The sequence below is a fragment of the Burkholderia sola genome (assembly GCF_905400185.1).
Taxonomy (GTDB): Bacteria; Pseudomonadota; Gammaproteobacteria; order Burkholderiales; family Burkholderiaceae; genus Burkholderia; species Burkholderia sola.
This window is the reverse complement of sequence record NZ_FR989676.1, coordinates 285,898-512,092: the sequence shown is the minus strand read 5'-3', so window position 1 is coordinate 512,092 and position 226,195 is coordinate 285,898. Positions and strand designations below refer to the sequence as shown.

Annotated in this window: 213 protein-coding genes and 1 riboswitch (2 of these 214 running past the window's edge); of the genes, 121 read left to right on the top strand and 92 right to left on the bottom strand. The window is 67.4% G+C overall.

Annotated features, from left to right (window positions below; genetic code table 11):
* Nucleotides 1–2,046: the 5' portion of a type VI secretion system Vgr family protein gene (locus KR541_RS18785; RefSeq protein WP_216089716.1), read on the bottom strand. The gene continues 717 nt to the left of window position 1, outside the view; 2,046 of the gene's 2,763 nt are visible here — the first part of the coding sequence; it begins with the start codon at nt 2,044–2,046; its stop codon lies off the left edge, out of view.
* A 762-nt stretch (nt 2,047–2,808) separates the two neighbouring features.
* Here KR541_RS18785 and KR541_RS18780 point away from each other — a divergent pair.
* From KR541_RS18780 to KR541_RS18740, 8 genes are all read left to right on the top strand, one after another.
* A complete protein-coding gene (locus KR541_RS18780) occupies nt 2,809–3,621 on the top strand; it encodes a hypothetical protein (protein ID WP_204384020.1) in 813 nt (270 codons plus the stop codon).
* A gap of 123 nt (nt 3,622–3,744) precedes the next feature.
* The gene (locus KR541_RS18775; RefSeq protein ID WP_204384021.1) at nt 3,745–4,560 is read left to right on the top strand and encodes a MipA/OmpV family protein; all 816 of its coding nucleotides are present in this window, start codon (nt 3,745–3,747) and stop codon (nt 4,558–4,560) included.
* 8 nt (nt 4,561–4,568) lie between these two features.
* Nucleotides 4,569–5,243 (top strand): response regulator transcription factor, encoded by a 675-nt coding sequence (locus KR541_RS18770; protein ID WP_050018086.1) that lies wholly within the window; start codon nt 4,569–4,571, stop codon nt 5,241–5,243.
* A 50-nt stretch (nt 5,244–5,293) separates the two neighbouring features.
* The gene (locus KR541_RS18765; RefSeq protein ID WP_050018087.1) at nt 5,294–6,646 is read left to right on the top strand and encodes a sensor histidine kinase; all 1,353 of its coding nucleotides are present in this window, start codon (nt 5,294–5,296) and stop codon (nt 6,644–6,646) included.
* Nucleotides 6,647–7,846: 1,200 nt separating this feature from the next.
* The gene (locus KR541_RS36730) at nt 7,847–9,481 is read left to right on the top strand and encodes a phenylacetate--CoA ligase family protein (protein ID WP_252996668.1); all 1,635 of its coding nucleotides are present in this window, start codon (nt 7,847–7,849) and stop codon (nt 9,479–9,481) included.
* 249 nt (nt 9,482–9,730) lie between these two features.
* Nucleotides 9,731–9,834, top strand: a riboswitch (SAM-I-IV-variant riboswitch).
* 42 nt (nt 9,835–9,876) lie between these two features.
* Nucleotides 9,877–10,281, top strand: a complete 405-nt coding sequence (locus KR541_RS18750) for a hypothetical protein (protein ID WP_216089715.1) — start codon at nt 9,877–9,879, stop codon at nt 10,279–10,281.
* Nucleotides 10,282–10,345: 64 nt separating this feature from the next.
* Nucleotides 10,346–12,076, top strand: coding sequence for a DUF4236 domain-containing protein (locus KR541_RS18745; RefSeq protein WP_124630892.1), 1,731 nt, complete (start codon nt 10,346–10,348; stop codon nt 12,074–12,076).
* 336 nt (nt 12,077–12,412) lie between these two features.
* Nucleotides 12,413–12,907, top strand: a complete 495-nt coding sequence (locus KR541_RS18740) for a hypothetical protein (RefSeq protein ID WP_124630891.1) — start codon at nt 12,413–12,415, stop codon at nt 12,905–12,907.
* A 211-nt stretch (nt 12,908–13,118) separates the two neighbouring features.
* On the opposite strand, the gene glmS is transcribed toward KR541_RS18740, so the two are convergent.
* A complete protein-coding gene (gene glmS / locus KR541_RS18735; RefSeq protein WP_089488989.1) occupies nt 13,119–14,948 on the bottom strand; it encodes a glutamine--fructose-6-phosphate transaminase (isomerizing) in 1,830 nt (609 codons plus the stop codon).
* 156 nt (nt 14,949–15,104) lie between these two features.
* On the opposite strand from glmS, the gene KR541_RS18730 reads away from it, so the two are divergent.
* Nucleotides 15,105–15,596 carry an Lrp/AsnC family transcriptional regulator gene (locus KR541_RS18730; protein ID WP_050018089.1) on the top strand — a complete coding sequence of 164 codons (492 nt, stop codon included), beginning with the start codon at nt 15,105–15,107 and terminating at the stop codon, nt 15,594–15,596.
* A gap of 29 nt (nt 15,597–15,625) precedes the next feature.
* On the opposite strand, the gene panB is transcribed toward KR541_RS18730, so the two are convergent.
* Nucleotides 15,626–16,480, bottom strand: a complete 855-nt coding sequence (gene panB, locus KR541_RS18725) for a 3-methyl-2-oxobutanoate hydroxymethyltransferase (protein ID WP_124630889.1) — start codon at nt 16,478–16,480, stop codon at nt 15,626–15,628.
* Nucleotides 16,481–16,557: 77 nt separating this feature from the next.
* Between panB and KR541_RS18720 the strand changes: the two genes are divergently transcribed.
* The gene (locus KR541_RS18720) at nt 16,558–17,376 is read left to right on the top strand and encodes an AraC family transcriptional regulator (protein ID WP_089488992.1); all 819 of its coding nucleotides are present in this window, start codon (nt 16,558–16,560) and stop codon (nt 17,374–17,376) included.
* Between the two features lie 13 nt (nt 17,377–17,389).
* On the opposite strand, the gene KR541_RS18715 is transcribed toward KR541_RS18720, so the two are convergent.
* Both KR541_RS18715 and KR541_RS18710 read right to left on the bottom strand, forming a co-directional pair.
* Nucleotides 17,390–17,923 carry a methylated-DNA--[protein]-cysteine S-methyltransferase gene (locus KR541_RS18715; RefSeq protein ID WP_089488993.1) on the bottom strand — a complete coding sequence of 178 codons (534 nt, stop codon included), beginning with the start codon at nt 17,921–17,923 and terminating at the stop codon, nt 17,390–17,392.
* Nucleotides 17,920–19,392 carry a bifunctional transcriptional activator/DNA repair enzyme AdaA gene (locus tag KR541_RS18710; RefSeq protein WP_216089714.1) on the bottom strand — a complete coding sequence of 491 codons (1,473 nt, stop codon included), beginning with the start codon at nt 19,390–19,392 and terminating at the stop codon, nt 17,920–17,922. The genes KR541_RS18715 and KR541_RS18710 overlap by 4 nt, the downstream gene beginning before the upstream one ends.
* A 324-nt stretch (nt 19,393–19,716) precedes the next feature.
* On the opposite strand from KR541_RS18710, the gene KR541_RS18705 reads away from it, so the two are divergent.
* Nucleotides 19,717–21,009, top strand: coding sequence for an MFS transporter (locus tag KR541_RS18705; protein ID WP_050018104.1), 1,293 nt, complete (start codon nt 19,717–19,719; stop codon nt 21,007–21,009).
* Between the two features lie 78 nt (nt 21,010–21,087).
* Here KR541_RS18705 and KR541_RS18700 read toward each other — a convergent pair whose 3' ends face one another.
* Complete coding sequence (locus KR541_RS18700) at nt 21,088–22,191, bottom strand: LacI family DNA-binding transcriptional regulator (protein WP_050018094.1); 1,104 nt, start codon at nt 22,189–22,191, stop codon at nt 21,088–21,090.
* Nucleotides 22,192–22,261: 70 nt separating this feature from the next.
* Here KR541_RS18700 and KR541_RS18695 point away from each other — a divergent pair, with 70 nt between their 5' ends.
* The gene (locus tag KR541_RS18695) at nt 22,262–23,098 is read left to right on the top strand and encodes an NAD-dependent epimerase/dehydratase family protein (RefSeq protein ID WP_050018095.1); all 837 of its coding nucleotides are present in this window, start codon (nt 22,262–22,264) and stop codon (nt 23,096–23,098) included.
* A 19-nt stretch (nt 23,099–23,117) separates the two neighbouring features.
* On the opposite strand, the gene KR541_RS18690 is transcribed toward KR541_RS18695, so the two are convergent.
* The gene (locus KR541_RS18690) at nt 23,118–23,438 is read right to left on the bottom strand and encodes a DUF1330 domain-containing protein (protein WP_050018096.1); all 321 of its coding nucleotides are present in this window, start codon (nt 23,436–23,438) and stop codon (nt 23,118–23,120) included.
* Between the two features lie 153 nt (nt 23,439–23,591).
* Nucleotides 23,592–24,050, bottom strand: a complete 459-nt coding sequence (locus KR541_RS18685; RefSeq protein WP_050018097.1) for a MerR family transcriptional regulator — start codon at nt 24,048–24,050, stop codon at nt 23,592–23,594.
* 78 nt (nt 24,051–24,128) lie between these two features.
* Between KR541_RS18685 and KR541_RS18680 the strand changes: the two genes are divergently transcribed.
* Entirely contained in the window at nt 24,129–25,361 is a 1,233-nt protein-coding gene (locus tag KR541_RS18680; RefSeq protein WP_216089713.1) for an NADH:flavin oxidoreductase/NADH oxidase family protein, read from the top strand.
* An 82-nt stretch (nt 25,362–25,443) separates the two neighbouring features.
* Here KR541_RS18680 and KR541_RS18675 read toward each other — a convergent pair whose 3' ends face one another.
* The 4 genes from KR541_RS18675 to KR541_RS18660 form a co-directional block, all read right to left on the bottom strand.
* Nucleotides 25,444–27,567, bottom strand: a complete 2,124-nt coding sequence (locus KR541_RS18675) for a TonB-dependent receptor (RefSeq protein WP_216089712.1) — start codon at nt 27,565–27,567, stop codon at nt 25,444–25,446.
* Between the two features lie 40 nt (nt 27,568–27,607).
* Nucleotides 27,608–29,077, bottom strand: coding sequence for a PepSY-associated TM helix domain-containing protein (locus KR541_RS18670; protein ID WP_216089711.1), 1,470 nt, complete (start codon nt 29,075–29,077; stop codon nt 27,608–27,610).
* 242 nt (nt 29,078–29,319) lie between these two features.
* Nucleotides 29,320–29,805 (bottom strand): DUF2946 family protein, encoded by a 486-nt coding sequence (locus tag KR541_RS18665; RefSeq protein WP_204384036.1) that lies wholly within the window; start codon nt 29,803–29,805, stop codon nt 29,320–29,322.
* 122 nt (nt 29,806–29,927) lie between these two features.
* On the bottom strand, nt 29,928–30,251 hold the full coding sequence (locus KR541_RS18660) for a hypothetical protein (RefSeq protein WP_050018102.1): 324 nt from the start codon (nt 30,249–30,251) through the stop codon (nt 29,928–29,930).
* A gap of 144 nt (nt 30,252–30,395) precedes the next feature.
* On the opposite strand from KR541_RS18660, the gene KR541_RS18655 reads away from it, so the two are divergent.
* The 3 genes from KR541_RS18655 to KR541_RS18645 all read left to right on the top strand — a co-directional run bounded on the left by KR541_RS18655 (nt 30,396) and on the right by KR541_RS18645 (nt 32,709).
* The gene (locus KR541_RS18655; RefSeq protein WP_204384038.1) at nt 30,396–30,545 is read left to right on the top strand and encodes a hypothetical protein; all 150 of its coding nucleotides are present in this window, start codon (nt 30,396–30,398) and stop codon (nt 30,543–30,545) included.
* Nucleotides 30,546–30,841: 296 nt separating this feature from the next.
* Nucleotides 30,842–31,474: a LysE family translocator gene (locus tag KR541_RS18650; RefSeq protein ID WP_124554362.1), complete on the top strand. Its 633-nt coding sequence runs from the start codon at nt 30,842–30,844 to the stop codon at nt 31,472–31,474.
* 137 nt (nt 31,475–31,611) lie between these two features.
* Nucleotides 31,612–32,709 carry an IS5-like element ISButh6 family transposase gene (locus tag KR541_RS18645; RefSeq protein ID WP_080334439.1) on the top strand — a complete coding sequence of 366 codons (1,098 nt, stop codon included), beginning with the start codon at nt 31,612–31,614 and terminating at the stop codon, nt 32,707–32,709.
* Between the two features lie 519 nt (nt 32,710–33,228).
* Here KR541_RS18645 and KR541_RS18640 read toward each other — a convergent pair.
* Nucleotides 33,229–34,857 (bottom strand): NADP-dependent glyceraldehyde-3-phosphate dehydrogenase, encoded by a 1,629-nt coding sequence (locus KR541_RS18640; RefSeq protein WP_050017283.1) that lies wholly within the window; start codon nt 34,855–34,857, stop codon nt 33,229–33,231.
* An 814-nt stretch (nt 34,858–35,671) separates the two neighbouring features.
* On the opposite strand from KR541_RS18640, the gene KR541_RS18635 reads away from it, so the two are divergent.
* Nucleotides 35,672–37,801 carry a TonB-dependent receptor gene (locus KR541_RS18635; protein ID WP_089488999.1) on the top strand — a complete coding sequence of 710 codons (2,130 nt, stop codon included), beginning with the start codon at nt 35,672–35,674 and terminating at the stop codon, nt 37,799–37,801.
* A gap of 87 nt (nt 37,802–37,888) precedes the next feature.
* Entirely contained in the window at nt 37,889–38,350 is a 462-nt protein-coding gene (locus tag KR541_RS18630) for a hypothetical protein (protein ID WP_050017290.1), read from the top strand.
* A 19-nt stretch (nt 38,351–38,369) separates the two neighbouring features.
* Here the strand turns inward: KR541_RS18630 and KR541_RS18625 are convergent, their stop codons facing one another.
* Nucleotides 38,370–39,326 carry a LysR family transcriptional regulator gene (locus KR541_RS18625; RefSeq protein ID WP_050017281.1) on the bottom strand — a complete coding sequence of 319 codons (957 nt, stop codon included), beginning with the start codon at nt 39,324–39,326 and terminating at the stop codon, nt 38,370–38,372.
* Nucleotides 39,327–39,550: 224 nt separating this feature from the next.
* Here KR541_RS18625 and KR541_RS18620 point away from each other — a divergent pair, with 224 nt between their 5' ends.
* Nucleotides 39,551–40,579: a DUF1338 domain-containing protein gene (locus KR541_RS18620; RefSeq protein WP_124630882.1), complete on the top strand. Its 1,029-nt coding sequence runs from the start codon at nt 39,551–39,553 to the stop codon at nt 40,577–40,579.
* Nucleotides 40,580–40,829: 250 nt separating this feature from the next.
* Here KR541_RS18620 and KR541_RS18615 read toward each other — a convergent pair whose 3' ends face one another.
* The 3 genes from KR541_RS18615 to KR541_RS18605 form a co-directional block, all read right to left on the bottom strand.
* A complete protein-coding gene (locus KR541_RS18615) occupies nt 40,830–41,027 on the bottom strand; it encodes a CsbD family protein (RefSeq protein WP_050017279.1) in 198 nt (65 codons plus the stop codon).
* 56 nt (nt 41,028–41,083) lie between these two features.
* The gene (locus KR541_RS18610; protein ID WP_050017278.1) at nt 41,084–41,434 is read right to left on the bottom strand and encodes a BON domain-containing protein; all 351 of its coding nucleotides are present in this window, start codon (nt 41,432–41,434) and stop codon (nt 41,084–41,086) included.
* A 74-nt stretch (nt 41,435–41,508) separates the two neighbouring features.
* A complete protein-coding gene (locus KR541_RS18605) occupies nt 41,509–41,673 on the bottom strand; it encodes a hypothetical protein (RefSeq protein ID WP_162838130.1) in 165 nt (54 codons plus the stop codon).
* 392 nt (nt 41,674–42,065) lie between these two features.
* Between KR541_RS18605 and KR541_RS18600 the strand changes: the two genes are divergently transcribed.
* From KR541_RS18600 to KR541_RS18585, 4 genes are all read left to right on the top strand, one after another.
* Complete coding sequence (locus tag KR541_RS18600; protein ID WP_050017277.1) at nt 42,066–43,604, top strand: helix-turn-helix transcriptional regulator; 1,539 nt, start codon at nt 42,066–42,068, stop codon at nt 43,602–43,604.
* Nucleotides 43,605–43,745: 141 nt separating this feature from the next.
* Nucleotides 43,746–43,937, top strand: coding sequence for a CsbD family protein (locus KR541_RS18595; protein ID WP_124630881.1), 192 nt, complete (start codon nt 43,746–43,748; stop codon nt 43,935–43,937).
* A 414-nt stretch (nt 43,938–44,351) separates the two neighbouring features.
* On the top strand, nt 44,352–45,503 hold the full coding sequence (locus tag KR541_RS18590) for a branched-chain amino acid ABC transporter substrate-binding protein (RefSeq protein ID WP_050017275.1): 1,152 nt from the start codon (nt 44,352–44,354) through the stop codon (nt 45,501–45,503).
* Nucleotides 45,504–45,656: 153 nt separating this feature from the next.
* Entirely contained in the window at nt 45,657–46,829 is a 1,173-nt protein-coding gene (locus tag KR541_RS18585; RefSeq protein WP_050017274.1) for an NAD(P)/FAD-dependent oxidoreductase, read from the top strand.
* 100 nt (nt 46,830–46,929) lie between these two features.
* On the opposite strand, the gene KR541_RS18580 is transcribed toward KR541_RS18585, so the two are convergent.
* A complete protein-coding gene (locus tag KR541_RS18580; RefSeq protein ID WP_050017273.1) occupies nt 46,930–48,111 on the bottom strand; it encodes a serine hydrolase domain-containing protein in 1,182 nt (393 codons plus the stop codon).
* A gap of 277 nt (nt 48,112–48,388) precedes the next feature.
* Between KR541_RS18580 and KR541_RS18575 the strand changes: the two genes are divergently transcribed.
* The 4 genes from KR541_RS18575 (at nt 48,389) to KR541_RS18560 (ending at nt 51,323) form a co-directional block, all read left to right on the top strand.
* Entirely contained in the window at nt 48,389–49,516 is a 1,128-nt protein-coding gene (locus KR541_RS18575; RefSeq protein ID WP_050017272.1) for an aminotransferase class V-fold PLP-dependent enzyme, read from the top strand.
* Between the two features lie 96 nt (nt 49,517–49,612).
* Nucleotides 49,613–50,182: a YdeI/OmpD-associated family protein gene (locus KR541_RS18570; RefSeq protein WP_050017271.1), complete on the top strand. Its 570-nt coding sequence runs from the start codon at nt 49,613–49,615 to the stop codon at nt 50,180–50,182.
* A 94-nt stretch (nt 50,183–50,276) separates the two neighbouring features.
* Complete coding sequence (locus KR541_RS18565) at nt 50,277–50,711, top strand: lysozyme inhibitor LprI family protein (protein ID WP_252996667.1); 435 nt, start codon at nt 50,277–50,279, stop codon at nt 50,709–50,711.
* A 105-nt stretch (nt 50,712–50,816) separates the two neighbouring features.
* The gene (locus tag KR541_RS18560; protein WP_124681175.1) at nt 50,817–51,323 is read left to right on the top strand and encodes a GNAT family N-acetyltransferase; all 507 of its coding nucleotides are present in this window, start codon (nt 50,817–50,819) and stop codon (nt 51,321–51,323) included.
* 119 nt (nt 51,324–51,442) lie between these two features.
* On the opposite strand, the gene KR541_RS18555 is transcribed toward KR541_RS18560, so the two are convergent.
* Complete coding sequence (locus tag KR541_RS18555) at nt 51,443–52,018, bottom strand: TetR/AcrR family transcriptional regulator (RefSeq protein WP_050017269.1); 576 nt, start codon at nt 52,016–52,018, stop codon at nt 51,443–51,445.
* Nucleotides 52,019–52,165: 147 nt separating this feature from the next.
* Between KR541_RS18555 and KR541_RS18550 the strand changes: the two genes are divergently transcribed.
* The 3 genes from KR541_RS18550 (at nt 52,166) to KR541_RS18540 (ending at nt 54,088) form a co-directional block, all read left to right on the top strand.
* On the top strand, nt 52,166–52,858 hold the full coding sequence (locus tag KR541_RS18550; RefSeq protein ID WP_050017268.1) for a glutathione S-transferase: 693 nt from the start codon (nt 52,166–52,168) through the stop codon (nt 52,856–52,858).
* 178 nt (nt 52,859–53,036) lie between these two features.
* Nucleotides 53,037–53,411, top strand: coding sequence for a VOC family protein (locus KR541_RS18545; RefSeq protein ID WP_124630879.1), 375 nt, complete (start codon nt 53,037–53,039; stop codon nt 53,409–53,411).
* Nucleotides 53,411–54,088 (top strand): hypothetical protein, encoded by a 678-nt coding sequence (locus KR541_RS18540; protein ID WP_216089710.1) that lies wholly within the window; start codon nt 53,411–53,413, stop codon nt 54,086–54,088. The genes KR541_RS18545 and KR541_RS18540 overlap by 1 nt, the downstream gene beginning before the upstream one ends.
* A gap of 5 nt (nt 54,089–54,093) precedes the next feature.
* Here the strand turns inward: KR541_RS18540 and KR541_RS18535 are convergent, their stop codons facing one another.
* On the bottom strand, nt 54,094–55,065 hold the full coding sequence (locus tag KR541_RS18535) for a LysR substrate-binding domain-containing protein (RefSeq protein WP_050017265.1): 972 nt from the start codon (nt 55,063–55,065) through the stop codon (nt 54,094–54,096).
* A 134-nt stretch (nt 55,066–55,199) separates the two neighbouring features.
* Between KR541_RS18535 and KR541_RS18530 the strand changes: the two genes are divergently transcribed.
* The 5 genes from KR541_RS18530 to KR541_RS18510 all read left to right on the top strand — a co-directional run bounded on the left by KR541_RS18530 (nt 55,200) and on the right by KR541_RS18510 (nt 60,885).
* Nucleotides 55,200–57,500: an NADP-dependent malic enzyme gene (locus tag KR541_RS18530; RefSeq protein WP_050017264.1), complete on the top strand. Its 2,301-nt coding sequence runs from the start codon at nt 55,200–55,202 to the stop codon at nt 57,498–57,500.
* A gap of 289 nt (nt 57,501–57,789) precedes the next feature.
* On the top strand, nt 57,790–58,434 hold the full coding sequence (locus KR541_RS18525) for a hypothetical protein (protein ID WP_235356295.1): 645 nt from the start codon (nt 57,790–57,792) through the stop codon (nt 58,432–58,434).
* A gap of 362 nt (nt 58,435–58,796) precedes the next feature.
* A complete protein-coding gene (locus KR541_RS18520; protein WP_050017263.1) occupies nt 58,797–59,996 on the top strand; it encodes an aminotransferase-like domain-containing protein in 1,200 nt (399 codons plus the stop codon).
* 12 nt (nt 59,997–60,008) lie between these two features.
* On the top strand, nt 60,009–60,200 hold the full coding sequence (locus KR541_RS18515; RefSeq protein WP_050017262.1) for a hypothetical protein: 192 nt from the start codon (nt 60,009–60,011) through the stop codon (nt 60,198–60,200).
* Nucleotides 60,201–60,297: 97 nt separating this feature from the next.
* Entirely contained in the window at nt 60,298–60,885 is a 588-nt protein-coding gene (locus KR541_RS18510) for a pyridoxamine 5'-phosphate oxidase family protein (RefSeq protein ID WP_216089709.1), read from the top strand.
* Nucleotides 60,886–60,910: 25 nt separating this feature from the next.
* On the opposite strand, the gene gcvA is transcribed toward KR541_RS18510, so the two are convergent.
* Entirely contained in the window at nt 60,911–61,801 is an 891-nt protein-coding gene (gcvA, locus tag KR541_RS18505) for a transcriptional regulator GcvA (RefSeq protein ID WP_216089708.1), read from the bottom strand.
* Between the two features lie 134 nt (nt 61,802–61,935).
* On the opposite strand from gcvA, the gene KR541_RS18500 reads away from it, so the two are divergent.
* The 12 genes from KR541_RS18500 to KR541_RS18445 all read left to right on the top strand — a co-directional run bounded on the left by KR541_RS18500 (nt 61,936) and on the right by KR541_RS18445 (nt 74,060).
* Nucleotides 61,936–62,640: an SDR family oxidoreductase gene (locus tag KR541_RS18500; RefSeq protein WP_050017287.1), complete on the top strand. Its 705-nt coding sequence runs from the start codon at nt 61,936–61,938 to the stop codon at nt 62,638–62,640.
* A gap of 198 nt (nt 62,641–62,838) precedes the next feature.
* Nucleotides 62,839–64,116, top strand: a complete 1,278-nt coding sequence (locus KR541_RS18495; RefSeq protein WP_050017259.1) for an epoxide hydrolase family protein — start codon at nt 62,839–62,841, stop codon at nt 64,114–64,116.
* Between the two features lie 291 nt (nt 64,117–64,407).
* Nucleotides 64,408–65,451: an alpha/beta fold hydrolase gene (locus tag KR541_RS18490; protein ID WP_216089707.1), complete on the top strand. Its 1,044-nt coding sequence runs from the start codon at nt 64,408–64,410 to the stop codon at nt 65,449–65,451.
* Nucleotides 65,451–65,993 (top strand): cytochrome P460 family protein, encoded by a 543-nt coding sequence (locus tag KR541_RS18485; protein WP_050017257.1) that lies wholly within the window; start codon nt 65,451–65,453, stop codon nt 65,991–65,993. The genes KR541_RS18490 and KR541_RS18485 overlap by 1 nt, the downstream gene beginning before the upstream one ends.
* Nucleotides 65,994–66,252: 259 nt before the next feature.
* Nucleotides 66,253–66,600 carry a DUF4148 domain-containing protein gene (locus KR541_RS18480; RefSeq protein WP_050017256.1) on the top strand — a complete coding sequence of 116 codons (348 nt, stop codon included), beginning with the start codon at nt 66,253–66,255 and terminating at the stop codon, nt 66,598–66,600.
* 84 nt (nt 66,601–66,684) lie between these two features.
* On the top strand, nt 66,685–67,476 hold the full coding sequence (locus KR541_RS18475) for an alpha/beta fold hydrolase (RefSeq protein WP_050017286.1): 792 nt from the start codon (nt 66,685–66,687) through the stop codon (nt 67,474–67,476).
* 76 nt (nt 67,477–67,552) lie between these two features.
* Entirely contained in the window at nt 67,553–68,953 is a 1,401-nt protein-coding gene (locus KR541_RS18470; RefSeq protein ID WP_050017255.1) for an amidase family protein, read from the top strand.
* Nucleotides 68,954–69,328: 375 nt separating this feature from the next.
* Entirely contained in the window at nt 69,329–69,799 is a 471-nt protein-coding gene (locus tag KR541_RS18465; protein WP_050017254.1) for a rhodanese-like domain-containing protein, read from the top strand.
* Between the two features lie 28 nt (nt 69,800–69,827).
* Complete coding sequence (gene epsC / locus KR541_RS18460; protein ID WP_050017253.1) at nt 69,828–70,766, top strand: serine O-acetyltransferase EpsC; 939 nt, start codon at nt 69,828–69,830, stop codon at nt 70,764–70,766.
* A gap of 8 nt (nt 70,767–70,774) precedes the next feature.
* The gene (locus KR541_RS18455) at nt 70,775–70,996 is read left to right on the top strand and encodes a helix-turn-helix domain-containing protein (protein ID WP_050017252.1); all 222 of its coding nucleotides are present in this window, start codon (nt 70,775–70,777) and stop codon (nt 70,994–70,996) included.
* Between the two features lie 138 nt (nt 70,997–71,134).
* Entirely contained in the window at nt 71,135–72,067 is a 933-nt protein-coding gene (locus KR541_RS18450; RefSeq protein ID WP_050017251.1) for a family 2A encapsulin nanocompartment shell protein, read from the top strand.
* A complete protein-coding gene (locus tag KR541_RS18445) occupies nt 72,042–74,060 on the top strand; it encodes a family 2A encapsulin nanocompartment cargo protein cysteine desulfurase (protein WP_050017250.1) in 2,019 nt (672 codons plus the stop codon). Before KR541_RS18450 ends, KR541_RS18445 begins: the two co-directional genes overlap by 26 nt.
* Nucleotides 74,061–74,140: 80 nt before the next feature.
* Here KR541_RS18445 and KR541_RS18440 read toward each other — a convergent pair whose 3' ends face one another.
* From KR541_RS18440 to KR541_RS18415, 6 genes are all read right to left on the bottom strand, one after another.
* Nucleotides 74,141–75,025 (bottom strand): amino acid kinase family protein, encoded by an 885-nt coding sequence (locus tag KR541_RS18440; RefSeq protein ID WP_216089706.1) that lies wholly within the window; start codon nt 75,023–75,025, stop codon nt 74,141–74,143.
* A 48-nt stretch (nt 75,026–75,073) separates the two neighbouring features.
* Nucleotides 75,074–75,595 carry a PTS sugar transporter subunit IIA gene (locus KR541_RS18435; RefSeq protein WP_124630872.1) on the bottom strand — a complete coding sequence of 174 codons (522 nt, stop codon included), beginning with the start codon at nt 75,593–75,595 and terminating at the stop codon, nt 75,074–75,076.
* 132 nt (nt 75,596–75,727) lie between these two features.
* On the bottom strand, nt 75,728–75,949 hold the full coding sequence (locus tag KR541_RS18430) for a hypothetical protein (RefSeq protein WP_124630871.1): 222 nt from the start codon (nt 75,947–75,949) through the stop codon (nt 75,728–75,730).
* A gap of 546 nt (nt 75,950–76,495) precedes the next feature.
* A complete protein-coding gene (groL, locus tag KR541_RS18425; protein WP_050017246.1) occupies nt 76,496–78,136 on the bottom strand; it encodes a chaperonin GroEL in 1,641 nt (546 codons plus the stop codon).
* A 12-nt stretch (nt 78,137–78,148) separates the two neighbouring features.
* Nucleotides 78,149–78,439, bottom strand: coding sequence for a co-chaperone GroES (locus KR541_RS18420; protein WP_011694564.1), 291 nt, complete (start codon nt 78,437–78,439; stop codon nt 78,149–78,151).
* A 193-nt stretch (nt 78,440–78,632) separates the two neighbouring features.
* Nucleotides 78,633–79,652 carry a zinc-dependent alcohol dehydrogenase family protein gene (locus tag KR541_RS18415; RefSeq protein WP_089489012.1) on the bottom strand — a complete coding sequence of 340 codons (1,020 nt, stop codon included), beginning with the start codon at nt 79,650–79,652 and terminating at the stop codon, nt 78,633–78,635.
* Nucleotides 79,653–79,778: 126 nt separating this feature from the next.
* On the opposite strand from KR541_RS18415, the gene KR541_RS18410 reads away from it, so the two are divergent.
* The gene (locus tag KR541_RS18410; protein ID WP_124594171.1) at nt 79,779–80,708 is read left to right on the top strand and encodes a LysR family transcriptional regulator; all 930 of its coding nucleotides are present in this window, start codon (nt 79,779–79,781) and stop codon (nt 80,706–80,708) included.
* A gap of 123 nt (nt 80,709–80,831) precedes the next feature.
* Here the strand turns inward: KR541_RS18410 and KR541_RS18405 are convergent, their stop codons facing one another.
* Entirely contained in the window at nt 80,832–81,014 is a 183-nt protein-coding gene (locus KR541_RS18405; protein ID WP_244138010.1) for a hypothetical protein, read from the bottom strand.
* A gap of 350 nt (nt 81,015–81,364) precedes the next feature.
* Here KR541_RS18405 and KR541_RS36945 point away from each other — a divergent pair, with 350 nt between their 5' ends.
* The 8 genes from KR541_RS36945 to KR541_RS18365 all read left to right on the top strand — a co-directional run bounded on the left by KR541_RS36945 (nt 81,365) and on the right by KR541_RS18365 (nt 88,320).
* Nucleotides 81,365–81,490: a hypothetical protein gene (locus KR541_RS36945; protein ID WP_256975687.1), complete on the top strand. Its 126-nt coding sequence runs from the start codon at nt 81,365–81,367 to the stop codon at nt 81,488–81,490.
* A gap of 311 nt (nt 81,491–81,801) precedes the next feature.
* The gene (locus tag KR541_RS18395) at nt 81,802–82,509 is read left to right on the top strand and encodes a hypothetical protein (RefSeq protein ID WP_089489015.1); all 708 of its coding nucleotides are present in this window, start codon (nt 81,802–81,804) and stop codon (nt 82,507–82,509) included.
* Between the two features lies 1 nt (nt 82,510).
* A complete protein-coding gene (locus KR541_RS18390; protein WP_050017241.1) occupies nt 82,511–82,822 on the top strand; it encodes a hypothetical protein in 312 nt (103 codons plus the stop codon).
* Between the two features lie 291 nt (nt 82,823–83,113).
* Nucleotides 83,114–85,063 (top strand): arylsulfatase, encoded by a 1,950-nt coding sequence (locus KR541_RS18385; RefSeq protein WP_050017240.1) that lies wholly within the window; start codon nt 83,114–83,116, stop codon nt 85,061–85,063.
* A gap of 15 nt (nt 85,064–85,078) precedes the next feature.
* Entirely contained in the window at nt 85,079–86,128 is a 1,050-nt protein-coding gene (locus KR541_RS18380) for a formylglycine-generating enzyme family protein (protein ID WP_050017239.1), read from the top strand.
* Nucleotides 86,125–86,946, top strand: coding sequence for a MetQ/NlpA family lipoprotein (locus KR541_RS18375; RefSeq protein WP_150123364.1), 822 nt, complete (start codon nt 86,125–86,127; stop codon nt 86,944–86,946). The genes KR541_RS18380 and KR541_RS18375 overlap by 4 nt, the downstream gene beginning before the upstream one ends.
* Nucleotides 86,940–87,926 (top strand): YkgJ family cysteine cluster protein, encoded by a 987-nt coding sequence (locus tag KR541_RS18370; protein ID WP_050017238.1) that lies wholly within the window; start codon nt 86,940–86,942, stop codon nt 87,924–87,926. Before KR541_RS18375 ends, KR541_RS18370 begins: the two co-directional genes overlap by 7 nt.
* Nucleotides 87,927–87,993: 67 nt before the next feature.
* Complete coding sequence (locus tag KR541_RS18365) at nt 87,994–88,320, top strand: antibiotic biosynthesis monooxygenase family protein (protein ID WP_050017237.1); 327 nt, start codon at nt 87,994–87,996, stop codon at nt 88,318–88,320.
* A 10-nt stretch (nt 88,321–88,330) separates the two neighbouring features.
* On the opposite strand, the gene KR541_RS18360 is transcribed toward KR541_RS18365, so the two are convergent.
* On the bottom strand, nt 88,331–89,221 hold the full coding sequence (locus KR541_RS18360) for a hypothetical protein (RefSeq protein ID WP_050017236.1): 891 nt from the start codon (nt 89,219–89,221) through the stop codon (nt 88,331–88,333).
* 155 nt (nt 89,222–89,376) lie between these two features.
* Entirely contained in the window at nt 89,377–90,309 is a 933-nt protein-coding gene (locus KR541_RS18355; protein ID WP_050017235.1) for a LysR family transcriptional regulator, read from the bottom strand.
* 205 nt (nt 90,310–90,514) lie between these two features.
* On the opposite strand from KR541_RS18355, the gene KR541_RS18350 reads away from it, so the two are divergent.
* From KR541_RS18350 to pdeR, 4 genes are all read left to right on the top strand, one after another.
* Complete coding sequence (locus KR541_RS18350) at nt 90,515–91,288, top strand: putative hydro-lyase (RefSeq protein ID WP_050017234.1); 774 nt, start codon at nt 90,515–90,517, stop codon at nt 91,286–91,288.
* A gap of 86 nt (nt 91,289–91,374) precedes the next feature.
* A complete protein-coding gene (locus KR541_RS18345; protein ID WP_089489020.1) occupies nt 91,375–92,673 on the top strand; it encodes an MFS transporter in 1,299 nt (432 codons plus the stop codon).
* Between the two features lie 127 nt (nt 92,674–92,800).
* Nucleotides 92,801–96,439: a hydantoinase B/oxoprolinase family protein gene (locus tag KR541_RS18340; RefSeq protein ID WP_216089705.1), complete on the top strand. Its 3,639-nt coding sequence runs from the start codon at nt 92,801–92,803 to the stop codon at nt 96,437–96,439.
* A 576-nt stretch (nt 96,440–97,015) separates the two neighbouring features.
* On the top strand, nt 97,016–99,019 hold the full coding sequence (gene pdeR / locus KR541_RS18335; protein ID WP_216089704.1) for a cyclic di-GMP phosphodiesterase: 2,004 nt from the start codon (nt 97,016–97,018) through the stop codon (nt 99,017–99,019).
* 49 nt (nt 99,020–99,068) lie between these two features.
* Here pdeR and KR541_RS18330 read toward each other — a convergent pair whose 3' ends face one another.
* Nucleotides 99,069–99,932 carry a crotonase/enoyl-CoA hydratase family protein gene (locus KR541_RS18330; RefSeq protein ID WP_050017230.1) on the bottom strand — a complete coding sequence of 288 codons (864 nt, stop codon included), beginning with the start codon at nt 99,930–99,932 and terminating at the stop codon, nt 99,069–99,071.
* 708 nt (nt 99,933–100,640) lie between these two features.
* Here KR541_RS18330 and KR541_RS18325 point away from each other — a divergent pair.
* Together KR541_RS18325 and KR541_RS18320 are read left to right on the top strand one after the other, a co-directional pair.
* The gene (locus KR541_RS18325; protein ID WP_216089996.1) at nt 100,641–102,566 is read left to right on the top strand and encodes a DUF3857 domain-containing transglutaminase family protein; all 1,926 of its coding nucleotides are present in this window, start codon (nt 100,641–100,643) and stop codon (nt 102,564–102,566) included.
* Nucleotides 102,567–102,634: 68 nt separating this feature from the next.
* Nucleotides 102,635–102,799, top strand: coding sequence for a hypothetical protein (locus KR541_RS18320; RefSeq protein ID WP_012338702.1), 165 nt, complete (start codon nt 102,635–102,637; stop codon nt 102,797–102,799).
* Nucleotides 102,800–102,836: 37 nt separating this feature from the next.
* On the opposite strand, the gene KR541_RS18315 is transcribed toward KR541_RS18320, so the two are convergent.
* Nucleotides 102,837–103,886: an AraC family transcriptional regulator gene (locus KR541_RS18315; protein ID WP_089489021.1), complete on the bottom strand. Its 1,050-nt coding sequence runs from the start codon at nt 103,884–103,886 to the stop codon at nt 102,837–102,839.
* Between the two features lie 70 nt (nt 103,887–103,956).
* On the opposite strand from KR541_RS18315, the gene KR541_RS18310 reads away from it, so the two are divergent.
* Nucleotides 103,957–105,159 (top strand): MFS transporter, encoded by a 1,203-nt coding sequence (locus KR541_RS18310; protein WP_050017227.1) that lies wholly within the window; start codon nt 103,957–103,959, stop codon nt 105,157–105,159.
* Between the two features lie 353 nt (nt 105,160–105,512).
* Here KR541_RS18310 and KR541_RS18305 read toward each other — a convergent pair whose 3' ends face one another.
* On the bottom strand, nt 105,513–106,391 hold the full coding sequence (locus KR541_RS18305; RefSeq protein ID WP_050014346.1) for an aldo/keto reductase family oxidoreductase: 879 nt from the start codon (nt 106,389–106,391) through the stop codon (nt 105,513–105,515).
* Nucleotides 106,392–106,492: 101 nt separating this feature from the next.
* Here KR541_RS18305 and KR541_RS18300 point away from each other — a divergent pair, with 101 nt between their 5' ends.
* Complete coding sequence (locus KR541_RS18300) at nt 106,493–107,392, top strand: LysR family transcriptional regulator (RefSeq protein ID WP_050014347.1); 900 nt, start codon at nt 106,493–106,495, stop codon at nt 107,390–107,392.
* Nucleotides 107,393–107,569: 177 nt separating this feature from the next.
* Here the strand turns inward: KR541_RS18300 and KR541_RS18295 are convergent, their stop codons facing one another.
* Both KR541_RS18295 and KR541_RS18290 read right to left on the bottom strand, forming a co-directional pair.
* Complete coding sequence (locus KR541_RS18295) at nt 107,570–108,331, bottom strand: isocitrate lyase/PEP mutase family protein (RefSeq protein ID WP_050014349.1); 762 nt, start codon at nt 108,329–108,331, stop codon at nt 107,570–107,572.
* Between the two features lie 149 nt (nt 108,332–108,480).
* Complete coding sequence (locus KR541_RS18290; RefSeq protein ID WP_050014351.1) at nt 108,481–108,948, bottom strand: MarR family winged helix-turn-helix transcriptional regulator; 468 nt, start codon at nt 108,946–108,948, stop codon at nt 108,481–108,483.
* Between the two features lie 81 nt (nt 108,949–109,029).
* Here KR541_RS18290 and KR541_RS18285 point away from each other — a divergent pair, with 81 nt between their 5' ends.
* Both KR541_RS18285 and KR541_RS18280 read left to right on the top strand, forming a co-directional pair.
* A complete protein-coding gene (locus tag KR541_RS18285; RefSeq protein ID WP_050014352.1) occupies nt 109,030–109,398 on the top strand; it encodes a hypothetical protein in 369 nt (122 codons plus the stop codon).
* A gap of 95 nt (nt 109,399–109,493) precedes the next feature.
* Nucleotides 109,494–110,111, top strand: a complete 618-nt coding sequence (locus KR541_RS18280; protein ID WP_050014353.1) for a glutathione S-transferase family protein — start codon at nt 109,494–109,496, stop codon at nt 110,109–110,111.
* 59 nt (nt 110,112–110,170) lie between these two features.
* Here KR541_RS18280 and KR541_RS18275 read toward each other — a convergent pair whose 3' ends face one another.
* The 5 genes from KR541_RS18275 to KR541_RS18255 form a co-directional block, all read right to left on the bottom strand.
* Nucleotides 110,171–110,893, bottom strand: coding sequence for an HAD family hydrolase (locus tag KR541_RS18275; protein WP_050014354.1), 723 nt, complete (start codon nt 110,891–110,893; stop codon nt 110,171–110,173).
* 23 nt (nt 110,894–110,916) lie between these two features.
* Nucleotides 110,917–111,888 (bottom strand): ornithine cyclodeaminase family protein, encoded by a 972-nt coding sequence (locus KR541_RS18270; RefSeq protein WP_050014355.1) that lies wholly within the window; start codon nt 111,886–111,888, stop codon nt 110,917–110,919.
* A gap of 103 nt (nt 111,889–111,991) precedes the next feature.
* Nucleotides 111,992–113,122, bottom strand: coding sequence for a DSD1 family PLP-dependent enzyme (locus tag KR541_RS18265; RefSeq protein ID WP_050014357.1), 1,131 nt, complete (start codon nt 113,120–113,122; stop codon nt 111,992–111,994).
* Nucleotides 113,123–113,251: 129 nt separating this feature from the next.
* Nucleotides 113,252–114,211, bottom strand: a complete 960-nt coding sequence (locus tag KR541_RS18260) for a LysR substrate-binding domain-containing protein (protein ID WP_089489024.1) — start codon at nt 114,209–114,211, stop codon at nt 113,252–113,254.
* A 126-nt stretch (nt 114,212–114,337) separates the two neighbouring features.
* The gene (locus tag KR541_RS18255; RefSeq protein WP_216089703.1) at nt 114,338–115,252 is read right to left on the bottom strand and encodes an NAD(P)/FAD-dependent oxidoreductase; all 915 of its coding nucleotides are present in this window, start codon (nt 115,250–115,252) and stop codon (nt 114,338–114,340) included.
* A gap of 140 nt (nt 115,253–115,392) precedes the next feature.
* Here KR541_RS18255 and KR541_RS18250 point away from each other — a divergent pair, with 140 nt between their 5' ends.
* From KR541_RS18250 to KR541_RS18235, 4 genes are all read left to right on the top strand, one after another.
* Nucleotides 115,393–115,833 (top strand): Rrf2 family transcriptional regulator, encoded by a 441-nt coding sequence (locus tag KR541_RS18250; protein WP_050014361.1) that lies wholly within the window; start codon nt 115,393–115,395, stop codon nt 115,831–115,833.
* 251 nt (nt 115,834–116,084) lie between these two features.
* Nucleotides 116,085–116,675: a DUF2760 domain-containing protein gene (locus KR541_RS18245; protein WP_050014363.1), complete on the top strand. Its 591-nt coding sequence runs from the start codon at nt 116,085–116,087 to the stop codon at nt 116,673–116,675.
* Nucleotides 116,672–118,513: an Hsp70 family protein gene (locus tag KR541_RS18240; RefSeq protein WP_050014365.1), complete on the top strand. Its 1,842-nt coding sequence runs from the start codon at nt 116,672–116,674 to the stop codon at nt 118,511–118,513. The genes KR541_RS18245 and KR541_RS18240 overlap by 4 nt, the downstream gene beginning before the upstream one ends.
* 5 nt (nt 118,514–118,518) lie before the next feature.
* Nucleotides 118,519–121,281, top strand: a complete 2,763-nt coding sequence (locus KR541_RS18235) for an Hsp70 family protein (protein ID WP_216089702.1) — start codon at nt 118,519–118,521, stop codon at nt 121,279–121,281.
* 250 nt (nt 121,282–121,531) lie between these two features.
* Here the strand turns inward: KR541_RS18235 and KR541_RS18230 are convergent, their stop codons facing one another.
* From KR541_RS18230 to KR541_RS18215, 4 genes are read right to left on the bottom strand one after another with little or no spacing between them, the layout of a single operon-like run.
* Entirely contained in the window at nt 121,532–122,125 is a 594-nt protein-coding gene (locus KR541_RS18230) for a peroxidase-related enzyme (protein ID WP_050014369.1), read from the bottom strand.
* Nucleotides 122,122–122,652, bottom strand: coding sequence for a CMD domain-containing protein (locus KR541_RS18225; protein ID WP_089489026.1), 531 nt, complete (start codon nt 122,650–122,652; stop codon nt 122,122–122,124). Before KR541_RS18225 ends, KR541_RS18230 begins: the two co-directional genes overlap by 4 nt.
* Nucleotides 122,649–124,109, bottom strand: a complete 1,461-nt coding sequence (locus tag KR541_RS18220) for an NAD(P)-binding domain-containing protein (RefSeq protein ID WP_216089701.1) — start codon at nt 124,107–124,109, stop codon at nt 122,649–122,651. The genes KR541_RS18225 and KR541_RS18220 overlap by 4 nt, the downstream gene beginning before the upstream one ends.
* Nucleotides 124,106–125,119 (bottom strand): LysR family transcriptional regulator, encoded by a 1,014-nt coding sequence (locus tag KR541_RS18215; protein WP_089489705.1) that lies wholly within the window; start codon nt 125,117–125,119, stop codon nt 124,106–124,108. Before KR541_RS18215 ends, KR541_RS18220 begins: the two co-directional genes overlap by 4 nt.
* Nucleotides 125,120–125,474: 355 nt before the next feature.
* On the opposite strand from KR541_RS18215, the gene KR541_RS18210 reads away from it, so the two are divergent.
* From KR541_RS18210 to KR541_RS18190, 5 genes are all read left to right on the top strand, one after another.
* A complete protein-coding gene (locus KR541_RS18210; RefSeq protein ID WP_050014373.1) occupies nt 125,475–126,668 on the top strand; it encodes an ABC transporter substrate-binding protein in 1,194 nt (397 codons plus the stop codon).
* Between the two features lie 34 nt (nt 126,669–126,702).
* A complete protein-coding gene (locus KR541_RS18205; protein WP_050014374.1) occupies nt 126,703–128,514 on the top strand; it encodes an ABC transporter permease in 1,812 nt (603 codons plus the stop codon).
* Between the two features lie 11 nt (nt 128,515–128,525).
* Nucleotides 128,526–129,383, top strand: a complete 858-nt coding sequence (locus KR541_RS18200; protein ID WP_050014376.1) for an ABC transporter ATP-binding protein — start codon at nt 128,526–128,528, stop codon at nt 129,381–129,383.
* Nucleotides 129,380–130,144, top strand: coding sequence for an ABC transporter ATP-binding protein (locus tag KR541_RS18195; protein WP_050014377.1), 765 nt, complete (start codon nt 129,380–129,382; stop codon nt 130,142–130,144). The genes KR541_RS18200 and KR541_RS18195 overlap by 4 nt, the downstream gene beginning before the upstream one ends.
* Before the next feature lie 87 nt (nt 130,145–130,231).
* Nucleotides 130,232–130,684, top strand: a complete 453-nt coding sequence (locus KR541_RS18190; RefSeq protein WP_050014379.1) for a hypothetical protein — start codon at nt 130,232–130,234, stop codon at nt 130,682–130,684.
* A gap of 56 nt (nt 130,685–130,740) precedes the next feature.
* On the opposite strand, the gene KR541_RS18185 is transcribed toward KR541_RS18190, so the two are convergent.
* On the bottom strand, nt 130,741–132,165 hold the full coding sequence (locus KR541_RS18185; protein ID WP_216089700.1) for a sensor histidine kinase: 1,425 nt from the start codon (nt 132,163–132,165) through the stop codon (nt 130,741–130,743).
* Nucleotides 132,152–132,817: a response regulator transcription factor gene (locus tag KR541_RS18180; protein WP_050014383.1), complete on the bottom strand. Its 666-nt coding sequence runs from the start codon at nt 132,815–132,817 to the stop codon at nt 132,152–132,154. The genes KR541_RS18185 and KR541_RS18180 overlap by 14 nt, the downstream gene beginning before the upstream one ends.
* A gap of 237 nt (nt 132,818–133,054) precedes the next feature.
* Between KR541_RS18180 and KR541_RS18175 the strand changes: the two genes are divergently transcribed.
* On the top strand, nt 133,055–134,080 hold the full coding sequence (locus KR541_RS18175; RefSeq protein WP_216089699.1) for an ABC transporter substrate-binding protein: 1,026 nt from the start codon (nt 133,055–133,057) through the stop codon (nt 134,078–134,080).
* A 123-nt stretch (nt 134,081–134,203) separates the two neighbouring features.
* Nucleotides 134,204–135,514 (top strand): MFS transporter, encoded by a 1,311-nt coding sequence (locus KR541_RS18170; RefSeq protein ID WP_050014384.1) that lies wholly within the window; start codon nt 134,204–134,206, stop codon nt 135,512–135,514.
* 161 nt (nt 135,515–135,675) lie between these two features.
* On the opposite strand, the gene KR541_RS18165 is transcribed toward KR541_RS18170, so the two are convergent.
* Both KR541_RS18165 and KR541_RS18160 read right to left on the bottom strand, forming a co-directional pair.
* Nucleotides 135,676–137,487: a sensor histidine kinase gene (locus tag KR541_RS18165; RefSeq protein WP_050014386.1), complete on the bottom strand. Its 1,812-nt coding sequence runs from the start codon at nt 137,485–137,487 to the stop codon at nt 135,676–135,678.
* Nucleotides 137,484–138,131, bottom strand: coding sequence for a response regulator (locus tag KR541_RS18160; RefSeq protein WP_050014388.1), 648 nt, complete (start codon nt 138,129–138,131; stop codon nt 137,484–137,486). The genes KR541_RS18165 and KR541_RS18160 overlap by 4 nt, the downstream gene beginning before the upstream one ends.
* 333 nt (nt 138,132–138,464) lie before the next feature.
* Between KR541_RS18160 and KR541_RS18155 the strand changes: the two genes are divergently transcribed.
* Both KR541_RS18155 and KR541_RS18150 read left to right on the top strand, forming a co-directional pair.
* Nucleotides 138,465–138,917, top strand: a complete 453-nt coding sequence (locus tag KR541_RS18155; protein WP_124630851.1) for a hypothetical protein — start codon at nt 138,465–138,467, stop codon at nt 138,915–138,917.
* A 114-nt stretch (nt 138,918–139,031) separates the two neighbouring features.
* On the top strand, nt 139,032–141,050 hold the full coding sequence (locus KR541_RS18150; RefSeq protein WP_050014391.1) for an LssY C-terminal domain-containing protein: 2,019 nt from the start codon (nt 139,032–139,034) through the stop codon (nt 141,048–141,050).
* Between the two features lie 23 nt (nt 141,051–141,073).
* Here KR541_RS18150 and KR541_RS18145 read toward each other — a convergent pair whose 3' ends face one another.
* Nucleotides 141,074–141,403, bottom strand: a complete 330-nt coding sequence (locus KR541_RS18145; RefSeq protein ID WP_006479699.1) for a helix-turn-helix domain-containing transcriptional regulator — start codon at nt 141,401–141,403, stop codon at nt 141,074–141,076.
* Nucleotides 141,400–141,732 carry a type II toxin-antitoxin system RelE/ParE family toxin gene (locus KR541_RS18140; RefSeq protein ID WP_089489031.1) on the bottom strand — a complete coding sequence of 111 codons (333 nt, stop codon included), beginning with the start codon at nt 141,730–141,732 and terminating at the stop codon, nt 141,400–141,402. The genes KR541_RS18145 and KR541_RS18140 overlap by 4 nt, the downstream gene beginning before the upstream one ends.
* Before the next feature lie 307 nt (nt 141,733–142,039).
* Between KR541_RS18140 and KR541_RS18135 the strand changes: the two genes are divergently transcribed.
* Nucleotides 142,040–142,549 carry a GNAT family N-acetyltransferase gene (locus tag KR541_RS18135; protein ID WP_050014396.1) on the top strand — a complete coding sequence of 170 codons (510 nt, stop codon included), beginning with the start codon at nt 142,040–142,042 and terminating at the stop codon, nt 142,547–142,549.
* Nucleotides 142,550–142,565: 16 nt separating this feature from the next.
* Here KR541_RS18135 and KR541_RS18130 read toward each other — a convergent pair whose 3' ends face one another.
* The 3 genes from KR541_RS18130 to KR541_RS18125 all read right to left on the bottom strand — a co-directional run bounded on the left by KR541_RS18130 (nt 142,566) and on the right by KR541_RS18125 (nt 144,497).
* Entirely contained in the window at nt 142,566–143,519 is a 954-nt protein-coding gene (locus KR541_RS18130) for a CgnE/CgnB domain-containing protein (protein WP_124630849.1), read from the bottom strand.
* 58 nt (nt 143,520–143,577) lie between these two features.
* The gene (locus tag KR541_RS36940) at nt 143,578–143,700 is read right to left on the bottom strand and encodes a hypothetical protein (RefSeq protein WP_006479692.1); all 123 of its coding nucleotides are present in this window, start codon (nt 143,698–143,700) and stop codon (nt 143,578–143,580) included.
* Nucleotides 143,701–144,041: 341 nt separating this feature from the next.
* Nucleotides 144,042–144,497 (bottom strand): Lrp/AsnC family transcriptional regulator, encoded by a 456-nt coding sequence (locus KR541_RS18125; RefSeq protein ID WP_050014512.1) that lies wholly within the window; start codon nt 144,495–144,497, stop codon nt 144,042–144,044.
* Nucleotides 144,498–144,612: 115 nt separating this feature from the next.
* On the opposite strand from KR541_RS18125, the gene KR541_RS18120 reads away from it, so the two are divergent.
* Nucleotides 144,613–145,158, top strand: coding sequence for an RBBP9/YdeN family alpha/beta hydrolase (locus KR541_RS18120; protein WP_216089698.1), 546 nt, complete (start codon nt 144,613–144,615; stop codon nt 145,156–145,158).
* A 179-nt stretch (nt 145,159–145,337) separates the two neighbouring features.
* The gene (locus KR541_RS18115) at nt 145,338–146,591 is read left to right on the top strand and encodes a YbfB/YjiJ family MFS transporter (RefSeq protein ID WP_050014403.1); all 1,254 of its coding nucleotides are present in this window, start codon (nt 145,338–145,340) and stop codon (nt 146,589–146,591) included.
* Nucleotides 146,592–146,602: 11 nt separating this feature from the next.
* Here the strand turns inward: KR541_RS18115 and hpaC are convergent, their stop codons facing one another.
* Nucleotides 146,603–147,148 (bottom strand): 4-hydroxyphenylacetate 3-monooxygenase, reductase component, encoded by a 546-nt coding sequence (hpaC, locus tag KR541_RS18110; RefSeq protein ID WP_216089697.1) that lies wholly within the window; start codon nt 147,146–147,148, stop codon nt 146,603–146,605.
* A 334-nt stretch (nt 147,149–147,482) separates the two neighbouring features.
* On the opposite strand from hpaC, the gene KR541_RS18105 reads away from it, so the two are divergent.
* Nucleotides 147,483–148,115, top strand: a complete 633-nt coding sequence (locus KR541_RS18105) for a response regulator transcription factor (RefSeq protein WP_216089696.1) — start codon at nt 147,483–147,485, stop codon at nt 148,113–148,115.
* 124 nt (nt 148,116–148,239) lie between these two features.
* Here the strand turns inward: KR541_RS18105 and KR541_RS18100 are convergent, their stop codons facing one another.
* From KR541_RS18100 to KR541_RS18080, 5 genes are all read right to left on the bottom strand, one after another.
* Complete coding sequence (locus KR541_RS18100) at nt 148,240–148,983, bottom strand: SDR family NAD(P)-dependent oxidoreductase (RefSeq protein ID WP_050014408.1); 744 nt, start codon at nt 148,981–148,983, stop codon at nt 148,240–148,242.
* A 59-nt stretch (nt 148,984–149,042) separates the two neighbouring features.
* A complete protein-coding gene (locus tag KR541_RS18095) occupies nt 149,043–150,167 on the bottom strand; it encodes an amidase (protein ID WP_089489035.1) in 1,125 nt (374 codons plus the stop codon).
* A 32-nt stretch (nt 150,168–150,199) separates the two neighbouring features.
* Nucleotides 150,200–150,721, bottom strand: a complete 522-nt coding sequence (locus KR541_RS18090; protein ID WP_050014412.1) for a nuclear transport factor 2 family protein — start codon at nt 150,719–150,721, stop codon at nt 150,200–150,202.
* Between the two features lie 8 nt (nt 150,722–150,729).
* A complete protein-coding gene (locus KR541_RS18085) occupies nt 150,730–151,107 on the bottom strand; it encodes a hypothetical protein (protein WP_050014413.1) in 378 nt (125 codons plus the stop codon).
* Nucleotides 151,108–151,203: 96 nt separating this feature from the next.
* The gene (locus KR541_RS18080; RefSeq protein ID WP_216089695.1) at nt 151,204–152,397 is read right to left on the bottom strand and encodes an acyl-CoA dehydrogenase family protein; all 1,194 of its coding nucleotides are present in this window, start codon (nt 152,395–152,397) and stop codon (nt 151,204–151,206) included.
* A 152-nt stretch (nt 152,398–152,549) separates the two neighbouring features.
* Between KR541_RS18080 and KR541_RS18075 the strand changes: the two genes are divergently transcribed.
* The gene (locus KR541_RS18075) at nt 152,550–154,097 is read left to right on the top strand and encodes a sensor histidine kinase (protein WP_050014416.1); all 1,548 of its coding nucleotides are present in this window, start codon (nt 152,550–152,552) and stop codon (nt 154,095–154,097) included.
* Between the two features lie 50 nt (nt 154,098–154,147).
* Here KR541_RS18075 and KR541_RS18070 read toward each other — a convergent pair whose 3' ends face one another.
* The 3 genes from KR541_RS18070 to KR541_RS18060 all read right to left on the bottom strand — a co-directional run bounded on the left by KR541_RS18070 (nt 154,148) and on the right by KR541_RS18060 (nt 156,497).
* Complete coding sequence (locus tag KR541_RS18070) at nt 154,148–154,534, bottom strand: tautomerase family protein (protein ID WP_050014418.1); 387 nt, start codon at nt 154,532–154,534, stop codon at nt 154,148–154,150.
* 179 nt (nt 154,535–154,713) lie between these two features.
* Entirely contained in the window at nt 154,714–155,217 is a 504-nt protein-coding gene (locus KR541_RS18065) for an aromatic-ring-hydroxylating dioxygenase subunit beta (protein ID WP_089489037.1), read from the bottom strand.
* The gene (locus tag KR541_RS18060; protein ID WP_216089694.1) at nt 155,214–156,497 is read right to left on the bottom strand and encodes an aromatic ring-hydroxylating oxygenase subunit alpha; all 1,284 of its coding nucleotides are present in this window, start codon (nt 156,495–156,497) and stop codon (nt 155,214–155,216) included. The genes KR541_RS18065 and KR541_RS18060 overlap by 4 nt, the downstream gene beginning before the upstream one ends.
* A gap of 140 nt (nt 156,498–156,637) precedes the next feature.
* Here KR541_RS18060 and KR541_RS18055 point away from each other — a divergent pair, with 140 nt between their 5' ends.
* A complete protein-coding gene (locus tag KR541_RS18055; RefSeq protein WP_050014513.1) occupies nt 156,638–157,555 on the top strand; it encodes a LysR family transcriptional regulator in 918 nt (305 codons plus the stop codon).
* A gap of 115 nt (nt 157,556–157,670) precedes the next feature.
* Here KR541_RS18055 and KR541_RS18050 read toward each other — a convergent pair whose 3' ends face one another.
* Nucleotides 157,671–158,648, bottom strand: coding sequence for a PDR/VanB family oxidoreductase (locus KR541_RS18050; protein ID WP_050014422.1), 978 nt, complete (start codon nt 158,646–158,648; stop codon nt 157,671–157,673).
* Between the two features lie 215 nt (nt 158,649–158,863).
* Entirely contained in the window at nt 158,864–160,267 is a 1,404-nt protein-coding gene (locus KR541_RS18045) for a spinster family MFS transporter (protein ID WP_050014423.1), read from the bottom strand.
* Nucleotides 160,268–160,677: 410 nt separating this feature from the next.
* Between KR541_RS18045 and KR541_RS18040 the strand changes: the two genes are divergently transcribed.
* The gene (locus KR541_RS18040) at nt 160,678–161,796 is read left to right on the top strand and encodes a porin (protein WP_089489041.1); all 1,119 of its coding nucleotides are present in this window, start codon (nt 160,678–160,680) and stop codon (nt 161,794–161,796) included.
* 38 nt (nt 161,797–161,834) lie between these two features.
* Here KR541_RS18040 and KR541_RS18035 read toward each other — a convergent pair whose 3' ends face one another.
* Nucleotides 161,835–162,866 carry a LysR family transcriptional regulator gene (locus KR541_RS18035; protein WP_050014426.1) on the bottom strand — a complete coding sequence of 344 codons (1,032 nt, stop codon included), beginning with the start codon at nt 162,864–162,866 and terminating at the stop codon, nt 161,835–161,837.
* Nucleotides 162,863–163,837, bottom strand: coding sequence for an AraC family transcriptional regulator (locus KR541_RS18030; RefSeq protein WP_050014427.1), 975 nt, complete (start codon nt 163,835–163,837; stop codon nt 162,863–162,865). Before KR541_RS18030 ends, KR541_RS18035 begins: the two co-directional genes overlap by 4 nt.
* Before the next feature lie 149 nt (nt 163,838–163,986).
* Between KR541_RS18030 and KR541_RS18025 the strand changes: the two genes are divergently transcribed.
* Both KR541_RS18025 and KR541_RS18020 read left to right on the top strand, forming a co-directional pair.
* Nucleotides 163,987–165,093, top strand: a complete 1,107-nt coding sequence (locus KR541_RS18025; RefSeq protein ID WP_050014428.1) for an NAD/NADP-dependent octopine/nopaline dehydrogenase family protein — start codon at nt 163,987–163,989, stop codon at nt 165,091–165,093.
* Nucleotides 165,090–166,100, top strand: coding sequence for a 3-hydroxybutyryl-CoA dehydrogenase (locus KR541_RS18020; RefSeq protein ID WP_050014429.1), 1,011 nt, complete (start codon nt 165,090–165,092; stop codon nt 166,098–166,100). Before KR541_RS18025 ends, KR541_RS18020 begins: the two co-directional genes overlap by 4 nt.
* Before the next feature lie 119 nt (nt 166,101–166,219).
* On the opposite strand, the gene KR541_RS18015 is transcribed toward KR541_RS18020, so the two are convergent.
* Nucleotides 166,220–167,557, bottom strand: coding sequence for an MFS transporter (locus KR541_RS18015; protein ID WP_050014430.1), 1,338 nt, complete (start codon nt 167,555–167,557; stop codon nt 166,220–166,222).
* Between the two features lie 235 nt (nt 167,558–167,792).
* Here KR541_RS18015 and KR541_RS18010 point away from each other — a divergent pair, with 235 nt between their 5' ends.
* Entirely contained in the window at nt 167,793–167,975 is a 183-nt protein-coding gene (locus KR541_RS18010; RefSeq protein ID WP_080334285.1) for a PAAR domain-containing protein, read from the top strand.
* Nucleotides 167,976–167,992: 17 nt separating this feature from the next.
* A complete protein-coding gene (locus tag KR541_RS18000) occupies nt 167,993–169,153 on the top strand; it encodes a hypothetical protein (RefSeq protein WP_252996665.1) in 1,161 nt (386 codons plus the stop codon).
* Between the two features lie 148 nt (nt 169,154–169,301).
* Here the strand turns inward: KR541_RS18000 and KR541_RS17995 are convergent, their stop codons facing one another.
* From KR541_RS17995 to KR541_RS17965, 7 genes are read right to left on the bottom strand one after another with little or no spacing between them, the layout of a single operon-like run.
* Nucleotides 169,302–170,348, bottom strand: coding sequence for an ABC transporter substrate-binding protein (locus KR541_RS17995; protein WP_124554454.1), 1,047 nt, complete (start codon nt 170,346–170,348; stop codon nt 169,302–169,304).
* Nucleotides 170,345–171,496: an NAD(P)/FAD-dependent oxidoreductase gene (locus KR541_RS17990; protein ID WP_124554455.1), complete on the bottom strand. Its 1,152-nt coding sequence runs from the start codon at nt 171,494–171,496 to the stop codon at nt 170,345–170,347. Before KR541_RS17990 ends, KR541_RS17995 begins: the two co-directional genes overlap by 4 nt.
* Entirely contained in the window at nt 171,489–172,931 is a 1,443-nt protein-coding gene (locus tag KR541_RS17985; RefSeq protein WP_216089693.1) for an FAD/NAD(P)-dependent oxidoreductase, read from the bottom strand. The genes KR541_RS17990 and KR541_RS17985 overlap by 8 nt, the downstream gene beginning before the upstream one ends.
* Nucleotides 172,928–173,275, bottom strand: a complete 348-nt coding sequence (locus tag KR541_RS17980; RefSeq protein WP_089489047.1) for a (2Fe-2S)-binding protein — start codon at nt 173,273–173,275, stop codon at nt 172,928–172,930. Before KR541_RS17980 ends, KR541_RS17985 begins: the two co-directional genes overlap by 4 nt.
* Complete coding sequence (locus tag KR541_RS17975; protein WP_050014437.1) at nt 173,275–174,069, bottom strand: ABC transporter permease; 795 nt, start codon at nt 174,067–174,069, stop codon at nt 173,275–173,277. Before KR541_RS17975 ends, KR541_RS17980 begins: the two co-directional genes overlap by 1 nt.
* On the bottom strand, nt 174,066–175,046 hold the full coding sequence (locus KR541_RS17970; protein WP_050014438.1) for an ABC transporter permease: 981 nt from the start codon (nt 175,044–175,046) through the stop codon (nt 174,066–174,068). Before KR541_RS17970 ends, KR541_RS17975 begins: the two co-directional genes overlap by 4 nt.
* A complete protein-coding gene (locus KR541_RS17965) occupies nt 175,047–176,129 on the bottom strand; it encodes an ABC transporter ATP-binding protein (RefSeq protein WP_089489048.1) in 1,083 nt (360 codons plus the stop codon).
* 294 nt (nt 176,130–176,423) lie between these two features.
* On the opposite strand from KR541_RS17965, the gene KR541_RS17960 reads away from it, so the two are divergent.
* The 4 genes from KR541_RS17960 (at nt 176,424) to KR541_RS17945 (ending at nt 179,907) form a co-directional block, all read left to right on the top strand.
* Complete coding sequence (locus tag KR541_RS17960) at nt 176,424–177,320, top strand: IclR family transcriptional regulator (protein WP_050014441.1); 897 nt, start codon at nt 176,424–176,426, stop codon at nt 177,318–177,320.
* 292 nt (nt 177,321–177,612) lie between these two features.
* Nucleotides 177,613–178,359: an SDR family oxidoreductase gene (locus tag KR541_RS17955; RefSeq protein WP_050014443.1), complete on the top strand. Its 747-nt coding sequence runs from the start codon at nt 177,613–177,615 to the stop codon at nt 178,357–178,359.
* A gap of 152 nt (nt 178,360–178,511) precedes the next feature.
* A complete protein-coding gene (locus KR541_RS17950) occupies nt 178,512–179,366 on the top strand; it encodes a DJ-1/PfpI family protein (RefSeq protein WP_050014444.1) in 855 nt (284 codons plus the stop codon).
* A 67-nt stretch (nt 179,367–179,433) separates the two neighbouring features.
* Nucleotides 179,434–179,907: a YybH family protein gene (locus KR541_RS17945; protein WP_050014445.1), complete on the top strand. Its 474-nt coding sequence runs from the start codon at nt 179,434–179,436 to the stop codon at nt 179,905–179,907.
* A 104-nt stretch (nt 179,908–180,011) separates the two neighbouring features.
* On the opposite strand, the gene KR541_RS17940 is transcribed toward KR541_RS17945, so the two are convergent.
* The gene (locus tag KR541_RS17940) at nt 180,012–180,899 is read right to left on the bottom strand and encodes a GlxA family transcriptional regulator (RefSeq protein ID WP_235356238.1); all 888 of its coding nucleotides are present in this window, start codon (nt 180,897–180,899) and stop codon (nt 180,012–180,014) included.
* Between KR541_RS17940 and KR541_RS36725 the strand changes: the two genes are divergently transcribed.
* Nucleotides 180,843–180,980, top strand: a complete 138-nt coding sequence (locus tag KR541_RS36725; RefSeq protein WP_235356241.1) for a hypothetical protein — start codon at nt 180,843–180,845, stop codon at nt 180,978–180,980. The genes KR541_RS17940 and KR541_RS36725 overlap by 57 nt on opposite strands.
* Nucleotides 180,981–181,120: 140 nt before the next feature.
* Here KR541_RS36725 and KR541_RS17935 read toward each other — a convergent pair whose 3' ends face one another.
* On the bottom strand, nt 181,121–181,642 hold the full coding sequence (locus tag KR541_RS17935; RefSeq protein ID WP_050014447.1) for a GNAT family N-acetyltransferase: 522 nt from the start codon (nt 181,640–181,642) through the stop codon (nt 181,121–181,123).
* 359 nt (nt 181,643–182,001) lie between these two features.
* Between KR541_RS17935 and KR541_RS17930 the strand changes: the two genes are divergently transcribed.
* Complete coding sequence (locus KR541_RS17930; protein WP_050014449.1) at nt 182,002–182,385, top strand: hypothetical protein; 384 nt, start codon at nt 182,002–182,004, stop codon at nt 182,383–182,385.
* A 166-nt stretch (nt 182,386–182,551) separates the two neighbouring features.
* Here KR541_RS17930 and KR541_RS17925 read toward each other — a convergent pair whose 3' ends face one another.
* Nucleotides 182,552–183,409, bottom strand: coding sequence for a helix-turn-helix transcriptional regulator (locus KR541_RS17925; protein WP_050014450.1), 858 nt, complete (start codon nt 183,407–183,409; stop codon nt 182,552–182,554).
* 95 nt (nt 183,410–183,504) lie between these two features.
* Between KR541_RS17925 and KR541_RS17920 the strand changes: the two genes are divergently transcribed.
* Nucleotides 183,505–184,398 (top strand): SDR family oxidoreductase, encoded by an 894-nt coding sequence (locus KR541_RS17920; RefSeq protein WP_050014515.1) that lies wholly within the window; start codon nt 183,505–183,507, stop codon nt 184,396–184,398.
* 81 nt (nt 184,399–184,479) lie between these two features.
* Here KR541_RS17920 and KR541_RS17915 read toward each other — a convergent pair whose 3' ends face one another.
* From KR541_RS17915 to KR541_RS36720, 3 genes are all read right to left on the bottom strand, one after another.
* Nucleotides 184,480–185,859, bottom strand: coding sequence for an FAD-containing oxidoreductase (locus KR541_RS17915; RefSeq protein WP_050014451.1), 1,380 nt, complete (start codon nt 185,857–185,859; stop codon nt 184,480–184,482).
* Nucleotides 185,860–186,031: 172 nt separating this feature from the next.
* Nucleotides 186,032–186,610 carry a hypothetical protein gene (locus KR541_RS17910; protein ID WP_050014452.1) on the bottom strand — a complete coding sequence of 193 codons (579 nt, stop codon included), beginning with the start codon at nt 186,608–186,610 and terminating at the stop codon, nt 186,032–186,034.
* Between the two features lie 46 nt (nt 186,611–186,656).
* A complete protein-coding gene (locus tag KR541_RS36720) occupies nt 186,657–186,851 on the bottom strand; it encodes a hypothetical protein (protein WP_235356239.1) in 195 nt (64 codons plus the stop codon).
* A gap of 114 nt (nt 186,852–186,965) precedes the next feature.
* Between KR541_RS36720 and KR541_RS17900 the strand changes: the two genes are divergently transcribed.
* The 5 genes from KR541_RS17900 (at nt 186,966) to KR541_RS17880 (ending at nt 192,917) form a co-directional block, all read left to right on the top strand.
* Nucleotides 186,966–187,604 (top strand): LysE family translocator, encoded by a 639-nt coding sequence (locus KR541_RS17900; protein WP_050014453.1) that lies wholly within the window; start codon nt 186,966–186,968, stop codon nt 187,602–187,604.
* Nucleotides 187,605–188,030: 426 nt separating this feature from the next.
* A complete protein-coding gene (locus KR541_RS17895; protein WP_213345773.1) occupies nt 188,031–188,837 on the top strand; it encodes a DUF3348 domain-containing protein in 807 nt (268 codons plus the stop codon).
* Nucleotides 188,838–188,847: 10 nt separating this feature from the next.
* Nucleotides 188,848–191,655 (top strand): DUF802 domain-containing protein, encoded by a 2,808-nt coding sequence (locus KR541_RS17890; protein ID WP_216090260.1) that lies wholly within the window; start codon nt 188,848–188,850, stop codon nt 191,653–191,655.
* A 3-nt stretch (nt 191,656–191,658) separates the two neighbouring features.
* Complete coding sequence (locus KR541_RS17885) at nt 191,659–192,303, top strand: OmpA family protein (protein WP_050014458.1); 645 nt, start codon at nt 191,659–191,661, stop codon at nt 192,301–192,303.
* Nucleotides 192,300–192,917 carry a DUF2894 domain-containing protein gene (locus tag KR541_RS17880; protein ID WP_216089691.1) on the top strand — a complete coding sequence of 206 codons (618 nt, stop codon included), beginning with the start codon at nt 192,300–192,302 and terminating at the stop codon, nt 192,915–192,917. The genes KR541_RS17885 and KR541_RS17880 overlap by 4 nt, the downstream gene beginning before the upstream one ends.
* A 33-nt stretch (nt 192,918–192,950) precedes the next feature.
* On the opposite strand, the gene KR541_RS17875 is transcribed toward KR541_RS17880, so the two are convergent.
* A complete protein-coding gene (locus KR541_RS17875) occupies nt 192,951–193,523 on the bottom strand; it encodes an NADPH-dependent FMN reductase (RefSeq protein ID WP_050014460.1) in 573 nt (190 codons plus the stop codon).
* A 52-nt stretch (nt 193,524–193,575) separates the two neighbouring features.
* Nucleotides 193,576–194,262, bottom strand: a complete 687-nt coding sequence (locus tag KR541_RS17870; protein ID WP_216089690.1) for a histone acetyltransferase — start codon at nt 194,260–194,262, stop codon at nt 193,576–193,578.
* On the opposite strand from KR541_RS17870, the gene KR541_RS17865 reads away from it, so the two are divergent.
* Entirely contained in the window at nt 194,261–194,509 is a 249-nt protein-coding gene (locus KR541_RS17865; RefSeq protein ID WP_185641121.1) for a hypothetical protein, read from the top strand. The genes KR541_RS17870 and KR541_RS17865 overlap by 2 nt on opposite strands.
* Nucleotides 194,510–194,836: 327 nt before the next feature.
* Here the strand turns inward: KR541_RS17865 and KR541_RS17860 are convergent, their stop codons facing one another.
* Both KR541_RS17860 and KR541_RS36715 read right to left on the bottom strand, forming a co-directional pair.
* Entirely contained in the window at nt 194,837–196,120 is a 1,284-nt protein-coding gene (locus KR541_RS17860; RefSeq protein WP_050014463.1) for an isoprenylcysteine carboxylmethyltransferase family protein, read from the bottom strand.
* A 127-nt stretch (nt 196,121–196,247) separates the two neighbouring features.
* Nucleotides 196,248–198,287 carry a collagen-like triple helix repeat-containing protein gene (locus tag KR541_RS36715; protein ID WP_252996664.1) on the bottom strand — a complete coding sequence of 680 codons (2,040 nt, stop codon included), beginning with the start codon at nt 198,285–198,287 and terminating at the stop codon, nt 196,248–196,250.
* Nucleotides 198,288–198,651: 364 nt separating this feature from the next.
* Between KR541_RS36715 and KR541_RS17845 the strand changes: the two genes are divergently transcribed.
* Entirely contained in the window at nt 198,652–199,050 is a 399-nt protein-coding gene (locus tag KR541_RS17845; protein WP_050014467.1) for a carboxymuconolactone decarboxylase family protein, read from the top strand.
* Nucleotides 199,051–199,107: 57 nt separating this feature from the next.
* Here the strand turns inward: KR541_RS17845 and KR541_RS17840 are convergent, their stop codons facing one another.
* The 3 genes from KR541_RS17840 to KR541_RS17830 are packed head-to-tail and all read right to left on the bottom strand — an operon-like array spanning nt 199,108 to nt 202,599.
* On the bottom strand, nt 199,108–200,091 hold the full coding sequence (locus tag KR541_RS17840; RefSeq protein ID WP_209933364.1) for an alpha/beta fold hydrolase: 984 nt from the start codon (nt 200,089–200,091) through the stop codon (nt 199,108–199,110).
* Nucleotides 200,092–200,098: 7 nt separating this feature from the next.
* On the bottom strand, nt 200,099–201,700 hold the full coding sequence (locus KR541_RS17835) for a flavin-containing monooxygenase (protein WP_216089688.1): 1,602 nt from the start codon (nt 201,698–201,700) through the stop codon (nt 200,099–200,101).
* Complete coding sequence (locus KR541_RS17830; RefSeq protein WP_124630829.1) at nt 201,697–202,599, bottom strand: SDR family NAD(P)-dependent oxidoreductase; 903 nt, start codon at nt 202,597–202,599, stop codon at nt 201,697–201,699. Before KR541_RS17830 ends, KR541_RS17835 begins: the two co-directional genes overlap by 4 nt.
* Nucleotides 202,600–202,686: 87 nt before the next feature.
* On the opposite strand from KR541_RS17830, the gene KR541_RS17825 reads away from it, so the two are divergent.
* From KR541_RS17825 to KR541_RS17815, 3 genes are all read left to right on the top strand, one after another.
* Nucleotides 202,687–203,343 (top strand): TetR/AcrR family transcriptional regulator, encoded by a 657-nt coding sequence (locus KR541_RS17825; RefSeq protein ID WP_089489057.1) that lies wholly within the window; start codon nt 202,687–202,689, stop codon nt 203,341–203,343.
* 90 nt (nt 203,344–203,433) lie between these two features.
* Nucleotides 203,434–203,706 (top strand): type II toxin-antitoxin system Phd/YefM family antitoxin, encoded by a 273-nt coding sequence (locus tag KR541_RS17820; RefSeq protein ID WP_050014516.1) that lies wholly within the window; start codon nt 203,434–203,436, stop codon nt 203,704–203,706.
* A complete protein-coding gene (locus tag KR541_RS17815; protein WP_050014473.1) occupies nt 203,703–204,032 on the top strand; it encodes a type II toxin-antitoxin system RelE/ParE family toxin in 330 nt (109 codons plus the stop codon). Before KR541_RS17820 ends, KR541_RS17815 begins: the two co-directional genes overlap by 4 nt.
* Before the next feature lie 24 nt (nt 204,033–204,056).
* Here KR541_RS17815 and KR541_RS17810 read toward each other — a convergent pair whose 3' ends face one another.
* Nucleotides 204,057–205,016, bottom strand: coding sequence for a LysR family transcriptional regulator (locus tag KR541_RS17810; protein WP_050014474.1), 960 nt, complete (start codon nt 205,014–205,016; stop codon nt 204,057–204,059).
* Nucleotides 205,017–205,142: 126 nt separating this feature from the next.
* Here KR541_RS17810 and KR541_RS17805 point away from each other — a divergent pair, with 126 nt between their 5' ends.
* The 6 genes from KR541_RS17805 (at nt 205,143) to KR541_RS17780 (ending at nt 212,992) form a co-directional block, all read left to right on the top strand.
* A complete protein-coding gene (locus tag KR541_RS17805; RefSeq protein ID WP_050014475.1) occupies nt 205,143–205,787 on the top strand; it encodes a glutathione S-transferase family protein in 645 nt (214 codons plus the stop codon).
* A 37-nt stretch (nt 205,788–205,824) separates the two neighbouring features.
* Nucleotides 205,825–207,888 (top strand): pyridoxamine 5'-phosphate oxidase family protein, encoded by a 2,064-nt coding sequence (locus tag KR541_RS17800; RefSeq protein WP_050014476.1) that lies wholly within the window; start codon nt 205,825–205,827, stop codon nt 207,886–207,888.
* 120 nt (nt 207,889–208,008) lie between these two features.
* The gene (locus KR541_RS17795) at nt 208,009–208,212 is read left to right on the top strand and encodes a DUF2970 domain-containing protein (protein WP_050014477.1); all 204 of its coding nucleotides are present in this window, start codon (nt 208,009–208,011) and stop codon (nt 208,210–208,212) included.
* A gap of 633 nt (nt 208,213–208,845) precedes the next feature.
* A complete protein-coding gene (locus KR541_RS17790) occupies nt 208,846–211,077 on the top strand; it encodes a TonB-dependent siderophore receptor (RefSeq protein WP_050014478.1) in 2,232 nt (743 codons plus the stop codon).
* A gap of 59 nt (nt 211,078–211,136) precedes the next feature.
* On the top strand, nt 211,137–211,769 hold the full coding sequence (pnuC, locus tag KR541_RS17785) for a nicotinamide riboside transporter PnuC (protein WP_050014479.1): 633 nt from the start codon (nt 211,137–211,139) through the stop codon (nt 211,767–211,769).
* 32 nt (nt 211,770–211,801) lie between these two features.
* Entirely contained in the window at nt 211,802–212,992 is a 1,191-nt protein-coding gene (locus KR541_RS17780; RefSeq protein ID WP_050014480.1) for a phosphotransferase enzyme family protein, read from the top strand.
* A 163-nt stretch (nt 212,993–213,155) separates the two neighbouring features.
* Here KR541_RS17780 and KR541_RS17775 read toward each other — a convergent pair whose 3' ends face one another.
* Nucleotides 213,156–213,626: an OmpA family protein gene (locus tag KR541_RS17775; RefSeq protein WP_080334287.1), complete on the bottom strand. Its 471-nt coding sequence runs from the start codon at nt 213,624–213,626 to the stop codon at nt 213,156–213,158.
* A 358-nt stretch (nt 213,627–213,984) separates the two neighbouring features.
* Between KR541_RS17775 and KR541_RS17770 the strand changes: the two genes are divergently transcribed.
* The 5 genes from KR541_RS17770 (at nt 213,985) to KR541_RS17750 (ending at nt 222,247) form a co-directional block, all read left to right on the top strand.
* Nucleotides 213,985–215,295, top strand: a complete 1,311-nt coding sequence (locus KR541_RS17770) for a TolC family protein (protein ID WP_050014482.1) — start codon at nt 213,985–213,987, stop codon at nt 215,293–215,295.
* Between the two features lie 34 nt (nt 215,296–215,329).
* On the top strand, nt 215,330–216,802 hold the full coding sequence (locus KR541_RS17765) for an efflux RND transporter periplasmic adaptor subunit (RefSeq protein WP_050014484.1): 1,473 nt from the start codon (nt 215,330–215,332) through the stop codon (nt 216,800–216,802).
* 128 nt (nt 216,803–216,930) lie between these two features.
* Nucleotides 216,931–220,143, top strand: a complete 3,213-nt coding sequence (locus KR541_RS17760; protein WP_050014486.1) for an efflux RND transporter permease subunit — start codon at nt 216,931–216,933, stop codon at nt 220,141–220,143.
* Nucleotides 220,143–220,826: a heavy metal response regulator transcription factor IrlR gene (irlR, locus tag KR541_RS17755; RefSeq protein WP_006490455.1), complete on the top strand. Its 684-nt coding sequence runs from the start codon at nt 220,143–220,145 to the stop codon at nt 220,824–220,826. The genes KR541_RS17760 and irlR overlap by 1 nt, the downstream gene beginning before the upstream one ends.
* Complete coding sequence (locus KR541_RS17750) at nt 220,823–222,247, top strand: heavy metal sensor histidine kinase (RefSeq protein ID WP_050014488.1); 1,425 nt, start codon at nt 220,823–220,825, stop codon at nt 222,245–222,247. The genes irlR and KR541_RS17750 overlap by 4 nt, the downstream gene beginning before the upstream one ends.
* A 79-nt stretch (nt 222,248–222,326) precedes the next feature.
* Here KR541_RS17750 and KR541_RS17745 read toward each other — a convergent pair whose 3' ends face one another.
* Nucleotides 222,327–222,614 (bottom strand): DUF4148 domain-containing protein, encoded by a 288-nt coding sequence (locus KR541_RS17745; RefSeq protein ID WP_050014492.1) that lies wholly within the window; start codon nt 222,612–222,614, stop codon nt 222,327–222,329.
* Nucleotides 222,615–222,819: 205 nt separating this feature from the next.
* Here KR541_RS17745 and KR541_RS36710 point away from each other — a divergent pair, with 205 nt between their 5' ends.
* The 3 genes from KR541_RS36710 (at nt 222,820) to KR541_RS17730 (ending at nt 224,425) form a co-directional block, all read left to right on the top strand.
* A complete protein-coding gene (locus KR541_RS36710) occupies nt 222,820–223,149 on the top strand; it encodes a hypothetical protein (protein WP_249746017.1) in 330 nt (109 codons plus the stop codon).
* Nucleotides 223,150–223,582: 433 nt separating this feature from the next.
* Nucleotides 223,583–223,858 (top strand): DUF4148 domain-containing protein, encoded by a 276-nt coding sequence (locus KR541_RS17735; RefSeq protein ID WP_050014493.1) that lies wholly within the window; start codon nt 223,583–223,585, stop codon nt 223,856–223,858.
* A 63-nt stretch (nt 223,859–223,921) separates the two neighbouring features.
* Nucleotides 223,922–224,425 (top strand): hypothetical protein, encoded by a 504-nt coding sequence (locus KR541_RS17730; RefSeq protein WP_050014494.1) that lies wholly within the window; start codon nt 223,922–223,924, stop codon nt 224,423–224,425.
* Between the two features lie 22 nt (nt 224,426–224,447).
* Here the strand turns inward: KR541_RS17730 and KR541_RS17725 are convergent, their stop codons facing one another.
* The gene (locus KR541_RS17725) at nt 224,448–225,173 is read right to left on the bottom strand and encodes a ZIP family metal transporter (protein WP_050014495.1); all 726 of its coding nucleotides are present in this window, start codon (nt 225,171–225,173) and stop codon (nt 224,448–224,450) included.
* Nucleotides 225,174–225,335: 162 nt separating this feature from the next.
* Nucleotides 225,336–226,195, bottom strand: partial view of an O-acetylhomoserine aminocarboxypropyltransferase/cysteine synthase family protein gene (locus KR541_RS17720; RefSeq protein ID WP_050014496.1) — the 3' portion only. Its footprint extends 436 nt past the window's final position; the window shows 860 of its 1,296 coding nt (coding positions 437–1,296); the start codon falls outside the window, past its right edge; its stop codon occupies nt 225,336–225,338.

Here is a 226,195-nt window from a genome sequence, read left to right as displayed (position 1 = left end):
GTCCTGGCCGGCCGTGTCGGCGGATTGCCCGCCATGCTCGCCGGCGTGATCGCCGAGTGACTTGAACAGCGCCGTGCATTGATCGAGCAAGTGAATCAGTTCTTCGCGATCGAGCTGACCGCCGGTTGCGTGCGAACGCGCATAGGTCGTCAGCAGCATGCCTTGGGCGGCGCGCAACGCCGCAGCGGCGTCGGTGCGCAGCTCCGCGCCTTCGCCTCGATCGTCCCCGTGTCCGTCCACGCGCGGCTGCGTCAGGTAGCCGAGATTCAACTGGGTATGCGCATGTTCGCTTGCCAACTGCGCGGAGATTTGCGACGGCGTATCGTCCAGGCGAAGCTGGTTGTGCCGGCGGCCCTTGACTTCCCGCGTCTTGATCCCGGACACGTAGCGATTGCCCGGCAGCCCGCCGGTATGGCTGAAAGTCGCGGGTGGGTTCGCGCCGTTGCTCAACACGCCGATGATCACCAGACGGTCCGGATCGCCCGACAGGCTCCCCAGCAGGACCTCCATGCCGACGCGCGGCAGGAACAGCGCGCCGAAATACTCGCCCGCGAGACTCGCCGCGACGCGAATCGGCGCGCTGTCGCCGGCCAGGCCGTTCGTGCCGGCGCCTTGCGCGTGAGCATGGTCCGCCGGATCCAGCCCGTGAATCTGCACCCGCACGCGGCCGGCCTTGTCGCAAAACACCTCTTCGCCCTGCGTGCCGACGATCGTGCCGGTCAGCAGGTGAACCGGCGGCACGTCGATCGCCGGATCGTAGGCGGGCTTCAGCGGCACACCGCGCTGCACGCACGTGAAACTGTTCTCGTAGCGCGTGTCCGTTGATCCCGATGCATCGGGCGGCGGGGCGGTCGGCGTCAGGTTGCGGCTTGCCGCGAATAGTCCGCTTGTGCGGCCCGACAGGTCTTTCGGCAGGTTGTTCCAGATGGCGTGTCGAATCGACGTGACGACGAACCGACGGCGATCGATCGACTTCATATCCAGCTCGGGGTCGCCGGCCAGCGTGAACCCGTGCCCCACCAGCATGTCGCGTACGGTGCCGATGCCTTCGAAGCGCGCGGCCGCGAACTGGTGGGCCAGCATCCGGTCGTGCGCGATGCGCGCGTGATCGTTCCACGAGTCGCCGACGTGCGGGATGTCGATCGCGACGTCGGTCAGCAGGCGCGCAAGATCGTTCCCCGACTCGCCCTGGTCGAGGCCGGTGACGGCCTCGAAGTCGTCCATGCGAGCGGTCTTGTAATCCCACGACGGGCGGCGGACCTTGCCGGGCGACAGGCTCTGGTCGTACGCAAAGAGGGTGACGGTGTCACGTTGCTCGACGCTGGCGTCGCGCGGGTGAAGGCGTACGATACCGGCCGGCGCGTCCGGCAGACGATGCGGATCGTCGCAGAACACGAGCGTGTGAATCGGGCGCTCATCGGCCACGCCGCGTCTTCCGTCGACCGGCGCGGCCTTTGCAAAGACCGTGATGCCTTCCCGGCGCAGCAGACGCCGGATGAAGCGTGCGTCGGATTCGTTGACTTGCCGCGTCAGCTCGCGTGCCGGATACCGATCGGCCCGCAATGCCGACAGGTCGAAATCGAACGCTCGCGCGAGTGCGGGGCTACGCTGTTTCCACTCGTTCATCAGCGTCGCCAGAATGTCCGGCACGCTGCGCGAGCGGAACAGGCGGGCGTTCGTACGACGGTCCATCAGTGAAAGGGCGTCGCACACATGCAGCTGATAGACGGTCAGTTCGCCGTCGGATTGACCGGCTCGCACTTCGCGCACGATCGCGTTGATCGCCTGGATGTTGCCCCGATCGGTCGTCAGCCGGACCGATACGGGCAAACCGAGAAACAGCGCAGGCGGCAGATGATCGTAGGTCGACACGCAGGTCAGTTGCCCTTCGATGCCCGACATCAGTCCCTCGCGGATATCGGCGTGATGGAGCGCCAGCAGATGGCCGACTGCGCGTTGCGCCTGCCCGAAATGCAGGGAGACTGGACGCTTGTTCAGGTCGACCAGACCCGACGCAAAGTTTCTAAAAGTTGCTGCGATCGACATAACGACAATCTCGTTATTTTTTGTTCCGGATTCGGATGGGTTCGAATCCGCCTCTCAGGGTGGCAATGCAACGGCACTTGGGATTTCGGTGCGAAGAATAGCAAGCTATTTCTAGCTTTAATTAATATTTTTATTTTGAGATGGGAAATATTTTCTTTTGAAACAATGGTTAATATTTGGTTGGTTTGAGTAGTGTTTTTGTTTGGATGAGAATGTGTCGAGTAGATTGTTCTGGATTGGTATTTGTCGTGCCTCGTTTTCCCATATCGTCGAAATGGGGGCTTTTTTGTCAGGACACGATTGAATTGGAGGTTGAAGATTCGGAATTGTCCTGAATCAAAATGAGCAACGACACGTCACGCTATTGAAATCGGTGCGAGCGGGGCTTGTGCACCGGCGCGCGGTGTGTAAGCCCGCCGATCGGATGCCGGAAAAGGCATCTTTCAACATACAAATTCGCCGCCGGATGGTTCGGTGGCGCACGTGAATGGCGGGCTGGATTCGGACGGAATCCGCGAGTCAGGCGATGGCGCGGGACGCGTTTGCGGATGGCCGATGGGCACCGCTGCTCGCTTTCCGTCGGTTGTTGTCGCCAAGGCAACACGGTAGTGTTGTGTTGGCCGTTGACGTGCCGCCGGGCCGACAAGGAGCCTATGGCGAGGCGTGCCGGCATCGGCGAATTTCAAGCGGCGGGTGCGTTGCCGATCGTTCCGCCCTATAGTGCTCGTCGTTTATCGATCCGCAAGCAATCGGGAGTTCGTCGTGTTTCACCGGAAATTCAAATTGGGTTGTTCGCGCTTCGCGTGCATCGTCGCCGTGACGACGATGCTGGCGCCCGTCGCGGCGCGTGCGGAGGGGGAGGCCGTCGGCGGCGCGACGCACGTCGCGTCGGCTGTCGATCACGACACGTCCCCGGCACGACCGATTGTCGGCGACGATCCGGTTGCCATCCGGGAGGCGCTGCAGAAGGTGCACGCCAGCACGCTCGCGCCTTCGTTGCGTGACCGGGTTCGCGGCGCCGTCGCCGGTGCCGCCGGCCGGCACGGCGCGAATCCCGACCTGGCGGCCGTCGGTCTGGACCGTGACGTGACCTTCGTGGTGCCGGTGCGGTACGGGCTGAGATACCGGTCGCGGCGGCAGTTGCTGACGCTGGATGTCGACCTGTTCGATGCGGAGCGCGACGGCCGGGACGGCATCCTGCTCAGCAAGGTGACGAAGGGGCCGCGCGGGCGCGGGCTCGTGATTGCTCCGGAAGCGAAGGCGAAAGGGTACGTCCAGCACGTCGACATCATCGAGCTCGACGCCGGACAAGGCAAAAAGACCACGGTTCGGAGCCGCATGCACCTTTCGCCCGCCGAGTACGCGCAAACGCATGGCGACTTCGCGCTGGTTTTTTCCGGACGCCTGGTTCGGCCTTACCTGACCGAACAAACCGAACATGCCGACCCGAGTATCGAGGAGCCGACGGACATTTCGACGCGGATCTCCACGGTGCACATGGATCTTCGTGATATCTCGCTGGTGAGTCCGTCGAGCGGCGTCGTGGTGTCGAAGAAGCTGCGGTTGTCGAAGTAGGGGGCGGGCGGGTCGTGCAGGCGCGCGGAGAGGCCTTGGACGATATTTTTCCTGGTAAGTGAGCGGTAAGTCGACTGGTCCTACAGTAGCCCCGGTTTCGACCCTCGACACCAGGAAACGATTGTGAAAATTGCCTCTCGCCGCGCCCGCCCGTTATGGCTGATTGCCGCTTCATTCGCACTTTCATCTGCTTCCGCGTGGGCGGACGACGGCAGGAGCCCGCCCGATCCCGACAATACAGGGCTGACCATCCTCAACAACGCGACCAACGTCACGCATTGGGGATTGGGCGCGGGCGTCGGCATCGAGCCGTCGGCCTACAGGGGCGACGGCACCCGCGTATTGCCTTTTCCGCTGGTCTACTTCGACAACAAATGGGTGCAGGCCATCGGCACCACGGTCGATCTGAAAATCGGCAACTGGAGCGGCGTCAATGTCGCGCTGCGTGGCCAGTTTTCGCTGTTCGATGGATACAGCGGCTCGGATGCCCCGATCCTGAACGGCATGGAAAAGCGCAAGGGCGCGTTGTGGTATGGGCCCGCACTGTCATGGAGCACCGGCTTCGGCACGTTGTCGGGTAGCTTCCTGCTCGGCGGAAACAAGGGCGAGCGCGCGAAAATCGGCTTCGAGAAGGCGTTCGAGCTCGGCGCGTTCTCGATCACGCCGCATGTCGGCGCGGAATGGCTGAGCAACAAATACGTCGACTACTATTACGGCGTGCGACCATCCGAGGCGCGTGCGTGGCGCCCCGCCTACAGCGCGGGTTCGGCCGTGAACGTGTCGGCCGGCACCCGTTTCGACTATCGGTTGACGAAGCAGCAGACGATGTTTGTGGACGTCGGCGTGTCGCGTCTCGGCGACGGCATCACCGACAGTCCGCTCGTCGGCAGGCGGTTCGTTCCCCAGGCCCGGATCGGCTACATGTATCGGTTCAAGTGAGTGCGAGCATGCCAAGAGTGGCGATAGTCGAGGATCACGAACGCCTGGCCGGCCTGTTGTCTCAGGCCTTGGCCGCGGCGGGCATCGAATCCGACCGGTTCGGCAATACCCGGGAAGCCGCTTACGGTATCGACCGGGCCGATTACGCGCTGCTGATCGTCGACCGCGGATTGCCCGACGGAGACGGCCTGACGTTCCTGCGGACGCTGCGCGCGGCGGGCCGCATGATGCCTTGCCTGATGCTGACGGCACGCGACGCGTTGCATGACCGCATCGACGGACTCGAAAGCGGCGCCGACGACTATGTGACCAAGCCGTTCGAAATGACCGAACTCGTCGCCCGCGTACGCACGCTGATGCGGCGTCCGGCGCTGCTCACGACCCTCGTCGCATCGTTCGCGGATGTGACCGTGGACCCGCCGCAGCGCGCGATGCGCTGCGGCGACCGGACGGTGCTGCTGGCGCCGGCCGAGCTGCAGGTCATGCTCTGCCTGATCGAAGCCGCGGGCCGGACCGTCCGGCATGCGGTACTCGAGCATGCCGCGTGGGGGCTCGCGGAGGCGGTCACGCCGAACGCGCTCGAGGTGACCGTGCACCGCTTGCGCAAGAAACTGACGGCGATCGGCACAACGACGCGGCTCACCAATATCCGCGGCGCCGGCTTCGCGCTGCGGGACGCGTGACGATGCTTCGCCGCGTGTCACCCGTTGCTGCTCCCTGGTAAAAAAACGCCATGTTCCGTCATTGGATCCTGCGCCTGTCGACGCGTCTGTGGGTGACCAACGTCGCCGCGTTCGCCATCAGCCTGGCGCTGCTGTCCGTGCTTTCCATCTATTTTCTGGATCGATATCCGGAGTTCTTGGGAAGGCGCCAGCAGATGGAGAGCATCCGTCATATCGTGGACGGAATGCATTTCGATGCGGCCGGGCGCCCGGCATCCGTGCGATTGGGCGAGCATCCGGCGGTGATGTTCCGGCTCTTGCCGGCCGACGTGAAGTATCGCGTGCTCGATGCGACGGGGAAGGTGTTGCTGGCGTCGGTGCCTTCGAGCGACGATCGACCGTGGCTGACGGAGAACCTCGCGACGGTGGCAGGCAAGGTGCTGCCCGCCACGATCGACGGCAAGGCGTACGCGGTCGCGACGCAGCGCGCGTTGAACGGGAGCGTCGTCTATTACGTGCAGGTGGCGCACAGCAGGCAACTCGTCGATGCGCTCGTCAGGACGCGGATCGATCCGATACCGAGGACCGTCGCGTATGTGCTCGTCATCGCGACCGTCATTTTCGGACTGACGCTGCCGTTGACGATCGGTCACGTGCTGAAGCCGTTGCGGGAGGTATCGCGTGCCGCGCGGGAAATCGAGCCGCGCAACCTGAAGACGCGGCTGTCGTCGGCCGGGATTCCCAGCGAGATCAAGCCGCTGATCGATGCGTTCAACGACGCGCTGACCCGGCTCGAGAATGGCTTCGCGGTGCAGCAGCAGTTTCTGGCCGACGCCGCGCACGAGTTGCAGACGCCGCTCACGCTGGTCAGAGGGCAGATCGAGCTGCAGCCCGACATCAGCCATAAGGCGCTTTTGCTTCGCGAGATCGATTTGATGGCCCGGCAGGTCAAGCAACTCCTGCATCTGGCTGAAGTCAGCGAAGCGCAGAACTTCAGTTTCGGTGATGTGAGCGGCGTCGACGTCGCGCGGGACGTCGTGAGCCTGCTGGCCGGCAAGGCCGATGCGAAGCAGGTGACGCTTCATATCGAAGCGCGCGATTCCGCGGCGCCGATACGCGCGGACGGCGGGGCGCTTTTCGTCCTGCTCAAGAACCTTATCGAGAATGCGATCAATGCGTCGCCGTCGGGCGGTGTCGTCGTGCTGACCGTTCTCGAGACGGCGATTCATATTGAAGATGAGGGGCCGGGTATTCGGCGGGAACATCTGCCGCTGCTTTTCGACCGATACTGGCGGGCGCCGGATTCGCGATATGACGGTGCGGGGCTCGGGCTGGCAATCTGCAGGGAGATTGCGGAGGCTCATCAATGGAAGTTGACGGTCGATGTGCTGATGACGGGGACGCGGTTTAGTGTTTGGTTTTAGTCGGGGCGGTTGTCTTGGCTGGCAGCGCAAGCGCGACAGGGGCGCATGCGTGCGGGTATTTCGATCAGGCGCATCTCATTCGCGATTTTCATCGACTGCTAGGAAAGGCACCGGCCGCCTATCGTCGGGATGGCCGGCAGCGTCAAGGTCGGCCGCAGGCGCACGTGAACTGATTCCGGCCCTCGTGTAAGATGCGCACAACTTCGCCCGGTCTTGAGAGGGACCGGATTCTCGCGCCGCAGCGGCAATTTGCCGAACAACAACAAGGAAGCCACGAGAGATGCCGGGGATTTCCACTGAAGCCTTTTCTGTCTGGCACGCGATTCTGTCCGTTGCCCGGCATGCACCGTCGCCGCACAACGTTCAACCATGGCGCGTGCAACTGATTTCGGACGAATGCGCCGAACTGTTCGTCGATGGCACGCGTACGTTACCGAAGGAAGACACGACCGGGTCATTCCTGTTGTCCGCGATGGGCATGTTCATCGAAGCGATCGATCTGCTCGCGGCACCACACGGTTTGCGTGTCGAATGGCAGTTGCATCGCCCGGTACGGGAACTGGCGGCCGTCATGTCCCAGCCGACCCTGCCGGAATTGATTCCGTTCGCTGCGTTGCGGCTCGTCGCCAACCCCGGGGCGCCGAGCGAGGACCTGTCGGCGCTGATGATGGCGCGCCGCACGTCGCGCATTTCGATGGACCCGACACCGGTACCGGACGCGGCCGTCACGCAACTGGCAGCGCTGGCCGACGAATGGGGGCATCGCTATACCCATGTATCGGGGGCCGAACGGGTCGAGCCGATCATCGCCGCGAACATCGATGCCGTGTTCCACGACATGAACGTCGCGGATTACCACGATGAAATCACCGGGTGGTTTCGCTTCACCGAACGCTCGACGGCGCTGCATCGCGACGGTCTCGACTGGCGCTGCATGAACCTGTCGCGCGCGGAGTTCTGGCTTTCCGCGCATCTGTCGAAAATCCTGACGTTCAAGCCGACGCGTTTTTACTTCAGGCACCGGTATCGCGCGCAACTGGGCCACGTACCCGCGATCGGCGTGCTGAGCGGCGATTTCTTCAACCCGGAGAATGCGATCGAGTCGGGCCGTTTCCTGCTGCGCTTCTGGCTTGCCCTGACGAGCCTCGGGCTGTACCTGCATCCGTACGGCAACCTGGTCACGAACCCCGGCGCCGCCGCATGGTTCAGTGCGCACACCGGTGTCGACGGGGCATGGCTCGTCTTCAAGGTCGGCTACTCGCGTACACCGCCGCAAAGCCAGCGCAGGGCGCTCGCCGACATCCTTGTCGACGCGACGGTTTCGTCCCATTCTCCGAGATCTGCATGAATACGCTCCACCGTCTGTTTCTCGAAACCATTCTTTGGACGCTGTGGTTTCTTCGCCGGGTGATCAGTGTCGATGGACGTCTTTACGTGTTCCTCAACGCACCGGTGTTTCAACCTTATCTGGCCTATGTTGGCCGCTTGCGCGCTCGCGTAGCCTTCCTCAAAGCGAGCACGACGTGCCCGGCCTACGTCGAGTTCCTGAAGGCCGAGGGTTACAAGGCTGGCGGAAGATGGCGGCTATCGGACCTGCCCGCGATGACCAAGGAGAACTACATCAAGCGCTACTCGATCGAACAGCGCTGCTATGGCGGGGCCATTCCGAAGTCGGGCGTCGTCATCGACGAATCGTCGGGGTCCACCGGCCAGCCGAACAACTGGGTGCGCAGCGCGGCCGAACGCAGCGACGTCAAGCGCATCCTGCAACTGAACTATCAGTTGGTGTTTCGCGATTCCGGCAAGATGCTGCTGAACTGTTTTGCGCTCGGGCCGTGGGCAACGGGCATGAACGTGTCGATGTCGCTCGTCGACGTCGGGATCATGAAGTCCATCGGACCGGACAAGGCCAAGCTGATCAACACGCTGAAGCTGTTCGGGCCGAAATATCAGTACCTGATATTCGGCTATCCGCCGTTTATCCGCTCGGTAGTCGACGAATGCGATCTCGACCTGTCGCCTTATCACATCGATTTCATCGTCGGCGGCGAGGGCTTGTCGGAAGCGTTGCGCGATCATTTGCTGCGCAAGGCGAGCACGGTCATTTCGTCGTATGGCGCGTCGGATCTCGAGATCAACATCGGCGTCGAGACTCCGACGACGATCGGTTTGCGGCGCACGTTGCTGAGCCGCCCCGAATTGTGTCGTGAACTGTTCGGTCGCGATACGCCGCCGATGCTCTTCCAGTACAACGCGCTCGACTACGTGATCGAAACGAATACCGACGGTGAACTGCTGGTGACCATCGGCCGTCAGTCCGGTGCGGCGCCGAAGATCCGCTACAACATTCGCGATTCGGGCGGGACGTATCGATTCCGCGAACTGAACAGGCGCCTGTCGGCACATGGCATACGCCTGACGGACTTCGCATCGCGGACCAGCCACTTCCCGTTCCTGTTTGTCTACGGCCGCAACGATTCGAGCGTACCGTTCTACGGTGCGAAGGTTTTCCCGTCCGATATCGAGCAGGTTCTGTCCGCTTCCCCGACGCTGCACGATGCAATCAGCACGTTCCAGCTCGCCACCACCGAGGATGCGAACCTGACGAGCTTCCTGCACATTCATATCGAGCGTGCGTCGACCAGTGCGCCGATGCCGCTTGACGACGCAGTACTGCATGCCGAGATGTTCGAGGGTATGAAGCGCGTGAACCAGGATTTTCGTGAGGTATCGAGGCTGTTCGATCCGACGCAAGTGATCGTGCATGTGCACGATCACGATACGGGGCCCTTTCAGGGGCGCGATATTCGGATCAAGAACAAGTACATCGCGTGAGGGCGGGAGGGGGATGCGTTTGGGCAGCGTCGCTTCACGCCGGGTCATCCGGCGTATTCCCTTATCGCTCATCCCGGTCCGGCGGCCTCTACTGATTGTCCTCGGACTTGGACGTCGCCGGACTCCCCCTCTCGTATGAGGGCCGGATCGGTGGAGCCTTCCCACTGAAATGTGGCTTTCACCGGACAGCTTGTCAGCGGCCGGATTTTCGATATAATGAATCAACGTTCGGAATGTCGAACGTGAAAATTCAAGCATCCAGAGTCGGGTTTTCCGACGCCAACCTGCCCTCCCGGGCAAGGTGGACGCCCTTGAGGCGATGCGGCCGATCGACGGCAACGAAACGGGAGCAGCATGGCTGGCACCGGTTCGATAACCATTCATCCGGAGCAACCATGAGCCAAGTTTCCTCCGCTTCCCGCCCGACCGTCTGTGAAGACTGGTCGCATTTTCTTCCCGGTTTTACGTTGACGCACACGGTTCATCTCGTTTCGAGACGGAATCCGGGTATTGTCTCGACCGCGGCTGCTGTGCTCGAAGGTGAAACGGCGACCGTCGATCGGTGGGCCATCACCCGCTCTGGCGACGTTCTCGAACAAAAAATCGTGCTCGGTGAAATGACGGAAGGGCAAGCGGTTCGGCTGCGAGAGCGGCTGGCTGCGCTGGATGGTGTGCTCCGGACCAGGGTCGAGCATCATTTCGTTCGGGGTGGTTCGGCGGCGGCCGGACATGCGTCGGAGTCTTATAGCCGAGCGACGGATTTATCTTGTACTATCGACCAAACAGAATACAAACTATGACCAAATTCCACAGTGCTGATGCGACTTAGCGTGGCACCGCTGGAGCTCGTGGAGCAGAAGAAAAATGGGCTGGGGCTTTCGAAAAAGCATCAAGGTCGCACCGGGCATCCGCATTAATTTCAGCAAGAGCGGCGTCAGCACATCAATCGGCGGAAAAGGCTTCACTTACAACACACGGGGCCGTATCACTACAAGCATCCCTGGTACGGGGATTCGCCATACGCATTCGCTGAAGAGCGCCAAGCGAACGTCGAAACCGGTCAGTTCTGTTGTTGCTGGAAGCCGAAATTTTGGCACCAATGGCTTTGAACGCCTATCAAAGCGGGAGCAAGCGACGCGGGACTTCGTCGTGATGGTCAAAACACGCACGACTACTGCCTTGGTCGATTACTTCTTCTCGCACGGCGTGTACGTCGACACTGAAGACTTGAGCGAGGCGGTGACTCTGGAAGACCACCAGGGCTTCCTCGAATCAATTTCCCCCGAGTTCGAGACAACGACGAACGCAATCCGACTTGCAGTTGACATCGGCTCAATCTCGCTTGCAGAGAAAGAGAAGGCGATGCGTGCGGTGTACGAGATTGAAAAGAAATGCGCCGAGCATCACGGGAACCTGAAAGATCTAAGTGACGCTGCATCTGCGTTGCTGGCGGCAGTGCGAAGCTATCCGGCAACGCCGTCGTTGACCGGATCGCTCATTGCCGGTCTGTTCGGCGCTTTCCTCATCCCAGTCGTGAACATCGTTGCAGGCTTTGTTGTTATCGCAATTGCGCTTCTCTATGGTAGTGGCAAGGCCTTGAGTTACTTTCGAGAGCGGGATGCTGCCCTGGCGCTTATCGAAGAACGAGACCAACACTTCGAATCGCTATTGGTAGCTGAAATCACTCCGCGCCCGGCGCTGCGGTCAACTCGCGATACCGTAAAGCCGAAAGTCATTGGATTCGGTATCACTGTACTTGTCGCTATGATCGCCGCTTTGGCAATGCACCTGTTGAAGCCGGAGGCAGCTGGGACGAACACCACGGCATCTTCGGCTCAAGCTACTAGCGACGGCGCCGTTTCTCAAGCGTCGATGGCCAGCGGAAGTCCGGCAGCTAGCAAATTCGCCTGGATGATCGGAAAGCCGTCGTATGAAGTTGTGAACGATCACCGCTTCAAGGCTGCGTTCGGAAGCGTATCTCGTGCAAGCTGGAAAAAAATATCAGACCGTCTTATGGTGGGAAGTCAATCTGGAATTGAACTGAAAGACGGGTTCCTCGTTGGAGAGGGGTGCAAAGCTCATCAGTGCAGCTCTGAGAAAGCCGTGTTTGCCATCAACGAGAGCACCGGTAAAGGCGTGCTTATGATGATGGAAACGTCGGACAATACTCCCGTTTTCACGACGTACGGAGCCGCGAATGTGTCTATCGAGGGGACGCCGTTGGCCGGTTGGAAGCAACAGCAGATTGATGAATACCCGTTTTCGGCAAGCTCGGGGTCGGGGCAAGGCGCTCAAACGACCGCAGCTCTGTCCGCGACCTATCCGACAAGCTTCGACTGCTCGAAGTCTCGTTCGGACGCCGAGCATCTGATTTGCAATGACGCTGCGCTGGCTGCTGCTGATGTCGAGTTGGCTGACATCTACACGAAAGCCAAAGCTGCTGTAACGGACCAAGCTGCTTTTCGCGAAAGAACGCGCGGGCAATGGAACTATCGGGAGAGGAAATGCCATGACAGAGAATGTCTCGTACGATGGTACGCTGACCAAAAGAATGCGTTAGGCGAAATCGCGGCAACAGGTGTTGTCGGTCCGTAATTTGTCTATGGCTGGACTAGAGCAAACAGATAGCGTCAGATCGTCTGACTCAGTTCGGCCACAAAGAGCCATTCACCACCGCGTAGTTCGGTCATTCAGTTTCCAGTTCCGCTTTGCAATCGACCATTCGATCGATAAAGTCGAACGCTACCTCACAATCAAAGCGATCGCAGCCGATTCCCGAGCCTCGTTCCTTTTCTGGTGGGGATTGGGGCGTCACTCAATCGGTGGTGACGGCAGTCTGCCTCTATTTCCGACACGGCCCTCAAGTTTCGATCTTTATTGTCGTTAACGATATGCCATCGAGGCAAGGCATATGGATAACAGGATAACAAATTGAAATCGCGCTACCCACTTATTGCATCGGCACTGACCTCGGCGCTTGCCGGATGCGCCATTGCCGTCGCTCCACAGTATGCGGAGCCAACAGGCGGCGATACCGCCTTACTAACCTTCGCGAAAAACGATTATTTTTTGGTTTTGCCTAGCATATTCGGAAATGCATCCAATTGCACGGACCGAAATCGCCTACCGGCGATACCTAACAATGGCGATGTAACTCGAACAGTTGTCGCGGGACAACCACTGTCGATCTCACTCTTGCGCGCTCGGGATTACTTCTCGGAAGCATGCACTCGCATTCTGACCTTTACGCCGGAGAGCGGTCATCACTATACCGCCATGATAAAAGGATACCGAAACGAGTGCCGCATCGAACTTTCGGATGCGGGAGCCTTGAGTGAAGAATCGACGAGCATCCAACCCGTCCAGTATGTCGATCGAAAAGTACTCCGACCATTCCTCGAAAATGGTGCGTTCTGCACCGAGTGATGCGACGGGAGTCGGTTGATCTTCACAACGTTAAAAAGTCATCGCAGTCTGGCCGGGCAACTCCCGGCCATTTCCCCTCTAACGCGTGCGATGCGCGCTCTGCTGCGATGTAACGCTCCGCCGACCTGATCTGACACTAGCCGAAACTGAATCGAGGCTTTGTAATCGAAATTAATGCACCTGAGCACACAATAAGAGCGCGAAGCCCCCCTCACTCCACCGTCACCGACTTAGCCAGATTCCTCGGCTTATCAATATCCGTCCCCCTTGCCAGCGCAGCGTGATACGCGAGCAGTTGCATCGGCACCGTATGCAGGATCGGCGACAACGGCCCGTAGTACTCGTTGAGCCGAATCACCTCGATCCCTTCACTCGGCACCAACCCACAGTCCACATCCGCGAACACGAACAGCCGCCCATTCCGCGCACTGACCTCATGCATGTTCGACCTGAGCTTTTCAAGCAGCATGTCATTCGGCGCAACCGCGATCACCGGCATTTCATTGCTGACGAGCGCCAGCGGCCCATGCTTGAGCTCCCCCGCCGGATAAGCCTCCGCATGAATATAGGAAATCTCCTTCATCTTCAGCGCGCCTTCCAGCGCGATCGGATAATGCATCCCGCGCCCGAGAAACAGCATGTTGTCGCGTCGCGCGAGCAACTCCGACCACGCCATGATCTGCGGTTCGAGCGCGAGCACCTTCGACATCGCATCGGGCAGATGCCGCAGCGCGCGCAAATGTTCCTTTTCTTCATCGTCACTCAACCGCCCGCGCACCTGCGCCAGCGACAGCGTCAACAGGAACAGCGCAACGAGCTGCGTCGTAAACGCCTTCGTCGAAGCCACGCCGATCTCGACCCCCGCACGCGTCACGAACTGCAGCGCACATTCGCGCATCAGCGCACTCGTCGCGACGTTGCAGATCGCGAGCGTGTGCATCATCCCGCTGCGTTTCGCGACGTGCACGGCCCCAAGCACATCAGCGGTTTCACCGCTCTGCGACACCGCAACCACCAGCGTGCGCGGATTCGGCACACTGTCGCGATAACGAAACTCGCTGGCGATCTCCACGCTGGCCGGCAGCTTCGCGATGCTCTCGATCCAGTACTTCGCGGTCAGCGCCGCGTGATAGCTGCCGCCGCACGCGAGCAGCAGCACCGAATCGACGTCGTTGAACACGCGCCACGCGCCGTCGCCGAACAGCTCGGGCATGATCGACGAAACGTCGAGCAGCGTATCGGCCACGGCCTGCGGCTGTTCGAAGATCTCCTTCTGCATGTAGTAGCGATACGACCCGAGATCGGCCGCGCCGCTATGCGCGGCGACGCGTTGCACCGCGCGCTCGACGCGCTGGCCGTTCGCATCGACGATCCAGTAGCGATGCAGCTGGATATCGGCGACGTCGCCGTTCTCCAGATAGGCAATGCGATCGGTGATGCCCGACAGCGCAATCGCATCGGACGCCAGAAAATTCTCGCCTTCGCCGACCCCGACGACGAGCGGCATCCCGTCGCGCGCGCCGACAATCCGGTGCGGCTCGTCGCGGCACATCACCGCGATCGCATAGCTGCCGCGCAGTCGCGCCACCGCACGCCGGACCGCATCGAACAGATCGCCGTCGTACAGGTGGTCGATCAGGTGCGTGATTGCCTCGCTGTCGGTCTGACTCGCGAATACATAGCCGTGCGCCTGCAGTTCCGCGCGCAGTTGATCGCAGTTCTCGATGATCCCGTTGTGCGACAGCGCGATGCGCGCATTCGCGTCGCTCGGCGAGAAGTGCGGATGCGCGTTGAGCGTGACGGGCGCGCCATGGGTGGCCCAGCGCGTATGCGCGATTCCCGTGTAACCGGACAACGCCAACTCGGCGATCTCGCGCTGCAGGTTGGCGACACGATCGACGCTGCGGGCGCGCGCCAGCGCGCGGTCGCGGTAGACCACGACGCCGCACGAGTCGTAGCCGCGGTATTCGAGCCGTTTCAGGCCGTCGACCAGGTTCGGCAGGATGTCCCGCTGGGCAACCGCCCCGACGATTCCACACATATCGCGCTCCGTAAATGTCCTGTCTGGATCAGTGAGAGCGATGGTAGAGCCAGTGAAATGGAATTAAATTTCAAAAAACTGCAAAACATGAAATTGGTGGATGATCGCCTATCATGTTGAAATTAAATTTCACTTTCTGACCGGAAGGAGTGCGCGATGGCCGGCATCACCCTCGACGACCTCGACCTGCGCATCCTCGCGATCCTGCAGGACGACGCGTCGGTATCGAACCTGCAACTCGCCGAGCGGGCGCTGTCGTCGCCACCTACCTGCATGCGTCGCGTGCGCCGGCTGACGGAGGCTGGCGTGATCCGTCGGCAGGTCGCGGTGCTCGATCCGGTCGCGATCGGCACGGGCGTCACCGCACTGATCGAGATCAGCCTCGACCGGCAGACGGCCGAAGACTACGACGCGTTCGAAGCGTACGTGTGCGCGGAGCCGGCCGTCACGCAGTGCTATCGCGTGTCGCCGGGGCCCGATTTCGTCGTGATCGCCGATCTCGCCGACGTCGCCGAATACGACGAATTCGCGCGGCGGCTGTTCACCGGCGCGTCGAACGTCCGCAACGTGCGAACGTTTTTCTCGACGCATCGCGCGAAATTCGAAGCGAACGCGCGGGTCGCGCACGCGATGCGCCAGCGCACCTAGCGTGCGGTAACCGCGTCGTTCGTCCCGCTTCACGCAGCCGGGGCCGCGCCCGGCAGTTGCAGCGGCTTGCCGTATCCGAAGCAATGCGCAGGTTCGGGAAACACGCGCTGCCGCACGTCGTGCGCGTACTGGCGGATCGCGTCGCGCATCACGGCGTTCGCATCCGCGTAGCGCTTCACGAAGCGCGGCGTGTACGCATCGAACGCGCCGATCATGTCCTCGGTCACGAGCACCTGCCCGTCGCACGCGGGCGATGCACCGATGCCGATCGTCGGGATCGTCAGCGTTTCGGTCAGGTGGCGCGCGAGCGCTTCGGCGGTGCCTTCGATGACGACACTGAATGCGCCGGCCCGCTCGGCCGCGCACGCGGCGTCGAACACCTGCGCGGCCGAACGCGGGTCCATGCCCTGCGCGCGGAAGCCGCCCGTCGCGTTGGCCTGCTGCGGCATGAGGCCGACATGCGCCATCACCGGAATGCCGCGATCGGTCAGGAAACGGATCGTGTCGGTCATCTCGCAGCCGCCTTCGAGCTTCACGGCCTGCGCGCCGGTTTCGGCGAGGAGCCGCGCGGCGGAGCGATAGGCTTGCGCGGGCGATTCCTGGAACGTGGAGAACGGCAGGTCGATGACGACGCACGCGTGCGCGGCGCCGCGCACGACGGCCGCCCCGTGTGCAATCATCATGTCGAGCGTGACGCGCAGCGTATCGGGCATCCCGTACAGGACCATGCCGACGGAGTCGCCGACGATGATCACGTCGGCCACGTCGTCGACGAGTTTCGCCATCGGCGCGGAATACGCGGTCAGCGACACGAGGCTGCCGATGCCTTTGGTCGAGCAGATCGCGGTGACGGTGTTGCGGGTGATGCGGGTATGAGCGCTCATGGGCGGAAGCCGTGTGACAAAGGAGCCGCCACGGTAGCATCGCGCTCGTTCGTGCAATGACCTTCGGAGGACGTCTTATGTTGCTGGCGGGACAACCCGGCGACCCTTACGCAGTGCCGCCGATGGCGCGCCTGCCGAGGCCGCTGTACGTGCGTGCGTTCGGGATTCCTCGCAACGTGAGCGTCGACGCGCACAGTCATCCGTGGGCGCAACTGATGTATGCGACGAGCGGCGTGCTCGAGGTGACGACACCGTCGAGCCGGCAACTGCTGCCGCCGCACTATGCGATGTGGATTCCGCCACACGTGCCGCACGCGGTGTCGACGCGCGATTGCGTCGCGTTCCACAGCCTGTATCTCGACGCAGCCATCGCGCGCGGCGACGTGAACGACGATTGCACGATCCTCTGCATGACGCCGCTGCTGCGCGAACTGGTGCTCGCGACCGGCGAGTTGCCGGTGAACTACGACGAGACGGGGCCCGACGGTGCGCTCGTGTGCCTGATCGCGGACCGGATCGCCCGCATGCAGCCGGCGCCGCTCACGGTGCCGCTCCCGCGCGATCCGCGCCTGCTGAAAATCGCGCGCGCGTTGCACGCGGCGCCGGGCGATACGCGCAGTCTCGACGAATGGGGCCATCAGGTCGGCGCGACGCGGCGCACGCTGTCGCGGCTGTTCCGGCAGGACACGGGGCTGTCGTTCACCGAATGGCGGCAGGCCGTGCGGCTGCTCGCGTCGCTGCCGCTGCTCGATGCGGGGGCACCGATCGGCACGGTGGCCGCGCAACTGGGTTACGACTCGACGTCGTCCTTCATCGCGCTGTTCCAGGCGAAATTCCGCGTGACGCCCGGCGCGTATGCGAAGCGTGAAGCGCGTCGGCCGGTGTTGAGCGTGTGATGCGTTCCGTCGATCAGAACGCGAGCGCTTGCTGCACCGGGTGCCGGGCATCGCGCGAAAACCCCGCGCCTTCGAGCGACAACAGCGCACGCTTGCGGTCGATGCCGCCCGCATAACCGGTCAGGCTGCCTGACGCGCCGACCACGCGATGGCACGGCACGATGATCGATACCGGATTGCGGCCGACCGCGCCGCCCACCGCGCGCGCGCCGCTCATCGGCAATCCGACGCGCTCGGTGATGTCGCCGTACGACACGAGTTCGCCGAACGGAATCGCAAGCAGTTCCTTCCATACGCGTTGTTGAAACGCGGTGCCGCGCAGGTGGATCGGCACCGAGAACGTGTCGCGCGCGCCGGTGAAGTACTCGGCGATTTCTTCCGCGACCCGGCGTGCGACCGGCGACCTGGCGAGCGCGTCCGCTTCGCGCACGATCGCCACCGACGGAAAGTATTTCTGGCCGACGAAGTACAGGCCGGTCAGCGCATCGTCCTCGATGCGCACGGCGATGTCGCCCAGCGGGCTCGGAATCAGGTGAGCGGGAGTCATCGCGCTACATCTCCATGAAGGCGCCACCCATGCAGGGCGGCATACGCGCGCCACGGCGCCCAGCGCGCCGCCGCGTGCGGTGCGGAGGACGGCCCGCGCGCGAGTTCGGTGCGAGCGGGCAGCCACGCGTCGTCGGCCGGGAACGCGTTCGGCCAGGCCATCGCGCGCATCGCGACGTACTGCACCGCGCGTTCGTCGAAGCCGGGCAGCGCGCGCAGCGCGGCGAGCGTCGCGTCGAGCGGCGCCATCGGTTCGAGCGCGAGCGTGCCGTCGTCGACGGCGCGGGCGACGGACACGATCGCGCGCGCCGTGTCGTGTTCGATGCCGATCGTTTCGAGGGCCGAAGGCGGCAGCGCGGCCAGCGTCGCGGCGCAAGGCAGTGCATGCGTGAGGCCCGGCGGCGCGCCGTCGACCGCCGTGCCGAAGCGTTCCGCGAGGCGGGCCAGCGACGGCGTATCCGCCTGCGCCGACGCAAGCTGCTCGCCGACGATCGCACGGATCGCGATCTCGATACCATCGAACGCACCGGGCACGCGCAGGCCCGGCGAGCCGCTTGCGAGATCGCCGAGATGCGCATCGATCACGTCGGGGCGGCTGTCGAGATCGAACAGCCGGCGCACGCGTGCGAGCACGGCCGGCACGACCGGCGTCAGCGCGGGCGACACGGTGACGGCCAGCGCGAAGCGCTGCGGCAGGTGCGCGACGGACAGCCAGCCGGTCACGCGGCGGCCGTCGTTCCGGTCGGGCAGGTCGACGATGCGGGCATAACGCTGCGCGTCGATCCGCTCGACGCCGTCGATCTGCCGCTGCGCGAGAAAACGCATCAGGTCGGCCCACGCGAACGGCGGCCGGTACGGCAGCGGAAAGGTCATGTCGCCGTCGGCCGCTGCACCGGCCCCCTTGCGCAGCCGCAGCGGATTGAGGCCGTAGCGCTGGCGGAACAGGTCGTTGAAGCGCCGCACGCTGCCGAAGCCGGCCGTCGACGCGACGACGGCCACGGGCAGCGCGGTATCGGTCAGCAGCCGCTTGGCCATCAATAGCCGCTGCGTCTGCGCGAACTCGACGGGCGACACGCCGAACTGCGCGCCGAAGATCCGCCGCAGATGGCGTTCAGTCACGCCGACGCGCCGCGCAAGCGCATCGACGGAATGCGCGTTCAGGAAACCGTCGTCGATCAGTGTCGCGGCCGCGTCGGCGAGATTGCCGGACAGGTCGAGCAGCCCGTGGCCGGGCGCGAGCTCGGGTCGGCAGCGCATGCAGGGCCGGAAGCCGGCTTTCTCGGCGGCCGCGGCGGTCGGGTAGTAGCTGCAGTTTTGCGCCTTCGGCGGCCGCACCGGGCAGACGGGGCGGCAATACACGCCGGTCGTCGCCACGCCGACGAAGAACCAGCCGTCGAAGCGGCGGTTCCGCGAAAGCAGGGCGTCGTAGCAGGTGTTGGGATCGAGGCGCATGCGACGACTGTAAACCATCCTCGCGGTCGATTCTGGCTGGAATCGGACATGTATGTCGGCCGCCCCGCGCCTGCCGCGCCGCGGCGGGAAAATCAGCGGAAAAACGGTTAATGCCACTCTGCGAAACAGTCGTCTCTTTTGCCGCGACCAATTTGAGATGACTCATCGAAATCCCCGACTGACACGGTACCGGCACGCGGCCTATCCTTTTGAAAAACGTTTTCCAGATTGGTTGGTGAAAAGGGCCCGTGCGTCAGCGCGTGGGCCGTTCGCCCCGGCGCCGGTCGCCGGTCAACGAACTTCGTGCGGCGCGACGGGCGCGACCGCGCATCGGAGACATTCATGCCTTCTGCCGTCGTCGGCGCGGTGCGCGCGGCCGCCAGCCGCTACCGCTGGACCGTTTGTGCGCTGCTGTTTTTCGCGACCGTCATCAACTACATGGATCGGCAGATCCTCGGCCTGCTCGCGCCGATGCTGCAGCACGACATCGGCTGGAGCCAGGTGCAGTACGGCCGCATCGTGATGGCGTTTTCGGCGTTCTATGCGCTGGGTCTGCTCGGCTTCGGGCGCATCGTCGACTGGCTCGGCACGCGCGTGTCGTACGCGGTGGCGATGCTGGTATGGAGCATCGCCGCGATGCTGCACGCGGCGGTCGGCTCGGTGACGGGCTTCGCGGCCGTGCGCGCGCTGCTCGGGATCGGCGAGGGCGGCAACTTCCCGGCCGCGATCAAGACGACGGCCGAATGGTTTCCGCGCCGCGAACGCGCGCTCGCGACCGGCATCTTCAACTCGGGCGCGAACATCGGCGCGGTGTTCGCGCCGGCGATCATCCCGGCGATCGCGGTGGCCTACGGCTGGCGCGCGGCGTTCGTGATCATCGGCGCGATCGGCATCGTGTGGCTCGCGGTGTGGCTGGTGATGTATCGCACGGCCGACACGCGCGCGCTCGCCGCGGAATACGACGAGCCGCGCGACGAAGCCGAGGCGCTCGACGCGGCGAACGCGAACGCCGGCGCGCCGCGCTGGGGCGAACTGATCCGCAAGCGCGAGACGTGGGCCTTCCTGGTCGGCAAGTTCCTGACCGATCCGGTGTGGTGGTTCTACCTGTTCTGGCTGCCGAAGTGGCTGAACGAGTCGCGCGGGATGGACATGCAGCACATCGGTTTGCCGCTCGTCTGCATCTATGCGCTGACGACGGTCGGCAGCATCGGCGGCGGCTGGCTGTCGTCGATGCTGCTGCGCGCGGGCTGGAGCGTGAACCGGGCGCGCAAGACGGCGATGCTGATCTGCGCATGCTGCGTGCTGCCGATCGCGTTCGTGTCGCAGGTGCAGAGCCTGTGGATCGCGGTGCTGATCGTCGGTCTCGCCGCGGCCGCGCACCAGGGCTGGTCGGCGAACCTGTTCACGACCGCGTCCGACCTGTTCCCGCGCCGTGCGGTCGCGTCGGTGGTCGGCATCGGCGGGATGGCCGGCTCGATCGGCGGCGTGCTGTTCTCGGAAGTGATCGGCCAGGTGCTGCAGCGCACCGGCCACTACTGGGTGCTGTTCGCGATCGGCGCGTCGGCCTACCTGATCGCGCTGGCCGTGATGCACGTGCTCACGCCGAAGATGAAGCCCGCGAAACTCGATGCGTGATGGCGTATCGGCCAAGCGACAACGCCGCCCTCGGGGCGGCGTTTTCAGTTCGGGGACGTGACGCGCGTCGCGATCGCGTCAGCCGGCCGAGGCCGTCGACGCGCGCATGATCAACCGCGGCTCGAACGTCGAATAGCTCGCGTCGGTGCGCCCGGCGAGCGCGTCGATCAGCTTCTGCATCGCGAGCTCGCCCATGTTCTCGCTCTGGATGTCGACGGTCGTCAGCGCGGGCGCCGCGTATTCGCCGTACGGCACGTTGTCGATGCCGGCCACCGACACGTCCTGCGGCAGCCGGAAGCCGAGCGACGCGGCTTCCTTCATGAAGCCGAGCGCGATCAGGTCGTTGTAGCAGATCACGGCCTGCGGGCGCTGCGGCCCGAGCATCACGCGGGAGCACGCGCGCTCGCCGGCCTCGGCGGTCGGCGCGTGCGCGTCGTGCACGTCGAGCGTGAGCCCCGCTTCGGCGAGGCAGTCGCGCGCGCCCTGGATCCGTTCGTCGTTCACGCGCGCGGTGCCGAAGCCGAGATACGCGATGCGCGTATGGCCGAGATTGAGCAGGTGGCGCGCGAGCATGTAGGTCGACAGCCGGTTGTCGATGCCGACGCTCGGAATCGGCAGGCCGGGGCTGCGGCGCAGCAGCACGAGCGGCTTGTTGAGGTCGAGCATCCAGCCGGCTTCGTCGTCGGGCATCCGCGTGCTGACGATCAGCCCGTCGACGCGCTGCGCGAGCGCCTCGATCAGCGAGCGTTCGCGCGCCTGGCTCTCTTCGGTATCGACGAGCAGCAGCGTGTAGTCGTGCTGCAGCGCGACGCGGTTCGCGCCTTTCACGACGTTCGTGAAGTGCGGGTTGCTGATATCGAGGATCACGAGGCCGATGGTGCGGGTGCGGCCGGTGATCATCGAGCGCGCGAGCGGGTTCGACCGGTAGCCGAGCCGCTCGATCGCCTCCTTCAGCCGTGCCTCGACGGTCGGCGAGAAGCGCTGCGTGCCGTTCACGTACTTCGATACCGTCGCGACCGACACGCCGGCTTCCGCGGCCACGTCGCGGATCGTCGAGGAAACTTTTTTCATGCGAAGGGTAACGTTTTCGTTCGATAACGCCCGATTGTGGCAGAAAAAGCCGGCGCGCAGATCGCAGCCGATATCGGGAAAGTGCGGATGGCTGCGAGCAGCTTCGACCATTGACGCTCGGCGTCGCGTCCGCGTATAGTTGGAAAACGTTTTCCGTCTTAGCCAGATCCAAGGAGATTCGATGAACGCCTCATCCCCCGCCGCGCGCAAACCGTTCGGCCGCCTGTTGCTGACGGGCGCGGCCGGCAACCTCGGCCGCCAGTTGCGCGGCGCGCTCGCCGACTGGGCCGACGTCGTGCGCGTCAGCGACATTGCGGCGCTCGGTGACGCGGCCGCGCATGAAGAGCTCCGCGTGGTCGACCTGGCCGACCGGCCGGCCGTGATGGATCTCGTCGACGGCGTGGACGCGATCGTCCACCTCGGTGGCATTTCGGTCGATGCGCCGTTCGACGATCTGGTCGGCGCGAACATCACCGGCACGTACAACCTGTACGAAGCCGCGCGCAAGCACGGCGTGAAGCGCGTCGTGTTCGCGAGCTCGAACCATGCGATCGGTTTCCATCCGGTCACCGACGTGCTCGACGCCGATGCGCCGCTGCGGCCCGACAGCCTGTACGGCGTGACGAAGTGCTTCGGCGAATCGCTGTCGCGCTACTATTTCGACCGCTTCGGGATCGAGACGGTGTGCCTGCGGATCGGGTCGTCGTTCGAGGTGCCGAAGAACCCGCGCATGCTCGTCACGTTTCTCAGCTATCGCGACTTCATCGAACTCGTGCGCTGCTCGCTGCTGACGAACCGCGTCGGGCACGCGATCGTCTACGGCGCGTCGGACAACCCGGTGAAGTGGTGGGACAACACGAAGGTCGGCTTCCTCGGCTTCCGCCCGCGCGACAGTTCCGAGCAGTTCGCCGGGCTGTTTCCGGTGACGGCGCCGACCGCCGAGTACGACGATCCCGCGCAGCGGTTCCAGGGCGGCGGGTTCGTCGTCGGCGAGCCGATGGAGCGGAAGGCGTCGTAAGCATCGTCGGCGTCGAGCCTCAACGCAGAATGTCGGTCGCCTTGTGCCGCTCGTCGACGCCGTCGATCAGGATCAACGGGCCGCTCGCGTGCCGTGCGCGCAGCGGCTGGATCTGCCGGTACGCATCCGATTCGTACCATTCGCGCGCGGTGTCGAGATCGGGAAACGCGATCGCGATCAGGTCGCCGCGCCACACGCCTTCGCGCACTTCGGGCCGTGCGCCGTGAATCACGAAATGGCCGTCGTACGGCGCGAGCGTGCCGTCGATCCGTTCGAGGTACTCGACGATGTCGTCGCACATGTCGACGTCATGCAGGTGGGCGATGGCGTAGGCGGTCATGGCAGGCTCCTTGGCGGGATGCGGTTCGAGAGTCGATGGAGCCATGATCGCGGCGCGCGCGGCGCGCGTCGATTACCTGCGACGTAAGCAACTCGCGACAACCGCGTTACATCGTGCTTCAGGCCGCGGCGCGCAATCCCGCAGTACAAACCATCACGCCCGCTTGCGCGCCGGCCGCACGACGGGCACGGGCTCCAGCGGCTCGGCAGCCTGCTCGCACAGCCGGTCGAGCATCCGCTGCGCGGCGCCCGCGCAATCCTCGCCGGCCGGCTTGTTCTCGATCTCGTCGATCAGCGTTTCCAGATGCTGCCGGTTCTGCGCGAGACGCCGTTCGAGCAGCGCGATTTCGTCGACCTTGTGCCGCAGCGCGACCAGCAGTTGATCGTGCGGCCATGCGCCGAGATCCGGCGGCAGCACCGCACGGATCTCGTCGAGCGAGAAGCCCGCGCCCTGCGCGCGGTCGATGATCGCGAGCCGCGTCAACGCTTCCGGACCGTACTCGCGATAGCCGTTCGCCTGCCGGCGGGCCGGCTCGAGCAGGCCGCTCGCCTCGTAGAAGCGGATGCGCGACGCCGCGAGGCCGCTCGCCTTCGCCAGTTCGCCGATTTTCATGGTGGGCTCCAAAAGGGCTTGACCTTAAAGTTGACTTTAAGGTTATCGTGGGCCATCGTCAATCGAGGATCTGCCGCCATGAATCTGTTTGCGCCCCTCACACTGCCCAACGGGGCGGTGATTCCGAACCGTCTGGCCAAGGCCGCGATGGAAGAAAACATGGCCGATGCGGACCACGCACCGTCCGACGCGTTGCTGCGCCTGTACCAGGCGTGGGCCGACGGTCAGGTCGGGCTGATCCTGACCGGCAACGTGATGGTGGACGGCCGCGCGATGACGGGACCGAACGGCGTCGTGCTCGAAAGCGACGCGCATCTCGACCGATTCCGTCGCTGGGCGCAGATCGCGCGCTCGGGCGGCGCGCACGTATGGATGCAGATCAATCACCCGGGGCGGCAGATGCAGGCGGCGCTCGGCCAGACGACGCTCGCGCCGTCGGCCGTGCCGCTCGCGCTCGGCGCGCTGTCGAAGCAGTTTCCGGTGCCGAAGGAAATGACGGCAGCCGATATCGCCGACGTGCAGCAGCGCTTCGTGCGCGCCGCGCAGCTCGCGGAGCAAAGCGGTTTCACCGGCGTGCAGGTGCACGCGGCGCACGGCTATCTGCTGAGCCAGTTCCTGTCGCCGCTGACGAACCGCCGACAGGATCAATGGGGCGGGAGCATCGAGAATCGTGCGCGCCTGCTGCTCGATATCGTGAAGGCGGTGCGCGCGACGGTGTCGCCGGCATTCGTCGTCGCGGTGAAGCTGAACTCGGCCGATTTCCAGCGCGGCGGTTTCAGCGCGGACGACGCGAAGCGCGTGGTCGAACTGCTGAATCCGCTCGGCGTCGATCTCGTCGAACTGTCGGGCGGAAGCTATGAAGTGCCGGCGATGCAGGGCGAGGCGCGCGACGGGCGCACGCTCGCGCGCGAAGCGTATTTCCTCGAATTCGCGCGCGACATCACGGCCGTCGCGCGGATGCCGCTGATGGTCACGGGTGGCATCCGTCGTCGTGCGGTGGCCGAGCAGGTGGTGAACAGCGGCGTCGTGATGGTCGGCATCGCGACCGCGCTGTCGATCGACCCGAACCTGCCGCGCGACTGGCGCGCGGGCAAGGACAGCGCGCCGGTGCTGCAGCCGATCCGCTGGAAGAACAAGGCGCTGGGCGCGCTGGCGAACATGGCCGTCGTCAAGTTCCAGCTCACGCGATTGAGCGAAGGGCGCCGCACGCACCCGCAGGTGTCGCCGCTGCGTGCGCTGGTGCGGCAGCAACTGGCCGCGCAATGCCAGACGCGGCGCTACCGGAAGTGGATGGCGGGCCCGCGTGCGTGACGGGCGCGGGCGGGCTGGCAGCGGCGCGACCGGACACTGACCGGCCCGCCGCCGCGCACCCGTTGCGCGCCGGCGCGCCGCATCAGAACCGGTAGTTCGCCAGCACCTCGAACCGCCGGTCGTTGCCGAGCAGATACTGCGTTTCGTTGTAGTACGCGGACTGCACGTAGCGGCGATTGAACACGTTGTACGCGCGGGCGGTGATCGTCGTGTCCTTGCGCGGCGTCCATGCGAGGCCGAGATCGACGGTCGTGTACGACGGCATCACGAGCTGGTTCGCGGTATCGGCGAACCGCTTGCCGACGTATTTCACGCCTGCGATACCCGTCCAGTCTGGCGCAAAGCGCCAGCTCACCCACAGGTTCGCGAGCCGCTGCGGCACCGACACCGGCACGTTGCCCGCGCGCGACACGGCCGTGCCGCCGGACGACTGCTGGAAATCGTCGTATTTCGCGCGCAGGATCGACACGTTCGCATCGACGCGCCAGTCCTTCGCGATCTCCGCGCCGACCGTCGCCTCGAGCCCGCGCGACGACTGCTGGCCGACCTGGATCGACTGGTTCGGGTTCACCGGGTCGGCCGTCAGCAGGTTGCGCTTCACGATCCGGTACGCGGCGAGCGTCCATTCCGCCTTGCCGTCGAGGAACGACTGCTTCACGCCGATCTCGATCTGCCGGCCGGTCGCGAGCGTGAAGTTCGCCTTCGACGCATTCAGCGACAGCAGCGAGCTGACCGGATCGGCCGCGACCGAATACTGGCCGTACACGGCGAGGCCGGGCTGCACGTCGTACACGGTGCCGATGCGCCAGCCGGTGTTCGCGAACACCTTCGTGAACGCGCCGCCGTTCACGAGATCGTCGCGGTTCACGCTCGCGTGGTCGTAGCGCAGCCCGCCGATCACCGACCAGCGCGGCGTGATCTCGAGCCGGTTCTCCGCGAACAGCGCGTACTGGTTCGACTGGCTGCGGTACTTCGGAAACGTGCCGGCCGTATTGATGAAGCTGCCCGGATCGAAGTCGAACGGATCGACCGTCGACGTGCCCGCATACGGCGAGTTGTTGTCGTGCTGGAACGTCGTGTGGTTGAACTCGACGCCCGCCGAAAACGTGTTGCGCATGCCGAACAGCGCGCCGCCGACGGTGGCCGTCGTCATGTTGCCGTATTGCTCCTGGTCGTGAAAGATCTCGGTATAGCTGCTGCGCCGGACTTGCGCGCTCGATGGCAGGTACGTGTAGTACTCCGCATCCTTCCAGTGACGGTTGCTCTTCATCCGGTAGAGCGTGCTCGTCACGTTCAGGCTGTCGCTCGGCTGCCAGTTCGCCGAGACGGTCGCCCAACTGTCGCGGAACGCGATGTCGGCGTCGCCGACGTTGTAGTTCTTCTTGTCGAGCCCGCGATCGCGCGCACCGTTGACGAGCGGCACGCCGAAGTACTGCATCGGATGCATGAAGCCCTGCGCGTACGACGCCGTCACGAACAGGTCGGGCGTCACGTCGTAGCGCAGCGCGCCGGAGACCGACAGGTTGCGCGAATTGCCGTGATCGACCCAGTTCGACGATCGGTTGCCGCTGATGTCGAAGCGGTACGACAGCCTGTCGTTGATCGCGCCGCCGCTGCCGAACGCGGCCCGCGCGGTGCCTTCGGTGCCGCCGCCGACCTGCAGTTCGTTGCGGATCGGCGTGCGTGTCGGCTTCTTCGGGACGATGTTGACCACGCCGCCGATCGCGCCTTCGCCGTAGATCACCGAAGCGGGGCCGCGCAGCACGTCGATATGGTCGACCGACCACGTGTCGAACGGGAACGTGACGCCGATCGCGCCGTACGGGCGCACGCCGTCGTAGAGCTGCGTGACCGACGACGCGCCGACGAAGCCGCGCGCGGCGAGCTCCGAGTTGCCGTTGCCCGGATGCGGCGACGCGCTGATGCCGGCGGCGCGGCTCACGGCGTCGATGATCGAACGGTCGCCGCGCGTGTCGAGTGTCGCGCGGCTGATCTGCTCGACGCTCGCGGGCGTTTCGAGCGACGACAGCCCGAGATGGCTGCCGGTGTCGAGCGGTTGCATCAGCGCGGGCGCCTTCTGCGCGTCGACGCGAATCGGTGCGAGCGTGGCGCCGCTGCCGTCGACGCCGTTTTCCTGTGCGTGTGCGTGCCCGACCGGCGACAGCGCCGCGAGCACGGCAGCAGGCAGCATCAATCTGAACTTCATTGCTTCGGTTTCCTTCGAATGGGGGAAGCGCTTGCGTCGGTCACGCCGCGGCGCGTGCCGCGCGGCCGAACAGCAGCCGGTCGAGCAACCAGACCGCGACGATCGTCAGCCCCATCAACGGGAACACGATGCCGAGCAGCACGAGCCCGGCGATCCAGCCGCGCATCGGCGGCGCGCCGCGTTCGCGCGACGGTGCGCCCAGCGTCCGGGCCGGGCGGCGCTTCCACCACATCACGGTGCCCGTGACGGCCATCGCGGCCAGCCCGAGCGACAGCACCGCGCAGAGGATCTGGTTCGCGAGCCCGAAATAACGGCCCATGTGCAGCGACGTGCCGTACGACACCGCGCGCGATACCGCGCCGTAGTCGTCATAGCGGATGTCCTTCAGCACGGCGCCGCTGTACTGGTCGACGTAGATCGTGCGTTCCGCCTTCGGGTCGGCCGGAAAGTACGACGCGGTGAACACGCCGTCCGCGCCGGCCGGCAGCGCGAGCGTGTAGCCGCTCGTCACGCCGAGCCCGGCGACGATCGCGATCGCGCGGCCTAGCGGCAGCGGCGCGGGCGTCGGCGCGGACGGTGAATGCGGGACGGGCACGTTGCCGACCGCCCACGGCGTTTGCGGCAGCGGCAGGTCGTCCATCACCATCCCGGGCATCGATTCGTCCGATTCGTGGTGATGGCCGGACGGGATGGCGGCCGGCGCACGCGCAGTGTCGGCCACCGCGGCGGCGCCCGGGCGCGTCGAGCGCACCGACGCACCGCCCCACGCGCCTTCCGGCGAGCCGAGGTTCACGGTCGCGGCGAGCGCCTTGAAGTTCTTGCCCCACGAGCCCGACCACGGCAGCCCGGACAGGATGAACGCGATCGTGCCGGCCGCGAGCCAGATGCCGGCCGTCGCGTGAAGGCTCTTCCACAGCGGCCGGCCGCGCAGCGACAGGTCGGGCTGCAGCGCGCGCCCGACGCGTGCCGCGCCGCGCGGCCACCACAGCGCGATGCCCGTGCCGATCATCACGAAGGTCCAGCAGGCGGCGAGTTCCATCAGCAACTCGCCGGTCTTGCCGAGCAGCAGCTTGCGATGCAGCATCCGGTCGACCTGCATGAAGCGGTTCTCGACGCTCAGCGTGCCGAGCACGCGGCCGTCGTACGGGTTCACGTACACGCTCTCGCGGCTGCCGTCGCGCAGCCGGAAAACGTACTCGGCGCTGCGGTCCGGCGCGGCGGAGACTTGCACGGAAACCGGCGTCGCGCCGGCCGGCATCGCGGTGCGGGCGCGAGCGAGCAGCGTGTCGGCATCGAGCCGCGGCGTCGTGCGCGGTTCGACGACCAGCCGGTGCGGATACAGCAGCGGCTCGATCTGCGGCTGGAAGCAGTAGAGCGTGCCCGTGATCGCGAGGATCACGAGGAACGGCATCACGAACAGGCCGGCATAGAAATGCCAGCGCCAGAGCGTCCGGTAACCGGCGCTGGCGGAACGGGCGGGCGAGATGGCCCGATCGACGATGGTCGACATGGTATGAACTCCTCGGGTTCGTCGAGCGGCGGGGCCGGCGCGGGCCGGCGGCCGTCAACGTGCGTCGCACCCGCGTGCATGCGTCGGCGCGGCAGGCGGCACCGCGCGCTGCGCAAACGGGGCGCAGGGCGGCGTCGCCCGCGCGACGCGGGCATGCGGGTGAACGCGTGAATCAGGTCGGGCGAAACGAACGGCGTGAACGCGCATGCACGTCGACGTGCATGCGTCACAGGACGGAACGTTCAGCAGAACCGGGGAGGCGCGCGGGAGGGCGGGCGATCGTCGAATATCGATCGCACGAAAGGAGGGCTGTAGAAGTGAACGCGGAAGCGCCGCGGCGCCGCCGCGGGAAACAGCAGCACCAGCAGCACGAACGACGCGAGCGCGGTGAACAGCGCGGCGCCGAATGCGCACAGGCCGTCGCCGTCGCCGGAGGACGCGGGCTTGTCGGCGTGCGCGTCATGCTTGAGTGCATCGACGAGCGCGACCGCATCGTTGGCCGGCGTGATCGGCGCGCTCGCGTCGAAGCGGGCGGCCAGTGCGGCGCCGGCGACGATCAGCGGGCCGCGGCCCGAACACAGCACCACCGAGCCCGCCTCCGGACCGTCCGGATCGAGCATCACGGCGCCCGACATCAGCGCGCGGGACAGCAGCGTCACGAGGAGCAACCCCCACAGCCACTGTCGCGCGACGCCAGGCCGGAGCAGGAAGCGGCGAAGTGCGTTCATGGCGCGCGATTGTACCGCCGTTTGCGCGCAGGAGCAGGCGGGCCGTGCGTGTGCGGAGGCGAATCGCGCCTGGCCGGCGTGGCCGCAAGGGACGTGCGCGGCCTCCGGTCCGTTGCGCCGGCTTACACCGGATACGCGTCGTCGACCTTCAGGTTCGCGAGCCGGAACAGCGTGCGCAGTGTCTGCGGATGAATGTCGCGATGCGCGGCGAGCGACGTCAGCATGAAGTCGAGCACCTTCGCGTAGCGCAGCAGCACGAGGCAGCGCGCGAGATCGGGCGTGCGGCCGCGCATGTCTTCGGCGAGCGTGACCATTTGCGTCGACAGCGTGTGCGCCATCTCGAGTTCCATCTGCTGTTTTTCGGTCCAGTCGGGCAGCGGCTGTTCGAGCACCTTCGCGAGGAAGAGCTGGAACGACGAATCGGACGAGTTGGGCTGCGCATCCATGGAGAGCCTCGTTGCGTGTGCATGTCGTACGGGCGGATCCGGGGAGCGCCCGAGGGTGAATTCATGTCCGCGCGGTAACGGGCGCGGCTTCTGCCCGAACGGAATGCAGATTCCGTACCAGCGCCGCCGCACGATTGTTGAGTAATGTTGAGCCGCGATCCGGCATCGCGCGGCGAGTCCCGTCGGGACTGGATCGCGCAGGCGATCGAGGAGCGTGTCTATCGGCTGCAGGCAGACGGTATCGGACGCCGGAAGCGGCGCGACGATGCGAAATGCTTCACGGATGTAACGTAACGCGGGCATCGGGCGCGTCGCGCGTTTCTGCCGGCGAAAGGCCGCAACGGCGCGTGCTGGGCGGTTCGGCCACGCCCGTCGTGCGTTCGCCGACGGGAAACGACTGCATGGAGCGCCCGCCGCCGCATCGCGCGAACCGGCGGCGAATGCGCCAGTTGTTTCAAAACAGAGACGGTCCGGGCGTGGCGACTGGTTGCATGGCCACACAACTGGCCCAGCGAATTGCCGTGCAATTGTCCATGGGCAGACGGCGCAGGTTTGCCAACAATCTCCCGATCGTCTCCGCGAGCTTCGACATGAACGTCCACGCCTTCTTCTCCGCCAACCTGCTGCTTGCCTACACCGCGTATTTCATCGGCACGGCCAGTCCCGGGCCGAGCAATCTCGCGATCATGTCGGTCGCCGCGAACCAGGGCCGCAAGGCGGCGTTCGCGTTCGCGCTCGGCGTAATGTCGGGGTCGATGTTCTGGGCGACGGTGGCGGCGCTCGGCGTCTCGGCCGCGCTGCTCGCGTGGTCGAAGCTGCTGGTCGCGATCAAGGTGTTCGGCGGGCTGTACCTGCTGTGGCTCGCGTTCAAGTCGGCGCGCACGGCGTTGTCCGGCCCGCCGGCGGCAGCGGCGAACGCCGCGCGCGAGCAGCGGCTGTCGCGCTTCTACGTGCGCGGCGCGATGCTGCACCTGACCAATCCGAAGGCGATTCTCGTGTGGGTGTCGATCGTCGCGCTGTCGTCGAACGGCGCCGGCGGCGCGCACGGCGCCGTCGTGCCGGGCTGCCTCGCGATCGGCTGCCTGGTGTTCGGCGGCTATGCGCTGGTGTTCTCGATGGACGGTGCGCGCCGGTTGTACGTGCGCGGGCGGCGCGCGATGGAAGCGTGTCTGGCTGTCGTGTTCGGGGTGGCGGGCGTTCGGCTGCTGGTGACGAACGTCTAGGGTCAGCGCAAGCCCGTTATTAGCGTGAACAGGCCCTAGCAGGCTGTTGAAATTCGGAACGGTGTAAACGGGCGTTGCGAGCGGTGCGTTAGAGATATCGTGTTCATGACCTTGGGCAGATAAGAGCGATGCGCGGAATGGACGAGATGCAGGAACCGCTGTTCACGACGGTGAAGCTGGAAGATTTCGTGCCGGCCGATCACCCGTTGCGGCCGCTCCGGCTGCTGGTCAATCAGGCACTGAAGCGGCTCAACGGGTTGTTCGGCACGATCTACGCGGACAGCGGCCGCGCGTCGATTGCACCGGAGAAGCTGTTGCGTGCGTTGTTGCTGCAGGTGTTCTACTCGGTACGCAGCGAGCGCATGCTGATGGAGCAGATGCGCTACAACCTGCTGTTCCGCTGGTTCGTCGGCTTGGCCATCGAAGACGCCGTGTGGGACCACTCGGTGTTCTCGAAGAACCGGGATCGACTGCTGGAGCACGACGTGGTCGAAGCGTTCTTTACCGAAGTCATGAGCCTGGCCGACAAGCAAGGGCTGCTGTCCAGAGAACACTTCTCGGTCGATGGCACGCTGATCCAGGCTTGGGCCAGCCACAAGAGCTTCCGGCCCAAGGACGGTTCGGACGATCCGCCAGCCGGCGGTGGCCGCAATGTCGACACCGACTGGAAGGGCAAGCGGCGCAGCAACGACACGCATGAATCGAGCACCGATCCGGATGCGCGCCTGTTCCGCAAGGGGCGGCAAAGCGGAGCCATCCTTTGTTATCAGGGGCACATCCTGATGGAGAACCGCTCGGGCTTGGTGGTCGGCGCAGTGGTCAGCCACGCTGATGGTTTCGGCGAACGCGCGAGTGCGTTGCGCCTGCTCGATTGCGTGCCGGGTCGTCACGCCAAGACGCTCGGCGCCGACAAGGGTTACGACATGCGCGACTTTGTGCGGGATTGCCGAGCGCGCAAAGTGACGCCACACGTCGCGCGCAACGACACGCATCAAGGCGGCAGTGCGATCGACGGCCGCACCTCGCGGCACGCCGGTTATGGCATTAGCCAAGTGATTCGCAAACGCATCGAAGAGCACTTCGGCTGGGGCAAGACCGTCGGCAGGATTCGACAGACCGCGTATCGCGGCCTCAAACGGGTCGACCAGCACTTCAAGCTGACGATGCTGGCGAGCAATCTGACTCGAATGGCGCGAATGCTGACGGTGGTGCCGCCGCAAGGAGCGGTGCAATGAGCCGCCCAAGCGCGGCCGTCGTACGGCAACGCGCCGGCTGGATCGCTCGCGAACGGTCCAGCTTCGGCGATTCGTTGGCAACTCGGCAGCCAAGCGCATACGAAATCCTTTTAAACAGTGCCCCAGTCATCAAAGCGAGGCGCTTTTCAACAGCCTGCTAGGGTCTGTTTACATATCGAACGCGCATGCGAATGCCCGAAATCGCTCGTATGGCAAGGAGTGGGGAGCGCCGTTTGGCCGAGCCAAACAAGCGACGAGCGACGCCGCCATACGGGCGATTTCGGGAATTCCCGTGGAATGATTTTTTAATTTGGGGTTGCCACGAGAACGGCCGCTCGCCGCGTTGCGCTCCTTGCGAATACGTCAGTATTCGCGGCGTCGCGCGCCTCGCGAGCGGCCGTTCTCGTGGGAACGCATGCGCGTTCCATATGTAAACAGACCCTAGCCCGCGTGGAGCTTTGCCGGAAGCCTCCGCCGCACCGACGTGCGACGGAGGCGCCGGCATCGATCAATACCGCTTCAGAAAATGAAGCCCGTATTGATGAACTTCGAGTGGTGATCCGACACGATCGAATCGAGCAGCTGCTTGCTGCTGTCGGTCTGCTTCGCCGCGACCATCGAGCGGATCGAGAACGCGCGCAGCGCATCGCTCACCGACAGCGTGCCTTCCGCCGAATCCTTGCGGCCCGCGAACGGGAACACGTCGGGCCCCCGCTGGCACTGGCAATTGATGTTCACGCGGCACACCTGGTTCACGAGCGGATCGACGAGCGCGCCGATCTGCGCGGGATCCGAACCGAAGATGCTGACCTGCTGGCCGTGCTCCGACGTCGTCACGTAGTCGAGCGCGGTGTCCACGTCGTCGAACGGCGCGACCGGAATGATCGGCCCGAACTGCTCCTCGCGGTACAGCTTCATCCCTTCGGACACCGGATACACGACGGCCGGGTAGAACAGCGTCTTGCTGAACTCGCCGCCCTGATGGTTGACGACCTGCGCGCCCAACGCCCTCGCGTCGTCGATCGCGTCGGTCATGTACGCGGTGCGATGCATGCCGGGCAACGGCGTGATGCTGACGCCCTTTTCCCACGGCATGCCGATCTTCAGCTGTTCGAGCGCGGCGGTGAAGCGTTTCAGGAATTCGTCGACGATCGAGCGATGCACGAGCAGCATCTTCAGCGCGGTACAGCGCTGGCCGTTGAACGACAGCGCGCCGAGCAGGCACTCCTTCACGGTGAGGTCGAGATCGGCGTCGGGCAGCACGATCGCCGCGTTCTTCGCGTCGAGGCCGAGGATCGCGCGCAGCCGGTGCGACTTCGGATGCTGCTTCTTCAGGTGATCGGCGACCTTGCTCGAGCCGATCAGCGCGAGCACGTTGATCTTGCCCGACGCGAGCATGTGCGGCACGACCACCGCGCCCGGCGCGTAGATCGTATTGATCACGCCCTTCGGGAACGCGTCGCGGAACGCTTCGAGCAGCGGTTCGAACAGCAGCGTGCCGTACTGAGGCGGCTTGAACACCACGGTATTGCCCATCAGCAGCGCGGGAATCAGCGTCGCGAAGGTTTCGTTCAGCGGATAGTTGTACGGGCCCATGCACAGCACGACGCCGAGCGGCGTGCGGCGGATCTGACCGATCGTGCCTTCCGCGATCACGAAGCGCGAGTTCGCGTTGTCGAGCTCCTTCAGCGCGTCGATCGTCTGCGTCATGTACGTGACGGTGCGGTCGAACTCCTTCTGCGAATCGGCGAGGCTCTTGCCGATCTCCCACATGATCAGGTTCACGACGAGTTCGCGCTGCGCGACCATCCGCTTGATGAAGTCCTGCATGCACGCGATGCGCTGCTCGACCTTCATCGTCGGCCACTCGCCGCGGCCGGCGTCGTACGCGCGCACCGCGGCGTCGAGTGCCGCGTCGCTTTCCGTTTCGCCCATCACCGGGTAGCTGCCGATCTCGACCTGCTCGACGCTGCCATCCGCCTGCCGCACGCACACGGGCGACAGCACGGTCTTGGTCGCGCCGTCCCACGGTCGCAATTCGCCGTCGACGAGCGACACGCGCTGGTGAATCGGCGAAGCCAGCCGGAATTCGGCGGGGATGTCCTGTAATGCGGGAAACAGGTGCTGCAGGGAGGCGGAATCGGGCATGACGGTCTCGTTTGACGGGGTGTCCGGGAAGGACGGGCGATGCGAATCCTGAACGGAATGATCCTCGATCCTGAATCGGCATCATGACGCGCACGCGAGCGCGCGTCACGCACGAACATGGCCGATTCAACGAATGGAACCAGTTCCATTTAAAAGGAACGTCGCGACGAATGCAACACAGAGGGAATCGTGTCGCAATTACCGTAAGCATTTGGAAAGACTGTTGCCGAATCGCCGGTATAACAGCTTGAGTGCAACCGCAAACGTTTTACTTCGGCAGAATTGAGCGGATAATGGCCCGACGCGGTGAGGAAAAAAATGCAGTGAACCTGAGAGCAGACGTAGTGAAGAACAGAAGAAGATCCGCCGCGCCGCCGATACGAGGTCGGCTGGCCGGAGCGCCGGGCCGGGGTTGTCCGGTCCGGCGCACACCGGACTATTGAATCCGTCCCGCCTGCTCGTCCCGATCCTTCGTGATCCTTCCCATCTTCTCCGTCGCCCTCCCGAATCTCGCCTTTTACCGATCGTTGCCGCATGAGGCGACTGATCCAATGCTTTCTTTTTCATTACGATTCGGGCCGCCAAATGGCCTGAATAGAAAGGCATTCGTCAGAAATGCGGGGCGCGATAAGCGTTCACGTTGCGGGCAGGCGACACGATAAAAATTAATTAAAAACACGAATCATTCTCGTTTATTATTTCGCCGCATTACGGGCCGTGACGGGGCGTCACGGCTTTTTTCGTGCCGGTTGCGCCGGCCGGCAGCGAACGCGCCGGCCGTTCGCCATTTTCTTCACCCCCTTCCACGTTCACGATGAAACTCAACACGAGCGCGTGCCATGCGCTTCTGATCGCCACGTCGCTGGCCGGCGCCCGCACTTCGTTTGCGCAGGCGGCCGACGCCGCGGCGACCCTGCCCGCGATTTCCGTCAACGCGGCCGCCGAGCATGCGTCGTACGACGGCGGCCATTCGCGCGCGGCGACCAAGACCGACATGTCGCTGATGGACGTGCCGCAGACCGTGAACGTCGTGCCGCACGCGGTGATCGAGGATCAGAACGCGACGTCGCTGCAGGACGCGTTGCGCAACGTGCCGGGCGTCGGCTTCTCGGTCGGCGACGGCCAGCGCGACCAGATCACGATCCGCGGCTTCAACAGCATCACGGATCAGTACGTCGACGGCATTCGCGACGATGCGCTGTACTACCGCGACCTGTCGAACGTCGATCGCGTGGAGGTGCTGAAGGGGCCGGCGGCCGTGCTGTACGGGCGCGGCTCGGCGGGCGGCATCGTGAATCGCGTGCTGAAGCGGCCGCAGGCGAACCCGGTGAACGACGTGGGCGTGACGCTCGGCACGCGCGGCGAGCGGCGCGGCGAATTCGACCTCGGCTGGAACCCGAACGACGCGGCGCGCTTCCGCATGACCGGCGCGGCCGAGAATTCGAACAGCTTCCGCGACCAGTTCCAGCTCAACCGGCAGGCGATCGCGCCGTCCGCGCAGTTCAAGCTCGACCGCGACACGGTGCTGAACGTCGAATTCGACTACCTGCACGACCGTCGCACGTCCGACCAGGGAGTGCCTGCGTATCGCGGCCGGCCGGTCGACGTGCCGATCAACACGTACTACGGGTCGGCTGACGGGGTGAACAGTTCGTACAACGACGTCTCCGCGAAAAGCGCGACGGTGTCGCTCGATCACCGCTTCAACGATTCGCTGTCGTTCCACGGCGCGATCCGCGCGTACGACTTCTCGCTCGAGCGGAAGAACTACGTGAACTACGAGCCGATCAAGACTGCCGCGCACCCGGTCGTCACGCTCGACCAGTCGACGCGCCAGCGTACCGATCACGGCATCGACGGGCTGTTCGAACTCACGCAGAAGACGTCGCTGTTCGGCATGCGCCACGAGCTGCTGTACGGGCTGGAGCTGTCGCAGCAGCAGAAGTTCGACACGATCTACAGCGTGACGAAGGTCGCGACCTACGATCTCTTCAATCCGCAGCCGGTCGTCCTGCCCGGCGTGCCGACCGGCGCGCGTGCGAAGACGAACGCGTCCACCGTCGTCGGGCTCGCGGGCGTCTACGCGCAGGACCTGATCTCGCTGACCGAACACTGGAAGGTGCTCGCGGGCCTGCGCTTCGACTACCTGAACCAGATCCGCCACGACTACACGTCGTCGAACGTCAATCTCGACCGTACCGATCATGCGTGGAGCCCGCGCGTCGGGCTGATCTACGAACCGCTCGACTGGCTCACGCTGTACGGGTCGTTCAGCCAGTCGTTCTCGCCGCTGGCCGACACGCTGATCAGTTCCGGCGCGTTCTCGAACGGCGCCGCGCTCGCGCCACAGAAGACCACCGCGTATGAAGTCGGCTCGCGCTTCGACCTCGGCGGCAAGGCGACGGCCAGCGTCGCGCTGTTCGACATGCGCCAGACCAACCAGCAGATCGGCGATCCGGCGAATCCCGGCTACGCGCTGCCGATCGGCACGCAGCACGTGCGTGGGATGGAGCTCGGCTTCACCGGCGAGATCGCGCCGAAGTGGTCGGTGTATGCGGGTTACGCGTACCTGAACGGCACGGTGGACGGTTCCGCGCAATCGACGGCGGCCGGCCTCGCGGTGTCGAGCAACACGCCGGGGCTGATGCCGCGCCACAGCGCGAACCTGTGGCTCAAGCGCGAGTTGCCGTACGGCTTCTATGCGGCGGCCGGCATGCAGTTCCAGTCGGCGCGCTATACGTCGGCGAGCGATCTCGTCACGCTGCCGTCGTTCACGGTGTTCAACCTGGGCGCAGGCTATCGCAGCAAGAAGGTCGACGTGACGCTCACGCTCGACAACCTGTTCAATCGCCGCTACTTCATCTCCGCGCACGGCAACGCGGACCTGTACAACATGCCCGGCGATCCGCGCACGCTGACCGCCACGGTGAAGTGGCACATGTAACGCACGCGGTGCGCGACAATGCGGGTCTTCGTCACGATGATCCGCACTTCGCTGCCCATGATCCGCCCCGCGATTGATGTCTCGAGCATGACCGGCCGCGCCCGCGCGCTGTTTTTATCGTTGCTGGCGTGCGGCCCGCTCGCGGCCGGGGCGCAGACGATCCCGGCGGATGCCGAGCCGGCTTGCCATGCGATGCAGATCGACCGGACGATCACGCTGTCGGGGCGTTACGCGCTCGACTACGGCGACGAATCGATCGGGTCGGACGTGTGGTTCGAAGAGGACGACGCATCGGCACGACGCTTGCCCGCCCGCTCGCAACGCGCGGGCGTGATCGTTTTCACGAACCAGCACGAGGCGAGACGCGGGCTACGGCTACCGGCCGTGCAACCCCGCGGCGTATGCCGGTTCGACGGGCGTGCGACGCTCGTGATCCGCGATCTGGAGACGGCGTGTCCCGGGCTGGAAACGCCCGATCGTGCGCGGCTGGTGAAGGTCGTGGCGGCCGACGTGCCGTCGCGACACGCATGCGCAGCCGCCGCGCGATGACGCCGGTGCGACGCCGCCGTTACTCGACGTCCTCGTCGTCTTCCTCATCTTCCGCATCGGCGTCGTGCGCATCGCGCTCCGGCGCCGCATACGCGCTCGCCTGTTCGAGCAGCCAGCCGCGGAACGATTCCAGCGGCTTGCTGTGGCTGAACTCGGTCGGATACACGAGGTAGTACGCCGAATCGCCGACGGTTGCCGCATCGCACGGCACGACGAGGCCGAGCTGCTGCAACTGTTCCTCGACGAAGAACTTCGGCACGAGCGCGACGCCGAGCCCGGCCGCGGCCGCGCTGATCAGCATCGTATGCAGTTCGTAGCGCACGCCCTGCATCGTGCGGATGTCCTCGACGCCGTGCGTCTCGAACCACTGCGCCCACGCGCCGGGGCGCGTCGTCGAGTGCAGCAGCGGATACGCGAGCAGATCCTCGACACGCTCGACCGGCCCGTTCAGCAGCGCGGGCGCGCAGATCGGCACGACTTCCTCGCCGAACAGGTAGTCGGACGACGTGCCGGGCCAGGTCGGCTTGCCGTAGTGGATCGCGGCTTCGAAGTGCGTGTCCTCGAACGAGAACAGGTCGGTGCGGCTGCCCATGTTCACGCGCACGTCCGGCGTGCGGTCGTAGAAGCTCTTGATGCGCGGAATCAGCCAGTGCGACGCGAAGGTCGGCAGCACCGCGAGTTCCAGGTAACCGCCGCCGCTGCCATGAGCGATGATCGACAGCGTGTCGCGGTCGAGCGCTTCCAGCGCGCGCCGCACCTGCGTGCCGTACAGCTTGCCGGCGCGCGTCAGCACGACGCGCTGCTTCACGCGCGCGAACAGCCGCACGCCGAGGCTCGCCTCCAGCGTCGCGATCTGCCGCGACACCGCGCTTTCGGTCAGGAACAGCTCCTTGGCCGCGTGCGTGAAGCTCTCGTGGCGGGCGGCGGCTTCGAACGCCACCAGCGCGCCCATGTTGGGAATCTTGAATTTACGCATGATGTTCGATTCGTCTGACGAACGCACCTGCCCGGTGCGGGCCGGCGGGCGGAGCCGGGAGCGGCCAATAATTCCAAAAACTCATCACATATCAATTTAATCTCGCTTTACGCCCGGCTGCAACCCTTTGAATAATGCTCCCCACGCAAGGTCAGGCGCTCGTGGGGCGGCCGGCCGACGAGTTGCCGGCACGATTGCCGGCGGTCCCCGACACGAGAATCCCGATGCGCAATCCGAATATCGACAGCCTGCTGACGAAGCTGCTGGGACAGGCGAAGACCGACGCCCTGTTCTCCACCCTGAACATGCCGGCCATCCTCGAGGAATGGGAAGACGGCGTCGTGACGCGCGCGGAAATCGCGCAGGCGATGAACATGGCGCTGTTCGAAGGGCTGCTCGAGCGTTCGGCGAACGGCCGCGCGTACACGGCCGACGCGGTCGAAAGCGGCGGCTCGGTCTATTTCGACCACGGCGCGTTGCGCACGGTGCGCTGGCCGCACACGGGCGCGCTGCCGCCGGGCGAGGCCGCGTTCACGCGCATCCTGCGGCCGCTCGGCTTTCGCCTGAACGGCCGTTACCCGCTCGACAAGCTCGGCATGACCGGCCGGGCGTATGCGCATGAGGACGCGCCGGACGAAATCGCACAGTTCTTCGTCAGCGAACTGCATCCGGAGCGCTTCTCGAAGGAATTCCAGCAGGCCGTGACGAACGTCGTCGGCTCGTCGCGCGATCCGCTGTCGCCGGCGGCCGTCGCGCTGCTGTGGGAAGTCGAGCGCGAAGGCTGGCTGTCGCTGGAAGCCGCGCATGCGCTGCTGCCGGAGATCGTCAGTGCGTTCGCGCGTCAGCACGACGTACCGAACGAACTCGACTACGAGACGCTGCTGATGGAATCGGCGGAAATGGCGTGGATCGCGACCGAGGGCAATGCGTTCAATCACGCGACCGACCGCGTCGCCGACGTGTTCAAGCTGTCCGACGACGAGAAGGCGAAGGGCCGGCCGATGAAGCCGGAAGTCGAACGCTCGCGCTCGGGCCGCGTGTTCCAGACGGCCTATCGCGCGGATACGGTCGAGCGCGAGTTCCGTACCCGCGACGGCGGCACGGTCAAGCGCAACGTGCCGGGATCGTTCTACGAGTTCATCACGCGCAAGCGCACGTTCGACCAGGCGGCGCGTCGCTGGGTGACCGACCTGCGCTTCGACGCGGGCAACGCGCAAGGCATCTTCAAGATGACGGCAAACGCGGCGAAGTAAGCGCGACGCATCGCATACAGCATGCAAAAGCAGACGGGCCGGCGGCTGGTTTCAGCCGTCGGCCCGTTTTCGTCGACGGGGCGTCACGTGCATCAGAAGAGCATCAGAAGAGGTGCGTGACCAGATAAAACAGCACCAGCAGCCCGATCGGTACACCGAGCAGCCATGCGATCAGATATTTGCCCATGTCGTTGTCCTCCGCGTGGCCGCGACGCGGTGCGCGTCGCGGCTGGGTGAGACGACTGGCGCGTTACAGCTCGCGGTCGAATTCCTTCAACTGCCTCTCGGCTTCGTCGCGGGCGATCCCGTAACGCTCCTGGATCTTCCCGGCCAGATAATCGCGATTGCCTTCCGCGACCTGGAGATCGTCGTCGGTCAGCTTGCCCCACTTGGCCTTCAGCTTGCCGGTGAGCTGTTTCCACTGGCCCTTGATCTTGTCTTCGTTCATGGTGTGCTCCTTGTGTACGGGGAGAAAAGTGCGGCGGTCGGCCGCCGCGTGGTAGCTCAGCCCTTCGCCTTCAGGCCGGATGCGTCGACGTGCTTCACGCCCTTGACCGCGCGCGTCACGGCGACGGCCTTCTTCACGGCGGTCTTGGTCGGCAGCACGCCCGTGAGCGTGACGACGCCGTCGACCGTTTTCACGCTGACGTCGGTGCTTTCCACGCCCTTGGTGGTGGCGAGCTCACCCTTCACCTTGGTCGTGATCCACGTGTCGGTGACAGGCTGGTTCGATTCGGTCGCCATGCCGCTGTCGGTCGACGAGGCTTGGGCGTGCGCGTTCGTGAGCGGGGCAGCGGAAAGCAGGAAAGCCGCGCTGACGGCGAGCAGCGTCGAAAGGTGCGAGGTCTTGTTCATTGATGTTCTCCTTCGATTGGCGGGTTGAATCAGTTGCTGCGGGAGCACGGATCGTTCCCGTGCACTTCGGCGCGTTAGCGGGCGATCGGCGTGTCGTAGCCGGGCTCGCGCGGCGGCATGTCGGGGCGCGGCACGTCGGGCGGCAGCGGCACCGGCGGATCGGTGCCGGGCGCCGGTTCGGGCGGGTGATCCGGGGCCGGCTCGGGCCGCGTCGGATCGGGTGTCTGTTGCAATTTCATCCGGTGTCCTCCTCTGCGGTATGAAAGGGCGGCGCCTGAGCGCCGATGCAGTACCAGCGTACCGACGCGAACGCGAGCGGACATCGCGCAAATTCACCTGATCGGCTAGTGCGTTTGCACTGGGGACGGAACGGACGGGCGGGCACGCGACGTGCACCATGACCTGGGCAATGCTGCGTGACGGGCGCGCGGGCTGCGCTGCGCCATTGGGCGGGGCGCCGCACGAAACGCGGGCGGCGTGCGAATGTACTATTCGAGTTAGTGCATCCGCGCCTGTCGCGCCGTTGCGCCGCACGTGATCATCGCCGCACCCGCCGGCCGGCGCGTGACGCTGCAACGGGCGCCCGGCCGCACTGTTGACGCTCATGTTTGACGACAGGGACAACGAATCGATGAACGAACCAGTAGACGAACAGGTGCTCAAGTCGCATACCGACCGGCGCCAGCTGCACCAGATCATCGCGGGACTCACCGAGGGCGTGATCCTGATCGAGCCCGACCAGCGGATCGTCTGGGCGAACGAGGCCGCGCTCGCGATGCATGGCGTGACCGAGCTCAAGGCGCTCGGCGCGAACGTCACCGAATACCGCGAGCGGTTCCGGCTGCGCTACCGGAACAACCATCCGGTGCGCGACGGCCACTATCCGATGGATCGCGTGATCGCCGGCGAGGAGTTCAGCGACGTGACGGTCGAGGTCGAATCGGCCGCCGACGAGTCGGTGAGCTGGGTTCACCGCATCCGCAGCCTCGTGCTGACGAACGCGGCCGGCGCACCCGACTGCCTGGCGCTCGTGCTGCACGACGCGACCGAATGGGCGAGTGCCGAGGAGCGCTTCGAGCGCACTTTCAACGCGAATCCGGCGCCGGCCGTGATCTGCCGGCTCGACGACCTGCGCTACGTGAAGGTCAACCAGGGCTTCCTCGACATGACGGGCCACGCACGCGACGACGTGCTCGGCCGCTCGGTATACGAGGTCGACGTGCTCGAACAGGCCGAGCGGCGCGAGCTGGCGATCGAGCGGCTCGGCGAAGGCGCGACGATCCCGCAGATGGAAGCCGTGCTGAAACTGGCCGACGGCAGCACCAAGGCGGTGGTCGTCGCCGGGCAGCCGATCGACATGAACGGCGAGGCGTGCATGCTGTTCACGTTCATGGATCTCGAGCCGCGCAAGCAGGCCGAGCGCGCGCTGATGCAAAGCGAGGAACGCTTCGCGACCGCCTTCCGGATGGCGCCGGTCGCGATGGCGATCGTCACGGCTGACGGTTTCGAGCTGCTCGACGTGAACGACGCGTTTGCCGCGATGACGGGCCACGCGCAGCCCGACCTGCTCGGCAAATCCGCGGACGAGATCGGGCTGTGGGCCGAACGCGGCGTATGGCCGCGCATCGAAGGCCGGCTCGTGCGCGACGGCAACGTGCGCAACGCGGACGTGCAGATCCGCACGCGCGACGGCGACGTCCGCGATTGCGTCGTGTCGGCCGACCCCGTCGCGATTCACGGGCGCGACTGCCTGCTCGTCGCGCTGCTCGACATCAGCGATCGCAAGCGCACCGAGATGGAGCTCGTCTATGCGATCGAGACCGCGATGCAGGATGCGTCGTGGTTCAGCCGCACGCTGATCGAGAAACTCGCGAACGTGCGACGCGCGAATGCGCCGGATGCGGGCGCGCAGTTGTCCGACCTGACCGCGCGCGAGCGCGACGTGTTCGACCTGCTGTGCCATGGTCTCGCCGACAAGGAGATCGCCGGTCGTCTCGGGCTGGCGCCGAACACCGTGCGCAATCACGTCGCGACGATCTACGCGAAGCTCGACGTGCACAGCCGCGCCGAGGCGATCGTCTGGGCGCGCGAGCGCGGGATCGTCGGCGCGGCCGCGGCCGAAACGAACGGCGCGCGTGGCGACAAGGGAGGCGCGAAGGACAAGGACTGACGGCGTTCGGTGCGAATGCACCATGCGCACTGGTGCATCCGCATCTGCCGCGCGCGGCGCCCGCTTGCGATCCTGTCCGCTCGGCGGTGCCGCGCAGGCCGCTGCATTGCCGGCTTTCCTCAACCATCGCAGGAGAAGACCATGGACAGGAATCGCATCGAAGGCAAGCTCAAGCAGGTCAAGGGTTCGGTCAAGGAAGCACTGGGCAAGGTGACGGGCGACCGCGAGACCGAAGCGGATGGCGTCGCCGAACAGCAGGCCGGCAAACTTCAGGAGAAGGCCGGCGAGGCGGCCGATGCGGTGCGCCACCACACGGGCACCGACCGGCACTGACCGATGATGCGGCGCCGGCTGTCGGCGTCGCGAAGGCCGGACGGCGTCGCCACGATGATGCGTTGCCGGCATGACCGCGCCGGCCTTTACCCGGCGAAGCGACCGCCATTTCCCCTCGGAACACCTCCCTCCACGGCCCGCCGTCGTACGGGCCGCGGATCGGCCATGAATCCGGAACTTGATGACAAATCCTCACAACGTAGTTCCGATATTTCGTTTGCTGCACGGGTATTGGCTACCCACAATCCATTCACCTCTTTCGCGATGAAAGGTTCTTCGGAGACGGAATCGCGGTGATCGGCGCACCGGTCGCGCGCATTGCGCGTCGGCAGCGCAAGACATCATCGGCGCGCAGGAGGTTGCCGACGCGCGCCGATCGCGCGTTGCATCCCGACTCTCACAAGAAGGACTGCCATGACGTTCCGCATTCGTTCGCTTTCCGGCGTCGCACTGACCGCCGTGCTTCTCGCGTTTCAGACGGGCGCGGCCCATGCGCAGGAGACGATCGTCAAGGTCGGCGTGGCCGGCCCGCTGACGGGCGGCGGCGCCGCGTACGGCAAGGACATCGAGAACGGCGTGCGGATGGCGGTGGACGAAGCGAATGCCGCGCACACGACCGTCGGCGGCAAGCCGGTGAAGTTCGTGATCGCGTCGCAGGACGACCAGAGCGATCCGCGCACCGGCGTGCAGGCCGCGCAGCAGCTCGCCGACGCGCAGGTGGCCGTCGTGATCGGCCACTTCAATTCGGGCACGACGCTGCCCGCGTCGAAGATCTACGCGAAGGCCGGCATTCCGATGATCACGCCGTCGGCGACCAATCCCGACATCACGCGCGCCGGGCTCGATAGCGTGTACCGCGTGATCGCGACCGACACGCAGAACGCCGGGAATGCCGGGACGTATGCCGCGAGCGTGACGAAAGCGAAACGCATCGCGATCATCGACGATCGCACCGCGTTCGGCCAGGGCGAGGCCGACGAATTCGAGAAGGCCGTGAAGGCGAACGGCGGCACGATCGTCGCGCGCGAGTTCACGAACGACAAGGCCGTCGACTTCAGCGCGCAGCTCACGAAGATCAAGAGCGCCAACGCCGATCTCGTGTTCTTCGGCGGCCTCGACGCGCAGGCCGCGATGCTCGTGAAGCGCATGCGCCAGCTCGGCATCCGCGCGCAGTTCCTCGCGGGCGGCGGCGTGATGAATGCGAACTTCATCAAGCTCGCCGGCAATGCGGCCGAAGGCGCATCGGTGTGGGAGTACGGGCAGCCGCTGTCGCGTCTCGCGAAAGGCAAGCTGTTCGAGACGAAATTCAAGCAGAAGTACGGCGTCGACATGCTCGCGTATGCGCCGTTCGCGTACGACGCGACGTGGATCGCGATCAACGCGATGCAGAAGGCGAACTCGACGAAGCCGGCCGATTTCAATGGCGCGCTCAAGGGCACGCGCTACGACGGCATCACCGGCACGATCGCGTTCACGAGCACGGGCGACCTGAAGAACCCGAGCTCGACGCTGTACGAAGTGAAGAACGCCGCGTGGCAGCCCGTCACGACCAAATCGGCGGACTGAAGGCAACCCGCGCGGGCGGGCTTTCGCGGCGATGCAGGACGTGCTGAAATAGCCGCAGCGATCGTCCACGAAGCCTGCCCGCGCGACGCCGCGTGCGACGCGGCATGAATCACCCACAGGCCCTGAGCCTTTTACGTGCAACCGGAGTCAGTCGTGAGTTCTCAAGTCGTCATCGTCGGCGGTGGTGTGATCGGCAGCTCGATCGCTTATTTCCTGCGCGCCACCGATCCCACGGTCGCCGTGACCGTCATCGAACGCGACCCCACCTATGCCAAATCGTCGTCGGCATTGTCTGCCGCGTCGATTCGCCAGCAGTTCTCGACGCCGCTGTCGATCGAGATGTCGCTGTTCGGCATCGACTTCCTGCGCACGATCGGCGAACGGCTCGAAGTGGACGGCAATCGGCCGTCGATCGATCTGCACGAAGGCGGCTACCTGTTTCTCGCGACGCCGGCCGGCGACGCGACGCTGCGCGAGAACCATGCGCTGCAGACGCGCCTCGGCGCCGATATCCGGCTGATGGATCGCGATGCGCTGCGTGCGAAGTTTCCGTGGCTGAACGTCGACGATCTCGTGTCGGGCGCGTATGGCGTGAGCGGTGAAGGCTGGTTCGACGGCTACGGGCTCGTGCAGGCGCTGCGCAAGAAGGCGCAGGCGCTCGGCGCGCGCTACGTGCCGGCCGACGTGAAGGACGTGGTGCGCGACGGCCGCAGGATCACGCATGTCGTGACGGGCGACGGCGAGCGCTACGCGTGCGACACGCTCGTCAACGCGGCCGGTGCCTGGACGCGCACGCTGTCGTCGATGATGGGCATCGATATTCCGGTGTATGCGCGACGGCGCAGCATCTTCAACGTATCGTCGCCGGCGAAGCTCGCCGATTGCCCGCTGCTGATCGATCCGACCGGCGTGTATTTCCGGCCCGAAGGGCGTACGTATATCTGCGGGACGTCGCCGAGCCCCGATCGCGACCCGGACGACCTGCCGCTCGACGAGGTCGACCACGCGCTGTTCGACGACGTGATCTGGCCGACGCTCGCGCACCGCGTGCCGGAATTCGAGGCGCTGCGCGTCGAGAATTGCTGGTCCGGTTACTACGAGTACAACGTGTTCGATCACAACGCGATCATCGGCTACCACCCCGAGCTCGACAACGTCGTGTTCGCGAACGGCTACAGCGGCCACGGCTTGCAGCAAGGGCCGGCGACGGGGCGTGGCGTCAGTGAACTCATTCTGGGCGGGCGTTATGACACGCTCGACCTGTCGTCGCTCGGCTGGGCGCGTGTGCTGGAAAACCGGCCGATCGTCGAAAAGAACGTCGTGTAGTGTAGTGCGGCGTAACCGCCCGGTATGGGGTGGGCGGGATTCTCCTTGTGTCTCAAACCCGTTGGCCCGACGCTGTCGGGCCTTTTTTCGTGTGCACGCGTTAGCCGACGCCGTAGACGGCATCGCGCAGATCGAGCGTGTACTGCCCGTTCATCCCTTCGTAGAGCGTGTTCGTCAGCGACACGACGGTGAGTCCGCGCGCGCGATCGACGAACCACGAATGACCGTAGACGCCGCCCCAGCGCCACGTGCCGACGGATTCCGGCGACGCGGCCGCCTGCGGGTCGCGCAGCACCGAGAAGCCGATCCCGAAGCCCGCGCCCGGCAGGTCCGGCAATTCGAAATCGCCGGTCTGCACGTGTCCCATCTCGTCGACCAGTTCGGCCGGCAGGATCGCGCCGCCGCCCGCGCGCAGCGTGTCCAGCACCGTCAGCACGTCGCCGGCGGTGCCGACCATTCCGGCGCCGCCAGACGGGAACGCCTGTGCATTCAGCGCGCGCGACGGCGAGTACGTGACGCCGACGAAGCCCTCCTCGATGGGCACCGTCTCGTTTTCCGCGAGCCGGTGCGGCTGCGGCGTGTCGTTGACGTACGGCGTGGCGAGCCGCGCGGGATCGCGTGCGACGAAGCCCGTGTCGCGTGCGCCGAGCGGGCGCAGCACGAGCGCATCGATCGCGTCGGCGAGCGGCACGCCGCACACAGCCTCGATCAGCGCGCCGATGACGTCGATCGACAGCGAATAGTTCCAGTTGGTGCCAGGCACGAACAGCAGCGGCACGCTCGCGATCCGGCGCAGGTTTTCGGCGAGCGTGATCGATGCGCCGTCGAGCCCGTCGGACACGCCCGCACGCGCATAGGGGCCGTTCGCGTCGGTTTCGTTGAAGCGATAGTCAAGGCCGGCGGTATGCACGAGCAACTGGCGCACCGTGATCGTCGGCACGCGGCCATCGGGCAGCGCCGGACGGAATTCCGGCAGCCAGCGCGTGATGTCTTCATCGAGCGACAGCTTGCGTTGCGCGACGAGCGCCATCGCGGCCGCCGAGACGATCGGCTTCGTGACCGACGCGAGCCGGAACTGCGTGTCCTCGCGCATCGGCGTACGCGATTCGCGGTCCGCGAGCCCGGCCGCGCGGCGATAGACGAGTTCGCCGTCGCGAGCGACGAGGACGACCGCGCCGACGAGGCGCTGCGTATCGAGCTGGCGGGACAGGACCGCGTCGATGCGCTCGGCGAGCGCGGGATCGGTTGACGACTGCAGTGACGATGCGGGAGAGGAGGTCATCGTGAATTCCGTCGTGAGGGGGCTGGTCGACATGTTAGGCGGCTGTTGCCGTGCGCGTCGTTAACCCTTACACGGAACAGGGCGATGTGCGCGGCACGGACCGGCGTCGGCGCATACCGAGCCCGGGAGCGGGCAAAAATATGCGCCAATCGGCCGGCGGCGTTCGCTAGAATCGGCTTTCGTCGAGGAAATGACGTATTTGCATGGTGCAGAGCAGTATCGAATCGAAGACGCTGCTTGTCCTGATTCCATCGTTCATCTTTCACCGGAGGCGCGCATGCCAGGTTTACTTCCCGATGTTGACCGCGAGGGGCTCCTCGAATATTCGGTGGTGTACACCGATCGCTCGGTCAACCATATGTCGCAGCGCTTCCAGGGCGTCATGCGCGACATCTCCGCCACGCTGAAGAAAGTCTACAACGCGAAGTCGGTCGCGATCGTGCCGGGCAGCGGCACGTTCGGCATGGAAGCCGTGGCGCGACAGTTCGCGACGAACAAGAAGTGCCTCGTGATCCGCAACGGCTGGTTCAGCTTCCGCTGGTCGCAGATTTTCGACATGGGCAGCATTCCGTCAGAGACCACGGTGCTGAAGGCGCGCCCGGTCGAAGCGGGCAGGCAGGCCGCCTATGCGCCGGCGCCGATCGACGAAGTGGTCGCCGCGATCCACGCCAACAAACCCGATCTCGTGTTCGCGCCGCACGTCGAAACCGCGTCCGGGATCATGCTGCCCGATGCGTACCTGCGCGCGGTGGCCGATGCCGTGCATGCGGTCGGCGGGATGTTCGTGCTGGATTGCATCGCGTCGGGTACCGTGTGGGTCGACATGCAGGCGAGCGGCGTCGATATCCTGATCAGTGCGCCGCAAAAGGGCTGGAGTGCGTCGCCGTGTTGCGCGATGGTGATGTTCAGCCCGCTCGCGTGCGAGCGCATCGATTCGACCACCAGCACCAGCTTCGCATGCGATCTGCGCAAGTGGCTGCAGATCATGGAAGCGTACGAGGACGGCGGGTTCGCGTATCACGCGACGATGCCCACCGACAGCCTCACGACGCTGCGCGACGTGATGAAGGAAACCGATGCATACGGCTTCGACAAGGTGAAGGCGGAACAACTCGAACTTGGCGAGCGCATTCGCGCGCTGCTGACGGAGAAGGGGTTCAGGAGCGTGGCCGCGAAAGGGTTCGAGGCGCCGGGGGTCGTCGTGAGCTACACCGGCGATGACGGTATTCGCACTGGGAAGAAGTTTGCCGATGTCGGTTTGCAGATCGCGGCGGGTGTGCCGTTGCAATGCGACGAGCCGGAGGATTTCAAGACGTTTCGGATCGGGTTGTTCGGGCTCGACAAGCTGCATGATGTCGATGGCGCGGTGAAGCGCTTTGCCGATGCGTTGAACCGGATTCTTTGAGGCGGTTTTGCGGAATCGGGGGCTCCGGTGGCTGCCGCTCGTTCGTTGAGCGGCGGCTTTCGAGTCGTTGAAAACGCAACCATTCAGGATCGTGACATGACCGAAGGCGCTCTGACGTTTGCCAGTCAAGCCGAATGGGAAAGCTGGTTGGGGCAGAACGGCGGCACGTCGACCGGAGCATGGCTGCGGCTCGCGAAAAAAGGCGCGGGGCAGCAAACCGTCACCTACCAAGAGGCGTTGGAGAGTGCCCTTTGTCATGGTTGGATCGACGGCCAAAAGAGGGCCGAGAGCGAGCAATACTGGTTGCAACGCTTCACCCCGCGCTCGGCGAAAAGCATCTGGTCCAAACTGAACAAGGACAAGGCCGAAGCGTTGATCGCCGCAGGCAGGATGCGCCCAGCCGGCATGGGCGAAATCGAGAAGGCGAGGAAGGACGGCCGCTGGGCGGCTGCCTATGCGTCGGCCGGCAACTCGATCGTGCCGGACGACTTGCAGGCGGCGTTGGATGCCCATCCGAAAGCCGGGAAGTTTTTCGCAACGCTGAACAGCCGTAATCGCTATGCGATCCTGTTTCGGATACAGAATGCCAAGAAGCCGGAAACACGAGCACGGAAAATCGCGGAATTCATCGACATGCTGAAGCGGGGCGAGACTTTTCATCCGTAGAGCGTGGGTTTCCGACGGAGATTTTGTCGAACGCGATCGGCGCGTGAATTGTTCCGATCGCCATATGAATGGGAAAACGGGAATAGGAGCAAGAATGCATATCCGCGCATCGGCGTTCAGCCTTCGTCGCGCGGCGCTGGGCGCCGCCATGGCGCTGACATTGTCGTGGTTCACCGCTGCGCAAGCGCAGAGCTGCGCACCGGATAGCGTGGCTCCCGAGTGCTTGCTGCAGCGTAGTCAAGATGAATTTCAGCAAGCAGACGACGAATTGAACCGCACTTACCAAAAGGTTTTGAAGTCGCTGTCTCGGCCGCGTGACGAGTACGTCGACTATCCAGCACTCAAGGTGAAATTTGTCGCGGCTCAGCGGCAATGGATCCGTTTTCTCGATGACGAATGTTCCGCTTGGTATCTGATAAACGAGGCAGGCGCGGATCGTAATCTTGATCTACTGACTTGCGAAATCGACAGAACACGCGATCGTACGCGTGAATTGAACGCGTGGCTCAAGCAAGTGAGCCATGATTAGCGCAGCGCTGGATAAAGACAGCATGAGTGCCGTGCGCGCGGCTAGCGTCAGGTTGGTTACGTGGTGCGCCGGGATGGTAGCTCGGATATAACGGGGAAACGAACGATGGTGTCGAAAAGCGTCCGCAGAGCGACGGCAGACGATGTCCCGGTGCTGACACAGATCCGGAACGATGCACATGCAAAGAAGGTCGCGCACGGCGACTACGTGTGGGGCAAGGAAGGCGACGGCTTTTCCGAACGGTGGGTACGAAACCACGTCGCCGAGAAGGCCGTGTACGTCGTCGAACAGGATGGCGCGCTGGTCGGAACGTTTTCGCTCGACTTCGACGACGACAGGCACTGGGGGCCTCAAGCGCCGATTGCGGGCTACGTGCACGGCCTCTGTGTGCGGCAGGGTTTCAACGGGCTCGGGCTCGGCAGCTTCATGCTCGACTGGTGCGCTCACGAGGTGAGTCGCTTGAATCGGCGTTTGCTTCGACTCGACTGCGGCGCCGAAAACATGACGCTCTGCGCTTACTACGAGTCCCTGGGCTTTGTCCGCGTTGGATTGAAAACGGACGGTATTGTCTGGTCTCTTTACGAAAAGCCTGTCAATTCGGCCTGCTGCTGATCGCGGCGGTCCGGCAGCAAACATCGGCGACGGAATCCACGTCAGTCGGGGTCACACGATCGAACATCATGCATTCGCGAACGTTCGACATCATCCGAAGCCGCGTCACCGTTACCCTGCTACGCCGGCAAAAGCCCCGCTTTACGATAATTGTCGATCAGCGCGTCATAGAGCGAGAGATCGGCGCGACTCCGCGCGATGAGCTGAGCGCCGGCGATGGCGGCGAAGATTGCCCGCGCCCGCTGTTTGCTCTCCCGGGCACTGACCACCGCCGCTGTGGATAGAACCTTGCTCAACCACGCCACGTTCACGTCGGCGAAGGCCAGGACTTCTTTCATCACGACTTCCGGCAGATCGTCGGTTTCGGCCGCCATGAAGCTGCAAAGACACAGGCGGTTGCCGGTCTCGAGCGCCTTGCGGAAGGTATCCGGATAGCGGCGCAGGCAGTCCAGCGGATCGCGCGATCGGGCCAGCATGTCGTCCAGCGCCGCCGCTGCATCCTCGCAATAACGCCTCGCTACCGCAGCGCCGAGATCGGCCTTGCTGTCGAAGTGGTGGTAGATGCTCGCGGCCTTGATGCCCACCTCGCTGGCGAGATCCCGGTAATTCAAGCCGCCGTAGCCGTGCGTCTGCGCGAGCCTCGTGGCGGCTTCCAGAATTCTTTCTCTCGAGTTCGAGCTCGCGTCGTTCGTCACAGCTTCGGTCTCCGCGCACGGGAAATGGGTGTTGACACTCCGGATTCTACCTTATATGGTTAACCTAACAAACGTTAGGTAGATTCGTGGAGCGACGTGTTTTCGCGTCGTCCGATCCCCTGCAACCGACTACGGAGCGCCCCTGCAATGACTGCCAGTAACGTCGACTTCGACACAGCCCAACTGCCCATGATGAAGATCCACGATTTCCCGACAGGGCCCTATCCGACACGCGTGCGCATCGCGCTGGCCGAAAAGGGGCTGCAATCGCGCGTCCAGTTCGTGATGGTCGATCTTTACAAGGGCGAGCATAAAAAGCCCGAGTTCATCGCCGGCAAGAATTATTCGGGTACGTTGCCGGTGCTTGAACTCGATGATGGCACCTGCATTGCCGAGTGCACGGCCATTACGGAGTACCTCGACACGCTCGATGGCGTACCCGTGCTCACCGGCAGCACGCCACGCGAAAAGGGCATCATCCACATGATGAGCAAGCGCGCCGAGTTGGAACTGCTCGACGCGATCAGCGTCTATTTCCATCACGGCACGCCGGGGCTGGGGCCCGACGTGGAGACGTATCAAAATCCGGAGTGGGGATTCCGTCAACGCGACAAGGCGTTGAGGGGCATGCGCTACTTCGATGCCATTCTGCAACGGCAACCGCATGTTGCGGGCGAAACGTTCTCGATGGCCGACATCACCGTCATCGGTGGTTTGATCTTTGCGATGCTCGTGAAGCTGCCAGTGCCCGAGGAATGCGAAGCGCTTCGAGCCTGGTACGCGAGAATGCTGGCGCGTGAGAGCGTCAGGAACCAGCCGGTGTTTGCTACCGTGACCTGAGTCGCCGCAGACGACTGCTTCGGCGTGCGCGAGGGCGCATAGAATACCGGCGCGTTGCGCGATCGTAGATCGGCATCGACCATCGCCATTCCCGTATCATCTGTCCGATTCGTCGGGACCGAACCATCTGACCGTCCCGCACACGAGCGTGCACGCCCATTCATCCGGGAGGGAACTCATGTTTGACCACGTCAAATTCGGCGTCAGCGACTACGCCGCCAGCAGGGCGTTTTTCCTCAAGGCACTCGAACCGCTGGGCGCCGAAATCGTCGGGGAAAGCGACCCGTCGTACGGGATCGAGATCGGTCTGCCCAGCAAGTCTTCGCTGTGTCTGTTCCCGACCGACGAGAAGCCGGCGCCTCTCCACATCGCGTTCGCGGCCGACACGCGGCAGCAAGTCGATGCATTCCATCGCGCGGCGCTGGAGGCCGGCGGGAAAGACAATGGCGCGCCCGGGCTGCGGCCGCATTATCACGCGAACTACTACGCGGCGTTCATCATCGGGCCGGATGGACACAATATCGAGGCGGTGTGTCATCGGGCGGAGGCGTGATGCGCTGGATCGGTAAAACGCTCGCGGCGATCTCGAGCATGGCGCTCGTCGGCATCGCCTGCGTTCAAGCAGCGCCCCGCGAAACGGCATTCCCGCGCTTCACTCAGACGGAAGGCAAGCTCGACGGCGACGGGCTTCCGCTTTCCGGCGTGAAGCTCTGCGTGCTGCCCGACCGTGCGCCGTGCTTCGAGATGCCGCCGGCGCCGCTTCCTCATTCCTCGAAGGAGCTGTACCAGTTCGGCCTGAATCCACGGTCCGAGCGGTTGCCGATTGCGTCGGGCGGCTCGTGGGTATTCTTCTCGGGGATGTTCTCGGGTGGCGGCAGCGGGATGCTGGAGCGCGTGGCCGTGCTGCGGGTCGGCGCGACTGGCAAGATCGAGAACCTGATGCCGATCGTCACCGAAACGGAAATGGCCGACCGCGCGATGTGGAACTTGCCGGAGGTGTCGCCGTATCCGCTGTTCGTCCGGGCCGACTACGTGTGGGGCAAGGACGAGGATCATTTCGGTCAGCACTTCTTCGACATCGACGCGTGGATGTTCGATCCCGCCGCCAATCAATACGCGAAGCGCTTTTCCTACCGCACGAGCAAACGCTACGACAGGGGCGAGGGTGCGGACCACGTGCTGAGCGCCGAGCGTCCGGAAATCCTGCGGCGCCTTGCTGCCGGCAAATAACGCCGCTATCGCTGCACTTCTCCGTACGTTTCCTTGCATACCGCGCGTAGCGCGTCGACGAGCAGATCGCGCGCGGGCGATTGCGAATCGGCGGAGCGCGTGAACAGCGCGATCGGCGGCAACGTCCACACCAGCGAATAAGGCACGATCGCCACGCCGGCGATCCGCACCAGTTCCTCCGCGATATCGGCCGGCACGATCGACACGGCCTCGTCGCTCGACGCGATCATTTCGCCGATCAGCTTCGACGAGTAGCTTTCGACGATTGGCACGGGCGGCGCGATGCCGGCCGACAGGAACAGGTCGGTCACCTGTTCGCGCATCGGCGTATGCGGCGCGCCGAGAATCCAGTCGAGCGCGTGCAGCTTGTGCCAGTCCAGCGGCGTGCGGGCGAGCTTGGCCGCCAGCCGCCGGCTCGCGATCATGCGCGGCTGCTGCTGGTACAGCACTTCGAACGAAACCTGCCCGAGGTCGATCGCCGACGACGCGCGCCCGATCACGATGTCGACGCTGTGATCGCGGAGTTGCAGCAGCAACTGATCGCTGGTGCCTTCGTGAATCGTTACGGTCAGGCGCCGCTCCATGCGCGCTTGCAGCCGCTTCAGCGCGGCCGACAGCATCTGGCCGGAGATGAACGGAATCACGCCGATGTGCAGATGGGCCGCATGCCCGGCGGCGACGGTCTCCATCTCGCGGGCGAGGTGGTCGAGATCCTTGATCATCGCCTTCGCCCGTTCGAGCACGACCGCGCCGAGCGCGGTGGGCCGCATGCCGCGCGACGAGCGTTCGAACAGCGGCGTGCCGAACATGCTCTCCAGCTCGGACAGCGCGTTCGTCACGGCCGGCTGGCTGCTCGCCATGTGCTCGGCGACGCGCGTCAGCGATCCGTGCTGCTGGATCTGCAGCAACAACACCAGATGCCGAATCTTCAGACGCGCGCCCAGCCGCCTGACCACGTCGTTTGCGTCAAAATTCATTGACTAGTCATGTATTCATCATGAAAAAATGATGGACCGATACTAAAACAAAATCGTCACGTTATGGCGGATCCCTAGAATCACCTTCATGGATCGCGCCGGGACTGGCCTGGCGCCCACGCCGGGACCACAACATGAAACAGACAGAGACACAGCAGCAGGCCGCGTTCGACTATCACGAGTTTCCCACCCCCGGGAAAATCTCGGTCGTGGCGAGCAAGCCGCTGGTGACGCAGCGCGATCTGGCGCTGGCCTATACGCCCGGCGTGGCGAGCGTGTGCGAGTCGATCGCCGCCGATCCGCTGCAGGCCCACCGCTTCACGAGCCGCGGCAACCTCGTGGGCGTGATCACGAACGGCACCGCCGTGCTGGGTCTCGGCAACATCGGCCCGCTCGCATCGAAGCCGGTGATGGAGGGCAAGGCCGTCCTGTTCAAGAAATTCGCCGGAATCGACGTGTTCGACATCGAGATCAACGAGGCCGACCCGGACAAGCTGGTCGACATCATCGCCGGCCTCGAACCGACGTTCGGCGGCATCAATCTCGAGGACATCAAGGCGCCGGAATGCTTCACCGTCGAGCAGAAGCTGCGCGAACGCATGAAGATTCCCGTCTTTCACGACGATCAGCATGGCACGGCCATTACGGTGTCCGCCGCGTTCATCAACGGGCTGAAGGTCGTCGGGAAATCCATCAAGGAAGTGAAGGTCGTGACGTCCGGCGCCGGTGCGGCCGCGCTGGCGTGTCTGGACCTGCTGGTCGACCTCGGGCTGCCGGTGGAAAACGTGTGGGTGACCGACATCGAGGGCGTCGTCTATCGCGGCCGTACCACGCTGATGGACCCGGCCAAGTCGCGCTTCGCGCAGGAAACCGAGGCGCGCAAGCTCGCCGAAGTGATCGGCGGCGCGGATGTGTTCCTGGGGCTGTCGGTCGGCGGCATCCTCACGGCGGAGATGCTCAAGCAGATGGCGGCGCGTCCGCTGATTCTCGCGCTGGCCAACCCGACGCCGGAAATCTTCCCGGAACTGGCGCATGAGACCCGCGACGATGTCGTGATCGCGACGGGCCGCTCGGATTATCCGAACCAGGTCAACAACGTGCTGTGCTTCCCGTACATTTTCCGCGGCGCGCTGGACGTGGGCGCGACGACGATCACGCGCGAGATGGAAATTGCCGCGGTGCACGCAATCGCCGGGCTCGCCGAGGAAGAGCAGAACGAAGTCGTCGCGGCGGCCTATGGCGCGTACGACGTGTCGTTCGGCCCGCAATACCTGATTCCGAAGCCGTTCGACCCGCGCCTGATCGTACGGATCGCGCCGGCCGTCGCGAAGGCGGCGATGGAAGGCGGCGTGGCGACGCGTCCGCTCGCGAATCTCGACGCGTACGTCGAGCAGTTGCAGCAATTCGTCTATCACTCGGGCGCGTTCATGAAGCCGCTGTTCGCGACCGCGCGCCAGCTCGTGCGTGACGGCGGCAAGGCGCGGATCGTGTTCACCGAAGGCGAGGACGAGCGGGTGCTGCGTGCGGTGCAGGTGATCGTCGACGAGAAGCTTGCGCGGCCGATTCTGGTCGGGCGTCCGGAGGTGCTGCTCGCGCGCATCGAGCGATTTGGGCTGCGCTTGCGACTCGGTCAGGATGTCGAAGTGACCAATCCCGAATATGACGAGCGTTTCCCGCAGTACTGGACGAAGTATTGGGAGCTGCGCTGCCGCGACGGTATTTCGAAGGAAATGGCGCGCGTGGAAATGCGCCGCCGCCTGACGCTGATCGGCGCGATGATGGTGCAGCTCGGCGACGCGGACGGGATGATCTGCGGGACGGTGGGCGAGTATCACAATCACCTGCGGTTCGTGGACGAAGTGATCGGCAAGAAACCGGGTGCGTCGACCTACGCGGCAATGAACATCCTGTTGCTCGATCAGCGAACGGTCGCGCTGGTGGATACGCACGTGAACGACAACCCCGATGCGGAGCAGATCGCGGAATTCACGATCGCGGCGGCGCGGCAGATGGAATGGCTGAACCTGACGCCGAAGGTCGCGCTGTTGTCGCGGTCGAACTTTGGGTCGGGGAGTGCGGCTTCGGGCGTGAAGATGCGCCGGGCGCTGGAGATCGTGCGGGAACAGGCGCCGGATATCGAAGCGGATGGCGAGATGCATGGCGACTGCGCGCTCGATGAAGGGCTGCGGGCAAAGCTGCTGCCGATGTCGCCGTTGAAGGGGGCGGCGAATTTGCTGGTTTGTCCGAATGTGGATGCGGGGAATATCGCGTACAACCTGCTCAAGACCGAGGCGGGGAGTAATGTGGCGGTGGGGCCTTTCCTGTTGGGCGTGAACGCTCCCGTGAATATCCTTACTTCGAGCGCTACCGTGCGGCGGATCGTGAATATGGCTGCGTTGACGGTGATTGAGGCGAATCGGGGTGTGGGTGGGTGATTGATTGCAACTTGTGGGCGGCCACGGCCGCCCCTTGTTTTGTCAGATTCAGCCATGAGCGGCCGTCGTGACGGCGCTCAGCAATGTCTGTCCTAGTCTGGTACCCAAGCCAGGAATCTTGGGGCGACTCGTGACAGATCTTCGTATCCAATTATCCCCTTGAGAATTATCCCAAGCTTCACGGCTTTCGCGCACTCGAACTGATTTAACAGTTGTTTTCATTGCTATTGCGGACTTGCAAGGGTATCGATTATTTTGGCGCCGATTCATTCAGAGGTGCTATCTACTCGTGACCATCCTCAAAGTAGTCTTGTCCGTGATCGCCATATACCTGGTAGTCGATATCGGGTGGACGTTTGTGCCGGTTGATGTGCATAACGCGATCACGATTTTCGCGCTCGTGCATACGAAGCTGGCGATCTTCGGCATCACGTCGATCATCTTCGGGTTCTACGTGTACCGGCTCGTCAGAAATTTCAACCGTTTCAGCCGAGCGAAGCGCGCAGGCGCCGCGATCGTCACACTCGTTTTTTTCGCATTCGTCTACTTGGTAGGCTATCGCGGAATCATGATTGACCGTACCGATTGTCAGCGCTTCAACTACAACGTCAAGATGAATGGTGGTGTCAAACAGGTCGACGGCATAACCTACATCGTCAACATCTGCGGAAGCGGTGTCCGCAGCAATGGTTTTTTGGGTGATCAGAATGAGCAGGTCAAACTCGTCGTCAGCGAGGCACATGGCTCGACGCTTGCTACGCGACTATTTTTCGTTTTTTGGGACGGCCGGCCGGGTGAGGACTCGACCATCATCCGTAAGAACAAGTTGGTTTATTTCGACGCATCGGATGAGGACGACAGTGAAAGGTCGATCTCGCTGCCACCCACCACGTTCGATTGGGTCGCGGCAAAATTTCCGATTTGGATTCGCTGAGAATGGTCCCGCCGCCCGGGCGGTCGTTGCGTTGAAGCGGCGCCACCCACGATTCTCGCCGAACCACCCAAGCCAAGAAAGCAGCGGTGATCGCCGTGACCACCCCCGGCGAAACAATCGCCCGAATCAAACACCCGTTCGACGAACCGCCCCCGAACCTCGCACCCCCACGCGCCGCCAACACCCGCCCAACCGCGATGTAATGACCAAACCGCAAGACCTAGTGCATAGATATCGTTTGCCGAGCCCTTAATGACTATCGACAATCGTGGCTCGAATTCACCGCCGCGACGCCAGAAGCGCCTTGGCGGCCGGCGCTCGACGGCTATCCCGGCCGTCCGCGCCCACCTGCACACGACGACATGTACGCGTTCACGCCCTCATTCCAAAACCCCGCCGGCTCGCCGATCCGCGAGTTGTTCAAGTACCTGTCCGAACCGGGCATGATTTCCTTCGCGGGCGGCTATCCGGCCAGCGACCTGTTCGACGTCGACGGCCTGAACGCGGCGGCCGAACGTGCGTATGGGCAGCCCATCCGCTGTCTGCAATACGGCCCGACCGACGGCCTCGCCGAACTGAAGCAGCAACTGATCGCGCTGATGGCGCGTCGCGGCGTCGCGTGCACGCCGGCCGAACTGCTCGTCACGACCGGCTCGCAGCAAGGTCTCGACCTGCTGCTGCGCGTGATGGTGTCGCCCGGCGACGTCGTGCTGACCGAACAACCGGCGTACCCGGCCACGCTGCAGGCGATGCGTTTGCAACAGGCGCGCATCGTGACGATTCCGGTCGACGGCGAAGGCGTCGACGTCGATCGTCTGGCCGAACAACTCGCGTCCGGCGCGATCGCGCAGCCGAAGCTGCTCTACACGGTCCCGACTTTCGCGAACCCGACGGGCGCGACACTGACGCGCGAACGCCGGCTGAAGCTGCTGCGTCTCGCGGTGCAATACCGCTTCCTGATCATCGAGGACGATCCGTACGGCGACCTGCGTTTCGCGGGCGAAGCCGTGCCGTCGATGCTCGCGCTGGCCGGCGAGGTGGATGGCGCGCGCGACTGGCTCGTGCATTTCGCGAGCCTGTCGAAGATCGTCGCGCCGGGGCTGCGCGTGGGCTGGACGATCGCGCCGGCCGAAATCGCGCGGCGCTGCGTGATCGCGAAGCAGACGGTCGACCTGTGCAGCGCGCCGTGGACGCAGGCCACCGCCGCCGAATATCTGGCGGACGGCGCGCTCGAACGCCATCTGCCGCGCATCACGGCCGCGTACCGTCGCAAATGCGACGCGATGTGCGATGCGCTGCGCGACGGCTTCGGCGATGCGATCGAATTCCATCGTCCCGAAGGCGGGATGTTCGTGTGGGCGCGGCTCGGCGCGGTATCGTCGGACGGGTTGCTGCAACAGGCGATTGCCAACAAGATCGTGTTCGTACCCGGCAAGGCGTTCTTCGCGGACAACGTCGATGCGGCGTCGCTTCGCCTGTCGTTCGCCGCGCCGGACGTCGATGCGATCCGGGAAGGCGTCGCGCGTCTCGTGCGCGCGTATGGTGCGGCGCGGGCCGCGTGAGGAGACACCGACATGAATAACACCATCAACGAAACGGCCGCGGTGGGCGCGGCTGCGAACACCGGCGACAACCGGCCGGCAAAGCATCCGTCGTCGCAGATCAGCGCCGGGCCGCAGTATGTGGTCGACGTGCTCGGCCGCTTCGGCGCGGAGCCGGCGACCGATGCCGGCGATGCGGCGCCGGTCGTGCTCGGCTACAACTGAGCGGCACAACGGCGGCTGCGGCGCATCCGATGCGAGCCGTCGCCGACACAAACGGTTAAGCTTGCGCGATCGAAACACCGACGATCGCCGCCGCCTCATGTCCGACTCGACCTCCGAATCGCTCGCGCAAACCTACGACCGCGTCTGGTCCTGCCTCGAATCCGGCGTGAGCGTACAGCGTTCGCCGTTCACGATGCTGCAGGCGGCGACGCTCGGCCTCGATGGCGCGCCGAAGGTCCGGACGATCGTATTGCGTCAGGTGAGCCGCACCGCGAACGTGCTGTCGTTTCATACCGACGCGCGTTCGGAGAAGGTCGCGGAGTTGCGTCGCGATCCGCGCATCTCGATCGTCGCGAACGATCTCGACGCGCTTGTGCAGATTCGCGCGGAAGGCGTCGCGTCGATCTGCGACGACGAAGCGCAACGGCGCGCGATCTGGGCATCGAGCCGCCCGCATACGCTGCTGCTGTATCGCGCGCCGTTGCCGCCCGGCACGCCGATCTCCTCACCGGAAGACGCGCATATCAACGACGCCGCCTCAACCGGCGACGGCTACGACAACTTCTGCCTGATCCACATGACGATCACGCGCATCGACTGGCTCGAACTCGCGCACGCCGGCCATCGCCGCGCGGTATTCGACCTGAACGAAAGCGACTACGAAGCCCGCTGGATCGCGCCTTGACGCTGGTCAAGCGCGCTCGATCCACTCAAGGCCGCCCGTCCGACGCGGCCTGGATCATCCACTCGCGCATCACCGCGATCGCGTCGTCGTCGCGACGCTCGGCTGGATACACGAGATAGAACCCCACCGACAGCGGAAACGCGAAATCGAACGGCTTGCACAGCCGGCCTGCTGCGATATCGCGTTCGACCAAAGGCTCGGTCGCGAGCGCGATGCCCTGGCCGGCGACGGCCGCATCGATCGCGAGCGACGTCTGGTTGAAGCGCAGCCCCTTGTGCGGATCGACGTCGACCGGTTCGGGCATCGCGGCGAGGAACTCGGGCCACAGGTCGTGCGCGTCGTGCAGCAGCACCTGCCCGGCGAGCGCGCGCGGCGAAGCCGGCGCGGTCAGCACCGACGGGCTGCACACCGCGCACACGTCGAGCGGGAACAGCGCATGGGTGGCGAGATGCTTGCCGAACGGCGGCTTGCCGTAGCGGATCGCGAGATCGACGCCGTCATGGCGGAACGTCGCGATCTGCGGGTCGGCGATCACGCGCACGTCGTAGTCGGGATGCGCGTCGGTGAACTGCGCGAGCCGCGGAATCAGCCACTTCGACGCGAACGACGGCGTCGTGCTGATCGTCAGCGCGGCGCGCCGCTTCACGAGCTTGTCGGTCGCGTCGGCGATCGCGTGCAGCGCGCGCTGCACGTCGGAGAAATACGCGGCGCCGTCGTGCGTGAGCGAGAGGCCGCGCGGCAGGCGCTCGAACAGCTTCAGGCCGAGCACGTCCTCGAGGTGGCGCACCTGCTGCGCGACGGCACCCTGCGTGACGCCGATCTCGTCGGCGGCCGCGCGGAAATTGAGGTGCCGCGCGGACACTTCGAACGCGCGAAGCGCATTCAGCGGTGGCAGGCGGGAAGGACGTGGCGGCATCGTCAGGCTGTAGAAAAACTATCGGCTGGCGGCAGAAATACTGGTTCGACAGTGGGAAGCGATGCGCCTACATTACCACCATGGCGCGCCGAATGGCGGCTGCGCGGCGGCAGAATGAGAATGAGGAGCGGATCGTGACTGTAGAAAAAGTGGCGTTGATCACGGCGGCGGGCAAGGGCATGGGCGCGGCGATCGCGCGCGAACTGGCGGCGACGGGCTATCGCGTCGCGCTGATGTCGCCGTCGGGCAGCGCGGTGGCGCTTGGCGACGAACTCGGCGGTTTCGGCATCAAGGGCTCGGTGACCGAAGAGGCCGATATCGACCGGCTCGTGCAGGAAACGGTCGAGCGCTACGGCCGGATCGATGCGGTCGTGAACAACACCGGCCATCCGCCGAAGGGCGAGCTGCTGGCGATCACCGACGACAACTGGCACACGGGGCTCGATCTGATCCTGCTGAACGTGGTGCGCGTGATGCGCCGCGTGACGCCGATCTTCCAGAAGCAGGGCGGCGGCGCGGTGGTCAATATCTCGAGCTTCGCGGCGGACGCACCCGAGCAGCCGATGCCCGTGTCGTCGGCGCTGCGCGCGGCGCTGAGCGCATGGACGCGGCTGTACGCGGAACGCTATGCGGCCGAGAACATCCGGATGAACGCGGTGCTGCCGGGCTTCATCGACAGCTGGCCGGAAACGCCGCAGATCGTCGCGCGCATTCCGGCCGGCCGCTTCGGCAAGACCGGCGAGATCGCGAAGACAGTCGCGTTCCTGCTGTCGGACGGCGCGGGCTACATCACCGGGCAGAACATTCGCGTCGACGGCGCGATCGTCAACGCGCTCTGAGCGCGACACCGGCGAGCGGCCGCGCAAGCGCTGCTCGCCGCGCAGCAGCTACAAACGCGTACAAATCAGACAAATTCGGGATACATCCGACCTTTCAAATGGGCGACGCCGCGTGACATGGGCACGCCGGATTGAAAGCCTGAGCGCGATCCCCCGCGGCATGTTCACTTTCCATTTCACGAAAGGAGATGCCGAACGATGTCCTCCACACCGTTTTCCCCGATGCGTCGCCACCTGCTGGCCACTTCCGTGGCCGCCGGGGTCTCGGCGATGCTGCCCACCGCGCTGCATGCGGCCACCGGCGCGAGCGGCATACGCCCGTTCACCGCCCACATCCCCGATGAAGCCGTGGTCGATCTGCGTCGTCGTATCGTCGCGACGCGCTGGCCGGGCCGCGAGACCGTCGTCGACGAATCGCAGGGCGTGCGGCTCGAGCGCATGCAGGCGCTGCTGCGCTACTGGGGCACCGACTACGACTGGCGCAAGGGCGAGGCGCGCCTGAACGGTTTCCCGATGTTCATCACCGAAATCGACGGGCTCGACATTCATTTCATTCACGTGCGGTCGCGGCACGCAAACGCGATGCCGATGATCATGACGCACGGCTGGCCCGGCTCGATCTTCGAGCTGCTGAAGGCGATCGGCCCGCTGACCGACCCGACCGCGCATGGCGCGAGCGCGGACGATGCGTTCCACGTCGTCGTGCCGTCGCTGCCGGGCTTCGGTTTCTCGGGCCGGCCGACGAAGACCGGCTGGGGCTCCGACCACATCGCGCGAGCGTGGGGCGAGTTGATGGCGCGGCTCGGCTATACGCGTTTCGTGTCGCAGGGCGGCGACTGCGGCTCGGTGATCTCGCACCGGATGGCGATGCAGCGCGTGCAGGGTCTGGCCGGGATTCACGTGAACATGCCGGCGACGGTGCCGCCGGATATCGCGACGCTGCTCGAGATCGATGCGCCCGCGCCGGCTTCGTTGACGCCGAAGGAGAAGGCCGCGTACGAGAAGCTCGCGACGTTCTATCGCGACAATTGCGGCTACTCGGCGATGATGGTCACGCGGCCGCAGACGGTCGGCTATGCGCTTGCCGATTCGCCGTCCGGGCAGGCTGCGTGGATGTACGACAAGATCTCGCAGTGGACGTATAGCGGCGGCGTGCCCGAACGCTCGATTCCGCGCGACGAGATCCTCGACGACATCTCGCTGTACTGGCTGACGAACACCGCGACGTCGTCCGCGCAGATCTACTGGGAGGATCACTCGAACAACTTCAACGCGGTGGATATCTCGCTGCCGGCCGCGATCACGGTGTTTCCCGGCGAGATCTACCAGGCGCCGCGCAGCTGGGCCGAGCGCAGCTATCACAACCTGATCTACTTCAACGAAGTCGACAAGGGCGGGCACTTCGCGGCATGGGAAGAACCGGAACTGTTTGCGCGCGAAGTGCGTGCGGGGTTCCGGCCGTTGCGGCGCGCGTAAGCGGCGTAGTAAGCGCAGTGAATACGGGCCGGCCTGGTGCGCGGCCCGTTTTCGTTTCTGCCGCGCGGCCGCGCCGAAACGTCGTTTTTATCGCGATTTTTGAATCGCTGTGTGTCGTGTTCGCACACGGATACGTTGAGATACAAAGCCTCCGGATGGTTCGGATATAAAACCGGTGAAGCAATTCACACGGCGGCGCGGCGCCATCCGCTGCCGCCGCGACCGACGACACCCGATTGCCCGCACGTGCCGCGGGCCTCTTTCTTAGCGATCGACAATGGAGAACGAGTCATGACCGATACCGTGAACACCCGCCGCCGCCTGCTCCTGGGCACCACGCTGGCAAGCCTGAGCCTGGCCGACCTCGGCTTCAGCGCGCTCGCGCATGCGCAGTCGGCGCCCGATGCATCGGCGGCGAAGCGCCCGGCCGGCGTCGCGTCGCTGGGTACGATCCACCAGATCGATGCGGGCGTGCTCAACGTCGGTTATGCGGATCTCGGCCCGAAGCAAGGCCCGGTCGTATTCCTGCTGCACGGCTGGCCGTACGACATCTACAGCTACGCGGACGTCGCGCCGCTGCTCGTCGCGGCCGGCTATCGCGTGATCGTGCCGTATCTGCGCGGCTACGGCTCGACGACGTTCCGCTCGGCCGACACGGTGCGCAACGGCCAGCAGGCGGTGACGGCCGTCGACATCGTCGCGCTGATGGATGCGCTGAAGATCGACCACGCGATATTCGGCGGCTACGACTGGGGCGCGCGCACGGCTGACGTCATCGCGGCGCTGTGGCCGCAGCGCGTGAAGGCGCTGGTGTCGGTGAGCGGCTACCTGATCGGCAGCCAGGCGGCGAATGCCAAGCCGCTGCCGCCGCAGGCCGAACTGCAGTGGTGGTATCAGTTCTACTTCTCGACCGAGCGCGGCGAACTCGGCTACGCGCAGAACCGCGACGCGTTCAACAAGCTGATCTGGCAACTCGCGTCGCCGAAGTGGCAGTTCTCCGACGAGACCTACGCGCGCTCGGCCGCATCGTTTCAGAATCCCGATCACGTGGCCGTCGTGATCCACAACTATCGCTGGCGTCTCGGGCTCGCGCAGGGCGAAGCGAAATACGACGACATCGAGCGGCGTCTCGCGGCCGGGCCTTCGATCGCCGTGCCGACGATCACGATGGAAGGCGACGCGAACGGCGCGCCGCATCCGGCCCCGGCCGCGTACGCGAAGAAGTTCACCGGCAAGTACCAGCACCGGACCATTACCGGCGGCATCGGCCATAACCTGCCGCAGGAAGCGCCGCAGGCCTTCGCCGATGCGATCCTGCAAGTGGAGCATCTGTGATGCGGGCCCGCGTGGGGGGATGGCGGCGCGGCGCGCGCCGCGCGTTCGTCGCGGGCGTGCTGCTGGCCGGCGCGTGGTCGGCGAGCGGCCCGGCCGCGTTCGCGGAACAGTCGAAGCCGGCCGCGGCCGCATCGCCGATTTACGGCGTGACGATTCCGCCCGGCTACCGGAAGTGGGAAATGGTCGCGCCGGCCGAAGAGGCCGCACCGCTCGACGAGTTGCGCGTGGTGCTCGGCAATCCGGTTGCGATGCGTGCGCTCGAAAAAGCGACGCTGCCGTTCCCGGACGGCACGATCCTCGTGAAGCTCGCGTACAAGCGCAAGCAGTCCGACGAGTTCGCGCCCGCGACGGTGCCCGGCCAGGCGACGACCGTGCAGGTCATGGTGAAGGACTCGCGTCGCTATGCGGCGACGGGCGGCTGGGGGTTCGGGCGCTTCATCAACGGCGTGCCGGCCGATATCGGCCAGCATCAGACGTGCTTTGCGTGCCATCAGGCGCGGGTCAAGAACCACGATTACGTGTTCACGCGGCTCGCACCGTGACGTGACGCGTGAGCGTGAAGCGGATGGAAAGGCGTGCCCGGCGAGGCACGCCTTTTTTCGTGGTGCGTTGCGTGGCCGGTGTGTATCGCACTGTATCTGCGGCCGTTCCTGAAAAACTGGCATGCAGAAAGCCCGGTTCCGGAAACATGCCGGATACGTGCGCGGGTTCTACTGTCGACATGCAGCAAACGTTCGGTGCCAGGCGTTCGCACCGGATGCCCAGTGCTCGACACCTCAACTTCGTTCAAGGAGAACCTTCATGAAAGCCGCTCGAATCCTCGCCGTTGCCGTCCTCGCCGCCGCCCCCGCGCTGTCGTTCGCCGATACCGGCCACAGCCTCACGCGTGCTGAAGTGCGCGCCGACCTCATCCGTCTCGAGAAGGCCGGCTACAACCCGGCCGGCAGCGAAGCGCACTATCCGGACGACATCGCCGCCGCGGAGAACGCCGTCGCGGCTGCCGAGCAGGTCGCGCGTTCCGACCAGAATGGCCCGTCGAAGTCGCAAGGCGACAACGTGGCCGATGCGTCGACGCCGGCCGGCCATCGCGGTGCCGCGCCGTCGCGCGCCGCACGCTACGCCGCCGACGACCTGTACGCGCATTCGTGATCGGGCGCCGCGCTTGCCGCATGCACGCGCGGCTGCTCGGGCAGCACTTTATTTCAACGACACGATAAGGAAGGGAGCATGACGATGGCCGGTTTGATGAAACGCGTTCTGGTATCCGCCGCGATGATCGGCGGACTGTTCGGTGCGGTCGCGGCGCAGGCCGCGCCGAAGGAAGACCTGAAGGGCACCAACGTCGTGCTCGTGCACGGCGCATTTGCCGACGGGTCGAGCTGGAACCGCGTGATTCCGCTGCTCGAGGCGCGCGGGCTGCACGTGGTGTCGGTGCAGAACCCGCTGAGCTCGCTTGCCGACGACGCGGCCGCGACGAAGCGTACGATCGACGAACAGAAGGGGCCGGTCGTGCTGGTCGGCCACTCGTGGGCGGGCGTCGTGATTAGCGACGCGGGCAACGACGACAAGGTGAAGTCGCTCGTGTACGTCGCGGCGTTCGCGCCGGACAACGGCCAGTCGATCGCCGACGTCACGCAGGGGCTGCCGGCGCCGGCATGGGCTGGCGAACTGCGCAAGGACGCCGGCGGTTTCGCGCGGCTGTCGGACAAGGCGATCGCACAGGATTTCGCGCCGGATCTGCCGCCCGCGCAGCAGCGCATCGTTGCCGCGACCCAGGGGCCGTGGTATAGCGGGTGCATCTCGGAGAAGGTCGCGCAAGCCGCATGGCATGCGAAGCCGTCGACGTTCGTCGTCGCGACGCACGACCGGATGATCGATCCGACGCTGCAGGAAGCGATGGCGAAGCGGATCGGCGCGACGGTCGCGCGCGTGAACGCGAGCCACGTCGCGATGCTGAGCCAGCCGAAGGCCGTGGCCGACGCGATCATCGCCGCCGCCGAGCGCGCGAAGCAGGATACGCAGTGAGCGAATGCGGCGCCGCGCTTTCGTGACGAAGCGCGGCGCCGCGCGTGATTGTGATGTCTTTTCAGCAGGAGAAGTCATGACCGAACTCTGGCAACTGCCGGCGACCGAACTCGCGAAACGCGTGCGGCAGCGTGACGTGTCCGCGCGCGAAGTGGCGGACGCCGTGCTCGATCGTCTCGATGCGGTGAATCCGGCGATCAACGCGGTGGTCGAACACCGCCCCGACGACGTGCGGCGACAGGCCGACGAAGTCGATCGCGCGATCGCGCGCGGCGACGATCCGGGGCCGCTCGCGGGCGTACCCGTCACCGTGAAGATCAACGTCGATCAGGCCGGCTTTGCGACGACCAACGGCACGCGCCTGCAGGAAAACCTGATCGCGCCGGCCGACAGCCCGGTGGTCGCCAACATCCGCAAGGCCGGCGGAGTGCTGCTCGGCCGCACCAATTCGCCGACGTTCGCACTGCGCTGGTTCACGTCGAATCGCGTGCATGGTCATACGCGCAATCCGCGCAATGCGTCGCTGACGCCGGGCGGATCGAGCGGCGGCGCGGCGGCGGCCGTCGCAGCCGGGATCGGACCGCTCGCGGTCGGCACCGACATCGGCGGCTCGGTGCGCTACCCGGCCTATGCGTGCGGCGTGCATGGAATCCGGCCGTCGCTCGGTCGCGTGCCGGCATTCAATGCGTCGTCGCCCGAGCGGGCGATCGGCGCGCAACTGATGTCGGCGGCCGGGCCGATCGCGCGCACGATCGACGATCTTTCGCTTGCGCTGCGGGCGTTCTCCGCACCGGACCCGCGCGATCCGTGGCACGTCGCGGTGCCGTTCGACGGGCGTGAGGTGCCGAGGCGCGCGGCGCTGTGCGTGCGTCCGCGCGGCCTGGAGGTCGTGCCCGAAGTCGAGACCGCGTTGCGCGATGCCGCGCGCCGGCTCGTCGATGCCGGCTGGACCGTCGACGAGATCGACGATACGCCGCCGATGCGCGAGGCCGCGCTGCTGCAGGAACAGCTGTGGCTCGGCGATGGCTTCGACGCGCTGGCGAACTCAGTCGAGCAGGATGGTGATCCGGGCGCGGCTGCGGTGATCGCCGCCGTGCGCGGCAAGGTGTGCGATCTGCCGGCCGACGTGATCAGCCGCGCGCTGGTCCGACGCACGACGTTGACGCGCGAGTGGCGGCTGTTTTTCGATGAATATCCGGTGTTGCTGCTGCCGGTTTCGTCGGAACTGCCGTTTCTGGACGATCTCGACCGGCAAGGGCCGGACGGGTTCGAGCGCGTATGGGAAGCGCAGCTCACGTTGCGCGCGCTGCCCGCGATGGGGCTGCCGGGGCTGGCCGTCACGACGTCGATCGTGAACGGCGTGCCGGTGGGCGTGCAGGTGGTCGCCACGCATCATCGCGAGGATCTGTGTCTGCTCGCGGGGCGCGATATCGAGGCGCGTGGCGCGCCGGTTACGGTGGTCGACCCGGTGGTGTGACGTACTGAAGAACACGTGCATCGGCGAGGCGCGGTGGCTTCGTCGGTGCATCGCGTGATCCGTTCCATTTCGGACTCCATGACGACGCGCCGCATGCCGCGCCGATCGTCTCTCTCGCTTCCTTTCAAATCCCTTCGATGCACGACATCGAACGGCCCCCGTCCTCCATTGCCATCTCGCCAGCGACCGCGCATCGATAGCGCGCGTCTGCTATTGCATTCCCCGCGGCGCTGATTAGGAAATGAATTTTTATTGGTTCTGCTTCCCCGACCGCACTCGCATAGTGGCGCTGACGGCTATAGACAGCACGCAAGCTGCAACAGCCGCATTCCCGGTGTCTTTGTTCATACGAATCTGAGAATACAAGGAAGTGTCATGACGGTTGAACTGGAAGAACGAACCGCCGCCCAGCAGGCGCTGGAAGACGCGCGCACAACGGCCGTGGCGGCCGGCACGCCCTACGCGGGCGGCGTTGCGCCGGAAGCCGCGTGGGCGTTGTTCACGGCGGGCGACGCAGTGCTGGTCGACGTGCGCACGGCCGAGGAACGGAAATTCGTCGGTTACGTGCCGGAGTCGCTGCACGTGCCGTGGGCGACCGGTACGAGCCTGACGCGCAACCCGCGCTTCGTGCGCGAACTGGAAGCGAAGACCGGCAAGGATGCGGTCGTGCTGCTGCTGTGCCGCAGCGGCAACCGCTCGGCGCAGGCGGCCGAGGCTGCCACGAAGGGTGGTTTCACGCAGGTGTTCAATGTGCTCGAAGGCTTCGAGGGCGACCTCGACGAGCGGCAGCATCGCGGCGGCCACAACGGCTGGCGCTTTCGCGGCCTGCCGTGGGCGCAGGATTGATTCACGGCCGTTACGGGGAGAAAGCAGCATGGCCGCATTCGATATCGACGACATCGTTCAATCGCTGCAGACGGTGCGCCGCGCATGGCGCGAAAAACAGCGGCGCTCGCTCGAACCGGGCGGGCGCGATTTGCCGGCGCGCGAGGCGCTCGCGCAGATCGTCGGCGCGCTGAAGGGGGTGCTGTTCCCGATGCGGCTCGGGCCCCCCGACCTGCGGCAGGAAAGCGAGAACTTCCACGTGGCTCACGCGCTCGACGCGGCGCTGAACGCGCTGCTCACGCAGGTGACGCTCGAATTGCGTTACGCGGCGCGCCAGCGTAACGCCGACGGGCCGGTAGACAACCTCGGCGAAGTCGCGTCGAAGGCCGTGCAGGCGTTCGCCGCACGCTTGCCGGAGATTCGCCGCCTGCTCGACAGCGACGTGCTCGCGGCCTTCCACGGCGATCCGGCGGCGGGCAGCGTCGACGAGGTGCTGCTGTGCTATCCGGGCATCCTCGCGATGATCCACCACCGGCTCGCGCACGAGCTGTACGGGCTCGGCCTGCCGCTGCTCGCGCGGATCATCGCCGAGCAAGCGCATGCGGAAACCGGCATCGACATCCATCCGGGCGCGCGCATCGGCGCGGGGTTCTTCATCGACCACGGCACGGGCGTCGTGATCGGCGAGACGGCGATCATCGGCGAGCGCGTGCGCGTGTATCAGGCCGTCACGCTCGGCGCGAAGCGCTTCCCGCGCGATGCGGACGGCCATCTGGAGAAAGGGCTCGCGCGCCATCCAATCGTCGAGGACGACGTGGTGATCTATGCGGGCGCAACGATTCTCGGCCGCGTGACGATCGGGCGCGGCGCGGTGATCGGCGGCAACGTGTGGCTCACGCAGGACGTGCCGGCCGGCGAAAACGTCACGCAGGCCGTGCTGCGCAGCGAAGCGAACGCCGCGCCGCGCACGGCGGCGCGCGTCGCCTAGGAGGCGCGATGAGCGACCTCATCCATCACTTCGGCGCCACCGTGCGCAAGCTGCGCGAAGCGCGCACGTGGTCGCAGGAGCAACTGGCCGAGCACGCGGGGCTGAACCGCTCGTATGTCGGCGAGATCGAGCGCGGCGAGGCGATCGCATCGATCGTCACGGCCGACAAGATCGCGCGCGCATTCGACGTGTCGATCTCGACGCTACTGCCGAGCGCGTACGTCACCTGAGGCCGCCCCCCATCGTTTTCCCCTTTCGGGTGCACGACCTGACGGCTATAGCATGTTGAGCCGGCAGGGGCGTGCTTCCGATAATCACCCAGCGTCATAAGCAATCCCGTTTTTCATCTTAAGAACCCGGAGCCACACATGTCGACCGTTGCAAGCGGCACGGCCGCGCTGAGCGATCACGCCGCCCGCCAACTAGCGAACGCTACCAAGACCGTCCCGCAGCTTTCCACGATCACGCCGCGCTGGCTGACCCATCTGCTGCAATGGGTGCCGGTCGAGGCCGGCATCTACCGCCTGAACCAGGTGAAGAACCCGGAAGCGGTGCGCGCCGCGTGCACGCAGCTCGAGGACGAAAGCGTGCTGCCGCAGACCTTCGTGCCGTACGAGGAACAGCCGCGCGAATACTTCCTGAACGCGGTGAGCACGGTGCTCGACGTGCATACGCGGATCTCCGATCTTTACAGTAGTCCTCATGACCAGATCAAGGAACAGCTGCGCCTGACGATCGAGACGATCAAGGAACTGCAGGAAAGCCAGCTGATCAACAATCCCGATTACGGGCTGCTCGCGAACGTGACCGACGAACAGCGGATCTTCCCGCTGACGGGCGCGCCGACGCCGGACGATCTCGACGAGCTGCTGACGAAGGTGTGGAAGGAGCCGGCATTCTTCCTCACGCACCCGCTCGCGATCGCCGCGTTCGGCCGTGAATGCACGCGGCGCGGCGTGCCGCCGCCGACGGTCAGCCTGTTCGGCTCGCAGTTCCTCACGTGGCGCGGCATTCCGCTGATTCCGTCGGACAAGGTGCCGGTCGCGGACGGCAAGACCAAGATCCTGCTGCTGCGCGTCGGCGACAAGCGCCAGGGCGTCGTCGGCCTGTATCAGCCGGGCGTCGCGGGCGAGCAGGGGCCGGGCCTGTCGGTGCGCTTCATGGGGATCAACAACCAGGCGATCGCGTCGTACCTGATCTCGCTGTATTGCTCGCTCGCGATCCATTCTCCGGATGCGCTGGCTGTCCTCGATGACGTCGAAATCGCCAAGTTCCATGACTATCCCGACACCTACCGTTAATCCCGGCCTGGCCGGCGGCGACGCGCACGCGTTGCCGCATGCGCCGCTGCCGGCCGGCTTGCCCGACCCGGCGACGCTCGCGCGGCTCGCGTCCGAGTTCTTCGCGACGCCGCCCGGGCAGGCCACCGCGCCCGGGCTGTCGGCCGGCAGCGGTGCGGTTGGCGGCGTGCCGTCGGCCTTGCCGGCCGCGGCGCCGATTCTCGCGGCGGTGAGCAACCCGGTGCCGGGCGGCTCGCCGCTCGCGGGCCCGGGCGGCGCGGGCACCGGCGTGCCGGGTCTTGCGTTGCCGCAAGGCAAGGTACCGGGCGCGAACCTCGCGCCGTCCGCGCCGACGCACGTGCTGTCGCTCGGCAACCGCGCACCCGCGCTCGCGCCGCATGCGGCCGCGCAGAACGGGCTGCCCGACAACGCGGTGTCGATCGCGCCCGCGCTCGAACCGCGTGTCGGCGGCGCGGCGCTCGGCGTGCCGCAGGTGAATACGCCGGCACCGGAAAGCGCGGCGAAGACGTCGCCGTACTACTTCACCGACGGTTCGCTGCAAGGCTGGCAGGCGACGCCGCAGGACATCGTCGTGCCGTCGAACGGGCTGGCGTCGCCGGAAGCGTTCGGGTTGCCGGACGACGACGCGCTGCGCGAACTGCTCGCCGTGCGTCGCGACGTGCCGGTGTCGCGTGCATCGGGCGCATCGGGCGCATCGGGCGCGGATGTGCCGCGGTATTTCATCGACGACGCGCACGCAGCCGAGCCGCAAAGCCAGCTGTATCGCGGCGCGCATCCGCCGTTCGACGTGAACGCGATCCGCCGCGATTTCCCGATCCTTCAGGAGCGCGTGAACGGCAAGCAGCTCGTCTGGTTCGACAACGCGGCGACGACGCACAAGCCGCAGGCCGTGATCGACCGCCTCGCATACTTCTACGCACACGAGAACTCGAACATCCACCGCGCGGCGCATGCACTGGCCGGCCGCGCGACGGATGCGTACGAGCATGCGCGGGAAACGGTGCAGCGCTTCATCGGCGCATCGTCGCCGGACGAGATCGTGTTCGTGCGCGGCACGACCGAGGCGATCAACCTGATCGCGAAGACGTGGGGCGTGCAGAACGTCGGCGAAGGTGACGAGATCGTCGTGTCGCATCTCGAGCATCACGCGAACATCGTGCCGTGGCAGCAGCTTGCCGCGGTCAAGGGCGCGAAGCTGCGTGTAATTCCGGTCGACGATTCGGGGCAGGTGCTGCTCGACGAATACCGGAAGCTGCTCAACGATCGCACGAAGATCGTGTCCGTCACGCAGGTGTCGAACGCGCTCGGCACGGTCGTGCCGGTGAAGGAGATCGTCGAACTCGCGCATCGCGCGGGCGCGAAGGCGCTCGTCGACGGTGCGCAGTCGATCTCGCACATGCGTGTGGACGTGCAGGCGCTCGATGCGGATTTCTTCGTGTTCTCCGGACACAAGATCTACGGGCCGACCGGGATCGGCGTCGTGTACGGCAAGCGCGCGATCCTCGACGACATGCCGCCGTGGCAAGGGGGCGGCAACATGATCGCGGACGTGACGTTCGAGCGCACGGTGTTCCAGCCGCCGCCGAACCGCTTCGAAGCCGGCACCGGCAACATCGCGGATGCGGTGGGGCTCGGCGCGGCGCTCGACTATGTGAACCGCATCGGCATCGAGAACATCGCGCGCTACGAGCACGATCTGCTTGCGTATGCAACGAGCGTGCTCGCGCCGGTGCCGGGCGTGCGGCTCGTCGGTACCGCGCGCGACAAGGCGAGCGTGCTGTCGTTCGTGCTGAAGGGCTATGAAACCGAGGAGGTCGGGCAGGCGCTGAACGAAGAGGGCATCGCGGTGCGCTCGGGGCATCACTGCGCGCAACCGATCCTGCGGCGTTTCGGGCTCGAGGCCACGGTGCGGCCGTCGCTCGCGTTCTACAACACGTGCGATGAAGTCGATGCGCTGGTGAGCGTCGTCAGGAGACTGGCGGCGCGGCGTTGATGTTTTCGTTGCGCTGACGTCGATGTTGCCCGCTTGCGGCGGCCTTTGCGGGCCGCCGCAAGCGTTTTTATGCTACCCGGTTAGAAACGCACGACCGGCTTCTGCTCGACGCTGAAGCCGTCACGCAGCACACTGGCCGAATCCGCGAAATAGCGGCGGATTTCCGACAGTAGATCGGTGTTGCCGCGCCGGCAGAACACCACGCCCGATCCTTCCTCCGTCAACAGCTCATCGATCAGCGATTCGGGTTGCCCGATATCGGCGAGATGGACGTTCTGCACGCCGTGCGCGAGCGCATCGAGCGCGTCGCGTACGCACGGCGCCGCGTCGGCGGCTGGATGTTCGGCGAGCCATTGCTCGAGTTCCGCGATGCCGTACAGACCGGCAAGCTCGCCGAGTTCGCGCAGCCATGCACTGTCGACCATCATCACCAGCGTGACGGCGCCCGTGCGTTGCGCGAACAGGCTGCCGAGCCGTTCCGGGCGCAACAGCCGGTCGTGGCCCGCGTCGTCCGGTGCGACCGGCATCACGACGGGCACCAGTCCATTGTCGAGAAACGCGTTCAACGCAGCGCTGTCGAATCGTGCGATCGCGCTTGTGCTCGCGTGGTCGGGTTCAGCGCAGGCAACCAGCAAGCCGCCGTCGTGACCGTCGACACCGATCGCCCGGGCGCCGTGGCTGCCGATCAGGCGCACCAGTTCATGATTGATGCCGGTCATGGCCGCATGCACGGTGTGGACCGATTGCGTGCCGGACGCGGTCGGGATGCTTTGGATCACGATCGGACGGATGCCGGTGAGCGCGAGCAGCGCGACATCCTGTGCGAAGGCGGAGCGCGCGTGGGCGTCGCTCGCGGCACCGCCGTCGACGATGACGACGGTCTGTCCGTGCAGCGCCTGCATGAAAGGCAGCGCGCGGGTCAGGCCGGCCACGCGTCGGGTGGGAGTATCAGGGTCTGGGAACATGGGAATCGGAAATGATGGAGGGAATGCCTGCCGTTGCACGATGTCGGGTCAAACAGTGCGTTGCATGAGCCGGTGAATCTCTTCGGGCGTTTGCGCATCGCGCGACGCCTGCCGGATCGCGCGTTCGCTGAACCATCGCGCGGCATCGGCGAGCAGTTCGAGGTGCACGCGGCCGTCCGCGTGCGGCAGCACCAGCACGATGAATTCATGCACGGGCTTGCGGTCCGGCGCGTTGAACGCGAACGGGTACCGCGCGCGAACGAACAGCGCGACGGCCGAGCCGAGCCCGTCGACGCGCGCATGCGGAATCGCGACGCCTTGCCCGAGGCCGGTCGAGCCGAGTTGCTCGCGCTTGATCAGTTCGGCGCGGATCCGGTCGGCGGATACGCCGCTGCCGCGCGCGACATGGCGCGCGATCAGGTCGAACAACTGGCTCGCGCTTTCCACGGGTACATCGAGCAGGATGTTGTCCGTCGGACAGGCGTCGGCGAGCCGGGTCGCGAACGGCGTGCTGCCGCGTCGGTGAGCGATGGGGGATTGGCCGCCGACGGCGGCCTGCTGCGTTTGCATGCGGATTGCTCCGTGTCGGGATGACAGGGAAATCCTAGACAACCTCGCGTAAAGACGGTGTCAGATACGCGGTGGGCGAGCATTAAAATTTCGTATCGAGCGCCGACGGAGCCGCGCCCGATATGGGCAACCTCAGGTGCCCGACAGTACGAACGGCAGCGTCGTCAGCACAAACACCGAAATGCCGACGACCGGCGCACCGAATGCGATTGCCGCGAACGCGGCCGCGGCGCTCGTCAGTACGAGCGTTCTCGACACCCGGCGATGCCGGTCGTGCGCCGTCGTTCGTACTTCGTGGAGGGTTTCGGTCCGCCGCCCGATCACGTGTTTCCAGAACGTCAAACCCAGCATCATTTCACGGCTCCTGTATGAAAGACGATCGCGACGGGGCATGCGATGCTGCGGAAGCGGAAGGCCCCGTGAATGAAATCAGTGATGCAAAACAACTGGCTAGAATCGGCGGATCGATGGCGCGTCGTTACGCGGCCTGTGTCGATGCACGTGCTCGAACGCATACATTGCGATGCGTGACGACCACATCGACATCGCGTTCAAGCGTGCACGGAAAGGACTACGGCGCGCATCGTCCGCCTGTCGGCAGGACGGTGACTCGGGAAGGTGACGCAGGCGTCCGGCCTGTCAGGCAGAAATGCAACTCGGAGGACGAGGACGTCGGATGCGCATGGCGCGTGCTCGGCGGTGGATGGCGGACCCATTCTAGTGAACGGATGCGCGGGCGCAAGTAAAAAGGTCGTAAAGGGGTGGGAGTCGCGCGTTACCAGCGGTTCCGCAGACGGTCGATCCTAAAGAAAAACGCGTGACGACTTCCGTCGCCACGCGTTTCCCGTGACTACATGACCGCGCGCATACCGACAAACCGGCGCGCACGCCGCCGCGTCGTCAGAAATCGAACCCCGGCCCGCCCGCGCCCGGGCCGCCGGGCGCGGCGGCCGGCGCCGCATCCTTCGGCGCTTCGAACACGGTCGCATCGGTCGTCAGCAGCAGCCCGGCCACCGACGCCGCATTCTGCAGCGCGGTGCGCGTAACCTTGGTCGGATCGAGCACGCCCGATTCGACGAGGTCGCCGTACTCGCCCGTCTGCGCGTTGTAGCCGAAGTTGCCCGCGCCTTCCGCGACCTTCGCGACGACGACGCTCGCCTCCTCGCCCGCATTCGTGACGATCTGGCGCAGCGGTTCTTCCAGCGCGCGCAGCACGATCTTGATGCCCGCGTCCTGATCGGCGTTCGCGCCCTTCAGTTCGCGAATCGCCTGCCGTACGCGGATCAGCGCGACGCCGCCGCCCGGCACGATGCCTTCCTCGACGGCCGCGCGCGTCGCGTGCAGCGCGTCGTCGACGCGATCTTTCTTCTCCTTCACCTCGATTTCGGTCGCGCCGCCGACCTTGATCACCGCCACGCCGCCCGCGAGCTTCGCGACGCGTTCCTGCAGCTTCTCGCGATCGTAGTCGGACGTCGCCTCTTCGATCTGCACGCGGATCTGCTTCACGCGCGCCTCGATGTTCTTCGCATCGCCCGCGCCGTCGATCACCGTGGTGTTTTCCTTGCCGACTTCGATGCGCTTCGCCTGGCCGAGTTCGGCGAGTGTGGCTTTTTCGAGCGTCAGGCCCGTTTCCTCGGCGATCACCTGGCCGCCGGTGAGGATCGCGATGTCCTCGAGCAGCGCCTTGCGGCGATCGCCGAAGCCCGGCGCCTTGACCGCCACCGTCTTCAGGATCCCGCGGATGTTGTTCACGACGAGCGTCGCGAGCGCTTCGCCTTCGACGTCTTCCGCGATGATCAGCAGCGGCCGGCCCGACTTCGCGACCTGTTCGAGCACCGGCAGCAGATCGCGGATGTTCGAAATCTTCTTGTCGTGCAGCAGGATGTACGGGTTTTCGATCTCGGCGATCTGCTTGTCGGGATTGTTGATGAAGTACGGCGACAGGTAGCCGCGATCGAACTGCAGCCCCTCGACGACATCGAGCTCGTCCGCGAGCGACTTGCCGTCCTCGACGGTGATCACGCCTTCCTTGCCGACGCGGTCGATCGCCTCGGCGATACGCTGGCCGATCGATTCCTCGCCGTTCGCGGAGATCGTCGCGACCTGCGCGATTTCCTTGCTCGTGGTGGTCGGCTTGCTGATCTTCTTCAATTCGTCGACGGCCGACGCGACGGCCTTGTCGATGCCGCGCTTCAGGTCGAGCGGATTGAGCCCGGCCGCGACGTACTTCTGGCCTTCACGGACGATCGCCTGCGCGAGCACGGTAGCCGTCGTCGTGCCGTCGCCGGCCGCGTCGCTGGTGCGCGACGCGACTTCCTTCACGAGCTGCGCGCCGATGTTCTGCAGCTTGTCCGCGAGTTCGATTTCCTTCGCGACCGACACGCCGTCCTTCGTGACGACGGGCGCGCCGAAGCTGCGTTCGAGCACGACGTTGCGGCCCTTCGGCCCGAGCGTGACCTTGACCGCGTTCGCGAGAATGTTCACGCCTTCGGTCAACTTCGATCGTGCGATGTCGCTGAAAATGATTTCCTTGGCTGCCATGATTGCGCTCCGTTATTGATTGACGACCGCGACGATGTCTTCTTCGCGCAGCACGAGAAACTCGTTGCCGTCCACCTTGACGGCTTGCCCCGCGTACTTGCCGAACAGCACGCGCTCGCCGACCTGCAGGTCGGGCACGATGCGCTGGCCGTCGGTATCCTTGCGGCCGGGGCCGACGGCGATCACTTCGCCCTGGTCGGGTTTCTCGGCGGCGCTATCGGGAATCACGATGCCCGATGCGGTGGTGGTTTCCTGGTCGAGTCGCTTCACGATCACGCGGTCGTGCAAGGGGCGTAGGCTCATCTTTTCGTCCTGTGCTGTTCTGTCGAAATTGGCTGGCACTCTTTAACAGAGAGTGCTGACGAGTATAAAAACGCGCGGCGGTGCGATCCAATAACGGATTCGGAAAAGCATTTGCGCGAATGCGCTTTGGACGGGAAGACGGGGAACGGAGAGGGAGGAGGCGGAAGAAGGCGGCGTCTGCCGCCTTCAGGCGTCACGATGCGACGCGAACCACGACCTTGCCGAAGTGCTGCCCCGATTGCAGGTATGCATACGCTTGCGGCGCCTCGTCGAAGCCGAACACGCGATCGACCACCGGCTTGATCCGTTTCGCGTCGACGAGCCGCACGACGTCGTCGAGCATCGCGCGGCTGCCGACCATGAAGCCGTGCAGACGCCGGAAGCCGCCGATCAGCGGCAGCAGCCCGAGTTCGGGCCCGTCGAAGCTGCTGAGCCCGCCGATCACCGACACGATGCCGCCTGTTTTCGTCGCGGCGAGCGAGCGCGGCAGCGTATCGCGTCCGCCGACTTCGACGACGAGATCCGCGCCCGCACCGCCGGTGAGGCGCAATACTTCGTGTTGCCATTCGGGCGTCGTCCGGTAGTTGATCGTTGCGTCCGCACCGAGTGCACGAGCGCGTTCGAGCTTCGCGTCGCTCGACGACGTGACGATCGTGCGCAACCCGGCGGCCTGCGCGAGCTGTAGCGCGATGATCGATACGCCACCCGTGCCGAGCAGCACGACGGTCGCGCCCGGCGACAGTCCGCCGTCGACGAACAGCGCGTTCCACGCGGTGACGCCCGCGCACGACAGCGTCGCGGCTTCGTCGTAGTCGAGATGCGCGGGGATCGCGACCAGCGCGGCCTCGTCGGACACGAAGCGTTCGGCGAGCACGCCGTCGAATTGCGCACCGGGCGAACCCGACACTTTGTGCGGTGTCGGCGGCCCGTCGATCCACCGCGGGAAGTACGTATTGATCACGCGGTCGCCCGGCTTGAAGCGCGTGACGTCGCGGCCCGTCTCGACCACTTCTCCGGCGCCGTCGGCGACCGGGATCAGCGCGTCGGTGCCGATACCGAGATAGTCGCCGCGCGCGAACATCAGGTCGCGATAGTTCAGCGCGGCCGAATGGATCCTGACGACGACGCCGGTCGGCCCGACCGCGCGCGGTGTCGCGTCGATGCGCCGGAGCCCGGCAATGCCGTCGCCCGGTTTGATTTGCCATGCATGCATGTCGACTCCTTTTCGAGATAGTCAGGACTATCATAGTGTTGCGCAGGTGGACGCATTGGCGAGAATTCGGCCGACGATTGTCGCCAGCACGGACACAACCTTGTCATCGCACCGGAGCGGAGCGGCATGGATGAACGGCTGAGAGGCGTCGCCGAATTTGTCGACGTGGTGGAATCGGGCAGCTTCGCGGCGGCGGCGCTGCGCCTCGGCATGACGCGCTCGGCCGTCGCGAAAATCGTCGCTCGGCTCGAACTGCGTCTCGGCGCGCGGCTGCTGCAGCGCACGACGCGCCAGCTCGGCCTGACCGACGAAGGGCTCGTCTATTACGAGCAATGCCGGCGGCTGCTGGCCGAACTCGGCGAAACGGAGGCCGCGCTCGACGCGGGGCGTCGCGAGCCGGCCGGGCGCGTGCGCGTCAGCGTGCCGGTGCTGTTCGGGCGGCAGTGCGTGGCGCCCGTGGTGCGGCGTCTCGTCGAGCGCCACCCGCGGCTCGAAATCGACATGTCGTTCAGCGACCGCGTGGCCGACCTCGTCAACGACGGCTTCGACCTGGCGGTGCGCATCGGGGAGTTGGCCGATACGAACGCGCTGGTCGGCCGCAAGCTGGGCGTGCAGCGCATGGGCATCTGCGCATCGCCCGCGTATCTCGCGCGTCACGGCCGGCCGTCGGGGCTCGACGAACTCGCGTCGCACGTCGGCATCGCGTATTCGCGCGGTGGACAACCGACGCCATGGCGGGTCATCGGCGCGGACGGCGCGGTGCACGACCATCGCGCGGCCGGCCGGCTGCGGTTCGACGACCTGCAGGCGATCGCCGATGCGGCTGCCGCCGGCGCGGGCCTTGCGTGGCTGCCGTGTTGGCTGATGGCGCCGTACGTGCGCGACGGCCGCCTCGCGCTCGTGATGGACAGCGACAGCGTGTCGGGCGCCGAAGTGTTCGCGGTGCGACCGGCGGCGCGTCACGTGCCGTCGAAGGTGCGCGTGGTCGTCGATGCGCTGGTCGACGAGATTCCGAACATGCTGGCGTCGGACGACGCGAACGGCGAGCGCGGATGACGGCGAGCGGTTCTCCGATGACGACGTGACAATCTGGTTGGATGCGTGTCGCACTTTCGTGCGTCTCGCATAGTCAGCCTCAACCCAGTGAGGAAAAACCGGTAAGCCGCTTTTTTCGGGCGACTAGCGCTTGCGTCGTCGCGGATCGATACCGTTTTGTTCGAGCAGCTTGCGCAGCCGCGAGTTTTCGATCCACAGTGAAGCGAACGCGGTCACCGTCATCAGAAGCGGAAACCATTCGCCTGTCGCGCTGATGATCGCCCAGCCTGCGGCCGTGACGATCAGTGCCGTGACGATGAGAAGCAATCGGTCTGCAAGCCAATTCATTGCGCACCCCGAATCGCAGTGTTCGCCTTCAGGCCGAGATAGCTGTGCGGGCGCGGCGCGAGCACTTTCTCGGGATAAGTCGCGCAATTCTTACATGTCCCTTTCCAAAAATTGACCGGCAACTCTAGCAGGTTGTCGAGCAGATCGATCGAGTTTAGATCGGGTGATTGCGCCGGCGATATCCCGCCCATGGTGCCGGGTAGCGCTGACGCTGGCATGCCGATCGGTCGCGGTAACCTTCGCGATTGCCGCGATCGGTGTAGTTTTGCAGCTCTTGTTGGCCGTCTCGAGACTTTTTCTAACGTTTCCACGCCAAGGATGGCGAGGGTATGGAGCGCATTGGTGCGCTACGGCGACGCGTCGCGTGTGTCGGCGCTGTTTTCCTGATACCACCCGCCACCGCGTTGATCGCGCTCGTCGTGGTCAGCGAGACGAGCGGCGGGCTCGCGTGGTGAGGCATGGCGCTCGCGGCCGCCGGTCTGTATCGGGTGATGCGGTATTGAGCGCACGACAGGGACTACCTGGGGCAGGTAACAGAATTTAAAGATTTCCGACGCTGGGAGCACATACGTGCACACATCCGGAATGCGAGCGTCTGCGCGGCGCCAAACAGCGAGCCGCTGCGCCTCGGCGGCATGTCTCGGGGAAACAATGCGAGCCGTCAGTCCCGACGCGCGCAGGTTTTTGCGTGTTCCATGAAAACCGCGAGCTTGTGACATCGTGTTGCGAAAAGTAGATTCGCCCGACGGTAACGCCGGGGTTTCGAATGGCTTCAATCGCAATCGAATTGGGTTCGGGAAAGCGCGCGACACTGACGCGCGCGGGACGTGGAACGTTGTTGGCCAGTCAGCGCGCCGCAATCTCCGAACTGATGCTGCACTGGCCGAAGTATGCAGGCCTGACGACGAATGCGGTGATGTACGTGCGGCAATTGGGCCTTGGTACCGTTCGTGGTGCACCGCTCGATGTGCTCAGGTCCGCCATCGAGGATGGGCGGGTCGTCGTCGAGATTGAGCGCGTGGCGGTGAATGGCGGCGCTTCGGGTGGTCGGCGGTCCCTGCCCCCTTTCCCTCGTGGGAACCGGTTCGGTAGAGTGGCACCCATGGCGTTGCGGTCTGCGGACACGCCAATCCCGAGTTGGGCACGGCCAAGCGATGTATCGGCTGATGAGTTGATACGATACCTGGAGAGCATCATAGCTGGCACAGGCAGTGGTATTGCCGGCATCGCGCCCGTACGGGTTGATAGTGCGCTGCTCAGCGACGCGACACCGTTCTCGCTCGACGACTCACCGTGGGGCGACGCTATGACCACGGCGGCTGTCGACGCGTTTCAAGAGGAACAGTGTTTCGCACGATACGAAATCGACATGGAAATGTGTGCGGCCGCTGGCGCGATGTATAAAGACCCCAGAACCTACGCATTGTGCAGGCAACGTGCTTTCGAAAAATTTCAGACCTGTAGAGGACGGTGACATGAGCAAACCGAGACGCGCCACCATCGTGTTTTACGACGAGGAGACCGAACAGGTTACGCTGTGCACGGTGTTTCGCCGCGACGTGCAGGCCGTCCTTGACCGCGAAATGAATGCAGGTGTCGCCATCACGATTCCGCCGCATGCAGAACCGAATGACGGGTGCCCGATTACCGATGAGGACGCGCGGCGATTGGGCGGCATGGCGCTGCTGATGCAGGCGGGTGTACATCCGGAATTGCGCGAACGGCTCAAGTTCGCAGAGTCGGGTTCCATCGACTGGTCCCCCGTTCAGCGCCCGGACACCGACTGAGAATTGGGGTGGGGCGCCTGCATCATGCCGTCGTGATGGTCTACGACGAGAAGAAGGGCGGACGTCCCCGTAAAAGGCGCGGTGCCGGACAAACGTGCGCCGCAATCGCGATTCGCCCGAAGCTGATGCGACGTGATTCAACCTGACGCGGCGAATCAATCGTCGTGCGAGTTGCGGAATACTGGCCTCCTTACATATTCCCCCACCCCGTTAGCATGTGACGAATCCGACTTTGGGCGTTGCGCGCGCGACGCTAAGATCGCCGCTCCCGTAGATCGAGCGTCAACAAGAATGAAAAAGTCCGCGTCGCCGTTGCATGCTTTTCGTTTCCGTGTCGTCTGCGCCGCGATTGCCGGCGCGGTGTCGCTCGCGTCGTGCGGCGGCGTCGACAGCAGTCCGCCGCCGCAGGCCAGCGCGACGCCCGCGGCCAAGCGCCCGAACATCCTGTACATCATGGCCGACGATCTCGGCTATTCCGACATCCATGCGTTCGGCGGCGAAATCAACACGCCGAACCTCGACGCGCTCGTCGCGTCGGGCCGCATCCTGTCGAACCACCACACGGGCACCGTCTGCGCGATCACGCGCGCGATGCTGGTGTCGGGCACCGATCACCATCTCGTCGGCGAGGGCACGATGGGCGTGCCGACCGACGAGCGGCGCGGGCTGCCCGGCTACGAGGGCTACCTGAACGATCGCGCGCTGTCGTTCGCGCAATTGCTGAAGGACGCCGGTTATCACACGTATATCGCGGGCAAGTGGCACATCGGCTCGGGCATCGTCGGCAGTGCGACGGGCAGCGGGCAGACACCCGACCAGTGGGGCTTCGAGCGCAGCTACGTGCTGCTCGGCGGCGCGGCGACGAACCACTTCGCGCACGAGCCGGCCGGCTCGTCGAACTACACGGAAGACGGTCGTTACGTGCAGCCGGGCCAGCCCGGGCAACCGGGGGGCACGGGCGGCAGCCCTGCCGTGTTCTATTCGACCGATTTCTATACGCGGAAGCTGATCTCGTACATCGATGCGAACAAGCAGGACGGCAAGCCGTTCTTCGCATACGCGGCCTACACGTCGCCGCACTGGCCGCTGCAGGTGCCCGATCCGTGGCTGCACAAGTACGCGGGCGTGTACGACGCCGGCTACGATGCGATCCGCAACGCGCGGATCGCGCGACAGAAGGCGCTCGGCCTGATTCCCGCCGATTTCAAGCCGTTCGACGGGCTGCCGGAGACGACGGCGGCATCGCCCGCGACCGCGAACAACGGCACGGCCAGCGCGAAGTACATCAGCGCGGTGCATTCGGCCGCGGACGGCTATAGCGACTACGGCTCCGGCAAGGTCGACAAGCTGTGGTCGAGCCTGTCGCCGGCCGAGCGCAAGGCTCAGGCGCGCTACATGGAAATCTACGCGGGGATGGTCGAGAACCTCGACTACAACATCGGACTCCTGATCCAGCATCTGAAGGACATCGGCGAATACGACAACACGTTCATCATGTTCCAGTCGGACAACGGCGCGGAAGGCTGGCCGATCGATTCCGGCGCGGACCCGACGGCGACCGATACCGCGAACGGACAGGACCCGATCTACTCGACGCTCGGCACCGACAACGGCAAGCAGAACGCACAGCGCCTGCAGTACGGGCTGCGCTGGGCCGAAGTGAGCGCGGCGCCGTTCCGGCTCACGAAGGGCTATTCGGGCGAAGGCGGCGTGTCGACGCCGACGATCGTGCACCTGCCGGGCCAGTCGCAACCGTTGCCGACGCTGCGCGCGTTCACGCACGTGACCGACAACACGGCGACGTTCCTCGCGGTTGCGGGCGTCACGCCGCCGTCGCAACCGGCGCCGCCGCTGGTCAACACGCTGACGGGCGTCGACCAGAACAAGGGCAAGGTCATTTACAACAACCGCTACGTGTATCCGGTGACGGGCCAGTCGCTGCTGCCGGTGCTCACCGGTTCGACGACGGGCGAAGTGCATACGACGCCGTTCGGCGACGAAGCATACGGCCGCGCGTATCTGCGCAGCGCCGACGGTCGCTGGAAGGCATTGTGGACCGAGCCGCCGCTCGGCCCGCTCGACGGTCACTGGCAGCTTTACGATCTCGCGGCGGACCGTGGCGAGACGACCGACGTGTCGGCGCAGAACCCGTCGGTGATCGGCACGCTGGTCGATCAGTGGAAGACCTACATGAGCAACGTCGGTGGCGTCGAGCCGCTGCGTCCGCGCGGCTACTACTGATCGCGAGGCGACACGATGCGGTTGCGTTTCTGGACGATCGGCGCGGCGCTGGCCGCCACGCTGTTCGCCGCCGCGTTCGCGGTGGGTTATGCGAATCCGGCGGTGCCGGCAGGCGGCGCGTTCGACGATCTGAATCGCGGCCGCGCGCTCGCGCCGCTCGGTTCGGAGCGCGAGTGCAAGCGCTATTCGGGGCTGCCGGCGAAGTGGCGCGACGATCCGAAGGCGGGCATGGTGCACTTGCGCGGCGGCGCGTTCGTGTTCGGCAGCACGCGCGGCTATGCGGACGAGCGTCCGGCCGGCGACGGCGCGACGCGCGTCGGCGGCTTCTGGATCGACCAGACCGACGTGACGATCGCGCAGTTCGCAGCCTTCGTGCAGGCGACCGGTTACGTGACCGAGGCCGAGCAGCAGGGCGGGGCGGCGGTGTTCCATGTGCCGACGCGCGACGAGATGAATGCACGCGACCTCGCGTGGTGGTCGTGGGTGAAGGGCGCGTCGTGGCGGCATCCGCGCGGGCCCGGCAGCGACGTGGACGGGCTCGGCAACCTGCCGGTGACGCTCGTCACGCAGCGCGATGCGCTCGCGTATGCGCACTGGCTCGGCCGCGACCTGCCGAACGAGGCCGAATGGGAATACGCGGGCAAGGCCGGCCGCGACGACGCGTCGCTCGATGCGGCGCCGCGCGACGCCAACGGCAAGCCGGCCGCGAACTACTGGCAGGGCGCGTTTCCGGTGCTCGACTCGGCCGAGGACGGTCACGCGGGGCTGGCGCCCGTCGGCTGCTATGCGGCGAACGGCTTTCGTCTTTACGACATGATCGGCAACGCATGGGAATGGACGAAGGATGCGTACACGGGCCCGCATCAGTCGCATACGAACGGCGACACCGCAGCCGTCGCACCGTCGACGCGCCGGCACGATACGCCGATGGTCATCAAGGGCGGCTCGTTCCTGTGTTCGCGGGATTACTGCGTGCGCTATCGCGCGTCGTCGCGCGAACAGCAGGAAGCGGATCTGGGCGCATCGCATATCGGGTTTCGCACGATCCTGAGGGACGCGTCGTGACCGCGGGCATCGGGCGATTCGTTTCGGCGTGGCTGCTGGCTGCCTGCGCGGTGATGCAGCAGGGTTCGGCGATGGCTGCCGAAGCCGCCGCACGTGCCGCACCGGCAGTGCGCGTCGGCGTCACGCGCGGCGTGCATGCGCAGATCCTCGACGAAGTGAAGAAGGTGGCCGCCGCGCGCGGGCTGGGCGTCGACGTCGTCGAATTCGACGATGCGTCGCGCATCGACACGGCGCTGGCCGACGGGCGGATCGACGCGGCCAGCTTCGAGGATGCGCAGCGCCTGAGCGCCACGCTCGCGGCGAAAGGCTATGCGCTGACCGCCGTCGCGCCGACGGTCACGCTGCCGATGGCATTCTATTCGCGCAAGCTGAAGAACCTGAACGAACTGCAACCGGGCGCGACGGTCGCGCTGCCCGCCGATCCGCGCGGGATGGCGCGCGCGCTCGTGCTGCTGCAGAACGACACGCTGGTGACGCTGCGCGAAAAAGCCGGCCTGCATGCGACGCTGCGCGACGTGACGGGCAACCGGCTCGCGCTGAAATTCGCCACGCTGCGCCGCGACCGGCTTTACGCGGCGCTCGACACGGCCGCATTCGTCGCGATCGACAGCGACGACGCGGCACGCGCCGGGCTGCAGCCCGCGCGCGACAGCATCAGCCTCGAGGACGCCCGCTCGCCGTATGCGAACGTGCTCACGGTGCGCGACACTGATCGTGCGAAGCCGTGGGTCGCGCAGCTCGTCGCCGCGTATCACTCGGACGACGTCGCGCGCTTCATCCTCACGCGCTACCAGGATTCGGTGCGGCGGCCGTGGTAGACACCTACCTGCTCGCGTGCAACGCGTGCGGACGCTGCTGCAACAGCGCGCCGACGCTGTCGTTGCGCGAACTGTTCCGGCATCGGCACCGCTTCGTCGGCGCGTTGACGATTCGTCGCGTGCCGAAGCGGCGGATCGGCGAACGCTGGCAGGCGGGCGGGCGCGAGCACACGCTCGATGCGGACGACGTCGCGGCCGCCGATGCGCTGGCGGACCGGCTGTTTCATCGCGGCGGCGGCGTGCACGGCGAATGGCTCGCGCTGACGCTGCAAGGCTACGACTATCCGTCGCTCGGCCGTTGCGCGGCGCTCGCCGACGACGGCCGCTGCGGCGTGCACGCGAACAAGCCGTCGATCTGCCGCGCGGTGCCGCTCGATCCGATGCTGCCCGACCGGTTGCAGGCCCGCGTGCTTGCGGCACGACACGACGATGCGGCGTGGCTCGGCGCGAACTGCATCGTCGAGGCCGGGAGCGTGCAATCCACAAACGAATCGTCGTTCCCGATTCCGCTGGTGACGGCCGGGCAGGTCGCGGATCGTGCGGCGCTCGACGCGTATCGCGATGCGCTCGTATTCGAGCGCGCGGTGTGGCGCGACGCCGTATTCGCGTCGCTGACCGACGGCGGGCAGGACCTGCGCGATGCGCTGTCGCGGCTGGCGCCCGGCGGCTACCTGACCGTGTCGATCGTGCCGGTCCTGCTCGTCGTCGCTCAGGTATCCGCGCATTGCCGCGCGCTGTGCGTCGACTTCATCGACGCGCAGTTGGCGTTGATCGGCGCGAACGTCGAAGCGGCGCTCGCGCGTCGACGGTCCGACGACCGGCCGGCGACGCACGAATTGCGTGGCTTCGCGCAGGCGCTGGAACGGGCGCGACAAGCGCTCGCAGCCATGCCGTCACCCACTGCCGCCACGCGCGACGATGCGTCATGGATCGACGCGTGGCTCGACGATCGCGCCGCCGCCGCTCCGCTCGCCGCTTGACGACGATCGCGGCACGCCGTGCGTGCCTTACACTTGGCGCTCTTTCATCGTGGCAGAGTGAGCGGGCATGTACGCGTCGACCTTCATTTTTCGTGCCGGGCAGTACGACGACGAATTCCACCGGCTCGACCGGCAGATCGCCGACATGGCGCGCGCGACGCCCGGTTATCTCGGCGAGGAAACGTGGGAGAACGCGGAAGCCGGCTTGATCCAGAATATCTACTACTGGGAATCCGAGGCGGCGCTGCGGCAGTTGATCCAGCATCCCGCGCATCTCGAAGCCAAGGCGAAGCAGGCGCGCTGGCTGGACGGGTATCGTGTCGTGATTTCGCAGGTGCTTCGCGAGTACGGCGACGGCAAGCTGACGCCGTCGCGTGCGGAGCCCTCCGCGTAACGGTCGCCGGTCACGCGGTCGCGCCGGTCTCTCCCGGCGTGGCCGGTTCGCGCGCCGCGCGCTCCCAGATCGGGAACGTCGCGTTCTGGATCGACGTCTGCGCGTCGATGACCTTGCGGTGGTCGATGCCGGGCAGGTCGAGCAATCGGTCGACCGCCGCCTTCGCGCCTTCGGCATCCTGCGGAAAGGCACACGCGAACTGCTTGTTCGTATCGAGCAGGATCCACCAGACATCCGACACGAACGGCCCCTGGTCGTTGGTTTCGATCAGGATCGCGCCGAGGTCGGACAGCGCGATGCCGCGTGTCGTCCCGGTCTGATCGGTCGACGCGATGCGCGTATCGGTTGCCGTCACGGTCCAGCCGCGCTGCCGGGCAGGCGGACGCGTCGATGCCGGCGCGGCATTCGGCCGGGCCAGGCCGCCGGTGCCGGTGACAGCATCGTTCGGTACGACCCCATCCACGGCGCCGACGGCACCGCTTCGCGTCACGCCATCCTGCCGCTCGCGCCCGTCGATCCACGGCAGCGCGGCGGCGCCCACCATCGCCGCGATCCACAAGTAGTACCCGGCCCCGAACGTGCGGATCGTTTCGTAGTTCGCATCGGTCGGGATCGTATGCCAGCCGAGCGCAAAGACGACGACCACGGCCAGTAGCGCCGACACGGTACGGCTCGGCCTGAGCAGCGCGACGACGAGCAGCGGGTTGCCGAGCCACGCGAATTGCAGGTCGAGGATCGCGAGCGGCCCGAGCGCGAGCACGGTGTAGCCGTGCAACCAGCTTACCGCGCCGACCGCATTCGGCGGTTCGGCCGCGACGGGCAGCAGCAGCGACGCGACATACAGCGCGACGATCACGACGCGCGCGAGGTTCAGGCGGGACGAAGTGGAGCGGATCTGCATGTTGCCTTCTCGTGGTGCACGATCATGCGAAGCGACGAATGCCGGACGGCCGGGCGGTCATTCACGATGCGCGGCGCCGATGTGGCGACGCGCCGATCGCGATTGTGGGCGATTCGCGCGGCGATGTCGAACGTGCGTCATCCAGCGCGTCGGGGTCAAAGCGCTTCGACCAGCAAGCGCGTGCTCTTTTCGCAATACTCGTGACACGCCGCCCGCGCGGCGATCGACGCACCGTGCACGAACCGCGGCGCGTCCGTTCGCCGCGACATCGACACGACGATCGACGGCGGCGACGGCTGCAGCGGCAGCTCGACGACTTCGCCGCTTTCGATCAGCGCATCGACGAACAGCACCGGAATCGCGGCGACGCCGAAACCGTCGCGCACCAGTTGCACGATCACCGAGATCGATGGCGACCCGGTGATGCGCGTCTCCGACAGCGGCACGCCGTGCGCATGCGCGAGCGTGCGGACGATGTCTTCCAGCGCGCGATGGGGCGCTGTGCCGCGCCCGTAGGTGAGGATCGGCTGGCGCAGCACCTGCCGCGCGAGGCCGGTGCGCGTGTTCGGCAGCAGCCCGGCGCGCGCGATCCAGCGCACCGGGTAGTTCGCGAGCGCGTCGCACACGACCGACGCCTCGTCGCTGCCTTCCACGCGAATGATCAGGTCGAGTTCTCCGGCCATCAGCCGGCGCTGCAGCACGACGCTGACGTCGACGGTCAGGTCGATTTCCAGTTGCGGGTAGTCGGCCGCGAGCCGCCGCATGTAATGCGGTAGCCAGCTGTGCACGACCGTCTCGATCACGCCGAGCCGCAGCTTGCCGCGCAGCGCACGCTCGCCGGACGCGGCGGCCTGCAGTTCCTGCGTCGCCTCGACGACGGCCTTCGCATAGCCGAGCAGGTATTCGCCGTTCGGCGTGAGCCGGAACGCGCGGCTGTCGCGATCGACGAGTACGGTATGCAGTTCGTCCTCGAGCGCCTTCAGGCGCTGCGAGATCGCGGCCGGCGTCGCGTGCAGCGCGGCCGCGGTCGTGCGGAAGTTGCGCAGCTTCGCGAGCATGACGAAGGTTTCGAGAAAACGCGTGTTCATGGCAGTCGGGCGAGCAATGGATGCGCAGCTTGCCGGCGACGAAAAGTGAACGGGACCGGGGAAAACCCGCAGACCCGTTAAGAAATTCTATACAACGGGCGCAAAAAAACTCGTTGGCGACAAAATTTTTTCCTTTCTATTCTTCGCCATATCCGATGACACACCACCGTCATCGCCCCGCCATCCCGATCTGCGACCGACCATCATGACGCCTTCCGAATTCCGCCAGTCCGTGCGCCGCGGCGCGTTCCGCGGCCCGACCGCCGGCCATTGCGGCCCGTTTGCCCAGGCGAACCTCGCGATCCTGCCCGACGCGTATGCGCACGATTTCCTGCGCTTCTGCCAGGCGAACCCGAAGGCCTGCCCGCTGCTGGGCGTCGGCGAACCGGGTGCGTTCCGGATCGCCGCGCTCGGCGAGGATCTCGACATCCGCACCGACGTGCCGAGCTACAACGTATATAGGGACGGCCGCCTGACCGAGCAGGTCGAATCGCTCGAAGCGCTGTGGCGCGACGATTTCGTCGTATTTGCGATCGGCTGCTCGTTCTCGTTCGAGGACATGCTCGCCCGCGAAGGGATCGGGTTGCGCCACGTCGAGGAGGGGCGCAACGTGCCGATGTACCGCACGTCGATCGCGAACCGCCGCGCGGGGATTTTCGGCGGCCAGCTGGTCGTGTCGATGCGGCCGCTGCGCGGCGCCGACGCGATCCGCGCGGTGCAGATCACGAGCCGGTTTCCGGGCGTGCACGGCGCGCCGATCCATATCGGCCATCCGCGGGAACTCGGCATCGAGGATCTGGACGCGCCCGAATTCGGCGACGCGGTGACGATCCGCGACGGCGAGCTGCCGGTGTTCTGGGCGTGCGGCGTGACGCCGCAAACCGCGCTGATGGACGCGAAGCTGCCGATCGCGATCGCGCATACGCCCGGCCACATGCTGATGACCGACATCACGAACGCGTCGCTGGCCGTGTTCTGACCCGCCGGCCCCGCACGCGACACACCTACGACAGACACACAGCACCACACGCCATTTGATCGGCGCACAACGACAGGAGTACCACCATGGAAAGCAAGACCCTCGCGGCGCCCGCCGCCGAGCCCGCGAGCCGCGAGCGCAGCGGCCTGTTCTCGTGGTACGCGGATGCGCAACCGCGCGAACGCCGCGCGTTCTGGAGCTGCAAGGTCGGCTACATGCTCGACGGGATGGACACGCAGATGCTGTCGTTCGTGATCCCGACGCTCGTCGCGACCTGGGGCATCTCGTTGGCCGACGCAGGCTTCATCGGCACGATCACGCTGCTCGCGTCGGCGCTCGGCGGCTGGATCGCCGGCATCCTGTCCGACCGGATCGGCCGCGTACGCACGCTGCAGCTCACGGTGATGTGGTTCGCGGTGTTCACCGCGCTGTGCGGGCTCGCGCAGAACTATCACCAACTGGTCGCGGCGCGCGCGCTGATGGGCTTCGGCTTCGGCGGCGAATGGACGGCCGGCGCGGTGCTGATCGGCGAAGTGATCCGCGCGCGCGACCGCGGCAGGGCGGTCGGCCTCGTGCAGTCGGGCTGGGCGATCGGCTGGGGGCTGTGCGCGCTGCTGTATGCGCTGCTGTTCTCGGTGCTGCCGGCCGAGCAGGCGTGGCGCGCGCTGTTCCTCGTCGGGCTCGCGCCCGCGCTGCTGGTCGTCGCGATCCGCCGCTACGTGAAGGAGCCGGACGTCTACGAGAAGGAGAAGGCCGCGCAGGCGAAGGTGGCCGATGCGCCGCGCCTCACCGAGATCTTCGCGCCGAAGCTGATCACGACGACGCTGCGCGCGGCGCTGCTGACGACCGGCGCGCAGGGCGGCTACTACGCGATCACGACGTGGCTGCCGACCTTCCTGAAGACCGAGCGGCACCTGACGGTGATGGGCACCGGCGGCTATCTCGCGATGATCATCTTCGGTTCGTGGGTCGGCTACCTGACGAGCGCGTACCTGACCGACCGCCTCGGCCGCAAGCCGAACTTCATCCTGTTCGCGGTCGGCTCGATGGTGATCGCGTTCGCGTACACGTCGCTGAACCTGACCAACGCGTCGATGCTGTGGCTCGGCTTCCCGCTCGGCTTCTTCGCATCGGGCATCTTCTCGGGGATGGGCGCGTTCCTCACCGAGTTGTTCCCGACCCGCGTGCGCGGCTCCGGCCAGGGCTTTTGCTACAACGTGGGCCGCGCGATCGGCGCGCTGTTCCCGTTCCTGATCGGCGCGCTGTCCAAGCAGTACGGGCTCGGCACGAGCATCGGCATCTTCGCGGTCGCCGCGTACGGCGTGGTGATCGTCGCCGCGCTGACACTGCCCGAGACCCGCGGCCGCGAACTCGACGCCGCCTGACCGACGGCAGCGGCGGGGCCGTCGGCCCCGCGCTTTTTTCCCTTTTCATCGACACCGTGACACGGCGTGCGACGCGCGCCGTGCGGCGGCGCTCGTCCCTCGATTCAACGACGCATCGACCGACATCATGACTGACCGACACCTTTCCTCCGTTCCCTCCGACGCCGCGCGCTGGCAATTCTGGATCGACCGCGGCGGCACGTTCACCGACATCGTCGCGCGGCGGCCCGACGGCACGCTCGTCACGCACAAGCTGCTGTCGGAGAACCCCGAGCAGTACCAAGACGCGGCCGTGGCCGGCATCCGCCACCTGCTCGGCCTCGCGGCCGGCGAGCCGATCACGCCCGCGCAGGTCGACATGGTGAAGATGGGCACGACGGTCGCGACCAACGCGCTGCTCGAACGCAAGGGCGAACGCACCGCGCTTGCGACGACGCGCGGTTTTCGCGACGTGCTGCGTATCGCGTACCAGAACCGGCCGCGCCTGTTCGATCTCGACATCGCGCTGCCCGACGCGCTGTACGAGACGGTCGTCGAGATCGACGAGCGCGTCGGCGCGCACGGCGACGTGGTCGTGCCGCTCGATGTTCAGGGTGCCGAAGTGTCGTTGCGTCGCGTGTTCGACAGCGGCGTGCGTGCGCTCGCGATCGTGCTGATCCACGGCTATCGCCATACCGCGCACGAACGGATGCTGGCGGCGCTCGCGCGCCGCATCGGCTTCACGCAGGTGTCGGTGTCGCACGAGGTGTCGCCGCTGATGAAGATGGTGTCGCGCGGCGATACGACCGTGGTCGACGCATACCTGTCGCCGATCCTGCGCCGCTATGTCGAGCAGGTCGCGCACGAGATGCCCGGCGTGAACCTGCAGTTCATGCAGAGCAGCGGCGGCCTCACGCGCGCCGACGCGTTCCAGGGCAAGGATGCGATCCTGTCGGGCCCGGCCGGCGGCATCGTCGGGATGGTGCGCGCGGCGCGTGCGGCCGGCTTCGAGCAGGTGATCGGCTTCGACATGGGCGGCACGTCGACCGACGTGTCGCACTACAGCGGCGAATTCGAGCGCGTGTTCGAGACGCAGGTGGCCGGCGTGCGGATGCGCGCGCCGATGATGAGCATCCACACGGTCGCGGCCGGCGGCGGCTCGGTGCTCGGCTTCGACGGCGCGCGGCTGCGCGTCGGACCCGAATCGGCCGGCGCGAATCCGGGGCCGGCGGCGTACCGGCGCGGCGGCCCGCTGACGGTGACCGACTGCAACGTGATGCTCGGCAAGATCCAGCCCGATCATTTCCCGCGCGTGTTCGGCCCGCATGCGGACCAGCCGCTCGATCGCGACGGCGTGGTCGCGAAGTTCGCGGCGCTCGCCGACGAGATCCACGCGGCGACCGGCCGGCGCGAGACGCCCGAGGCGCTCGCCGAAGGATTCCTGGAGATCGCGATCGGCAGCATGGCGAACGCGATCAAGAAGATCTCCGTGCAGCGCGGCCACGACGTGTCGCGCTACGTGCTGACGACGTTCGGTGGCGCGGGCGGCCAGCACGCGTGCGGCGTGGCCGATGCGCTCGGGATGACGCAGGTGTTCGCGCATCCGCTCGCGGGCGTGCTGTCCGCATACGGGATGGGCCTCGCCGACCAGACCGCGATGCGCGAGCGCGCGGTGGAAGCCGTGTTGTCCGACGAATCGCTGACGGCGCTGAACGCGGCGCTCGACCGGCTGGCCGACGAGGCCATCGGCGCGCTGCTCGAACAGGGTGTGCCGCCGGAGCGGATCACGACCGAGCGACGTGTGCACCTGCGCTACCAGGGCACCGATTCGGCGCTCGACGTGCCGGCCGGCTCGGTCGCGGCGATGCAGCAGGCGTTCGAAACCGCATATCGGCAGCGCTACGCGTTCCTGATGCCCGGCACGCCGCTCGTCGCCGAGCTGGCGTCGGTCGAGGCGATCGGCCGCTCGGACGCGCCGGTCGACATCGCGCCGCTCGCACCGCGCGAGGCGGGCGCGGCGCCGCAAGCGCACGCGGCCGTGCGCTTTTATTCCGGCGGCCAGTGGCACGACGCGGCGCTGGTCGTGCGCGACACGCTGCGCGCCGGCGACGCGATCGACGGCCCCGCGATCGTCGCGGAGCAGAACGGCACGACCGTCGTCGAACCTGGTTGGCGCGCGGAGATGACCCCACAGGGCAATCTCGTGCTGACGCGCACGACGCCGCTGCCGACGCGCCGCTCGCTCGGCACCGACGCCGATCCGGTGCGGCTCGAGATCTTCAACAACCTGTTCATGTCGATCGCCGAGCAGATGGGGCTGCGGCTGCAGAACACCGCGTACTCGGTGAACATCAAGGAGCGGCTCGACTTCTCGTGCGCGATCTTCGACGGCGACGGCAACCTGATCGCGAACGCACCGCACATGCCCGTGCATCTCGGCTCGATGGGCGAGAGCATCCGCACGGTGATCGAGCGCAACCGCGGCCGCATGCGCGACGGCGACGTGTTCATGCTGAACGACCCGTACCACGGCGGCACGCACCTGCCGGACGTGACGGTCATCACGCCGGTGTTCGCGGACGGCGCCGACGCGCCGCTGTTCTACGTCGGCTCGCGCGGCCACCACGCGGATATCGGCGGCACGACGCCGGGCTCGATGCCGCCCGATTCGACCCATATCGACGAGGAAGGCGTGCTGATCGACAACTGGCAGCTCGTGTCGGCCGGCGTGCTGCGCGATGCCGAGACGCGCGCGCTGCTGGCATCCGGCCGCTATCCGGCGCGCAACGTCGAGCAGAACATGGCCGACCTGCGCGCGCAGGTCGCCGCGAACCAGAAGGGCGTCGACGAGCTGCGCCGGATGGTCGCGCAGTTCGGCCGCGACGTCGTGCTCGCGTTCATGACGCACGTGCAGGACAACGCCGAAGAAGCGGTGCGGCGCGTGATCGGCGCGCTGCAGGACGGCGCTTACCGCTATCCGCTCGACAACGGCGCGGAGATTCGCGTCGCGATCCGCGTGGATCGCGCGGCGCGGTGCGCGGAGATCGATTTCACCGGCACGTCCGCGCAGCTCGACAACAACTTCAACGCGCCGAAGGCCGTCTGCATGGCGGCGGTGCTGTACGTGTTCCGCACGCTCGTCGGCGACGACATTCCGCTGAACGCCGGCTGCCTGAAGCCGCTGACCGTGATCGTGCCGGCCCGCTCGATGCTGAATCCCGACTACCCGGCGGCCGTCGTGTCGGGCAACGTCGAGACGTCGTCGGCGATCACCAACGCGCTGTACGGCGCGCTCGGCTGCGTCGCGTCGAGCCAGGGAACGATGAACAACTTCACATTCGGTAACGAGAGAGTCCAGTACTACGAGACGATCGCGGGCGGCAGCGGCGCGGGCGACGGCTTCGCGGGCGTCGCCGCGGTGCAGACGCACATGACGAACTCGCGGCTCACCGATCCGGAAGTGCTCGAATGGCGCTACCCGGTGCGGCTCGATTCGCACCGGATCCGCGCGGGCTCGGGCGGCGGTGGGCGCTGGCGCGGCGGCGACGGCGCGGTGCGGCGGATCCGCTTCCTCGAGCCGATGACCGCGTCGATCCTGTCGAACAACCGGGTCCACGCGCCGTTCGGCGCGGCGGGCGGCGAAGCCGGCGCGCTCGGCCGCAACACGATCGAGCGGGCGGACGGCACGGTCGAGGCGCTCGACCACATCGGCCGCGCGCAGATGGCGCCCGGCGACGTGTTCGTCGTCGAAACGCCGGGCGGCGGCGGCTACGGCGCGGCAGGCTGAGCCCGCGCACCCGGCGCGGATGCGCCGCGCCGGGTGCGACGGGGGCGGGCGGAGGATATTGCAACGAACTGTGGAATAAAGCCGCGTATTCGCGCACGAACGGAATCAAAAAACACGGGAAACTGCGGATCACGGGATCCGATTCGACCCTGCCGCCACAGGCTCCCGAAAGATCAGGCCCCATATCGATGGACCGGCCCCGAACGCCCGCCCGGCGGGGCTTTGGGGCCTGGCACGCCGCTCCCGATGCGCACCGCCCCGTGCGCGCATTCGCCAGCCGCCAATCATGAAAACTCCGGTCTGCCAATCGAGTCCCGATTCCTTGACACACTTCTCTAAATGTGAGTGCCAATCTTCATTGTCATTTGATAAGATGGCTCTCATCATTCCGTAAGGCAGAACCTGCGCGCATCACGCGCGAACGCCGGTCGCATCAGCTGCAAACAAGTACGGGACGAGGCCGCTGTCACGGCAATCACGGCCGCCCTGCGGGGCACGTGCGTCGCGGCCCGGGAAGGCGGTGGGGTCACTCGCCTCCGTCTACACTGTGCGTTTTTTTTGGATCGGGGCGTGTCCATGGATGACGAAAACGATAGCGCGGTGCTCGAGGCGCACGTCGGTACGCGCAGCCCCTGCTGGCGTCTCGGCAGCGACAGCAATGCACTCGAACTGGCCGCGGTCCGCGGGCTGACCAACGTCGCGGTCGCGCTGACGGTCGAACAGGCCGGGCGCATCCGTGCGCTGACCGGCGTCACGTCGCACCTCGTGCTCGACATCGTGCTGTTCGGCAGCACGGTCAGCCTCCACCTCGTCGGCAGGAAGGTCAATACGGTCGACTGGGCCGGCACGGCGTCCGCCTATTCCGATACCGAGTCCGTCGCCGGCGACCTGTCGCACGGGCTCGCGTTCGCCGAGCAGGTCGTGTCGGAAGTGAATTCGCTCGTCGTGATCCTCGATCGCAACGGGATGGTGCAGCGCTTCAACCGCCTGTGCGAGGAAGTGACCGGCAAGCGCGAGGTCGACGTGATCGGCCGCAGCGCGTTCGAGCTGTTCATGAGCCCGGAGCAGGGCGCGCAGTCGCGCACCAACATCACGGGCTTCTTCGCGAGCAACCAGTCGTTCGCGGTCGAGCGCTACATCAATACGGTCAACGGGCCGCGCCTGTTCCAGTTCCGCAACAAGTTCGTGCAGAGCGGCAGCGGCGTCGAAGAGCAGTTCCTGATCTGCTCGGGCATCGACATCACCGAGGAGCGCAACGCGCAGCAGCGGCTCACCGAACTCGCGAACACCGACGTGCTCACCGGGTTGCCGAACCGCCATGCGATCAGCGAGCGCATCCACGCGGCGATCGCGCAGGAGGACGCCAATACGCGCGGCCAGGTCGGCATCCTGTTCCTCGATCTCGACAACTTCAAGCGCGTCAACGATCACTACGGGCACATCACCGGCGACCGCCTGCTGAAGGACGTGTCGGCGATCATCAACGGCTGCCTGCCGTCGGGCGCGACGCTCGCGCGGCTCGGCGGCGACGAATTCCTCGTGCTGTTCGAACACGGCACGCGCCCGCTGCTCGAAGCGACCGCGCAGATCATCCTCGAACGGCTGCGCACGCCGATCCATCTCGGGCTGATGGAGGTCTACACGAGCTGCTCGATCGGCATCGCGATGTACCCGCAGCACGGCGATTCGCTCGAGACGCTGATCCGCTGCGCCGACACCGCGATGTACGTCGCGAAGGAGGAAGGCAAGCATACGTATCGCGTGTTCTCGCTCGAGATGAACCAGAAGGTCGCGAAGTACATGTGGCTCGACACGAACCTGCGCAAGGCGCTCGAGGAAGAGCAGTTCGTGCTGTACTACCAGCCGGTCGTCGACATCGCGACGGGCGACGTGCACGGCGTCGAGGCGCTGATCCGCTGGCAGTCGCCCGATCGCGGGCTCGTCGCGCCGATCGAGTTCATCCGTTTCGCGGAAGAGTCGGGGCTGATCGCGCCGCTCGGGCGCTGGGTGATGCGCACCGCGGCCGCGCAGGCCGCCGCGTGGAAAGCGAAGGGGCTCGGCATCCGGATCGCGGTGAACGTGTCCGCTCGGCAGTTGCAGGACATGAACATCGTCCATCAGTTCGCGTCGATTCTCGATGGCGCGGGGCTGAAGCCCGGCCTGCTCGACATCGAGCTGACCGAGAGCTGCTTCATCGAGGACGAGGAGGCGGCCATCGGGCTGATGCGGCAGTTCCGCCAGCTCGGCGCGGAGATCCATCTCGACGATTTCGGCACCGGCTATTCGTCGCTGTCGCAGTTGTCGCGTCTGCCGCTCGACGCGATCAAGCTCGATCGCACCTTCATCACGGCCATCGACCGCAACCCGCGCTCGCAGGCGCTGGTGCACTCGGTCGTGTCGCTCGCGAAGGCGCTGAATTTCGCGGTGGTCGCCGAAGGCGTCGAAACGCATGCGGAAGCCGAATTCCTCAAGCAGCTCGACGTCGATCACGCGCAGGGCTACTACTACGCGCGGCCGATGCCGGCGCAGGCGTTCGAGGCGTGGCTCGCGGAGACGAGAAAGCTCAGGCTGATCGCTTGAGCGTCGTTCCGGAAAAAGGCGCCGCCGGCCGTCGGCGGCGCCCGTCGCATTACACCGTGCGCAACTTCGACACGCGCCGGTTCTGCAGCATCACCAGGCGTTCCATGTACGCGAGGTCCTTCGGCTCGATCGTGAACGCCGCATGCACCCACGCTTCCGTGATGTCCATCAGCTCCGAGCGCGACAGCTGGAACACGCGATCGCGGGCGCGCAGCATCGCGCGGATGCCGTTCAGCTTCGGCTTCGCCACGTCGATGAAGGTGCGCGTCGCCAGATACGCATCACCTGCTTCGAACGTCTCGTCGATCAGCCCCTGATCTTCGTACCACTCGGCCGCATGCGCTTCGCCGGTCGCGATCAGCGATTCCGCGAGGCCGCGGTTCGCCTTGCGCGCGACCAGCGAATAGCCGCCCATGCCCGGGAACAGGTTGAACGCGATCTCGGGGAACCCGAGTTTCACGCCCTTCTGCGCGAGCACGTAGTGATGCGCGAGCGCGGCCTCGAAGCCGCCGCCGAGCGCGCTGCCCTCGACCATCGCGATCGAGATCGCGCCGGTGCCGAAGCCGGTGTAGATCTCGTACACGCCGTCGATGCACGAGCGCGCGTAGGCCATCAGTTGATCGCGCCGGCCGCTGCGGATCGCGTCGACGAAGAAGCTCAGGTCGCCGCCGACGTTGAACAGCTCGGGGACGAGCGAGCCCGTCACCCAGAAGTCGAACGTGAGGCCCGAGTCGCGTGCGACGCGCGCGAGATGGATGATGTCGGTGACGAGTTGCTGGTTGAAACACGGCCGCGGCTCCGATCGCAGCATCATCCACATGACATTGCGGCCTTCTTCGTAGAAGGCGGTCAGTTGCGAGAGTTCGCCGGCTTCGTAAAACGGGCGGCATGCCGGATGAGATTGGAGTTGCATGGTATGTCCTCGTGAGATGTGGTTTTTAAAGCGCGCCGCGCCAGGCGCCATGCGGGAATCGGGTCGCCTGCATGGCGCCCGGCGCGAGGCATCGCCATTGTTGCGCGCGCACAAATGTCGAATTGCGGGGAAAAACGCACGACCGGGACGCCGGTGCGGATCGCGTTCGGGCGAAGCGGCGGGGACGACGGACGGCGGAACGAGGGGCCGACGTCGGCGGGGCGGAGGGGGCTGGCGCGGAGCGGGCGCGGCGGCGATGACGCGGCCGGCGTCGCCGGTCGCTTACGCGCCGGAAAGCGCGTCGGGACGCCGATCGGCCGTGGCGGGTCGGGCGACCGGCGTTGGGGCGGCTCGTCTCGCCGCGAGCGTGAGAGATCGCGCGGCGCACATGGCCGCGCGGTGTCGATCGGTTTCGGACGCCGCCGCTCGAGATGCCGCGCCGTCGGCAAGATGCCGAAGCCGATCACGCCGCCCGCGACGCGAACGCAATCACGCGGTCAACGGATCTCGAAAGCGCCGTCGCTCGGCATCACGTTTCCTTCCCGACGGCGCGGCTTGACGCTCGCCGGCACGGCGCCCACACTGGGCCGCACGACGGCCACGCGCGCGGGTGGCGCGGGCGGCCGTCATGTGCGCGTCATGCAGGCACGGCTGCCGCGCCGGCGCGCGGCGCTGGCGTCCGGCAACGAACGCGCGGAGAACTTCGACGTGGTGCGTTTTCCTTCCCGATGGACCGGCTGCCTGTTCGCGTGCGCCGTGGCGCTCGGCGCGGGTACGGCCGTGGCCGATATGCGCGACACGGGCGGCATGGGCGACATGAGCGACTCGCGCGCGGCAGCCGATGCGGCGCCCGTCACGCTCGTCAGCGACGTCCACGAGTTCGTGATCCAGCACGACGGTTCGCTCGACGAGCACGACGATTCGACGCTGCGCGCGAACGACGCGAACGGCATCGACGCGGTCGCGCAGCGCTACGTGTGGTTCGACAGGAATCTCGAGAAGGTCGAGCTGGTCGCGGCCGAGACGATCGACCGCGACGGCGTCGCGCATCCGGTCGGTGCGGACGGCATCCGCGACGTGCAGGAGCCGCGCTCGGCCGGCGCGCCGACGTTCCAGGACGGGCTGCTGCGCACCGTCGTGTTTCCCGGCGTCGAGGCCGGGTCGAGCACGCGCGTCGCGTTCCGCAAGACCCGCACGAAGCCGGTCAATCGCGGCTATTTCGGCTACACCGTCGAGCCGTCGCGCGAGCCGGTCGACAGCCAGCGGCTGATCTTCGACCTGCCGGCCGACATGCCGCTGTATGCGGATGCGCGGGGCTACGTCGCGCTGCCGCCCGTCACGGCGAACGGCCGCACGCGCTACGAATTCGACTACCGGCACGGCGCGTACGACCGCATCGAGAGCGGCGCGGTCGGCTATCCGACCTACGGCGACCGGCTCGTCGTGTCGACGCTGCCCGACTACGCGGCGTTCGCCGCACGCTACCGCAACGCGGCCGTCGACCCGAGCGCGAACGATCCGGCCGTCGTGCAACTGGCGCGCGCGCTCACCGCGAATGCCGTCGATCCGCGCGACAGGGCGCGCATCCTGTACGACTGGGTGCAGGCGAACGTGCGCTACGTCGGGCTGTTTCTCGGCGAAACGGCCGCCGCGCCGCATCGCGTGACCGACATCCTGCGCAACCGCTACGGCGACTGCAAGGATCACGTCGCGCTGTTCGGCGCGTTGCTCGCGGCGGTCGGCATTCGCAGCGAACCGGTGCTGATCAATCTCGGCGCCGTGTACACGCTGCCGTCGGTGCCCGGCTACGGCGGCGGCGCGATCAACCATGCGATTACGTGGCTGCCCGATCTCCGGCTCTACGCGGATACGACGACGGCTGGCATCGCGTTCGGCTACCTGCCGCCGATCGTGATGGACCGCCCGGCGCTGCTCGTCGATACCGGCGTGCTGTCGCGCACGCCGGCCACGCAGCCGCGCGGCCGCACCGCGCGAATCGCGATCGATGCCGCGCAGCCGGGCGCCGCGCGTGTTCAGGCTTATGTGCAGGATGACGGCTGGACCGCCGAACTCGAACGCAACCTGTTTCGCCGCGCGTCGCGCGACCGCCTCGCGCAACTGGCGAACGAGCGTTTGCGGCAAAGCAGCCTGCGCGGCCGCGCGCAACTGTCGACCAGCGACCGGCGCGCGACCGACGGGCCGTTCGATGTGACGATCGCCGGCACGCTCGATCATTTCGTGTGGCCGGACGGCACGACCGCGTTGCCCGCGCTGTCGAGCCTGACGGGCGGTATCGCGACGCAGGTCGAAACCTGGCTGGCCGAGCCCGTGCGCACGCAGCCGTGGGGCTGCGTCGGCGGCACGTTCGACGAGACTGGCCAGATCGTGCTGCCGGCGGGCGTGGTCGTGACCGACCTGCCGGCCGATGCGGCCGTGCACGACCGCTTCGTCGATTTCACGTCGCATTACGTGTTCGATGCGGCCGCGCGCGTCGTGCAGGTCACGCGGCGGATGAGCGCGGATTTCGGCCGTCAGGTATGCACGCCGGACGAGTTCGCGGCGCTGCGCGCGTCGCTCGAGCGCATCGAGCGCGACACGCAGGCGCAGATCGTCGTGCGGGCGAAGCCGCGTTGAACGGCGCGGGCACGGCATTCGCTCCGAACGGGCGAATCACCGGAATCGCCGACGCGCAGGAGGACATCATGACGGAACGGGATCACGAGATCGCCGAACTCTCGAAGGAATTGCTGGGCAGGATCGTGCAGGGCACGGTCGCGACCGGCGCGGCAGTCGATGTGGAGCAGTGCGCGGCGCTCGCCGTGCAGTGCGCGACGGCGCTGGTCGACCGGCTCGACGCGTTGAAGTGATGCAGGGCGGCCCGGCGCCGACGCCGCGCGCCGGGCGTTACGCTTCGGCGCGCACGTCGCCGTCCGCGCGCACGGCGCCCGGCGGCTTGCCGACCACGCGCTTGAACGCGCGGCTGAACGCGGCGAGCGAACCGTAGCCGAGCCGGTACGCGACCGCTTCGATCGTCTCGCGGTCGCGTGCGATCCACTGCGCGGCGAGCCGCATCCGCAGTTCGGTCAGGTAGCGCACGGGCGTCATCCCGGTCGCCGCGAGGAAGCGCTCGGCGAACACCGAGCGCGACACGCCCGCTTCGGTCGCGAGCTCCGCGACGCTCCAGTTGCGGCCCGGGTCGCGATGCAGCGCGACGATCGCGCGGCCGAGCTTCGGCTCGCGCAGCGCCTGCACCCAGCCGGTCGCGTCGCCGCATCCGCACTCGACCCAGCCGCGCACGATGAACGCGGCGACCACGTCCGCGAGCCGCGCGAGGATGCCCGCGAAGCCCGCGCGCGCCGTGCACGCTTCGCGCTCCATCGCGTCGAGCATCGGACGGATCTCCGGGTAGCGCGCGAGCAGCGTGCCCACGTGCATGAACGCGGGCATCGTGCCGACCAGCGGCTGCATGCCGCCGAGGTCGAGCTCCATGCACGCGCTGAAGATCAGCGCATCGCCGGCGCCGGGCTCCGTCGTCGCGCAGGTCGCGGGCGACACGCCGGCCGACGCCACCGACGCGACCGTATCGCAGATCTTCGCGATCTCGAAGCCGTTGATCTCGCGGCATGGCACATCCGGATCGGATACCAGCGCGTGCATGCCGCCGTGCGGCAACAGGATCGCGTCGCCGGCCTCGAGCCGCATCGTCTCACCCGACGCGTCGCGCAGCAGCACCGGCCCGCGCACCACGAAATGAAACTGCGCGCGGCCCGGCGCATGGCCGAAATTCAGCCCGAACGGCCGCGCGACCTGGATGCGGCGGTACTGGACGCCGCTCAGGCGCATCCCCAGCAGCAACTCGCTGACGAGGTCGTGCGCGTCGGGGATCGGGGGAAGCAGGGGCTCGGACATGGCGAGATTCGGACGAACGATCAATAACAACGGATTGTATGTCATAGACCGTCCTGCCGCTGTTCCTTACGATACGCCCTCATCAGTATTTTCCCTAACCGACACGGAATCCCGCATGAATCCCGGAATCTCCTCGGCCGCCTCGACGGCGGCCCCCCGCGAACCGGCCTGGGGCGCGGTATTCGCGATGGCGCTCGGCGTGTTCGGGCTCGTCACGGCCGAATTCCTGCCGGCGAGCCTGCTGACGCCGATGGCCGACAGCCTCGGCGTGACCGAAGGCGTGGCCGGGCAAGCCGTCACGGCCACGGCCACGGTCGCGCTCGTCACGAGCCTGCTGATCTCGGCGCTCACGCGCACGATCGACCGGCGGCGCGTGCTGCTCGTGTTCTCGGTGCTGCTCGTCGCATCGAACCTCGCCGTCGCGTTCGCGCCGAACCTGGGCGTGCTGCTGTTCGGCCGCGTCGTGCTCGGCATCGCGCTCGGCGGCTTCTGGACGATGGCGACCGCCACCGCGATGCGGCTCGTGCCGACGGCGATGGTGCCGCGCGCGCTGTCGATCATGTTCAGCGGCGTGGCGGTCGCGACGATCGCGTCCGCGCCGATGGGCAGCTACTTCGGCCACCTGATCGGCTGGCGCAACGTGTTCCTGATCGCGGCCGTGATCGGCGGCATCGCGTTCGTGTCGCAGATCCTCACGCTGCCGTCGATGCCGCCGAGCGGCACGACGCGACTGCGCACGCTGATCGACGTGCTGCGCCGGCCGACCGTCGGCCTCGGGATGTTCGCGACGATCCTCGTGTTCACCGGGCATTTCGCGTTCTTCACGTATCTGCGGCCGTTCCTCGAACAGGTGGCGGGCGTCGGCGTGAACGGACTGTCGGCGATCCTGCTCGGCTACGGCATCGCGAACTTCGTCGGCACGTCGCTCGCGGGCCGCGTGCTCGAACACCGGCTGCGGCCGATGCTGATCGGCATGCCCGCGTTGATGGTCGTGCTCGGCATCGCGCTCGTCGTGCTCGGCCGCGCGCCGATGATCGACGCGGTATTGGTCGCGTTGTGGGGGATGGCGTTCGGCGGCGTGCCGGTCGCATGGTCGACGTGGGTGACGCGCACCGTGCCCGACGAAGCCGAGAGCGCGGGCGGGTTGATCGTCGCGGCGATCCAGCTTGCGATCGCGACGGGCGCGGCCGTCGGCGGCGTCGTGTTCGACGCGAACGGCGCGGCAGGCGTGTTCGTCGGCGCGGCGATCGTGCTCGCGGTGGCGGTCGCGACGATCGTGACCGGCGTGCCGAAGCGGGTCGGCGTGGTCGCGTCCTGACCGTCTGGCGGCCTAGGGCGTGTTCACGCTAATAACGGGTTTGCGCTGGCCCCCAGAAGGGCCGAGCGCGAGGATTGCGACGAAGCGAATACTCGACGTATTCGCGAGGAGCATGACGCGGCGATCGGCCCTTCTGGGGGCCAGCCCCGCGAATGAATTTTTCCAAACAGGGGAACGTGCCTTTCCGCCCACATTGCGGCGTCGTGCGTCGCTTGTTTGGCACGGCCAAACGGCGCTCCTTACTCCTTGCACTGCGGGCGGAAAGGCACGTTCGCAAACCCGTTATTAGCGTGAACACGCCCTAGCGGCCCGGCGGCTCGTGTCGCACGGGCTACCGGGCGATCGGCCGCACGTCAGGCCGCGCCGGCGTCCGCGATGCGGTCGAGTGCCGCGAGCGCGTCGGCCGGCAGATCGAGATCGGCCGCCGCGAGATTCTCGCGCAGATGCGCGACCGACGACGTGCCGGGAATCAGCAGAAGATTCGGCGCGCGGCGCAGCAGCCACGCGAGCGCGACCTGCATCGGCGTCGCGCCGATCCGGGCCGCGACGCCGGACAGCGTCGACGACTGCAGCGGCGAGAAGCCGCCGAGCGGAAAGTACGGCACGTACGCGATGCCGTCACGGGCCAGCGCGTCGATCAGCGCATCGTCGCCGCGATGCGCGATGTTGTAGTGGTTCTGCACGCAGACGATGTCGCAGATCCGCCGGCCTTGCGCGACCTGTGCGGGCGTGACGTTGCTCAGGCCGATGTGCCGGACGAGCCCGCGCCGCTGCAGCTCGGCGAGCGTGGTCAGCGGCGCTTCGATCGATCCTTCGGCCGGCCCGTGCGTGTCGAACATGATGCGCAGGTTGACGACGTCGAGCACGTCGAGCCCCAGGTTGCGCAGGTTGTCGTGCACGGCCCGTTCGAGTTCGTCGGGCGCGAAGGCGGGCAGCCACGATGCGTCGTCGCCGCGCCGCGCACCGATCTTGGTGACGATCACGAGATCGTCGCGGTACGGATGCAATGCGTCGCGAATCAACTGGTTCGTGACATGCGGGCCGTAGAAGTCGCTGGTGTCGAGATGGTCGACGCCGGATTCCACGGCTTCGCGCAACACGTTCAATGCGGCCTCGCGATCTTTCGGCGGGCCGAATACACCGGGGCCCGCCAGCTGCATCGCGCCGTAGCCGATCCGTTTGACGTGGCGATCGCCGAGCCTGAAGGTGGCGGTGTGGCGAATATCGGGCATGACCTTGCTCCTGTCGAAGAGATGAATGCGTTCAGCATAAGGACGAGTCGGCTGCGCGATAAGCGGGCATAATTCGCACGGGTTGTACGAAAAGGCGAACAATGCAAACCGATCTCGGCGATCTGAACGCATTCATGGCCGTCGCACGCGCGAGCGGCTTCCGCGACGCCGCACGCGTGACGGGCCTCAGCGCGTCGGGGCTGAGCGAGGCCGTGCGCCGGCTGGAAGCGCGGCTCGGCGTGCGGCTGCTGCATCGCACGACGCGCAGCGTCGTGCCCACCGAAGCCGGCGAGCGCCTGCTCGCGCGCCTCGGGCCGGCGCTGACCGAAGTGGCGGCGGCGCTCGACGGTATCGACGAGTTCCGCGGCCGACCAGCCGGCACGCTGAAGCTCAACGTGCCGGTCAGCGCATCGCGGCTCGTGTTGCCGGCGATCGTGCCGCGCTTTCTCGATGCGTATCCGGACATCCGGCTGGAAGTGACGGCCGACGAAAGTTTCGTCGACGTGCTGGCGGCCGGATGCGACGCGGGCATCCGCTACGACGAACGGCTCGAACAGGACATGATCGCGGTGCCGATCGGCCCGCGCATCCAGCGGTTCGCGACCGCGGCGGCGCCCGGCTATCTCGACCGGCACGGCCGGCCGCAACATCCGCGCGACCTGCTCGACCATCGGTGCCTGCGCGGGCGTTTCGCCAGCGGCGCGATGCCGCCGTGGGAGTTCGAGCGCGACGGCGAGGTCGTGCGGGTCGAGCCGGCCGCGGGGCCGTTGCTGGTCCAGATCGGCGGGGCGACGGAGTTGATGGTCGATGCGGCGATCGCCGGTACCGGCATCGTGCATCTGTTCGAAGACTGGCTGCGCCCGCATGTCGACAGCGGCGCGCTCGAACCTGTGCTCGAACCGTGGTGGCGGCCGTTCTCGGGGCCTTTTCTGTATTACCCGGGGCGGCGGCTCGTGCCGCCGGCGCTACGCGCGTTCATCGACTTCATCAAGGCATCCTGAGCGCCGATCAGCGCGCCGGGGCGTGTGCGTCGAGCAGGCGCCGCGCGTCGTCGTCGCTCATGCGGCCGACCCACGCGCTGCGGCAAACGCGCGACAACCGAAGCGCGGAAGCGGGCGCCGATGACACGGAAGGTCGTCGTTTGATGGGCAGCAGGCACCCGCCGCCCCGTGAAGCCGTTACCCGCCTTGCTTGACCAGCGCCGCCAGCGCTTTCATCGCCTGCAGATACGGATACGGCCCGTGGCTGATGCGCGCCACGCCGTACTCGGCGAGTTCCGCGATCGTCGGCGTTTCCGACACGCGCATCACGTTCACCGGCAGCGGCGACGCGGCCGTCAGTGCGCGAATCAGCGCCGGCGAGCGCAGGCCCGGCACGAACAGGCCGTCGGCGCCGGCGGCCGCATACGCGCGGGCGCGCGCCAGCGTCGCGTCGAGCAGGCGTTCGTCGTGCGTATCGGCCGCCGCCGTGAAGAACACGTCGGTGCGCGCGTTGATGAAGTAGTCGGCGCCCGCGCGATCGGCCGCCTGCCGGGCTGCCGCGACGCGGGCCGCCGCTTCGTCGACGTCGCGCAGTTCGCCCGTGGCCGGAAAACTGTCTTCGAGGTTGCAGCCGATCGCGCCGGCCTGGATGCTCAGCATGATCGTGTCGCCGACATCCTCCGGCCGTTCGCCGTACCCGCTTTCGAGATCGACGGTGACGGGCAGGTCCGTCGCGCGCACGATCCGCTCCAGCACGTCCATCATCAGTGCGCGCGGCATCTGCTCGCCATCGGCGAAACCGTTGGCCGCCGCGACCGACCAACTGCCGGTGGCCAATGCGACGGCGCCCGCGTCGGCCGCCGTGCGCGCACTGCCGGCATCCCACACGTTGAACAGCGCGAGCGGCTGGCCCGCGCGGTGAAGCGACCGGAAAATCGCGCCTTTCTCGTTGTTGCCCATACTCGTCTCCTGATGGATGGATACCGGACTGATTGTCGTGCCGAGCGATATTGCCACCGAATCGGGCGGTGCGACCGGCGTGCGCAATGTCTGCTGACAGCGCGTGACAGGAAGTGCGCGCGACCGCCGCGGCGCGATCCGAGCGCCGTTCAGTCGCGCGAGCCCGGATCGACCGATAGCGCGCGCAGCTGGCCGCGCAACTGGTCGACTTCGCCCGGCGCGAACGGCCGCTCGATCTCGGCGTGCGCCTGTTGCCACAGCGGGAACGCTTCGGCCAGCAGGTCGTGCCCGGCCGGCGTCAGCGAGAGCAGGCGGCTGCGTCCATCGTCGGGATCCTGGACGATCGTGACGAGGCCGCGCCGCTCGAGCGGCTTGAGCGCGGCGGTGAGCGTGGTGCGGTCCATCGCGAGCAGCGACGCGACCGATTTCATCGGCGCCGGTTGCGGCCGGTTCAACGACATCAGCAGCGAAAACTGGCCGTTGGTGAGGTCGAGCGGGCGCAGCACGTCGTCGAAGATACGCGCGAGATTGCGCGCCGCGCGCTGCATGTGCAAACACAGGCAGCAATCGCGCACCATCAGCGTCGTTTCGAAGGGAAGCTTTTCTTTTCGTGCCATGTTGCAATTGTGTTGATATCAACCTATCTTGTCAAGGTCGAGGCGCGGCAACCCGCCGCGTCCGTCATCGGAGGAGCAGGCATGAGTGCGCAACCACAGTTGTATCTCGCCGTATTTCTCGGGAGCCAGGATAGCCCGGCGATGAAGGCATGGCTCGCGCTGCCGGAGGACGAGCGGCGCACGCGCGAGCGCGACGGCATCGCCGCATGGCATGCGTGGGTCGACCGGCATCGCGACGCGATCGTCGAGCTGGGCGGGCCGCTCGGCAAGACCAAGAACATCGACGCGGCCGGCATCCGCGACACGACCAATGCGTTGACCGGCTTCACCGTCGTGCGGGCGGCGTCGCACGACGCGGCCGCCGCGCTGTTCGAAGGTCATCCGCATTTCACGCTGTTCCCGGGCGTGTCGGTCGACGTGATGCCGGTGCTGGCGATTCCCGGCGCGTGAGCGACGCGTGATGCCGCGCGACGCGCGTCGCTTCGTTCGATCCGTCGTGCCCGGCATGCAGACATTTTCCCGACATTCATGGATGGAGACTGGCGATGAAGCTTTACGGATTTGCCGGCACGCGCTCGCAGCGCGCGCTGTGGGGGCTGAAGGAACTGGATGCGGATTTCGAATTCGTGTCGGTCAACCTGCTCGAGGGCGAGCACAAGCGGCCCGAATTCCTGCGCCTCAATCCGGCCGGCAAGGTGCCCGTGCTGGTGGACGGCGACCTCGTGATTCCCGAATCGGCCGCGATCGTGCTGTATCTCGCGGACAAGTACCCGGAGAAGGCGCTGCTGCCCGTCGATCCGGCGCTGCGGGCGCAGGCCTATCGGTGGGTCATGTTCGCGGTGACGGAGCTCGAGCAGCCGCTGTGGCGGATCACGCGGCACACGTTCCTCTATCCGCCGGAGAAGCGCTCGCCGGCCGATATCGAACTGGCGCGCGAGGATTTCGCGACGATGGCCGCGATTCTCGACACGCATCTCGAGGGGCGCGAGTTCATCGTCGGCGATACGCTGACGGTGGCCGATTGCGTGACGGCGTACCTGATCGACTGGGCAAGCGAATGCCATTTGATCGAACCGTTCCCGCAACTGCGCGCGTATCTGGAACGGCTGTATGCGCGGCCGAAGGCGCCGCAGCGGATCGCGGAGGCGAGGAAGGCGGCGTGAAGGTGAAACGCGGGCGGGCCATGCGCGGCGTGGGCATGACGCGCCGCGCCCGCCCGCGATCACGAAACCGTATCGGGCGCACCCAGCGCACGGCACAGCATCGCCAGATCGCTCAACCTGAGATGCGGCGTTACCGCATGCGGGGGCGTCGGTTCTTCTTCAGCCGAAGGCTCGCGCACGATCCACGCGGCCTGAAGCCCCGCATTCACCGCGCCGACGATATCGAGGTGGAAGTCGTCGCCGACATGCAGCAATTCGGCCGGCCGTACGCCGAGTGCGTCCGCCGCCGCATGGAAGATCTCGGGTTCCGGCTTGGCGAAGCCGAATGCACGCGCGCTGAGCGTCGTGCGGAAGAATTCGCCGCCGCCCGTGAGCCGAAGGTCGGCGTTACCGTTGGTGACCGCGATCAACGGAAAGCGCGCGCTCAACCACGCGAGCGCCGGCAGCGCGTCTTCGTAGAACTCGACGCGATTGCGCGCCGCATAGAAGACGTCGTAAGCGCGCTCGGTCAGCGAGACATCTTCGTTCGCGCGCTCCAGCGCAAGCCGGATCGACCCGATTCGCATCGCGCGATAGTCGCTCGCGAGATCGGGGCGCAACCGTTCGTATTCCTCACGTAGCGCTGCGAGTGCCTGTTGCGTCGGCAGCACGCGCTCGGTATTCGGCGCGTGCTCGATCAACCATGCGCGAAGCGTCGCCTCGGCCCGTACGACGGACGGCCCGAACGGCCACAGGGTGTCGTCGAGGTCGAACGAGACGGCGGAAACTTTGGCGAGACGCATGGCGGTTGAAAGCGGGAAGTCGTTTACCAGGGCCACGGAACGGCGGTTCCGGTGCCGTTGTCGAGCGCGTGTCGATAGAGGAAGCGCGCGACGGTCAGGTCCTGCAGCGCGAGCCCCGTCATGTCGAAGACGGTGATCTCGTGCGCGGCACGATCGACCGATGCCGCACCCGCGAGGATGTCACCGATTTCCGTGCGCGGCAAATCCGGCGCCCACTGGCACTCGCCGATGGTGCGCGCCTGATCGTGATCGTCGACGACGATGCGCGCGCGTTCCAGCACGCCGGCCGGTAGTTCGCGCTTGCCCGCGGTATCGGCGCCCACGCAGGTCAGGTGGGTGCCCGGCTGAACCGCATCCGCGTCGAACAACGCGCCGCCGCCGGGCGTGGCTGTGATCACCACGTCGCTATGGGCGACCGCATCGTTCCGGTCGCGCGCCACGCCGATCGTGCACCGTTCGACGAAATGCGTTTCGAACGCCGGATCCGGCTCGCCGTTGACGGTCACGTACTGCACCGTGCATCGCTGCGGCAGCAGCGCGAGCGCGTAGTCGAGCTGCACGCGCGCCTGCACGCCGGTGCCGAACACGCAGAGCCGCGTGCTGTCGCGACGCGCGAGCTGTTGCAGCCCGAGGCCGCCCGCGGCGCCGGTTCGCGCGGTGGTGATCGCGTTGCCGTCCATGATGCACAGCGGCCGGCCGGTCGCCGGATCGAACAACGCGACGGTGGCCTGATGCGGCTCGCCGCCGCGCGCCCGATTGCCGGGCCAGAACCCGGCCGCCTTGAAGCCGAGCAAGTCCTGATCGGCGACGTCGCCCGACTTGATGCCGAACACGCCGCCTGTGTGCAGTTTCTCGCGCACGACCGGAAATACGCGTCCGGCCCTTTGACTGTGCAGCACGAAGGCTTCGCGGACGGCCGCCATCACTTGCCCGGCTTGCAGGGCGGGCTCGACGGCATCGCGGTCGAGGAGAAGGAGGCGGGCGTCGGTCGGCATGGTCGGGGGTGCCTGGTCGGCACGAGGCGAATTCAGGGTATTTAAAGTTTGTCCAGATTTGGACGAATAGTCAATGCGCGGATGACGCGGCGGGGACTGATGCTCACCACCCGTAGAAGCGCGGCCACGTCTGCGCGGCGCCGTCATCGCCGACGGCCTGGTATTCGGGATGCTGCGCGCCGGTCGCGCACGCATGATTCGGCAGGATGCGCAGCCGCGTGCCGATTGGAAACCGCTGCGCGATGCCCGTATCCGGCGTACCGGTTCGCGACACGATCCCGTGTTCCTGGTTGGCGCCGCTCAGCAGGTAGCCGCCGAGCACGTCGCCCGCTTCGGTGCAGACCTGCCCGTAGCCGAAATCGTGCGCCTGGCGCTGCGTGCCGCGGTCGCGGCTCATCGCCATCCAGCCCGCATCGACGATCGCCCAGCCTTTCTCTTCCTGATGGCCGATGACGGTGGTCAACACTGACAGCGCGATGTCGGACGGCTCGCACACGCCGATGTTGTGCATCACGAGGTCGAACATCACGTACACGCCGGCGCGCACTTCGGTCACGCCGTCGAGCCGTTCCGCCGCCAGCGCGGTGGGCGTCGACCCGATGCTCACGACCGGGCACGGCAACCCGGCGGCCCGCAGGCGCTCCGCGGCCCGCACGGTGCGGCTGCGTTCCTGCTCGGCGATCGCGACGAGTGCTGCGTGCGTGTCGTATTCGTAGCTGGAGCCCGCGTGAGCCATCACGCCGCCGAGCAGCATGCCGCCGTCGGTCAGCGCGCGGCCGACATCGATCAGCAAATCGGCGTCGGGCGGGATGCCCGAGCGGTGGCCGTCGACGTCGACCTCGATCCATACGTCGAAACGTTCGCCGTGCTCGCGCCCGAACGCGGCGATCGCATGGGCGGCCGGCAGGCTGTCGGCGACGATCTTCAGGTCGCAGCCTTGCCGACGCAGCGCAAGCGCCTGGCCGAGCTTCGCGGGCACCATGCCGACCGCGTAGACGATGTCGCGGATGCCGTCCGCGAAGAACTGCTCGGCTTCCTTGAGCGTCGATACCGTGATGCCCTGCGCGCCCGCCGCGATCTGCGCGTCGACGACGTGCCGGCATTTGGTGGTCTTGACGTGCGGCCGGAACCGCACGCCGAGTGCGTCCAGATGCGTCTGCATGCGCGCGATGTTGCGCTGCATGCGGCCGACGTCGATCAAGGCGGCCGGGGTGTTGAGGGTGTGAAGGTCCACGATGCGTCCGATTGCGGGGTTGCCGATGCGGACACTGTAGGGCAGTCGGCTCACGGCGTGTTTAATGCGGAACTAATCTGCCATTAAGGGAAGTTTAATTGGCCGACTCTCGCGGAGCGCGGCCCCGGCTCACGCTTTGCCGCGCCACGGCGGCGGATCGAGAAACTGCCGCGCGGCGTCGAGAAACACCCGCTGCCGCGCGGAGCGGCCGGTCCGCGACGGCAACAGCGCCGTCACCGGCGCGGGCGGCAGGCTCCAGCCGGGCAGCAGCCGCACGAGCTTGCCGTTCGCGAGCAACTGCGCGACGTCCCACTCCGAGCGTTCGACGATGCCGAGCCCGGCCAGCGCCCATTCGGTGATGACGGTGCCGTCGTTGGACGACAGCGCGCCGGTCACGCGGATGACGGTCGCCCGCCGCGATTCGCCCTTGACGCCGCGGCCGGGCGAGAAGCGCCAGCGCGGGATGTCTTCGTCGTTCTCGCGCAGGCACAGGCAGTCGTAGCGCGTCAGGTCGGATGGATGGTTCAGGTCTTTGAGGCGGCGCGCATACGCGGGGCTCGCGCACAGGAAGCGCTCGTTGGGCGCGAGCGGATAGCCGATCCACGAAGACGACTTGAGGCCGCCGACGTGGACGACCACGTCGGCGCCCGATGCGCTGGTCAACGGGCTTTCCGACAGATGGAGCGAGATTTCGAGCTTCGGATGCGCGCGCTGCACGTCGCGCACGATCCGCGCGACGTACTTGCGGCCGAAGCCGAGCGGGGCGACGACGCGCAGCGTGCCCTGCACGTCGCCGTGGTCGCCCGCGATGCTGACTGGCAGCGCCTCCACGCGCTCGAGAATGCCGACGGCTTCCTGGTACAGCCGCTGCCCTTCGTCGGTGAGCGCAATCCCTTTCGGCTGCCGCACGGCGAGCCTCGCGTTCAGGCGCGCCTCCATCCGTTGCAGCCGAATCGTGACCGCGGGCGGCGTGAGGTCGAGCAGCCGGGCCGCCGCGGCCAGCGAGCGCGACGTGCCGATCGCGCGGACGAGTCGAAGGTCGTCGAGGTCGAGCATTTCATGGCTCTTAATGCATAGGGTATCGAGCATTAAACCGCAGATCGCGCGGCGAAGCCATCGACGTGGCGCGGGGTGGCTGCGGTGAGGATGGCCGGAAGGCGCCCGCTTCCTTCGCCTGATACATCGACGACCGTGACGCCCCCGCTGTCCACCCGCCTACGCGTCCAGCCCGAAAATCAGCGATCGATGTACGCCCACGCCGGCCGCCACGCCCGATGCCGATGCGAACGTCGCATTGGTCATCAGGCTCGACGCATCGCCGGCCGCATACACGCCGGCGACGCTCGTCTGCTTCCACGCATCGACGCGAATCGCGGTGCCGAGCGGCCCTTCGTCGAACGCGCAGCCGAGCTGCTGCGCGAGGTCGCTCGCCATGTCGGTGCGCGCGCCGATGAACAACGCGTCGATCGGCACGACCTGCCCGTCGGCGAGCCGCAGCGCGTCGATACGCGGCGCGTCGCCGACGATCTCGACGACCGGCGAGCGTTCGATGCGCACGCCGCGCGCGGCGAGCAACGCGGCTTCCTCCTCGTTCGCTTCGACCACGCGCTGCGTGAACCACGTCGTCGGGCCCCAGTCCGGAATCAGGATCGCCTGATGGACCGACAGCGGATGCGTGGCGAGCACGCCGAGCCGCTGGCCGCTCACTTCGTATCCATGACAGTACGGACAATGCAGCACGCTGATGCCCCAGCGTTCGGCGAGCCCCGGCAGCGCGGGCAGTTCGTCGCGGATGCCGGTCGCGAGAATCAGCCGGTCGGCGCTCGCGCGGCTGCCGTCGGCGAGCGTCACGTGAAAGCGTTCATCCGCGTCGCGTTCGGCCGCACGTACTTCGCCGTCGATGCGCTGCACGGTCGGATACGCGGCAAGCTGCGCGCTCGCTTCGGCGACGATCCGCGCGGGCGGCTTGCCGTCCTGCCCGAAGAAGCCGTGCGCATGCTCGGCAAAGCGGTTGCGCGGCCGGCCGGCGTCGATCACGAGCACGCGGCGGCGTGCGCGCGCCAGTTGCATCGCGGCCGACAGCCCGGCAAAGCTGCCGCCGATCACGATCACTTCATGATGGGTATCCATGCATCCACTCCTTTCTGAATCTGTGTGACGGATAGACGTGCTTCGCTGGCGGCCAACTCATGAAACACGAGAAGTTGCATGATAGGGCGATGGTATCATTCATGCAACTTCAGAAGTTTCGAGAGAGGGGAATCCCGCCCGTGAGAACCGACAGCCGTTTGTCGCGCATGCTGCATGCGCTGATCCACATGGACCAGGCCGACGGCCCGCTGACGTCGGAGACGATCGCGACGATGCTGGGCACGAATCCGGTCGTCGTGCGGCGCCTGCTCGGCGGGTTGCGCGATTGCGGCTACGTGCAGTCGGAGAAGGGGCACGGCGGCGGCTGGGCGCTGAGCGTCGCGCTCGACGACATCACGCTGCTCGACGTCTATCGCGCGGTGGGCGAGCCGCCGCTGTTTTCCGACCTGGTGTCCGAGGACGCGCCCGAATGCCTGGTCGAACAGGCGGTCAACGCGCATCTGTCGGCGGCGCTGAAGGAGGCTGAAGCGTCGCTGCTCGCGCGCTTCGGCGAAGTCACGCTCGGCATGCTGTCGCGCGATTTCGAAGCGAAGGCGGCGCGGCTGCGCAAGCCGCGCTGACGCAGCGCAGCACGGCCGCCGTACGCGCGTCACGCACGCGCAGGCGCGGCCGAAACCGCCGCGCCGCCATGTTCTGTCCCCCGACTTCTGCCCGGTTCGCCCGCCACAGGGCAAAATACGGGTTTTCCGCACCCGCGAGGGCGCGTTCGAATCACGCGCCCGGCGGCGGCAGTGCGCATGCCGCACGCCGCCGCCGGGCGCCCAGGCAAGAAACGCTCGCCCTGCCGCGAGCCCACAGGAGTCCAGACCCCATGCCCGAATCCAACCTGTCCTTTTTCGGCCGGCTGTCGCTGGCCGTCGGCACGTTCTTCTCCGTGCTCGGCAACCGCGAGTTCGCGGCCGGCGTGCTGCGCGTGCGCGACGGCGCCCCGGCGCCGGTCGCGCCGGTCCCGACGCCGGCCCCCGCTGCCGCGCCCGTCGCACCCGCGCCGGTGAAGGCGCCGGCCCCCGAGCTGCGCGAAGCGAGCCCGCAGGCCGCGCTGCAACTGCTCGGCCTGCTGCAGCGCGATGCGCGCTTCATCGATTTCGTCGAGGAAGACATCGCCGGCTATGCGGACGCCGACATCGGCGCGGCCGCGCGCCTCGTGCACGACGGCTGCCGCGCGGCGCTGCGCGAGCACTTCACGATCGTGCCGGTGCGCGACGAAGCGGAAGGCAGCCGCGTGACGCTGCCGGCCGGCTTCGACGCGACGGCCGTGCGCGTGACCGGCAACGTGGTCGGCTCCGCGCCGTTCACGGGCACCGTCAGCCATCGCGGCTGGCGTGTTTCCGACGTGCGCCTGCCGAAGCTGACGGGCAGCCACGACGCATCGGTCGTCGCACCGGCGGAGGTGGAACTGTGAGCGATCCGCGCTATTCGATCGGTATCGACCTCGGGACGACCCACTGCGCGCTGTCGTACGTCGACAGCAGCACGAGCGACGGCGAAAAGATCGTGCAGCAGGTGCTGCCGATCGCGCAGCTGACCGCACCGGGCGCGCTGGAATCGCGCGACCTGCTGCCGTCATTCCTCTACCTGCCGCATGAAAGCGAACTGACGCAGGGCGACCTGACGCTGCCGTGGACGGCCTCGCGCGCGTTCGCGGTCGGCGAGATGGCGCGCACGCGCGGCGCCGGCACGCCGATCCGCCTCGTGTCGAGCGCGAAAAGCTGGCTGTGCCACCCGGGCGTCGATCGCCGCGCGGCGATCCTGCCGAGCGATGCGCCGCCGGAAGTGGCGCGCGTGTCGCCGCTGGAAAGCTCGATCCGCTATCTCACGCACCTGCGCGAAGCGTGGGACCACGCGCATCCCGACGCGCCGTTCGCCGACCAGGACGTGACGGTCACGATCCCCGCGTCGTTCGACCCGGCCGCGCGCGAACTGACGGCCGAGGCCGCGCGCGCCGCCGGCTACACGCGGATGACGCTGCTCGAAGAGCCGCAAGCGGCGCTCTACAGCTGGATCCAGAAAAGCGAAGGTGGCTGGCGCAAGCAGGTGCAGGTCGGCGACCTGATCCTGTGCGTCGACGTCGGCGGCGGCACGACCGATCTGTCGCTGATCGCGGTGGTCGAGCGCGACGGCAATCTCGAACTGCATCGCGTCGCCGTCGGCGAGCACATCCTGCTCGGCGGCGACAACATGGACCTCGCGCTCGCGCACGTGGTCGCACGCAAGCTCGCGCAGCAGGGCACGCAGGCCGATCCGTGGCAACTGCGCGCGCTGACCTACGCGTGCCGCGCGGCCAAGGAAACGCTGCTGTCCGATCCGACCACCGACGCGGTGCCGCTCGTCGTGCCGAGCCGCGGCTCGAAGCTGATCGGCGGCTCGATCCGCACCGAGCTGACGCGCGCGGAACTGACGCAGACGATCCTCGAAGGTTTCTTCCCGCAGGTCGATGCAGCCGCGCGCCCGGTGAGCCGCGCGCGTGTCGGCCTGACGCAGCTCGGCCTGCCGTATGCGCAGGACGCCGGCATCACCCGCCATCTCGCGGCGTTCCTCGGCCGCCAGGTCGCGGCGCTCGACACGCTCGAAGGCGTGCAGCGCACGCTGCCGCAAGGCGCGACGTTCCTGCATCCGACCGCCGTGCTGTTCAACGGCGGCGTGTTCAAGTCGACGCTGCTCACGCAGCGCGTGCTCGACACGCTCAACGGCTGGCTCGCCGCCGAAGGCGCGCCGCCCGCCCGCCTGCTCGAAGGCGCCGATCTCGATCTCGCGGTCGCACGCGGCGCGGCGTACTACGGCTACGTGAAGCGCGGCCGGGGCGTGCGCATTCGCGGCGGCACGGCGCGTGCGTACTACGTCGCGATCGAATCGGCGATGCCCGCGGTGCCGGGGCTCGAGCCGCCGGTGCAGGCGCTGTGCGTCGCGCCGTTCGGGATGGAGGAGGGCACGGACGCGGCGCTGCCGCCGCAGGAATTCGGTCTCGTCGTCGGCGAACCGGTGCAATTCCGCTTCTTCGGTTCGTCGGTGCGTCGTCAGGACCAGGTCGGCACGCTGCTCGACTACTGGTCGGCGGAAGAGCTGCAGGAGCTGGAGGAAATCCAGGCGACGCTGCCCGCCGAAGGGCGCACCGTCGGCGAAGTCGTGCCGGTGAAGCTGCATGCGCGCGTGACCGAAGCCGGCACGCTCGAACTCGAGGCGATCCCGAGCGGCACGAACGAGCGCTGGAAGGTCGAGTTCGACGTGCGCGGCGCCGCCTGAGCGCGATGAAGCGTTATACGGTCGGCATCGACCTCGGCACGAGCAATACGGTCGTCGCGTACGTCGAGGCCGGTTCCGACGCGATCCGCGTGTTCGACGTCGAGCAGCTGGTCGGCCCGGGCGCGGTGGCCGCGCAGCCGCTGCTGCCGTCGGTGCGCTATCACCCGGCGGCGGGCGAGCTGCCGCCGGACGCGCTGCGGCTGCCGTGGGCGGCCAATTCGAAGGCTGATCCGAAGGCCAGCGCGAATGCGGCCGATTCGCCGCCGGCCGTGATCGGCCGCTACGCGCGCACGCTCGGCGCGCAGGTGCCGGGCCGGCTCGTGTCGAGCGCGAAGAGCTGGCTGTCGCACGCCGCGGTCGACCGGCTCGCGGCGATCCTGCCGTGGGGCGCGGCCGATGGCGTCGACAAGGTGTCGCCGGTTGATGCGAGCGCGAGCTATCTCGCGCATGTGCGCGACGCGTGGAACGCGCGTTTTCCCGATGAGCCGCTCGCGCAGCAGGACGTGATCCTGACGGTGCCCGCGTCGTTCGACGACGGCGCGCGTGCGTTGACCGTCGAGGCCGCGCGGCGCGCGAAGCTGCCGGCGCTGCGCTTGCTCGAAGAACCGCAGGCCGCGTTCTACGACTGGCTGTACGGCCAGCGCGACACGTTGCGCGAGACGTTCGCCGCGCCGCGGCGCGTGCTGATCTGCGACGTCGGCGGCGGCACGACCGACCTCACGCTCGTCGACGTCGCGCCGGGTGACGACGGCCAACCCACCTTCACGCGCGTCGGCGTCGGCAACCACCTGATGCTTGGCGGCGACAACATGGACCTCGCGCTCGCGCGCCTGGTCGAGTCGCGGCTGACCGAGCCCGGTACGCGGCTGTCGGCCGCGAGCCTGTCGCAACTCGTCGAGCGCTGCCGCGCGGCGAAGGAGCGGCTGCTCGGTGACGACGCGCCGGCGTCCGTCACCGTCACGCTGCTCGGCGCGGGCAGCAAGCTCGTCGGCGGTGCGCGTTCGGCGGAGCTGACGCGGCAGGAAGTCGAGCAGATCGTCGTCGACGGGTTCTTTCCGCAGGTCGAGGCCGGCGAATTGCCGCGCCGTGCGCGCGCGGCGATCGTCGAATTCGGCTTGCCGTATGCGAGCGACGCGGCCGTCACGCGCCACGTCGCCGCGTTCCTGAACCGTCATGCGGAAGGCCCGCTGCCGGACACGCTGCTGCTCAACGGCGGCGTGTTCCGCGCGGGCGCGCTTGCCGGCCGTCTCGCGCAGACGCTCGGTGCGTGGCGCGGCGCACCGCTCGACGTGCTGCACAACGCGCATCCCGATGTGGCCGTCGCGCGCGGCGCGGTGGCCTACGGGCTTGCGCGCGCCGGGCATGCGCCGCGCATCGGCGGCGGCTCCGCGCGCAGCTATTTCCTCGTGCTCGACGATGGCGAAGGCGACGCAGCCGCCCGCGGCGTCTGCCTGCTGCCGCGCGGCGCGGAAGAGGGCCGCGAGATCCGCCTCGACGATCGCACGTTCGCGCTGCAGCTCGGGCAGCCGGTGCGTTTCCACCTCGTGTCGACGGTGGCCGACACGAAGTATCAACCCGGCGATCTCGTCGATCTCGACGGCGGCGATTTCGTGCGGCTGCCGCCGATCGCGACGGTCGTCGATGCGAAGGCGGGCGGCGACGCGCGCGAAACGCCGGTGAAGCTCACCGCGTCGCTGACCGAGGTCGGCACGCTCGAAATGCATTGCATCGCGACGGGCGACGCGGCGCGCCGCTGGCGGCTCGAATTCCAGTTGCGCGGCGATGCGCCGGTGCAAGGCGACGATGCGGCGCTCGCGCGGCATCCGCGGCTCGACCAGGCGCTCGAGCTGATCGAGCGTTCGTTCGGCAGCAAGGCCGCGGGCGTCACGCCGAAGGACACGCGTCGGTTGCGCGCGCAACTCGAACAGGTGCTCGGCGCGCGCGAAGACTGGGATGTCGCGCTCGCGCGCGAACTGTTCGACGCATTGCTCGCGCGGGTGCGGCGGCGGCGGCGCTCGGCCGATCACGAGCGCGCGTGGCTGAATCTCGCCGGGTATTGCCTGCGTCCGGGTTTCGGCCATCCGCTCGACGCATGGCGCATCGAGCAGCTGTGGCCGCTCTTCGACGACGGCATTCAGTATGTGACCGATGCACAGGTGTGGTCCGAGTGGTGGACGCTGTGGCGGCGCGTGGCCGGCGGCCTCGACGACGATGCGCAGACGCAGGTGCGCGACGCGATCGCGTTCCTCGAGCCGTCCGACGACAAGCGGCGCAAGTTGCCGTTCGATCCGGCCAAGGTCGGGCCGGCCGACATGACGCGATTGTCCGCGTCGCTCGAACGGCTGCCCGTCGCGCGCAAGGTCGAGCTGGCCGAGCGCCTGATCGCGCAATTGCAGAAGCCGGCCGATCGCGCGTTGTGCGCGTGGGCGCTCGGGCGGATCGGTGCAAGGCGGCCGTTCTATGGCAGCGCGCATAGCGTCGTGCCGGCGGAAATCGTCAACGGCTGGCTCGATGCGCTGTTCGCGCTCGACTGGAAGCAGGTCGAACCGGCTGCGTTCGCGGCCGCACAGATCGCGCGGATGACGGGCGACCGCTCGCGCGATTTGCCGGACGACACGCGCGAGGCCGTCATCAAGCGCCTGTCGGCCGCCAACGTGTCGGCGGCGTGGATCGACATGGTCCGTGAAGCGATCGCGTTCGACGAAGCCGATACGGTGCGCGTGTTCGGCGAAACGCTGCCGGCCGGATTGAAGCTGCTGGGTGATTGAGAGCAGTGCGGGATGCGTCGATCTCGTTCGCGGATCGAAGCGTCCGGTCTCGGTCGCGCCGCCCATCGCACGACGTCGAAGCCGGTTTCATTCAGGCATGCGACACCCCTTCGCGACGCTTTTCCGCTGATCCGGTTTCTGCGCCATCGCGCGCGGTTACCGAACGGGAATCGCCAACACCGAGACGAGCATTTTGTTGTCGACGCACAAGGCGTGACGCGGCACGGCCGCGCCACGTTCCTGCGTGCGGTCAGGCGCCCGCCGCCGATTCCGGAAACACCGGCTCACCAAGCGTCAGCATCAGCCGGTTCGCCCACGCGAAGATCGCGATCGCGTGCGACAGGTCGAGAATCTCCTCATGCGTGAGCCCTTCGGCCTCGAGCGCGGCGATATCGCTGTCATCGATCGCGTCGGGCCGTTCGGTCAATGCAATCGCATAGCGGACGATCGCGCGTTCGCGCGCCGTCGTGCCGGCCGTCGCCGGATCGTCGAACACCTGCTCGATCGCATCGGTGCGTTTCGCGAGCTGCGTGAAGCGCTGCGCATGCACCGACGCGCAGTACACGCAACCGTTCACGCGCGACACCGCCGTGCTCGCCAGTTCGCGCTCGGCGCGCGACAGCCCGCCGGGGCCGTACATGATCGCGTTGAACACGCCCGAGCGCTGCAGCAGGATCTCGGGCAGATGGACGAGCAGCAGGTAATAGTCGGATGTTTTCGCTTGCGGGTGGCTCGCGTCGAGCACCGCGAGCTGATCGGGTGTCGCCGCGTCGAGCGATACCGTGTCGAGCCATGCGCGCCAGCCGAGCGTGTCGAACGTGAAGCCGTGGGCCGTAGTCGTCATGCGGCCTCCTTGGCGGCGCGCGCTTGAAGTGCCCGCGCGGCGGCGGCCACGCGCAACTGATACGCGACGAACGCGATGAGCTGCGACAACGCGACGATCGCGGATGTCGTAAGTCCGGCCGATTTCAACGCGGCGAGATCGGCCGCGCGTGCGTCGACCGGCGCGTGCGTCAGGCGCTTCGCGTGCAACAGGATCGCGCCGAGGCGGCGAGGCAGCGCGTCGAACGCATCGGCATCGGCTCGTTCGATATCGTCGAGCGTGCCGCCTGCGTCGAGCAGTCGCGTGCGATAGATGTCGGTCAGCGCGTGTGCGTTCGACTGTCGCGCGACATAGCGTGCCGCATGCAGCCGCTCGACCGGCGAAAGATCGGGCAGGGGGGGATCGAACAGTGCGGCTTCGCTCAGTTGCGTATGCAACAGCACCTTGCCGCGTGCGCGGCGCAGCGCGGCGACGGCGTCGCCTTCGCGCAGGCCGGCTGCCGCATCGATCGTATCCGGCACGGCGGCCGGCGTGAGGGAGTCAGTCATCGTTTCGGTTTTCCTTCGTCGTCAAAGTGACCGATGGCGTCGGCGTCGCGCCATTCGTCGCCTTGCAGTTCGGCATTCGCGTACGCGACGAGCGCGTCGTAGTGGCGGTCGCGATCGGCATCGAACAGCCGGCTCGCAATGCCGCGCGCGAGCCGCTGCGCGCCTGCGCTGATGGCCGGAATGTCGCCGGACAGCTTGCCGTGGCTCAGGCTCGCCGCATGATTGAAGCAATGGATGCGCGTGACGGCCGGGCACGCACCGCGCTCGCGCTCCTGGAACGCGAACGCTGGGCCGAGATCGGGCGACTCGGCGAGCTCGTCGAGCCATCGCGCCGGTTCCGGCCGATAGCGATCCTTCCAGCGCCGCACGTGCGCGCCGAACGACGCGAATTCGTCGCGCGTCGTCCAGTCCGAATGAAAGCCCGTCGCGAAGATCAGGAAGTCGACCGTGTAGCGGCCGCGCGGCGTCGTCACGTCGAGGCCGTCCGCGTGGTCGGCGAGCGTCTCGATCGGGCTGCCCGCATGGAAATGCGCATGATCGTGACGCGACACGCGCAGCACGCTGTCGCGCGGCGGCGGCGTCTGCGACGTCAGCGCGTAGTGCATGAAGCGCCATTTCGTCGCGTCGTCGAGGTCGGCGTAGCCGTGCACGAGGCCCGGGCTGCCGATGCCGGTCAGCTTGTTGATGCGTGGAATGTCCGCGCGGCGGAAGAACAGGTCGACGCGTGCGGCGCCCGCTTCGAGCGCGGTGCCCGCGTTGTCGAACGCGGACGCGCCCGCGCCGACCACGCCGACGCGCTTGCCCGCGAGCGCGGCGAAATCGATCGGCTCGGACGAGTGGGCCCAGCGCGTGCGCGGCGCGCGTTGCGCGACGGGCGGCACGTACGGGCCGCCGAGGCCGTCGCGGCCGGTCGCGAGCACGACGTGCCGCGCGAGCAGCGTGTCTCTTCCGCCGTTTGCGCGGATATCGAGCGCGAGCAGGCCGTCGTCGCGCGGGCGCAGCGCGACGAGCGTCGTGTCGTTGCGCACCTGCAGGTCGAGCACGCGCCGATACCAGCGCAGGTACTCCATCCATTGCGGGCGCGGAATCTTGTACAGTGCATCCCACGCGTCGCGGCCGTATTGCGTTTCGAACCACGCGCGGAACGTCAGCGCGGGCAGGCCGAGCGCGGGGCCCGCAAGCTGCTTCGGCGAACGCAGCGTTTCCATCCGCGCGAACGTGACCCACGGGCCTTCGTAGCCGGCCGGCGCGCGATCGATCACGCACTGGTTGTCGATGCCGAGCAGGCGCAGTTCGGCGGATGCCGCGAGCCCGGCCATCCCGCCGCCGACGATCGCGACGTCGAGCACGCGCGCGCCGTCCACGTCACGTGGCGGCACCCACGACGGCGCGGGCAGGTCGAGCCAGCGCAGGTCCTGCGCGAGCCGTGCTTCGAGTGCGTCGAGCGGCGTCGTCATGCGGCCTCCGAGCGCGCGCGGCGGGTTCGTGTCGGGCGAGGCGGGCGCGCCGTGCGTTCGGTGCGCAGCCGGTCGCCGCGCAGCAGCGCATCGTGCGCGGCGGCGTCGTGAAAAATCACGTCGTCGAGCAGCGTGCGCGTCGTGCGGCGCAGCGCGTCGAGCAGCGCATCGACGGCCGCCGTGCGCGCCTTGCCGGTCGGCGTCGCGACGCCGAACGCGAACGGGATGTCGACGTCGAGCGGGCGTGCGACGACCCCGTCCACCGGCAGCGCGACGCCGGTGGCCGGATCGACGATGCCGATCCCGATGCCCGCGCGCGCGGCCATCACCGCATTCAGCGACGCATTGGTTTCGATGAACACGCGCGCCTCGACACGCGCGGCCGCGAACGCCGCGTCGATCCGCTGGCGCAGCCGATGCCGGTTCGCGACCGTCACGATGCGGCGCCGCGCGAGGTCGCGCAGCGCAATGCGAGGTTTCGCCGCGAGCGGATCGCCGGCCGGCAGCACGGCGACGCACGGCGTCTGCGCGATCCAGTGCACGTCGAGCCCGGCATGCGCCATCGGCAGCGTGACGACGCCGACATCGGCCGTGCCGGCCAGCACCTCGTGCACCACATGCTCGGCCGATTCGCTGCGCAACTGGTAGTGCGGCGCATGCGTATCGTCGGGCAGCGCGGCGAGCGCGGTCGGCACGAGCGTGGCCGCGAGCGACGGCGTGGCCGCGATGCGCACGGGTTCGGCGGTGTCGTCGCCGAGCGCGCGGGCCCGCGCCTCGATCGCGCGCAGGCCGACCAGCGAGCGTTCGACTTCCTCGTACAGCAGGAACGCGCGCCGCGTCGGCGTGACGCGCGGGCCGTGCCGGTCGAACAGCGCGTAGCCGAGATCGGCTTCGAGTTCCTGGATCTGCCGCGTGACGGCCGGCTGCGAGCGGCCGAGCAGTTCGCCCGCGCCGGTGACGCTGCCGGCCGACATGACCGCGGAAAAGGCTTCGAGTTGATGCAACTCCATGACGCGTTCCGATGATGCGATTTGCGCATTGTAGGAGTGCAAGCATGCGCGATTCATATAATGATTTTTGCTATCGACAGCGGGAAAACTGCGAAGCGCGCGATCGTCGCGGCGGCCGGCCATGCGCGCATGCGCGCCGGTTGCGCGGGGTGACAAAAACGAAAGGCCAATCGAATCAACGCGATGCGACGCATGCCGGCATGTCGATCGAGGCAGCGGGTAGCCTGGAGCGATCATGAGCGTCATCCGCTTCGCGCCGCGTGCGATATCGATATGCGCAAAACTTCGTTGGATCGTCCTGAACCCGATGGTTACATGCCCTCACTCTTTTCGATTGACTGAAGCAGGGGGACGCATGAACGTTTCGGGGAACGACGCGCGCGGCGCATGGTGGCGCGTGCTGGGCACGGTGGCGGCGCTCGCCGCCGCATGGGGCTTGTCGACAGGCGGTGCGCTCGCGGCCGGCGTGTCGGGCGAGCCGGTGGTGATCGGCGCGAGCGGGCCGCTCACGGGCCAGGACGCGCAATACGGCGAGCAGTGGAAGCGTGGCTTCGATCTCGCGCTCGACGAGATCAACGGCAGCGGCGGCATTCACGGCCGGCCGCTCGCGATCGACTTCCAGGACAGTCGCAGCGACCCGCGCCAGGCGGTGGCGATCGCGCAGAAGTTCGTCGCCGATCCGCGCATCGCGATCGAGCTCGGCGACTTCTCGAGCGCGACGTCGATGGCCGCGTCGCCGATCTACCAGCGCGGGCAACTGATCCAGTTCGGCTTCACGAATTCGCATCCGGATTTCACGAAAGGCGGCGACTATCTGTGGAGCACCGCGCTGAGCCAGGCGGAGGAACAGCCGCTGCTCGCGCGCTATGCGGTGAGGGAACTCGGCTTCAAGCGGATCGCGGTGCTGTACCTGAACACGGACTGGGGCCGCACCAGCAAGGACATCTTCGCGAAGGCGGTGACGGGGTTCGGCGCACAGGTCGTCGCGGCCGAAGGCTACCAGCCGGCGGAGAAGGATTTCCGCTCGACGCTCGTGCGCATCGGCGAATCGAAGCCGGATTCGATCGTGCTGATCTCGTACTACGCGGACGGCGCGCAGATCGTGCGCCAGGCGCGCACGTCGGGCGTCGCGCTGCCGATCGCGGCGGTGGGCTCCGTGTATTCGCCGAAGTTCCTCGAACTGGGCGGTACGGCCGTCGAAGGCGTCTATACGGAATCGAACTTCTTCCCGGCCGAACCGCGCCCCGAGGTGCAGGCGTTCGTGCAGCGCTATCGCGCGAAATTCCACGCCGATCCCGATTCGTTCGTCGCGCGCGCGTACGACGCGCTGATCCTGTCGGCGGAAGTGCTGCGCCGCTACGGCACGACGCGCCAGGCCGCGCACGACGGCTTCGCGAAGATCAGCGACGTGCCGAGCGTGATCTTCGGCAAGGTGCGCTTCGATCCGCAGACGCGCCGCGTCGCCGGCGCGCGCACCGTGTATCTGGTCGTGAAGCAGGGGCAGTGGGCGCTGTGGGACGGCGCGAAGCCGCAGCTCGCGGCGCGCTGAACCCGAACCGCACGCACATGACGGACGCATCCTGATGGCTTCCTGGCTCGACTACACGCTCAACGGCCTCATCGTCGGCAACATCTACGCGCTGCTCGCGGTCGGGCTCGCGCTGATCTTCGGCGTGTCGCACCTGATCAACTTCGCGCACGGCTCGGTGTACATGGTCGGCGCGTTCATCGGCTGGCTGTGCCTGACGCGCTTCGGGCTGCCGCTGCCGGTTGCGCTTGCGGCGGTCGTGGTCGGGTGCGGCGCGCTCGGCATCGCGATCGAGCGGATCGGGTTGCGGCCGCTGCGCCACGCCGCGCGCATCGCGCCGCTGCTCGCGACGATCGGCATCAGCTTCATCCTCGATCAGCTCGCGCAGCTCGCGTTCGGCGCGGACCCGCGCGCGGTGCCGACGCCGCTGCCCGACTGGCACGTGCGGATCGCCGGCGCGACGCTCGGCTCGCTCGACCTGCTGATCGCGGGCATCGGCATCGCGGCGGCCGCGCTGCTGTACGGCTTCCTGCGCTTCACGCGGCTCGGCTGGGCCGTGCGCGCGACCGCGCAGGATCGCGACGCCGCGTTGCAGATGGGCGTCGACGTCGATCGCGTGAACCAGACCGTGTTCGCGATCGCGTGCGCGCTCGGTGGCGTGAGCGGGCTGCTGGTCGGCATGTACTACAACAGCATCGATCCGGCGATGGGCTTCCAGGCGACGCTGAAGGGCGTCGTCGCGCTGCTGATCGGCGGGCTCGGCAACGTGCCGGGTGCGATCGCGGGCAGCCTGCTGCTCGGTCTCGTCGAAAGCTACGGCGTCGCGCTGTTCGGCACCAGCTATCGCGACCTGTTCGCGTTCGGACTGCTGATCGTCTTCCTCGTGTGGCGGCCGAACGGCTTGTTCAGTGCGAACCGTGCGCTGCCGCCGGAGCCGATGACGGGCACCTTCCTCGCTGCCGCGAAAGCCGTGCGCGTGCCGCGCCCGGTGCTCGTCGCGCTGATCGCGGCGGCGGCCGTGCTGCCGTGGCTCGGGGCATCGCCTTACGTGCTGCAGACGCTGACCAACGCGTGGCTGTACGGGCTGCTCGCGCTGAGTCTCACGCTCGTCGCGGGTACGGTCGGGCAGATCTCGCTCGGCCACGCCGCGCTGCTCGTGATCGGCGCGTATGCGTCGGCGCTGCTGTCGTCGGATCTCGGCTGGTCGCCGGCCGTGACGATTCCGTGCGCGGGCGCGATCACCGCCGTGTTCGGCACGCTGCTCGTCTATCCGGCGTTCCGCTTGCGCGGGCACTACGTGTCGATCGCGACGCTCGGGATCGGCGAAGTGGTGAGTCTCGTGATCCTGAACTGGGACAGCCTGACGCGCGGCCCGCTCGGCATCACCGGCATCGCGCCGCTGCCGTGGGCGACGACCGCGCGCGCCGCGTACTGGTTCACGTTCGCGGTGCTCGTCGTGTTCGCGCTCGTACAGGTGCGGCTGCTGCGTTCGCATCTGGGCCGCACGCTACGCGCGGTGCGCGAGGACGACGTCGCCGCGCGTGCGCACGGCATCGCGCCGAACCGCTACAAGGCGATCGCGTTCGCGGTCGGCGGCGTCGCGGCGGGCGTGAGCGGCGGCATCGCCGCGCATCTGTACAGCTACATCAATCACCAGACCTTCGATTCGCAGGTGTCGATCCTCGCGCTGACGATGGTGATCCTGGGCGGGCTCGGCAACGTGCTCGGCGGCATCGTCGGCGCGATCGCGCTGATCGGGCTGCCCGAGCTGTTCCGCTGGGCGGCTGACTACCGGATGCTGATCTACGGCCTCGTGCTGCTGCTGCTCGTCCGGTTCCGGCCGCAGGGCCTGCTCGGCACGGTGTGAGGAGGAATGCGATGACGACCACCCGACCCCTGCTCGACGTGCAGGGCCTGACGCGCCGCTTCGACGGCGTGACCGCGCTCGACGGCGCGAGCCTGACGCTCGCCGACGGCGAGCTGCTGAGCGTGATCGGCCCGAACGGTGCGGGCAAGTCGACGCTGTTCAACCTGATCGCGGGCGCCGACCGGCCCGATGCCGGCCGCGTGACGTTCGACGGCCGCGACATCACGGGCACGGCGCCCGAGCGGCTCGCGGCGCTCGGCATCGCGCGCACGTTCCAGCACGGCCGCGTGTTCGGCAACCTGAGCGTGCTCGACAACGTGCTGATCGGCGCGCATGCGCGGCTGCGCGCGGCGCGGCCCGGCTGGCCGGCGCTCGGCGCGGCCGCCGAGGTGTGGCGCGCGCTCGTGCGGCCCGCGTCGGTACGCCGCGAAGAGGCCGCGTTGCGCGAAGAAGCGCGCGCGATCGTCGCCGGCTTCGGCGAACGGCTCACGCCGCGCATCGATCATCCGGCGCACAGCCTGTCGTATGCGAACCGGCGGCGTGTGGAGATCGGCCGCGCGCTTGCGCTGCATCCGCGCCTGCTGCTGCTCGACGAGCCGACGGCCGGGATGAACGAGACGGAAACGGCCGAGATGCTGCAACTGATCCAGTCGCTGAAGGCGCGCGGGCTGACGATCCTGCTGATCGAGCACAAGCTCGAACTCGTGATGCGCGTGTCCGATCGCGTGATGGTGCTCGACAACGGCGTGAAGATCGCCGAAGGCGCGCCGCGCGACGTGCGGCACGATCCGCGCGTGATCGAGGCTTATCTCGGCCGCCGCCATGCGGGCGGCACGCCGGCCGAGCGCGCCGCGCAGGCGGCCGCATGAGCTTGCAATCTTCCGGACCCGATACGACCATGACCGACGCGCTGCTGAAACTCGAACACCTCGACACGTTCTACGGGCCCGTGCAGGTGCATTTCGACGTGAATTTCGAAGTCGGCCGCGGGCAGATCGTCAGCCTGCTCGGCGGCAACGCGAGCGGCAAGTCGACGACGATGAAGCTGATCCTCGGGCTGATGCGTCCGCGTCGCGGCGTCGTGCGTTTCGACGGCGACGACGTGACCGCGCTCGCGACGCCGCAGCGCGTGCGGCGCGGGATCGCGGCCGTGCCGGAAGCGCGGCGGCTGTTCGGCGACATGAGCGTGCGCGAGAACCTGCTGATGGGCGCTTACACGCGCGGCGATCGTGCGGCTGTGGCCGACGACTACGCGCGTGTGCTCGATTTGTTTCCGCGGGTGCGCGAACGGCTCGCTCAGCGCGCGGGCACGCTGTCGGGCGGCGAGCAGCAGATGCTCGCGATGGCGCGTGCGCTGATGGCGCGGCCGAAACTGATCTGCATGGACGAGCCGACGATGGGGCTGTCGCCGCTGTACGTCGACAAGGTGCTGGAGCTGATCGACGCGATCAACAAGCAAGGCGTGACGGTGTTCATGGTCGAGCAGAACGCGAGCCTCGCGCTGGAGATCGCGCATTACGGGTATGTGCTGCAGACGGGGCGCGTCGTGCTCGAAGGGCCCGCGAAAACGCTGCTCGACGATGAGCGCGTGCGCGATGCGTATCTCGGTGGGGAGGCGGTGGCGGCGTAGGCGGCGCAAGCAGGCGCTGCCAGGCGCCGCGAAATGTGGAGTAGATTGGCGTTCTGTCGCGATCGACACCACGGAGAGCACCGCGCCATGTTGACCTATTCCATCCAGAAAGTCGGCTACGATTTCAACCAGCTCGATCAGCAGGGCGCGACCGACTACGCGTCGTTCGTTCATGCGTTCGATGCGTTCCCTTGGGCTGCTCAGCACGTCGAATGGAACGAGACGCAGGACGGCCCGCTGCCGGCGCTCGTGCTGCAGCATGCCGACGATCAGCGCGAGCTGTGGGTGACCGCGTTGACGGATGCGCATTCGGACGGCTTCCAGTTGAATGCGGTGTCCATGCGGATGAAGAAGGGGCTCTTCGGCATCGGCAAGGGCAAGCTGGAGCAGCACGTCGACACGATCGACGTGAGAAAGCGCGTCGATGTCGATGCGTTGTGCCGGTTGTTCTGCGAGCGCCAGTATGACGAGCTGGACCAATTGGTTGCGCGACACGCGCAGCGCAACGCCGACGACGCGGATCGGGACAGCGACGACTGAACGCGTGTCGCCCGGTGGCGTTCGATCGAACGTGCGTGCGCCGGATTCGCGGTTGCCTAATCGTCGCTCGCGGCGTGCGTCGCCGCCGCGCGCGGAAACGTCAGCACCACCGCGAACCCGCCCGCATCGGGAAACGCAAACCCCACGCGCCCGCCGTGCGCCTTCATCACTTCCTGCACGATCGCGAGCCCGAGGCCGGACCCGGTACGCCGCTCGCTGCCGTCCGGCGCGATTCGCACGAACGGCTGCAACGCCGCGTCCCAGTGCTCGCGCGGTATCCCGCGCCCGTTGTCGGTGACGGTCAGCGTCACCGTGCCCTCCGCATTGCCGGCGGTCGCGACCGACACGACGATGTCGTCCGCGTGGCCGTGCAGCAGCGCGTTGTGCAGCACGTTCGACAGCGCTTCCTGAAGACTGATCGCATCGCCGTCGATCCATGCGTGCGGCGCGTCGCTCGCGAACGCAACGGCCACGTCGCGTTCGCCGGCGAGCGGAATCGTGCGGCCCAGGACCTCTTTCGCGAGCGTGACGAGTTCGACCGGTTGCAGTGGCACGGCCTCGGTGCGATGAATCACCATCGCATGATTGAGCAACTGGCCGGTGAGCCGGCCGACGTCCGAAGAAGTCGCACGCAACGCATCGAGCCGCGCCGCGTGACGCGCGGGATCCGATTCGCCGTCGAGCAGCTCGATCTGCGCGTCGAGCCGCGCGAGCGGCGTGCGCATCTGGTGCGCGGCGTCGGCGATGAAGCGCTGCATCGCGTTGATCCGCTCGGCAAGGCGGTGCATCAGGCCATTGATCGACCCGATGATCGCGTCGATCTCGCTCGGCGTATCGACGGCCACCGGCCGCAGGTCGGCCGGGTCGCGCGCGGCGATGATCGTGCCGATCTGCGCGAGCGGGCGCAGGCCACGCCGGATCGCGAGGCCGCTCGCGCCGATCGCGAGTACGCTCATCAGCAGGATCAGCGTCCATACCTTGATGCTCATGTCGTTCGTCAGCTGCTGGCGCGCGTTGGTTGTCTGCGCAACCGTCACGAGCGCCCAGCCCGGCGTGCTTTCCTCGGGCATGAAGCGCGCGATCGTCGCGGTGCGCACCCGATGCCCCTGGTAGACGGCGTTCGCGAACGCGGGGCCCTGCTTCGCGGCGGCGAGCGTCGCGGGGCTCGCGAGATCGTGGTACCCAGCCACGACCACGCCGCGCGAATCGACCACCTTGTAGTAGACGAGGTCGTAGCGCGACAGCGTCGACAGCGCGGCCACCGGCGGATTCAGCGCGAGCACGCCGCCTTGCACGTAGAGGTTTTCGGCGACCTGGATCGATGCGCCGGCGAGCAATTGGTCGTACGCGCGTTCGGCCGCGACGCCCGCGTAGTAGCGCGCGATCGCCGCGAGCGCGAGCGCGCCGGTCGCGACGACGAGCGCGATGAACAGCAGCGTGCGCCCGAACAGCGTCTTCGGGAACCAGTCAATGCGCGGCAATCTGATACCCCATCCCGCGTGCGGTGCGGATCTCGACCGAGCTGCCCTGCAGCTTCTTGCGCACGCGCGTCACGTATTGCTCGACCGCGTTCGCGGTCGGCTCGTTGCCGAAGCTGAACAACTGGTTCAGCAGTTCTTCCTTCGAGAAGATGCGTTGCGGGCGACTCGCGAGGATTTCGAGCAGCGCGAATTCCTGGCGCGACAGCGACAGCGGCTGGCCGTCGAGTTCCGCGAGACGGCTGCTGCGGTCGATCACGAGGCCGCCGAGCGTCAGCACGTCGTTCGCATGGCCGCTGTTGCGGCGCAGGAGCGCCTGCACGCGTGCGTCGAGTTCGCGGTAGTCGAACGGCTTCACGAGGTAGTCGTCGGCGCCGAGGCCGAGGCCGCTCACGCGGTCGTCGATCGCCGAGCGCGCGGTGACGAGCAGCACGGGCGTCGTGCTGCCCGTCGCGCGCAGGTTGCGCAGTACCGTGAAGCCGTCCATGCCGGGCAGGTTCGCATCGAGCACGACGAGATCGAAGCGCTCGACGCGCAGCAGCCCGTTCGCGGTCGCGCCGTCGGTTTCGAGATCGACGGCGTGGCCGAGCCGGGCCAGACGGCTGCGGATCGCCGCGCCGATTTCGGCATCGTCCTCCACGACGAGAATGCGCATGGTGCCGTTTGAAGGTAGGTGGGTTAGGGGTTTTCCCGGGGCCGGGATGTCAGCATTTTCTCAGACTCGGCCGATAACCTGTGTCGAGCCGGAAGCAGGATGCAAGGACGGCATTAATACCAGAAATATTCATGGAGACGGCAACATGCAGCATGTCACGGGCACGACGAACGCGCGCCGCGGCGCCACGCCGGCCTGCGCGTGGCCGCAGGCCGTCCGCTGCACGGCGGCGCGCGCATGACGACGTCGCCGCGCCGCCGCGCGTTGATCGCAGCCGGCCTCGGCGTGCTGGGCGTGCTCGGGGCGCCGGCGCGGGTGCGCGCGAAGCCGCGCACCGTGCGGATCTCGAAAGGCTATGGCGTGCTGTACCTGCCGCTGCTCGTGATGGAGAAGCAGCGGCTGTTCGAGCGGCATGCGGCGCGCCGCGGCGTGCGCGACGTCGCGGTCGAATGGGTGCTGCTCGACGGCGGCAATTCCGTCAACGACGCGATGATGGCCGGCACGCTCGATTTCGCGGCCGCCGGCGCGCCGGGTTTCATCGAGCTGTGGGCGCGGGCGCGCGGCATTCCGAACGTCGAGGTGATCGGCGTCAGCGGGCTGTCGACCACGTCGCTGTCGCTGAACGCGAACCGCGCGGGCCTCGTGTCGCTGCGCGACTTCACGCCGTCCGACCGGATCGCGGTGCCGGGCATCCGCACGTCGCTGTCGGCGGTCGTGCTGCAGATGGTCGCGAGCCGGCAGCTCGGCCCGACGCATTTCGCGCAACTCGATTCGATCACCGTGAACCTGCCGCATCCGCAGGCGATGCAGGCGCTGATCCGCCGCGAGAGCGGCGTGACCGCGCACTTCACGTCGCCGCCGTTCTCGACGCTCGAATTGCGGCAGCCGCGCATCCATCGCGTGGTGAATTCGGTCGACGTGCTCGGCCCGCTGACGCTCGACGTCGTGTTCGCGCCGAAGCGGCTCGTCGATGCGGAGCCGGCGCTCGCCGCCGCGTTTCTGGGCGCGCTCGACGAGGCGAATCGAATGATCGCTCAGGACCCGCGCGCGGCGGCCGCGCTCTATGCGTCGTCGTCGGGCGTCGGCGTGTCGCACGACGACGTGATGCGGATGCTCGCCGCGCCCGACACGCGCTTCTCGGTGTTGCCGAACCAGCTGATGGACTACGTCGAATTCCTGTACCTCGCCGGCACGATCAAGGCGAAGCCGCGCGCGTGGCACGAGATGTTCGCGCCGATGCTCGACGACTACCGGTCGGGTTGAGCCACGCGGGCCGCGATCCGAGTCCGTTTATCGAACCACGTGACGCCCGCGCGTTCATCAAGCGCGGCGCCGATTCAACCGACAAGCAACCGATATGCAACCGATTCACCCAAGGAGCCTGAAGTGAACGCTACCGACACCCTGGACCCCGCGTCCGCCGAAGAACAGCGCATCATGTCGAAGATGGCGCGGCGCCTGCTGCCCATCCTCGTCGTGATGTTCCTGATCGCGTTCATCGACCGGCAGAACGTCGGTTTCGCGAAACTGCAGATGGTGCACAGCCTCGGGATGACGGAAGCCGCGTTCGGGCTCGCGTCGTCGCTGTTCTTCATCGGCTACCTGCTGTTCGAGGTGCCGAGCACCCTTGCGCTGCATCGTTACGGCGCGCGCGTGTGGCTCGCGCGGATCATGCTGACGTGGGGGCTCATCACGGTGCTGATGGGCTTCACGACGTCGATGCCCGCGTTCTGCTCGCTGCGCTTCCTGCTTGGCATCGCCGAGGCCGGCTTCTATCCGGGCGTGATCTATTACCTGACGCTGTGGTTTCCGCAGAGCTACCGCGCGAAGGTGCTCGGCATCTTCACGCTCGGCAGCGCGCTCGCGAACATGCTCGGCTCGCTGGTCGGCGGCGTGCTGCTGAGCCTGAACGGCGTGTGGGGGCTCGCGGGCTGGCAGTGGGTGTTCGTCGCGACGGGCATTCCGGCCGTGGTCGTCGCGATCGTCGTGTTTCGCGTGCTGCCCGCGTCGTTCCGAGAAGCGCCGTTCCTCGACGCGCGCGAGAAGCAGATCGTCGCGGCCGCGCTGGAGCGCGAGAAGCCGGCGCAGGCCGAGCACGGTCAGCCGTGGAAGGCGCTGCTCGATCCGCGCGTGATGCTGTTCGCGGCGACCTACATGCTGATGTCGACGTCGCTGTACGGCGTCACGTACTGGCTGCCGACGCTCGTGAAATCGTTCGGCGTGTCGAGCACCACGAATGGCTTCCTGAGCATGCTGCCGTGGGCGCTCGCGGTGGTGCTGCTGGTGTGGCTGCCGGCGAAGCTGCGTCGCGCGAAGAGCATCCTCCGCACGATCGCGATCGTCGCGGCGCTCGGCGCGCTCGGCTTCCTGCTGAGCCTCGTGCTGCCGTCGACGCCGCTGCGCTTCATCGCGCTCGTGCTGGGCGGCGCGTGCATCCCGCTGCTGTATCCGTGCTTCTGGTCGATGCCGCCGCGTTACTTCACCGGCGCGCGGGCGGCCGCGAGCGTCGCCGCGATCAACTCGATCGGCAACCTCGGCGGCTTCTTCAGCCAGAACCTGATGCCGTTCGCGGGCAAGGTGACGGGCACCGCGTTCGGGCCGATGATCGTGCCGATCGTGTGCCTCGCGTTGCTCGGCGTCGGTGCGCTGGTCGCGTGGACGCGCTCGGAGCGGGGGATGGTCGCGGCGCGGGCGTGATGGCGTGCGGCGCTATCGCAGCGTCGGCCGGTTTTCGATGATCCTGAAACAGGACGACGCATGCCGGTTCGACGGCAAGTACTCGAGCGCATGCTGAAAGCGGCGCGCTCGACGAAGGCAGTCGACCAAGCCATCGTTGTCCGGCGTCTCCCGCCGCCCGTCTAGCCCCGCGAAACCCCGTGCCCGCCATGCGCGAGCGCCACGGGCGCCGGCACCCGCGGAATCTCGACCTCGACCGTCGTGCCTTCGCCGAGCGTCGTCGCGATCCGCAGCGTGCCGCCGACCAGATACGCACGCTCGCGCAACCCCACCAGCCCGAACGAAGCCGACTTGCGCGGCACCGCGGGATCGAAGCCCGCGCCGTCGTCGCGTATCGTCAGCGCGATCGCTTCGCTGCCGCACACGAGCTCGACGTCCGCGTGCGACGCGGCCGCGTGCCGGGCGACGTTCGCGAGCGCTTCCTGCGCGATGCGGAACACGGCCGTCGCATACGGTTCGTCGAGTTGCAGTTCGGGCGGCTCGACGTGCAGCGAACAGGCGATCCCATGGCGGTGCCGGAAATCCTCCACGAGCCATTGCATCGCCGCCGCGAAGCCGAGATCGTCCAGCATCAGCGGGCGCAGGTCCGACGCGATGCGGCGCGTCGCGGCCACCGCGCCGCGCGCGAGCGCATGCATCGCCGCGATCTTGCGTGCGAGCGATGCGTCGTCCTGCGGCACGCGGTCGATCAGCCATTCGAGATCGTTCTTCAGCGCCGCGAGCGACTGCGCGAGTTCATCGTGCAGTTCGCGCGCGATGCGGCGCTGCTCGGCTTCGCGCGCGCTGGCGCTGATCGCGGCGATCTCGCGCAGCTCCTCGCGCGACGCCTGCAACGCCCGCTCCGCGCGCACGCGCTCCTCGACTTCGCGTCGCAGGTCGCGGTTCGACGCGCTCAGCTGCGCGGTGCGCGCGGCGACGCGTTGTTCGAGCCGTTCGTTCGCGTCGTTCAGCTGCGCGCTTTTCTGCACGACGAGCAGATGCTGGAAGCGTGCGCCGGCCAGCGCGCGCACCGTCTGCGCGTGCAGCCGGCCGTTCTCGAACAGCATCGCGAACAGCACGACACCCGACGCGACGAGGCCGTACGCGCGCCCGGCGTAGAAGCCGAGATCGAAGCGCCCGTGGTTCAGCATCGACGACAGCGCGATGTCGAACAGCCACGCGACGAGCACCGTCATCACCCACAGGTCGAGCACCGAATGGCGGCGCCGCTGCCGCCACATCAGCATCAGCGCGACGAGATTCAACCCCCAGACGACCGTGATCGCTTTCGTCATCGTCGCGGTCATCCGGTTGCCGCTCATGATGCGCGGCAGCAGGTCGTGGCCGGCGGTCGCGAGCAGCGCGAGCGCGACCGTCGCGCCGATCGCGGCGGCGATGCAGAGGCCGACCGGAATCGCCGCGCGGCGCTGCGGGGCCGGGCTCGGGGCCGGATGCCCGCGCGACGTCGCGCGCAGCAGCGCGTACGCGGCGACCGACAGCGGAAAGCCGCCATGCCAGAACAGGTACAGCCATGCGGTGGTCTGTTCGCCGGCGCCGAGCAGGCCGGTCCGCGCGAACAGCCCGGGGAAGGTCAGCATGTGCGTGCCGGCCATGAACGCCGTGAACAGGTAGCCGCCCGCCAGCACGAGCAGCGGCTTCTCGCGCAGGATCGCGTACTGACCGAGCAGCAGGCCGGCCGTCACCATGTCGTTGACGACGATCGCCGACTGGTAAACGGGAATGAACGCCCAGCCGGGCGCGAGCGGCATCGCCGCGAACGGCGCGAGCGCGGCGAAGATCACGGCCGACACGAGTACCGTCGCGAGCGCGAGCCGCCGTTCGCGCCGGCCCGGCGGCAGCGACGACATGAACAGGCGCGACGTGTCCGGATCGTCGTTGTCCGACGACGGCGACGGCGACGGCGGTGCGGGCGGGAAGCGGAAGGCGGCCATCATGCGTCGTCGGCCCCGAGGTCGAGATCGTGGCGCACCGTGTAGCGGACCAGTGCGGCTTCGTGCGGCAGCCCCATCTTCTCGAGGATCCGCGTCTTGTACGTGCTGACCGTCTTCGCGCTCAGTGCGAGTTCGGACGCGATCCGCGTGACGGTCTGACCGGCGACGATGCGGCGCATCACGTCGAACTCGCGCGCGGACAGTCGCTCGTGCGGCAGCGCCTGAGCCGGTGCGCGCAGCGTGTGCGCGAGGCTTTCCGCCGCGGACGGGCTCACGTAGACGCCGCCCGCCGCCACCTTGCCGACGGCCTCGACGAGTTCGGCGGTCGCACTGTCCTTCGTCAGGTAGCCGGTGGCGCCGGCCTTGAACGCGCGCGCCGCGTACTGCGCTTCCGCGTGCATCGTCAACACCAGCGTGCGCAGCGACGGCGCCTGGCGCTTGACCAGCCGGATCAGCTCGATGCCGGTCGGCGCGGGCATCGACAGGTCGAGCAGCAGCACGTCGGCGGCCATGCGTTCGGCCAGCGCGAGCGTGCCCGAGCCGTCGCTTGCCTCGCCGACGATCTCGAAACCGCCGGCCATCTCCAGAATGTGACGCAGTCCGTCCCGCATGACTGCGTGATCGTCAGCCAGAATTACCCTGATCATCTTCCAGCGGTCCTCTTCGGGATGACGCCGCGCGTTGCCGTCGTGGCTGTCCGGTTGTCGCCGCGGCCGTTCTTCTGACCAATATATGCCCCCGAACCCGAAAACGGTACTCGTTCGAGAAATTTTCAAGGGGGTTGATCGCGGAATGCGCACTGCGACGAAATAATTTCCCGGCAAGCGTATCGTGCGCAGCGCACGCGAATCAGGGTATTCCCGGATGATCGTTGCACCGGACGCGGGCCGGCGCGGCATCGACGGCTCGCCCCGCGAACCGCTCCGATTCGGGACTAAACTGGTGCCCGATGCCATCTGCGCGAACCGAGGAGTCCTGCAATGATCGAGCTGGCCGATATCCTGCCGTCCGCCCTGCCTGCCGCCGTTGCCTGGGCCGAAGCGGAGGCAGCGCGCGGACTCGCGCAGGGCGCGCCGCTGACCCTCGGGCAGGCCGACGACGCGCGCACGGTGGGTGTCGCGCAGCCGGAGCGGATTCGCGTGATGACGGTCGAGCGCATGCCGTTTCCGGACACGCCGACGCTTGCCGCGATCGCCCGCGACACGGGGCTGCTGTCGCCCGGGACGATCGGCCTCACGCTCGGTCATGCGGTGTACGTGCTGCGCGGGCAGGACACGCGCCGGCTGCTGACTCACGAGTTCCGTCACGTGCATCAATACGAGGCCGCCGGCTCGATCGGCGCGTTTCTTGCGCGCTACCTGCACGAGATCGCGACGGTCGGCTACCACGACGCACCGCTCGAGGCCGACGCGCGGCAACACGAGTTCGATTGACCCACCCCCTAGCCTCCGACGCCGGCGCGAGCGTGCGCATGTCGCGATGAACGTATCCAATGCCCCTCCCGGCCCGCTGTTCGCGCATCGGGCCGCACCGTTCGGGAGTGTGCGATGAGCGACACGATCCATGCGTGGATCGGCGCGATCGGCGCGCATCCGCTTCTCGTGCTGGCGGTCGTGTTCGTGGCCGCGTGCGCCGAGGCGATCGCGCTGATCGGCACGGTCGTGCCGGCGGGCGCCGTGATGTTCGCGGCCGGCGCGCTGATCGGCGCGGGTGCGCTCGACGCATGGGCGACGATCGGCGTCGCGGCCGTCGGCGCGGTGATCGGCGACGGGATCAGCTACGAACTCGGCCGACGTTACCGCGGGATGATCCGCACTGCGTGGGCGCGCTTCGGCTCGGCGAACGCGTACGCACGCGGCGAGGAATTCGTGCTGCGTCACGGCATGAAGAGCATCGTGCTCGCGCGCTTTCTCGCGCCGGTGCGTGCGGTCGTACCGGTCGTCGTCGGTTGCGCGACGCTGCCGCGCCGGTTGTTCTATCCGGTCAACGTGATCTCGGCGCTCGTGTGGGCGCCCGTGCACGTCGCGCCCGGCATCCTGTTCGGCGCGTCGGCCGCGCTGGCCGCGGCGATCAGTGTGCGGGTCGCCGCGATCCTGCTGGTCGTGGCCGCGCTGGTCGCGCTCGTGTGGATCGGCGTGCGCGTCGCGCTGCGGCGCGGCTGGCCGTTGTTGTGTCGTGCGCTCGCCGAAGCCGTGCATGCATGCGTGCGCCGCTGGCCGCGGTTCGGCACGCGGCTGCACGACGGGATCGCGTACCTGCGCGGGCTGCCGGGCGCGGTGCCCGTGCTCGCGCTGTTGTTCGTCGGCTGCGTGTGGCTGTTCGCGGGGATCGTGCAGGACGTCGTCGCGAACGATCCGCTGATGCACGCGGACATCGCGCTGTACGCGTTCTTGCAGCACCTGCGCACGCCGCCCGCCGACGCCGCGATGAGCGCGCTCGCCGTGCTGCACGGACACGACACGGGGCTGATCGTCGCGGCCGCGTTTCTCGTCTGGCTGATGATCCACCGCTGCTGGCTGACGGCCGCATGGTGGCTCGCGACGATCGGCGTCGCCGTCGTGCTCGTGCCGGTGTTCGGCGCGGGCGCGCCCGGCGCGACGCCTGCGAGCCTGCCGCCCGGCGCGCTGCACGTGCCGCTGCCGGACGGCGACGCCGCGTTCGCGATCCTCGCGAGCAGCGGCCTTGGCTGGGTGCTGGCGCGCGACCGGCCCGCGCGGTGGCGCATTCCGGTCGTGACGGCGGTCGTGCTGTGGATCGTGCTCGGCGGCTTCGCGCGGCTGTACGTTGGCGATACCTGGTTGTCGGGCTTGCTGGGCGGATGGAGCCTCGGGCTCGCCTGGTTCGCATTGCTCGCCGGCGCCTATGCGTACTGGCGCGTGCGCGAGCACGTGCAGCCGCGCGGCGCGCTCGTCGCGGTCGTCGTCGTGCTCGCGACGGCCGGCGTATGGACGGTGCCCGCGCAGTGGCAGCTCGATCGCGCGGCGCGTCCGCATGTCGGCGACGTGGTCGCGATGACCGTCGACCAGTGGCTGCGCGGCGGGTGGCAGCGCGTGCCGGCGCGGCGCACCGAGATCGGCGGCGACCGCGAGGAATATCTGCCGCTGCAATGGAGCGCGACGTCGGACACGCTCGACCGCCATCTCGCGCAGGCCGGCTGGCAGCGCGCGACGCCGTGGTCGCCGGCCACCGCGCTGCGTTGGCTATTGCCGCAGGCGCCCGCCGATACGCTGCCCGTGCTGCCGCGTTATACGCACGGCGAGAGCACGCGACGCGTGTTCGTCCGCGTCGATCCCGCCCACCCGGAAAGCCGCTTCGTGCTGCGGCTGTGGCGTTATCCGTACGTGTTGCAGGATGCGCTCGGCATGCGGCCGCTGTGGTATGGCGCGTTGTATCGCGAAACGCTGCGCCGGCCGGCGCGGCTGATGACGATCGTGCACACGACGACGATCGACGATGCGGCGACGATCGCACACGCGTTGGCGGTCGAGCCGATGATCGCGCATCCGCCGGCGGGGATGACGGCCTCGCCGGATCAGATGCTGCTGGTGTGGATGGTTCAGCCGTGACGGGGCAGGTGTGACGTGCGCCCTTACGCGTGCGACGGCTGCGCGGGAACGACGGACAGGCGCAGGCCGACGGTCTTGAGCACCGCGAGCAGGGTTTTCAGCGTCGGGTTGCCGTTCGGAGACAGCGTGCGATACAGCGATTCGCGGCTGATGCCGGCTTCGGCCGCGACGGCGCCGAGCCCGCCGTACGCTTCCGCGACCGTGCGCAGCGCGAGCAGACCGGCCGCGCGGTTGTCGGGATCGTCGAGCGATTCCATCGCGACGCGCAGATAGGCGACCGCGAGCTCGCGGTCGGCGCCGAGTTCGGCGACTTCCGCATCGTGGTGCGATACCGCGCCTTTGAGCTTGTTCATGTTTGCCTCCGTTTCCAGTTCGACCCGTGTTCCTTGGCGCGCCTGATGTCGTCGGATTGACTCGCCTTGTCGCCGCCGGACAGCAGCAGCACCACGGCGCCGCCGTGCCGGCCGAAGTACACGCGATAGCCGGCGCCGACATGGACGCGCAGTTCGATCACGCCTTCGCCGACCGGCTCGCAATCGCCGAAGTTGCCGGTCTGCACGCGGCGCAGCCGCTCGCGGATTCGCGCCTGCGCGGGCTTGTCACGGACGGCGTTCAGCCATTCGGTGAACGGCTCGCGACCGTCGTCGCGTTGATAGCGAAGAAGTTCGAACTTGGAGAGCATTGTAACTTATAAGCTACAAAAAGGTAAATGGAGCGGGGCGGTTCACATCGCAATGGCTGGGCGGCCGATGAGCATGCGGCGTCTTCATCGTTCGGGATTCGAGGGCGTGGAGCGGGCTTCCCGGACGACGATCATTTTTTCATCCGGGATGGCGCGTGACGATTCGGCCAAATGGCCGCTACGGATGGTGCGACGGGACGCGCGTATCGCAGCGCAGCGCGGCGATAACGGCGACCGTCGATGAATCGCGGTACGATCGCTCGTTCGCCCGTCTGGCCTGCCGACATCACCTCACGAGAGACCCCGCATGATCACGATTCGCCCGATGACCGACGACGATTTCGCGCGCTTCTGGCCGACTTACCGCGCGATCGTCGCTGCTCAGGAAACCTATGCATTCGATCCCGAGCCGACCCAGGAAGCGGCGCGCGCACAGTGGCTCGACGCGCCGCTCTGCACGTGGATCGCCGAAGAGGACGGCGTGGTGCTCGGCTCGTATTTCCTGAAGGCGAACGCGGCCGGGCCCGGCAAGCACGTGAGCAACTGCGGCTACATGGTGAGCGAGGCCGCGCGCGGACGCGGCGTCGCGCGCCTGATGTGCGAGCACTCGCAGCAGATGGCGCGCGAGCGCGGTTTCCTCGCGATGCAGTTCAATTCGGTGGTCGCGACGAACGCGGTCGCGGTCGCGCTGTGGCAGAAGCTGGGATTCGAGATCGTCGGCCGGGTGCCGCGCGCATACCGTCACGCGCGGCTCGGCTTCGTCGACTGCTTCGTGATGTTCAAGTGGCTCGGCGACGCGGCGGCCGCCGAAGCCTGAGCAACCCGCCGCCGCGTCAGACGGCGAACGCGCCGTCGAACACGATCCGTTCGTCGAGCGCGAGCGTGCCGCGCGCGAAGATCAGGTCGAGATGGTGGCTGCCGTTTTCGCCGCCGCCGAGCCCGAGATGCAGGCCCGGATGGCGTTCCTCGAACCCCGCGTTGCGGCCGTACAGGCCGCGAATGCCGAGGTTCGTGCCGATGCCGAATTCCTCGATCCGCCGATGATTCGCGTGCCGGTCGAGATAGGTCGCGAAATCGCGCCGGAAGCCCGCGTCGTCGGTGTCGAAATCGACGATCGTGCTGTGCTCGACATGCAGCGTCGCGAGCCGCTCGGCCACCTTGTACTTGATCGCGAACGGCACGGTGCCGAGAAACGTGCCGCTGAACACGACGGTGCCGTTCAGGTCCGTCACGTGCGTCGCGATCTCGCCGGGCACGACGTCGAGGTTGCCCATGCCGTCCACGCTCGTCCATTTCTGGTCCGGCGCGAGCGAGCCCGTCAGCGTGTTGCCGGCTTCGTCGATGAAGCGGATCTGCGACGCGCGTGCGGCGGCCTCGATCAGCCGGCCGTTGCGCGCGGCGATGTCGTCGAGCGATTCGGCGAACGCCTCGTCGAGGTGCGGGCCGTAATCCTTGAATAAAACCGATTTGCCCCAGTGTTCGACGATCGCGGGGCGGATCGCGGCGAGAAATGGCGGCCCGCTCGGCGACGGCGTCGGCAGGCACGACGAGTCGTACAGCAGCACGAACAGGTCGGCGTCGTCGAGTGCGGCGGCGATATCGGCGGGCGCGGTGCTTTCGAGGCAGAGGGTGGTCGCGTCGAGCGAATCGGGCAGGGCGGAAAAGGCGCGCAACGCGGTGTCGCGGTTGCGGGTGTCATAGCCGACCAGCAGTTTTCCCGATTCGCCGCGTGCCAGCTTGTCGCGCAGCGCCGGGTGAAAACCGAGCGCGCGGTGCAGGTTCAGCATGCGTATCTCCGGAAGCGGCGGAAGGGCCGAGGCCCTTCCGCGAGAACGGGTGGCCCGCTCAGACCGGCCAGAGCGCGGTGCCGAACGGCACCACGGCGTCCTCGACCATCATGTCGACGGCCTCGGGGTGCGTGTCTTCCTGCATCCAGTCAAGCAATTCGATCTGCTGGGTTTCCTGCATGTCAATTCTCCTGTGGTGAACATGAGTGATTCAACATGAAAGCGCGGCAAAAACATGGCCGCTCCTCGTTCGGAATTTTTTGAATGCCGGGCGAGTGGCGTCGATATTAGTCTGATGAATTTACGAATGCAATGCGTCGCATTGTTTTTAGCTGAGGTGCGCTAAACACGGGCGTTTTCGATTCACATATTGGAAAAATGGATAAAACGAGCGACAGATCGCGCATCTTTTTTTAGTGAATTCAAATCCAGAACGTCGAATTGAATTCGGTAATTTTTAATTTGAGTTCAATTGACAGGATTGCTGCACTTTATGTCGTTAAAGAAAGCCGCATGCGAACGTCATCCGAGCAGCGCCTTTCCGATCGCCTTCGTCGGTTCCGAGCGCAGCACCAGCGAAGTCGTGACCGCGCCGAAGCGGGCAATCGCGTCGATCAGGGTTTCGAGCTGGCCCGGCGTCGGCACCAGCACCTTCAGCAGAAAGCAGTCCTCGCCGGTCATGCGGTGGACTTCGATGACATGCGGCATCTCGGCAAACGTGCGCAGCGCCGGTTTGATGTGCTCGTGAGTCGTTTTGAGCCGGATGATCGCCATCATGCCCAACCCCAGCGCCGCCGGATCGATCCGCGCGCCGTAGCCGGCGATGATCCCGCGTTCTTCCAGCCGCTTGACGCGCTCCGACGTGGCGGGCTGCGACAGCCCGATGCGCCTGCCGACTTCCGACAGCGGCGTCCGCGCGTTGTCCTGCAGCGCTTCGAGGATCGCAAGATCCAGGCGATCCAGTGCTTCTTCCGGCATGACGGTCCTCCGGTACCGTTGATTCATCGGCATTTTGTCCCAATAACCGATGACTTGCCATTCCATGCCGACTGATGCGTGGTCACACTCTGGGCTTTCGTCGATGGAGGGAGTGATGGATCGAGCGATCGTGATCGTGCCGGGTATCGGCAATTCGGGACCGGATCATTGGCAGAGCCACTGGGAGGCGGCGTTGCCCGGCGCCGCGCGCATCGCGCCGGCTTCATGGGACGCGCCCGACCTGGCCGACTGGACGGCGGCGCTGGACGAGGCCGTCGCGAACGCCGGGGTGCCTCCGCTCGTGGTGTGTCATTCGCTGGGTTGTCTGTTGTTCGCGCATTGGCATGCCGTGTCGGCTCGGGCGGTGCGCGGCGCGTTTCTCGTGGCCGTGCCCGACCGGGCAGGGCCGCGCTTTCCCGTTGCCGCCGCCGCGTTCGCGAACCTGCCGAACAGTGGGTTCGGGCGCGTGCCTGTGCTGGCGATCGCGAGCGAGGACGATCCGTACGATCCGTCGGGGCGCGCGCTCGAATGGGCAACGGAACAGGGTGCGACGCCGCTTCTGCTCGGCGCGCGCGGCCATCTGAACGCGGCGTCCGGGCTGGCTGGATGGCCCGAAGGGCGCGCGTTGCTGGCGGCGTTTGCGGCCGGACTCGGGCGATAGCGCGTGCCCGCGCCGGCTGGTTTCCCGCGGTGTTCGGCCGTCGTGTCGGGGAGCGGGAACCGGGCGCGGCGGCCGTCGCGGTTGTTCCGCTGCCGCGCGTGCCGATTTCGTGGCGGCTCCAGTATGATCGACCGACGGCGGCGCAAGCCCCGGAATCGAACAACGAAGGAGACACCCCGATGCGTGCAGTGCCGCAACCGGAGCGTGACGGTCGCTCGCGGCCGGACGCCGGCGCGACCGATCCCGGCCGCATGGCCGCGTGGCGGCTCGCGATCTGCCTGTCGCTCGGCAGCGCGATCGCGCTCGGCCTCGCACGCTTTTCGTATGCGTTGCTGCTGTCGCCGATGAAGGCCGATCTCGGCTGGACGTTCGCGCAGGCCGGCGCGCTGAATACGGCGAACGCGGCCGGCTACCTGATCGGCGCGCTTGCATTCCCGCTGCTGTCGCGGCGCTGGCGCGCGGGCACGCTGCTCGCGGCCGGCTGCGCGCTGACCGCCGTGCTGATGGCCGCGGGCGGGCTCACGCCGGACATGCACGCGTTGCTCGCGCAGCGGCTGGCGACGGGTGTCGGCAGCGCGTTGATCTTCATCAGCGGCGGCGTACTGGCCGCGCGGCTCGCCTCCGCGTCGCCGCGCGATGCGGGGCTGCTGCTCGGCCTTTACTACGGCGGCACCGGATGGGGCATCGTCGCGTCGTCGCTGCTCGTGCCGGCCACGCTCGTGTCACGCGTGCACGGCTGGCAGCCCGCGTGGTTCGCACTCGCGACGGCGTGCGTGCTGTTCTCGGCAGTCGCCGTGTCGGCCGCGCGCCGCATCGAGCATGCCCATGCGGCACCGGCCACGCGGGCCGACGGTGCGAAACCGGCGGCTGCCGCGAGCCCGGCCCGCTTCGCACTCGCGCTGGCCGGCTACGCGCTGTTCGGCGTCGGCTATATCGGCTACATGACGTTCATCGTCGCGTTGCTGCGCGGCGCGGGGATGAGCGGCTCGGTCGTCGCCGCGTTCTACGTGATGCTCGGCGTCGCGACCGTCGTGTCGGCGCGGCTATGGTCGGGGCTGCTCGACCGGATGCGCGGCGGCCAGGCGCTCGCGGTGCTCAACGCGCTGCTCGGCGTCGCGACGCTGATGCCCGCGCTGTTCGTGCATCCGGCCGCCGCATTCGCATCGGGCTTGCTGTTCGGCGCGACGTTCCTGTCGGCGGTCGCGTCGACGACGGCCTTCGTGCGGCACAACCTGCCGCCCGACGGCTGGGCGAAGGGGATCAGCGCCTTCACGACGGTCTTCGCATTCGGGCAGATCGCGGGGCCGGTCGCGATCGGCTGGGTGTCGGACAGCGCGGGGCTCGCGCGCGGGCTCGTGTATTCGGCGCTCACGCTGTTCGCGGGCGCGGCATTCGCGGCCGGGCAGCGCGCGCTGCGCAGCACGTCCGCGTAGCCAAGCACCCGTCACCGCACGCATGCGGTGCGCGACACGCGATGAAACGCGCGGCTGAAGTAGATCAGGCTGTCACCGTCGTCGCGCACGCGGATCGACGTCGCCTCGATGAACATCACCGAATGCGAGCCGACTTCCTTCATCTCGGCGATCGTGCCCTGCAGGCTCGCGAGCGCATCGCGCAGCACCGGCACGTCCCGTTCGCCGCGATCCCACACGGGCAGTTCGAAGCGCTGTTCCATCGGCAGGTCGGTGAGCCCCGCGAAGTGTCGCGCGAGCAGCTCGTGCTCGGCCGGCAACACGTTGATGCAGACCTGACGGTTGCGCTCGAAGGTCGCATGCATCGCGCTCGACCGGTTCAGGCACACGAGCAGCGTCGGCGGCGCGTCGGTGACCGAGCACACGGCGCTCGCGGTGATCCCGCAACGGCCGTGCGGCCCCGCGGTAGTGATCACGTTGACGGCCGCGCCGAGATGGGCCATCGCCTGGCGGAAGGCCTTTTGCGCGTCGGTCGGTTCGACGCGCGCCGGTTGCGGGATATCGGTCGTGGCGGACATGGGCACTCCAGATTGGATGAAGGCGGCGATCGCGGGTGCTGTCGATGCAGCATCGCTCGGCCGACGATGACCCAAGCGTACGCCGCGAAAATGCGGCCGACCATTCGCACGAACGATGACGAAGATGGCGTTCGCGCCAACGCATCTAAAGGTTCTACCTAGATGCGCGGCACGCTGCGCGAAAAATGAGCGGTTGTGCGTTCACGCGGTACGTGAAGGGGTATTCAGCGGATTTTCGGCTCGCTATGATGTGCCGCATACCCCCGACGAACGACGCGGGCTTCACCCCTGCGTCGCGCGTGATACCGATACCGATATTTTGCGAGACACCCCGATGACGTCACCGGCACCGATCGTATACATCGTCGACGACGACGGCGGCATGCGGACGTCCCTCGCGTGGCTGCTCGAATCGGTCGGCATCGCGTCCGAAGGGTTCGCGAACGCGGCCGATTTTCTCGCGCGCTTCGACGTGAACCTGCCTGCGTGCCTCGTGCTCGACGTGCGGATGCCGGAGAAAAGCGGCTTCGACGTGCAGGCCGAACTGAATGCGCGCGACGCGACGCTGCCGGTGATCTTCGTCAGCGGACACGGCGACATTCCGATGTCGGTGCGCGCACTGCAGAACGGTGCGATCGATTTCGTCGAGAAGCCGTACAACTCGCAGCAGATGCTCGAGCGCGTGCAGCGCGCGCTGCGGCTCGCGCAGCAGCGGCATGCGGTGAGCCAGCGCCACCGCGAGCTGCGCCAGCGGCTCGACGCGCTGACCGCGCGCGAGAAGGAAGTGCTGCGCGGCGTCGTGGACGGCAAGGGCAGCAAGCAGATCGCGTCGGACCTGTCGATCAGCGTGAAGACCGTCGACGTGCATCGCGCGAGCATCAAGGAGAAGCTCGGCGCGACGTCGATCGCCGCGCTCGTGCGCGACGTGATGGTCGTGTGGGGCGACGATGGGGAGGCGTCTCGATAGCGGTCGGGGCTGTGCGCGGATCGGCTTGCGCATCCGGGCCACGAGAAGCATGCAACGCACGCGACGCAGCCGACGCGCACACACACCGCGCACACGCACCGCGCGCCCGATGCGTGCGTACCGTTCAGCGCATGTACAACCCGCCGTTGATGTCCCAGCATGCGCCGTTCGCGAAATGCGCGTCGCCCGACGCGAGCAGCACGGCCGCATCCGCGACGAAACCGGCCGACCCGAGCTTGCCGCCCGGTAGGCTCGCGAGCACCTGACGCAGTTTTTCCGGCGCGACGCTTTCGTACACGATCGGCAGATCGAGCGGCCCCGGCGAGATCGCGTTGACGGTCACGCCCTGCGCGGCGAGATCGCGGGCGAACACCTTGGTCAGCGTCAGCGTGCCGCCTTTCGCGGCCGCATAGTGCGCGCCCGTCGCCGAGCCGCCGTTCTGCCCGGCGAGCGACGCGATGTTGACGATGCGGCCCGCGCCGCGCTGCGCGAAGTACTGGCCGAACACCTGGCAGCCGAACAGCACGCTGCGCAGGTTCACGTCGATCACCTGGTCGAACTGCTCGGCCGTGATCTCCATCGCCGGCACGACCTTCGATGCGCCCGCGTTGTTGACGAGCACGTCGATCGTGCCCCAGCGCGCGACGAGCGCATCGCGCGCGGCTTCGAAATCGCGTTTCGACGTGACGTCGAGCGGCAGCGCGATCGCGCGTTCGCCGCTCGGATCGAGCTCGCGTGCATGCGCGTGAATCGCGTTGGCGGCGATGTCGGCCAGCGCGACGCGATAGCCGGCCGCATGGAAGCGTTCGGCGATGACGGCGCCGAGCCCGCGCGCGGCGCCGGTGACGAGAACGACTCTGTCTGACATGGTATGGAGTTCCGTGGTTCGCGGGCGCACGCCGAGGGAAGCGGCGCCCGTATCGTGGTTCATGCGGCGAGCGCGGCTTCGAAGTGTGCCGCGATTGCGCAGACCCGTTCGTCCGCGCCCTTGCGTCCGACGATCTGCAAGCCGGCCTTCAACGGCGAACCGGCGAGCGGCAGCGGCAGGCTGAGCGCCGGATGGCCGCTCAGGTTGAACGGGCGGATCAGCGACGACATCGCGATCACCGATACGCCGTCGCGTGCCTGCTGCAGTGTGATCGGCAACGCGGGCAGCGTCGGCAGCACCAGCACGTCCGCGTGTTCGAGCGCGGCGTCGATCTGTGCGGTGAAGCGTGCGCGCACGGCTTCGGCTTCCTTCAATGCCGCAGGCGCGGTCGTTGCGGCCGCACGCAATCGCGCATCGAGGTCGGCGCCGAGCTTGCCGGTCGCGACCAGGTGACCGAACGCGCGCGACGTTTCCGCGTTGATCACGGTGAGCCCCGCCGCGAACGCGGCCGGCATTGCATCGAGCACGATCGTATGCGAACGCAGGCCCGACGCGCGAACGGCCGCATCGAGCGCGGCGGCGATCGCCGGATCGGTTTCGACGGCGAGTTGGGCGACCGTGCAGCCTTCAACGGAAGCGGTCGCCTGCGCGCGATCGAAGTCCGGCGCGATCGCGGCCATCACCGCGACGAGCGTGCGGATCTCGCGCGCGAACGGCCCGACGCAATCGAGCGTGGTGTCCGCGGGCGCGACGCCGCGACGCGACACGCGGCCGAACGTCGGCTTCAGCCCGGCCACGCCGCAGCACGCGGCCGGCCCGCGGATCGAGCCGCCGGTATCGGTGCCGAGCGCCGCGTCGACGGCGCCGAGGCCGACGAGCGACGCGGAGCCGCTCGACGAGCCGCCGGGAATGCGCGCGGCATCCTGCGGATTGACGGGCGTGCCGGTGTAGTCGTTGATGCCGGTCATGCCGAACGCGAGTTCGTGCATGTTCGCCTTGCCGGCGATCTGCCAGCCGGCGTCGAGCAGCAGGCGGACCACGTCCGCGTGTCGGACGGCCGGCGGCGCATCGGCGAGCGCGCGGCTTGCCGCGCGGGTCGGATAGCCCGCGATGTCGATCGTGTCCTTGATCGCGATCGTCGGGCCGGGGCCGCCGAGCGTGAAGGTGTCGATGAAGCCTGTCATGGTGCGATGGCGTGCGAATACGGTGGAAGGGTTCAGGACCGTGGCGCGGCGGCGAGCGGCCACGGGCCGTCGAGCACGCGTTCGGTGCGGAAATGGCGGATCAGCCAGGCGGCGCCGTCGGCGCACGGCGCGAAATCGATCGTGAGCCGCGCGGCGATCAGCTCGGCCGAATCGTCTGCGTAGCGCGACGCCTGGAGCATGATCCAGCGGCCGCGTGCGCTTGCATGGTCGACACCGATCTCGATCGACTCCGACGTCAGGAAGTGCAGGTTCGCCGAGAAATGCGGATCGGGCGGAAGATAGCGGCCGAGCATCGCGACGATCGCGGCCGGGCCTTCGAGACGGCCGAACTTCCGCGCGTACCGCGGGCCGATGCCTTCCCACACGGCGTCGGACGTGAACAGTTCCGCCAGCGACGGGCCTTCGCCCGCATCTTCGGGTACGTCGCACAGCGCCATGTAGCGCGTGATCGTCGCGCGCACCGCGCGCTCGGCGTCGAGCGCCGCGACGCGCTGTGCGAGCGCGTCGATCGCGGCCGGAGACAGATCGGTCATCGCGCGCCTCACGCCGCGGGCTTCGTGGCCGGCGGCACGGTCAGCGCGCGGCCGACGCGTGCCTCGATCTTGCCGTAGCGCCACAGGTTGTATTCGCCGACGGGCGTCGTGCGGTACAGGTTGCACACGGCGACCGTCGTGTCGAAATCGGCGACGTCGGCCATGATGTAGAAGGTCCACGGTGCGCCGTCGGCCTGGCCGACCACGAGGCGGTCGTCGTCCATCACGCCGAGCACGCGCACGCCGGGCATCGCTTCGACGGCCGCGAGCATCGCACCGTACGCCTGCCACACCTCGCCGATTTTCTCGCGCGGCAGGTCGAAGAAATTCTGCGACACGCCGCAGCAGAACAGCACGCGCAGCGGCAGCGGATTCGAATCGGACATAATGGGTTCTCCAGAGGAATCGGTCGGGCGCATGAGCCGGCCGGCGACGGTGCGGCGGCTTCATGCGCGTTCATCGAAAGTTTCGGGCGATGCAGGTTACAGATAGCCGGGAAACGGCGTGACGCCGGTGAAGACCGCGCCCGCGCCGTCGAAGTTGCCTTCGGCGAGGAACGCGTGCTGCGTGACGACCATCGCATCGCGCAGCAGCCGCTGCAGCGGATGCGACCGGTAGATCGCGGCCGTGCCGCCGAGGCGGTACGCGCGTTCGACGACGCTCGCGCCTTCGCGCGCGATCTGCGTGGCCGCGAGCCGCAGCAGGCTGACCTGGTCGGGCGTCACCGGGTTGCCCGCGAGAATCGATTGCCACACCGAATCGGTCGCATCGTAGAAAAACGCGCGCGCCGAGCGCAGTTGCGCCTCGGCCTTCGCGAGCTCGATGCGGAAATACGCGCGATCGGCGAGACGCGGCGCGCCGGTCGTCGTCTGGCGGCCGCCCGACATCCGGTTCACGACGTCGAGCGCCGCGCGCGCGAGGCCGAGGTTGACGACGGCCAGCACCTGCGCCGCATACGCGACGGTCGGATAGCGGTACAGCGGCTCGTCGACGGTCGCTTCGCCGCCGCGCACGAAGGTCCACGCCTCCGGCACGAAGCGGTCGTTCACGCGCAGGTCGTGGCTGCCGGTGCCCTGCATGCCGACCACGCTCCAGTTCTCGACGATCTCGACATCCGCGGCGGGGAACACGGCGGTGCGCGGCTTGTTCGGCGCGGCGTCCTGCGCGCCCGGCACGGCGATGCCGACGCCGAGCCAGTCGGCGCCCTTGCAGCCGCTCGCGAATTTCCACGTGCCGTTCACGCGCCAGCCGCCCGGCGCGGCCTGCGCAGGCTGCACCGGGAACAGGCCGCCCGCGAACACCTGGTCGGGGCCGCTCGCGTACAGCTCGGCCTGCGTGTCGAGCGGCAGCGCGGCGAGATAGACGTTCGCGGAGCCAAAGCTTGCGACCCACGCGGCCGAGCCGTCGGCGGTCGCGATCCGTTCGATCATGTCGAGGAACGCGGTCGGCGCGAGCGCATCGCCGCCGAAGCGGCGCGGCGTGCCCGCGCGATAGATGCCGGCCTGCTTGAACAGCGCGATCACGTCGCGCGGTACGTGCGACAGCCGGTCGAATTCGTCGCGGCGCGCGGCGACGGTTTCGATCACCGCGTCGAGCGGCGACAACGGCGCGGCCGCGGGACGGGCCGCGGGCGGCGAGGTCGACGCGGATTCGATGGCGAGGGCGGCTTGCGGCATGAAAGTCTCCTGGGGATGGGGCGATTCCGGCATTCGCATGTGCGTTTCATATGCAAACAGACCCTAGTCTAGAAACGCCGAAAACACGCAGCAATTGGTGCGTTGGGCCGCGCGACTGGTGACGCTCCGTGCCGGCCTAAAGAAATCTTCAGATGCGATCGGCGCGCGCCGGTGCTATGTTGGGTTTCCGGCCGCGCGATGCCGCGCGCCTTCCTCCGAATCCGATCATGAGTTTTCCCGACGAAGACGATTTCCACCGGCTGCTCGACGCGCTGACCACGTGCGTGCTGCTGCACGACGCGCGCACCCGGGCGATCGTGTGGGCGAATCGCGCCGCGTGCATCGCGCTCGGCTTTTCCGTCGAGGAATTGCTGCCGCTGAAGGCGCCGGACATGACGCGCCCCGAGCCGAAGTACCGGCGCGAGATCGCGGTGAGCGCGTGGGATCGTGCACTCGTCGACGGCCCGCAGGTGTACGAATGGTGCTATCGCTCGCGCACGGGGGTCGACATGCTGTCCGAGGCCACCGCGACCTACGTGCCGCTGCGCGGGCGCGACGTCGTGATGGTGCAGTTCCGCGACATCAGCGCGGAAGAGGCGGTCCGCCAGCAGTTGCGCCGCTACGAGGCGCGGCTGCGCGAGTTCATGCAGGATCTCGACGAAGGGATCGCGGTCGTGACGCCGCACGGCGGCGTGCAGTTCATCAGCGAGTCGGGCCGCCGCGTGCTGGGGCTCGCGCCCGACGAGCCGCTCGGCGAGGTGCTCGACTACTGCTCGGCGGCCGATCGCGACCGGCTCGTCGCGCAGTTGCGCGACGCGCCGTCCGCATGCCCGTCCGCGCCGCAGCGCTACCGGATCGTGCGGCGCGACGGCTCCGCCTGCTGGCTGCGCATCCTGTGCCGGCAGGTCGAGATCGAAGGCGATCTCGACGGGCTGCTCGTGCAGTTTCGCGACGTGAGCGACGAAGTCGCGATCGAGGACGCGCGGCGCGCCGAGGCGCGGATGCTCGAATACGCGGGCCGCTACAACGCGATGGGCGAGATGGCGACCGTGATCGCGCACGAACTGAGCCAGCCGCTCGCGGCCGTGCGCAATTTCATCGAAGGCGCGGTGCGGCGGCTGAACGGCAACGGCGCCGTCGACGACGCGATCTGGGGGCTGCGCAGCGCGGATCGGCAGGCCGAGCATGCGGCGCTGATCATCAAGAGCGTGCGCGAATTCATCGTGAAGCGCGAGCCGGTCGTCGCGCGCGCCGACCTGCGCGACATTCTCGCGGACGTCGCGTACTTCATCGAGCTGCGCGCGAAGGAGGCCGGCGTGACGGTCGCGATCGTGCAGGCCGACGCGCCGCTGCCGATCCGCTGCGAGCGCGTGCTGATCGGGCAGGTGATCCTGAATCTCGCGTTCAATGCGATCGAGGCGTTCGCCAGTTGCGAGCGCGCGCCGCGCACGCTGACGCTCGGCACCGCGAACGTGGCCGGCCATGCGGAGTTGCGTGCGATCGACAATGGCCCGGGCGTCGACGCCGGCGCGCACGACCGGCTGTTCGACGGCTTCTCGTCGTCGAAGGCGGGCGGCAACGGGATCGGGTTGTCGCTGTGCAAGAGCATCGTCACGCGCCACGGCGGGCGGATCGCCGCGAGCCCGGCCGCGGGCGGCGGGCTCGACTGCCGCGTGACGCTGCCGCTCGCCGACGGGTGAGCGCAACCGCGTCGGCGCATTGTGGCGGGGCGGCGACGCGCGACGCATGGTCAGCGCCCCAGCGCCCGCGCGGTCTGGCCGCCAATGCCGAAGTCGGTGTTCGGAATGTCCTTGATGATCACGCGCGTCGCCTGCAGCGGCGCGTCGAGCACGTTCGCGCCCGCATCGGACAGCGCGGCGATCAGCGCGCGCTTCTGTGCGTCGGTGCGCCCGGCGATCAGGATCGCGACGATCACCGGCAGCGACGGCGGCGCGCCGTCCGCGGCGCTGCGGCCGCCGAGGCCGATATGCGTCGCGGGCAGTTCGGTGAGCAGTACGCGCACGGATTCGAGCGGTGCGCCGATCGCGTCGACGGTCGCGTGGCTGAGGCGCGCGATCAGCTCGGCCTTGCGCGCGTCGTCATGGCCGGCCGGCAGGAAAACTTCGAGTGTGGGCATGGTCGTCCGGAAAGGTGAAGGTGACTGGCTCACCGTTGCGCGAGCGACGGCGAAGCGGTCGCCGCTGAAAGGTGAAGGTGACCGGTTCACCTTTGCGCGGGCGACGGCGAACCGGCAGCCGTTCACAGGTGAAGGTGCCCGGCTCACCATTGCGCTGGCGACGGTGAACCGGTCGCGGCTTACAGCAGGAAGCCGATCGCGCTGAGCGCTTCGGTCGAGTCGATCAGGCGCACGACCTTCTCCGCAATCCGCATCTCGCCTTCGGCATCGACGTGCAGCTTGTGCGTGACGTCGGCCGCGAACAGCGTCGCGACGCCGCGCTTGTATGCGACCACCACCTGCGCCGATTTCAGCTCGACGGTATCGGCGCTGCCGCTTTCCAGCGTGAAGCGCGATACGGTGCGCACCGTGCGCGCCGCGTCGGTGGCCGACGCCGAATAGCCGGACACCATCCGCTGCACGCGCTTCTCGCGCATGTCCTGGTCGTCGAACACGTAGTTCAGCGTCGCCGCGAAATCGGTCGCGTCGGGATCGATCGGCACCACGTAGTGGCCGGTCGGGTCCCACAGGTCGAGCCACGCGCGATAGTCGCGGCGGTCGAGCATCTCGGCTTCGCGCCACACGAATTCGACCGCGCGGGCGAAGGTCTGCTCGGAAAAGAGGGCGTTGCGGTCGTCCATCATTGCTGCTCCATCATGTTGCGCCATTGCCGGTAGGCTTCGCGCATGCCGGTCTCGTCGGTCGCATGCGCGGTCTTTTCGCCGTTCGCGGCGGTCGTCTCGCGGTTCAGCCCGCGGTTGACCAGGATCGGCACGTCGGGCCCCGCCTGCGCGCCGCGCTGCACGCGCTCCCACGCTTCCGCATCGTCGGGGCTGCCGAAGCCGAACGGGCCCTGGAAGTGCTCGTGAATGCGCAGCCGCTCGCGGTTCGCTTCGTCGGGGCCGCCGTCCATCGCGAGCGCGACGTGGCGGATCTCGGTTTCGTTCGCGGAGATCGGCCGCAGCACGCGGAAGAAGGCCATCGACAGCGCGAGGTTCGGGAACAGGTTCAGGTTGAAGCCGACGCCCATCAGCGAGCGCACGATGCGGCGCACTTCGTCGGGCGAGTGACGTTCGGCGAGTTTCGCCGCGAGCGGCGCGAAGCGTTCGGCCAGCGGTGCGCCGTCGTCATCGTCGAGATCGATCAGCTCGGGCATCAGCACCGCGAGGCTGTGGCCGTTGCCGAGCGCGCGGCAGAACGCGTGCTCGCTCGTCATGAAGCTCGTGATCGCGGCGGCCGTCTCGTCGTCGATCGACTTCATCCACGACTTGTGCACGACCGGGAAGTGATAGAGGTCGGTCGTGTTCTCGAGCTGGATCTTCCAGTTGCCCTTGAACTTGAACTTGTGCTCGCCGTTCGCCTTGATCGGGTAGCCGGCGCCCTGTTTCACGAACAGGTCGATCCACGGCTTCGCGCCGCCGAGGAAATCCTCGAGCGGTTCGATGTCATCGTTGAAGCTCGCGAAGATCAGCCCCTGGTACACGCCGACGCGCAGCTTCACGAGCGGCAGGTCGCCTTTCTCGCACACGCCTTCGTAGCCGTCGCCGTACGGCAGCGCGCGCAGCGTGCCGTCGAGCGCGTACGACCAGCTGTGATACGGGCACGTGAAGCCCTTCGCGTTGCCCTTGTGCGATTCGCACACGGTCGCGCCGCGATGGCGGCAGCGGTTCTGCAGCACGTTCACCTCGCCGGTCTTGTCGCGCACGACGATTACCGGCTGGCGGCCGATCGTCGTCGTGACGAAGTCGCCCGGGTTCGGCAGTTCGCTGTCGTGCGCGACCCAGATCCAGGTGCGGTAGAAGATGCGCTCGAGCTCGGCTTCGAACAGCGCGGGATCGTGATACATCGCGGGCGCGATGCGGTCGGGCTGCGCGAGACCATGCAACGCGCGGGTGTCGATCGTCTGGTAGGGAATGTCGCTCATCGTCGTCGTGGGGAAAGAGTCGCGAAAATCGGGCCGCGCTGGGCGCAGCGTCCGGAGACCAGTCTCGTCTTCTGCCGCATATCGGTCAAATTGATCTAAAATTGATAATCAAATAAATGTGGCAAATGATGGAGGTCACGATGACGTCGGTCGATCATCTCGATCTGAACCTGTTGCGCGTATTCCAGGCGATCGTCGAGGAACGCAGCCTGACGAAGGCCGGCGAGCGGCTCGCGCTGTCGCAGCCGGCCGTCAGCTATTCGCTCGGCCGGCTGCGCACGCTGTTCGACGATCCGCTGTTCGTGCGCACGCGCTCGGGCATGCAGCCGACGCCGGTCGCGCTCGAACTCGCGGGCATCGTCGGCAAGGCGCTCGACATGGTGCGCGTCGCGCTGCGCTATGCGGAGCGCTTCGATCCGGCCACCAGCACGCGCACGTTCCGGGTGTCGCTGTCGGATGCGGGCGAGATGGCGTACCTGCCGGCGATCTGCCAGGCGCTGCGCGAGCGCGCGCCGCGCGTGACGTTGAGCGTGCAGCCGCTGCCGGTGGAGGAGATCGAGGAGGCGCTGCGCGCGAGCCGGCTCGATTTCGCGATCGGCAACCTGCCTGAGCTGATGCCGCGCACGCGCCACCAGGTGCTGTTCGAGGAAACCTACGTGTGCATGACGGGGCGCCGGCGCGGGCTGCCGACGGCCGCCGCGCTGAGTCTCGAGCAGTTCGTGCGCGCCGCGCACGTCAACGTGAAATCGGTCGAGCACAGCCACCACGCGCTCGACGACGCGTTGCGCGCGCAGGGCGTGGGCCGCAACATCGCGCTGGAGGTGCCGCACTTCGTCGCGCTGCCGAGCGTGCTGTCGGTCACCGATCTGTATGCGACGCTGCCGAAGCGGCTCGCGCAGATCCTGAACCGCGACAACGCGTTCCGCCTGTATGCGCTGCCGGTCACGCTGCCGCCCGCGCCGGTGACGATGCATTGGCACGAGCACTTTCACGAGGACGAGGGCAATGCGTGGATGCGCGCGCTGCTCGCCGAGATCGTCGAGCGTTTCGACGAATGACGGTCGGGCGGCTCGTGCCCGACGCAACCGCGGTGGCGGAGTGTCCGTCGGCCGCGCATCTTTACATGAGTCGATCAGCAGATCGGCGCGGCAATACGGTGGCGCGTTCGGCGCATCAGAGATCGAGTACGAGCACCGCCGAGCGCGCGCGCGACACGCAGCAGCAGATCACCGTGTTGCTCGCGCGCTCGGCCTTGCTGAGGCAGTGATCGCGATGATCGGGTTCGCCGTCGATGACGGGCACCATGCAGGTGCCGCACACGCCTTCGCCGCATGACGTATCGACCTCGATGCCGATCTTCGCGAGTGCGTCGACGATCGACGTATCGGGCGCGACGCGCACCGATTGGCCGCTGCGTTGCAGGCGCACTTCGAAGCCTTCCGCTGGAGCGGCATCCGCAGTGACCGTCGCGGAGGGTTCCGCCGCGAAGCGTTCGAGATGAATCGCGTCTTCCGGGATTCGCTTGGCCGCGGCTGCGACAACGGCATCCATGAACGGCCCGGGGCCGCACGTATAGACATGCGCTTCCAGATCAATCGACTCGATGCAGCGGCCGAGTTCGGCCGCGAGCGCATCGGGCTCGACACCGTAATGGAACGTCACGTGCGACGCGAACGGTTCGGCCGACAGTTCGTCGACGAACGCCGCATGGTCGCGGCTGCGCGCGAAATAGTGCAGTCGATAACGCGCGCCGCGCTGGTGCAGCGCATACGCCATCGACAGCAGCGGCGTGATGCCGATGCCGGCCGCGATCAGCACGTGCTCGCTCGCGTCATCGGTCAGACGAAACAGGTTGCGCGGCGTGCCGATCCACAATTCGGCGCCGACGCTCACGTCGTCGTGCAGCGAACGCGAGCCGCCGCGCGACTGCGCTTCCTTCTTCACCGCGAACAGATAGCTGCCGCGCTCGTCGGGGTTGCCGCACAGCGAATATTGCCGCGTGATGCCGGATGGCGCGGTGACGTCGATATGGGCGCCCGGTTCGTACGCGTCGAACGGCTGGCCGTCGACGCGCGAGACCCGGAAACAGCGGATGTCCTGCGCCGCGTCGATCAGTGTGTCGATCCGGACCTGGTGGCGGTTCGCTTGCATGGGAAATTCCGTGGGGTAGAGAAACGCGGCGCGGCGGAGCCCCGCGCCGTCATGCGATCGAGAATAGGGACGGGCATCGCATAAATCAAATCGATTAAAAATCGATGCCGGAATAAGCGGGATGGATGATGGTGGGCGTATGGATCGTCGCCGGTCAGCGGTGCGGCAATCGCGCGGCCGGTGCGCCGACCACGCGATCGGTGAACCGCGCGACCTCAGCGGGCGGCAATCGCGTTACCGCCGTCGACGGCAGCATCAGCCGAAGCCGATGCCGACGCGTGGCTGCGTTCGCGCTCGAGGCTGCGGCGATAGTGGCGGCAGCCGACGGCGAGCAGCAGCGCGGCGAGCGTCGCCGCCGCGACGTTGACGATCGACATCGAGTGCCCGACCGCGGCCGGCGCGCCGAACACGCGATCGGTAAACAGCGCGACGACGGTCGTGCCGATCCCGAGCGCGATCAGGTTCGACACGAGCAGGAACAGCGCGGAGATCTGCGCACGCATCTGGTTCGGCGCGAGCGTCTGCATCGCGGCGGTCGACGTCGGCATCGGGAACGACGCGAAGAACATCGCGACGACCAGCATCGCGAGCGACGCCGGCAGGCTGTCGAGCTGCGTGAACAGCGTCGCGGGAATCACCATGCAGGCGGCGCCGATCGCGCCGGCGCGCATCGGCGCATCGCCGCGGCCGCGCCGCAGCAGCCAGTCGTTGAGCCAGCCGCCGCAGAACACGCCGGCCGTGTTCGCGACCAGCAGCACGATGCCGAGCGTGTAGCCGGCTTCGACGGCCGTCATTCCGAAGCGGCGGATATAGAACGCGGGCGTCCAGCTCAGCAGGCAATACAGCGTCATCGCGTAGAACGAGAAGCCGAGATAGTGGCACGAGAAGGTCGCGCGGTGCATGCCGACGAAGCGCAGCGAATCGCGCATCGACACGCGCCGCACGGCGCCCGAGCGATCCTGCGCGAGCCCCTTGCGCTGCGGGTCGCGCACGGTCGCGGCGAACAGCAGCGCGACGAGGATGCCCGGCAGCCCGACGATCAGGAACGTGACCTGCCACGCATGCACCTGCCCGACCACCGGCAGCGTGAATGCGCTCGCATGCTTGAGCAGCGCGATCACGTAGCCGCCGATCAGGAACGCGATGCCGCCGCCGATGAACGAGCCGAGCGAATACACGGCGATCGCGCGGCCGAGCTTCTCCTTCGGGAAGTAGTCGGCGAGCATCGAATACGCGCCGGGGGACAGCGCGGCCTCGCCGACGCCGACGCCCATCCGCGCAACGAACATCTGCACGAAGTGCTGGCTGAGCCCGCACGCGGCGGTCGCGATGCTCCACAGCGCGATGCCGAGCGAGATGATGCGCGGGCGCGCATAGCGGTCGGCGAGATACGCGACGGGCAGCCCCATCACCGCATAGAACAGCGAAAACGCGAAGCCGTTGAGCAGGCTGAACTGCGTATCGGACAGGTGCAGGTCGCGCTTGATCGGTTCGATCATCAGCACGAGGACCTGGCGGTCGACGAACGAAAAGACGTACGCGAGCATGCAGATGACGACGACATACCATTCGTACGTATAGCGCTTGCCGTCGGCAGCGCGGGCCGTGGATGCGGACATGCGGGTTCTCCAGGAGCGGGCGGTGGAAAAGCGCGGCATCGGCCTCGCGGGCCGGGCGCCGTCGCGGCGCGAAAGCGTGCGGATGACACGATCGGTGACGCAGCGTAGTCGGCCAAATTCGGCCGCCATAGCCGGAGTGACAGCCGCGCCACACGGATATTTACCGACCCGGATAAAGAAAACACCGAGGCCGTGCGCGCGGGCCGCCGCGCAGCGCGCGCGCGGCGGGGCCCGTGCGCGTCATGCGGCGCGTCTATAAGCGTTATAGAGCGCATTGCGTCGACGTCCGAAATTGTCGTTCCTAGACTCGGGCCGGTTTTGATCGGCAGCGTTCGCATCCGAAAGCGAACGCGCTTCACATCAAGCGGCGCGATGCCGACAGGCGCCGCAACTTCTACGGGACGACGCAGATGAACCATTCGAACGGGCGAGCCTTCCGGCTTGCCGTACCGCTCGCCGCGCTGCTCGCGTGCAACGCGCTGCCTGCCGTCGCGCAATCGAGCGTGACGCTCTACGGCCGCATCGACACCGCGATCGAATACGCGAACGCCGGGCCGAACCACGTGACGCGCATGGGCAGCGGCAACCTGTGGGCGTCGCAGTGGGGGCTGAAGGGCGTCGAGGATCTCGGCGGCGGCTACGCGACGATCTTCAAGCTCGAGGACGGCTTCAACGCGGCGAGCGGCGCATTGTCGAACAGCAGCGCGCTGTTCGGCCGCGAAGCGTGGGTCGGCATCACGGGGCCGTTCGGCGGCGTGCAGTTCGGCGAGCTCTACACGATCCTGCATACGACACTCGTCACATACAGCCTGCCCGGGCTCGGCGCGGGGCTCGCATGGGGCAACGCGACCAACAACTTCGTCGGGCCCGCATTCCTGCGCGTGCGCAACTCGATGCGCTACACGTCGCCGCGCTACGCGGGCTTCCTGTTGCGCGCGATGGCCGCGCGCGGCGCCAACGGCGCGGCCGGGCAGCCGGCGACGCTCGGCGATACGTATGGCGCCGGCATCAACTACGTGCGCGGCGGATTGTCGGTCGACGTCGACATCATGCAGCAGAAGTTCAGCCCGGTCGCCGCATCGACGCTCGGTGCCGCGAGCACGGCCGCGAACAGCAACTACACGCTCGGCGCGATTTCGTACGACTTCAGCGTCGTGAAGGTGGCCGCGCTGTACCTGCGCCATCGCGGCGGTCCCGACGTCGCGACCGCGATCGACAGCCAGAGCGCGTATCCGCACAGCGACATCATGGAGCTCAGCGCGACGGTGCCGATCGGGCGCGCGTCGCTGCTGCTGAGTGTCGGCCATTACCGGAAGGTCGCCGACAGCGACGGCAACGCCGATTCGTACGGCATCCGCTTCGACTATCCGCTGTCGAAGCGCACGGTGCTGTACACGGGCGCCGCGATGGTGCGCAACGGCGCGCATGCGCGCTTCGTCGTCAACGGCGCGGCGGGCGGCGGCGTCGCGGTGGCGAAGCTGGGCGCGACCGCGAGTTCGCTCGTCGCGGGCATCCTCACGTCGTTCTGAGCGTGCCGGCGGGCCCGTGCCCATGCTCGCTCGAGCCGCTACGCGCAAGCAGGCGGCTGCGGCGCGAGCCATGCATCGAACGGCGCCTGCTCGCCGATATTGAACAGTTCGAGCAGCAGCGCACGCAGCCAGCGATGGCCGGGGTCCGCATCGAAGCGCCGATGCCAGTACGCGTTGACGGCCCATTCGCCGGCGCCGGCGATCTCGTACAGCACGCACGGCTGGCGCGCCGCGAACGTGATCGCGATCGTCTCCGGCAGGATCAGCGCGTAATCGCCGTCCTGCAGCAACGCGGGCACCACCATGAAATCGGGCAGCGCGGCGCGCACGCGCGGCATCAGTTCGTGCCGTTCGAGCAGTTGCATCGACTGCCGATGCGACGTGACCGCGACGAAGCGCAGCGCGTCGGGCGCCGTGCCGTCGAGCACGAAATCGTCAGGCAGCCCGACGCGTTGGGCGGTGCGGCGCGGCATCAACAGCACGCAGCGCTCGTGCAGCAGCGCGGTGCGCTGGAAGTGGCTCGACGCATCGGCGAAATGCCCGAGCGCGAAGTCGATGCGCCCGGATTCGAGCGCGACGTTGAGCTGGCACTCGTCGACGTGCAGCGTCTCGATCACCGCGCCCGGCGCACGCCGGTCGAATGCGGCGAGCAGCGTCGGCAGGAACGCGCTCGCCGCGAAATCGCTCATGTGCAGACGGAACACGCGCTGCGTGCTGTCGGGCGTGAAGCGCGAGCCTTCGTCGAGCACGTGCTGCAGGATCGCGAGCGCCTTGTCGACCGAGATCGCGAGCCGTTGCGCGCGCGGGGTCGGCTCGACGCCGGTGCCGGTGCGCACGAACAGCGCGTCGCGAAACATCAGCCGCAGCCGGCCGAGTGCATAGCTGACGGACGGCTGCGTGACGCCGAGCCGCAGCGCCGCGCGGCCGACGTGCCGCTCTTCATACACCGCGCGAAACGTCTTCAACAGGTTGAGATCGAGATCCTGCACACGCAGGCCGTCGGCGGCGTCGCTGTCGTGCGGCGCGGGTTCGGGGCGGGCCGTCGGCCGACCGGGGGCGGAGTGCGTCATCGAGCTTGCCTCGCGGTGACGGAAGGCGCGTGGCCGTAACGCCGCGCATACGCCTTCGCGAAATGGCCGAAGCCATGGATGCCGTGCGCGAGCAGCACGTCGGTCACGCTGCGCGCGTCGCCGCGTTGCAGCGCCGCGTGCACGGCGGCGAGCCGGCGCTCGCGCACGTACGCGGCCGGCGTGGTGTGCAGGAACGCGCGGAATGCATGCTGCAGCGTGCGCGGCGCGACGCCCGCGACGGCCGCCAGCGCGGCGAGCGCGAGCGGTTCGTCGAGGTGCGCATCGACGTGAGCGCACGCACGCCGCACATGGGCCGGCAGCGGCGGCGTGCCGCGCAGCAGCGTGTCGCTGTACGAATGCGGCAGGTGCGTGAGCAGCAGCGACATCAGCCACGCGGTGAGGTCGGTGCCGAACACCGGCGACGCGATGCCGATGCCCGGCTGCGCGCCGATCCGGCACAGGTACTCGAAGGTCGGCAGCACGAGCGCGGCGCCCGTGCCGGCGCCGCCGGCCGCCACGTCGAATTGCAGCGGGCGCGCGAGCGGCGCGCGAAGCATGTCCTGCAGCTTGCGTTCGAGCGCGCCGCGTTCGAGCCGCAGCACGAGATTGCGGCAATCGGGGCTCGTGCGCAGGCGGCTCGCGAGCGCGGGCGACGACACGGTCAGCGCGCCGGGGCCGGCGTACGCGACGACGTTGCCGGCCTGCAGCTCGCACGCACCGGCGAGCGTCAGCCGGAACAGGAAGTGATCGGCGTCTTCGCCGAACTCGATGCGCGTTTCGCGTCCGTAGCTGAGTTCGAGCAGCGCGCCGTGATGCAGTGGCACCTCGTACAGCTCCGCGCGAAACGGATCGCGGCCGGACGCGGCCATCCGGTGCGGTCCGAGCCGATGCGCGACCGCGCGTTCGACTTCGTCGGGGGCGTGCAGCGTGCCGAGCCGGTTCGGTGCATGGCGGGAAAGGGCGATGTCCATTGATAGACCTCGTAGCGGATGCAGGGGCGCGTCGGCTTGCGCAGCGTCGCGAATGCGTTGCGCGAACGGGCGCGTCGTTGCGTGTTTTGAAGCGACGCGGCGCAGGCGGCCGCGTAGTCTCGGGCGTACTCGATCACCAGGAGAAGACGATGAAGGTATGTGTTCTGGGCGGCGGCCACGGCTGCCATGCGGCGGCCATCGACCTGCTCGAAAAAGGTCACGACGTGACGTGGTGGCGGCGCGATCGCGAGCCGCACGCGCGGCTGCGCGCGCTTGGCGTGTTGAACGTCACCGACTATCGCGGCAAGCGCGCGGTGCCGCTCGGCGATGCGCCGGGCGCGATCCGCCTGACCGACGATCTGGCCGCCGCGCTGCACGGCGCGCAACTCGTCGTGGTGCCGTTGCCGGCCACGTCGCACGACGCGCTTGCCGCGCAGGTCGCGCCGCTGCTGGAGGACGGCCAGGTCGTGTTCCTGCCGCCCGGCACGTTCGGCAGCGCCGTGTTCGCCCGCGCGGCGGCCGATGCCGGCAACCGTTCGCGCGTCGCGTTCGCCGAAACGGGCACGCTGCCGTACCTGGTGCGCAAGTATCGCGACAACGACGTCGTGATCAGCGCGTACGCGACGCGCCTGCCGACCGGCGTGTGGCCGGTGAATGCAGCCGGCTGGGCGTTCGACGTGTTGCGCGCCGGCTATCCGTCGGTCGAGCCGGTCGAGGATGCGTTGTCCGGCGCGCTGATGAATGCGGGCCCGGTGATCCATCCGCCGCTGATCCTGATGAACGCCGGACCGCTCGAACACTTCGACGCGTGGGACATCCACAACGAAGGCACGCAGCCGTCGATCCGCCGCGTGACGAACGCGCTCGATGCCGAACGCATCGCGGTGCGCGAAGCGCTCGGCTATCGCGCGCCGCATTTCCCGCTCGCCGATCACTACGCGATCGACGGCGACGAGTGGATGTACGGGCGCGGCGCGCACGGCAAGCTGACCGATAGCGGCGACTGGCGCGAGAAGATCGATCTGCGCACGCATCGCTACATGCTCGAGGATACCCGGCTCGGGCTGTCGTTCATCGTGTCGTGCGGGCGCTGGGCCGGCGTGCCGACGCCCGTCGCGCAGGGGCTGCTGAGCATCGCGAGCGCGGTCGCGGGGCGCGACCTGTATGCGGAGGGCCGCACGCTGGAGCGGCTCGGGCTCGCGGCGCTGTCGAAGGACGCGCTGCGCGCGCTGGTCGATGCGGGGTACGCGGCATGAAGGCGGCCGACGATGTGACGCGCATCCACGTGCTCGGCGCGGGACGGATGGGGCAGGGCATCGCGCTCGTGTTCGCGTTTGCCGGCCTCGACGTGACGCTGATCGACTTCAAGCCGCGCGATGCGGCTGGCCGTCGCGCGTTCGACGCGCGCACGCGCGACGAGATCGCCCGGCCGCTGCATGCGCAGCTCGCGCTCGGCCGCATCGATGCCGCACAGGCCGACGCCGTCGTCGCGCGCATCGCACTGGTGGCGCGGGACGGCGCGGCCGACGCGGTGCGCGATGCCGATATCGTGTTCGAAGCACTGCCCGAAGTGCTCGATGCAAAGGTCGACGCGCTGCGGTGGCTCGGCGAACACGTCGATGCGCACGCAACGATCGCGTCGACCACGTCGACGTTCGTCGTCACCGAATTGCAGCGCCACGTTGCGCACCCGGCACGAATGCTGAACGCACACTGGCTGAATCCCGCGCTGCTGATGCCGCTCGTCGAGGTCAGCCGCAGCGACGCGACCGATCAGGCCGTTGTCGACACCGTCGCAGCGCTGCTCGAACGCGTGGGCAAGAAGCCGGTGATCTGCGGGCCGGCGCCCGGCTACATCGTGCCGCGCATTCAGGCGCTCGCGATGAACGAGGCCGCGCGGATGGTCGAGGAAGGCGTGGCCAGCGCCGAGGACATCGATATCGCGATCCGCACCGGCTTCGGTCCGCGCTTCGCGGTGCTCGGGCTGCTCGAATTCATCGACTGGGGCGGCTGCGACATCCTGTACTACGCGTCGCAGTACCTGGCCGGCGAGATCGGCCCGCGCTTCGCGCCGGCCGCGAGCGTCGTGCGCAACATGGAAACCGGGCGCGACGGCGTGCGCACGGGCGCCGGCTTCCACGACTATGCGGCGGTCGACGTGCCCGCGTACATGCGCCAGCGGCTCGGCGAATTCTCGCGGCTGCTCGACCATCTCGGGCTGGCGCCGGCGTTCGACAGCGCGCGGCGCGGCCGGGACGCGTAGCCTGGACGTTGCGGCTGCGTGCGCTTGCGGCGCCGCGCAAGCGCGCACGTGGCGCCGTGGACCGGTGCGCCAATCGCCCACCGGCAACGCGGGTGCGGCGGCCGGCGCGGGCCGCGCGCTCATGCCGTGTCGCCGCGCGTGCCGGCTGCCGGCACGGCACGCGTCTCGCGCATCACGCACAGCGTCGCGACCGTGACGAGGCCGAGCGCAATGAGGAACAGCGACACGGGCCACGACGCGTGATAGCGCGCGAGCAGCGCGGTCGCAATCAGCGGCGACATCCCGCCCGCGAAGATCGACGCGACCTCATGACCGAGCGCGACGCCCGAGTAGCGCACTTCGGTGCTGAACAGTTCGCCGACGAGTGCCGGCAGCGTGCCGATCATCGCGCCGTGGCTCACCGCCGTGCCGACCGTCAGCGCGAGCCACACGAGCGGCGTCACGCGCGTGTCGAGCAGCCAGAAGAACGGAAACGCGCATGCGACGAGACTCAGCGCGCCGATCAGGTACACGGGCTTGCGGCCGATCCGGTCGGACAGCCGGCCCCATGCGAGCATCGCGCCCATCTCGACGATCATCGCGATCATCACGCCGGTCAGCATCGTGCCGTTCGGAATCCCGACGTATTTTCCATAGACGAGCGAGAACGCGAGGAAGATGTACGCGCCGCCGTTCTCGGCCACGCGCAGCCCCATCGCGAGCAGGATTTCCTTCGGATGACGGCGGATGCACTCGACGATCGGCAAGTGCGTGTGTGCGCCGCGCTTGCCGGCCTGCTCGAAGTCGCGGCTTTCCGGCAGATGGCGGCGGATATAGATGCCGATCGCGAAGATCGCGATGCTCGCGAGGAACGGCAGCCGCCAGCCCCACGTGCGGAACGCGTCGTCCGGCAGCGCCTGCGCGGCGAGAAACGCGGCCGACGACAGCACGAAGCCGCCGCCCACGCCGAGCTGGCTCCACGCCGCGTAGTAGCCGCGCTGCTCGGGCGGCGCGTTCTCGCTGATCATCAGCACGCCGCCGCCCCATTCTCCGCCGGACGCGATGCCCTGCAGCAGGCGCAGCACGACGAGTGCGGCCGGCGCCCACAGGCCGACCTGCGCATAGGTCGGCAGCAGGCCGATCGCGAACGTCGACGCACCCATGATCAGCAGCGTCCATACGAGCGACGCCTTGCGCCCGTAGCGATCGCCGACGTGGCCGAACACGATCCCGCCGAGCGGCCGCGCGACGAAGCCGAGCGCGAACGCCGCGAACGCGGCGAGACTGCCGGCGAGCGGCGATGCGCCGGGCGGAAAGAACACGTGGCCGAACACGAGCGCCGCGGCCGTGCCGTACACGAAGAAGTCATACCATTCCATCGCGTTGCCGGCGACGGAGGCGATGACGATCCGGCGTAGTTGCCGGTCGGCGAGCGGCCGGGCGGCGCTCGGGGATTGCACGGTGTCGGTCGGGTACATGGCGGACTCTGAAGGGGGAGGCAGGCGCGTGCCGTCTTGTGCGGCACTGCGGGCTAGTGTTGTCGGCCCCGCCGGCCCCGGTCAAATCCGCAGAAAAAGGGGAGTGTCATCACTCCGGCAAATGATGGGTGCGTACCAGCCGTGCGATCAGGACCGGAAAAATCGTATTCATCCTATAGGCGACACAGCATTTCCACATTATCAATCTCGATCCACGTGAGATGTGAGATCGCTGATGAAGAATGCACAAGGCCACGAAATGGTTCGCCTGGGAGACGCCACCGATCATGGTGGCGAAGTCATCGAATGCGCGAACGACCTGAAACATCTCGGAGTCGGCGTGGCGCTTGACGGCCATAGTGTTCTTTGTCGGAAATGCGGCGGTGTTTTTCCGTTATCCCAGATGACACGCGTGTGATGGCGGGGCTACATCGCATGTTGATTTTCAATTATTACTGGATGATTTCGCACATGCAAAATCAGACGGGCGGAGCCTATATGAAACCCGATGTGCCGATCGCACAGGCCGAGGTGTGCAAGCTGTTGAGAGTGTCACCGGAAACGGCGGCGAAGATGGTGAGTTTCGAAGAGGGATACCGGAGCCAGTTACATGAAGAAGATGCTTATGCGTGTGCGGAAGTGGTGCAAGCCTATTGGGACCGCCCTGATCGTGCTTTCGTGCGCAACCCCGGTACATGCACAGGAGGATACGATGCTTCACTTGACGCCATTGGGGGAGGGATGCAGGCGACCGACGAAGAGCAGCGCGTCGCACTGCGCACCATCCTTAAAACAGCAATGGCAATCCTGCGCGATGATGCGCCGTACGATCCGAAGAATATTATCTTTGGGACAAACTACACGACGTGGACGCACCCTCCTGCAAAAGGGTTTCTTTATAAATACAAAAATCGTGCGCTGCGCGGGACGAAGATTGAATTTTCCACTGGCGACGATCCGGAGGACTACAGTGAGGATCGCGATAAAGTGAAAATCGTTCCGGCTGGGGTAAGAATTGTCGTTGACGCAAGGGTTGCCAATCTGCCTGATACGGAAATCAAATCTCTCCTCCAACTAGAGGACTATTGGGTTGACGGGGATGGAAATCGTGAGTACGGGAATGAAATAATGGGGCGCACTCCCGACGCTCCCAATTTGCAGTCTTTTCGTTACCGATCAAAGGATGTTCCGGGTAGCAAATTTCCTATCGATGTCGATCTTGGTTACATCAACCCGGTGGATGGATCTTTTCCGCAGCGACTGTGGATAGTTGAGATAAGCCGCATATACAGGATTTTGACACCGGAGGAACGCGAACAGCGCCGCTTGGAAGAGCAACAAGCGAAGCGCCACAAATACGGGTTGATGAATCTGTGTACGGGGATGCTGTGTCCTGAAACGGGGATCTGGCAGGGATACACGAAGACTTCCAGTTCGGATATTCATATGATCCGGAAGGGACATGAATTCCCCGATGTCCGCACGCTGACCCCTCGGGAGCAAGCGGAACGGAAGCAATACACGAACTTGTTTGAGCCGGGTCAGTGGATGTGGGTAAAGGAATATGTGGAGCCGGAGTGGATGAAGGAAGGCTGACCTGAAAATTGCAGCACGGGCGGCGGGGCTTCCGACAACAATCTCGCGTTGCGGGACGTCCCCGCCCGCATCCCGGTGTATCGATTCTGGCCTTCATGCGACGTGGCATGGCGCGCTCAGCGCCACGTCGCCCGTACGCCGTCCCCCGTTACCGCTCGATCTGCCGGTTCCACCGCGTATCCCACTGCGCACGGCGCGCGTTGATCGCGGTCCAGTCGACCACCGTCACCTTGCGCACCAGGTCGTCGACGTTGCCGAGACTCTGCTGCATCGCGGCCGGCATCTTCGCGAGACGGTTGGTCGGGATCTGCTTGCCGGCCTCGGCCGCCTTCGTCTGCGCGGGCGCGGACAGCAGGAACTGAGCGAGCTTCTGCGCGAGTTGCGGGTCGGGATTGTTCGCGACCACGCACAGGTCGACGAGCAGCAGCACCGGACCTTCCTTCGGGTTCGCATACGCGACCGGGATGCCCTTGTCCTGCAGGTCGCCGACGCCGGTCGGCGTCAGCGGGAACAGGCCGGCCTCGCCGGTCTGCACCATCTCCGAGATCTTCGCCGAGTTCGGGATGTACTCGACGACGTTCGGCCCGACCGTGCTCGCCCACTTGCCGAAGCCGGGCTCGACGTTCTGCTCGTTGCCGCCGAGCAGCCGGTTGATCGCGAGGAAGCCGTGCAGCCCGAACGTGCTGCTCGACGCCGACTGGAACACGACCTTGCCCTTGTATTTCGGGTCGGCGAAATCCATCCACGACGTCGGCGGCGCCCAGCCTTTCTCGGCGAACAGCTTCTTGTTGTAGGCGATGCCGGTCATCCCGAGCTGCACGCCCGCGCCGACGTCGTCCTTCATCCGCGCGAACGGATAGAGCTCCTTCAGCACCGGCGAATCGTCGAGCTTCTGGCACACGCCAAGGCTCACCGCGCGCGCCATCACGCCGTCGTCGAGGAACGCGACGTGGATCTGCGGCTTGTTGCGGTTCGCGAGCAGCTTCGCGAGCACGTCCGACGACGTGCCGGGCACGATCACCACCTTTACGTTGTTCGCCTTCTCGAAGTCGGGCAGCACCTGGCTCGTATAGGCCTTTTCCATCGGCCCGCCGTTCATGCCGACGTAGATCGTCTTCGTTTGCGCGTACGCAGGCGCGCCGACGCCTGCGATGCAGAGGGCGGCGGCGGCCGCGATCGTTCCGAGCAGTTTCATCTTTGTGTTTCCTCTTGACGGAAAGGGGCGGCCGGCATGGCTTGGGGGAAGAAGCGGCCGATCGAGAATGCATCGAGTGGCGTGGCGGTTTCGCCGGTGGTGACGAGATCGGCGAGCACGTCGCCGACGCCCGGCGCGAGCAGGAAGCCGCCGCCGGAAAAGCCGAACGCATGCAGCAGGTTCGGCGTGGTACGGCTCGCGCCGATGATCGGGTTGTGGTCGGGCGTACAGCCTTCGACGCCGCTCCACGTGCGGATCAGCAGCGCGTCGCGCAATGCGGGCAGCAATGCGCAGGCGTCGCGCATCACCGCGCGCGTCGTGTCGACCGACGGCTGGCCGAACTCGCCGTCGCCGCGGCCGCGGCCGCCGCCGATCACGCAGTTGCCGCGCGCGACCTGGCGGGCGTACACGCCGCCGCCATACACGCCGAGGTTGTGCGCGATGAACGGCGGTAGCGGCTCGGTCACCCACATGTTCGGGTAGATCGGCTCCATCGGTACGGCCTCGCCAAAGCGTTCGGCGATCGTGTTCGCCCATGCGCCGGCCGAATTGATCAGCCACGTCGCGGTGTGCGCGCGACCGCCCGCCTGCAAGTGAAAACGTGCGCCATCGTGATGAACCGCGTCGACAGGCGTGTGCTCGAACACGTCCGCGCCCGCTGCGCGGGCCGCGCGCGCGAACGCGGGCGACACGAGGCGCGGGTTCGCATGGCCGTCGGTCTCGCACAGCGAGCCGCCGAGCGCCGCGCGGCCGAGCCACGGGTAGCGGCGGCGGAACGCGTCGCCGCGCATTACCTGCAGCGGCAAGCCGTGTTCGCCGGCGAGCACGGCGTATGCGTCGAGCGCGTCGAGATCGGCATCGCTGCGCGCGAGCCGCAAGTGGCCGGACACGACGAATTCGCCGTCGATGCCGATCAGTTCGGGCAGGTGATTCCAGATGCGCCGCGCCCGCAGCGCGAGCGGCAATTGCTCGGCCGGGCGGCCCTGGCAGCGCACGCCGCCGTAGTTCACGCCGCTCGCCTGCGCGCCGCAGTCGCGCCGCTCGAACAGCCCGACGCGCAGTCCGCGCCGCGTCAGCGCGAGCGCGGCCGACGCGCCGACGAGGCCGCCGCCGACGATCGCGACGTCGTAATGCCGGATCTCACTCATCGCGCGCCTCGTCGGGAATCGCCGCGACGTCGTCGCCCGCGAGCGCGGCCGAGATCGGGAACGGCTTCACGGGTGGTTGCGCACGCAACCGCCCGACGTCGGCGAGCGGCCGGCCGGTTTCGGCGGCCAGCACGAGCGCGGCCGCGTCGCCGCACATGCGGCCCTGGCAGCGGCCCATGCCGACGCGGGTCAGCGCCTTCAGCCGGTTCAATTCGGTCGCCGCGCCTTCGCGCACGCAGCGGCGCAGCGTGCCCGCGTCGATCTCCTCGCAGCGGCACACGATCGTGTCGTCGGGGCAGCGGGCAACCTGTTCGGCCGGCAGCGCGAACGCCGCCCCGAGGCCCGCGCGGAATGCGCCGATGCGGGCGAGCGTGCGCTCGAGCGCCGCCGCGTCGGGCTGGCCGGGCGGCGAGCGCGATGCGACGCCGGCATCGTCGAGTAGCGCGAGCGCCGCACGCCGGCCCGACGCTTCGGCCGCGTCGGCGCCTGCGATGCCCGCGCCGTCGCCGGCGACGTAGACGCCACGTACCGACGTGCGACCGGCCGCGTCGCGTTCGGGCACCCACGCGCGATTGAGCGGGTCGAATTCGAACCGGCAGCCGGCGAGATCGGCGAGCTGCGTTTCGGCGCGCAGGCCGAAGCCGAGGCCGAGCGCATCGCAGTCGAGCACGCGCGGTGGCGTGGGCTGCGCGTCGTCTCCGGCGGCGCGCCATGCGATCCCCGTCACGTGCTGGTCGCCGAGCACGCGTTCGAACGTGACGCCCGTTTCGATCGCGACACCATGCGCACGCAGCCAGCCGTTGTAGTAGAGCCCTTTCGCGAAGATCGACGGCATGCGCAGCAGCGCGGGCGCGGCGGCGGCCTGGCGGCGCAGCGGGCTCGTGTCGAGTACGGCCGCGACGTGTGCGCCGGCCTTCGCATACTGGTAAGCGACGAGGTAAAGCAGCGGCCCGGTGCCCGCGAACACGATGCGTCGGCCGATCGCGCAGCCCTGCGCCTTCAGCGCGACCTGCGCGCCGCCGAGCGTATAGACGCCCGCGAGCGTCCAGCCGGGCACGGGCAGCATGCGGTCGGTCGCGCCGCTCGCGACGATCAGGTGCGAGTACGGCACCGTCACTTCGCGGCCGTCCTGCAGCGTGTCGACGCGGCCCGCGCCGCACGACCACGCCAGCGTGTTCGGCCGATAGTCGATGTGCGGCAGCAGCGCGGCCATCGTCCGGTGCACCGCGTCGGCCTTCGCGGCCTCGAAGCCGTACAGCGTGCGCTTGCCGCGCACGAACGCGGCGTCGGCCGGCGGTTGACGATAGATCTGTCCGCCCCAGCGCGCGTTCTCGTCGATCACGACCGGGCGCAGCCCGGCGTCGACGAGTGCCTCGGCCGCGCGCACGCCGGCCGGCCCCGCGCCGACGATCACCGGTTGCAGTGCGGCGCTCACGATGCGTCTCCGGTCGCGGCCGGCCGGGCGGCCGTGAGAATCCGCATGCCGTCGGCGATCGGCGTCGAGCACGCGCGCACGCGTGCGCCGGCTTCGGTGCGCACCCAGCAATCCTGGCATGCGCCGATCAGGCAGAAGCCCGCGCGCGGCAGGCCGCTGAATTCGCTGGTACGCACGCGGCGCTGCGCGACGAGGATCGCGGTGAGCACGGTGTCGCCGGCAAGCGCGTGCGCAGGCCGGCCGTCGAGCATGAACGCGACGGCGGCGCGCTCGCGTTCGGCGACGCGCACGAACTGCGCGCCGTCGTCCGCGATGCCGGGGGAACGGGAAACGGGAGTCGTCATCAATGTTGGCCGATCAGGATGCGGTTCAGGCCGTACACGCGATCGAGCAGCAGCATCGCGCCGGCGGTGATGAAGATGACGAGCGCCGATACCGACGCCATCATCGGATCGATCGATTCGGTCGCGTACATGTACATGCGTACGGGCAGCGTGACCGTCTGCGGCGACGTGACGAAGATCGACATCGTCAGCTCGTCGAAGCTGTTGATGAACGCGAGCAGCCAGCCGCCGGTGATGCCCGGCACGATCATCGGCAGCGTGATCCGGCGGAACGTCGTCCACGGGTCCGCGCCGAGCGAGCACGCGGCCTGCTCGATGCTGCGGTCGAGGCCCGCGACGGACGCGAGCACGAGCCGCATCACGAACGGCGTGATGACGATCATGTGCGCGAGCACCAGCCACGCGAACGAGCCGGTCGCGCCGATCAGCGCGAAGAAGCGCAGCAGCGCGATGCCGAGCACGAGACCGGGAATCACGAGCGGCGACAGCAGCAGCCCGTTCAGGAATGCGCGGCCGGGAAACGTCGCGCGGCCGATCGCGAGGCCGGCCGGCAACGCGATCGCGAGCGACAGTGTTGCCGACGCGAACGCGAGCTTCACGCTGTTGACGAACGCGGTGACGAAGTCGGGATAGTCGAGGATCGCGCGGAACCAGCGCAGCGACACGCCGCGGGTCGGCAGCGTCAGCGTTTCGCTGGGCGTGAACGCGACCAGCACGACGATCGCGAGCGGCGCGAGCACGAACAGGATCACGAGCGTGTGGAAGGCAAGGGCGAAGGGGCCGTTCTTTCTCATCGCGATGCGCCTCCGAGGCTGCGCGCGTAGCGGCGTTCGAGCACGCGGTAGTAGGTGAGCATCACGACGAGGTTCGCGGCGAGCAGCAGCACCGCGATCGTCGCGCCGAGCGGCCAGTTCAGCGAGCCGAGGAATTCGTCGTAGACGGCCGTGGCCGCGACCTTCAGCCGGCGTCCGCCGAGCAGGCCCGGAATCGCGAACGCGCTCGCCGACAGCCCGAACACCATCAGGCTGCCCGACAGCACGCCGGGCATCAGTTGCGGCACGACGATGCGGCGCAGCGTCGTGAACGGCGACGCGCCGAGCGACAGTGCCGCGTGTTCGGTCTGCGGATCGAGCCGCTGCAGCGCGGTCCACACGGGAATCACCATGAACGGCAGCATCACGTGCACCAGCGCGACCACGATCGCGAACGTCGTGTATTCGAGCTTGTACGGCCCGAGCCCGACGAGCCCGAGCGCCTGGTTCACGAGGCCGCTCGTGTTCAGCAGCATGCTCCAGCCGAACGCGCGCACGACCACCGACACGAGCAGCGGCGCGAGGATCGCGAGCAGGAACAGCGAACGCCACGGGTCGCGCATCTTCGACAGCACGTACGCTTCCGGCGTGCCGATCGCGACGCAGATCGCGGTCGTCAGCGCGGCGATGCCGAACGTGCGCGCGAAGATCGTGTGGAAGTACGACGAGCCGAGCACTTCCGCGTAGTTGCCGAACTGGAACGCGGCGATCGGGCCGGTGGCCGGGTCGAACCGGTAGAACGTCAGCACGAACGTCATCGCGAGCGGCGCGAGCACGAGCGCGGCGAACAGCGCGAAGGCCGGCGCGCACATCAGCCACAGCGGCGCGTGGGCGCGCCAGCTCGCACGCGGCGCGTTACCGCCGACGGTGCGGAGCGATACCGCATCGGCGGCGGCCGGGGCGGCCGCGAGCCCGGCCGGCGCGCCGTCGGTCGAGAGCGGGCGGGAAGGCTGTCCCATTCAGGCCTCCCGGCGCATCACGCGCACGGCATCGCTGTGCCAGTCGATGCCGACCGGCGCGCCTTCCTCGAGCGGCTCCGCGCCTTCGTTCTGGCAGCACACGAGCACTTCGCCGAGCGCGCTGTCGACGCGGTAGAGCCACTGACTGCCGAGGAAGAATCGGCTCGTGACGGTCGCGGCGAAGCGGCCGGCGTCGGGCGCGCACAGCCGCAGCTTCTCGGGGCGGATGCAGACCGACACCGCGTCGCCCACGCGCACGTCGCGTTCGCGCGGCGGCAGGTGCGCGGTGCGGCCGGTCTCGGCGAGATCGTGTCCGAGGTCGATGCGGATCGCGTCGCCGTCGTGTGCGACGATCGTACCGGGCAGCAGGTTCGCCTTGCCGATGAACTGCGACACGAAATGATTCTCCGGGCGTTCGTACGCGCGGTACGGCGTATCGGTCTGCGTGATGCGGCCGGCTTCCATCACGACCACGCGGTCGCTGATCGACAGCGCTTCCGACTGATCATGCGTGACCATGATCGTCGTCGTGCCGATCTTGCGCTGGATCGCGCGCAGCTCGAACTGCATGTCCTCGCGCAGCTTCGCGTCGAGGTTCGACATCGGTTCGTCGAGCAGCAGCACCGGCGGCTCGATCACGACCGCACGCGCGATCGCCACGCGCTGCCGTTGGCCGCCCGACAGCTCGCGCGGAAAGCGGTGTGCGAGCGCGTCGAGGCGCACGAGCGCGAGCGCCGCGCGGATGCGCTCCGTGCGCTCGGCCTTGTCGACGCCGCGCATGTCGAGGCCGAAGCCGACGTTCTCCGCGACGCTCATGTGCGGAAACAGCGCATAGCTCTGGAACACGATGCCGAGCCCACGGCGGTTCGGCTTCAGGTGCGTGATGTCCTGCCCGTCGAGCGCGATGCGGCCGCGCGTGACGTCGACGAAGCCGGCGATCATCTGCAGCGTGGTGGTCTTGCCGCAGCCGGACGGCCCGAGCAGCGACACGAATTCGCCTTGTTCGACCGACAGGTTGACGTCCGCGACGGCGGTGAGTTCGCCGAAGGTTTTCGTCAGATCCGTAAGCGTGAGAAACGACATGGGGAGCTCCGGGTTCGCACACCGCATGGCCGGTGCGCCGATGACGCGGACTCTAGCCAGCCATATTTGGGAGCGTCAATTTCGAATTCTGCTGAACGGGATGAATTTCTGAAAAATTCCATTGAATGGAACGAATGCGAAAATCGCCTGCGAATCATTCCGGTGGGTGAGGGGCGGCCGAGCCGCAAAACGTGCGCGTCAATCCCGTGCACACCCGGATGCCCGCGGATTTTCGACCGGACGACAATGGCGGCTAGCGTATTCCGTTCAATGAAATCGTCGAGGAGAGCCGGCATGCAGGAACCCCATTCGACCGGAACGTCGCCGGCAGCCCGGACGCCGCGCCCGGACGAGGACGCCGTCGACCCGGCCGATGCGGCCGGCGCGCCGGGCACCGGCATGCTGCAGCGTGCGTTCGCGATCCTGCGCGCGCTGGCCGGCATGCAGCAGGACGGCGTGCGCGTCACGCATCTGGCGAAAGCCGTCGGCCTCACGCAGGGCACCGCGCACCGGATCCTGCAATCGTTGATCGCCGAAGGGATGGTCGAACAGGACGAGCAGTCGAAGCTGTACCGGCTGAGCGTCGACTTCTTCGCGCTCGCCGCGCTGGCCGGCAACCCGAGCAGCATGCGCACGCTGTGCCGGCCCGCGCTGCTGCGACTGTGCGCGAGCCTCGGCGAAACCATCTTCCTGCTCGTGAAGAGCGGCTTCGACGCCGTGTGTCTCGACCTGTGCGAAGGGCCGTTTCCGATCCGCTCGTTTACCGGCGACATCGGCGGGCGCATCGCGCTCGGTGTCGGGCAGGGCAGCCTCGCGATCCTCGCGTTCCTGCCCGAGGCCGAACGCGAGGAGGTGATCCGCTTCAACGTGCCGCGCATCCGCGGCTACGGCGTGCTCGACGAGGTGTATCTGCGCACCGAGATCGAACGCGTGCGGCAACTCGGCTACGCGGGCCGCAACAGCGGCGTGCTCGACGGGATGGCCGGCGTCGCGGTGCCGATCCTCGATCGCACCGGCTATCCGGTCGGCGCGCTGAGCGTCGGCACGCTCGCGTCGCGGCTCGGCGACGATCGGATGCCGATGGTCGTCGAACTGCTGCGGCGGCAGGCCGATGCGATCGGGCCGCGCACCAATCCGTTCGACGCCGCGTTGCGGCGGCCGATGCACGGGTTATCGGGGAAAACCATCTAGCGCGCGTCGCGCGTCGCGCGTCACGCGTCACGCGTTGCCGTTTCATCGGCTTAGTCGAGCAAACCATTCACGTCCGATCGACGCTCGCAGGGTCCAGCGGACCTGCGCGCTTTTGTTTTTTAGCGGCGTCGCTGCGCACCCTGAATGACGTTTTTCGAGGGTTATACGACCTTTGAGCCCTCTACCTCCCGCTCCATACTTCACGTGAACGATCGAGCCGGAACAAGCACGCAACCACCATCGCGTGTCGCGTATCCGGCCTGGTCACTCACCACATGAAAAGGAACGGAAGATGCGACTCAAGGGTAAATCGGCGCTGATCACGGGCGGCACCAGCGGCATCGGTCTGGCCACCGCGAAGCTGTTCATTGCAGAAGGCGCGCGCGTCGCCGTGACGGGGCGCGACGAGGCGGTATTCCAGCGCGTGAGGGCAGCGCTCGGCGAGCGTGCGGTCGTGCTCAAGGGCGACGTACGGTCGCTCGACGACATGCGCGCGATTGCCGCCGAGGTCGACGAGACGTTCGACGGCCTGGACGTCGTGTTCGCCAACGCGGGCTGGGCTTTCCCGTCCGCCGTCAACGACATCGACGACACGCTCTACAACGACATCATGGACGTCAACGTCAAGGGCGTGGTGGTCACGCTTCAAGCAGCGCTGCCGTACTTGCGCGAAGGTTCGTCGGTGGTCCTCAATACCTCGTTCGTCGATCAGACCGGCAAGCATGGCATCTCGTTGACCGCGGCGGCGAAGGCCGCCGTGCGATCGCTGGCCCGCAGCTGGTCGTACGAATTTCTCGACCGGAAAATCCGGTTCAACGCGATCGCGCCCGGCCCGATCGATACGCCGCTGCTCTCCAGGTGGGGCAAGCCCGACGAATGGGTGCGCGAGCGCAAGGCCGAATTCGCGGAAGCGAATCCGGCGGGCCGCATGGGCACGGCCGACGATATCGCGTACGCGGTGCTTTATCTCGCCAGCGACGAATCGTCGTACGTCGTCGGCACTGAACTGGTCGTCGATGGCGGTGCGTCGCAGCTTTAAGCCGGCGCGTCACGCTTCCCGAGCCCGGCACGCCATCCCGGCTCATCCCCATCCCGATTTCACGTCCGCCACGCCGTTCGCGGTGGCGGTTATTCGATCCGGCCCGGCGGGGTTGCACTCGCCCATGGGCCGAAGTGCAAGGAGCAATCATCTTGACCGACAGTAGCGATAACCATGTGTCCGCCGGACAACTCACGCGGGCAGGCCGTTCGCGCCGCGATGTCCTGAAGTTCGGCAGCGCCGCCACGCTCGGCGCCGTGCTGGGCGGCGGCGCGTTGCTCGGGCACGCGACGCCTGCGCCGGCGCAAACGAGCCGCGCAGGGCTGCTCGCGCCGAACGCGCCGCTCGACATCCTGATCGTCAACTACGACGGCGGCACGCTGCTCGACTTCGCGGGCCCCAGCGAGATTTTCCACCGGCTGCCGAATACGAACGTTCGCTACGCGAGCCTCGATGGCGGCAACGTGACGCTCGAATTCGGCGTCGTGTACGGCAAGACCGAACGGCTGGCCGATATCGACAAGACCGACGTGATCCTCGTGCCGGGCGGCTCCGATTTGTCGGCGCCGATGCGGCCGGCGTATCAGGCGCAGATCCGGCGTCTCGCGGAAAGCGCGAAACACGTGACGTCGGTGTGCAACGGCTCGCTCGTGCTCGCCGCGACGGGCGTGCTCAACGGCAAGCGCAGCGCGTGCCATTGGGCGTTCGTCAACAAGCTGGCCGAATACGGCGCGATTCCCGTTCCCGATCGCTTCGTCGAAGACGACAATGGCCGCTTCATGAGCGGCGGCGGCGTGACGGCGGGCATCGACTTCGCGCTGCGCGTGGCGTCGAAGCTGCGCGGCCGGCAGGCGGCCGAGTACACGCAGCTCGTCGTCGAATACGATCCCGACCCGCCGTTCCACTCCGGTCATCCGAGAGATGCACGACCCGAACTCGTCGCGTTGGTCGACAAGAAGCTGCCCGGCGCATCAAAGGGACTCGCACGCGTTCCCGGCGTCCGCTGACACGCTTGCCGGCGACGCGTGCAGCGTCGCCGCCTCTTCAATTCAAACCCGATTCGGAAATCATTCGATGCGACAGATTCATCTTTGTACGGCTGCGCTTGCAGCGTGCGTGTCCTTTTTTGCATTCACGGCGCCGGCTGTCGCCGGTGGCGCGCAACGCCTGCCCGAAGCGGCCATCAAGGCCGAAAACGCGCGATGGGCGGATGCCTTTGCGCGAGGCGACTACGACGCGATCGGCCGCCTCTATACCGACGACGGCACGCTCTTGCCGCCGGGGGGCGACAAAGTCACCGGGCGCCGCGCGATCACCGACTACTTCATCAACGGATATGCGGGATCGAAGCCCGGCACCGTATCGTTCAGCAACTATGAGTTCTACGGTAACGACCGGGTCGTGACGGAGGTATCGGATGCGGAGGTTCGCGATCACGACGGAAAGCTCAAGGTCCGCGCGAAGCAGACGCTCGTCTTCCTGAAGCAGGGCGGTACGTGGAAGCTGCATCGCGACATGTGGAACGCTTATCCGCCCGTCAAGGATTGACGACGGTTATCGACGTCCGGAGAAACGGCGCGTTGTGTACCCACGCGCCACTCACCCGTTGGCAAGACGTCAACCACGCGGCGCGCCGATCGGCAGGCGGTCGATCAGCGCGCTGCCTTCGACCTGCTCTCGCGTCGAACCGCTTGCGGCGGGTGTCCGAGCAGCTTGATGAAGGCTCGGCGCATCCGTTCCGGATCGGTGAAGCCGACCGCCAGCGCAATCTGCTCGATCGGTTCGCTGCCGCCCTGCAGGCGCAGCCTCGCGGCTTCGACGCGCAAGCGCTCGACGGCCCTCGCGGGTGTTTCACCGGTTTCCCGGCGAAAGGCGCGCCCGAACTGCCGCACACTCAAGCTCGCCGCATCGGCGAGCCGCTCGACCGGCAACGCCTCGGCAAGATGTTCGCGCGCGAAATTCAGCGCGATGCGGATGCGATCCGATTCCGGCTCCATCTGCGACATCGCGGAGAACTGCGACTGCCCGCCGGGCCGACGATACGGAACAACCAGCAGCCGCGAGACCTCGCGCGCAATCTCCGTGCTCATGTCGCGTTCGATCATGCCGAGCGCGAGATCGATGCCGGACGCGATGCCCGCCGACGTCCAGACGCGGCCGTCGACGACATAGATACTGTCGCCGTCGACCCGCGTGCGAGGGAAGCGCGACTGCAATTGCGCGGCGTAGCGCCAGTGCGTTGCCGCTCTCAACCCGTCGAGCGAGCCGGTTTCCGCAAGCAGAAATGCGCCCGTACACACGCTGGCGACGCGCGACGCCTTGGCGGCCAGTTTGCTGGCTGCGGCGATATTGTCCGATGTCTGCATCGGCGCGATATCGCCGCCGACGAACACGACGGTGTCGAACGCACGCCTTCCGACCGGCTTCGTGTCGATCGAAAGGCCGGTATTGCCGGGAATCGGGCCGCCGGACGGCGAGATGACGTGAAGATCGTAGGGCGTGTGGCCGGCGGCCGTGGCGACTTGATTGAAGGCCGACAATGGGCCGCCAAGATCGAGCGCATCATAGCCGCGGCAAACGAAGAATCCAATTCGATGCATGACGAAGCAATTGATCGATAACCCCGGAATGGCGGATTTTACCGGGGGCCCCTCGAAATGTGTCGTTTGACGCGAAACGAGGGAAAAACGTCGTTTACGCCGTCATCAATCAACTGTATTCGTTTGCGTCGCATCGATGCGATGCCGACAGAAAGCGACGCTCAGCGACGGTAGATGAACTCCAGATCGGTCGATTCGCCGACCTTGAAATCGTACGTACCGACACGCTTGAAGCCTGCCTTCTCGTAGAACGCGATGGCCTTCGCATTGCCCGACCACACGCCCAGCCATACCGGGCCGGGGCGCGTCGCGGCGAGATACGCGAGCGCGGTGTCGAACAACGCGCGTCCGGCGCCGGTGCCCTGCGTGCCGCGGCGCAGGTAGATCTGATGGATCTCGCCCGAACCGTCCGCGACTTCCGGGTGCGGCAGTTTGCACGGCCCCGCGTGCGCATACCCGACCAGCGTGCCGTCGTCGCCTTCCGCGACCCACGTGCGGCACCGCGGGTCGCCGAGCTGCCCGGTGATCGCGGCCACCGAGTAGGTACGGGCTTCGTACTCGGCCAGATCGTCCGGCGGGTAGTCGATGCCGAATCCGTCCTGCAGAAAGGTTTCGCGAAACGTATCGCGCTTCAATTCGGCAAGCGGGACGGCATCGGCCAGGGTCGCAACGCGGATCAACATTGAGCTTTTCTCGGTTCGGTGTCGGGCCGTCAGTTTATCGCGGGCGATGTCGGGCAGACGCGTCGTCACGTGCTAACCGGCGACCTTGCAGTCGGACGCGCGACGATCTCGTTCATGGGGAGATTCGCAGGTTGCGCGATCGCTTCCGGTTCGAGCGCGATGCTGCGCATGGTCGCGCAGTCGGCTTCACGATTCGGCGGGAAAGCGCCAATTTTGCAGCGCAGCGAAACGCGGCGACGCTTACCCCTGCCGCGCACGCGTAACCAGCCGAAACCGCCGGTGCGGCAATCATGCGGATGCCGATGGTTGACCGCCGTGGGACATGCTAGGATTTCCGTCAAACAACTCCGGAGACTGCGATGCCGTTCATCTGCGAAAACGTCGAATGTCGTGCCGTGCTGGCTCGCGGACAGGTCAGGCACCATCAGGAGGGGGCGGGCTGGTGCTTCTACTGCCCGGACTGCAACACCCGAAACGAGTTGATGAATGTCGGCACGGTCAGCGGCCCCGTCGAGCTGGTTCAGCCGGAGCGGGCCAGCCCACCGCACAGGGTCGTCGCGACGGCCCGACCGCTGGATGACGGCCGATACGCGGCGCAATTGAGCGTCCAGCGGGCGCTCGCCGTGAAAGGCACCTACGCGGCCGAAGAGCACTGGGATCAGCTCGGCGTATTCGGCGACGCGCAGGAAGCCGTCGCGCATGCGAAGTCTTTCGCGACGGATTTGCTGCAGCGCGTGGCATAGTCGGCAGTGTCCGTGAACGAACAAGGGGCGTCGCGCATTCGTGCGCGACGCCCCTTTGCGATTTCCGCGCGCGTTTGTCAGTGGTCGACATCGAACGAGAAGGATGGCTTCCCGATCCGCTGAGACGTGCCGCTCTGAATCCGGCGTGCGAGAAAGCCGCGTAAGGTCACGCAGCCGGCGCCTGCACCGCGCGTGCCTGTTCGCGGGCCGCGACGAGTTCCCGGATCCGCGCACGGTCGGCCGGCGTGACCGGCGTGAAGATCACGAGGCTCAGGTCCGGGCTGCCGGTGACCGAGAACGCCGAGTATTCAAGCGCGATCCGGCCGGCTTGCGGATGGCGAATCTCCTTCGTGCCTTCGTCGTGCGTACGGATATCGTGGTCGCGCCACATCGCATCGAATTCGGCGCTCGTCGCGCGCATCTCGTCGACGAACGCCTGCACGCTCTGCGTCGCGCCGCTGCGCGCGACGTCCGCACGAAACGCGCCGACCGCGAACCGCGCGACGCGCTCCCAGTTAGGCTGCGCGTAACGGACACCCGCGTCGACGAAGATCAGCCGCAGGATGTTGCGCGCGGCCGGCGGCAGCGTCGCATAGTCGGTGAGCGTCGCGGCCGCCGCGTCATTCCACGCGGCGACGTCCCACGTCGCCGTGCGGACGATCGCGGGGCTCGCGTCGAGCGAATCGAGCACGTGCTGCAGGCGCGGCGTCACGCTGGCCGGCGCGTGATAGCGCACTTCGGGCGGATGGCCGACGCCGAGCAGGAACAGGTGTTCGCGTTCGGCGTCGTTGAGCATCAGCGCGCGGGCGAGCCGGTCGAGCACGTCGGCCGACGGTGCGCCGCCGCGGCCCTGTTCGAGCCACGTGTACCACGCGGCGCTCACGTGCGCGCGCTGCGCGACTTCCTCGCGCCGCAGGCCCGGCGTGCGGCGGCGCGTGGCCGGCAGCCCGAGCGCGGCCGGGTCGAGCTTCTCGCGGCGGTCCCGCAGGTACGCGCCGAGCAGGTTGTCGGAGGCGTCAGCCATATCCTGTTAGTTCGTTTACCAGTAAACCGTCACGGCTTCACCGCGAGCGGCCATCGACCGATAGTAAGCCTCCATTTCATCCGGAGGTGCTGAACATGCGTGTCTTTGTTACGGGAGCGTCGGGATTCGTCGGCTCGGCCGTCGTCGCCGAACTCGTGGCCGCCGGGCACTCGGTGCTCGGGCTCGCGCGGTCCGATGCGGCCGCGGCAGCGGTTGCCGCAGCCGGCGCGGACGTCCATCGCGGGTCGCTGGAAGATCTCGACAGCCTGACGCGCGGCGCCGAAGCCGCCGACGCGGTGATCCACACGGGATTCAATCACGATTTCTCGCGCTTCGCGCAGAACTGCGAACTCGACCGCCGTGCGATCGACACGATCGGTGCTGTGCTCGCCGGCTCGGCGCGGCCGCTGGTCGTCACGTCGGGCCTCGCGCTCGTGGCGCCCGGTCGCGCGGCGACCGAGGACGATCCGCACGTGCCGGTGTCGGCCCACTATCCGCGTGCGTCCGAAGCGACCGCGGTCGCGCTCGAAGCGCGCGGCGTGCATGCGTCGGTCGTGCGCCTGCCGCCGTCCGTGCACGGCGACGGCGATCACGGCTTCGTGCCGCGCCTGATTGCGTTCGCGAGGGAGAAGGGCGCATCGGCGTTCGTCGGCGACGGCGCGAACCGCTGGCCGGCCGTGCACCGGCTCGACGCGGCGCGCGTGTACCGGCTCGCGATCGAACGCGGCACGGCCGGCGCGCGCTATCACGCGGTCGACGATACGGGCGTGCCGTTCCGCGAGATCGCCGACGTGATCGGCCGGCGGCTGAACGTGCCGGTCGTCGCGAAGTCGGTGGCGGAGGCCGGCGAGCACTTCGGCTGGTTCGCGATGTTTGCGGGGATGGATGCGCCCGCAACCAGCGAGCGCACGCGAGCATCGCTCGACTGGGCGCCGACGCAGCCGCGGCTGCTGGCCGATATCGACCGGCCGCGGTATTTCGAAAGCTGACGGACGGCGCGCGGCGCGCAGCATGCGCGGCTCGGGCCGCGACGAACCCCATTCACGTCGCGGCCGCCCGCCTGCCGTGCGTCACTCGACCGGATGCAGGTCCTGCAGCAGCGTCGGCAGCAGCTCCGACACGGTCGGATGGATATGCATCGCACGGCTGATCGTCGTGTACGGCGCGCCGGCGGCCATCACGTCGAGAATCCCGTGCACGACCTCGTCGCCGGTCACACCCAGGATCGACGCGCCGAGAATCGCGTGGTTGTCCGCGTCGACGATTACCTTCATGAAGCCCTGGCTCTCGCCTTTCTCGACCGCCCGGCCGACGCGCGTCATCGGGCGCGTGCCGACCAGCAGCCGGCGGCCCGTCTGCTTCGCTTCCGCGAGCGTCATGCCGACGCGGCCGAGCGGCGGATCGATGTACATCGCATAGGCCATGATGCGGTCGGACACCTTGCGCGGATCGTCGTCGAGCAGGTTCGCCGCGACGATCTCGTAGTCGTTGTACGCGGTGTGCGTGAACGCGCCGCGCCCGTTGCAGTCGCCGAGCGCCCAGACGCCGGGCACGTTCGTGCGCAACTGCTCGTCGACGGTGATGTAGCCGCGCGCGTCGGTGTCGATGCCCGCGCGGTCGAGCCCCAGATCGTCGGTGTTCGGCACGCGCCCGACCGCGAGCAGCAGGTGCGAGCCCGCGACCTCGCGGCCGCCGCCCGCGCAGTCGAGGCCGACGACGATGCCGTCGCCGTCGCGGCGCGCGCTCAGGCAGTTCGCGTCGAGCTGCACGTCGATCCCTTCCTTTTCGAGGATCTCGCGCACGGCCTGCGACACGTCTTCGTCCTCGCGGCGAATCAGGCGCGAACCCTTCTCGACGATCGTGACCTTCGAGCCGAAGCGGCGGTACATCTGGCCGAATTCGAGCCCGACGTAGCTGCCGCCGACGATCACGAGATGGTCGGGCAGGAAGTCGACGTCCATCATCGTCGAGTTGGTCAGGTACGGCACCGAGTCGAGGCCCGGCATCGCGGGCACCTGCGCGCGTCCGCCGACGTTGATGAAGATGCGTTCGGCTTCGAGCACGTCATCGCCCACGCGCACCGCGTTCGCGCGTTCGAAGCGGGCATGACCCTGAAAGACGGTCGCGTGGTCGAGGCCGCGCACCCATTGCTCGACGCCGTGGTTCGAGCGGCCCGAGATCTGGTCCTTGCGCGCCTTCACCGCTTTCATGTCGACGGTGACGGGGCCGCCGACCGACACGCCGTATTCGCTGGCGCGCCGTGCGAGCTGCGCGGCGTACGCGCTCGCGATCAGCGTCTTGGTCGGGATGCAGCCGGTGTTCACGCAGGTGCCGCCGAAGCGACCGCGCTCGACGATCGCGACTTTCATGCCGGCGCCGGCGAGCCGTGCGGCGAGCGGCGGCCCGGCCTGGCCGGTGCCGATGACGATCGCATCGAAGTGTTGCGTCATGACGTCCTCCTGTGCGGGGGCAACGAGGAAAGGGGCAGGCGCAAGCCGCATGCCGTGCCGGCGGTCGCGCGGGCGACGAGCGCCTATGGTAGACCTGTTGGCCGGGGGCCGCGAGCGGCGGGTGGGCGACGCGGCGCGTCGCATTGAAAAACGGCACCGCCGCGTGCGGCGGCTAGTCCTTGTGTTTCCACTGCCCGAACGACACCGGCCGGTGCGCGTCGGCGCGCGTGACGGTGACGTGGTCGGGCTTGTCGTCGAGCGGAAACGATTCGGTGACGATCTGGCTCGAAAACAGCCAGCCGTGCGTGCGCGGGTCGTAGCGGAACGTGATGTAGTCGGTCCAGTGCTGGCCGCACGCGACGAAGTTCTGCACGGTGAAATAGCGGCCTTTCACCGACAAGCCATTGTCGGCCGCGTCTTCAGGATCGAAAGGGTCGCACTGGCCGCCTTCGTTCGCGCGCAGTACGACCTGGTCGTTGCGGGCGGCGAGCCGGTAGGTGTGGTCGGCCTGTTCCTCGTAGATCAGCAGCGGGCGCGGCGACGGCTGCTCGCGCGTATCGATCGCGCGATGCACGACGACGAGAAAGCTGTGCCGCCCGTTGTCGAGATCGGGGCCGGCGTGCGCGATCAGCGGTTGGTAGCCGGCCGGCAGTTGCGCGGCGATCGACTTCGGCAGGGTGTCGGCGTGGACGCCGAACGAGAGGGCGGCGAGTAGCGGTAGCAGCAGGGCGGAAAGGCGAAGAGCGCGCATGGCGGGCGGTTTGATCGAAAGGATGAAGGGGATGAGCCGCGCGGCGTTACAGATTGCGCCCGGGAAACTCGGCGCCAGACGCCGGATTTCGGCGCGCATCGTCCTGGAATTCGACGCTGGCGGTCGGGCCCACGACGTACTCGCGAAAGATCGCTTCGACGGCGGCGGCACCGTCGGGATAGCGGGCGACGCGGATCTCGATCATGGGGCGGCGCGGGATGACGGGAAAGAGGGCCAGCATAGCAGCGCACCGCCGCTTTCGGCCAGGCGCGAAGCGTGCCAGAATCGACGGCTCGACCGTCGGAAACGACACGCAGGCGCCGGCGCAGCGGCGTCGCTGACCAAGGAGACTTCGATGACCGCATCGGCTGCCGTACTCGCCATCCTGGCTGCGCTGTTCCTCGGCGCGATGATTCCGGGCCCGAGCTTCGTGCTGGTGGCGCGCAATTCGATCGGGCTGTCGCGTCGCGACGGGCTGGCCACCGCGCTCGGCATGGGCATCGGCGGCATCGTGTTCGGCGGCGTCGCGCTGGCCGGGCTCTACACGCTCCTGCAGGCCGTCGAATGGCTGTATGTGGGCCTCAAGGTCGCGGGCGGCATGTACCTGATCTACATGGCGTCGAAGATCTGGCGCGGCGCCGACCGGCCGATCGCGATGGACGATCCGCAGGCAATGGCGGGCGGCAGCGCGCGCAAGTCGTTCTGGACCGGCCTCACGACCCAGCTCAGCAACCCGAAGACGGCGATCTGGTACGGCAGCATCTTCGCGGCGCTGCTCCCGCAGCATCCGCCGCTGTGGTGCTACCTCGTGCTGCCGCCGCTCGTGTTCGCGGTCGAATTCGGCTGGTACACGCTCGTCGCGCTGTGCTTCTCGACGCGCCGGCCGCGCGAACTCTACCTGCGCGCGAAGAAATGGGTCGATCGCATCGCGGCCGGCGCGATCACGCTGCTCGGGCTGCGGCTGATCCTGAATGCGCCGAAAGCGGGGATCTGAGCGCTTCTTTATCGGCACGTGGCGGCGACCGGCCATGGCCGTCGTCGGGAAGCGGCGGGAATCGGCCGGCCCGCTCGGGCCGCTCGCCCCAGCGCGCGTCGGCATCCCGAATTCCAAGATTACCGATTCATCGTTAGGCCATGGTCACGCGTGGCTTGCGGAACGCCCGCACCCGTCGCGGCGGCTCGGCCCGTTCATCATTCGTGCCGGGCTGGCACGCCACACACAACGCATGACTTCCCGATGGCGCGGCCGCTCGCCGGCCGCCGCCGACCGTGTTTCTCGCCCCTCACCGCCGCCCGCCGAGCCTTGCCCCGCGGGCGTTCCCGTGTGTCGCCCAGCACGCCGAACCGCGCCGCTTCCCCGATTCTGGCGGTCGAGCGCCCGACGACGTGTAAACTGCTGCCTTTTTTGACGGTTTGCAGCATGGTGCAAGCATCTCCGCGCCCGGCGTTGAGCGGTCCGACGCTCGTCCGGCTGCTCGCGCGCCTGGCCGATGCCGACGTCGCGGAATCCCGGCAGACGCTGTCCGACCGGCTGAGCCAGTGGCTCGGCTGGACCGACGCGATCACGCTGTCGTCCGCGCTGAATGCGAGCCCGCCGGGCGTCGCGGCCGGCGTGCGCGGCTACGACGCCGAGCGCGACTGCGCGCGCGTGCGCCACGACCTCGCGCAGGCGATCACGGCCACCAACCGGCTGCGGGCGCGGCGCCGGCCCGGCGACTTGCCGCCGCCGGCCGCCGACACGGCCGATTTCGCGGACTTTCGCCAACGGTATCTGACCCTGCAGCAGGACATGGAAACGGCGATCGGCCAATTGCGCGGCCGCCTGCGGGTCGCGCTCGCCGCGCGCTCGTCCGGAATGGCGCGGCTCGCGACGCTCGACACGATCATGGAGCGCGTGCTCGGCGCGCGCGAGCGCAGCCTGCTGTCGGCCGTGCCCGCGCTGCTCGGCACGCGCTTCGCGCGGCTGCGCGACGCGGAGCGGCAGGCGCTGGCCGAGGCTGACGCCGTGGCCGCGGCCCCCGCTGCGCCCGACGCTGCGCCCGACGCCGCCGACGCGTCCGCTCCGGCCGATGAAGGCGCGGTGGCCGACACCCCGACCGTCGCGGCGATCGTGCCCGGCGCATGGCTCGATACGTTTCGCGACGAGATGCAAAGCATCCTGCTTGCCGAACTCGAAGTCCGGTTTCAAACGGTAGACGGGCTGCTCGCGGCCCTTCGCACCTGCTAATCAACACGCTATGTCCAGAATTCGCCTTGATCTCGTTGTCTTCGTCGCCGGTCTGCTCGCAGTGGGCTGGATCGGTGCCGGCTATGTCGCGTCGAACCCGCCGGCGGCGGCCGTCACGCTGCTGATCGGCGCGTGCTACGTCGCCGGCGCATGGGAGCTGCTGCGCTTCCGGCAGGCGACCGCCACGCTGTCGCGCGCGGTCGCCGGCCTGACCGAGCCGCCGGCGAAGCTCGACACGTGGCTCGACACGCTGCATCCGGGCCTGCGCGGCGCGGTGCGCACACGGGTCGAAGGCGCGCGCGTCGCGCTGCCGGGGCCGGCGCTCACGCCTTACCTCGTCGGCCTGCTGGTGCTGCTCGGCATGCTCGGCACGCTGCTCGGGATGGTCGTCACGCTGAAGGGCACGGGCGCCGCGCTCGAAAGCGCGACCGATCTCGATGCGATCCGCGCGTCGCTGATCGCGCCGGTGAAGGGGCTCGGGTTTGCATTCGGCACGTCGATCGCCGGCGTCGCGACGTCCGCGATGCTCGGGCTGTTGTCCGCGCTCGTGCGCCGCGAACGAATCGACGCGGCCCAGCAGCTCGACGCGAAGATCGCGACGACGCTGCGCGTGCATTCGTCCGCACATCAGCGCGACGAATCGTTCCGGCTGCTGCAGCGCCAGGCCGACGTGATGCCGGCGCTGGTCGACCGGTTGCAGACGATGATGACGACGCTCGAGGCGCGCAGCGTCGCGTTGCACGATCGTCAGCTCGAAAGCCAGCAGGCGTTTTTCGACCGGACCGAGCGTGCCTATGCGGGCTTGGCGTCGAACGTCGGCGACGCGCTGAGGGAAAGCGCCGCCGAAAGCGCGCGGGTGGCCGGCGCCGCGTTGCAGCCGGTCGTCGCCGCGACGATGACGGGGCTCGCGCAGGAGATGGCCGCGCTGCGCGATACCGTGACGGGCGCGGTGCAGCGTCAGCTCGACGGGCTGACCGAAGGCTTCGAGAAGACCACCGGCCACGTGACGGCTGTCTGGAACCGTGCGATCGACGAACAACGTCAGGCGGGCAACGCCGTCGCGCAGCAGTTGCAGACGACGCTCGGCCAGTTCACCGACACGTTCGCGCAGCGTTCGTCGGATCTGCTCGACGGCGTCGCGATGCGTCTCGAATCGACCGAAGGCCGCCTGTCGGACGCATGGCGCGACGCGCTGGCGCGCCAGGAGCAGGTCGGCGAGACGCTGGCCGGCCAGCATGCGCGCGCGCTGGGTGAGGCCGCCGCGACGTTCGAACGCCATTCGGCCGCGACGCTCGCCGCGATGCACGAGTCGCATGCCGGCTTGCAATCGCAACTGGCCGCACGCGACGAAGAACGTCTGTCCGCGTGGAACGATTCGCTGGCTGCGATGGCCGCGAAGCTCGGCGAAGAATGGCAGCGTGCGGGCGTGCATAGCGCGGGCCGTCAACAGGAAATCTGCGACGCGCTTGCGCAAACGACGCGTGACCTTACTGCACAGGCTTCGACGTTCGAGCAACGCTCGACCGACCTGCTGTCGACGATCCGCGAGTCGCACACCGGTCTGCAATCGCAACTGGCCGCACGTGACGAAGAACGTCTGTCGGCATGGAACGATTCGCTCGCCGCGATGGCCGCGAAGCTCGGCGAAGAATGGCAGCGCGCAGGCGTGCACAGTGCCGGCCGTCAGCAGGAAATCTGCGACGCGCTCGCGCAAACGACGCGCGATCTCGCCGCACAAGCGTCGACGTTCGAACAACGCTCGAACGATTTGCTGTCGACGATTCGCGATTCGCATACGGGCCTGCAATCGCAACTGGCTGCACGCGACGAAGAACGTCTGTCGGCATGGAGCGATTCGCTCGCCGCGATGGCCGCGAAGCTCGGCGAAGAATGGCAGCGCGCAGGCGTGCACAGTGCCGGCCGTCAGCAGGAAATCTGCGACGCGCTCGCGCAAACGACGCGCGATCTCGCCGCACAGGCGTCGACGTTCGAACAACGCTCGAACGATTTGCTGTCGACGATTCGCGATTCGCATACGGGCCTGCAATCGCAACTGGCTGCACGCGACGAAGAACGTCTGTCGGCATGGAACGATTCGCTCACCGCGATGGCCGCCGCGCTGCGCGACGAATGGGCGCAGACGAGCGCGCAAGCCGCCGCGCGCCAGCAGGACATCTGCGACACGCTGACCCGCACCGCGAACGCCATCACCGCGCAGGCGCAGGTGCATGCGAGCGACACGATCAACGAAATCTCGCGCCTCGTGCAGGCCGCGTCGGAAGCGCCGAAGGCCGCGGCCGACGTCGTCGCCGAGCTGCGCCAGCGCCTGTCCGACAGCATGGTGCGCGACACCGCGATGCTCGACGAACGCAGCCGCCTGCTCGCGACGCTCGAAACGCTGCTCGGCGCGGTCAACCACGCGTCGACCGAACAACGCACCGCGATCGACGCGCTCGTCAGCACGTCGGCCGATCTGCTCGACCGCGTCGGCGCGCGCTTCAACGACACCGTCGACGCCGAAACCCGCAAGCTCGATTCGGTGGCCGCGCAGGTCACGGCGGGCGCCGTCGAAGTGGCGAGCCTCGGCGATGCGTTCGGGATGGCGGTGCAGGTGTTCGGCGAATCGAACGACAAGCTGCTGACGCATCTGCAGCGCATCGAGGCCGCGCTGGAGAAATCGCTCGCGCGCAGCGACGAACAGCTCGAGTACTACGTCGCGCAGGCGCGTGAGGTGATCGACCTGAGCGTGATGTCGCAGAAGCAGATCGTCGAAGACCTGCAGCAGCTCGCCGGCCGGCGAGCGCCCGTCGGAGCGTAACGCATGCACGACGAAATCGACGGCGGCGCGCAATCGGCGCCGGTGTGGCCCGCGTTCGCCGACCTGATGTCGGTGTTGCTCGGCGCGTTCGTGCTGATCCTCGTCGGCGTGATCGGCATGCAGCTCCAGCTCACGTCGAAGCTCGAGGAAGCGGTGCGCGCGCGCCAGCTCGAGGCGCAGCAGCGCAAGTCGCTCGAACAGGCGCTCGCCGGGCCGCTCGCGGCCGGCCGCGTGACCCTCGTGAACGGGCGCATCGGCATCAGCGGCAACGTGCTGTTCGCACTGAACTCCGACCAGTTGCAGCCCGCGGGCCGCGACCTGCTGAAGACGCTGGCGGTACCGCTCGCCACCTACCTGAAGACGCGCGACGAGATCCTGATGATCAGCGGCTTCGCGGACGACCAGCAGGTGCACGCCGGCAACCGCCTGTTCGCGGACAATTGGGAACTGTCGGCCAAGCGCGCGTTGACGGTCACGCGCGCGATGATCGATGCCGGCGTGCCGGCCTCGTCGGTGTTTGCGGCCGCGTTCGGTTCCGAACAGCCGGTCAGCTCGAATGCGGACGATGAAGGCCGCGCGAAGAACCGCCGCGTGGAGATCGCGCCGGTGCCGCGCAAGTCGGCGTCGAACGGAGGAAAGGCCAAGTGATGGGCGAAGCGACGCACGCGCGCGCGACGCTCGACGCATGGCGCGAGCAGGGCGCAGACCGGCTCGATCCGGTGCGCTTTCACCGGATCGACGCGCTCGAGAAGCGCGCGGCCGTGCTCGATGGCCACGCGCGTGCGTTGCTCGATGCGCGACTTGCAACGCTGATCGAAGGGTTTGCGGAGATCGTCGCGCGCGCCGGTGAAGCCGAAGCCACGTGTGAGGCGTCGGCAGGTGCGCCGGCGCGTGGCGCGCTTGCCGCGCTCGTCGCAGGGCTCGGCCGCGATGCGCAGGCCGACCGGCGCGGGCTCGATCCCGAACTGGTCGACTACTTCCGCGCGATGTGGTCGAAGGTCCGCACTGAGCAGCAGTATCGCCAGTCGCTCGACCAGGTGCCGCGCAACGCGGGGCCGCTCAATTCGAACAGCCTCGTGCACCGGTCGCTCGCGACGATGCGCGAGCTGTCGCCCGAATACCTGCAGCAGTTCCTGTCGTACGTCGATGCGCTCGCCTGGCTCGAGGATCTCGCGGGCGGCGGCGCGCAGCCCGAGAAGGAAGCGCCGCGCGCGAAGGCGGCCAAACCGGCGAGAAAGACGACGCGCGCGAAGGCGCGATAACGCCACGGCGCACGCGTTCAGCGTGTGGATCGCTTATTGGTCGGCAGTCGGGTCGTCGATCGCCGTGCGCAGCGCGTGCAATGCTTCGACGAGTGCCGACGCGAACGGCGGATGTGCGGCGATGCCCGCCGCGTCGAGCTGGCTGCCGAGGATCGGCAGCGCGATCGATGCGGGCTCGACGATGCGCGCCGACATCACCGACAGCGTTTCGCGCAGCGCCGCGTCCGCATGCGTCGCGCGCGGCGACGCGTTCAATACCGCGACCGGCTTGTCCACGACGGCCTCGCATCCCACGACCCAGTCCAGCGCGTTTTTCATCACGCCCGTCACACCGTGCGCGTATTCGGGGCTCGCGATCAGGATGCCGTCGGCCGCGTTCAGGCGGTCGATCAGATCGCGCACCGCGACGGGCGTCGGGTATTCGGCATCGGGATTGAACAGCGGGAATTCGCCGAGACGATCGAAGCGCGTGATGCGCATGCCGTGCGGTGCGACGCGCGCGGCTGCGTCGAGCAATGCGGCGTTGTACGACTGCGCGCGCAGGCTGCCGCATAGCGCGACGATGTCGATGCGGCGCTGGGAAGCGGTTCGGGTTTCGTTGGCCATCGCGGAACGTGGGTAGGTGGCTCGCGCGGCGGCGGCGCGCGGCTCCGGCGAATTATCGCATCGGTGCGTGAGCCACATGAGTCACGTGAGCCGCGTGGCTGACGCTCCGCACGGGATGTCGTTCGTGTTCGCTGCGCCGCACATTCGCGTTCGCATATTCGGCGGCATCGACGCCGGTCATCCCGACCGCACGCGCGAATTCTCCGATTCCCCACCCATTCCCGAGCAACAGCCGCCGCGTATGCAGTGCACCGTGCACGTCGTCGGCGACGGTTTCGCCGAGATAACGCAGCGCGCGACCTTCGACATCGACGAAGCCATGCGCGTAATCCCGCGCGAGCGCCGTCCACAACTGCGCGGCGCCGACCGACTGGCGCGCGCCGCTGATCAGACACAGGCCCGCGTCGAGCCCCCATCGATACAGCGTCGTCGCAAGGCCCTTGCGTTGGGCAGACCCGCGCAGCCGCGTATGCGGCGCGCGCAGGTAGCGGTCGGCGCGGCGCGGGAGTTCGGGAAGCCGGTTGAACACGGTATAGCCGGCGAGCTGGCGGGCCGCCGGATCCTCGACGTAAAGGAAGTATTCGCCGTCCGCTTCGCGGTGGCGGACGACCAGGCCCGAGCGGCCGAGCGCGACGGCCGGCAGTCCGTACAGGCGATGGCGCGGCTGATGCAGGCGGTCATAAAGGGTGTCGAGTTCGTCGTCGATGTCGTGTTGGGAATGCTGTACGTCGATACGCATGGCAAAAGGCGCCCGTCTCGGGCGCATCGAGAAAGGGGTTCATGACAATGGGGAAATAGAAATGGAAGCGGCCCCCGGGCTCGGCGAAGCGAGCCGGGGCCGCGAATCAGCTGGGAATGTGCTGGAAACCGGCGGCGATCGCGGCGAGGCCCGCGATGCAGAGTGCGAACAGGATCAGGACTTTGTGGATCACGCCTCTTTCCTCTTGAATGCGCGGCGCCGACGGGCGGCGTCGCGGAGACGGTGAGCGGCGGGCACGGCCCGCACGGCCGTCGTGCGGGACGACGGTCGGCGTCCGGGCGGCAGGCGCACGCGGACGGTCAGCACCATACGCGACGGGCAACGAGCGGGCAATCGGACTGGCGGAGAAAAGCGATGAAACGCGACGAATCGCGGTGTTTCGCGACAATTGGCCGCATGGGGCGCGTTGAAACGTCCGGAGATCCACGCGAAAGCGCATCGTCAACCGGCAGCGCGCGTACGTGCAAACGTGTCGTTGCGGGGGCGAACGCCGCGACAGGTCGACATCCGCGCGGGGACAGGAGCGGCGTGGACGACCGCCCCGGTTGACGCGTCAGACCGCCAGCCGCCCGCCGAACGCGCGCCGGATTCGCGCGAACAACCCGTGTTGCGCGATCCACTCCGCATACGCGCGATAGTCGGGATCGCGCATCAGGTGACGCTCTTCCGTCTTCGCGCGCGTGTAGTAGATCAGGTTGACCGCGACGAGCCCCGCGCAGTGCATGAGCCCGATCTGCCAGCCGAGCGGTTCGACGAACGGCACCGACACCATCCAGTACGACAGGTTCTTCGTGATGTACGCCGGATGCTTCGTGAAGCGGTACGGGCCCGACGTGATGATCCCGCGGTTGGTGAGGTTCGAGAACCGCAGCCCGAACGAGATCGTGCACAGCGCGTAGGTCAGCAGCAGCAGGATGATCGTCGTGCCCCAGATCACGCGCAGCGTCGGCGCCGACAGCAGCCAGTTGTCCCAGAACAGCGAGCCTTCGTAGCGGATGTAGTTGTTCGAGATCAGCGACCAGAACGGCTGGTAGCAGATCAGCGCGGCGACCCAGCCGAGCGTCGTCGGCTCGACGGTGCGCACGTGGCTGTCGAGGATGCGGAACGTGCACAGGTAGCCGACGGTGCCGAACATCAGGTCCATCGTGAACGACAGGTCGTACATGAACACGAAGGTCGCGATCGTCATCGGCGCATGCATCGCGTTCGCGAGCGACGCGCTCAGGTGATCGGCATCCTTCGACAGGTAGACGGTCATCAGCGGCAGGAAGAACGCCTTCACGCCCCAGCCGGCCAGCATCTCGCGCACCGGCTTCCAGCTCGCGGGCCGCGCGCGGCGGAACAGGAAGCGGCCCCACAGCAGATACGCGTCGTCGGTCTCGCGCTGGTGGCGGTCCATCCACGCGAAGTAGAACGGCGCGGCGACGATCACGTACGGCGCGAGCGAGCGCAGCAGCGACCAGAACGGCAGGTAGAACGCGCCGTGGTATTCGGGCAGCAGCCAGTAGATCGCGCCGATACCTGCGTAGATCGACGTCAGCGCGCCGAGCCGCGTCGCCACGCGCGCGATGCCGAGCGGCCGGACGGCCTGCCGCGACAGCCCCGCGCTCGGGCGCAGGTAGACGCGCGAGATGAAGAGTTCGTGCAGCGCGATCGTGCCGATGATCGCGAGGCTCGCGATGACCGCGCGCGTGGCCGCGTCGAGAGCCGGGTGGTCGCGCGTGACCCACAGCGCGAAGAGTCCGGCCGCGATGCCGAGCAGGCCGGCGCGCAACGGCGTGGCGGAACGGGGTGGGCGGTCCGGGGCAGCGACGATGCCGTCGAGCGTGGAGTTCATGATCGGATCCTCGTAGGGATGAGGGCCGGCGCCCCCGCTTGGCGGGTGACGCCGGCCGTCGGCCGGGCTGTTTATGGATGCGCGCCCGGCCATTGGCCTGTCGTTCTGATACGTGTTGCGTTGACGCTTACTTCTTGGTGACGCCGCCCAGCAGACCGCCGAGCAGGTTCGTCACCGGCGACAGCAGGTTGCCGGTGCCGCTTGCGGTGCCGCCGCTCGTGCCGCCGGTCAGGCCGGTCACCACGGAGCCGCTGCCGCCCGGCGTCGTCACGGTGCCCGTTGCGCCGCCAGGGCTGACCGTGCCGATGGCGCCGGCCGAGCCGGCCGGCGTGCCCAGCGCACCCGTGAGCGTGCCGACCGGGCCGCTCGTCAGCACGCCGCCGAGCGTGCCGGACAGGTTGCCGCCCGGCGTCGTGACGGTGCCGGTGAGGCTCGCGCCGAGCGGCGTCAGCGAGTTGACGAGGTTGGTGACCGGCGCGAGCAGGCCGCCGACGCCTGCGCCGCTTGTCCCACTCGTCCCGCTGGTGCCGCCGGTGCCGCTCGAGCCGATGCTGCCGAGCGCACCCGTCACCGTGCCGAGCAGGCCGGTGATCGGCGCGAGGGGGCCGCCGCTGGTACCGCTCGTGCCGCCTGAGCCGCTCGAGCTGCCGCCGCCGCCGAGTGCGCCCGTCAGCGAACCGAGCACGCCCGTGATCGGCGCGAGCGGATTGGTGCCGCTGCTGGAGCTGCCGCTGGACAGCAGGCCGCCGGCCGATGTCACCGTGTTGCCGAGCTGGGACACGCTGCTGCCGGCGCTCGTGCCGACCGGATTGCCGGTTGCGCCGCCGACCTGCGAACCGGCGAGGCCGAGGCCGCTGCCGAGCGTGCTCAGCAAGCCGCTGAGCGGGGCGCCGAGCAGGGTCGCGTTGCCGAGCGTCTGCGTGACGCCCGGCGTCGTGACGCCGCCGGTCAGCGTGTTCGTGATCGGGTTGATCACGCTGCCGAGCTGCGTCTCGAGTTGCTGCACCGGCGCGCTGTTCAGCGCCGTATTCAGCGCCGATGCGGTCGAGTTGACCGCGGTGCCGACCGTGTTGACGAGACTGCCGACGAGGGTCGTCGCCGGCGCGAGCGGCGACAGCGGACCGGTGCCGAGGCTCGTCACGGCATTGCCGAGGCTGTTGACCGCGCCGCCGGCGCCGGTCAGCAGGCCGGTGGTCGACGTGAGCGTCGGCCCGAGCGGGTTCGGCGACACGCCGATCGAACCGAGGCCGGCCGCGACGCCGTTGCCGAGCGATTGCACGCCGTTGCCGAGGCTGCTGACCGCGTTGCCGACGCTGTTGACCGTCGTCGCGTTCGTGCCGGGAATCTGCACGCCGCCGATCTGACTACCACCGTTCACGACCGTCGTGCCGAGCGCCGTCACGAGGTTGCCGGATTGCTGAAGGACATTGCCGAGGGGGGTGACGCTGGTGCCGGAGGTGCCCGAAGTGCCGGAAGTGCCGGAGGTGCCCGAAGTGCCGGAAGTGCCGGAGGTGCCCGAAGTGCCGGAAGTGCCCGACGTGCCGGAAGTGCCCGAGGTACCGGAAGTGCCCGAGGTGCCCGAGGTGCCCGAGGTGCCCGACGTGCCCGAGGTACCGGAAGTGCCCGAGGTGCCCGAGGTGCCCGACGTGCCGGAGGTGCCGGAAGTACCCGAGGTGCCAGAGGTACCCGACGTACCGGAAGTACCCGACGTGCCAGAAGTACCCGAGGTGCCGGAAGTACCCGACGTACCGGAGGTGCCCGAGGTGCCGGAGGTGCCGGAAGTACCCGAGGTGCCAGAGGTACCCGACGTACCGGAAGTACCTGACGTGCCAGAAGTACCCGAGGTGCCGGAAGTACCCGACGTACCGGAGGTGCCCGAGGTGCCAGAAGTACCCGAGGTGCCGGAAGTACCCGACGTACCGGAGGTGCCCGAGGTGCCGGAAGTACCCGACGTACCGGAAGTACCCGACGACCCCGAACTACCGCCGCCCGACGTCCCCGACGAACCGCCGCCCGACGTCCCGGAAGTCCCCGACGTGCCGCTTGTCCCGGACGTGCTCGGCTTGATGGTCGGCGTCGTCGGCCCATCGACCGAGCCGCAGCCGTACAGTGCGAGCAGTGACGAGACGGCCATCGTTACCGTCGTCTTCTTGATGAGAATGTGCATGTTGGCCTCGACATTGGAAGTGTGTCCCAGCCTTCACTGCAAATTCCGCGCCACGGCGTGTTTCGCGAAACGGTGTCGCGATTTGTTGCGGGAATCGGGGCTATCGATGCGATTTAAACGGAGGAATGGCGGTTTCGCGCGACAGGCGCGCGTGATCCCCGAACGTCGCCGCTGCGATGTTCCCGTAAGGCGCCGTAACGCGCGACGGGATGTTACGTAGCGTTCGACCGCACGTGACGCGCACGGCCGGGAACCGAGGCCCGCATCTTTGACGAAACGCGTCGTCCCGCCGAACATGACGCGAAACCCCCCGGCCGCCGGCGGCGGCGCAGCGGCCACGACTCCAGACCACGAGGACACCGACATGAGCGAACAGGACAGGGAATACGGCAAGGCGCGGCGCATCGACGTGATGGGCGAGGCGTTCGTCGAGCGCGCGATGAGCGATCTCGACGGATTCTCGCGCCCGCTGCAGGACTGGCTGAACGAGCATGCGTGGGGCAGCACGTGGCAGCGGGGCGGGATCGACCTGAAGACGCGCAGCCTGTGCACGTGCGCGATGCTGGCGGCGCTCGGCCGCAGCACGGAACTGAAGGGGCACATTCGCGGCGCGCTCAACAACGGCGCGAGCCTCGTCGAGATCCGCGAGGTATTGCTGCACAGCGCGCTGTATGCCGGCGCGCCGGCCGCGGTCGAGGCGTTTCGCAGCGCGCGCGAGGTGCTGTCGGAGCGCGGGTTGTCGCTACCCGACGACGAAGCCTGATTCCGTCGCGGCGTCGGCTGCCCGCCACGGAATCGGGCTGCGCTTCGCCGCCGCGATCTACGCGATGCGCACGGGCTGCGCCGCCACGTCGACTGGCGCGGCGGCGACTTCGAGGAGCCAGTCGGCCGTCGCTTCGGGCATCGTGACCGGCAGCATGTGCCCGCCCTCGACCACCTTCAGCCGCACGCGCGCCGATTTCTTCGCGAGCGCATCGCCGTGCTCGCGCCAGTTCAGGATCGGATCGGCGTGGCCGTACAGCACGTCGACCGGCAGCGCTAGCTCCGCGTAGCGGCGCGTCATCGCGGGCAGGTCGACGGGCGCCGACAGCAGGTCCGTCGCCGTCGCGTAGAACACGTGCGGGCGCATCCCGAGCAGGCCGCCGCCCTTGACCGGGAAGTCGCGCGGCACGTCCTCCGGCGCGAACACCTGGCGCACGGCCTGGCGGCCCGTCAGGATCGTCAGCGGGATCGCGAAGGTCCACGACACGAAACGGCGCACGAGCGGCGACGGCAGCATCAGCGGCTTGAACGGCGCGGGCGGCTCGGTCTGCTCGTGCGACAGCGGCGCGATCAGCGCGAGCCGGCTCACGCGGTCCGCATGGTTGAGGCCGACCGCGAGCGCGATCGCGCCGCCGAGCGAGTGGCCGACCAGCACGGGCTTGTCGAGCTGCAGCGCGTCGATGAACGCGGCGACCGTGCGGGCCTGCGCGAACACGTTCGCCTGCGAGGCCGCGCCGCGCAGCGAGCGGCCGGCGCCCGGGCGGTCGATCAGGATCACGCGATGCTGCTGCGCGAGCCGTGTGAGCGGCAGGTACGCGAAATTGCGCCATTGCCCCGCGAGCCCGTGGACGAACACGATCGGCGGGCCGTTGCCGTATTCGACGTAGTGGATACGATCGCCGTCGATGTCGACGAAGCGGCCTTCGGGCGGAAACGCGCGCGTCACGCGACGGGCCACGTAGCCGGAAAACAGCGCGAGCGCGGCGAGTACCGCGACGACGCCGAGCAGCACGTTCTGGATCAGGTGGAGCGTAGGAGTCATGTCGGCCTCAGCGGGTGTCGAGTGCGGGTTCGGCTGCCGGCGCGGCGGCGGCCGGGTCGGTTTTTGCGCGGCGTTCGAAATGCATCGCGGAATCGGCGAGCGCGCTGAACTTCAGCGACGCGAGATCGAGCACGTAATTCTGATGAAATTTCCACGGCTTGCGGTGCCCCTGTTTCGGCAGGATGCCGGCCGCGCGCTGGATGTAGCCCGAGCTCAGGTTGACGGCCGGCACGTCGCCGAGATCGCCCGCGCCGAGCCGCGGCACGCACGTATCGTAGCCGTTCGCGTGCATGTGGTTGAGCAGCCGGCACACGTAGCGTGCGATCAGCTCGGCCTTCAGCGTCCACGACGCATTCGTGTAGCCGAACGACGACGCGAGGTTCGGCACGTCGCTGTACATCATCCCCTTGTACGACACCGTCTCCGGCAAATCGACCGCGCGGCCGTCGACCGTCACGCGCGCGCCGCCGAGCATCTTCACCTTCAGCCCGGTCGCGGTGACGATCACGTCCGCGTCGAGCTGCTGGCCGCTCTTCAGCTGGAGGCCGGTCGGCGTGAAGCGTTCGATCTCGTCGGTGACGATCGATGCGCGGCCCGCGCGGATCGCCTTGAACAGGTCGCCGTTCGGCACGAGGCACACGCGCTGGTCCCACGGCATGTAGCGCGGCGTCAGGTGCTTCGCGACGTCGAAGTCGGGGCCGAGCTGCCGGCTGGCCGCGCGGATGATGAATTGCTTCGTCCGGTCGGGCTTGCGGCGCGACACGTTGTACAGGTACATCGTCAGCAGCACGTTCTTCACGCGCACGAGCCGGTGCGCGAGCCGCGACGGCAGCACGCGGCGCAGCGCGTTCGCGATCTTGTCGCGCGCGGGCAGCGACACGATGTAGGTCGGCGAACGCTGCAGCATCGTCACGTGCTGCGCGTCGGCCGCCATCGACGGCACCAGCGTGACGGCCGTCGCGCCGCTGCCGATCACGACCACGCGCCGGTTCGCGTACGACAGGTCCTTCGGCCAGTGCTGCGGATGCACGAGCTTGCCCTCGAACGTGTCCATGCCTCGCCAGTCGGGCAGGTAGCCGGCGTCGTAATCGTAGTAGCCGCTGCACATGAACAGGAAGCGGCAGGTGTAGACCAGCGTGTCGGTCGCGCCGTCCCGCGTGCGCTCGACGCGGACCGTCCAGCGCGCGCGGTTCGAATCCCAGTCGGCCGCGACGACCTTCCGGCCGTAGCGGATCGTCTTGTCGATGCCGTAGGTGCGCGCGGTGTCGCGGATGTAGTCGAGGATCGTCTGGCCGTCGGAGATCGCCTTGTCGCTGTGCCACGGCCGGAAGCTGTAGCCGAGCGTGAACATGTCGGAATCCGAACGAACGCCCGGATAGCGGAACAGGTCCCAGGTGCCGCCGATCGCGTCGCGCGCCTCGACGATCGCCACGCTCGCATGCGGGCAGCGCTGCTTCAGGTGATACGCGGCGCCGATGCCGGACAGGCCGGCGCCGACGATCAGCACGTCGAGGTCGCGAAGGTCGCGATCGTCGCGGTTATCGCCACTGTCGCGGCGGGCGTCGGAGGCGGGCGGCGCGTCGCGCCGGTCGGTCGTCGTCGAGATCATGCGGGGTCCTGGGTCGGCGTGGTCGGGCGCGCGGCCGGCGCGTGCGCGCGTTCGAGGTTGCGTGCGCGGGCGCGGCGCACGTGGCGCAGCATCAGCCACTGGTAACCGGCGCCGAGCAGTCGCGCGATCCGGTCGAGCCGGCGCGCGTCGGCGCCGACCAGCACGCGGCGCGCATTGCGCTCGACGCCCGCGAGGATTTGCCGCGCGGCCTCGTCGGCCGTCGTCGCGTTGATCAGGCGGTTCGCCTGACGGCGATGGGTCGCTTCGTCCTGGCCCGTCAGCGCGTGGATGCTAGTGTCGACGCGGCCCGCATCGACGATGTTCGTCGCGACGCCGCCCGGATGCACGCAGGTCGCGCTCACCGGCGCGCCGTCGAGTTCGAGTTCCATCCGCAGCGCCTCGGTGAAGCCGCGCACCGCGAACTTGGTCGCGTTGTACGCGCTTTGCGTCGGCATCGCGACGAGCCCGAACAGGCTCGACGTGTTCACCACGTGGCCGTCGCCCGACGCGCGCAGATGCGGCAGGAACGCCTGCGTGCCGTGCACGACACCCCAGAAGTTGATGCCGACGATCCATTCGAGATCGGCGAGACGCGCGGTTTCGGCGCTGGCGGCCAGCGACACGCCCGCATTGTTGAAGATCAGGTTGATCTTGCCGTGCTCGGCGCGCACGAAATCGGCCCACGCGAACACCGCATCGCGATCGGCGACGTCGAGCCGCCGCGTGCTCACGCGCACGCCGTGCCGTGCGCAGGCGGCTGCCGTGCCGGCGAGCCCGACGTCGTTGACGTCGGCGAGCGCGACCTCGCAGCCGCGCCGCGCAAGCTCGACCGCGAGGCTGCGGCCCATGCCCGAACCGGCGCCCGTGATCGCGGCGACCTTGCCGGAAAACCCCTTCATTCGTCGTCCTCCCGTTCCGCTTGCGCCGCACCGGCGGCGCATCTATTGTGGTGTTGATCGTCACCACTTTAGTTTTCGGGTGTCCTGATGTCAAATAGCGGAATGGAGAAAGCACTCGAAACGGAAAAAAAGGGCCGGTCGTATGGCGGCGTGGCACCCGAGGTGCGGGCCGCCGAGCGGCGCGACGCGTTGATCCGCGCGGCGACGCGCGTGTTCGGCACGGTGGGTTTTCGCAAGGCGACCGTGCGGTCGATCTGCCAGGAAGCGAAGCTCAACGATCGCTATTTCTATGCGGCCTTCGACAGCACCGAGGATCTGTTGCGCTGCACCTACCTGCATCACGCGCAACAACTGCATGACGCGGTCGCGCACGCGGTCGCCGCGCGCGGCGGCGATCTGCGGGAGCGCGTCGACGCGGGGCTCGCGGCGTTCTTCGCGTTTTTGCGCGACCCGTGCGCGGCGCGCGTGCTGCTGCTCGAGGTGATGGGCGTGAGCGCGGATACCGACATGACGTATCAGCGCATGCTGATCGACTTCGGCAAGCTGATCATGGCGATTGGCGCGCCGCGCGAGGCCGCGACGCCTGCCGAGCGCACCGAGCAGCGGCTGATCGGGCTCGCGCTGGTGGGCGCGATGACGAACGTCGGCGCGGCGTGGCTGCTGACCGACTATCGCGATCCGGAGGCGCAGGTGGTGGCCAGTTGCCGGAAGGTGCTGCTGGGGACGTTGCAGGCGCGCGACTAGGGACGCGCGGGAAAACGGGGCTCATTGGCCGGATGAGACCAAATTCGGACTATAATCAGTCTTGTTATGGACTGGCACAGGACGTGTTCCATGAAATTCTCTACCCAGGTCAAGCCCATCAGCTATCTCAAGAGCCACGCCGCCGATATCGTCAGGGACATCTCGGAAAGCCGCGAGCCGATGCTGATTACCCAGAACGGAGAGGCGAAGCTCGTTGTCATGGACGTCAAGTCGTATGAGGAGCATGAAGAGACGCTTGCGCTTCTTCGGCTGCTTGCACTCGGCAATCGGGAGATCGAGCAGGGCCACTTCCGTCCAGTCGAGGATGTCTTTGCGGACCTCGACAAGGACGACGATCAATGACACTGCGGGTTGTCGTTCTTCGTTCGGCGGAAGAAGATCTGAAGAGGTTGAAGCGCTATCTCGTATCGAATTTCGGTTCGGCTACCTGGCAAACGAGCTACCGGCAGATCAAGGACGCCATTGCATCGATTCGCGCTTTTCCGAATCACGGCAGGATTCCTGATGAACTCGCGAATATCAGCCTCGGTCAGTATCGCGAAGTCATTGCCGGAATGAACCGCATCATTTATGACGTGCGAGGCGACACCATTCACGTGCATATCGTTTGCGATACGCGCAGGGATCTGAAGTCCTTGCTGATGAGGCGGCTTGTGGTCGCTCATTGAGCGCGATCGCCATTCTTCCTCGTTTCACGATCCCGCCCTCCGTGGTTTCGAACTTGCGCGCCGGATAATCGGTGCCGCCGCCGTCACCCCGATCCTCGCCTTCATCGCCTCGATGAACGCCCGCACCTTCGGCGAAGGCAGCCGCGTCGACGGATACACCGCATGGATCCCGGCCGGCGCCGTATGCCAGCCCGGCAGCAGCCGCACGAGCCGGCCGGCCGCGACGTCGTCCGCGGTCGAGAAATCCGTCAGCAATCCGAAGCCGCCGCCCGCGAGCACGATCGCGCGGCACGCGGTCGCGGTGTTCGACACGACCGGCGCGACGCAGCGCACCGACGCGCGGCCGCCGCGCACGTTATCGAGTTCGAGCGTATGCGGGCGCGGCAGCGACGACAGCATCACGAACGGCAGCGCGGCGAGCGCATCGGGATCGCGCGGCAGCCCGTGTCGCGCGACGAACGCCGGGCTCGCGACCAGCCATTTCTCGTACGTGCCGAGCTGCACCGCGCGATAGTTGGAATCGGCGAGACGGCCGATGCGGATCGCGACGTCGAGGTTGTCCGCGACGAGATCGACGACGCGGTCGTTCGCGACGAGTTCGACAGCGAGCGCCGGATGCCGGTCGCGCAGCGCGACGACGGCCGGCGCGACGATCAGTGCGCCATAGTCGATCGGCACGCTCACGCGCAGCGTGCCGCGCAGCGGCCCCGCGTCGGACGACACCGCGTCGAGCGCGGCTTCGGTCGCGCGCACGATGTCGCGGCACGCGTCGTAGAACACGCGTCCGGCGTCGGTCACGCTCAGCCGCCGCGTCGTGCGCACCAGCAGGTTCGCGCCGATCTCGGATTCGAGGCGCTGCATGTGCGTGCTGACGACCGTCTTCGCCAGGCCGAGCCGCTCGGCCGCGGCCGTCAGCGAGCCGGCGTCGACCACCGCGACGAAGATCGCCAGCCGGTTCAGGTTCACGTCGCGCAGATCGGCCATCGTCGATTGTCCTATGGAAGAGGATGATGTTTCCGTGATTATCCGTCTTCTGGCGACGAACGGCGAGCGCTACGCTGGAGCCGTTCGTCGCCGATCCCCGGCGGCGCGAGATTCCGGAGTGTTTCCATGTCTGCCGCCAGCAAGCCCGCTTCGCCCATTCGCGTCTATTCGTTCCTGCTGTCCGGGCACGCGCACCGCGTCCGGTTGTTCCTGTCGCTGCTCGGTTTGCCGTCGAAGACCATCGACGTCGATCTCGCGGCCGGCGCGCAGCGCGAACCGGCGTTTCTCGCGTTGAATCCGCTCGGGCAGGTGCCGGTGATCGACGACGGCGGCACCGTGATCGCCGATTCGAACGCGATCCTCGTGTACCTCGCGAAGCGCTACGGCGATGCGCACTGGCTGCCGGACGACCCGGTCGGCGCGGCCGTCGTGCAGCGCTGGCTGTCGTACGCGGCCGGCCCGATCGCATCGGGCCCCGCGGCCGCGCGGCTCGTGACCGTGTTCGGCGCGCAGCTCGACCCGGAAACGGCCAAGCGCACGGCCGCGAAGGTGCTCGACGTGATCGATCGCGAACTGGCCGGCAAGCCGTTCGCGGCCGGCGCGCAGCCGACCATCGCGGACATCGCCGCGTACACGTACATCGCGCACGCGCCGGAAGGCGGCGTGTCGCTCGAACCGTATCCGCACGTGCGTGCTTGGCTGGCCCGTATCGAGGCGTTGCCGGGCTTCGTCGCGATGCCGACGACGCGCGCGGGCCTGCTCGCCGCTTGACGCTCACTGCCGCCGCGCTTGTTCAGGAGAGAACGCGATGAATGCGCCGACCGCCGTCGTACCGGGCTGGGAACTCGATACCGCGCCGTTTCACGCGGGCGAGCTTGCCGTGCAGCAGCGCGCAGGCGTGACGGACGCGGCGGGCGCGGCCGGCCGGCGCGGGATCCGGCGCTTCATGCCGGACCAGCACCGGACGTTTTTCGCGCAACTGCCGTTCTTCGTGCTCGGCGGCGTCGATGCAAGCGGCCAGCCGTGGGCGACGCTGCGGGCCGGTGCGCCGGGTTTCGTCACGTCGCCGGACGCCCGCACGCTGCGCATCGCGGCGCGCGCGCTGCCGGGCGATCCGCTGGCCGGCGCGTGGCAGGCGGGCGCACCGCTCGGCGGGCTCGGGATCGAATTCGATACGCGGCGGCGCAATCGCGTGAACGGCGTCGTGCGCGCGGTCGCCGGCGATGCGCTGACGATCGCGGTCGAGCAGAGCTTCGGCAATTGTGCGAAGTACATTCAGGGCCGCAAGCCGACTTTCGTCGCGCGGGACGTCGGGGCGTCCGTCGCGCCGGACGTATCGGATGCGCTGAGCGACGCGGACCGCGCGCTGCTCGCGCAGGCCGATACGTTCTTCGTCGCGAGTGCGAACACGTCGGCGGAGGCGGGCGCGGCGCGCGGCGCGGACGTGTCGCATCGCGGCGGGATGCCTGGCTTCGTGCGCGTCGACGATGCGCGCACGCTGACGACGCCCGATTTCAGCGGCAACCGGTTCTTCAATACGCTGGGCAACTTGCGGCACGATCCGCGAGCGGGGCTGCTGTTCGTCGATTTCGACACCGGCGATGTGCTGTATGTCGCCGCGCACGCGGAGATCGTGTGGGACGGGCCGGTCGTCGCATCGTTCGACGGCGCGCAGCGCGTCGTGCGTTTCCACGTGCGGGAAGTGCGGCGCATGCGGGCGGTGCTGCCGTTCCGGTGGTCGGCCGTCGAGCGCGCGCCGCAGTTCGCGGCGATGGCGGCGGCGTCGAGTGGCGTGGCGGCAACGGCCGGATCTGCGCCGTCCGCGCCCGCATCCGCATCGGCGCCCGCATGGCGGTCGCTGTGCATCGCGAAGATCGTCGACGAAGCGCGCGCGATCCGGTCGTTCCATTTCGAACCGGCGGATGGCAGCACATTGCCTGCCTACGAAGCCGGTCAGCACCTGACGTTGCGCATCGCGCTGCCGGGCAGCGACGCGCCGACGATGCGCAGCTACACGCTGTCCGACGCGCCGGGCGGCGCACACTACCGGATCACCGTGAAGCGCGAAGGACGCGTATCGGCGTGGCTGCACGATCATGCGCAGGCCGGCATGACGCTCGACGCGCAGATGCCGCGCGGACGCTTCACGTTCGATCTCGCAAGCCCGCGCCCGGCCGTGCTCGTGTCGGCCGGCATCGGCATCACGCCGATGGTCGCGATGCTTCGCCGGGCACTGGCCGACGACACGCCGTCGCGTCGTGTCGTGTTCGTGCACGGCGCCCGCGAAGCGGCCGACCGGCCGTTCGACGCGGAACTGGTGCGCATCGCGGCCACCGATGCACGCGTGTCGCTTCACTGGTTCGACAGTCATCCTCAAGAAGGCTCGGGTGCGCGGGCCGGTCGCATCGACATCGGGCAATTGAAGCGGGCCCTTTCATTCGACGATTACGATTTCTATCTGTGCGGGCCGTCGGCATTCATGCGCGACCTGTACGACGGGCTGCGCGCGCTGAACGTGCCGGACGAACGCATCCGGTTCGAGGCGTTCGGGCCGTCGAGCGTTTCGCGCAGTGCAACCCGGGCAACTGCCAAGCCTGCGACGGAAAGCGTGCCGGTCGTGTTCCGGCGCACGGCGCGCGAAGCCGCGTGGACGCCCGCCGACGGCACGCTGCTCGAATTCGCGGAAGGGCAGCGCGTGGCCGTGCCGTTCGAATGCCGCTCCGGGTCGTGCGGCGCGTGCGCGACGCGCGTGCTGTCCGGCGCGGTCGACTACGCGCAAACGCCCGATGCGGCGATCGAACCCGGCTGCGCGCTGCTGTGCGTCGCACGGCCCGCAGAAGGGGCGACGGAGCCGCTCGTACTCGACCGCTGACGTGCGTGCGACATGCCGCCGCAGATGGCCTGCTGCGCGAAAAGCGCACGCAACTGCTGCTTTTTTCGAATGCCGTCCGGATCGACGATAGCGCCAACCGATTCGATAAAGGAGCCCATCATGAAACTGCTCGGCATGGTTCGCCTGGTCCTGTGGAGTTTTTTCGGCGTACGCAACAGCAAGGCGCACGCGAACGATCTCGCGAACGCCAACTTCACGCTGCTGCCGTTCGTGGCGCTCCTGCTTGCGCTGCTGGTCGGCGCGGTGATTTACGGCGTCGTGCATCTGGTCGTCGATCCGACCGTGACGATGCAGGGGTTTTGAGCGAGCGACTGATGAACCGGTAGCGGGGCCGCCATTCCCGCTCCGGTTCCAGGCCGCGTGACCGGCGCATGATGACGCCGGCCTCAGTGGCCGGCACGCACGAGGCGAATCGCGACCGCATCGTTGGCATCGCCGCCGTTATCGTGCCGCCCGCACCGTTCGTCCCCGTTCCCGCCTTCCCGTTTCCCGTTTCCCGTTCCGCCCGATTCCGCGGCTCTATGCCCCGCCCGGGGTAAAATGCGCGCCACGCCGCGATGTCGCGCGACGGACAGGCCGCCGTTCCGATGAACGGCCGGCCCGACTGCCCGCCGCCCGAACCGGGGCGTTCGAAGCGTCCCCCGCATGACACGACCGCGCGACGCAGCCGGCCGCCCGACAGGCACCCGACGAACCCGTCGGCCGCTGCATCGGTTTGCGGCGCGTCATCCGAATCCGATGTCCCATCCTGCGTTGTCCCGACCGGCCGGCCCGCTTGCACGCCGCAGGGTCGGGTTCGTCCGATGAATATCGTGTCGACGGAACGCGTCCGGCGACGGGCGCGGCGGCGTTCGCTGACGCGCGCTTCGCAGCTTCCTAACGGGTTTTGGGTTTCGGGTTTCGACAGGTCGAATGGCGAGTTTTCCATCCAGAACAATGACGGTGAATAGAACAACAGCGGCACGCGCACGTCGGCGGCGCGCGAAGGTCGGGCTCGGTGTCGGTCTCGGCGTCACGCTTTTCGCGGCGCAGGCCGCAGCGGCTCAGGGCGACACACCTGCGTCAGGCGCCGATGCAACCGGCAGCGCGACGCTGCCCGCGATCACGGTGAGCGGCGAGCGCGGCCACGCGTTGCGCGCGCGCGAAGCGTCGGTCGCGGGGCTCGACGACGCGCCGCTGCGCGACACGCCGGCGTCGGTGAACGTCATCACGCGCGCGCTGATCGACGATCAGCAGGCGAAGCGGCTGAGCGACGTGGTGCGCAACGATGCGTCGGTCGTCAACGACTATGCGCCGGTCGGCTATTTCGAGGGCTTCGCGATCCGTGGCTTTCCGGTCGATCTCGCGAGCGCGATCCGGATCGACGGGCTGACGGTGTCCGGCGAGCAGAACGTGCCGCTCGAGAACAAGGAGCGCGTCGAGATCCTGAAGGGGCTCGCGGGCATCGACAGCGGCGTCGTCGCGCCGGGCGGCGTGATCAACTTCGTGACCAAGCGCTCCGCGAACGTCGCGAGCGTGACGGGCGGCGTCGACAGCCGCGGCTCGACGTCGGCGGCCGTCGATCTCGGCCGCCGCTTCGGCCCGGACAATCAGTTCGGGTTCCGGATCAATGCGGCGAAGGAGAACATGCACTCGTATATCGACGGCACGAACGGACGACGCACGTTCGGCTCGATCGCCGCCGACTGGGACATCAGCCCCCGCGCGAGCCTGCAGCTGAACGCCGAATTCCAGCAGTGGATCCAGCGTTCCGCACCCGGCTACCAGTTGCTCGGCGGCACCGTCGTGCCGTCGGTGAAGACGACGTCGAAGGCGCTCGGCACGCAGCCGTGGGCGAAACCGGTGACGACAGATGCGCTGAACCTGAACGCGCGTTTCGACTACCAGTTCAACGACGACTGGAAGGCATACATCGCCGCGGGTCGCAGCCGCACGATGATCGACGACAACAGCGCGTTCGCGTACGGCTGCTCGTACGCGGCGAGCTGCGCGGCCGGCGCGACGTCGCCGTTCTTCTTCGGCGCGAACGGCGACTACGACGTGTACGACTTCCGCAGCCCCGGCGAATACCGGCGCAACGACGATCTGCGCGCGGTCGCGACCGGCAAGTTCGCGACGGGGCCGCTGCGGCACGAACTGACGCTCGGCGTGAGCGTGCAGCGCCGCGTCGTGCACATGGCCGACGCCGTGTACGACTATGTGGGCAGCGAGAATATCTACGGGCCGGACCTGACTTTCCCGCCGTCGCAGAATGCGCCGGGGTCGTCGTATCCGCGCCTCGATGCGTGGCAGTACGGCGTGTTCGGGCTCGACCGCATCAGCCTCGGCGAACACTGGCAGGTGCTCGCGGGCGGCAAGGAAGTGCTGCTGCGACAGCGCAGCTGGAGCAGCCTCGACGGCGAGACGACGCATACCGACCGTTCGGTGTTCCTGCCGCAAGTCGCGCTCGTCTACAAGCCGGTGAACGTGCTGTCGCTGTACGCGTCGTACAGCAAGGCGCTGTCGCTCGGCGACCAGGCGCCGGTGCGCGCGACCAACGCGTATGCGTTCCTGCCGCCCGTCGAATCGCACCAGATCGAGGTCGGCGCGAAATACGACTGGTTCGACCGGTTGAGCCTCACGGCCGCCGTGTTCTCGATCAGCAAGCCGTTCCAGTTCGCCGACCCTGACGCGTCGGGCACGTCGTACACGTTCGTGCAGCGCGGCACGCAGCGGCACCAGGGGATCGAACTCGGCGCGGCCGGGCGCGTGACCGAGCGATTGGGGCTCACGGCCAGCGTCGCGGCGATTCGCGCCCGGGCCTACGATTCGGGGTCGCCCGCCTACGAAGGGCACCAGATCATCAACGTGCCCGCGCTGCGCGCGTCGCTGTATGCGGACTACGCGGTGCCGGGCGTCGCGGGCCTGAACGTGCTCGGCGGTGTGGAATACAGCGCGGCGCGCAACGCGAACGAGGAAGGCACAGCGCGCGTGCCGTCGTGGTTCGTGTTCAATCTCGGCGCGCGTTATACGACGAAGATCGGCGGCCATCGTACGGTGTTGCGCGTGTCGGTGGACAATCTGTTCAACAAGTTCTACTGGCGCGACGCAGGCGAGCAGCAAGGCGATGCATACCTGTTCCCGGGTGCGCCGCGCACCGCGCGCATATCGTTGACCTATGATTTCTGACCGACCGGAACCGGCCGCGTGACGCGCGGCCCCGGCAGCCCACCAGGAGAGCACAGACGATGTCCCCCCTCGAAATCGCCGGCGTGATCGTCAGCGCGCTCGCGATCTGGCTGACCGCGAAGCGGCGCATGCTGTGCTGGCCGGTCGGCCTCGCGTCGGTCGCGCTGTACGGCTGGATCTTCTTCGATGCGAAGCTGTACTCGGACATGCTGCTGCAGGGCGCGTTCGCGGTGCTGCAGGTGTACGGCTGGCAGCGCTGGCTCGCGCAGCGCGCGAGCGAGGCCGGCGGCGAGGCGGCGCCTGCCGGCGACGTCGCGCCTGTCACCGGCGTGCGGCCACTCACGATGCTGCCCGACCTGATCGCGGCGGTCATCGGCAGCGCGCTGCTCGGCGGGATGATGGCGCGCTGGACCGATGCGGCGCTGCCGTTCGTCGATGCGTCGCTGACCGCGTTCAGCCTCGTCGCGCAATACTGGACCGCACGGCGTTACATCGCGTCGTGGGGGCTGTGGATCGTCGTGAACGTGGTGTACGTCGGGATGTTCGTGTTCAAGGAACTGTATCTGACGGCCGGCCTGTATGCGCTGTTCATCGGGCTGGCCGTCGTCGGCTGGCGCGACTGGAGCCGGACGGCCGCCGCGTTGCGGGCAGCATCGGGCGGCCCGCTCGCGTCGGGCGGCGGCACACGCTGATTCACGGATTCAACCACGGAGCAACGCCGTTCATGTCATTCCCCCTCGAGCCGGACGGCCCCCTGTCGCGCGACGTCGCGCCGCCGCAATTCGGCGTGGACGGCGAGCAAGCCGAACGCGACTGGCCGCTGATCACGCACGACGAAGTGGCGGCCGTGCTCGCGCGGATCGACGGCGTGGGCGAGCCGGTGCGGCTGACGTGGCACAGCCCGCGGCAGTTCGCGGCAGCGGTGCTCGTGCGGATGGCGGACGGCCGCGGGTTGTTCGTCAAGCGACATCACGCAAGCCTGCGCGATGTCGAGGGGCTCGAGGAAGAGCATCGTTTCATCGCGCATCTGCGCGAACGCGGGATGCCGGTGGTGGACGTGCTGGCCGATCGTCACGGTGCGACCGCGTTTGCATCCGACGAGTGGACGTACGAGGTGCATGTGCTCGCGCCCGGTGTCGATCCGTATCGCGGCGTGATGTCGTGGCAGCCGTTCACGCATCCGTCGCATGCGTACGCGGCCGGCCGCGCGCTGGCCGAACTGCATCGCGCGGCGGCCGGCTACGATGCGCCCGCGCGGCCGGTGCGGACGCTGCTGTCGAGTTTTCGCGTGCTGTCGTCCGCCGATCTGGCGGGTGCGCTCGAACGCTGGATCGATGCGCAGCCGTTGCTCGTGCGCGCGCTCGGCTCGCGTGACTGGCGCGGCGATGTGGCCGACGCGATCGGGCCGTATCACGCGCGCCTCGTGCCGTTGCTGCCCACGTTGACGCCGCTGTGGACGCACGGCGACTGGCATGCGTCGAACCTGCTGTGGACCGATGCGGGGCCTGGTGCGCAGGTGCGGACGGTGCTCGATTTCGGCTTGTCGGACCGCACTTGCGCGGTGATGGACGTCGCGCTGGCGATCGAGCGCAATACGGTCGACTGGATGGCGCCGGCCGATGCGCGGCGCGTGGAATACGACCAGATCGACGCGCTGCTCGACGGCTACGAATCGCTCGAACCGCTGAGCGATGATGCGTATGCGGCGCTGGTCGCGCTGCTGCCGATCGTGCATACGGAGTTCGCGCTGTCGGAGGTTGCGTATTTCGGCTGCATCATCGATGCGCCGGGGATCGTCGATATCGCGTACGACAGTTACCTGATCGGGCATGCTCGCTGGTTCGGCGAACGCGACGGGCGGCAACTGCTCGACTGGCTCGTGCAGCGGCGGCGGGGGAAGCAAGGGCGCGTTTGATTTTCGAGAATACGCGGATAGTTTCCCGGGTTCGGCGATTGACATATCGTTCGAATCGAACATCGAACTCTCGTCCGGATGGATTCGATGGACCGTCGCGCGCGAGCGTTGGAGGTACACGGGTCAACGCAAGCGCGGCGGCGGTAAATGAGCCGACTTCATGTCAATGGCCGGTACAGCAGTTGTCGAGGCAGCCGGGGCTCACTTGAATGGTGACCTCACGGGTTTCCGACGTCGATCCGGCTGCACTGTTGGCTGGATAAATTTGCGTTTTTATCTGAAACGGTGCGTTTATCAGCCCGTCGTCGATGACGACTTTCGCCGTCGCGGAAGCGCGCATCGTTGCAAGTCGTTCCGGATCGGCCTCAATCTTGGAAGCGCTCCCAATTATAGTGATCCAGTTTTGTATTGGATAATCGGAATTCATTGCCGAAACCCATCGTCCAATTCGTATTTGCTCGGATTCGGAGATCTCGTGGCTGTTGTGGGGGAAGGCTACGAAAAATTGCTGTGACGGCAGATTTTGTGACCCCTGACATTCCGCCGCAGAGCTTGCCGGGAAAAGGAGCGACGCTGCGATATTTACGGTTAGTGAAGTAATAAAAATTCTCATGGGGAGTGAACGAGAAACCATTCTTTGTCTTCGTCAGCGTCAAAGTCATACTTGTCGTGATCGAAGAGGTTTTTCATTGATTCAAAGTCTCGATTCGTAGGTTTTCAAGGAGGCAGCACGACCTTGAGGTCATAAAGCAGCATGATTTCGTTCGTGTTGCCGGGACCTTGAACAGTCATCTTTTCGAGCGAATACGTCTATAGAACTAGTTCTAAATTTCGAAGCATATTTTTTATGCTGACGTGACCATCCGAGCGGATATGCACGCCGGTTCGGCGAATACACCGCGCCCAACATGACGGAAATATCATCTTCGCCTCATGTTCGCACTGCGGCCGGTCCGTAGCATCGGTCGCGAACCGTTACCGCAGAACCGAACATGCTCAAGCTCAACCTCGCCGCGGCCATCGTCTTTGCGATGGCCGCGACGGCTCATGCGCAGCCCGCGCTGTCGCCGGCTCCGGCTGCCGCCGCCGCGCCGATCGGCGCACCGCCATCCGACGCACTTCCAGCATCGTCACTGACGCTATCCGAGGCGCTCGCGGCCGCGGCGCAAAACAATCCGGCGCTGCGCGGCGCGCGCGCGGACGTCGATGCATCGGCCGGCGCACTGATGCAGGCCGGCGCGCGCCCCAATCCCGAAATCTCGTTCCTGCAGGAAGGTTTCAGCCGCGCGGAACGCACGTCGACCGCATTGATCAACCAGACCATCGAACTGGGCGGCAAGCGCCGCGCGCGGCTCGACGTCGCATCGTATGGCCGCGAGGCGGCCAACGCATCGCTCGACGACCAGGGCGCGGCCGTGCGCGCCGATGTGATCGCCGCGTTCTACGGGCTGCTCGCCGCCCAGCGCCAGCTTCAGGTGACCGAGGAGTCGGCCGCGATCGCCGCGCGCTCCGCGGAGCTTGCAGGACGCCGCGCGCAGGCCGGCAAGGTGTCGCCCGTCGAGGCGACCAAGGCGCAGGTGGCGGCGACCGGCGTGCAGATCGAAGTCGTGACCGCGCGCGGCCGTGTCGACGTCGCGCGCGAAAAGCTGAACGCGGTGATGGGCGAAGCGCGCAACGACCGACTCGCGGCGCGCGGCGACCTGGAAACCGTGCCGCCGGTCGAGCCGCTGTCCGCGCTGACCGCGCAGCTCGACGATGCTCCGCTCGCGCGGGTCGCGCGCGCCGAAATGCTGCGCTCGAACGCGGCCGTGTCGCTGGAGCGTGCGCGGCGCATGCCGGACGTGACGGTCAGCGTGGGCGTGAAGCGCGTGACCACGGGCGGCGTGCCTGACAACCAGGCGGTGGTCGGCGTGTCGATCCCGATCCCGCTGTTCGACACGAACAAGGGTGCGTTGCTCGAGGCGACGCACAAGGCCACGCGCGCGAACGCCGATCTCGATCGCGAACGCACGCGCTTGCGGCTGGAGCTGACGCAGGCATACGCGAATTTCGAGGCCGCCGAACAGGAAGCGCAGCGGCTGAAGTCCGACATCCTGCCGGCCGCGCGTCTCGCGCTCGATGCGATGTCGCGCGGCTACGAACTCGGGAAGTTCGACTTCCTCGACGTGCTCGACGCGCAGCGCACGCTGTTCCAGGGTCAGTCGCAATACGTGCGTGCGCTCGCCGACGCCCATGCAGCCCGCGCCGACATCGGCCGGCTCGTCGGCACGCCGCTCGCATCGCTTGCACCGGTCGCGCAATAGCGCAACGGACGCCTCTTTTACCTGAAGGATCACCATGTCACGCAACAGAATCCTGATCATCGCGGCGGTCGTGCTCGGCAGTGCCGGGATCGTCATCGGCGCACTCGGCGTCACGCGCAACGGCGGCGGCAACGGCGCGTCCGCATCGGCGGCTGCCGCCGCCTCGTCCGCCGAAGCCGCCGGCGAGCGCGGCGGCGTCGTGCTCAAGCGCGGCAGGCTGTCCGTCGAGATCGTGATGACGGAGAAGCCCGGCGATGCGCGCCTCATCGTCTATCCGTTCGTCGACGGCAAGCCGGCCGACAAGGGCGTCACCGTGTCCGGCACGCTGGTTCGCTACGACCGCACGCACGAACCATTGCGTTTCGACGCGGCCGGCCAGAAGTTCGTGTCCGCGCAGTCGATCGGCAAGCCGCACGTGTTCGACGCGACGATCGACGTGAAGGCGGGCAATGAAGCCGCGTCGTTCCCGTTCGCCCGCGCCGACGGCGCGATCGCGCTGACCGACGCGCAGCTGGCGACCTCGAAGATCGCGCTGGCGAAGGCCGGCCCCGCGCAGATCGCGACGCCGTTCCAGCTCCCCGGCGAGATCAAGTTCAACGAGGATCGCACCGCGCACGTGGTGCCGCGCGTGGCCGGCATCGTCGAGCAGGTATCGGTGTCGCTCGGGCAGAACGTTGCGAAGGGGCAGGTGCTGGCCGTGATCGCGAGCACCGATCTCGCCGACCGGCGCAGCGAGCTGCTGACGGCCGAGCGTCGGCTGTCGGGCGCCCGCGCGACCTACGAGCGCGAACGCACGCTGTGGCAGGAGCGCATCTCGGCCGAGCAGGACTACCAGCAGGCGCAGGTGCAGTTGCGTGAAGCCGAGATCGCCGTGCAGAACGCGCGGCAGAAGCTCGCCGCGCTGAATGCGCCGGTCGGCGGGGGCGCGCTGAATCGCTACGAACTGCGCGCGCCGTTCGCGGGCACGATCGTCGAGAAGCACGCGACGCCGGGCGAAGCGATCGCCGCCGACGCCAGCATGTTCGTGATCTCCGACCTGTCGACGGTATGGGCCGAGATGGCCGTGCCGGCGCAGCGGTTGAACGATGTGCGGGTCGGTCGCGATGCAACGGTCATCGCGACCGCGTTCGAATCGCGTTCGAGCGGCCCGATCGCGTACGTGGGTTCGCTGCTCGGCGAGCAGACGCGCACCGCGCCGGCGCGCGTCGTGCTGCCGAACCCCGACCGCGTGTGGCGCCCGGGGATGTTCGTGAACGTGTCGGTCGACGCGGGCACGCAACGCGTGCTGCTCGCGGTCGCGAGCGACGCGCTGCAGGACGTCGATGGTGCGCCGTCGGTGTTCGTGCGCTCGCCGAAGGGCTTCGTCGCGCAGGCCGTCGAAACGGGGCGGCGCGACGAACGCGCGACCGAAGTGCTGAAGGGACTCAAGCCCGGCCAGGAATACGCGGCGTCGAACAGCTTCGTGCTGAAGGCGGAACTCGGCAAGGGGAGCGCTGAACATGAATGAACAGCAATACGCGTGCGCCGTGGCGCGACTGGCGGCCCGCCATGCGGCCCGCTTTCCAATCGGCCGGGTGACCGGCCGCGCGGCTCGCCCGGTGCGGACGACCGTTCCCCGCTTCAAGGAATCCCGACATGTTTGAGCGCCTGATCCGCTTTGCGATTGCGCACCGCTGGCTCGTGATGCTGGCGATCGCGTCGGTGGCCGCGCTGGGCGTGTTCAGCTACCAGCGGCTGCCGATCGACGCGGTGCCCGACATCACCAACGTGCAGGTGCAGATCAACACGTCCGCGCCGGGCTACTCGCCGCTCGAGGCCGAGCAGCGCATCACGTATCCGGTCGAGACCGTGATGGCCGGGCTGCCGGGGCTCGAACAGACGCGCTCGATCTCGCGCTACGGGCTGTCGCAGGTCACCGTGATCTTCAAGGACGGCACCGACATCTACTTCGCGCGGCAACTCGTCAACGAGCGCATCCAGGAGGCGAAGGACAAGCTGCCGGCCGGCATTGCGCCCGCGATGGGGCCGACGTCGACCGGCCTCGGCGAGATCTACCTGTGGACCGTCGAAGCCGACGCCAACGCGCGCAAGCCCGACGGCAAGCGCTATACGGCGGCCGACCTGCGCGAGCTGCAGGACTGGGTCGTGCGGCCGCAGTTGCGCAACGTGCGCGGCGTGACCGAGGTCAACTCGATCGGCGGCTACGTGAAGGAATACCGCGTCGCGCCGAATCCGGCAAAGCTGATGTCGTACGGGCTGACGCTCGCCGACGTCGTGCGGGCGCTCGAGCGCAACAACGACAACGTCGGCGCCGGCTACATCGAAAAGCGCGGCGAGCAGTATCTCGTGCGCGTGCCGGGCCAGGCGCGCACCGTCGACGACATCGCGAACATCGTGCTGACCAACGTCGGCGGCGTGCCGGTGCGCATGAAGGACGTCGGCGTGGTCGACATCGGCCGCGAACTGCGCACCGGCGCCGCGACGTCGAACGGCGAGGAAGTCGTGCTCGGCACGGTGTTCATGCTGATGGGCGAGAACAGCCGGACGGTGTCGAAGGCCGTCGCCGCGAAGATGGACGACGTGAACCGCACGCTGCCGGCCGGCGTGAAGGCGATTCCGGTGTACGACCGCACGGTGCTCGTCGAGAAGGCGGTCGCGACGGTGAAGAAGAACCTGCTCGAAGGCGCGGTGCTCGTGATTGCCGTGCTGTTCCTGTTCCTCGGCAACATCCGCGCGGCGCTGATCACCGCGCTCGTGATTCCGCTGTCGATGCTGATGACCTTCACCGGGATGGTCAACGCGAAGGTGAGCGCGAACCTGATGAGCCTCGGCGCGCTCGACTTCGGGATCATCGTCGACGGCGCGGTGGTGATCGTCGAGAACTGCGTGCGGCGGCTCGCGCATGCACAGTCGGCGGCGGGGCGCCCGCTCACGCGCGACGAGCGTTTCGCCGAAGTGTTCGGCGCATCGCAGGAGGCGCGCCGCGCGCTGATTTTCGGGCAACTGATCATCATGGTCGTGTACCTGCCGATCTTTGCGCTGACCGGCGTCGAAGGCAAGATGTTCCACCCGATGGCGATCACGGTCGTGATGGCGCTCGCGGCCGCGATGGTGCTGACCGTCACGTTCATTCCGGCGGCCGTCGCGTTGTTCATCGGCGAGCGGGTCGAGGAGAAGGAGAACCGGCTGATGGGCTGGGCGCGGCGCGCGTACGAACCGGTGCTCGCCGCGTTCATGACGCGCCCGATGCGCGTGATGATCGGGGCGGCCGCGATCGTGCTGGTCACGCTGGGGCTCGCGACGCGGCTCGGCAGCGAGTTCATCCCGAGCCTGAACGAGGGCGACCTGGCGGTGGCCGCGCTGCGGATTCCCGGCACGAGCCTGTCGCAGTCGGTCGAGATGCAGAAGTCGATCGAGAAGACGCTGAAGGCGCGCTTCCCCGAAATCGAGCGCGTGTTCGCACGCACCGGCACGGCCGAGATCGCGGCCGACCCGATGCCGCCGAATCTGTCGGATGGCTACATCATGCTGAAGCCGGCCGACACGTGGCCCGACCCGAACAAGCCGCGCGAGCAGCTCGTGCGCGAGATCGAGGACGCGCTTGCCGAACTGCCGGGCAATGCGTACGAGTTCTCGCAGCCGATCCAGCTGCGCTTCAACGAACTGATCTCCGGCGTGCGCAGCGACGTCGCCGTGAAAATCTTCGGCGACGACATGGCCGTGCTGAACCAGACCGGCGAGCAGATCGCGGCCGCGTTGCAGAAAGTGCCGGGCGCGTCGGAGGTGAAGGTCGAGCAGACCACGGGGCTGCCGGTGCTGACCGTCAATCTCGACCGCGACAAGCTCGCGCGCTACGGCGTGAGCGTCGCCGACCTGCAGGACTCGGTGGCCGCGGCCGTCGGCGGGCAGAAGGCCGGCACGCTGTTCCAGGGCGACCGCCGCTTCGACATCGTCGTGCGGCTGCCCGACGAACTGCGTACCGACATCGAGGCGATCAAGCGGCTGCCGATCGCGCTGCCGGCGCCCGCGGCCGGCGCCAGTGCGCCGCTCGCGGCGGCGCCATACGTGCCGCTGGCCGAACTCGCGACGATCGACGTGGCGCCGGGTCCGAACCAGATCAGCCGCGAGGACGGCAAGCGGCGGGTGGTCGTCAGCGCGAACGTGCGCGGCCGCGACGTCGGCTCGTTCGTGGCGGACGCGCGCGAGCAGTTGCAGCAGGACGTGCGCGTGCCGGCCGGCTACTGGGTGTCGTGGGGTGGCCAGTTCGAGCAGCTGCAAAGCGCGAGCGAGCGTCTGAAGCTCGTCGTACCGCTCGCGCTGTTCATGGTGTTCGTGCTGCTGTTCGTGATGTTCAACAACGTGAAGGATGGGCTGCTCGTGTTCACCGGCATTCCGTTCGCACTGAGCGGCGGCGTCGTGTCGCTGTGGCTGCGCGGGATTCCGCTGTCGATCACGGCGGCGGTCGGCTTCATCGCGCTGTCCGGCGTGGCCGTGCTCAACGGCCTCGTGATGATCTCGTTCATCCGCAACCTGCGCGACGAAGGCATGCCGCTCGACGCGGCCGTGCGCGACGGCGCGCTCACGCGGCTGCGGCCCGTGCTGATGACCGCGCTGGTCGCGTCGCTCGGCTTCCTGCCGATGGCGTTCGCGACCGGCACCGGCGCCGAGGTCCAGCGTCCGCTTGCGACGGTCGTGATCGGCGGTATCCTGTCGTCCACCGCGCTGACGTTGCTGGTGCTGCCGGTGCTGTACCGCGTGAGCCATGCGGTGTCGTGGCGCGCGGCACTGCGCGGCGGTTTCGCCGCGGGCATGATGCGCCGGCTGGGTTTCTTCAAGGGTAATGCGTGATGCGAATTCTGATTGTCGAGGATGAACCGAAGACGGGCGCGTATCTGCGCAAGGGGCTGACCGAGGCCGGCTACGTCGTCGACTGGGTCGAGGACGGCATCACGGGCCAGCACCAGGCCGAAACCGAGGAGTACGACCTGCTCGTGCTCGACGTGATGCTGCCCGGGCAGGACGGCTGGACGCTGCTGCAGAACTTGCGGCGCAGCAAGTCGACACCCGTGCTGTTCCTCACCGCGCGCGACGACGTCGGCGATCGCGTGAAGGGGCTTGAACTGGGCGCGGACGACTATCTCGCGAAGCCGTTCGACTTCGTCGAGCTGACCGCGCGCATCAAGTCGATCCTGCGGCGCGGCCAGCCGCGCGATTCGAACACGCTGCGCGTGGCCGATCTCGAACTCGACCTGACGCGCCGCAAGGCCACGCGGCAGGGCGACACGATCCTGCTGACCGCGAAGGAGTTCGCGCTGCTGTGGCTGCTGATGCGCCGCGAAGGCGAGATCCTGCCGCGCGCGACGATCGCGTCGCAGGTGTGGGACATGAACTTCAACAGCGACACGAACGTCGTCGATTCGGCGATCCGGCGTCTGCGCTCGAAGATCGACGACGCGTACGAACCGAAGCTGATCCACACGGTGCGCGGGATGGGCTACGTGCTCGAAGCGCGCGGCGGCGCGGCCGCATGATCGCGCGCTTGCTGCCGCGGACGCTGCGCGGCCGGCTGACCGCGCTGATCATCCTGTCGACGTCGGTGATCCTCGCGTCGAGCGGCGTCGCGCTGTACGAAGCGCTGAGCAACCGCGTCGACACGACGGCAGCCGAGCAGATGGCCGGCATTTCCGCCGCATTGGGCACGCACCTGGCCGAGGCGCGCACGACGGCCGACGTCGCGCGCAATACCGATATCTGGATCGACCAGTTGCACGGGCATCCGAACATGGATCTCGCGATCTTCGATGCCGATGGCGCGCGCCTCGTCGGCACGCCCGGATTCCGTCCATACGCGCCGCTGCTGTCGATGAACGTCGGACGCGCGCCGTTCGGCGTCGCGCCGCCCGGCGCGCGGCACCAGTATCTGTTGACGACCGTGCCGCTCGCCGGTGCGGGTGCGCCCGTGGTGCGCGTCGCCGTGCAGTACGACCGCAGCGCCGACGTTCTGCTGTTGCGCACGCATGCTTATACGATCGTCGTAATCCAGGTGTTCGGCGTGGTGATCGCGGCCGCGGTCGCATACGGCATCGCCGCGCTCGGGCTGAGCCCGCTGCGGCGGTTCGCGGCGCGGGCCGAGCAGATGTCGACGAGCCGGCTCGCGCATCCGCTGCCGGAACTCGATACGTCAGGCGAGCTGAAGGAGCTCGAGCACGCGTTCAACGGGATGCTCGCGCGGCTGAACGAATCGTTTACGCGACTGAGCCAGTTCTCGTCGAATCTCGCACACGACATGCGCACGCCGCTGACGAACCTGCAGGCGGCCGCGCAGGTCGTGCTGTCGCAACCGCGCAATGCGGACGAATACCGGAGCGTGATCGAGTCGAGCATCGACGAATACCAGCGATTGTCGCGGATGATCGAGGACATGCTGTTTCTCGCGCGCTCGGAGCAGGCCGGCACGTCGATCGGCGTGCGGCGGCTGAATGCGGCGCAGGAGGCGGAGCGGGTGGCCGGCTACTACGAGGCGCTGGCGGAAGATGAAGGCGTGACGGTGAAGGTCGACGGCCACGCGTGGGTCGATGCGGATCTGACGCTGTACCAGCGTGCGTTGAGCAACCTGCTGTCGAACGCGCTGACCTATGCGCCGCGCGGCAGCGTCGTGACGATCGACTGTGTCGAGCAGGGTGGCGCGACGACGATCGCCGTGTCGGATACGGGGCCGGGCATTCCCGCGGAACATGTCGGGCGGATTTTCGAGCGCTTTTATCGCATCGATCCGTCGCGACACAATTCGGCGTCGGGCACGGGGCTCGGGCTCGCGATCGTCCGGTCGATCATGGACAATCACGGCGGCGAATGCGGCGTCGACAGCGAGCCGGGCCGCCGCACGACCTTCTGGCTGCGCTTTCCGCGACGGCCGGCCGAGCCCGAACGGCCGGCCGCCGTCAGCACCTGACAGCGCGGGCGGACACGCCCGCGCGTTCGCCGCCACGCAGCCGCGCGCGGTGCGCTGCCGGTGGCCGTCTGGCCGCGCATCATTGCTTCGCGGCGAGGTCGTCGTGGTTGTCGGTCTGCTGCTTTTTCTCGCCGCCATGCACCGAAATCCCGTGAAGCTCCTTGTTGCGCGCGACGACGTCGGCGGTCGGCGGGTACTGCGTCTTGCTGATCGGCACGATGCCGTCGTGCTGCGCCTGCTTCAGTTCGTTGACGACCTGCGCGCGGGACTTGCCCTGCGTTTGCGTTTGGGCGAACGCGGCCTGCGTGGCCATGCCGAGCGACAGCGTGGCGGTGACGAACAGTGCTGCGAGTTTTGCCGTTTTCATCGAGTGCTCTCCTTGATCAGGGCCGCCGGGTGGCGAACCGTGGACCCAGTATGCGAAAGCAGCCGTGCGTGATCGTGATCGCGAGATGAAAAATGCGTCAGCTTGCCGGCGTGGAGGTGCGCCGTGCGGACTCGATCGACATGACGCAACCGTCATGTTCGCGTCATGGGTGGGATGAGCGGGAAGCGGAACATGCAGTCTGCCGTTGGCTGAGCGTGCCGACGGAATACGTGCCGACCGCGACAGCAGCATCGATAGCGGGCGGCGCCGTTCAGACCTTCTTCCGGATCGAAAATTGCATCGTCCCGCTATTTGCCTTGCCTTGATCGCAGTCCTGATCGTCCCGTTGTTCGCGGGCTGCGCATCGACACGTTCCGGCGCCACGGCCACCGTTTCTGCCGCCGCGCGCAAGCCCGCGCCGACCGACCTGACGCCTGGCGAGCCGGTCGACTATGCCGGGCACCGGTGCGGCAATCCGAACCTGTATGTGAAAACGCATCCGTGCGTGTACCCGCAGCGCAATTCCCCGCGGTGATGGTCGGACACGCGTAAAAAAATGGCCCGGCGCTCGACGAGTCCGGGCCTAATGCGTGATCGTGCCGTGCGGCAGCGACCCGCTGCGTGGGTAGGAACGGGCAGGGCCCGCTACCGTTCCGATCGTAGCGATGCGACGCATCGTGAACCTGATCGGAACATGAAATTTTCGTCACGCAGTGCGCATGGGCAACCGCCGAGGGATTGACGATGCCCGTCGTACGCGTGCCACCGGCCAGCGTGCGCGGTTCCCCGTTCGCGCGCCGCCACGCGCCGACCGCATGAAGATGGGTGTGCGTCGATAGCGCATGGTCGGCGGACATCAAACATCGTCGGGACGGTGACGAAACCGTCATCAGGCGATCACGAATCCGCACCGCCTCGGGATCAAAGTGAAGGCTTCTGTCACGGAATTCCAGTAAGGAGCCAACCACATGAACATTCCGCACTCGCTGATCGCCATGGCCGCTGGCGCGCTGTCGATAGCAGCCTTCTCGCAAGCCGTGGTCGCGCAGCCGAAAAGCCGTCAGGAAGTGATTCAGGAGCTGGTGCGCGCGCGCCACGACGGCGTGATCCCGAGCCCCAATCACGACTATCCGGCGAGTCCGGCCGCCGTCGCGCGCAATCGGGAAATTCATCGCTCGACCGTTCATCGCGGCGAGAAGACGCCGATGGTCGACGCGCACGACAACCGCTTCGCGGTGCTTTGATCGTTGATTCGCGGCCGACCGGGACGACGCCCGTCGGCCGCATTTACGGAAAAGGAGCGTGCGATGCGCAATATCGCGAAAGGAATCGTGCTGGCGGCGTGCCTGACGTCGACGGCCGCGATGGCGGCTGGCTGGCCGGAACGTGCGCTGTCGCACGCGCCGGCGCACGACCTCGGCATCCGCGCGAACGAGAAAATGCGCTGCGAGTTCGCGGCCGTGCCGGCCGGCGCGTGGACCACGACGTTCGCGCGCGGGCAATGCGAGATCGACAACGGCCGGCTGACGTTCGTGCCGGCCGATCCCGGTGACGAGCCGACCATCACGGAGAAACGGATCATGCTCGGTGACGTCCGCACTGCGTCGCATCAGTCGCGCAAGCTGAAGGAACAACTGCAGCTGACGACGCGCGATCAAGTGATCGCGCTGAACGTATTGACCGACGATGGCAGCCGCAAATCGCGCGAACATGCGATCGACCTGTGGACCACACTGCGCAACGCGGGTGTCACGCCGGTCAACGGCACGCGTATCGTCGACACTTATCCGACCGGCGCGACGACATGGTAGCCACCACGCCGTTGCGCGCGGCCTACCCGGCCTTCACCGATCCTTCGATCAGGAAGAACACGATGAAGCCGATGAAGAACGCTGCCGTCGCGAACGGCGTTTCCGGCACCTCGTGCGCTTCGACCAGCAATTCTTCGGTGACGAGGTACAACAGCGCGACGGTGCCCAATCCCAGGAGCACCGCATAGACGTTCGCGGGCAACCCCGCGAACGCCGCATTGCCGGCCACGGCCGCGACGCTCAGCAGCGCCGCGAGCGCGACCGGCACGACGATCGACAGCATGCGGCCGATGCCGGCCGCGGCCAGCGCCGCGCTGACCGACAGCGCGAGGAACAGCACCTCGAGCGTCAGCGCGACGGTCAGGATGATGCCGCTTTCGTCGCTCGCGGAAAAGGCGATGCCGAGCACCAGGCCGTCGACGACGAGGTCGATCGCGGTGACGATGATCAGACTCACCGGCAAACGCGCTTGCTCGAAGCGCGTCTCGATCGCGCCCGACAGCGCGCGGATCGCCAGCATCAGCGCGATGCCGAGCACGAAGCCGACGACGACCGGAAACAACGCATGCGCGCGGTCCTGCGGCAGCAGTTCGAGCGCGGCGGCCGCGAATACGATGCCGCCGGTGAAATGCTGGATCACGCTCGACGTTTTCGGGCCGGGCGCACGCCACGCGGCCGCGAGCGCGCCGAAACAGGCCGCCAGCACGGGCGGTAACGTGAGCAGCGCGAGCTTTGCGGTCGGTGTCATGAGTCCTCTCGGCGGTTGGCGCGTCGCAGTCGGACGCTGCGTGGCACGATCGTACGCGCCGGGCGTCGCCCGGGCATCAACCGGAGATTGAACACCTTGAAGCCGCTCCAGGGTCAAGCGGTTCGATGCGGGCGCACCGGCAAGCCGGTGCGCCCGTTCCGCTCAAAGCTGCGCGAGCGCCTGGTCGAGATCGGCGAGCAGGTCGTCGATATGCTCGATGCCGATCGACAGCCGCACCGTTTCTTCCTTCACGCCGGCCTTCGCGAGCTCGGCCGGCGACAGCTGACGGTGCGTGGTCGATGCCGGGTGCGTCGCGAGCGACTTCGTATCGCCGATGTTGACGAGCCGCGTGAACAGCTTCAGTGCGTCCTGGAACTTCGCGCCGCCGTCGCGACCGCCCTTCACGCCGAATGTCAGGATGCCCGGCGCACGGCCCGACAGGTAGCGGGCGACGAGCGGATGGTCGGGGTGATCGGGCAGGCCCGCGTAGTTCACCCATTCGACGTGCTCGTGGCGCGCGAGATGCTGCGCGATCTTCAGCGCGTTGTCGCTGATCCGCTCGACCCGCAGCGCGAGCGTCTCGATGCCCTGCAGGATCTGGAATGCATTGAACGGCGAGATCGCCGCGCCCATGTTGCGCAGCGGCACCACGCGGGCGCGGCCGATATACGCGGCCGGTCCGAACGCTTCGGTATAGACGACGCCGTGATAGCTGACGTCCGGCTCGTTCAGTCGCTTGAAGCGGTCCGCGTGTTCGGCCCACGGAAACTTGCCCGAATCGACGATCGCGCCGCCGAGGCTCGTGCCGTGGCCGCCGAGATACTTCGTCAGCGAGTGCACGACGATGTCGGCGCCGTGCTCGAACGGGCGCAGCAGGTACGGCGACGGCACCGTGTTGTCGACGATCAGCGGGATGCCGTGGCGATGCGCGACCTCGGCGAGCGCGGCGATGTCGGTGACGTTGCCGAGCGGGTTGCCGACCGATTCCGCGAAGATCGCCTTCGTGCGCGCGTCGATCAGCG

Bases quoted from the DNA above. Each gene is read 5' to 3' on its own strand.
- KR541_RS18770 (WP_050018086.1), top strand. From the start codon at position 4,569: ATGCCAAGAGTGGCGATAGTCGAGGATCACGAACGCCTGGCCGGCCTG.
- KR541_RS18765 (WP_050018087.1), top strand. From the start codon at position 5,294: ATGTTCCGTCATTGGATCCTGCGCCTGTCGACGCGTCTGTGGGTGACC.
- KR541_RS36730 (WP_252996668.1), top strand. From the start codon at position 7,847: ATGGTTCAGTGCGCACACCGGTGTCGACGGGGCATGGCTCGTCTTCAA.
- KR541_RS18750 (WP_216089715.1), top strand. From the start codon at position 9,877: ATGAGCCAAGTTTCCTCCGCTTCCCGCCCGACCGTCTGTGAAGACTGG.
- KR541_RS18745 (WP_124630892.1), top strand. From the start codon at position 10,346: ATGGGCTGGGGCTTTCGAAAAAGCATCAAGGTCGCACCGGGCATCCGC.
- glmS (WP_089488989.1), bottom strand. From the start codon at position 14,948: ATGTGTGGAATCGTCGGGGCGGTTGCCCAGCGGGACATCCTGCCGAAC.
- KR541_RS18730 (WP_050018089.1), top strand. From the start codon at position 15,105: ATGGCCGGCATCACCCTCGACGACCTCGACCTGCGCATCCTCGCGATC.
- panB (WP_124630889.1), bottom strand. From the start codon at position 16,480: ATGAGCGCTCATACCCGCATCACCCGCAACACCGTCACCGCGATCTGC.
- KR541_RS18720 (WP_089488992.1), top strand. From the start codon at position 16,558: ATGTTGCTGGCGGGACAACCCGGCGACCCTTACGCAGTGCCGCCGATG.
- KR541_RS18715 (WP_089488993.1), bottom strand. From the start codon at position 17,923: ATGACTCCCGCTCACCTGATTCCGAGCCCGCTGGGCGACATCGCCGTG.
- KR541_RS18710 (WP_216089714.1), bottom strand. From the start codon at position 19,392: ATGGTTTACAGTCGTCGCATGCGCCTCGATCCCAACACCTGCTACGAC.
- KR541_RS18705 (WP_050018104.1), top strand. From the start codon at position 19,717: ATGCCTTCTGCCGTCGTCGGCGCGGTGCGCGCGGCCGCCAGCCGCTAC.
- KR541_RS18700 (WP_050018094.1), bottom strand. From the start codon at position 22,191: ATGGTCGAAGCTGCTCGCAGCCATCCGCACTTTCCCGATATCGGCTGC.
- KR541_RS18695 (WP_050018095.1), top strand. From the start codon at position 22,262: ATGAACGCCTCATCCCCCGCCGCGCGCAAACCGTTCGGCCGCCTGTTG.
- KR541_RS18690 (WP_050018096.1), bottom strand. From the start codon at position 23,438: ATGACCGCCTACGCCATCGCCCACCTGCATGACGTCGACATGTGCGAC.
- KR541_RS18685 (WP_050018097.1), bottom strand. From the start codon at position 24,050: ATGAAAATCGGCGAACTGGCGAAGGCGAGCGGCCTCGCGGCGTCGCGC.
- KR541_RS18680 (WP_216089713.1), top strand. From the start codon at position 24,129: ATGAATCTGTTTGCGCCCCTCACACTGCCCAACGGGGCGGTGATTCCG.
- KR541_RS18675 (WP_216089712.1), bottom strand. From the start codon at position 27,567: ATGAAGTTCAGATTGATGCTGCCTGCTGCCGTGCTCGCGGCGCTGTCG.
- KR541_RS18670 (WP_216089711.1), bottom strand. From the start codon at position 29,077: ATGTCGACCATCGTCGATCGGGCCATCTCGCCCGCCCGTTCCGCCAGC.
- KR541_RS18665 (WP_204384036.1), bottom strand. From the start codon at position 29,805: ATGAACGCACTTCGCCGCTTCCTGCTCCGGCCTGGCGTCGCGCGACAG.
- KR541_RS18660 (WP_050018102.1), bottom strand. From the start codon at position 30,251: ATGGATGCGCAGCCCAACTCGTCCGATTCGTCGTTCCAGCTCTTCCTC.
- KR541_RS18655 (WP_204384038.1), top strand. From the start codon at position 30,396: ATGTTGAGCCGCGATCCGGCATCGCGCGGCGAGTCCCGTCGGGACTGG.
- KR541_RS18650 (WP_124554362.1), top strand. From the start codon at position 30,842: ATGAACGTCCACGCCTTCTTCTCCGCCAACCTGCTGCTTGCCTACACC.
- KR541_RS18645 (WP_080334439.1), top strand. From the start codon at position 31,612: ATGGACGAGATGCAGGAACCGCTGTTCACGACGGTGAAGCTGGAAGAT.
- KR541_RS18640 (WP_050017283.1), bottom strand. From the start codon at position 34,857: ATGCCCGATTCCGCCTCCCTGCAGCACCTGTTTCCCGCATTACAGGAC.
- KR541_RS18635 (WP_089488999.1), top strand. From the start codon at position 35,672: ATGAAACTCAACACGAGCGCGTGCCATGCGCTTCTGATCGCCACGTCG.
- KR541_RS18630 (WP_050017290.1), top strand. From the start codon at position 37,889: ATGACCGGCCGCGCCCGCGCGCTGTTTTTATCGTTGCTGGCGTGCGGC.
- KR541_RS18625 (WP_050017281.1), bottom strand. From the start codon at position 39,326: ATGCGTAAATTCAAGATTCCCAACATGGGCGCGCTGGTGGCGTTCGAA.
- KR541_RS18620 (WP_124630882.1), top strand. From the start codon at position 39,551: ATGCGCAATCCGAATATCGACAGCCTGCTGACGAAGCTGCTGGGACAG.
- KR541_RS18615 (WP_050017279.1), bottom strand. From the start codon at position 41,027: ATGAACGAAGACAAGATCAAGGGCCAGTGGAAACAGCTCACCGGCAAG.
- KR541_RS18610 (WP_050017278.1), bottom strand. From the start codon at position 41,434: ATGAACAAGACCTCGCACCTTTCGACGCTGCTCGCCGTCAGCGCGGCT.
- KR541_RS18605 (WP_162838130.1), bottom strand. From the start codon at position 41,673: ATGAAATTGCAACAGACACCCGATCCGACGCGGCCCGAGCCGGCCCCG.
- KR541_RS18600 (WP_050017277.1), top strand. From the start codon at position 42,066: ATGAACGAACCAGTAGACGAACAGGTGCTCAAGTCGCATACCGACCGG.
- KR541_RS18595 (WP_124630881.1), top strand. From the start codon at position 43,746: ATGGACAGGAATCGCATCGAAGGCAAGCTCAAGCAGGTCAAGGGTTCG.
- KR541_RS18590 (WP_050017275.1), top strand. From the start codon at position 44,352: ATGACGTTCCGCATTCGTTCGCTTTCCGGCGTCGCACTGACCGCCGTG.
- KR541_RS18580 (WP_050017273.1), bottom strand. From the start codon at position 48,111: ATGACCTCCTCTCCCGCATCGTCACTGCAGTCGTCAACCGATCCCGCG.
- KR541_RS18575 (WP_050017272.1), top strand. From the start codon at position 48,389: ATGCCAGGTTTACTTCCCGATGTTGACCGCGAGGGGCTCCTCGAATAT.
- KR541_RS18570 (WP_050017271.1), top strand. From the start codon at position 49,613: ATGACCGAAGGCGCTCTGACGTTTGCCAGTCAAGCCGAATGGGAAAGC.
- KR541_RS18565 (WP_252996667.1), top strand. From the start codon at position 50,277: ATGCATATCCGCGCATCGGCGTTCAGCCTTCGTCGCGCGGCGCTGGGC.
- KR541_RS18560 (WP_124681175.1), top strand. From the start codon at position 50,817: ATGGTGTCGAAAAGCGTCCGCAGAGCGACGGCAGACGATGTCCCGGTG.
- KR541_RS18550 (WP_050017268.1), top strand. From the start codon at position 52,166: ATGACTGCCAGTAACGTCGACTTCGACACAGCCCAACTGCCCATGATG.
- KR541_RS18545 (WP_124630879.1), top strand. From the start codon at position 53,037: ATGTTTGACCACGTCAAATTCGGCGTCAGCGACTACGCCGCCAGCAGG.
- KR541_RS18540 (WP_216089710.1), top strand. From the start codon at position 53,411: ATGCGCTGGATCGGTAAAACGCTCGCGGCGATCTCGAGCATGGCGCTC.
- KR541_RS18535 (WP_050017265.1), bottom strand. From the start codon at position 55,065: ATGAATTTTGACGCAAACGACGTGGTCAGGCGGCTGGGCGCGCGTCTG.
- KR541_RS18530 (WP_050017264.1), top strand. From the start codon at position 55,200: ATGAAACAGACAGAGACACAGCAGCAGGCCGCGTTCGACTATCACGAG.
- KR541_RS18520 (WP_050017263.1), top strand. From the start codon at position 58,797: ATGTACGCGTTCACGCCCTCATTCCAAAACCCCGCCGGCTCGCCGATC.
- KR541_RS18515 (WP_050017262.1), top strand. From the start codon at position 60,009: ATGAATAACACCATCAACGAAACGGCCGCGGTGGGCGCGGCTGCGAAC.
- KR541_RS18510 (WP_216089709.1), top strand. From the start codon at position 60,298: ATGTCCGACTCGACCTCCGAATCGCTCGCGCAAACCTACGACCGCGTC.
- gcvA (WP_216089708.1), bottom strand. From the start codon at position 61,801: ATGCCGCCACGTCCTTCCCGCCTGCCACCGCTGAATGCGCTTCGCGCG.
- KR541_RS18495 (WP_050017259.1), top strand. From the start codon at position 62,839: ATGTCCTCCACACCGTTTTCCCCGATGCGTCGCCACCTGCTGGCCACT.
- KR541_RS18490 (WP_216089707.1), top strand. From the start codon at position 64,408: ATGACCGATACCGTGAACACCCGCCGCCGCCTGCTCCTGGGCACCACG.
- KR541_RS18485 (WP_050017257.1), top strand. From the start codon at position 65,451: ATGCGGGCCCGCGTGGGGGGATGGCGGCGCGGCGCGCGCCGCGCGTTC.
- KR541_RS18480 (WP_050017256.1), top strand. From the start codon at position 66,253: ATGAAAGCCGCTCGAATCCTCGCCGTTGCCGTCCTCGCCGCCGCCCCC.
- KR541_RS18475 (WP_050017286.1), top strand. From the start codon at position 66,685: ATGGCCGGTTTGATGAAACGCGTTCTGGTATCCGCCGCGATGATCGGC.
- KR541_RS18470 (WP_050017255.1), top strand. From the start codon at position 67,553: ATGACCGAACTCTGGCAACTGCCGGCGACCGAACTCGCGAAACGCGTG.
- KR541_RS18465 (WP_050017254.1), top strand. From the start codon at position 69,329: ATGACGGTTGAACTGGAAGAACGAACCGCCGCCCAGCAGGCGCTGGAA.
- epsC (WP_050017253.1), top strand. From the start codon at position 69,828: ATGGCCGCATTCGATATCGACGACATCGTTCAATCGCTGCAGACGGTG.
- KR541_RS18455 (WP_050017252.1), top strand. From the start codon at position 70,775: ATGAGCGACCTCATCCATCACTTCGGCGCCACCGTGCGCAAGCTGCGC.
- KR541_RS18450 (WP_050017251.1), top strand. From the start codon at position 71,135: ATGTCGACCGTTGCAAGCGGCACGGCCGCGCTGAGCGATCACGCCGCC.
- KR541_RS18445 (WP_050017250.1), top strand. From the start codon at position 72,042: ATGACTATCCCGACACCTACCGTTAATCCCGGCCTGGCCGGCGGCGAC.
- KR541_RS18440 (WP_216089706.1), bottom strand. From the start codon at position 75,025: ATGTTCCCAGACCCTGATACTCCCACCCGACGCGTGGCCGGCCTGACC.
- KR541_RS18435 (WP_124630872.1), bottom strand. From the start codon at position 75,595: ATGCAAACGCAGCAGGCCGCCGTCGGCGGCCAATCCCCCATCGCTCAC.
- KR541_RS18430 (WP_124630871.1), bottom strand. From the start codon at position 75,949: ATGATGCTGGGTTTGACGTTCTGGAAACACGTGATCGGGCGGCGGACC.
- groL (WP_050017246.1), bottom strand. From the start codon at position 78,136: ATGGCAGCCAAGGAAATCATTTTCAGCGACATCGCACGATCGAAGTTG.
- KR541_RS18420 (WP_011694564.1), bottom strand. From the start codon at position 78,439: ATGAGCCTACGCCCCTTGCACGACCGCGTGATCGTGAAGCGACTCGAC.
- KR541_RS18415 (WP_089489012.1), bottom strand. From the start codon at position 79,652: ATGCATGCATGGCAAATCAAACCGGGCGACGGCATTGCCGGGCTCCGG.
- KR541_RS18410 (WP_124594171.1), top strand. From the start codon at position 79,779: ATGGATGAACGGCTGAGAGGCGTCGCCGAATTTGTCGACGTGGTGGAA.
- KR541_RS36945 (WP_256975687.1), top strand. From the start codon at position 81,365: ATGGAGCGCATTGGTGCGCTACGGCGACGCGTCGCGTGTGTCGGCGCT.
- KR541_RS18395 (WP_089489015.1), top strand. From the start codon at position 81,802: ATGGCTTCAATCGCAATCGAATTGGGTTCGGGAAAGCGCGCGACACTG.
- KR541_RS18390 (WP_050017241.1), top strand. From the start codon at position 82,511: ATGAGCAAACCGAGACGCGCCACCATCGTGTTTTACGACGAGGAGACC.
- KR541_RS18385 (WP_050017240.1), top strand. From the start codon at position 83,114: ATGAAAAAGTCCGCGTCGCCGTTGCATGCTTTTCGTTTCCGTGTCGTC.
- KR541_RS18380 (WP_050017239.1), top strand. From the start codon at position 85,079: ATGCGGTTGCGTTTCTGGACGATCGGCGCGGCGCTGGCCGCCACGCTG.
- KR541_RS18365 (WP_050017237.1), top strand. From the start codon at position 87,994: ATGTACGCGTCGACCTTCATTTTTCGTGCCGGGCAGTACGACGACGAA.
- KR541_RS18360 (WP_050017236.1), bottom strand. From the start codon at position 89,221: ATGCAGATCCGCTCCACTTCGTCCCGCCTGAACCTCGCGCGCGTCGTG.
- KR541_RS18355 (WP_050017235.1), bottom strand. From the start codon at position 90,309: ATGAACACGCGTTTTCTCGAAACCTTCGTCATGCTCGCGAAGCTGCGC.
- KR541_RS18350 (WP_050017234.1), top strand. From the start codon at position 90,515: ATGACGCCTTCCGAATTCCGCCAGTCCGTGCGCCGCGGCGCGTTCCGC.
- KR541_RS18345 (WP_089489020.1), top strand. From the start codon at position 91,375: ATGGAAAGCAAGACCCTCGCGGCGCCCGCCGCCGAGCCCGCGAGCCGC.
- KR541_RS18340 (WP_216089705.1), top strand. From the start codon at position 92,801: ATGACTGACCGACACCTTTCCTCCGTTCCCTCCGACGCCGCGCGCTGG.
- pdeR (WP_216089704.1), top strand. From the start codon at position 97,016: ATGGATGACGAAAACGATAGCGCGGTGCTCGAGGCGCACGTCGGTACG.
- KR541_RS18330 (WP_050017230.1), bottom strand. From the start codon at position 99,932: ATGCAACTCCAATCTCATCCGGCATGCCGCCCGTTTTACGAAGCCGGC.
- KR541_RS18320 (WP_012338702.1), top strand. From the start codon at position 102,635: ATGACGGAACGGGATCACGAGATCGCCGAACTCTCGAAGGAATTGCTG.
- KR541_RS18315 (WP_089489021.1), bottom strand. From the start codon at position 103,886: ATGACATACAATCCGTTGTTATTGATCGTTCGTCCGAATCTCGCCATG.
- KR541_RS18310 (WP_050017227.1), top strand. From the start codon at position 103,957: ATGAATCCCGGAATCTCCTCGGCCGCCTCGACGGCGGCCCCCCGCGAA.
- KR541_RS18305 (WP_050014346.1), bottom strand. From the start codon at position 106,391: ATGCCCGATATTCGCCACACCGCCACCTTCAGGCTCGGCGATCGCCAC.
- KR541_RS18300 (WP_050014347.1), top strand. From the start codon at position 106,493: ATGCAAACCGATCTCGGCGATCTGAACGCATTCATGGCCGTCGCACGC.
- KR541_RS18295 (WP_050014349.1), bottom strand. From the start codon at position 108,331: ATGGGCAACAACGAGAAAGGCGCGATTTTCCGGTCGCTTCACCGCGCG.
- KR541_RS18290 (WP_050014351.1), bottom strand. From the start codon at position 108,948: ATGGCACGAAAAGAAAAGCTTCCCTTCGAAACGACGCTGATGGTGCGC.
- KR541_RS18285 (WP_050014352.1), top strand. From the start codon at position 109,030: ATGAGTGCGCAACCACAGTTGTATCTCGCCGTATTTCTCGGGAGCCAG.
- KR541_RS18280 (WP_050014353.1), top strand. From the start codon at position 109,494: ATGAAGCTTTACGGATTTGCCGGCACGCGCTCGCAGCGCGCGCTGTGG.
- KR541_RS18275 (WP_050014354.1), bottom strand. From the start codon at position 110,893: ATGCGTCTCGCCAAAGTTTCCGCCGTCTCGTTCGACCTCGACGACACC.
- KR541_RS18270 (WP_050014355.1), bottom strand. From the start codon at position 111,888: ATGCCGACCGACGCCCGCCTCCTTCTCCTCGACCGCGATGCCGTCGAG.
- KR541_RS18260 (WP_089489024.1), bottom strand. From the start codon at position 114,211: ATGCTCGATACCCTATGCATTAAGAGCCATGAAATGCTCGACCTCGAC.
- KR541_RS18255 (WP_216089703.1), bottom strand. From the start codon at position 115,252: ATGGATACCCATCATGAAGTGATCGTGATCGGCGGCAGCTTTGCCGGG.
- KR541_RS18245 (WP_050014363.1), top strand. From the start codon at position 116,085: ATGCCCGAATCCAACCTGTCCTTTTTCGGCCGGCTGTCGCTGGCCGTC.
- KR541_RS18235 (WP_216089702.1), top strand. From the start codon at position 118,519: ATGAAGCGTTATACGGTCGGCATCGACCTCGGCACGAGCAATACGGTC.
- KR541_RS18230 (WP_050014369.1), bottom strand. From the start codon at position 122,125: ATGACGACTACGGCCCACGGCTTCACGTTCGACACGCTCGGCTGGCGC.
- KR541_RS18225 (WP_089489026.1), bottom strand. From the start codon at position 122,652: ATGACTGACTCCCTCACGCCGGCCGCCGTGCCGGATACGATCGATGCG.
- KR541_RS18220 (WP_216089701.1), bottom strand. From the start codon at position 124,109: ATGACGACGCCGCTCGACGCACTCGAAGCACGGCTCGCGCAGGACCTG.
- KR541_RS18215 (WP_089489705.1), bottom strand. From the start codon at position 125,119: ATGGAGTTGCATCAACTCGAAGCCTTTTCCGCGGTCATGTCGGCCGGC.
- KR541_RS18210 (WP_050014373.1), top strand. From the start codon at position 125,475: ATGAACGTTTCGGGGAACGACGCGCGCGGCGCATGGTGGCGCGTGCTG.
- KR541_RS18205 (WP_050014374.1), top strand. From the start codon at position 126,703: ATGGCTTCCTGGCTCGACTACACGCTCAACGGCCTCATCGTCGGCAAC.
- KR541_RS18200 (WP_050014376.1), top strand. From the start codon at position 128,526: ATGACGACCACCCGACCCCTGCTCGACGTGCAGGGCCTGACGCGCCGC.
- KR541_RS18195 (WP_050014377.1), top strand. From the start codon at position 129,380: ATGAGCTTGCAATCTTCCGGACCCGATACGACCATGACCGACGCGCTG.
- KR541_RS18190 (WP_050014379.1), top strand. From the start codon at position 130,232: ATGTTGACCTATTCCATCCAGAAAGTCGGCTACGATTTCAACCAGCTC.
- KR541_RS18180 (WP_050014383.1), bottom strand. From the start codon at position 132,817: ATGCGCATTCTCGTCGTGGAGGACGATGCCGAAATCGGCGCGGCGATC.
- KR541_RS18175 (WP_216089699.1), top strand. From the start codon at position 133,055: ATGACGACGTCGCCGCGCCGCCGCGCGTTGATCGCAGCCGGCCTCGGC.
- KR541_RS18165 (WP_050014386.1), bottom strand. From the start codon at position 137,487: ATGATGGCCGCCTTCCGCTTCCCGCCCGCACCGCCGTCGCCGTCGCCG.
- KR541_RS18160 (WP_050014388.1), bottom strand. From the start codon at position 138,131: ATGATCAGGGTAATTCTGGCTGACGATCACGCAGTCATGCGGGACGGA.
- KR541_RS18155 (WP_124630851.1), top strand. From the start codon at position 138,465: ATGATCGAGCTGGCCGATATCCTGCCGTCCGCCCTGCCTGCCGCCGTT.
- KR541_RS18150 (WP_050014391.1), top strand. From the start codon at position 139,032: ATGAGCGACACGATCCATGCGTGGATCGGCGCGATCGGCGCGCATCCG.
- KR541_RS18145 (WP_006479699.1), bottom strand. From the start codon at position 141,403: ATGAACAAGCTCAAAGGCGCGGTATCGCACCACGATGCGGAAGTCGCC.
- KR541_RS18140 (WP_089489031.1), bottom strand. From the start codon at position 141,732: ATGCTCTCCAAGTTCGAACTTCTTCGCTATCAACGCGACGACGGTCGC.
- KR541_RS18135 (WP_050014396.1), top strand. From the start codon at position 142,040: ATGATCACGATTCGCCCGATGACCGACGACGATTTCGCGCGCTTCTGG.
- KR541_RS18130 (WP_124630849.1), bottom strand. From the start codon at position 143,519: ATGCTGAACCTGCACCGCGCGCTCGGTTTTCACCCGGCGCTGCGCGAC.
- KR541_RS36940 (WP_006479692.1), bottom strand. From the start codon at position 143,700: ATGCAGGAAACCCAGCAGATCGAATTGCTTGACTGGATGCAGGAAGAC.
- KR541_RS18125 (WP_050014512.1), bottom strand. From the start codon at position 144,497: ATGCCGGAAGAAGCACTGGATCGCCTGGATCTTGCGATCCTCGAAGCG.
- KR541_RS18120 (WP_216089698.1), top strand. From the start codon at position 144,613: ATGGATCGAGCGATCGTGATCGTGCCGGGTATCGGCAATTCGGGACCG.
- KR541_RS18115 (WP_050014403.1), top strand. From the start codon at position 145,338: ATGCGTGCAGTGCCGCAACCGGAGCGTGACGGTCGCTCGCGGCCGGAC.
- hpaC (WP_216089697.1), bottom strand. From the start codon at position 147,148: ATGTCCGCCACGACCGATATCCCGCAACCGGCGCGCGTCGAACCGACC.
- KR541_RS18105 (WP_216089696.1), top strand. From the start codon at position 147,483: ATGACGTCACCGGCACCGATCGTATACATCGTCGACGACGACGGCGGC.
- KR541_RS18100 (WP_050014408.1), bottom strand. From the start codon at position 148,983: ATGTCAGACAGAGTCGTTCTCGTCACCGGCGCCGCGCGCGGGCTCGGC.
- KR541_RS18095 (WP_089489035.1), bottom strand. From the start codon at position 150,167: ATGACAGGCTTCATCGACACCTTCACGCTCGGCGGCCCCGGCCCGACG.
- KR541_RS18090 (WP_050014412.1), bottom strand. From the start codon at position 150,721: ATGACCGATCTGTCTCCGGCCGCGATCGACGCGCTCGCACAGCGCGTC.
- KR541_RS18085 (WP_050014413.1), bottom strand. From the start codon at position 151,107: ATGTCCGATTCGAATCCGCTGCCGCTGCGCGTGCTGTTCTGCTGCGGC.
- KR541_RS18080 (WP_216089695.1), bottom strand. From the start codon at position 152,397: ATGCCGCAAGCCGCCCTCGCCATCGAATCCGCGTCGACCTCGCCGCCC.
- KR541_RS18075 (WP_050014416.1), top strand. From the start codon at position 152,550: ATGCGATCGGCGCGCGCCGGTGCTATGTTGGGTTTCCGGCCGCGCGAT.
- KR541_RS18070 (WP_050014418.1), bottom strand. From the start codon at position 154,534: ATGCCCACACTCGAAGTTTTCCTGCCGGCCGGCCATGACGACGCGCGC.
- KR541_RS18065 (WP_089489037.1), bottom strand. From the start codon at position 155,217: ATGATGGACGACCGCAACGCCCTCTTTTCCGAGCAGACCTTCGCCCGC.
- KR541_RS18060 (WP_216089694.1), bottom strand. From the start codon at position 156,497: ATGAGCGACATTCCCTACCAGACGATCGACACCCGCGCGTTGCATGGT.
- KR541_RS18055 (WP_050014513.1), top strand. From the start codon at position 156,638: ATGACGTCGGTCGATCATCTCGATCTGAACCTGTTGCGCGTATTCCAG.
- KR541_RS18050 (WP_050014422.1), bottom strand. From the start codon at position 158,648: ATGCAAGCGAACCGCCACCAGGTCCGGATCGACACACTGATCGACGCG.
- KR541_RS18045 (WP_050014423.1), bottom strand. From the start codon at position 160,267: ATGTCCGCATCCACGGCCCGCGCTGCCGACGGCAAGCGCTATACGTAC.
- KR541_RS18040 (WP_089489041.1), top strand. From the start codon at position 160,678: ATGAACCATTCGAACGGGCGAGCCTTCCGGCTTGCCGTACCGCTCGCC.
- KR541_RS18035 (WP_050014426.1), bottom strand. From the start codon at position 162,866: ATGACGCACTCCGCCCCCGGTCGGCCGACGGCCCGCCCCGAACCCGCG.
- KR541_RS18030 (WP_050014427.1), bottom strand. From the start codon at position 163,837: ATGGACATCGCCCTTTCCCGCCATGCACCGAACCGGCTCGGCACGCTG.
- KR541_RS18025 (WP_050014428.1), top strand. From the start codon at position 163,987: ATGAAGGTATGTGTTCTGGGCGGCGGCCACGGCTGCCATGCGGCGGCC.
- KR541_RS18020 (WP_050014429.1), top strand. From the start codon at position 165,090: ATGAAGGCGGCCGACGATGTGACGCGCATCCACGTGCTCGGCGCGGGA.
- KR541_RS18015 (WP_050014430.1), bottom strand. From the start codon at position 167,557: ATGTACCCGACCGACACCGTGCAATCCCCGAGCGCCGCCCGGCCGCTC.
- KR541_RS18010 (WP_080334285.1), top strand. From the start codon at position 167,793: ATGAAGAATGCACAAGGCCACGAAATGGTTCGCCTGGGAGACGCCACC.
- KR541_RS18000 (WP_252996665.1), top strand. From the start codon at position 167,993: ATGTTGATTTTCAATTATTACTGGATGATTTCGCACATGCAAAATCAG.
- KR541_RS17995 (WP_124554454.1), bottom strand. From the start codon at position 170,348: ATGAAACTGCTCGGAACGATCGCGGCCGCCGCCGCCCTCTGCATCGCA.
- KR541_RS17990 (WP_124554455.1), bottom strand. From the start codon at position 171,496: ATGAGTGAGATCCGGCATTACGACGTCGCGATCGTCGGCGGCGGCCTC.
- KR541_RS17980 (WP_089489047.1), bottom strand. From the start codon at position 173,275: ATGACGACTCCCGTTTCCCGTTCCCCCGGCATCGCGGACGACGGCGCG.
- KR541_RS17975 (WP_050014437.1), bottom strand. From the start codon at position 174,069: ATGAGAAAGAACGGCCCCTTCGCCCTTGCCTTCCACACGCTCGTGATC.
- KR541_RS17970 (WP_050014438.1), bottom strand. From the start codon at position 175,046: ATGGGACAGCCTTCCCGCCCGCTCTCGACCGACGGCGCGCCGGCCGGG.
- KR541_RS17965 (WP_089489048.1), bottom strand. From the start codon at position 176,129: ATGTCGTTTCTCACGCTTACGGATCTGACGAAAACCTTCGGCGAACTC.
- KR541_RS17960 (WP_050014441.1), top strand. From the start codon at position 176,424: ATGCAGGAACCCCATTCGACCGGAACGTCGCCGGCAGCCCGGACGCCG.
- KR541_RS17955 (WP_050014443.1), top strand. From the start codon at position 177,613: ATGCGACTCAAGGGTAAATCGGCGCTGATCACGGGCGGCACCAGCGGC.
- KR541_RS17945 (WP_050014445.1), top strand. From the start codon at position 179,434: ATGCGACAGATTCATCTTTGTACGGCTGCGCTTGCAGCGTGCGTGTCC.
- KR541_RS17935 (WP_050014447.1), bottom strand. From the start codon at position 181,642: ATGTTGATCCGCGTTGCGACCCTGGCCGATGCCGTCCCGCTTGCCGAA.
- KR541_RS17930 (WP_050014449.1), top strand. From the start codon at position 182,002: ATGCCGTTCATCTGCGAAAACGTCGAATGTCGTGCCGTGCTGGCTCGC.
- KR541_RS17925 (WP_050014450.1), bottom strand. From the start codon at position 183,409: ATGGCTGACGCCTCCGACAACCTGCTCGGCGCGTACCTGCGGGACCGC.
- KR541_RS17920 (WP_050014515.1), top strand. From the start codon at position 183,505: ATGCGTGTCTTTGTTACGGGAGCGTCGGGATTCGTCGGCTCGGCCGTC.
- KR541_RS17915 (WP_050014451.1), bottom strand. From the start codon at position 185,859: ATGACGCAACACTTCGATGCGATCGTCATCGGCACCGGCCAGGCCGGG.
- KR541_RS17910 (WP_050014452.1), bottom strand. From the start codon at position 186,610: ATGCGCGCTCTTCGCCTTTCCGCCCTGCTGCTACCGCTACTCGCCGCC.
- KR541_RS36720 (WP_235356239.1), bottom strand. From the start codon at position 186,851: ATGCTGGCCCTCTTTCCCGTCATCCCGCGCCGCCCCATGATCGAGATC.
- KR541_RS17900 (WP_050014453.1), top strand. From the start codon at position 186,966: ATGACCGCATCGGCTGCCGTACTCGCCATCCTGGCTGCGCTGTTCCTC.
- KR541_RS17895 (WP_213345773.1), top strand. From the start codon at position 188,031: ATGGTGCAAGCATCTCCGCGCCCGGCGTTGAGCGGTCCGACGCTCGTC.
- KR541_RS17890 (WP_216090260.1), top strand. From the start codon at position 188,848: ATGTCCAGAATTCGCCTTGATCTCGTTGTCTTCGTCGCCGGTCTGCTC.
- KR541_RS17885 (WP_050014458.1), top strand. From the start codon at position 191,659: ATGCACGACGAAATCGACGGCGGCGCGCAATCGGCGCCGGTGTGGCCC.
- KR541_RS17875 (WP_050014460.1), bottom strand. From the start codon at position 193,523: ATGGCCAACGAAACCCGAACCGCTTCCCAGCGCCGCATCGACATCGTC.
- KR541_RS17865 (WP_185641121.1), top strand. From the start codon at position 194,261: ATGGCAAAAGGCGCCCGTCTCGGGCGCATCGAGAAAGGGGTTCATGAC.
- KR541_RS17870 (WP_216089690.1), bottom strand. From the start codon at position 194,262: ATGCGTATCGACGTACAGCATTCCCAACACGACATCGACGACGAACTC.
- KR541_RS17860 (WP_050014463.1), bottom strand. From the start codon at position 196,120: ATGAACTCCACGCTCGACGGCATCGTCGCTGCCCCGGACCGCCCACCC.
- KR541_RS36715 (WP_252996664.1), bottom strand. From the start codon at position 198,287: ATGCACATTCTCATCAAGAAGACGACGGTAACGATGGCCGTCTCGTCA.
- KR541_RS17845 (WP_050014467.1), top strand. From the start codon at position 198,652: ATGAGCGAACAGGACAGGGAATACGGCAAGGCGCGGCGCATCGACGTG.
- KR541_RS17840 (WP_209933364.1), bottom strand. From the start codon at position 200,091: ATGACTCCTACGCTCCACCTGATCCAGAACGTGCTGCTCGGCGTCGTC.
- KR541_RS17835 (WP_216089688.1), bottom strand. From the start codon at position 201,700: ATGATCTCGACGACGACCGACCGGCGCGACGCGCCGCCCGCCTCCGAC.
- KR541_RS17830 (WP_124630829.1), bottom strand. From the start codon at position 202,599: ATGAAGGGGTTTTCCGGCAAGGTCGCCGCGATCACGGGCGCCGGTTCG.
- KR541_RS17825 (WP_089489057.1), top strand. From the start codon at position 202,687: ATGTCAAATAGCGGAATGGAGAAAGCACTCGAAACGGAAAAAAAGGGC.
- KR541_RS17820 (WP_050014516.1), top strand. From the start codon at position 203,434: ATGAAATTCTCTACCCAGGTCAAGCCCATCAGCTATCTCAAGAGCCAC.
- KR541_RS17815 (WP_050014473.1), top strand. From the start codon at position 203,703: ATGACACTGCGGGTTGTCGTTCTTCGTTCGGCGGAAGAAGATCTGAAG.
- KR541_RS17810 (WP_050014474.1), bottom strand. From the start codon at position 205,016: ATGGCCGATCTGCGCGACGTGAACCTGAACCGGCTGGCGATCTTCGTC.
- KR541_RS17805 (WP_050014475.1), top strand. From the start codon at position 205,143: ATGTCTGCCGCCAGCAAGCCCGCTTCGCCCATTCGCGTCTATTCGTTC.
- KR541_RS17800 (WP_050014476.1), top strand. From the start codon at position 205,825: ATGAATGCGCCGACCGCCGTCGTACCGGGCTGGGAACTCGATACCGCG.
- KR541_RS17795 (WP_050014477.1), top strand. From the start codon at position 208,009: ATGAAACTGCTCGGCATGGTTCGCCTGGTCCTGTGGAGTTTTTTCGGC.
- KR541_RS17790 (WP_050014478.1), top strand. From the start codon at position 208,846: ATGACGGTGAATAGAACAACAGCGGCACGCGCACGTCGGCGGCGCGCG.
- pnuC (WP_050014479.1), top strand. From the start codon at position 211,137: ATGTCCCCCCTCGAAATCGCCGGCGTGATCGTCAGCGCGCTCGCGATC.
- KR541_RS17780 (WP_050014480.1), top strand. From the start codon at position 211,802: ATGTCATTCCCCCTCGAGCCGGACGGCCCCCTGTCGCGCGACGTCGCG.
- KR541_RS17775 (WP_080334287.1), bottom strand. From the start codon at position 213,626: ATGGTTTCTCGTTCACTCCCCATGAGAATTTTTATTACTTCACTAACC.
- KR541_RS17770 (WP_050014482.1), top strand. From the start codon at position 213,985: ATGCTCAAGCTCAACCTCGCCGCGGCCATCGTCTTTGCGATGGCCGCG.
- KR541_RS17765 (WP_050014484.1), top strand. From the start codon at position 215,330: ATGTCACGCAACAGAATCCTGATCATCGCGGCGGTCGTGCTCGGCAGT.
- KR541_RS17760 (WP_050014486.1), top strand. From the start codon at position 216,931: ATGTTTGAGCGCCTGATCCGCTTTGCGATTGCGCACCGCTGGCTCGTG.
- irlR (WP_006490455.1), top strand. From the start codon at position 220,143: ATGCGAATTCTGATTGTCGAGGATGAACCGAAGACGGGCGCGTATCTG.
- KR541_RS17750 (WP_050014488.1), top strand. From the start codon at position 220,823: ATGATCGCGCGCTTGCTGCCGCGGACGCTGCGCGGCCGGCTGACCGCG.
- KR541_RS17745 (WP_050014492.1), bottom strand. From the start codon at position 222,614: ATGAAAACGGCAAAACTCGCAGCACTGTTCGTCACCGCCACGCTGTCG.
- KR541_RS17735 (WP_050014493.1), top strand. From the start codon at position 223,583: ATGAACATTCCGCACTCGCTGATCGCCATGGCCGCTGGCGCGCTGTCG.
- KR541_RS17730 (WP_050014494.1), top strand. From the start codon at position 223,922: ATGCGCAATATCGCGAAAGGAATCGTGCTGGCGGCGTGCCTGACGTCG.
- KR541_RS17725 (WP_050014495.1), bottom strand. From the start codon at position 225,173: ATGACACCGACCGCAAAGCTCGCGCTGCTCACGTTACCGCCCGTGCTG.